The following is a 230,686-nucleotide window of genomic DNA, read 5'->3' on the forward strand; positions in this document are numbered from 1 at the left end:
TTTAACTCTAATAATATTTCTTCTACCCCCGCTATTCCTAGTTTAGCTCCTATGTTAGAAAAAGTTATGCCTTCAGTAATTAGTATCAATATTGAAGGAAGTACTATAATTCATACTTCTCGTTTACCTCATCAATTTCAACCATTTTTTGATGATAATTCTCCTTTTTGCCAAAAGAATTCACCTTTCCATAACTCTCCCTTTTGCCATTCCAATTCAAATTCTAATAACAGTGCTAACGAAAAATTTCGTGCATTAGGATCGGGTGTTATTATTGACGCTGAAAAAGGATATGCTGTAACTAATAATCACGTTGTAGAAAATGCTAATACAATACAAGCTCAACTAAGTGATGGACGTCGTTATGAAGCCTATGTAATTGGAAAAGATGCACGATCTGATATTGCTTTAATACAATTAAAAAATGCAAAAAATTTAAGTGCAATAAAAATTGCAGATTCTGATAACCTAAGAGTAGGTGATTATACTGTAGCTATTGGCAATCCTTATGGTCTCGGTGAAACGGTTACATCTGGTATTATTTCTGCTTTAGGAAGAAGTGGATTAAATATTGAGCATTACGAGAATTTTATTCAAACTGATGCAGCTATTAATAGAGGTAATTCCGGCGGAGCTTTAGTTAACTTAAATGGTGAGTTAATAGGGATTAATACTGCAATATTAGCACCAGATGGAGGTAATATAGGTATTGGTTTTGCCATTCCTGGTAATATGGTTAAAAATCTTACAGCTCAAATGGCTCAATTTGGACAAGTGAGACGTGGTGAGTTAGGTATAATAGGAATGGAATTAACTTCTGATTTAGCAAAGATAATGAAAATTAATACTCACAAAGGCGCATTTGTCAGTCAGGTATTGCCTGACTCTTCTGCGTTTCAAGCAGGTATTAAAGCTGGGGATATTATCGTGTCTTTAAATAAAAAACCTATTTCTAGTTTTGCGGCATTGCGTGCTGAAATTGGTTCTTTACCAGTAACTACGAAAATGACGCTAGGGATATTTAGGGATAGTCAAATTAAATATATATTTGTTGAATTGAAACCATCTGTTAAACATAACATGAATTTCGGAGATATTTATACAGGCATTGAAGGTGCTAATTTATCTAATTATCTGGACAAACAAAAAGGTGTAAAAGTAGAAAACGTTAAGATAAACAGTCCAGCTGCAAAGATTGGTTTTAAGCAAGATGATATTATTATAGAAGTTAATCAAAATTTAATAAATAATCTAGATGACTTAAAACGAGCTTTAGATAGCAACTCAAATGTATTAGTTTTTAGAGTTAAAAGAGGTATTAATAACATTTATTTAGTCAGTGAATAATTTGTTATATAATTTCCGCCTGGATTTAAAAATCCGGGCGGTCCTCTTTTATTTTAAATTTCGTAATAATTGATTAATTTCTACTTTACTTATTGTTTTATGGTCAACTTTTTTGACAATAATCGCCGCATATAAATTATATTCTCTATTTTTTGATGGAATGCTTCCTGAAACTACAACAGAGTTAGCAGGAATTCTTCCATAGGAGATTTCCCCTGTTTCTCTATTATAAATTTTTGTACTTTTTCCAATGAAAACTCCCATAGATATTACAGCACCTTGCTCTACAATTACCCCTTCAACAATTTCAGAACGAGCACCTATAAAACAATTATCTTCGATAATAGTAGGGTTGTTTTGCAAAGGCTCTAATACGCCTCCTATACCTACTCCACCAGACAAATGTACATTTTTTCCAATTTGTGCACATGAACCTACCGTTGCCCATGTATCTATCATAGTTCCTTCATCTATATATGCACCTATGTTAACATATGATGGCATAATTATACTGTTATGATTGATAAATGCGCCATATCTAACAGTGGCTGGGGGCACTATACGAACTTTTTCTTCTTTAAATTTTTTTTCAGTATATTTATTGTATTTGAGAGGAATTTTATCGTAATAATTAGTATTTTCAGATAAAAAAATATTATTTTTCGTAAAATATATATACAATAATATTGCTTTTTTTAACCATTGATGAGTAATCCATGTCTGATCTTTTTTTTCTGAAATACGTATTTTCCCTTTATTCAATAAGTTAATAATATGATTTATTGCTTCATAAGTTTCTGTTTTAATGTTTTTGAAATTTATTTCATTTTTATATTCATAAGCATTTTCAATTATTTTTTGAAATTTTTTCATTCTAAATTAACCTAATTTATTGTGTTTTATATAATTTATGTTCATATATTGTAAATTTTTTATTTTATTAATTTTTTAAACTAGGAAGTATTTTTTCTTTTTTTTGCCATGTCAAGATATCACATCCGTAATTTGTCACTAATATAGTATGTTCATATTGAGCAGATAATGAATGATCTTTTGTTTTTACAGTCCAACCATCTTTCATGCATTTTACTTCTGATTTTCCTGTATTTACCATGGGTTCAATAGTAAAAATCATCCCATTTTTTAGAATTGTTTTATTGTTATTTTTATAATGTAATATGTGTGGTTCTTCGTGAAATTTAGAGCCAATACCGTGTCCACAATATTCTTTTACCACTGAAAAACCATGACTGTCGACATAATTTTCAATTATTTCTCCAATTTTAAATATTGGTATTCCTGCTTTTATTATTTTTAAAGATGCATAGAGACTTTCTTGTGTTATTTTACATAAATATTTAGATAAAATGCTTGGTTTTCCTACAAAAAACATTTTTGAAGTATCTGCATAATAATTATTTTTAATAACAGTAATATCAATATTAACTATATCTCCTATTTTTAAAATTTCATTTTTACTCGGAATACCATGACATACAACATCATTAACAGAAATACAAACAGATTTCGGGAATCCATGATAACCTAAACATGCTGGAATAGCGCCATTTTGTTTAATAAAATTATGACAAATATTGTTTAATTCTTCTGTACTAACATCTGGTTGCACATATTTTTCAATCATTTCTAATACTTTTGCAGCTAATTTTCCAGATATTCTCATTTTTTCTATTTCTGATTCTTTTTTTACCATACAATTCATAATTTTTGACCATAATTTAGATATATTAAATTAATTTATTTCAATTATAGTTTATCAAATTTGATTATAAAATTTTTTTATTTCATTAATTTAAGAAAATAAAATACATTTACAATTATTACTGATTTTAAATATTGAAGTGTGATATATTTATTCAATTTATTAAATATGTTTAATATAGTATAAAAATATTTTTTTTTTACTTGAAAAGTTGTAAAATTATTGTTTTTATTAAATGTTTATTTTTAAAATCTTTTCTTTTAAAGGAGTTTGTATGGAAATAGTTTCAATGAAAGATATGTTACAAGCAGGAGTACATTTTGGACATCAAACTAGATATTGGAACCCAAAAATGAAACCATTTATCTTTGGTTCTAAAAACAAAGTACATATCATTAATTTAGAAAAAACCCTTCCAATGTTGAATTTTGCTTTGTTAGAGTTGAAAAAAATATCTTTTAAAAAGGGAAAAATATTATTTGTTGGAACAAAAAGAGCGGCTAGTAAAAAAATTAAAGAAACAGCAATAAATTGCAATCAATTTTATGTTAATCATCGTTGGTTAGGAGGGATGCTTACTAATTGGAAAACAGTGCGTCAATCTATTAAGCGTTTAAAAGATTTAGAAATAGAATCCAAAGATGGAACTTTTCTAAAGCTTACAAAAAAAGAGGCATTAATACGAGCACGGGAGTTATCTAAATTAGAGAATAGTTTAGGTGGTATAAAAAATATGGGAGGTCTTCCAGATTGTTTATTCGTGATTGATGCTGCTCATGAGCACATTGCTATTCAAGAAGCAAATAACTTAGGCATTCCAGTTTTTTCAGTCGTAGATACTAACTCTAATCCTGACGGTGTCGATTATATAATACCTGGAAATGATGACGCAATTAGATCTGTAGCACTATATTTAAAAGCCGTCTCAATAAGTATTTGTAAAACAGATACTCAAATTTCATTAAAAAATGAATCAATAAATTCCAAAGAAAATATAAATACTTAATATATATATTGATATTTTAAAAATTAAAGAGATTATTTTTATGACTGAAATCACTGCTGAATTAATTAAAAAGTTAAGATTGCGTACAGGTGTTGGTTTTATGGAATGTAAGCGAGCGCTAGTAGAAGAGAATGGAGATATTGAATTATCAATTGACAACTTAAGAAAATCAGGAAAAATACAAGTTTTAAAAAAGTTAAAAAACGTTGCAAATCAAGGTTTAATATTATCAAATTTTAAAAATAATTTTGGTGCTATACTCGAGTTAAATTGTCAAACTGATTTTGTAGCTAAAGATAATTTATTTATTTCATTAGGAAATGAAATAATCTCAACAGCATTATCTAAAAGAATAAAAAAAATTTGTGATATTAACAATTATTTTGAAGAAAAAATAACTGAATTAATTATTAAATTTGGTGAAAATATTAAAATTAATCGATTTAAAACGATAAAGGGTGAGAGTATATATTCTTATGTACATGCAGGTCGTATTGGCGTCTTAGTGAATGCGAATAATTTAAATAAAGACATATTAAAAAATATCACAATGCATATCGCTGCAAGTAAACCTGAATATATTAATCCTAATGAAGTGCCAAAATCTATTTTTGAAAGAGAGTATAATATTCAACTACAATTAGTCAAAAGTTATAAAAAATCTACTCATATATTGCAAAAAATAGTAGATGGTCGCATGAATAAATTTGTAAATAATATTTCATTAATTGGTCAAAGCTTTATAATGGAACCAAATAAAACAGTAGGTCAAGTACTAAAAGAAAACAATGGAAGTATTATATCTTTTATTAGATTTGAAATTGGAGAAGACATTAATAAAAATATTAACTAATAATAATATGATTTTTTTCAATAAAATTGTTTATTTTTTGCAAATGTAAAATATATTTGGATCAAAAAAATGTCTACCAATACAAAATTTATATATCCCCGTATTTTATTAAAAATAAGTGGAGAAGTATTACAAGGAGTGAATAAATTTGGTATTGACGTAAATGCTTTAAAAAAAATAGCCAAAGAAATTAAATTAGTATTAAATATTGGTGTACAAGTAGGCTTAGTTATTGGAAGTGGAAATTTATTTCGTGGAGCAACTTTATCTAAAATTGGCATAAATAGAATAGCATCTGATCATATTGGTATATTGTCAACAATAATTAATAGTTTAGCAATGCATGATATCATGCATTATTATTCTATTCGTTCTTACGTGATGTCAGCTATATCAATAAATGGTATATGTGAAGCCTATACTTATAAACGAGCAGTTAAACTTTTATGCGATAATTACGTGGTAATTTTTGCTGCTGGAATAGGAAATCCTCTATTTACAACTGATTCTGCGGCGTGTTTACGAGGGATTGAAACACAATCAAATATTATTTTAAAAGGAACGAAAGTTGATGGAGTTTATTCCAAAGATCCAAAAAAGTATTCTAATGCGATTTTTTATAAAAAGTTAACATACAGAGATGTTTTAAAAAGAGAGTTAAAAGTTATGGATTTATGTGCTTTTTCTTTAGCAAGAGATCATAATTTACCAATTCGAGTTTTTAATATTAATAAACCTAACTCTTTATATCGTATTGTTACAGGATGTGATGAGGGCACTATTATTACCGCATAAATATATGAATATTTTTACATCTATTATAGATTTTCATTATTTAAATATAAAATATCTTATTAAGAATAATTTAATAATAAAAACATAATCTATAGGTAAACATGTGATTAACCAGTTATGTATTAAAACGAATCAAAAAATGGAAGTATGCATTAAAAACTTTCAAATTCAAGTAAATAATATTAGAACTGGAAGAGCTTCACCAGAATTACTTAATAGTATATATATTGAGTATTTTGGTTCTAAAGTTTCATTACGTCAAATATCTAACATAGTTGTAGAGGATTATCATACTCTTAAAATTAATATATTTGATAGCGCAAATACATCTTTAGTGAATAAAGCTATTTTAAATTCAAATCTTGATTTGAATCCAGTTATACATGGAAAAGATATTATTGTTCCAATACCAGGTTTGACAGAAGAAAGAAGGAGAAGTCTTATCAAAATCGTTCGAATTAATGCAGAAAAAAATCGTATTCATATACGAAATATTCGAAGAGATGCTAACGAACAGATTAAAGTTTATTTAAAAAACAAAATTATTGGAGAAGATCAAGAACATAGTTCGCAAAATCAAATCCAAAAAATGACAGATGCGTATATTAAAAAAATTGAAAATATTTTAATTTTAAAAGAAAAAGAACTTATGGAATTTTAATTTAAAAATTAATATTTATATTTTAAATTATAAATAAAAAGTTTTTTTACAGTAAAAATTTTTATGAAAAAAATAACAATTTTAGGTTCAACTGGTTCTATTGGAACAAATACAGTAGCTATTATTAAAAATCATCCTGATCTATTTAAAATTATTGCATTAGTTGCCAATAAAAATGTTTCTGTGATGTTGCAACAATGCGAATATTTTTCTCCCGATTGGGTCGCAATGAAAGATAAAAAATCTGCAGATATACTTAGGATAAAGTTAAAAAAGAAAAAAATCAAAACACAGGTTCTATCTGGAAGTAAAGAAATTTGCACATTAGCTTCTTTAGAAGAAAATGATTGCGTGGTATCTGCTATTGTAGGAATGGAAGGTTTATTACCAACCTTATCGGCTATATATGCTGGAAAAACAATTTTATTGGCCAATAAAGAATCACTAGTCACCTGTGGTGATATATTTATGCGTGCTTTGTCCTCCCATCAAGCTAAAATTATTCCTATTGATAGCGAACATAATGCTATTTTTCAAATTTTACCTCACTTTTTACAAAATAATCTAGGAAAAGAAAATTTAAAAGAAAATGGAATAAAATCTATTATTTTAACTGGTTCAGGTGGTCCGTTATATCATTTAAAAAGAAAAGATTTGCCTTTTGTTAGACCAGAACAAACATGTAACCACCCAAATTGGTCTATGGGAAAAAAAATTTCAGTAGATTCATCAACTATGATGAATAAAGGTTTAGAATATGCTGAAGCAAGGTGGTTATTTAACGCATCAGAGAATGAAATTGATATTTTAGTTCATCCTCAGTCAGTAATTCATTCTATGGTAGAACATACTGATGGATCAGTATTAGCTCAACTTTCATTACCAGATATGAAAGTTGCTATTTCATATGCAATGGCTTTTCCTAAACGTATTTTATCTGGAGCTAATTTTTTAAATTTAAAAAAATTCAAGTGTTTAAATTTTTTTGAACCAGACTTTACACAATTTCCATGTTTAAAACTAGCAATCGATGCTTTTTCTTCTGGTCAATCAGCTATGACTGTTTTAAATGCTGCAAACGAGGTTTCTGTATCTGCTTTTTTAAATTCAAGAATTCGATTTAATAAAATTTCCGAAATTAATAGTGATGTTTTAATTTCTTCTTCTTTTCCAGAACCGACTTCTGTTGAAGAAATTTTAGAAATTGATAAAAAAACAAGAATAAAAACAGAAAAAAAAATATTATCCTTAGTATATTAAAATATATAAAATAAATAATATTTTTCGCATCAGTATTATTTCTTTAAAAGAAAATATATGTAATATTATGTCAATAATTAAAGAATACAGTAAAAATGAAAAAAAAATACCTCGTCATATTGCTATTATCATGGATGGAAATGGAAGATGGGCACAAAAAAGAGGTAAAATTCGTATTTTAGGTCATAAAGAAGGTTTTAAAGCAGTTAAAAAAACAGTTAAATTTGCTCTTCAAAATAAAATAAAAGTATTAACATTATATACCTTTAGTACTGAAAATCAGAAGCGTCCTAAACTTGAAATAATAGCTTTATTAGAACTATTTTTATTTGCATTGAAAAATGAGATTCAACATTTAAATAAATATAATATTTGTTTAAAAGTAATTGGTGATTTAACTTATTTCGATAAAGAATTACAATTGTATATTTATAATGCAGAAAGAATGACTTTAAATAACAATGGATTAATTTTAAATATTGCTGCAAATTATGGTGGTAAATGGGATATAGTGGAAGGTGTAAAAAAAATACTTTCCGATGTGCAAAAAGGGATCTTGTGTATTAGTCAAATTAAAGAGGAAATATTTTCTCAATATTTATCTACAAATAATTTATTACCAGTAGATTTGGTAATTAGAACTGGAGGTGAAAAAAGAATTAGTAATTTTTTACTATGGCAAATAGCATATTCTGAATTATATTTTACTGATGTTTTATGGCCTGACTTTAATGCATTTGAATTTAAAAATGCAATAAATTATTTTTCTACCCGAAAACGTCGTTTTGGGGGGAATTTTTAAAAATTAAAAATTTTTAATATCACTTAAATTTTTATAAGTATTTTAAGATAATTAATCTTATCAAAATTTTATTTTTTATCTCTTAATTTCTTTTAGATTATATATTTTAAGTATATAAAGTATTAAATCTATTGCAGGAAAAATTGCAATAATGTTAATTAAAAAATTTTTTATACTTTTTTTGATGTTTTTTAGTATGAATATTTGTTCGAAAAATATATGGACTATAAAAAACATTGAATTTCAAGGTTTGAGTTATTGTTCAAAAGAAGAAGCATTAAAAAACATTTTATTTAATGTTGGTAATAAAATATCTAAAAACGATATTAAAAAGAGCATTAAATCTTTATTTAAAACAGGCAAATTTCAAGATATTAAAGTATTTTTTTCAGAAAAATCACTTATTTTTAAAATGATAGAACGACCTTTAATTTATCATATTAATATTTCAGGAAATCATCTAATTAAAGATGCTATTTTAAATAATCACCTTAATGAATTAGGAATTTCAGTAGGAAAACAATATAATCCGTATTTAAAAGATATTTTTATAAGTAATATAAAAAATTTTTATTCACATCTCGGTAGATATCGAGTGAAAATTCAATTTTTAACAACTTTCTCTTCAAATAATAGAATTAATTTGAAAATATTAATTAATGAAGGAAATTTATTACAAATCAATAATATTAAGATCATTGGAAATAAAAATTTTTCTCAAGATAAGATAATTTCTTTAATTCAGTTAAACAATTATCAACCTTGGTGGAATTTTTTAGGAAAGCATATTTCTTATTATAATCAACTAGAAAAATATCTAAGTGATTTAAATAAATTTTATTTAAACAAAGGATATTATTATTTTCATATAGATAAAAAAATAGTTAATTTTTTAAAAAATCAAAATAAAGTAAATATTATTTTATATATTTCTGAAGGAAACAAATATACAATTGATCGTTTTTTTCTTAATGGAAATGTATTTCAGTATTATGAAAAAATTAAGCGACTTATTACAATTAAAAATAAAGAATTTTATAATAAAGAAAAAATTGATTTAATTGTTCAAAAAATTAAATATTTTTTATCTGAACATGGGTATATTAATTCTAAAGTTGTAATCAATCCTAAAATAAATTTCCGAGAAAAAACTATAGTTTTAAATTTTGATATAGATATTAATCAACGTTATTTTGTCAACAAAATATCTTTCCAAGGAAATGAGTTAACTAAAGATATAGTTTTGCGTCGTGAAGTTAAACAAATGGAAGGTCAATGGTGTAATTTAAAACTAATTGATTTAGGAAAGGAATCATTAGAAAAAATAAAATATTTATATGATGTTAAAATTATAAAAAATTTTGTAAATGATAAGCGAAATGCAATTGATATTATTTATCAAGTAAAAGAGAATTCTACCGGTACTATAAATTTTGGATTAGGTTATGGAAAAGATAGTGGGTTAAGTTTAAACGCTTCTCTTTCAAAAGATAATTTGTTTGGATATGGAAATTCTTTGAAAACTAGCATTATTAAAAACGATAATCAAAAATACGCAGATTTATTATTTACATATCCATATTTTTTTGATAATGGTACAAATTTAAATGCGAGATTATTTTACAATGATTTTAAATATCATTTAAGTGATATGTCAGATCTTATAAAAAAAACCGCTGGATTTGAAAGTGATTTAAGTTTTTTAATAAATGATGTTAATAGATTTAATATAGGTTTTGGATATACTCGGAATAGCTTGGTGAATATAAACAGTGCAATAAGTAAAAAACAATTAACTAATACAATTAATAAAAAAAGATTTTTTAGTCATGCGACAAAGACTATTGATAATCAATCTTTAAATAGCAGTTTAGTCAATGACTTGACTTTAAATTATTCAATTTTACATGATACTTTAAAAAATTTTTATTTTCCTATTTCTGGTAATCAAACTTATTTAAGTGGTAAAAACACTATTCCTGGTTCTGATAATAATTTTTACAAATTTTTACTAGATACTGAGCAGTATATACCGTTAGATCAAGAAAATAAATTTATATTTTTAGCTCATTTTAAAGCTGGTTTCGGAGATAGTTTAAATCAAGAAAAATTACCTTTTTATGAAAATTTTCATTCAAATAATTCAAATAATATTCGTGGTTTTCGCGTCAATACTATTGGTCCAAAAAAAAGTTATACTAATAAAAATCTGAAAGAATGCCTTGGATATAAAAATAATAATTCTTGTGAATCTTTGGATTCAATTGGTGGGAATGCTATGTTTATTAGCAATTTAGAATTAATTGTACCAATTCCTTTTCTTAAAGAAGAAAATACACATTTTTTTAGATCTTCGTTTTTTTTAGATGCCGGTAATATTTGGGACACCAGACTAAAACAAAAAAAAGATACTTTTAGTTCGCAGTTAATCAATTTTTCTAATTTAACAAATATTTATTCTTCAATTGGATTTGCTTTACAATGGTTTTCTCCTATTGGACCATTGATGTTTTCTTATGCTTATCCTATTCAAAAGAATGAGAATAATCAATTAGAAGCATTTCAGTTTAATATCGGAAAAAGCTGGTGATTATAAGTTGAATTGAATTTATTAAAATATCTATTTAACTTCTAAAATATTTTTTTAAAATTGATTTTCTAAAAGGCAAATATTTTGAATTCTAATATTTCAAACATCAAAAAAATTTTAAAAACTTTACCACATCGCTATCCTTTCTTATTAATTGATAGAATTTTAGATTTCAAGATATCTAATTATTTAAAAGTATTAAAAAATTGCACTATAAATGAACCTTTTTTTCAAGGACATTTTTTTAAAAATCCTATTTTTCCCGGTGTTTTAATTATTGAAGCTATGGCTCAAGCAGTTGCTATTTTAATACATAAAAGTACTGGAGGTTTAAATATCAATAAGTTATATTATTTTGTTGGTATTGAACATGCGAGATTTAAAAAAAATGTTATTCCTGGAGATCAAATTTTTATTGAAGTGTTTTATTTAGAAAATAAAAAAAACTTAATTAAATTTAAAGCTATTGCGGAAGTACAGAATATAAAAATTTGTTATGCTACTATTCTTTTTTATAAAAAATCAGTAATTAATTAAAATATTTTTATATTAAATTTGGAATATACATGATTTCAAAAAAATTTGTTCATCTACACGTGCATAGTGATTATTCGATATCTGATGGATTATCTAAACCTGAAAATTTAGTAAAAAAAGCTGTTTCTTTAGGAATGATGGCTTTAGCAATTACAGATTTTACTAATTTGTATGGTGTAATAAAATTTTATAATTCTGCGCATAATTTAGGATTAAAACCTATTATTGGTGCAACAGTCAAATTTATTTCAGAGTTTATAAAACATGATTTAGTAGAATTAACTGTGTTAGCTGCAAATCAAGAAGGCTATAAAAATTTAATTTCTTTAATTTCTCGTGCATATGAAAAAGGATATATTAATAATAAATTTGTAACAATAGAAAAAAAATGGCTTTCAGAAAATAATAGTGGGTTAATATTACTTTCGGGAGGTTGCCGAGGTGAGATTGGAAAAATTTTATTGCGCAATCAATCTTTATCAGTAGTTTCTTCTTGTTTAAAGTTTTATAACACATATTTTCCTTCTTCCCATTATTTAGAATTAATACGAACAGGTAGACAAGACGAAGAAAAATATTTACATCTAGCTGTAGATTTATCTTATTCTAAAAGTATTCCAGTAGTTGCAACTAATGACGTTTGTTTTTTAAAAGAAGAAGATTTTAAAATTCATCAAATTAGAATTGCAATTCATGAAGGAGAAATTTTAAAAAACTCTAAAATTCAAAATAACTATAGTAAACATCAATTTTTAAAAAGCGAAGAAGAAATATTTAATCTTTTTTCTGATATTCCTGAGGCATTAATTAATAGTGTAGAAATTGCAAAACGTTGTAATGTTTTTATATCTTCTGGAAAGTATTTCTTACCTCAATTTCCAACTACTCAAAAAAGTGTTAAAGATGATTTAACTATAAAAGCTAAAAAAGGATTAAAAAAACGTTTAAAAATATGCTCTTCTAATATTAAAGCAGACAACCAAGTGTATCTAAAATATAAAAATCGTTTAAATATGGAATTAGAAATAATAAATAAAATGGGTTTTCCTGGTTATTTCTTAATTGTAATGGAATTTATACAATGGGCAAAAAAAAATAATATTCCAGTCGGACCTGGACGAGGTTCAGGCGCAGGTTCATTAGTTGCATATGCATTAAATATCACAGACATAGATCCTTTATCATTTAATTTGTTATTCGAGCGTTTTTTGAACCCAGAACGTATCTCTTTACCTGATTTTGATATTGATTTTTGTATGGAAAAAAGAGATCGGGTAATCGAACATGTTGCAGATGTATATGGTAGAAATGCAGTAGCTCAAATCATTACTTTTGGAACAATGACTGCAAAAGCTGTAATTAGAGATGTAGGAAGAGTTTTAGGTTATCCTTATGGATTTATTAATAATTTGTCTAAATTAATACCTTTAGATCCAGGAATAACACTCAATGAAGCTTTTTCTAAAAACTCAGAATTATATGCTCTTTATAAAAATGATGAAGATATAAAAAAATTAATTGATATTTCCAAAAAATTAGAAGGAGTTAACAGAAATATTGGTAAGCATGCAGGTGGAGTTGTTATTGCTCCTACTAAAATTACTGATTTTTGCCCGTTATATTGTGACGAAAACGGAAAAAATCCTATAACTCAATTTGATAAAAATGACATTGAATATGTTGGTTTATTAAAATTTGATTTTCTTGGTTTACGTACATTAACAACAATCAATTGTACAGTAAATATGATTAACAAAAGGTTATTTCCGGATAAAAAAAAAATCAATATTCACTCAATTCCCTTAAATGATAAAAAATGTTTTAATTTACTAAAAGAATGTAAAACTACAGCTATTTTCCAATTAGAATCTTATGGAATGAAAGATTTAATTAAAAGATTAAAACCAGATTGTTTTGAAGATATTATTGCGCTTTTAGCTCTTTTTAGACCTGGTCCATTACAATCAGGAATGGTGGATAATTTTATAAATCGAAAACATGGATATGAAAAAATTTCATATCCTGATAATAAATGGCAACATTTACTTTTAAAGCCAGTATTAGAATCAACTTATGGAATTATTTTATATCAAGAACAAGTGATGCAAATTGCTCAAATTTTAGCAGGTTTTACTTTAGGAAAAGCGGATATTTTAAGACGAGCTATGAGTAAAAAAAATGCGAAAGATATGGCTAAACAGAGAAAATTTTTTTTAAAAGGATCTCAAAAAAATGGAATTAATATAAATTTAGCAATGAAGATTTTTGATTTATTAGAAAAATTTGCAGGATATGGATTTAATAAATCGCATTCTGTAGCTTACGCTTTTATTTCTTATCAAACATTATGGCTAAAAACATATTATCCTGCAGAATTTATAGCTTCTACTATGAATTCTGATATAGATAATATAGAAAAAATTATAATTTTAGTACATGAAGCATATAATATTAAATTGAAAATTATTCCCCCTAATATTAATTTAAGTAAATATGAATTTTATGTTGATAATTTTAACAATATAATTTACGGTCTTGGAGCTATAAAAGGAATAGGTGCAAATTCAATTAAAAGCATTGTTGAAGAAAGAGAGAAGAATGGCTGTTTTCGTGATCTATTTGATCTATGTACACGTTCTGATCCTAATAAAATTAATCGCAGGATATTGGAAAAGTTAATTATGTCAGGTAGTTTAGATTCTATCGATAAGAATAGAAATTATTTGCTTGATTTAATCGAAGATGCAATTAAAGTTTCGAAAGAACATATAAAAATTAAAAATAATCGACAAGCTAGTCTTTTTGGTGGATTTAAAGATGAATTAAATATGACAAAAAAATATAATTCATCTCAATTGTTGTATTCTAAAGAAAATGAATTAAAAAATGAATATCAAGTTTTAGGTTTTTATTTAACATCACATCCTATTGATCAATACGCAGAAGAATTGAAATATTATATAAAAAATTTGAAAAACTCAATATTAAAATTTAGTAATAAAAATCAGATATTTTTAGGAATTGTGATTTCAATTAAAACGAAAATAACAAAAAATAAAAATAAAATGATTATATTAACATTAGATAATTATACAAGTCGTTTAGAAGTTATAGTTTTTAAGAAAGTATTTGATTCATTTGAAAATTTAATTAAATTAAATGAAATTTTAATAATTAAAGGCACAATAGAGCCAACTAAAAATTCAAAAATAATAGCACATGATATTATGAATTTGACATTAGCACGAGAGAAATATATTAAAAAATTAATAGTTATATTTCCTCGGAAAAAAGATAAATTTTTCTTAGAAAAATTATATCAACTATTAAAAAAACAAGAAAAAGGAAATATTTTTATTGACATATTTTTTCAAACAACACAGCCTTCTTTAAATTTAATAAAACAAACGAATTTTAATATTAAGGTGAATAATGAATTTTTGCATGAGCTAAAATTTTTAGTTGGATCAAATAATATAAAATTAAAATTTTATTAAATTATTTTAATCGATTTTTTAAAAAAGAAACAATTTCTTTAATATTAACAAGAATATTTTTTTTGTTTTTTCTTTCTCGATATTCTACTTTTTCTTTGTCTATGTAACGTTTACTAACAATAATTTGGTGAGGAATACCAATCAAATCTATTTCATTAAACATAATACCTGGTCTTTTCTTCCGATCGTCTAAAATTACATCTATTTTCTCATTCTTCATTTTTTCATATAGTTCCTCTGCAATTTTTTTCGTTTCTTTGCAGTTATTCATATTGATAGGTAAAATAGCTACTTCAAAAGGAGAGATACAACTCGGCCAAATGATACCCTTTTTATCATAATTTTGCTCAATTATAGATGCGATAATTCGTGTTATTCCAATTCCATAACACCCCATATATAAATTTTTTTGTTTTCCAGATTTATCTTTGACTAATGTGTTCATTTTCTTAGAATATTCTTTTTCTAATTGAAATATATGTCCAATTTCGATACTTTTTTTAATTTCTAAGGATTTTGATCCATCTGGTCCTAAATCGTTTTTTGTAATTTTCCTAATATCAACAATAGTTGGAATTGGAATATCTATGTTCCAGTTTACATTAATAAAAAATTTTTTATTAACATTTGCTCCAATAGTAAAATTTTTCATATAATATACTGAAACATCAGCAAAAATTGGTACATTTAGGTTTAAAGGCCCTAAAAATTTATTTTTAACACCTATTAGTTTTATAGTTTCTTTTTCATTGATGAATTGTAATGGTTTTGAAAAAACATTAATTTTTTCTACTTTAAATAAATTTAATTCATGTTCTGATCGTATTAATAAAGCTGCAAATGAAGACTGATTATTTTTATCTGTTCGGATCAAAATAGTCTTTATTAAATTTTTTATAGGAAATTGTATTTCATCAACATTTTTAATGGATTTTATACTTTTAGTTATATTATGAATATTTTCAGGGATTTTTTTAAAAAAGTTAATAGATTCTATTGATTTAGCTGTATTGATATTAGAAGAATATGATGTATTTTTAGAAAATACTATTTCATCTTCTCCATTATCAGATAAAGCTTGAAATTCATGAGAAATTTTACCACCCATAGATCCAGAATCAGCATGAACTACTCGGAATTGAAGTTGCATTTGATTAAATATATTAATATAACTTTTATAAAATTTATCATAAGTTTTTTTTAAGCATTCTTTACTTATATGAAAAGAGTAAGCATCTTTCATAATAAATTCGCGAGCTCTAATAATTCCAAATCGTGGGCGTATTTCGTCTCTAAATTTAGTTTGAATTTGATATACAATTAATGGCAGTTCTTGATATGAACGTATTTCATTGCCAATTAAATAAGTCACAACTTCCTCATTGGTTGGGCCTAATATAAATTGTTGATTACGTCGATCAAAAAATTGTAGTAATTCTTTTCCATACGTATTCAAACGATTGCTTTCTTCCCATAGTTTTTTAGGTTGTATAATAGGTGTAGAAATTTCTAAAGCGTTTATTTTTTTCATTTCACAAGAAATAATTTTTTTTATTTTTTTTAATACCTTTAAACCTGTTGGAAGCCAAGTATATAAACCTGAAGATAATTTTCTTATCATTCCACTTCTTAGCATAAGTTGATGACTAATTATTTTCGTATCATGAGGGGTTTCTTTTAAAGTTAGTAGTAAATATTTACTTGCTCGCATATATTAAGGTCTCAATAAAAATAAAAAGTTATTTAAAAATTAAAATATTTATTTTAATTATCAATATTAATTCTATTATATAATAAAATATTTTAAAAATATTTTTTCATACTTTTAATATTTAAGTTGAATTGAATTTTATTAGAAAAATATTTTATAAATTTCTTATTATTTTTTGTAGTCTATTAATTTCTCATTAAGCAAAATAATTATAATGGTTAAAAATATTTAAAATGAATTATGATATGCATGAAGAAAAAACTGAAAAACCAACTGAACATCATATTAAAAAATCTCGGAAAAAGGGTAAAACGAGATATTCTCGTGAATTAAATTCTTTATTAATTTTAACAGTTGGATTGTTGAATTTATGGTTTTGCAGGAATTCAATTATACTTGAATTCAAAAGAATTTTATCTAATAGTTTTGATTTTAACAATGATATTATTTTAAATAAACAAAACATTTTATTAAATATTTTTACTTCTTTAAAAAAAGTTTTTATTATTTTTACTCCATTTTTAGGATCTTTATTTTTTGTGATTATAGTGCCTGCTATTTTTTTTAGTGGTATTCAATTTAATTTAAAATCATTAAAATTTGATCTTAAAAAATTAAACTTAATAAAAGGATTAAAAAGAATCTTTTCTTTAAAAATTTTTTTTGAATGTTTTAAAAACATATTAAAGTTGATTTTTATTGGAAGTATAGTTTTTTGGTATTTATGGTTGCATTTTTCTGAAATATTATTTTTTGATATTAAAGATATTTTTTCTGTTTTTTCTTTTGGTTTTTATACTATTATTCGTTGTTGTATTTTAACAGTATTAGGTTTAATTCCAATTGTTGTTTTTGATATTTTTTGGAGTCAATTTCAATACTATAAAAAATTAAGAATGACTCGTCAACAAATTAAAGATGAATTTAAAGAGCAAGAAGGTCATCCACATTTAAAAGTTAGAATTCGTCGACAGATGAAAGAAAATTTTCGTAGAAGAATGATTTTAAATATTCCTAAATCTGATGTTATTATTACTAATCCTATAAAATATTCTGTAGCGCTCAGGTATGATGAAAAAAAAATGAATGCGCCTAAAGTAATAGCAAAAGGTTCAGGTTATTTAGCCATTCAAATACAGAATACTGCAAATAAATATAATATTCCTATAATTTCTGCTCCTGCATTAGCTCGTTCATTATATCGTTATGCGGAAATAGGACAATATATTCCTGGTCCTCTTTATAAAGCTGTTGCTGAAGTTTTAGCGTGGGTTTGGAAAGTCAGAAAATGGAAAAAAGAAGGTGGAATTTTTCCAAAACAACCAAAAAATATATTCGTTCCATCGGAATTAAATTTTACAGGAGAAAGCGAAAGCAATGGTTAATTTTTCTTCTATTTTTCGCATTATAAAAAATTTTAAAAACACTCAATGGAAAGTATTAGCGGGACCAATATTAATTTTAATTATTTTATCAATGATGGTGTTACCACTCGCGCCTTTTATTTTAGATGTTTTTTTTACGTTTAACATTGCCTTATCAATTATTATTTTACTTGTTTCTATGTTTACTAGAAAAACTTTAGATTTTGCTGCTTTTCCAACTATTTTACTATTTTCAACATTATTAAGGTTAGCATTGAATGTTGCATCTACGCGTGTAATTTTTCTAAATGGACATAGAGGAACTTATTCAGCAGGTAGAGTAATCGAATCATTTGGGCATTTTTTAGTGGGTGGAAATTTTGCTATTGGTATAGTGGTATTTGTCATTTTAGTGATCATTAACTTTATGGTAATTACTAAAGGAGCGGGTAGGATAGCAGAAGTTGGAGCAAGGTTTATATTAGATGCTATGCCTGGTAAACAAATGGCAATTGATGCTGATTTAAATGCAAGTTTGATTGGTGAAGCAGAAGCTAAAAAACGTCGATTACAAATTACACAGGAAGCTGATTTTTATGGATCTATGGATGGAGCAAGTAAATTTGTACGAGGAGATGCCATTGCTGGTATTTTGATTATGATTCTTAATATATGCGGTGGATTAATTATCGGTGTGTTTCAACATGACATGTTATTAACTAAAGCTGCTGAAGTTTATACCTTATTAACCATAGGAGATGGTTTAGTTGCCCAAATACCTGCATTAGTAATTTCTACTGCTGCTGGTGTAATTGTTACAAGAGTTAGTACTAATCAAAATGTTGGCGAGCAAATGATAAGTCAATTATTTTACAATTCTCAGGTAATTTTGTTAAGTGCTGTTGTTTTAGGTATACTTGGTTTAGTTCCTGGGATGCCAAATATAGTATTTCTTACATTTACAATTTTATTATTTTTTCTTGCTTGGAGATTGAATCGTAAAGAACGTAGTTTTAAGAATGATATTTCATCAAGACCTAAAAACCAACATGAACCGATGTTAAATTCAACGACTGAAGCTTCTTGGAATGATGTTGAACTAGAAGATCCTATAAGAATAGAAATAGGGTTTAATTTAATTCCTATGTTAGATGTTAAAAAAAACGGTGATTTATTAGAAAAAATTCGAATTGTTCGAAAAAAAATTGCAAAAGAAATTGGATTTCTTCCTCCTTTAGTTCACATTAAAAACAATATGAACTTAACTAAAAATTCATATCGTATTTTTATTAAAGGTATAGAAATAGGTCATGGAGAATGTTTATACGGAAAATTAATGGCAATTTCTACTGGTCAAGAAATAGAATCACTACCTTTTACGATAGTCAATGAACCTGCTTTTGGTTTATCTGGTTATTGGATTGATAAATCATTTAAAACAGAAGCAGAAAAAAAAGGATATTCTGTAGTTGATTCGAGCTCTATCATTGCAACACATTTAAATTTTCTAATTTCTCAGAATATTGATGAATTATTTGGTCGTTATGAAACTCAGCAGCTATTAAATCGTGTAAATTCAGAAGTTCCTAAATTAACTGAAGATTTAATACCTAATATAATTGATCTTACGACTTTACATAAAATTTTAAAAAATTTAATTTTAGAAAAAGTTCCAATAAAAGACATGCGAACTATTTTAGAAACGTTATCAGAACATGCTATTAATCAAAAAGATGCAAATGAACTAACTAGTGTTGTTCGAATATCTTTAAGTAAAGTCATAATTCAAAAATTATTTTACAAAAAAAATGTTATTGAAGTAATGGTTTTAGAATCTAATTTAGAGCAATTATTATTGAATAGCGTGAAAGGAGAAAAAATTAATATAGAACCAGGTTTATCTGAGATGCTATTGTCTAAAACCAAAGAAGCAATTGATAAACAAAAGTTAATAAAAGCTCCTATTGTTTTATTAGTACCTCATGTTTTGAGGTTATTTCTATCTAGATTTTTACGTGTTCATTTTTCAGAATTAACTGTTTTGTCTCAATTTGAAATAAATGCAATAAATAATATAAAAGTTACTAATATAATTGGAAGCACATAATATTTTTTTAAAATACAGATTGGTGTGGTTTTAAGTGGTACGTTTTATTAGTACTACATTATTACCTCACCTTACTGATATTTTTAAAAGAAAATTTATTTTTACATTTTTTTTAATGTTTTTATTCCCAGGATATTAAGCCCCTTTTTTAATGTTTTTGCTGTTAAAAAAGATAATTTTAATCTACTTTTTCGTGTTTTTATTTTTTCAGAAAATAAAATCGAGCAATTTTCATAAAAATTAGAAAAACATGTTGCTAATTCGTAAAGATAATTACACATAACATGCGGTGTTCCTTTTTTTTCTATAATTAAGATAATTTCTTCAAATTCTAATATCTTAATTGCTAATTTGATTTCGCTATTTTTAATTAAACTAATTTTTTCTGAGATTTTATGTATTCGTATAGTGGATTTTTTTAAAATTGATAGAATTCTTGTATAGGCATATTGTATGTAAGGCGATGTATTACCTTCAAAAGTTAACATTGTATCCCAGTCAAATATATAGTTAGTGTTTCTGTTTTTAGATAAATCAGAATATTTTACTGCGCTTATTCCTATAACTTTAGCTAATTTGATAAGTATTTTTTTAGGTAAATTAGGTTTTTTTTGATAAATTAAATCCTTAGCTCTATTTATTGCTTCGTCAAGTAGTTCGGTAAGTTTAATAGTATCTCCATCACGTGTTTTAAAAGGACGTTTGTTTTTTGATAACATCATTCCGAATGTATGATGTTCTAATAATAAATTATGAGGTATGTAATTAGCTTTTCTCGCAATAGCCCATATTTGTAATAAATGCCGGTATTGACGAGAGTCTGTATAGTATATTATACGATTAGCGTGTAATATTTCATATCGATATTTTAGACAAGCAATTTCCGTAGTAGAATATAAAAAAGCTTTATCCTTCTTTTGAATCACTACTCCCATGGGTTCTCCCAGTTTGTTTTTAAATTCATTTAAGAAAATTATAGTAGATTTATTCTTTTCTATAGCTATTTTTTTTTCTTTAAGATCTTTTATAACATCTGGAAGCATTTTACTATATAAGCTTTCTCCCATAGTATGTTGTTGTTTTAATGTCACATTAAGTTTCTTATATATTTTGTAATTATAATTCATTGTTATTTTGACTATTTTTTTCCAAATAGAATAGCAATTTGGATCTCCATTTTGTAGTTTTACTACATATTTTCTTGACTGTTCTTCAAAATTTTTATCTAAATCACATTTTTTTTTTGATTTGCAATAAAAGTTTTCAATTTCTTTCAGGGAAATAAGATTTTCTTGTAATTTTTTTTCTAATTTTTTATATTTTAAATATGCAATTAACATTCCAAATTGAGTACCCCAATCTCCAATATGATTAGCCCTGATAACATTATGCCCTAAAAATTCTAAAGTTCTTACCATAACATCTCCTATAATTGTAGATCTTAAATGTCCTATATGCATTTCTTTAGCAATGTTTGGTGAAGAATAATCTACTACTATAGTTTTTTTGGAAACAACATGCTTTATACCCAATCGAGATGAATTAAACAATTGTTCTAACTTCTCTGATAAAAAATTTTCATTAATAAAAATATTCATAAAACCTGGGTAAGAAAATATTATTTTTTTATATATATTCTTTTTGTGAATTAAAAAAACTATTTTTTCATATAAACTATATGGTTCAATATTATTTTTATGTGCTATTTTAATTAAGTTATCGACTTGATAATTTCCGAGCTCTGTTTTTTTTTTAGCAATAATTAATGGTTTATAATAATTTTTAAGACCGATTTTAATTAAAGCTTGTTCAATATCTTTTTTTATTGTATATTTTAAATTCATTGGAAACCTTCATTTATTTAAAATTAATAATAATTTAAATAAATTTTATTAATTTAATATAAAATTATTTTAATTATTAAATTGTTAATAATACTAATTAACTTATTTTGCATTGTTAATACTTATATTATAATGAATTTTTTAATAAAAATATTAATTTTTTAGATAAAAATTTATTTTTTAAAGTATGTAGTAAATTTTAAATAGTTTTTTATGTCTTTAAAAAAATTAAAGTTATAATTAATTTCATTAAAAGGTTGACAAGATCTAAAAAAAAATGTAATCTCTTATTTAAATCTTTAAAAGTAAAACCGCTCTTTAAAAAAATATTAGATAATCTGTGTGGGCACAAAAAATTAAGTACAAATAAAATTTGTTTTAGTTTAAAATCTCTTAAATTTATTTAAGAGATAGCTTTAAAAATTGAAGAGTTTGATCATGGCTCAGATTGAACGCTGGCGGCAAGCCTAACACATGCAAGTCGAGCGGCAGCGAAAGAAAGCTTGCTTTCTTGTCGGCGAGCGGCAAACGGGTGAGTAATATCTGGGAATCTACCCAAAAGAGGGGGATAACTACTAGAAATGGTAGCTAATACCGCATAAAGTTGAAAAACCAAAGTGGGGGACCTTAAAAGGCCTCATGCTTTTGGATGAGCCCAGAAGAGATTAGCTTGTTGGTAAGGTAAAAGCTTACCAAGGCCACGATCTCTAGCTGGTCTGAGAGGATAACCAGCCACACTGGAACTGAGACACGGTCCAGACTCCTACGGGAGGCAGCAGTGGGGAATATTGCACAATGGGCGAAAGCCTGATGCAGCTATGCCGCGTGTATGAAGAAGGCCTTAGGGTTGTAAAGTACTTTCAGCGGGGAGGAAAAAAATAAAACTAATAATTTTATTTCCTGACGTTACCCGAAGAAGAAGCACCGGCTAACTCCGTGCCAGCAGCCGCGGTAATACGGAGGGTGCTAGCGTTAATCAGAATTACTGGGCGTAAAGAGCACGTAGGTGGTTTTTTAAGTCAGATGTGAAATCCCTGGGCTTAACCTAGGAACTGCATTTGAAACTGAAATACTAGAGTATCGTAGAGGGAGGTAGAATTCTAGGTGTAGCGGTGAAATGCGTAGATATCTGGAGGAATACCTGTGGCGAAAGCGGCCTCCTAAACGAATACTGACACTGAGGTGCGAAAGCGTGGGGAGCAAACAGGATTAGATACCCTGGTAGTCCATGCCGTAAACGATGTCGACTTGGAGGTTGTTTCCAAGAGAAGTGACTTCCGAAGCTAACGCATTAAGTCGACCGCCTGGGGAGTACGGCCGCAAGGCTAAAACTCAAATGAATTGACGGGGGCCCGCACAAGCGGTGGAGCATGTGGTTTAATTCGATGCAACGCGAAAAACCTTACCTGGTCTTGACATCCATAGAATTTCTTAGAAATAAGAAAGTGCCTTAGGGAACTATGAGACAGGTGCTGCATGGCTGTCGTCAGCTCGTGTTGTGAAATGTTGGGTTAAGTCCCGCAACGAGCGCAACCCTTATCCCCTGTTGCCATCGGTTCGGCCGGGAACTCAGAGGAGACTGCCGGTTATAAACCGGAGGAAGGTGGGGACGACGTCAAGTCATCATGGCCCTTACGACCAGGGCTACACACGTGCTACAATGGTTTATACAAAGAGAAGCAAATCTGTAAAGACAAGCAAACCTCATAAAGTAAATCGTAGTCCGGACTGGAGTCTGCAACTCGACTCCACGAAGTCGGAATCGCTAGTAATCGTGGATCAGAATGCCACGGTGAATACGTTCCCGGGCCTTGTACACACCGCCCGTCACACCATGGGAGTGGGTTGCAAAAGAAGCAGATATCCTAACCCCTTACCGGGAAGGCGTCTACCACTTTGTGATTCATGACTGGGGTGAAGTCGTAACAAGGTAACCGTAGGGGAACCTGCGGTTGGATCACCTCCTTAAAAAAATATACTTTTTTTTTCGGTGCCCACACAAATTATCTAATAAAAATTTCTTAGAAAGGCTTGTAGCTCAGATGGTAAGAGCGCACCCCTGATAAGGGTGAGGTCGGTGGTTCAACTCCACTCAGGCCTACCATAAAACAAGCTAAATATAGACCATATAAAAAAATCATAATAATATATGGGGCTATAGCTCAGCTGGGAGAGCGCCTGCCTTGCACGCAGGAGGTCAGCGGTTCAATCCCGCTTAGCTCCAAAAATATCTTTAATTTTTCTTAAATAACAAAAAACTTCAAAAGAATCTTTATATTTTTTAAACCCCATAGACTTTTTTAAAAAAAACTCATTTGTTCTTAAAAATATATTAATTTTTTTTTCTTTATTAAGAAGAAACGGGAAAATATTTTTTTTTAAAAATATTTTTTTATGAATTTTTTTATAATAGTCTTTAATATTTTTGTCTTTAGGTAAAAAATGCATAGAGAAAATTAAATTAGATAAAGTATATTCATGAGAACAGCATAAAACAGTATTATTTGGAAATAATTTAATTAATTGAATAGAATTGTACATTTTTGCATAATTATTTTCAAAAACTTTTCCACAACCAGCTGAAAAAAGAGTATCTCCGCAAAATAAATATGGTTTTAAATAGTAGGCAACATGACCTAATGTATGACCTGGAGTAAAAATAATATCGATATTATTTTCTAATAGACGTATTTTATCCCCCCCTTTAATGATTTGATGAACATGAGAATTTTTCGTTTCTTCAGGACCAAAAACAATAATCTTAGGGTATTTTTTTAAAATATTTTCTACTCCACCCGTATGATCTATATGATTATGAGTCAATAAAATAGCTTTAGGATTCCATTTTTTTTTAATAATTTCTTTAATTACAATATTTGATACACCTGGATCCACGATGATACAAGAATTATTTTTATCATATAAAATCCAAATATAATTATCTTTTAATGCAATTATGTTTGTTAAAATCATAATTTTTCCTGCAATTTTTTATAAAAAACTATTTCATAAAATTTATCTTGAATACATGGATGGTTTGCAGATTGACGTGCAATTTTGTCACATAGTTCATTTTCTATATGCCCGCTATGTCCTTTTATCCAAAACCATGTAATACAATGTTTTTTTAGTAAATCGTTAATGCGTAACCATAAATCTATGTTTTTTATTAATTTTTTATTATTTTTTTCCCATTTTTGTTGCTTCCATTTGTTCATCCATTTAGTTACTCCATTCTGGACATATCGACTATCTGTAAAAATTTCAACTGTACAAGACTGTTTTAAAAATTCTAACCCAGATATTACACCCATAAGTTCCATTCTATTATTAGTAGTCAAAAAAAAACCTGAAGTTAGTATTTTTTCTGTTTTTTTATAACGTAATATAGTTCCGTATCCACCTGCTCCTGGATTTCCTAAGCAAGAACCATCTGTAAATATTTTTACTAATTTTAACATTATATTAAATATTCCGAAAAGATTAATTAATTAAAAATGAAACATAACAAAAACGAAAGAATAATTGTATTAGACACTGAAACTACTGGTATTAGTAACTTTGGAAAACCTTTTATTAATCATAGAATTATTGAAATTGGAGCTATTGAAATTATTAATCGTCGTTTTACAGGAAATAATTTTCATGTCTATATTCAACCTAATAGATCAATTGATCCAGAAGCTATAAAAGTTCATGGTATTACTAATGATTTTTTATTAGATAAACCATCATTTAAATACATAGCTAAAAAATTTTTTAAATATATTCAAAATACGCAACTAGTGATTCATAATGCATCTTTTGATATAGGATTTATCAATCAGGAATTCTCTTTATTAAAAAATAAAACAATAGATATATCAAAATTTTGCTCTATTATTGATACTTTAAAAATTGCAAGGAAATTATTCCCTGGAAAAAAAAATACATTAGATGCTCTTTGTAATCGATATAAAATCAAAAATTCTCATAGAGTTTTACATGGTGCTCTTTTAGATTCTTTTTTATTAGGGAAATTATATCTTTTAATGAGTGGTGGTCAAGAATCTATGTCATTTTATAACGATATTGAATATGAAAATAATTCTCAATCTTTCAATAAATTGACAATCAATAAAAAAAAATCTTTAAAGATATTAAAAGCAAATACAGAAGAATTAAAACTTCATAGAAAATATATAAATTATATGAAAGATATAAAAAAAAATAATTTTTAAAAATTAAATATTAATAACTATAAAAAGATCATTGACTGATTTTTTTAAAATATGTACAATAATAAAATTATAAAAGGTGCGGTAGTTCAGTTGGTTAGAATACTGGCCTGTCACGCCGGGGGTCGCGGGTTCGAATCCCGTCCGCACCGAAAAAAATTTTTATCTTTTTTAATATAAGTTAAAATAATGTATAAAAAAATTATTTATTCTGAATTAAATATTTCATTAAATGTATTAAAAGATTTTTTAGAAAATAAAAATCAAATAAAAAATATTGAAAACTCTGCAATTTTAATTTCAGAAGCATTTAAAAATAAAAAAAAAGTGATTTCCTGTGGAAACGGAGGTTCTCATTGTGATTCTATTCATTTTGCAGAAGAACTTACTGGAATTTACAGAGAAAAAAGATCAGGATATCCAGCGATTTCAATTTCTGATACTGGTCATATTTCCGCAATAGGAAATGATTTTGGATATGATTATATTTTTTCACGTTATATAGAAAGTATAGGAAATTCTAGTGATATACTACTAGCTATTTCCACATCAGGTAATTCCAATAACATCATTAATGCAATAAAATCAGCACGTAAAAAAAACATGAAGGTAATCTCTCTAACAGGAAATGATGGGGGGAGAATAAAAGAATTATCAGATATAGAAATTTGCGTGCCATATTATGGTTATTCAGATCGAATACAAGAAATGCATATTAAAATTATCCATATATTAATATTAATTATTGAAAAAGAAATGATAAAATAAATAATTAGTAAATGATTTTATTTCAATAGTTTAAAATCCTAAAATAACACACATTATTTCCACTTTTCTAATAAATACTATTTTATAGTTTTGGAATTTTTTTATGAGTGAGAAATATATTGTCACTTGGGATATGCTTCAGATTTATACTAGAAAATTAGCTAGTCGATTAATTAAAATAAATTCATGGAATAGAATTATTGCTGTTAGTAGAGGCGGTTTAGTGCCTGCTTCTTTATTAGCAAGAGAATTAAGCATTCGATATGTTGATACAATATGTATTGCAAGTTACAATGACAATTGTTTACAAAAAAATAGAAAAATTATAAAAACAACAAAAATTAATAATGAAAAAGTTAATAATGAGAAAGTTATTGTAGTAGATGATCTTGTTGATACAGGTGGAACTGCAAATATTATTAGAAATTTATATCCAAAAGCATATTTTGTAACCATATTTGCAAAACCTATGGGTAAATTATTAGTAGATAATTATATCATAGATGTCGGTCAAAATATTTGGATTGAACAACCTTGGGATATGTCAATATCTTATATCCCTCCTCTTATTAAAAAAAATAAAACATTTTGACTTTACTTTTTTTATGTAATTTGTAGTAAGTTTTACAAAGATAAATGTTTAGTGCATTTCTAAAAATATATGAAAAGGATCTATTCATGAAAAATGAAGAAAAAATAAATAACCGAACAATAGGCGATATTAAAAAAAAAGAAACTATCCATTTAAGTGATAAAGATAGTTTAATTAACACTTTAAAAAGTGAATTAAACACATCTGAAGAAAAAATAAAAGAAATAATTTCACAACAGAATAAAGAAATCTTCAAGATAACAAATCGATTAATGAGTGAAATTGAAAAATGTCAAAAATTTTCTTTGGAAAATTTAATTACTGAATTTCTTTCGATTGTAGATAACATTGAGCGTGCTGCTGTTTTAATAAAGCAAGAAAAAGAAAATATATACGCTGAAATTTTAAAAAATATTGAAAATGTTCTTTGTTTGATAAAAAATATTTTTATTCAATTTAAAGTATCTAAAATATGTGATGTTGAAGCGAAGTTTGATCCTAATGTTCATCAAGCTATATCTATACGATATGATAATAAAATTAAATCTAATAAAGTACTTGAAGTTATGCAGTCTGGTTACATCATGCATCATACTCGTTTGTTACGTCCAGCAATGGTTGTAGTATCGAAAAACAAAGCTAATAGTTGTTAAAAAAATAATAGAATTAAAATATTATTTTTTTAAATTAGATTAATATTGAAGATTAATTTTTTATTTAATATTTTTAAGTTTTAAATTTTTTTTTATAACATAATACCTATTCCTTCTTCTTTCTTTAGGGTCTATTATTAAATTTCTATAAATTTCAATTCGATCACCATTTTTTATTTTTTTATTTAAATGAACTAATTTATTATAAATACCCACATTATTTTTATAAAATTGTATACCTTGGAACATACTCAGTATATTTGAAGCTAATATAGCATCTTTTACAGTTGAGTTAGATTTTATATAAATTTTTTTAATATATTGTATCTCTGATAACGCATAGATAATTGTTACTTGAATCGTATTCATAAAAATTTAAGTTTTACATTATTCATAAAAATTGACTAACATAATTTTTTCAAAAAATCAATCTATATTACTTAAAACATTTAAATTAATTTGTTTTGGATCATATCCAACTATGTTAAATAAAAAAAAATATAATTTAAAATCACCTATTTTTTGTATAAATAAAAAAGCTCATTATCACTACTTTATAGAAGAAGTTTTTCAATCAGGTTTAGTTTTAAAGGGATGGGAAATTAAATCAATTAGATCAGGTAAAATAAATATCTCTGAAAGTTATGTTAACAAATTTTCACATGAAATATATTTGTGTAATTCTATTATTCAACCCTTAAAGACGGCTTCAAATAATTTTGTTTTCGACTCTACAAGGAAAAGAAAATTACTTTTACATAAAAATGAAATCAGTTATTTATCAATAAAAATTAATGAAATAGGTTATACTTTAATTCCACTTTCTTTATCTTGGAAAAAGTCTTGGTGTAAATTAAATTTTGGATTAGCTAGAGGAAAAAATAAAATAGATAAAAGAGAAGAAGATAAGAAAAACTCATGGAAAAAAGATAAATTAAGAATACTTAAAAAAACTAAAATTATGTGTTGAAAAATTTTTTATGAAATCTAAAAAAGATGAATATTGGATGAAAATTGCTTTAAAACACGCATACTACGCTGAAAAGCAAGGAGAAATACCTATAGGTGCAATATTAGTTTTTAAAGAAAAAATTATTGGACAAGGATGGAATAGATCAATTATTCAAAATGACCCAACAGCTCATGCTGAAATTATAGCTTTACGTCAAGCTGGGAAAATAGTAAAAAATTATAGATTAAAAAATACTACATTGTATGTTACATTGCAACCGTGTATCATGTGTTTCGGAGCTATTATACACAGTCGCATTGAAAGATTAGTTTTCGGAGCTAGTTATAAAACAGATAAAAAGTGCCCTTTTAAAGACGTTTTTTTAGAACTACAAAAGCAATATAAATTAAAAGTAAAAAAGAATATTATGGAATTTCAATGCACTCAAATATTAATAAATTTTTTTAAGAAAAAAAGAAAGTAATTTTTTTAATTAATTAATTTTCTAAAATTACTATAGCATGCGCATAGGATTTTTGATCAGATATACTAACATGTGCAAATTTACATTTTTTTTCTTTAAATTTTTTTAGAGCATTTTTTAAAAAACGAAAATTTGGTTTTCCTAAAGAGTTATGATATATCTCTATTTGATTAAAATTTATTCCATTATTTATACCTGTTCCTAACGCTTTAGCGGCTGCCTCTTTAGCTACAAATTTTTTCGCAATGAAATTAATTTTATTTAGAGATCTTTTATATTCTTCCCATTCTTTTATAGATAAAATCTTTTTAGCTAATTTATTTCCAAATCGAAAAAAATTTTTTTTAATACGATCAATTTCTATAATATCAGTTCCTATACCTATAATAGACATTAATTTGATTCCTTTTAATATTTTATCGGAAAATATAATTTTATTTTTAAAATTAGTTAAAATATTTTAAGTATTTTAACTAATTTTAAAAAATTAAGTTGTTTTAACGTTTTTTAATTTTTTCTCTTATCCATATACGTAGATATACTTTTTTATTGTTTTCTTTCTCTAGATAATATCTAGATAATATACTAATTTTTTTAATCATTTCGCCTTGAGTACCGATAACAATTTTTTTTTGTCTTTTATTTTCTACATAAATAATCCCATTAATATGCATTTGTTCAATATTATATTTGACTGATTCAATTTTTATTTTCAATATTGATGGTAATTCATCTCTCAAAAAAAGTATTAATTGTTTTCGAATAATCTCAGATATAGAGAATTCGATAGAATTCATAGTAATACAATTTTTTGGGAAAATGTGTTTATTTTTTGGCAAATACTGTTTTACAACTTTTTCTAATGCAATAATATTTTGTTTTTCTTTTGCTGAAATTGGAATAATTTCTGTTGAATTAGTTTTTTTTGAAAGTATATCAATATAAGATAAAACATAATTTTTATTTAATAATTGATCTATTTTATTAATCACATATATTATTGGAATATTTATTTTTTTTATTTTATTATAAATAATTTCATCTTCTTTTTTCCATATATTTCGATCTACAATAAATATAATTAAATTTATATTTTTCATTATTTTTAAATTTCTTATATTGTGAAAATATACTCCAGGCGTATCTATATAAATAGATTGATAATTTTCACTATTTTTAATTCCAACGATATTACTTTGGGTTGTATTTTTCCTCTTTGATGTAATAGAAATATGTTTTCCGACTATTTCATTAATTAAAGTAGACTTTCCAACATTAGGTCTTCCAATAATAGTTATATATCCACAATACTCTGTTTTTTTCACTCTACACCTAATTGAATTAATGCTTTTTTAGCAGCATCTTGCTCCGCTTTTCTTTTACTCGTACCTTTTCCAATGAACAATTTTGAATTGATGCTAATTTCACAGTGAATGGTAAATAGTTGATTATGAGCTTCTCCGCATATCTTCACTATAAAATATGTAGGTAACGATAAATGCTTAGATTGCAAATATTCTTGTAATCTTGTTTTTGGGTCTTTTTGCGTATCTCCAGGACTAATTTTTTCTAAACGTTTTTCATACCATTTCAGTATTAATTCTTCTACTGTTTTAATATTACTATCTAAATAAATACTTCCAATTAAAGCTTCTACAGTATTAGCTAAAATAGATTCTCGTCGAAACCCTCCGCTTTTTAATTCTCCTTGACCTAATTTCAGGTATTCTCCTAAATCAAATTCATATGCTATTTCTGCTAAAGTATTTCCACGTACCAAAGTTGCTCTCATACGACTCATATCTCCTTCATCAATAGATGGAAAATGTTGATACAAAGCATTAGCAATTACGAAACTTAATATAGAATCTCCTAGAAACTCAAGTCTTTCATTATGGTTACTACTTGCACTACGATGTGTAAGTGCTTGTCTTAATAATTCTTTTTGATTAAAAGTATATCCTAATACTTCCTGTATTTTATTTGTTACGATATGGTTCATGTTATACCAATTTCAATGATATTTTAATTGATTTGTATATATAACAGGAAAAATAGTAAAATTTGATAGAACTAAGAAAAAATATTTTAAATTTTATTCAATTAACGTTGTGAAATTCAATTTTAAGATATCTTATTTCCAATTCTATTAATACGTATACCTGTCGGCCATTCATTTTCTTTTTTTTCAAAACTCATCCATATTCTTGAAGCTTTCCCTAAGATATTTTCTTCTGGAACAAAACCCCAATAACGACTATCTAAACTGTTATCACGATTATCTCCCATAACAAAATATTTATTTTTTGGTATTATCCAAGTAAATTTCCGTGTTTTATCTTGTTGATAATAATTATTTTTTTGATTATTAAATTCATCTAATATTAATATATTATGTTTAAAATTATTAATATTTTCTTCCATGGTTTTAAAGTAAACAGAATTATATATTTTTTCTTTTTTTAGATGGTTTTCTTGAAATAGATATATTTTTTGAGTAAATTCAGTCAAATATTTTTTTGAATAACTAATAGGTAATATATTCTTACAATCCTTTGCATTTAAATAATTAACACAAATTTTAATTTTTTTATTATATATATTATATTCAATTTTATCTCCTGGTAATCCTATTATGCGTTTGATATAATTTGATCTAGATTCTATAGGATGTTTAAAAACTATAATATCTCCACGTTCAGGATCTTTATAAGATATCAAAGTTCTATTGGTAATTGGGTTTTTAATACCATATGCGAATTTTTCTACTAAAATAAAATCTCCTACTAAAATTGTTGGCATCATTGAGCTTGAAGGAATTTGAAATGGTTCATATATAAAAGAACGTATTATAAAAACAATAAAAAACATTGGAAATAACGATGATATAAATTGGAAAATATTTTTTTGGTTTTTAAAAAATATTTTTTTATTCAGAAAAATTATATTTCTTTTTTTTTATTGCAAAAATAATTAACAATTAATTCTATTTTGATAAAAAACCAAAAGAAACCAGTAAATAATATACTAAATATTAAAAATAAAGTTAACATGTTAGGCATTTTTTTTTCCTTTTAATTATTAATATTTAAAATAGTGAGAAAAACTTTTTTGGGCATATTAACATTTCCTATTTTTTTCATTCTTTTTTTTCCATCTTTTTGTTTTTTTAATAATTTCTTTTTTCTACTGATGTCACCACCATAACATTTAGCTAATACATTTTTTCTCAATTGTTTGATTGTGGCTCTAGCAATGATTACATTATTTATGATTGCTTGAATACTCACATCAAATTGATGCCTAGGTATCAGAGTTTTCATTTTTTCAACTATTTCACGAGCTCGATATTGTGCATTTTTATGATATGCAAGAGTAGTTAGTGCATCAACACGTTTTGAATTAATTAATATATCTATTCGAACTATTTTAACTGGTTTAAAATGCTTAAAATCGTATTCTAAAGAAGCGTATCCACTAGAAATAGATTTTAATTCATCAAAAAAGTTTAAAACAACTTCGCTCATGGGTATGTTATATTTTAGACAAACTTGATTTTCATAATAAATTAAATCAATTTGAATACCTCTTTTTTTAACGCATAATTGCATAATTGAACCAAGAAATTTAAAAGGTAACAAAATATTACACTCCGCAACTGGTTCTTCAATTTTTTTAATTGTATTTATAGCAGGAAAATTTGAGGGGCTATCTAAAAAAATTTTTTTTCCATTAATCAATTCTATTTGATAAATAACATTAGGCGCAGTTGAAATTAAATCAAGTGAATATTCTCGTTCTAATCGTGCTTGTACAATTTCCATATGTAATAAACCTAAAAAACCACATCTGAAGCCAAATCCAAGAGCATTTGAGTTTTCCGGTTCATAAAATAAAGAAGAATCATTTAAACTAAGTTTTTCTAATGCATCTCTAAATGTTTCATATTGATCTGATCTTACAGGAAATAGACCTGCATAAATTTGTGGTTTTATTTGTTTAAATCCAGCTAACATTTTTTTTGCTGGATTATGATAGTTAGTTAAAGTATCTCCAACTGAAGCTGCAGAAATATTTTTAATACCACATATAATCCAACCTACTTCACCGCATCTTAATCTTTGTTTATTCAATTTTTTAGGTGTAAAAATACCTAATTGTTCGACTATATAATTCTTTCGAGTACTCATTACTTGTATTCTATCTTTTATAGATATAGATCCATTTTTAATTCTTATTAAAGAGACTACACCCAAATAGTTATCAAACCAAGAATCAATTATAATAGCTTGTAATGGTTTCTTTTTATCTCCATTAGGACAGGGAATTTGACTAATAATGTTTTCAATAAGTTGAGGAATACCTTCTCCAGTTTTAGCCGAACATTTAACTGCATTGAGTGCAGAGATTCCAATAATATCTTCAATATCTTTTATAACTTGATCTACATTTGAACTAGGTAAATCAATTTTATTTAAAACTGGTAATATTGATAAGTTCATTTCTAAAGCGGTATAACAATTAGCTAATGTTTGAGCTTCTATGCCTTGAGTTGTGTCGATAACCAATAATGCACCTTCACAAGCTGCTAACGATCTAGAAACTTCATAAGAAAAATTTACATGTCCAGGAGTATCAATAAAATTTAATTGAAAAAGATTTCCTTTTTTGTCTGTATAATTAATCATGACACTTTGTGCTTTAATAGTAATTCCTCTTTCTTTTTCTAAATCCATAGAATCTAAAACTTGATTAGACATTTCTCTTTCAGATAATCCGCCGCATGCTTGGATTAAACGATCTGATAAAGTTGATTTTCCATGATCAATATGAGCAATAATAGAGAAGTTTCTTATATTTTTCATTTTTGATTTAATTTTTTTGAAATGAATTAAAGATGTTTAAAATTTATTTTATATGAATATTTTTTAAAAGTATAAATATTTAATATATTTCTTATTTTTATTTTAATATACTATATGCTAGTTGTTGTTTATTATATTAACAATGTTATGTTTCGTAGTATTTAAAAAATTATACACTAATTGTATTTTAGGTTTTAAAATTATTAAATATTATGTTTTTTAATAAATAAATAAGATGTTATTTTTATGATAAATAAAAAAAAAGTTATAATTGCTATGTCCGGAGGTGTAGATTCGTCAGTTGCTGCATGGTTTTTAAAAAATAAGACTTATTTAGTAGAAGGCTTATTTATGAAAAATTGGGAAGAAGATGATACAAATAATTATTGTCATGCAGAAAAAGATCTATATGATACTGAAAATGTTTGCAAAAAATTAAATATTTATCTTCATAAAATAAATTTTTCTCAAGAATATTGGGATCAAGTGTTTACACATTTTTTAAGCCAATATAAAGAAGGAAAAACTCCTAATCCTGACATCTTGTGTAATAAGGAAATTAAATTTAAATTATTTTTTGATTATTCTATTAAAGAACTTAAAGCAGATTATATTGCTACTGGTCATTATGCACGTATTTTCAAAAAAAATGGAATTAATTATCTATTGAAGGGGTTAGACAATAATAAAGATCAGAGTTATTTTTTATACACTTTAAATTCGAAGCAATTAGAAAAAATTTTATTTCCTATTGGTCTATTTAAAAAAAGTCAAATTAGAATTATTGCGGAAAAAATAGGTTTAAAGGTTGCGGATAAAAAAGACTCTACAGGCATTTGTTTTATAGGTCCTAAAAATATAAATATTTTTCTTTCTAACTATCTGAAAGAAAAAAAAGGAAATATAATTACAATTCATGGAGAAATTATTGGAAAACATAACGGTTTATTTTATTATACCCTAGGACAACGTAAAGGTTTAAAAATCGGAGGGATGAAAGGAAAATATAATATGCCATGGTATGTAGTTGATAAACATATACCAACAAATTCACTAATTGTGGCACAAGGATCAAATAATGTCTATTTAATGTCGATAGGTTTAATAGCTGAAAAGGTTAATTGGATTAACAATATCGAATTTAAGCTACCCTTATCTTGCAAAGTTAAAACAAGGTATCGTCAAAATGAAGTTTCTTGTCAAATAAAATATATAGATAATTTTCATACTAAAGTTTTGTTTGATTTTCCTGTTATTGCGGTGACTCCAGGACAATCAGTAGTTTTTTATTTATCTGATATTTGTATTGGTGGCGGAGTTATTAAATACAAATTGCCTTTAATTTAATTTTTAATACTTTAAAAAAATTTATATTTAATATATAAATATTACAGTGTAATATTATCCAATAATAAAATTTTTATATTTTATTTATAAAAATTATTAAATTTTAATGTATATAATTTCATCAAAAGACTTTCACAAAGATAGGAAAAAATATGAATTCAACTTTATTAACAGCTATTTCTCCTATCGATGGTCGGTATTTTAAATCAACTGAATCATTGCGATATATATTTAGTGAATTTAGTTTTTTAAAATATCGTCTTAAGGTAGAAATTTTATGGTTTAAAAAAATAATAAAAATGCATAAAATTATCAAAATTCAAAAAATTGAAAAAAAAGATATTTTATTCATTGATAATATTTTAAATAATTTTTCTATAAAAGACGCAATATATATTAAAAATATAGAAAAAAAAACTAATCACGATGTTAAAGCATTAGAATATTTCTTAAAATATAAATTTTCTAAATCAAAAAAATTATCATCAATGTCAGAATTTATACATTTCGGATGTACTTCAGAAGATATAAATAATATAGCTTATGCTTTGATGATAAAAGATTCTCTTAATCAAGTTATTTTACCTTTTTGGTCTGAAATAATTAGTGTTTTAAAAAAATATTCTATTGAATATCAAAATAGTGCTATGTTAGCTATGACCCATGGTCAACCAGCAACTCCTTCCACTATGGGCAAGGAATTCTTAAATTTTTATTACCGTGTACAACGTCAATTTTTTAAACTAAAAAAAATAGAAATATTAGCAAAATTCAATGGAACTACTGGAAACTACAATGCATATATCGCAGCATATCCAGATATTAATTGGCATATAATTAGTGAAGAATTTATAACATCATTAAATCTTACTTGGAACCCATGTACTACACAAATTGAACCACATGATTACATTGCAGAAATGTTTGGATGTATCTCTCTTTTTAATACTATATTGATCGATTTTAATCGCGATATTTGGGGTTATATATCAATGAACTATTTTAAGCAAATATCGATAGATCATGAAGTAGGTTCATCTGTTATGCCGCATAAAATAAATCCTATTGATTTTGAAAATTCCGAAGGTAATTTAGGATTGTCAAATGCTTTAATGAATCACATGATAAACAAGCTACCTATTTCTAGATGGCAACGTGATTTGAGTGATTCTACAGTTTTAAGAAATATAGGAGTAGCATTATCTTACTCGGTGATTGCATATAATTCTATTTTATGTGGTATAAAAAAATTAAAAATTAACAATACGCGGCTTTTGAAAAATTTAAATAATAACTGGTCGGTTCTATCTGAAGCAATTCAAACCGTCATGAGAAAATATAATATTAAAAACTCTTACGAACAATTAAAAAAATTAACTCGAGGAAAAGAAATTAGTCAAACTGATATACATAATTTTATTTCTAACTTAAATATTCCGGATATAGAAAAACAATATTTAAAAAAAATAACTCCAGTTAATTATATTGGATTATCTATTCAAATTGTAGAAAAAGAATCTAAATAAATACATTGTATAAATTTATTTTTAAGGAATTTTTGTCGTGTTAAAAACTTTCATTTTTTCAATTATTTTTATATTAGGTTGCAACACGTCTTTGAATATAAAAAAAAATTTTTCTTTAAATAAAAAACAAATTGAAAAAACAATTCATCGTTGGAATGTTATTATTAAAAATGCATCAATTAAATATAATGTTGATGAAAAATTAATTAAATCTATTATATACGTAGAGTCTTCTGGGAATACTTTTGCTAGAAGTAGTTCTAACGCTATTGGGCTGATGCAAATAAAACCATCTGCAGCAGGTTTAGATATATATCGATTAATTGGAAAAAAGGGAAAACCTTCTATTAAAGAACTATATAATCCCCAAACTAATATTAATATTGGAACTTCATATATTCATTTGTTGCAAAAAAGAAATTTATTTGGTATTAAAAACAAAGAAATAATGAGGTATGCAACTATTGTTGCTTATGTAAATGGAACAAATGCATTATTGAAAATATTTGCTAAAAATCAAGATGAAGCCATAAAAATCATAAATAGTATAACTATAAAAAAATTTTTTCAATATATAAAAAAACATCCTTCTAAGCAAGCATCAAATTATTTAGAAAAAGTAATAAAAGTTTATAAATTAATTTAGATATGTTTTTGTTTTTTATATATTAGTAGAAATTCAATTTTATCTACTATAAAATATTTTATATATAAAAATTTATTGCTTTTGGATATTTTATGGGGTTTTTAAAAGATAAAAAAATTTTAGTAACTGGTATATGCAATGAAAGATCGATTGCTTTAGGTATAGCAAAATCTTTATATAAGCAAAAAGCACAATTAAGTTTGGTATGTCAAAATAAAAAAATTATTAATAAAATTAAAAATTTAATTCATTCAATGGATATAAAATCTATTTTTTTTTGCGATGTTTCTGATGATGAAAATATTAAAGAGCTATTTTTTAATCTAAAAAAAATATGGAATAAGTTTGATGGATTCATTCACGCTATTGCCTATTGCCCTAAAGAAAAAATGTATAAAGATTTTGTTGAAAATAGTACAAAAGAATCTTTTAATTTGACACATCAAATTAGTTCATACAGCTTTTTAAGCATGGCAAGAGAATCAAAACATATGTTAAATCAATCCTCTTCATTAATTACATTATCTTATTTGGGATCGCAAAGAGTTTTATCTAATTATGGTATGATGGGACTTGCAAAATCTTCTTTAGAAGCGAATGTTAGATATATAGCATATTCATTAGGAAAAAAAAATATTAGAGTAAATGGTATTTCATGTGGACCTATTAAAACTATATCTTCTTATCAAATTAAAAATTTTTGCAAAACACGAAAATATCATAAATCGGTTTCATTGATTAAAAATTATATTACTAGTAATCAAATAGGAAATGTTGCTGCTTTTTTATGCTCAGATTTATCTATTGGAATAACTGGTTCAATCATTTATGTTGATAATGGATTTAATATAAATATACCTAATGGAATAATTTAAAATTTAAAATCAAAAATTTTAAATAAAATTTATCTATGATAATTTATAAATAAGTTATATATTAAAATTTCTTAAATAATAAAATTATTTTTAAATAGTTAGGTCTTATAATTATGTTCCAAAACAATCCATTACTTAAACAACTAAAAGAAAAATTACATAAGAAAACACCACGGGTTGAAGGAATAATAAAAAGCGCTGAAAGAGGATTTGGTTTTTTAGAGATCGATTCACAAAATAGTTATTTTATCCCTCCTAAAAATATGAAAAAAGTTATGCACGGAGATAAAGTATCAGCTTTATTAAAAATAGAAAAAAATCGTGAAATAGTTGATCCTGAAAAGTTAATTGAACCATTTTTAAAGAGATTTGTAGGAAGAATTGAAAAAAAAGATAATAAATTATTTATAATACCAGATTATCCTTTCCTAAAAGATCTTATTATAATATGTTACCCAAAAAAAGATTGCATTAATTTATTTGAAACTGGGGATTGGGCGATAGCTCATTTAGTAAAACATAAACTTAATGGTAGTTCTATATTTTGTGCGGAATTAATTGAAGAGATTGTGAAAAATAACGATCCATTAACACCATGGTGGGTAACTTTATCACGTCATAAACTTGAAAGACATGCACCTTTAATTGAAAAGAAAGATTTTATCTTAAAAGACCATTTTAAAAGAAAAGATTTAACACATCTTGATTTTATTACAATAGATAATCTTAACACAAAAGATATTGATGACGCTTTATTTATTCAGAGAACTAAAAATGAAAATTTTCATTTGATAGTGGCAATTGCAGACCCCACTTCATATATAGATATAGGAAGTAAATTAGATATAGCTGCTTCTAAAAGAGGTTTTACAAATTATTTACCAGGTTTTAACGTTCCCATGTTACCCAGAGAACTATCAGAAAATATATGTTCATTAATCCCTAATAAGCGCCGACCAGTTTTAGCATGTTCTATAAAAATCAAAAAAGATGGAAATATTTCGAATGAAGTTGATTTTTTCTTAGCTTGGATTATATCAAAGGAGAAGCTATCTTATGAAGATGTGTCGAATTGGATTGAAAAAAAGAACTCATGGAAGCCATCAAAAAAATCCATTCAAAATCAAATATTACTTTTATATAAACTATGTTTATCTCGTATAAGATGGAGAAAATTAAATGCAGTACTATTTAAAGATAGTTTAGAATATAGATTTCAGTTTTCTGAAACAGGTATAGTAAAAGATGTGATTATTGAAAAAAGAAGGATTGCTCATAAAATCATTGAAGAATCAATGATTATAGCAAATATTGTAGCTGCAAATTTTTTATCAAAAAATCTTGGATTTGGAATATATAATATACATGCTGGTTTTGATTTGATTAACGCTGAGCATACTGTATCTTTTTTGAAAAGTTATAATTTAAATTTTAATGTAAAAGAAATAATGACATTAAAAGGATTTTGTAATCTTAGACGTGTTTTAAATATTTTATCAGATAGTTATATTGATAGTCGTGTTCGACGATATCAATCTTTTGGAGATTTTAGTACAACTCCTGGTCCACATTTCGCATTAGGATTTTCAGAATATGCTACTTGGACATCACCTATTAGAAAATATAGCGATATGATCAATCATCGCTTATTAAAATCAATTATCAAAGAAGAAAAAAGTGTTAAACCTAGTGAAGAAATAAAATTAAAAATCAGTGAGCAAAAACGTAAAAATAGAATATCTGAAAGAGATATTTCAGATTGGCTTTATACGTTACTTTTACAAAAAAAAGAATATCAAAATAAAAAATTCTCTGCTGAAATTGTTGATATTTCTCGAAGTGGAATACGAGCTAAAATAATCGAAAATGGTGCCCATGTTTTTATTCCTGCACTGTTTTTACATCCCATTCGTGAAGAATTAACTTTGAATCAAGAAATAGGAAAAGTCTTTATTAATGGTAATTTACATTATAAAGTTTCTGATTTAATTCAAATAATATTATATGAAGTTCGATTGAAAACAAGAAAAATTATTGCAAAACCTGATTATTAAATATGAATTTAACATCTAAAGATCATTTAAAAATTTTAATTATTTTCAATATTTTTAAAATTACTTTAATAAAATTATAAGAATTTCAATATTAATTAAGAGTTCAACATGCATATTTCAATTTTTGATGTTTCTATATATATAAAATTTTTTATAAGTTTATGTGCACTAGTAAACCCAATAGGAATGATTCCTATTTTCACTACTATGACTGCTCATCAGTCTACTTTAGAGCGTAAAAAAACTAATTTAGTATCAAATTTTTCTGCATTTTTAATATTATTAATATCATTATTTTTAGGTGATAGTATTCTAAATATTTTTGGTATATCTGTTAATTCATTTCGAATCGCAGGGGGATTATTAATCATGGGTATCGCTTGTTCTATGATTAATGGTAAATTTACAAAAAATAAACGAATAAAAAAAGATGAAAAAACAACTCAAGAAAATATTAGTGTTGTTCCTTTAGCTATGCCTTTAATTGCTGGACCGGGTGCTATTAGTTCAACTATTGTTTGGAGTACCTACTATTCTACTTGGTTAAATTTAGCAGGATGTACAATATCCATTTTTTTGTTTTCTTTAGTTTGCTGGTTATGTTTTCGAGCTGCTCCGTGTGTAGTTCAAATATTAGGAAAAACAGGTATTAATATTATTACACGCGTTATGGGTTTATTATTAATGGCTTTAGGAATAGAATTTTTTAGCATAGGAATCAAATCTATTATAAATGAATTGTTACATTAATTTTAAAAATATCACTTCATATTTTACATGTTAAATATAATATTGGATGTTCCATTGCAAAAAAAAATCATCTTTTTTAAAAATATAGGATTAATAGATTGGATTATAATTTCTGATAAAATGAATCTTTTTACAGAGAAACGTGATAATTTTACATTTGATGAAATTTGGTTTGCAGAACATTATCCTATTTTTACAACAGGTTTATTAAAGAAAGATAATTCAATAAAATTTAAAAATAATTTTATTAATAATATTCCTGTCGTCACTTCTAACAGAGGCGGTCAAATTACATATCATGGCCCCGGACAACAAATGTTGTACTTTTTAATAGATTTAAAACGTCGGAAAATTAATATTCGTCAATTTATAGATATAATGCATATTTTAATAATAGACACATTGAATTATTTTTCTATTAAATCAAAAATTAAAAAAAAAGCCCCAGGAGTTTACGTAAATGATAAAAAAATTTGTTCTTTTGGATTGAGAATAAAAAAAGGTTGTACTTTACATGGTTTATCATTAAATGTCGATATGGACTTAAATCCATTTAATTATATTCACCCTTGTGGAGATATGTATATTAAAATGACACAAATAAAGGAATTTAGTTCGTTTTTAACGCTAAAAGACATTCGTGTAATTTTAATTAAAAAACTATCTCAATTACTAAATGTTAGAATTGTAAAAAAATTATATTTTTACTGATTTTAAAGAATTTTAAACACATTTTTCTTAATTATAAGAAATACTTTATAAGTTATCTAAAATGACATTTATAAATAAAAAAATAAATTTAATACCTATTAAAAATATTTTAGTAAAAAAAAGAATATTAAAAAAACCAGATTGGATTAAAATAAAATTACCTATTTATACATCTCAAATAAAAAAAGTTAAAAACGCTTTACGAAAAAATAATTTACATTCTGTTTGCGAAGAAGCTAATTGCCCAAATTTACCAGAATGTTTTAATAATGGAACTGCAACTTTTATGATCCTTGGATCTGTATGTACGCGAAATTGTCCATTTTGTGCAGTATCACATGGAAAACCTGAAAAAATAAATTCTGAAGAACCTGAAAATTTAGCAAATACTATATTTGATATGAATATTAATTATGTAGTGATCACTTCAGTTGTAAGAGATGATTTATATGATTGCGGTGCACAACAATTCGTTGATTGTATAAGTGCTATTAGAAGTAAAAATAACGTAAAAATTGAAATATTAGTTCCTGATTTTAGAGGGAGAATTAAACTAGTTTTGAAAATTTTTAGTTCTTCTCTACCTGATGTTTTTAATCATAATATAGAAAATGTTCCTCGGCTTTATAAAAAAATACGTCCTGGAGCTAATTATCAAAAATCATTATTATTATTAGAAGAGTTTAAAAAGAAATATAATAAAATTCCTACTAAATCAGGTTTAATGTTAGGTATAGGTGAAAAAGATAAAGAAATTAGTCAAGTTATGCAAGACTTATATTCTAGTGGTGTGACATTATTAACTGTAGGACAATATCTTCAACCTAGCAAAAAACATCTTCCAGTAGAACGTTATATATCGCCATTAGAATTTGAAGATATTAAACAAGAAGCAATATCCATTGGTTTTAAAAATGCATATTGCGGACCTTTTGTACGTTCATCATATCATGCAAGTTCTCAAAATTAACATATAAAAAAATAATTAATTATATTTTTAAAAATATTTTAATAGAGGTTAAATAGTGTCAAAATTGAATAGTTTTAATGTTCCCAAGATAATTATTGCATTGGATTTTAATGATAAAAAAAACGCTATGAAATTAGTAAATCTTCTGAATCCATCTTTATTTTATTTAAAGATCGGGAAAGAGATGTTTACAATTTTAGGAAAAAAATTTATTCATGAATTACATCAGTTAGGGTTTAATATATTTTTAGATTTAAAATTTCATGATATTCCTAATACTGTTTTTAATGCGACGAAAGCAGCAGCGGATTTAGGAATATGGATGTTGAGCATACATGCGTCAGGTGGAAAAAAAATGTTAATATCTGCTAAAAAAGCATTAAAATCATTTAAAAAACGCCCTTTATTAATTGGTGTTACAGCGCTTACAAGCTTAACACAAACAGATTTAAATGATATTGGTATTCAAATATCATTGCAAGATTATATTTTAATTTTATCTAAGCTATCTAGTGATTGTGGTTTAGATGGTGTTGTATGTCCAGGAAAGGAGGCTAAAAAAATTAAATCATTATGCGGTAATAAATATAAAATAATCACACCAGGTATTAGATGTTTAAATGATTCTACATTTGATCAGCATCAAGTTATTACTCCAATACAAACAAAAAATTTTCCAATTGATTATATAGTTGTAGGGCGCTCTATTACTGCTTCAAAAAATCCCATGAAAAAATTAAATTTTATAATACAATCTATGCAATAATATTTGTATATTTAAAATATTTTTTTTATATATTTATGTTAATTTAAATCCATGAAATTCTAATAGAAATAAGAGCGGAGTCTTTATGCAATTAATTAAAATAGAAAAAGCTATATTACCTACTCGTTGGGGAGATTTTATCATATTCGGATTTGAAGAGAAAAAAAACGGAAAAAATCATATTGCTCTTGTTTATGGTGATATAAAAAAAAATATGCCTATTCTTTCTAGAATACATTCTGAATGTTTAACAGGAGATGCTTTATTTAGTTTACGATGCGATTGTGGAGATCAATTAAAAATGGCAATGAACAAAATTGCAGATGAGGGAAGAGGTGTACTAATATATCATCGTCAAGAAGGTAGAAATATTGGTTTATTAAATAAAATTAAAGCCTATTCTTTACAGGATCAAGGTTTGGATACTGTTGAAGCTAACTTAAAACTTGGTTTTTCTGCGGATGAACGAGATTTTTCATTATGTGCTGATATTTTTAACATTTTGAATATTAAAAAAATTCGATTACTAACTAATAATCCATATAAAGTTGATATGCTTACTGCTTCTGGAATTGATGTTGTAGAAAGAGTTGCTCTTATAGCGAAAAAAAATAATAAAAATTATTGCTATTTAAAAACTAAAGCAGAAAAGATGGGTCATTTGTTATTTAAGTAAAAATTTTTTTAAAAAATATATATGATGTAAATTTTACTTTAATATATTATTTAATAGTATTAGATATATTTTTAAAAAAATTTTATTCTATTTAAAATAGAAGGGGTTTGATTAAACCCCAACTTAATTATTTAATTTATTTATTTTTATATTGTAAAAATAATTTTTTATATTTTTCGAAATAGTTTAAAAACATAATTTTTTAATAAAAATATTTATAATAATGGACTTAAAAAATAAAAAATTTTTTCTAATATTTTTTTCCAATATGCACGATTAGACCAAATTTTTTTGTCTAGTAATTCAGAATTAGAAATGTATTCTTTTTGTGTTAAAGATAATTTTTTACTAAAATTATTATCATCAATTACTAAAGTAATTTCAAAATTTAACCATAAACTTCTCATATCTAAATTAGCAGTTCCAATTAAGCTAAGTTGACGATCAACTAATATGCTTTTGCTATGCAACAATCCATTTTTAAATTGATAAATTTTTACTCCCGCTTCTAACAGTTCACTAAAAAAAACTCTACTCGCCCATTTGACTAAAACAGAATCATGATATAATGGTATAATAATGCTTACTTTTACACCTCTTTGAGCAGCTGTACAAATAGCATGCAATAAATCGTCACTAGGAACTAAATATGGAGTGGTCATAATTAATTCATTTCTCGAAGAATAAATTGCTGTTAATAAAGCTTGATGAATTACATTCTTAGGAAATCCTGGACCAGATGCAATTACTTGAACGCTAGAATTTTGATTAGATGTATTTTTTAACATCTCTTTATTAGGTAATTTAGGTAAAATTTTAAACCCCGTTTCAATCTCCCAATCACATGAGTAAATCATACCTATTGTTGTAGCTATTGGACCTTCAATTCGAGTCATTAAATCGATCCATTGACTAATTCCTGAAGATTTTTTAAACAAATTAGGATCTACTAAATTCATACTTCCAGAATATGAGATATAATTATCAATTAATATTATTTTTCTATGCTGTCTTAAATCCAATCGATGTAAAAACATTCTTACTAAATTAACTTTTAATGCCTCAACAATCTGAATTCCAGATCTTTTCATTTTTTGAACCCATGGACTTCTGAAAAAATCAATACTACCAGCTGAATCTAACATTAATCTGCATCGTATACCTCGTTTTGCTGAATTTATAAGTGCTCTTGCGACATCATCAGCAAGACCTCCTGGTTTCCAAATATAAAATACCATTTCAATATTTCTACGTGCTAGATAAATATCTCGAATTAAAATGCTAATAGTTTTTTTATTATCCGTTAATAATGTAATTTTGTTATTTTTAATCCCAGACATGCCTTGTCTATGTTTACATAGTTGAAACAAAGAAGTGGCAACTTCACTATTTTTGATTTGAAAAATATATTTGCAAGATTTTAGTTGATTAAGATATTGATTAGATATAGACCAAATTTTTTTTGCTATTCTTTTATGTCTTTTCTCTAAATAAAATTCACCAAAAAAAAACCAAATTGCAATACCAATAAAAGGGATAATATAAATCGTTAATAGCCAAGACATAGAAGAAGGTATACTACGACGTTTAATTAAAATACAATAGGTAATATTAACAATAATTAACCAGTATATTAAAACAACTAGACACGTAGTTGAATCATAAAAAATATCCATTCATTTGAAGATCCTATTTATACTTTTTTAAAAAAAGTTTTATATTTGATTGAATGTTGTACATTTTTAAATGATTTTATTAAAAAATAATAAAAAATTATTACTTTTGGTAAAATATTTAAAAATTAAATGTATTTTATAACACTTTTAAAAAAGTAATGTTTTTAAATAAAAATATTTTTATTATTACTTTTTTAAAGTGTTAATTTTTATTTAGAAAAAATTTTTTATTTTAATTTAAAATTTTTAAATATGATTTTAAATAATGCTCATTGGTAATAACTCACGAGGTTTTCCCATTTTATCAATTGCTACATAAATAAATGTTGCTTCCGTAGCACAATAATATTGTCCTGATGGTTTAGAATGAATTTTTTTAATCCAAACTTCCACATTAATCTTGATCGAACTTTTACCAATTTTAATACAATTCGCATAGCAACTTACAATATCACCAACTGATATAGGTTGTAGAAAAGTCATTCCATCTACTCTAACAGTGACAACTTTTCCTCCTGCAATCTCTTTAGCTAATATAGCCCCTCCCATATCCATTTGCGACATAATCCATCCTCCAAATATATCACCATTAGCATTTGTATCTGAAGGCATTGCTAGAGTTTGCAAGACAATTATTCCTTTTGGTAATAATTTGTTTTTTTTTAGCATTATTAAAATATTCACTCTATTATACAAAAATTATTTCTTTTTTAATGTTTTATAATTTATATAAATACTTGTAGCTATAATAGAAAAAAGCATTAAAATTGAAAGTCCAAATACCTTAAAATTTACCCATGTTTCTTCTGAAAAATAAAAAGCTATATAAATATTTAAAATGCTACAAAATAAAAAAAATAATGCCCAAAAAAAATTAATTTTTTTCCAATAAATGTTAGAAAGTTTTATGTTTTTTTCTAAAAATTTTTGTATTATTGGTTTTTTTTCATAAAATTGACTCATTAATAATATAATAGAAAAAAACATATAAATTATTGTTACTTTCCATTTAATAAATTGACTATTATGAAAAAATATAGTTAATGAACCTAAAATACTAATTAAAATAAAGCTAATTACATTAATTTTATCTATTTTTTTATAAATAATATAATGTAATGCACAAGTTAAACCTGACATAATAATTAAAAACTTAGACGCTATAAAAATATCATACGTTTTATAGAATATAAAAAAAGTTATTATTGGTAATAAATTTAGTATTTTTTGCATATCAAGACCTAAAAAATTGTTTATTTTTAAGTTCGTAATAACAACATATAAAACCTAAATAAATATATTGTTAAAATAGAAAAAAATATATTTATATTGACATTTAATATAAAAAAAATAAAATTTTTGTTTATGAAGTGAAAGTGTAATAAAACTTTTGTTGAAATAAATTTGACACACATCCAAAATAATACTCCTGTACCTACAATATTTATATATTTCCAAGAAATAGAAATACTTAAACGTATAGATTCCATCAAAGTGTTTTTTTGAAACGATAAAATAATAGGTGATAAAGCAAGTAATATTGACAAAAATATACCTGGAATAATAAAAAACATAAAACCTATTTGAATAATAATATTAGTAATACAATTTAATACAAATAAACTTGGTATAATTTTAATAAAAAACATTAAAGAAAGTGTAATTCGTTTTTGTTTATTGCTAGATAGATATGTAATTAAAGTAATGATACTTCCTAATAAAAAAGTTTTACTGGTTAAAAATTCAATTATTTTAAATATTGAATATTTTAATAATTCTTTTTTTTCGTATTCACTCATATTATTTATAAAATCAAAAACTGAATAAGAATTAATAAATCTATTATTTTCTATCATAGAAATAATATGCATATCTGGTTTAATTAAAATATTTATTATAATACTGATTAAAGTACTAATAATAGATATAAAAAAAATAGATTTTATTTCTTTGGATACAAAGTGAGACGTATCATTATATAATTCACGTATTGTAATAAACATATGTATATCCCCTTCAAATATTATATAAAATTTTAAGATAATACATATTATTAGAAATTAATATATTCTTTAAAAACAATTTAAAATGTAAGAAATAAATTTTTAAAAATTTATTCAAATTATTTTGTAGATTGTATTAATTTAAAACTGAAATCTTTTATTTTTTTTATCATATCTTTTTCTACGCTTAAATTTTTTTCAATAATATTTATAATTGCTGAACCACATATTACACCATTAGTTCCAGATAAAATTGATTTTTTTACTTGTGTAGAATTTTTAATCCCGAAACCTTGTAATAATGGCAGAGTATTATATTTTTTGATCTTTTTTATAAATTTATTCGGAAGTGAAACTGTTTTTTCTTTGATACCAGTAACACCAGGACGCGATAATAAATAAATATAACCTTTTGCATATAAAGAAAGTTGTTTTAAAAATTTTTCATTTGCATCAGGAGGACATATAAAAATAGAGTTAATATTAAATTGATTAGCATATTTGTAAAAAATGTCATATTCTTCAATAGGTACATCTGCTATTAATACAGAATCTAAATCAGATTTTGAACATTGTTGATAAAAATTTTTGATACCTTGGTTATATATAAGATTAGCATATAATAATATCCCTATAGGTATATTAAAATATTTTTTACGTAAAGTTTGAATAACGTCGAAATATTTTAAAATACTATAATTATTAGATAAAGCACGTAAATTTGATTTTTGAATTATAGGACCGTCTGCTAATGGATCTGAAAATGGAATACCCAATTCTAATGCATCTGATCCATTTTCAATTAGTGTATCTATAATTTTTATCGAAGTTTCTAAAGAAGGATCACCTATTACGACAAATGGAACAAAACATCCTTCTTTGAGTATATTTTTTTTTTCAAACATTTTTTTATAACGACTCACAATTTTTCCTATTTTTAAAAATTTTACTTACTGTAAAAATATCTTTGTCCCCACGACCAGAAAGATTAACTATTAAAATTTGATTTTTATTAGGATGAAGATTCATGATTTTTAATGCATAAGCTATCGCATGAGAAGATTCTAAAGCTGGAATAATACCTTCTTTTTTAGATAAAACAGTGAATGCTTCTAATGCTTCTTTATCAGTAATTGAAACATATTGAGCGCGTTTAGTGCTATTTAACCAAGCATGTTCAGGGCCTACAGACGGAAAATCTAAACCAGCAGAAATTGACCAAGATTTTTGAATTTGACCTTCTTTATTTTGCATTAAATAAGATTTCATTCCAAAATAAATACCCTTTCTACCGATATTTAATGGTGCTCCATGATTTCCTGTACTTATGCCCTTTCCAGCTGGTTCTACACCAATTAAATTGACTTTCTCGTTTATAAAATCAGTAAATATACCAATCGCATTTGAACCTCCTCCAACACATGCAATAACAGAATCGGGTAATCTACTTTCTTTTTCTAAAATTTGCTGTTTAGCTTCCTCACCAATCATCTTTTGAAATTCTTTTACAATTTTTGGATATGGATGAGGACCCGCAGCTGTTCCTATCATATAATATGAATATTTATAACTACTAGACCAATCTCTCAATGCTTCATTACATGCATCTTTTAAAGTACCAGAACCACTTTTCACAGGTATAACTTTTGCACCCATTAATTTCATACGAAATACATTTGGTTTCTGACGCTCAATATCTTTATATCCCATATAAATACGACATTTTAAATTCATTAAAGCACAAGCAATGGCGGTTGCTACACCATGTTGTCCAGCACCAGTTTCAGCAATAATTTCTTTTTTGTGCATCTGAATCGCTAGCATGGCCTGACCTAGTACTTGATTAGTTTTATGTGCTCCTCCATGTAACAAATCTTCTCTTTTTAAATAAATACGTGTTTTTGTTCCTTCAGTTAAATTTTTACATAAAGTTAATGGCGTAGGTCTTCCTGCATAATTTTTTAAAAGATATGAAAGTTTTTTTTGAAAATTCTCATCTTTTTTTGTAAAAACAAAATTTTTTTCTAGCTCATATAAAGCCGGCATTAATATTTGAGGAACATACATGCCTCCAAATTCCCCAAAATAAGGATTGAGTAAAGTCATTTAGTTTTATTTCTCTTGTTATTCATAAAAACCGATTTGTTAGAGTCTTAATTTTTGAAAAATTAATTTAATTTTTTTATGATCTTTAATACCAGGTGATATTTCTACTCCAGAATTCAAGTCTAATCCATAACAGTTGAATTTTGATGCGAGACTACAATTTTGAATATTAATACCTCCTGCTAAAATTACATTTTTTAATGTGTAATTTTTCAAAATGTTCCAATTAAATGATGTATTACTTCCTCCAGAATAAGAATCAAATATATATTTATTTATAAAATCCCAGTTAATTAAAGGTAATTTTGATTGAATAGAAAATGCTTTCCAAATTTGGATATTTTTGGATAACCTTTTTTTTAATAGATCAATATATTTTTGATTCTCACATCCATGTAATTGAATTGCATATAGACATAATTCATTAGAAATGTCTAAAATAGTATTAATATCTTGGTTTTGAAATACTCCTACGTACTTTAAATTACTATTAAAGATTACATTTTTTGCAATTTTTTTTGTGATCTTACGAGGTGAATTTTCTGCGAAAATTAAGCCTCCATAAATTGCACCATATTTTTCACTAACTTGAGCATCAATAGAACGAGTTAAACCACATATTTTATTATTACCAAAAATTAAAGATTTAATACTAATTTCTAAATTTTTTTTTGACATTAAACTTGAGCCAATTAAAAAACCATGGACCATTTTACTTAATTCTTTTATTTGAGCATTTTCAGTTATTCCTGATTCACTAATAATAATTCTATTTTTTATTAATGGGGATAAAATTTTAGTTCGATTTAAATCAATTGATAAATCATGTAAATTACGATTATTGATCCCAATAATTAAGGCATTTAATTGAATTGCACGATGTAGCTCTGTTGTATTATTAACTTCTGTTAAAACTTCCATATTTAATTCTTTTGCTATGTTATATAACATCATATATTGCTTGTTATCTAAAATAGATAACATAAGCAATATAGCATCCGCTTTATAATATCTAGCTAAATAGACTTGATATGAATCAATGAAAAAATCTTTACATAAAATTGGTTGATAAACATTATTTCTCACAATACTGATAAATTTTAAATTTCCATGAAAATACTTCTCATCTGTTAAGACTGAAATTGCAGAAGCATATTTTTTATATACATTAGAAATCTCAATTAGATTAAAATTTTTTTTAATAACTCCTAAAGAAGGAGATGATTTTTTACATTCTAATATAAAAAAAGGATTTTTATTTTTCAATGCATTAAAAAAATTTCGAGTTTTTACATTAATTTTTTTTTTGATATCTTTGAGGGGTTCTTTTTTTTTTCTATCTTTGATCCAATCTATTTTATATTTTATAATTTCATTTAGTATTGTTTCTGCCATATTCATCTTCTTTTAACATATTGGAAATTTTAATTATATGTTTATAAATTTCACCGCTACGAATTTTATTCAATACCATTTTCGTATTTTTCTTTAAATCTTCGTATCCAAAAATTTTTAACAAAATTGCAACATTTACAGCAATTAATTCTTCATATAATCTATCTCCTTTACCTTGTAGAGTTTTTTTAATAATATTATAACTTTCTTCCTGAGAACTGACTGCATGTATTGGTTTAATATGTTCTTTTAAACCGAAATCTTTTGCTTCTAACTGATATGAATGAATTTTTTTATTTAATAATTCCGAAACATATGTTATACCATTTAATGTAACTTCATCAGTTCCATCACTATGGATTATAATGCCTCGTTGATATTTTAGTTTTTTTAAAATTTCTACCATAGGATTAATTAAATCTTTTTTATAAACACCTATTACTGTGAAAAAGGGACGAGAGGGATTTAAAAATGGCCCCAATAAATTAAAAATCGTTTTAATTTTTAAAGTTTTTCGAATTTTAGAGACGTATTGAAAGCCATCGTGATATTTAGGTGCAAATAAAAAGCAAATATTTAATTGATCTAAGGTTTTTAATGAACTTTGAATAGATGGATTTAAATTAATTTTAAATTTTTTTAAAATATCAGATGAGCCTGATTTGCTTGATACGCCTTTATTGCAATGTTTGATAATTTTAAATCCAAGATGAGATGCAGTAAAAGCGCTGGCAGTTGAGATATTAATTGTATTTTTACTATCCCCCCCTGTGCCAACTATGTCAGCAAAAATATAATTAGGTCGAGGGAAAAACTTCATAGCTTTTAAACAAGCACCAATTGCTCCTAATATTTCTTCTATTGATTCATGTCGAACATGCATAGCAGTTAAAATAGATGACAATTGTATTTCATTTATTTTTCCAGAAATAATAGAATTAAACAATCTATAACTTTCTTCTTGATCTAAAGATTCTAGCTTATAAAGTTTTTTGAATATATGTTGCATTGATAACCTTTTAAAATGTTAATTTAAAAATTAATATTTTTGTTGTTTTATAATTTTCACAATAATCGATTGAGTAAAATAATTCAATTTAAATTTAAGAAACTTTATCTATAATATTATTTGTATCTAAAAAAATTTTATTCACATGTTATATAACTATTAATATAATACGTTATATATAATGATTTTATTGTTGGAAATTTAAAATGAACAAGATAATAATAATATTATTATTTTCCTTAGTCTCTATAACCTGGGGGACTACTTGGATAGCAATGAAAATTGCTGTAGAAACAATTCCTCCATTATTTGCGACAGGAATACGATTTTTAATTGCTTCTCCTGTGCTTATTGTTCTTTCTTACATTACAAAGACACCTCTTTTATTTCCATATGGTCAAAGAAATTTTCAAATTACTATTTCTTTTTTCTATTTTTCAATACCTTTTACATTAATGTTATATGGTGGAAAATATGTTAATTCTTCTATTTCTTCAGTGATTTTTGCTAACATGCCAGTTGTTGTACTAATACTTTCTTCTTTTTTTTTAAAAAAAAAATAGATTCAATTAAAAAAATTGGTATATTTATTTCTTTGATTACATTATTTTTTATTTTATTTTTTAATTTAGAAGCAGAATGCTTTTTTCAATGGAAAGGCATTTTAGCTTTAATTTTAGCATTAGTTAGTCATGCTTTAATTTATATAGAATGTAGAAGAAAATGCACTGAAATTTCAGTTATTACATTTAATGCACTACCATCTTTAATATCTGGAGTATTTTTATCTATTATTTCTTGGTTTTTAGAAAAACCTAATATTTATTTATTTTCTGAAAAATCAATGTTAGCTATATTTTATCTTGGAAATTTTTCAGGCGTATTTGGTATACTGTCTTATTTTTATTTACAAAAAAAAGTTAGTTCATTTTACGCTTCAACTATTTTTTTAATTTTTCCTATAATTTCTTATGTTTTAGAAATTTATTTTTATAAAAAAACATTTTTTTTCTATGAATTATTTTGTATTTTACCGCTATTTACAGGAATACTATTAACGTTAATTCCAATAAATTTTTTTAAAAATATTAAAAGGCGTTTTTTTAATGACAGAAAAAATACAAAAAATACTTTCTAATTTAGGATATGGTTCGCGTCGAAGTATAGAAAAGATAATCGAAAAGGGAAATGTATTCTTAAATGGAAAAAGAGCAATAGTTGGGCAACGTGTAGATAAAAACAATCCTGGAGAAATTTTTATTGGAAATGAGAAAATAATCTTTAAAGAGCATAAAAAATTAGAAATTATTATTTATAATAAACCCATAGGTGAAATTTGCACTAGAAATGATCCGAAAAAACGATTAACTGTATTTGATAAATTGCCTTTTTTAAACTTAAGTAGGTGGATTAGTATTGGGCGTTTAGATATTAATACAAAAGGATTATTATTATTTACAAACAATGGGGAATTAGCAAATCAACTAATGCATCCGAGAAATAAAATTGAACGTGAGTATTATATACGTGTGTTTGGTGAAATAAACATAAATACAATAAATATTTTAAAAACAGGAGTTAAAATTAAAGATGGTTATGTTTCATTCAAAAGTATTGAATTAATTTCAAAAAATAAAAGCAAAAATAAATGGTTTAAAGGCGTTTTATGTGAAGGAAAAAATCGTGAAATTAGATTAATTTTTCGTTCAATTAAATGTCAAGTTAACAAATTAATTAGAATTAGATATGGTAATATTTTTTTACCAAAGAACTTAAAAGAAGGGGGATGGGAAAAATTAAACGATAAATTATTAAATGATTTATGTAACTTAGTTAAATAATAAATTTGCATTATTTAATATTTTACATCGAATTTTTAAAAAATTATTATAAAAAATAATATATCATAAAATAATACTAAATTTTAATTAAAATATAATTTTAAAAGTATAGCTGTTTAATTCTTTGAATTAAATGATTAATTATGAATAAATATTTTTTTAAGATCGTTTTTAAAGCAAAGAAAAAATTTAAACTTAAAATAATCGGTAATTCTATGTGCTGGTATTGGAAAAATAATTGATAAAAATTTTTTAAATTTATTCATCTAGTATTTAATAAAATGATTTAATATTCAATTAAAAAATTTTTAAAATATTAAGAAAATTAATATACACCTGAAATATAGATAATCAAATCAAATGTTGATCAATTAAATTTGAAAAACATAATTTCTTTTTACTATGCAGTGATTTTCTATATAAATAAAGTACTTGCTTTAAATAATAGTTATCTAGTTAATACAATTTTTGAAAAAATGAAAATCTAATTTTGATTTAGAATTTATCAAAAAATTATTTTTAGCGAAAAAGTTACATCAAGAAGAATATGTAACATATACAAGAATTGATTTTTTTGTTCAAGACTGATGTAATTAAAAGACAATAAATTATATAAAATGATATAGAATAAAATCATAATTAATCAAATGAAAATAAAAATATAAATCTATTATTCTTAAAGTAATAGTAGTTAATTTAAATTAGCGTTTTCTAAAATATTAAAATTTTCAAATAAAGAATTCAATAAAATAAGTGGAATTCAAAATCAATTTTCAAACCTTATGATAGATACAAATATATTTTTTAAAGGAAATTATATTTATTGAAAAATTTATGAAATATCTAAAAGATTCGATAAAACATCATAAAGGCACAAACTATAAAAAATTAGAAGATTTAAGACTCGTACAGATATAGCAATAAACAAATATTTCACATTTATAAGTATCAAAAATAAAAAATTTTAAAAAATAAAGCAATTTCTAAAAAAATAGTATTAAAAAACACAGCTATTTCAATACATATTAATTTCTGTAATCTTAATAAAAAACAACGATAAAACAGTATGAAAAATACATTTTTAAGTAGTTTAGGGCATAATTGAAAATGCAAAAGAGTATTATAAAAAATACTGTTAATTAAATTGTATTAAAATAATTCAAATTTAATAAAAACATATCGCTAAAAAAATTAAAACATATAGTATTATAATTAATAAAAATTCAACAATTTATATTTTTAGTAATCATCTTAAATATGTGATTTGTTATTCTCAGAAAATAAAATTGGATAGTCTCATTTTTTTATCTAAAATTTTTTTATAAAACATGTAAAATATAAAAAATTTTGTCTAATATTATAATATTAGTAGATAAATTAGATTTTATTTTATTTAAAGATATATTATAGATTAAATTTAATACATGGTTTCTAAAAGAAAAAGTACATAATTTTTTCTGTTATTTATATTTTCTGAATCAAAAAAAATTACTCTTGTAAAAAAATTAACTTAATTTAAATATTTATTATCTAAGAAACTATATTATTTATTTGATATTCTTAAAATAAGTGAAAAAGTAAAAAATTTGTGATTTATTTTAATAAACGAAAAAAATCGTAGTATGTTACCTCGAAAAAGAAAATAAATTTTCAGATTGATCAGCGTTTTAATTAAAAATTAATGATTCATCTTAAATATATCATAATTAAAAAATTATATTTTTAATATATAATATTTTCGTATTTTTTCAGCAATTGATTTAATAAACTTAGGGCTACTAGTTAAACTTAAAACGCCATCGATATTTTTTTCTTGAAGACTATTCGTTAAACATCCAGATTCTCTTGCTTGTAACTGTCCTGCAATAAAATTAACAGAATTTAATAAATTATAATTAACAATTAAACAATCTATTTTTCCAGAGGATACATATGCTAAATCAAGTAAAACTGAACCAGTACATCTAAACGAAATACCAGATAAAACAAGTTCTTTATGTACCTCTAAATATGATTTAGACTGTATTTTTTGATATTTTAAATGCGTTGATATTATCACATCACTTAAAGTGTTCACATTAGTACAACGAGTACGATATCCGTTTAATTGCGATCCTTGACCCCTAACAGAAGTAAATAAATCATTTTTTATAGGATCATATATTACTGATATTTCTGTGTTTTTTTTTATTATTACTGCTATTGATATACAAAAATGTGGGAAATTTTTAATGAAATTTTTTTTACCATCCAATTCATTTATAATCCATAAAATTTTTTTATCATTTGACATGTAGTTCGTGTTTTTTTTAATAATAATATGACTTGGATAATATTTATAAATAATCTCACTAATAACTTGATATGTTTTATTCATCACTTGCTTAATAAAATATTGTTTTTTTTCATAATCGTCTTTAATAAATTTTTGAGTATCGTAATTTTGTATAATAATATTTCCTCCTTTCCGAATTGCACGAATTGCGATATTTAACATGGGATGCATTAAATTCTCCTAATTAAAAATAATTTATTTATTTTTCATTAAATAATAATATCATAATTTATATACATATTTAATGTTTTTAATTTTTTAAATCAATTCATAATTTTAAAAAAATTTAATATTAATCAAATTTTTTAATATAATTTTTATACTTATTTGATAGATAAAATTATTATCTTTAATTAAGGTGTTTTACATGGATAAAAAAATTAATTTAAATATTTTAGATTCTCAAGTAAATTTACTAGATCTAGATTTTAAAAATATTCAATTGTTTCTTGCGTCTATTGGGGCAAAAAATTTTACTGCTGAACAAATTATAAAATGGATTTACAGTCATAATTGTTATGATTTTGATAAAATGTCAAATATTAGTAAAAATATTAAAAAAAAGCTATACCAGAACTCTTGTATAAAAATATCAAATTTTTCAGAAGAAAAAGTATCTTCTGATGGTACAATAAAATGGATTACATCTTTAAATAATCAAAAAATAGAAACAGTTTATATACCGGAAAAAAAACGTTCTACTCTTTGTATTTCATCACAAATTGGTTGCCCTTTAAAATGTGATTTTTGTGCCACAGGAAAGCAAGGATTTAATAGAAATTTAAAAGTATCTGAAATTATTTCTCAAATTTTACAAGCTAAAAAAAAATTAAAAAATACACATATAACTAATATAGTATTTATGGGAATGGGCGAACCATTATTAAATTTAAATAACATTATTACGGCATTAAAAATTATTTTAAATACAAATGGTTTTGGATTATCTAAACGCCGTATTACTTTGTCTACTGCAGGAATTGTCCCAGCAATAGATCGATTAAATAAAAACATTGATATTAATCTAGCAATCTCTTTACATGCTTCTAATGATAATATTAGAAATCTTATTATGCCGATTAATAAAATATATAATATCGAATCTCTTTTAAGTGCGGTATCTAGATATTTAAAGAATTCTAATGCCAATCGAAATGGGGTTACTATAGAATATGTGATGCTTAAAAATATTAATGATTCTATTAAAAATGCTGAGGAGTTAGCTTATATTTTAAAAAAAATACCTAGTAAAATAAATCTTATTCCTTGGAATTCTTTCAAAAATTCAAATTTTATATCTAGTACTGAGAATAGTATTCATACTTTTGCAAATATTTTAAGAAAAAAAGGATTTAATACAACAATTCGTAAAAATAGAGGGAAAGATATTGATGCTGCTTGTGGTCAGTTAACAGGAAATATAATTAATTATCGTAAAAATCATTTATAAATTTCGAACAATATTATATATTAGTTTTATTTACTATAAAATTGACATAATTAAAAATTTAAAATTAGATATTTATTCTAATCTTAACAACATATTACAATATAATGAATAAATATAAAGCTATTAATAGAAGAAAATCTAATCGTATTTATGTAGGAAATGTTCCTATTGGAAATAATGCGCCTATTTCTGTACAATCTATGACAAATACGAAAACCACAGACATCCAAGATACAATTAATCAAATTGATCAATTAAAAAGAGTAGGAGTTGATATTATAAGGATTTCTATTCCAACAAAAGAAGCGGCGGAAGCATTTAAAATAATTAAAAAAAAAACAAATATTCCACTTATAGCAGATATACACTTTGATTATAGATTAGCTATAAAATCTATACAATATGGCGCGGATTGTTTAAGAATTAATCCTGGAAATATTGGCAAAAAAAGAAAAATTAATGAAATAGTAAGTTGTGCTAAAGATAATAATATTCCAATTAGAATAGGAATTAATTCTGGGTCATTAGAACATGATATATTAAAAAAATATAAATCTCCTTTACCAGAAGCTTTAGTAGAGTCTGCTATAAGAAGTATAGAACATTTTGATAGTTTAAATTTTCATCAATTTAAAGTTAGTGTAAAAGCATCTGATGTTTTTTCTGCTGTTAAAGCAAATAAAATATTAGCAAAAAAAATTACACAACCTATACACATCGGTATAACAGAATCTGGAAGTATACGTAATGGCACAGTAAAGTCATCTATTGGAATTGCTTCCTTGTTATCTGAAGGAATTGGAGATACTTTAAGAGTGTCTTTAGCTGCTCATCCTATTGAAGAAGTGAAAGTAGGTTATGATATTTTAAAAGTTTTAGGAATTAGGTTTAGAGGCATTAATTTTATTGCTTGCCCTACTTGTTCAAGGCAAGAATTCGATGTTATTAAAGTAGTAAAAGATTTAGAAAAAAAACTAGAAGATATTGAAACGTCTATGGACGTTTCTATCATCGGGTGCGTTGTAAATGGATTAGGTGAAGCTAAAATGGCAAACCTAGGAGTGACTGGAGGATATAAAAAAAGCGGGTTATATCAAGACGGTATACGTCAAAAAAACAAGCTAAATAACAAAGATATAGTGCGAGAACTAGAAATCTATATTCGTAAAAAATCAAGTGAATTAAAAAATAAAAATGATAACTAATTATTAACAATTTATAAGTATATTTATAAATAAGAGATCAGAGTGAATAAAAAAATTAGTTCAATTAGAGGAATGCATGATTATTTTTCTGAAGATTTAGAGATTTGGAACAAATTAGAAAAAAATTTTAAACAGGTTTTAAACAGTTACTCTTTTGAAGAAATCAAACTTCCTATATTAGAAAAAACAGAAATTTTTCAAAGAGCTATTGGAAATGTTACAGATATTATAGAAAAAGAAATGTATTCGTTTTACGATAAAAAAGGCAATAGTTTAACTTTGAGGCCTGAAGGAACTGTAGGTTGTGTACGAGCTATAATACAAAATAATTTATTATATAAAAAAAAATTAAAATTTTGGTATTTAGGACCAATGTTTAGATATGAACGTCCTCAAAAAGGACGATATCGTCAATTCTATCAATTAGGTGTAGAAGTTTTCGGATTAAGCGAAATAGATGTTGATTTAGAAGTAATTTTATTGACAAATCGTTTATGGAAAATTTTAGGTATTAATTTTGACTTAACATTAGAAATAAATTCAATTGGCTTGCAATTAGATCGAATTAAATATCAAAAAGAATTAGTTTTTTTTCTCGAAAAATATAAATCTTTTTTAGACGAAGAATCTAAAAGACGTTTATATTCTAATCCATTCCGTATTCTAGATTCCAAAAATTTAAATGTTCAACGTATATTAAAAAAAGCTCCGTCATTAAATAATTTTATTAATGACAAATCATTAAACCGATTTAATAATTTATGTCATATAATGAAGACACATGGTATTAAATATAAATATAATCCAAATTTAATAAGAGGTTTAGATTATTACACTGATACAGTATTTGAATGGAAAAGTAATGTAATAGGATCAAAAGATACTATTTGTGCAGGTGGAAGATATGATGCTTTAGTTGAAGAATTAGGTGGTGTAAAAAAACCAGCAATAGGATTTGCTATAGGAATTGAGCGTTTAATTTTATTAATGAGATCGAAAAATGTTCTTTCTAGAAAAAGAGAAAAAATTAATATTTATATTATTTTTTTAGGAGAGGAAAATAAAAATCACGCTATCAGTTTATCAGAAGAAATGAGAGATATATATCCTAAGCTAAACATATTTATGAGTTTTTCGAATTTTAGTCTTTCAAAAAAAATTAAGCACGCTGTTGAATTATCATCTCGTATTGTAATTTTAATAGGTGCGAATGAAATTAAGAAGAAATGTTATTTAATAAAAGAGTTAGAAACAAAAAAAGAATCTTATCTTTTTAAAAGTGAATTAATACTAAAAATTAATAGTATTTTTAAGAAGCATCTTTCAAGAGAAAATTAACTTTTAAAAAATTTATTTTAATTTTTATTTCAGGAAAAAAATGTTTAATAAAAAGATAGAATTTAATAAATATGATCCAGAGCTATGGATAGCTATGTTAAAAGAAAAAGAAAGACAAGAGAATCATATAGAATTAATTGCATCAGAAAATTATGCTAGTACTTATGTAATGCATGCTCAAGGATCTCAGTTAACTAATAAATATGCGGAAGGTTATCCAGGAAAGCGATACTATGGTGGCTGTGAACATGTAGATATTATAGAACAATTAGCTATTGATCGCGCAAAAAAATTATTTAACGCTGATTATGCAAATGTTCAGCCTCATTCAGGTTCTCAAGCTAATTTTGCGGTTTATACAGCTCTTTTAAAACCTGGAGATGTAATTTTAGGTCTGAAATTGTCTCATGGGGGGCATTTAACACATGGTTCTTCTGTAAATTTTTCAGGGAAATTGTATAATTCAATTACCTATGGAGTAGATCTAAACGGAGAAATTAATTATGAAGAAATATATGATTTAGCTAAAAAACATCGACCGAAAATGATCATTGGTGGTTTTTCTGCATATTCTGGTATTTGTGATTGGTCTAAAATGCGTAATATTTCAGATGAAATAGATGCCTATTTAGTTGTGGATATATCTCATGTTGCGGGATTGATTGCTACAGAACTTTATCCAAGTCCAATAGATTATGCGCATGTTGTCACAAGTACTACACACAAAACATTAGCAGGACCTCGAGGGGGGCTTATTCTAGCTAAAAACGGAAATAATACGTTTTATAACCGATTAGATTTATCTGTTTTTCCGGGTGGACAAGGTGGACCACTCATGCATGTGATTGCAGGAAAAGCGGTAGCTTTTAAAGAAGCTTTAGATCCGAATTTTAAAATATATCAAGAACAAATTTTAAAAAATGCTAAAATTATGGTTAAAACATTCTTAAAAGAAGGATATGAAATTATTTCAGGAAATACTTATAATCATTTATTTTTAATAAATCTCACAAATAAAAAAATTACAGGTAAAGATGCTGATATTGCTTTAGGAAAAGCTAACATTACTGTGAATAAAAATACTATTCCTAATGATATTAGAAGTCCTTTTATTACCTCAGGAATACGTATTGGAACACCTGCTGCTACAAGAAGAGGTTTTAAAGAATCAGAAATGTTACAAGTTAGTTTATGGATTACAAGTATTTTAAACGATATTCAAAACACCAAAAATATTTTGAAAATTAAAAATAAAGTCTTAGAAATATGCTCTAAATATCCTGTGTATATATAAATTCTTATAAATATATCCATCTTTGTTAAAGATAATATTAATTTTGCTAGCAATATATTTCATTCAGGTAATTTAATTTTAATTTTATTTACGTCTATGTTATTTATATTTTTTAAATAAGGCACTATCCCTAATAACGGCGATTTAATATAACTTAACAAAGTTTGGATATAATATGAAGTGTATTTATTTTCTGGAAAAACATTATTGGCAATCCATCCTGAACATATCAAATTATCTGAAAGAATAGATTTTTCAGTCAAAATAGCATGGTTAATACATCCTAATTTTATTCCTACAACTAAAATAACTGTTAATTTTTCTTCTTGTACCCAGTCCGAAAAAGTATATTTGTTTGATATAGGAGTGTACCATCCACCAGCACCTTCAATTAAAATCCAATTAGATTTTAAAGAAATTTTTTTTAAACCTAGAGATAAATGTTCTTTTTTTATTTTTCTTTTATTTATTAAACTTAGTATATTAGGTGGGGCGCTTTCAACAAATGAAATTGGATTAATTTCTTTATAAGTTAAATAAATAGAACTGCTTTTTTTTAAAATATAACTATCCTCATTAATAAATTCATATTTTTTTTCGTTAGTCTTAAAAGTTATATCTTTATACTTTTTTGCCCCAGAAGATATTGGTTTATAACCTGCTGTTACATAACCAAAATTACTTGCTTTTTTTAATAAAATTCCACTTATAGTGCTTTTTCCGATGTTTGTATCAGTACCAGTAACAAAAAATTTTTTTATCATAACTGTTTTATATTTTGATTAGGAAATAATATATTTCAAAGTAAACCAATAAAATATTGTAAAAAACGCATAAATTTAAATTAGCGTAACTCAAACCAGTTTATTCTATGTATTTAAATAATAAATACAAGAATATCATGGTTAGTTACTTAATTAATTATCTTTTATTTCAAATTTAAAAACAAAAAATTTTTTTATCTTTAAGCTCCGGCGTTATAATATTTCTCTTTATTTAATTTGATATTTTTTAAATTAAAGTTTTTTTCTTTTGTTTGATCTTTTTGATTATAATTAGGGAATAAATTTAATTTTTTAAAAAGCTTTAAATCATTTTCTTTCTCGGGATTATCAGAAGTTAATAATTTACATCCATAAAAAATAGAATTTGCTCCAGCCATAAAACACATAGCTTGTGTTTGATCATTCATATCTTTTCGACCCGCTGATAATCGAATATAAGACCTAGGCAACATAATACGAGTAGCTGCTATAACTCTAATAAAATCAAATGGTTCTACATCTAAATTGTTCTCCATTGGAGTACCTTTTATTTTAACTAACATATTTATTGGAACACTTTCAGGTTGTTTAGGAAGATTTGATAACTGCATTAATAATTCCATTCGATCTTGTATTTTTTCTCCAAGACCAATAATACCTCCAGAGCATACTTTCATTCCAGCATCACGAACTACTTTTAAAGTTGTTAAACGTTCTTTATATGTTCTTGTTGTAATAACATTTTTATAAAAATTTTCAGATGTATCTAAATTATGGTTATAAAAATCTAATCCGGCATTTGATAATCTTTTTGCTTGAGTGTTGTTAATACTACCTAAGGTCATACAAGTTTCCATGCCCATTTTTTTTACTTCTTTAATAATTTTTTCTAAATACGGCATATCTTTTTCATTAGGATTTTTCCATGCTGCACCCATACAAAATCGAGTTGAACCTGAATCTTTAGCATTTTTTGCAGATTTTAAAATTTGCTTCAATTCTAATAATGATTGTTTCTTTAATCCTGTTTTATACCTAGCACTTTGCGGGCAATATTTGCAGTCTTCTGGGCACGAGCCGGTTTTAATAGATAATAATGTACTGATTTGTATTTTATTGGGATTGAAATTTTCACGATGTTTTTTTTGAGCTTCAAAAACAAGATCAAAAAAAGGTTTTTCAAACAATGATTTTGTATCTTCTAGATTCCATTTTTTTTTCATGTCATCTCCAAAAAAATATGATTTTTTAAATTAAATGCTTATAATAAGGTATTCAATATTTTATACATAAATCATAATGAGTCAATCTGATATATTGTTTGATTATAAACATATTTGGCATCCATATTCTTCTATTATAAATCCTCTTCCTTGTTATTCTGTTATATCAGGTAAAGGAGTATATTTAAAATTAAAAAATGGAAAGAACATAATAGATGGAATGTCTTCATGGTGGTCTGCTATACATGGATATAATCATCCTATACTAAATAAATCTTTAAAGAAGCAAATAAAAAAGATATCACATGTTATGTTTGGAGGGATCACGCATCCTTCAGCTATTTTACTTTGTAGGAAATTAATTAAATTAACTCCAGAAAAATTAGATTGTATTTTTCTTTCAGATTCTGGATCAGTATCTATTGAAGTAGCAATAAAAATGTTGATTCAATATTGGACATCTTTAGGTCAAAACAGAACAAAAATATTAACTATTCGAAATTCTTATCATGGCGATACTTTTGCTGCTATGTCTATTTCTGATCCAGAAAATTCTATACATAAAATATATAAAAATTTCTTACCAAAAAATTTGTTCGCAAAAGCTCCAACTTCTAATTTTAATCAAGAATGGGATGCTAATGATATTATATCATTTCAAACAATAATAGAAAAAAATCAATTAAATATAGCCGGTGTAATATTAGAACCTATAGTACAAGGTGTGGGTGGAATGAAATTTTATCATTCTATATTTTTAAAAAAAGTTGAAGAATTATGTAAATATTATTCAATTCCATTAGTTTTTGATGAAATTGCTACAGGATTCGGTCGGACTGGAAAATTTTTTGCCTTTCAACATGCTAATGTTGTTCCTGATATATTATGCTTAGGAAAAGCTATGACTGGTGGCACAATAACATTAGCTGCGACTTTAACTTCGCGTAATATTGCTAATACTATTAGTAGAAGTAATATTGGTTGTTTTATGCATGGGCCAACTTATATGGGTAACGCACTAGCATGTTCTGTAGCTCATGCTAATATAAAAATATTAGAAACAAACGAATGGAAAAAACAAGTTATTAATATTGAAAAAGAGCTGTTGAACAGTTTATTGCCGTTAATTGAACACCCAAGAGTCATTGATGTTCGTGTCTTAGGAGCCATAGGTGTAGTTGAATGCAAACAACACATTAATTTAAAATTAATGCAAAAATTTTTTGTAAAAAATGGTGTTTGGATAAGACCTTTTAAGAAATTAATTTATATTGTGCCTCCTTATATTATAAGCATAGAAAATTTAAAAAAACTTATTTATGTTATTCAAAAATCCTTAGATGAAAACATTTTATTTTTTTAAAAAGTTTAAATTGTATAAGTCAGTATCCATAGAGGTTCTATACCTGTAGAGTATGTATTTAATTTTGTTAAATATCCTGTTTTTTGATTGATACTATATATAGAAAAATTATTAGATTTCTGACTTGCTACAATTATATATTTATCATAAAAATCAATACAGAACGTGCGCGGCTGCTGTTCTATATAGTAAATTTTCACAAAGGAAATAGTACCATTATTTTTATTTATACGAAATAGTGAAAGACTATTTAACATTCTATCAGAAACATATAAAAAATTACCGCATGATGTTAAATGAATATCAGCAGACCAATATTGATGAAAAATAATATTATTTTCTATAATTGAAGTGTTTTGTATATTTTCCACTTTAAATATATTTTTTCTTATATAGATTTTCCAAACATCTATAGTACCATTAAGCTCATTGATAGTATAAATAAAATCTTCATTAGGATGAAAACTAATATGACGTGGTCCTGAGTTCAATTTAGTTTGAATAAATTTTTGTTTTGTATGTTTTAATATTCCATGTTGTGTCAAATTATATAAATAGATACAGTCTTCTTTTAACGCAGTTACAAATAATATATTATATTTTATATTCATTAATGCTGCATGGCATCCATTAATATCATAAATAATTTGAATTGGATCTTTAGGAATTCCATATTGATTTAATGGAATAACACTGAGAGAATTAGTATGGTATGAACTACAAAATAAAAGGTTTTTTTTAGGACTAAAAGAAATATAATTAGGACTTCCTGGAATACAACTTTCATTTTTTTTTTCTAAATAACCATCTTTTTTGATAGTATATACAATTATACGATTTTTAGGACGAATTCCGACATATAATAAATTTTTATCCTTAATATAATTAATTGGTTGCACATTTCCATCAGTGTTAATTGTTTGAATTAATTCCATTTTTCCGTCTGGATATAAATCCCATGCTTCTATAGTTTGACTGGTTGAGTTAGCAATATAAACAATTTGTTTCATATAGTTCCTGTTATAAAAATGAAATTTTATTTTTTAATTAATTTCAATTGTTTAATGTTTTTAAATTTTTTAATAAATTTATAATCCAATTTACACGTATAGAATCGCTTTCAAAACTATGAAAAAATTTTAATTTTGTAGAATCAATCATTTTCCAAAGATTAGGTTCATTTTTAAAAAGTGAAAGTAAATATTCCATATTAATTGAATTTTTTTTATTAAACTTTATAATTCCTATATTTTTATTAGATTTAATATGTGAAATACCAATTTTTTTTGTGAGTAATTTGATCTTTGCAATTAAAATTAAATTTTTAGCAGATGTCGGTAGCTTTCCAAATTGATTAAGAAGCTCTAAAGATATTGTTTCAATTTCTTTTTCGCTTTTAGCATTTTCAATTTTTTCATAAAAAAATAATCGTTGATTTACATCAAAGATGTAATTTTTGGGCAATAAAGCAGGAATATATAGTTCAATGTATGATTTTTTGATTAAATTCTCTAATAATATTTTTTTTTCTCCATTTTTATAAATTTTAATAGTTTTATGTAATAATTTCATATATAAATCAATCCCTATGCAATCAATATGACCACTTTGTTCTTTTCCAAGCAATTCACCTATTCCTCTAATTTCTAAGTCTCTATTAGATAAATTAAATCCTCCTCCAAAGTTATTTGTTATAGCAATCGCTTCTAATCTTTTTTGAGCATCTAATGTAATTTTTTTAAAATTTTTAACAAATAAAAAAGCATATCCTTGATTGTTAGCGCGTCCAATTCTACCTCTAAGTTGATGTAACTGAGATAAACCAAAATGATCTGCGTTTTCAATAATAATGGTATTTGCTTTAGGTATATCAATACCACTTTCTATAACAGTAGTGCAAACTAATACATTAAAATAGTTGTGATGAAATTCATTCATTATTTGCTTTAATTCAATATAGTTCATTTTTCCATGAACAATTTTAATTTTGGCATGAGGAACTACATTTAACAATTTTATAACTACATTATCAATTCCTTGAATTTGATTATATATATAATATACTTGTCCGCCTCTAGATATTTCTTGGGAAATTGCTTTTTTTATTAAAACCGGACTATATTCTTCTATAAAAGTTTTTATTTTTTTTCTTTCTTTTGGAGGATTAGATATAATAGATAAGTCTTTTATTCCATGCATTGCCATATTTAATGTACGAGGGATTGGAGTTGCTGTTAAAGTTAATATGTCAATATGAGAATATATTTTTTTAATTATTTCTTTATGAATTACACCAAATCGGTGTTCTTCATCAATAATTAATAAACCAGGATTATACCATTCAATATTTTCGAACAAAATTTTATGAGTACCTATCAATATATTAATTTTACCAATACTAATATTTTTTAAAATTTTTTTCTTTTCTTTTATACTTCGAAACCTAGATAATATATCTATATTTATAGACCAATTAGAAAATCTTTTTGAAAAATTATTAAAATGTTGTTCTGCTAATAATGTTGTTGGAACTAAAACAATAACTTGTTTTTTATTTGATATACATATAAAAGCAGCTCTCATTGCAACCTCTGTTTTTCCAAAACCTACATCACCACAAATTAATCTGTCCATAGGAATAGATTTGTTCATATCATTTAATACAGAATTTATAGCGTTTCTTTGATCTAAGGTGATTTGAAAAAAACAATCTTGACAAAAAAGATTATATTGTTTTTCATTTTTTTTAAACGAAAAACCTTTTTTGGATAGTCTATTCGCATAAATATTTAATAAAATTGCGGCATGATCATATAAATTTTGACTAATTTTATTTTTTTCTTTATCCCATTTATCACCACCTAATTTATGTAAAATAACATTTTTTGATGAATTTTCAGAATATGGAAAAATTAAATGTAAATATGAAATAGGCACATACAACTTATTTTCTTCTGCATATAAAATCACTAAATATTCAGACTCATAACTAGCTGTTTTTATTGTAGTTAATCCTTGATATCTTCCAATTCCATGCTGAACATGTATAATAAGATCATTAATTTTTAATTGGTATAAAAATTTGTTTTTAATAGGTTTAATATTTATACTATTAGTAGTTTTAATTATTTCTTTTGTAGAGATAAATAAAAAATTTTTTTTAACATCTATAAAATTTTTATGCAAATTTCCTATAATGTAAAAAAAATTACTTTTATCATTAACATCATAAATATTTGTTATGTTTTTAGGGTAAATATTTTTTAAATTTAAAATTTTTAAAACTGTCATCAAACATTCTTGTTTTGTTATAAAAAAAATAATTTTTCCTGAAAAATTGTATAAAAAAGAAAAAATTTTTTTAGAATTTTTTATATTTTCATTTGTTTTTAACAAACTTGGCAGCTTCTGACAATAATAGTTCAAGGGATGTTTATTTACTATCTCTTCAAAGATAATTTTCATAATAGAATGTTTTTAAATAAAATAAAAATGCTTTAATTTTGATTAAAAATTTCAAAAAAATAATTTTTAAAATTAAATTATATCGATACTGAAAATATTTTATATACATCAATTATATTTTCTAAGTTTTTGGTTTCACAATTAAATTAAAATAAATTTAATTATTTACAAAAATTGCAGTAATTTATTGTAAAGTAAATGTAAATAAAATAATGATGCTATTTGTAGTTTATTATATTATTTTTTAAAAAAAAATATTATAATTTAGTTTTAAATTTTTTATTTTAATTATGATAAAATACTATTTCGCATTTAATTTGGCTGTTTTTACTAATAAAATTTTTATTTAAAAAATATTAAAATTTATTAAAAAAAAATTTATCAAAAAAAGATATCTTTAATGTATAAGCCCATATATATATTTATTGGTTTTCGTTATTTTTGGAACTCTCATTTAACAAATTTTAAAAAAATTATTACTATTTTATCTATTATAGGTGTTAGTATCGGAACAGCATCTATTATTATTACAATGTCCTTAGCAAATGGATTTCAGAGTGAATTTAAAAAGAATATTCTCTCATTTATTCCTCATTTAATTATTACAAATAATAGTTATTATATCAATGAATCTAAATTTCCTAAAAATATTTTAAAATTAAAAAATATTCAAAAAGTATCTGGTTTTATCAGTAATAAAGTTCTTGTTCAAAGTAAAAAAAATATTACTATAGGTGAAATTATTACTTTTAAAGAAGAAAATTACAATACTTTTAAAACTTATAATATTAAAAATTATTTATATACACTTAATTCAAAAGAAAAGAATATTATCTTAGGTAAAAAATTAGCAGAAAAATTAAATGTAAATATTAATGATTCAATTAAACTGATAATCTTGCCTAATAATAAAAAAAATTTTTTAAAAAAAAAAATTAATGCACAGTTATTTAAAATAACTGGTTTATTTAACACAAAAAATGATATTGATGGTTATCAAATGTTAATTAACACTGAAATTGCTTTAAATTTTTTAAATTATGATAAAAATTACGTGACTGGCTGGAGAGTTTGGTTAAGAGACCCATTTTCTTTTAACATAAATACGTTTAAAATCAAAGAAAATAATTTAATCTTTTTAGACTGGAAAAAACAACAAGGTGAGTTTTTTAAAGCAATACAAATTGAAAAATATATTATGTTTCTTTTTTTTATTTTAATTTTATTGATTGTAGGAATTAATATAGTTATTACTTTAACAGTGAATATCATAGAAAAGCAAAATATTATTGCAATTTTACAAACGCAAGGATTATGCCGAAAAAAAATTATGTTAATATTTGTTACATTGGGAGCAAGTACTACTATAATTGGAAATTTTTTAGGAACATTAATTAGTTTCATATTAATATTTCAAGGAAAAATTATTAATTTTTTAATAAACACTTTGTTTAGTAATGTAAGCGTTCCAATAAAAATTTTTCCTATTCAGACTCTTATAGTTAATATTGTATTTACATTAATTTCTATTTTATCTACATTATATCCAATTTGGAGTATTACCAAATCAACACCTTCTAAAATTTTATCTTATGAATAATATAATTTTACAATGTATCGACTTAACTAAATCTTACAAAAATAACAAAAAAATCACTCATGTTTTAAAAAAAACATCATTTTTTCTTAAAAAAAGTGATATAGCAGTTATTGTTGGAAAATCGGGCTCTGGAAAAAGTACTTTTTTGCACTTAATTAGCGGCTTAGAAAAACCCACTTCTGGAACTATTTTATTTAATGGTATATCATTAAGTTCAATGTCATCTAATCAAATAGCTCAATTAAGAAATTCAAATTTAGGGTTTGTTTATCAATTTCATCATTTATTGTTAGATTTTAATGTACTTGAAAATGTTGCAATGCCATTACTTATTAGTAATAAAACTATTAAAGAAGCTAAAGAAAAAGCGCACGAAATGTTAATTAAAGTTAACTTAGAAAAAAAAATTAAAAAATACCCATCTGAATTATCTGGCGGTGAGAGACAAAGAGTAGCTATTGCTCGAGCTTTTATTAATACACCAAAATTGATAATAGCAGATGAACCTACTGGAAATTTAGATTTTTATAATGCAAAAATAATTTTTGACTTAATATTTGAGTCGAATATTAATTTAAAAACTTCTTTTTTAATTGTGACACATGATCTTTTATTCGCAAGAAAAGCACATGTTTTATTGGAAATAAAACATGGTCAACTAAATATAAAAAAATATATTCAATGAATTTTTTGCCTTTTTTTATTGCAAAACGCTTATATTTAAAAAACAATAACAATCATATGATTTTTTTGATTTCTATTTTATCTAAAATAGCGATTTCTTTAAGTGTTTTTGTATTAATTATCAGTGTTAGCGCTTTAAATGGATTTAAAATATTAGTAAATCAAAATATTTTATCATCTTTGCCTCATGGAATTATACAGTCAATAAACGAACCATTTCCGCGTTCTCAGGAGATTATACGAAAAATTAATTCCATATCAGGAGTAAATTACTCTGAACCATACATTTTAATGAATGCAGCTTTATTTAAAAAAAATGAAATTAAATTTTTTAATGTTAAAAGTTTTACAGATATAAAACATATAAAAAAATATTTTTCTTTTCAAAAAGAGAACTATCAGTTAGAAAAGTTAAATAATTTTAAAAATAATCAAATCATTATTTCTTCTGACTTGTCTAAAGACTTAAAAATAAAAGAAGGAGATTGGATTGATTTCATAATTGTAGATAATAAGTTTTCTTTTCAATTGAATAAAATAAAAATCTTTTCTTTTCAAATTAAATCTATATTTAATTCTAATGGAGTTTCAAATGCTAATATTGGGTTAATTCCATTTGCTTTTTTTCAAGATCATTTTGATATAAAAAATCATATTAATGCTATTGAACTATATATGTCGCATCCGTTAAAGGCTAATAAAGTTATTTTAGATGTAGCTAAAAAAATTAAAATTCCTGTTGTTTTATACACCTGGATTAGCGACTATAAATATATATATAATGATATTAAAAAAATAAAAACAATTATATATATTACATTGTTAATGCTAATAATAATCTCTTCTTTTAGTGTGATATCTGTATCGTTATTATCTATCTCGAAAAAAATAAAAGATATTTCTATTTTACGTAGTATCGGTGCTAACAATATTCTTATTAAACTTATTTTTTTATATTATGGTTTTCGTTTTATTTTAATAGGAAGTTTGATCGGTTTGGTATCTGGTGTTATAACTATTTTAAATTTCAAAAACATTATATTTTTTTTAGAACAACATTTTAGCGGCAACTTATTGATAAACAACATTTATTATCATAATTTTTTATTATTAGACTTAAATTTATCAGATATAATAATTATTTTTATCAGTACTATAGTAATAGGAATTATTTCGAATTTATACCCTGCATATTATGCTTCAAAAATAGATCCTAACAAAATTTTAAAAAAATTTTAATTATTTAATATTATAAAGAATTTGCAATTAATTAAAATTTTTTTATTAATTTAATATTAATTATATATTTTATTAACACAATAACTTGGTGAAATTATGACTATTAAAGTAGGTATAAATGGCTTTGGTCGTATTGGACGCGTTGTATTTCGATTAGCTCAAAGATGCAAAAATATTGAAATTTTAGCAATAAATGATTTAATTGATCCTGAATACATAGCTTATATGTTAAAATATGACTCTACACATGGTGACTTTCAAAAAAATATTGAAGTAAAAAATAAAAATATTATTGTTAATGGGAAAACAATTAGAACTACTTCAATAAAAGATCCTAAAAAGTTAATGTGGAATGATTTATCGATTGATGTTGTAATTGAATCTACAGGTCTTTTTTTAACTAAAGAAGCCGCCTATCAACATATCTTAGCTGGAGCGAAAAAAGTTGTAATAACTGGCCCTTCTAAAGATGACATTCCAATGTTTGTTAAAGGAGCTAATTTTGATAAATATCAAGGTGAAAATATCGTTTCCAATGCATCTTGTACAACCAACTGCTTAGCTCCTTTAGCAAAAGTAATAGATGATAATTTTCATATTATAGAAGGTTTAATGACTACTGTTCATGCTACTACAGCTACTCAAAAAGTTGTCGATAGTGCTTCAAATAAGGATTGGAGAGGCGGTAGAGGAGCATTTCAGAATATTATTCCCTCTTCTACTGGAGCAGCTATAGCCGTTGGCAAAGTTTTGCCAAATTTAAATGGAAAATTAACGGGCATGGCATTTCGCGTTCCTACATCTAATGTATCTGTTGTAGATTTAACAGTTCGTTATAAAAAATCAGCTACATATGAAGAAATATGCTCTGTTATTAAGAATGCCGCAAATCAAGAAATGAAAGGAATATTAGGATACACAGAGGATGAAGTAGTATCATCAGACTTTAACGGAAAAGAATTAACTTCAATATTTGATATGAAAGCAGGCTTATCATTAAATAAAAATTTTGCTAAACTAATTTCTTGGTATGATAATGAAACTGGTTATTCTAGTAAAGTTTTAGATTTAGTTACGTTGGTATCTACAAGATAAAAAACAGATTTATATTTCCAATATAAAAATCGCAGTATTAAGTGTATACTTAATACTGCGTATTGAAAAAACAATTATAAAATATTAAATAAATTAATTTTTATTGCCTTGATAATCTAATGAAATTAGGTTCAAAAAAAATATTACTTCGCCATGGATTAATATCAATACCTCCTCTCCGAGTATATCTTGCATAAACACTGAGTTTTCGAGGTTTGCATATTTCTTGAATATCGTTAAATATTCTTTCAATGCATTCTTCATGAAATTCATTATGATTACGGAAAGAGACTAAATATTTTAACAGTGCAGTATGGCTAATTTTTTGACCATTATAAATAATATTAATTGATGCCCAATCAGGTTGATTGGTTATTGGACAATTTGATTTAAATAAATTACTATATAAAGATTCAATAACTAATTCTTTTTTTTTAGAAGAATTTTTAAGTAATAATTTATTGTAATTATATGATGTTATTGAAATATTTTTATTATCTATGCAAGTTCCAGAAAATTTAGATATACCTATTTTCTCAATTTCATGTAAATCAAAGAATTTTACTGAAACTTCTCCTAACACACATTTATTCAAATCAGATATAAATGTTTTTATTAAATTAGTACTATTTTTAAATTTAATTTGATTAAAACTATTTATATAAATTTTTAAACTTTTGGATTCAACGATATTTTCAGTTGTACTATTAAATTCTATTTTAGCAATAGCAACTTGTGGTACTCCATGTAAATTTAACCAAGATATTTCATATAACGTCCAAATATCTTTACCTATAAATGGAAGATTTATATGATTTATTTTGATTTTTATACGATGCTTTTTTCTCGGTATGCTTTTTAATAAATAAAATTGGTTTGTTTTAACAATCATATTATTTCTTTTTTAATTTCTTTTAAATAAGAGAAAACTCATGAATACATTTATATTTCTTGAAAAATAAATTATTTATAATAAAATTTTGTAAAATTTTTAACAAAATTCAAAAATAATTTTTTCTATCCATTTTTTAACACGATATTTTGTTTGATCTGATTGACGATCTTCATCTAAAACAAGTCCCATAAAATAATCTTTGTTTAATAAGGATTTCGAAGAATCAAAATTATAACCTTTTGTTGGCCATTGACCAATTATTTTTGCTTTATTTTTTTTAATAATTCTGTATATTACACTGAGTGCATCACAAAAATATTCACTATAATCTTCTTGATCACCACATCCAAAGAGAGCAACAGTTTTTTTTGAAAAATTTACTTTTTTTAAAATAGGTAAAAAATCATCCCAGTCACATTGCACTTCACCATAATACCAAGTTGGAATACCAAATATTAAGTTATTGAAATTTTCTATATCTTTTTTAGAAGTGCTGCTGATATCATGTAAAATAGATTTATTTTTTCCAATTTTTTTTTGAATAATTTTTGCTATTTTTTCTGTATTTCCGGTGTCGCTTCCAAAAAAAATACCTATTTTTTCCATATTTTTTCCTATTTTATTAAAATCAATTTTTTAGAATAAATTCTTTATCAATTAAATTTTACTTTAAAAAATAAATTAAAAATAATTTTACAAGTTTAAACAACTAAATATATTTAATTTACAAAATTTTTTATAATTTATTTTTATTTCACTTATAATAGATAAACATTTTAAAAATATTTTTTATTTTTAATTTATTGTAAATTTTTTATTCAAAAAGTTAACTAAAATTTTGAATAAAAATATAATATGTAATTTTTATAAATGTCAAAACTTTAAAGTTAAAATAATGAATAAAAATTTAATATGGTTTCGTAATGATCTTCGTATACATGATAATACAGCTTTATATCATGCGTGTTTATCTGAAACAAATAAAGTAATAGGTTTATTTATTTTTACCTCAAAACAATGGAGCCAACATTATGTGTCTACAAAAAAAATATCTTTTCTTTATCAAAATTTAAAGTCTTTAAAAGACGAACTATTAAAATTAAACATTAATTTATATCATCATGAATGCACTGATTTCTTAAATTCTATAGAATATTTATCTTATTTCTGTCAAGTAAATAAAATTAATCACGTGTTTTATAATTACCAATATGAGATTAATGAAAGAAATAGGGATTCTTTAATGAAACACGAATTAGCTAAGCAAGGTATTCTTTTAGAAGGCTTTCATGATAGCATTTTAATTAACCCTAATAAAATAAAAAATAAAAATAATCAGCCTTATAAAAAATTTTATTTTTTTAAAAAACAAGCAATAGATTATCTATCTAAAAATACCCCTATTTGCTTTTCTTTACCTAAAAAACGAATTTATCATCAATATGATACGATGCCAATTTGTTTGAATCAAAATGATAATATAAATTTTGATAAAAATTTATTTCCTATTGGGGAAAAAGAGGCTATCAATAGAATCAAAGATTTTTGTAATAATAAAATTAAACATTATTTTTCAACAAGAAACTTTCCATATTTGAATAGTACTAGTATGTTATCCCCTTATTTATCTTTAGGAATAATATCGATAAGATATTGTTTAAAGATATTTTTAACGAAATATAAACATAAACCATTATCTATAACACTTAATTCATCTTGGATAAATGAAATAATATGGCGTGAATTTTATTATCATTTATTAATTAATTTTCCTATATTAAGTAAATCTCAATCATTATTAAAATGGGAGAAAAAAATTAACTGGGAAAATAATATAAATTATTTTCATGCTTGGAAAGATGGACGAACAGGATTTCCTATAATCGATGCTGCTATGAATCAATTAAATAAAACAGGATGGATGCATAATAGATTGAGAATGATCACGTCTAGTTTTTTAGTAAAAAATCTTTTAATTGATTGGAGAGAAGGTGAAAAATATTTTATGTCTCGTTTAATTGATGGAGATTATGCATTAAATAACGGGGGCTGGCAATGGTCTGCATCAATTGGTAGTGATACAACAAGTTACATACGTGTTTTTAATCCATTACGTCAATCTAAAATATTCGATAAATCAGGATTTTTTACAAAAAAATATTTACCTGAATTAAAAATGGTACCAAATAATTATATTCATCACCCATATGAATGGATAGTTAAAAATAATTGTAAAATAAATTACCCAAAGCCAATTATAAACCATGAACATAGTACAAAAAAATTTTTATTGGCTTACAAACAAGCTCAGTTATTATAAAAAAAGATTAAATTACATGGAAAATTTTATTTTAGAAAAAATTATTAATAAAAAATTATTTAACAATTTTAACAAAGATATTGTATATAATGGATTGCAAATAGAAGGCGAAAAAATAGTTAGGAAAATTATTACAGGAGTTAGTATATGTCAGGATTTATTAAATTCAGCTTTATATCATAAAGCTAATGCTATTATTGTTCACCATGGATGTTTCTGGGATAAAAAGATCAAATATATCCATGGCATACAAAGAAATAGATTGAAAACTATACTTAGTCACAACATTAACTTATATAGCTGGCATTTACCATTAGATATTCATCCAGAATTAGGCAATAATGCACAAATTGCCAAAAAATTAAATATTTTTATTCAAGGTGAAATCCTGCCTTATGTTTTATGGGGTATTTTAGAACATAAAATAAATAGTTTAGATTTTGTAAAAAAAATAGAAAAAATTTTTAAAAAAACACCCATACATTTTCATCAAAATGCTCCAAATTATATTCATCGCATAGCTTGGTGTAGTGGAAAGGGGCAGAGTTTTATTCAACAAGCATATAAATTTGGAATTGATGCTTTTTTAACAGGGGAAGTTTCTGAGGAAACAATATATATTGCTAAAGAGCTTGGAATTCACATTTTTGCGCTTGGACACTACTGTAGTGAAAAATATGGAATTCAATCTTTAGGAAATTGGTTAAACAAAAAATATAATTTAGATGTTATTTTTATCGATATTTATAATCCTGCATAATTGCTAAAAATATTATTTAAATTAAAAAACAATTTATTCAAATTTTAAATGAAACATTATGAACGAAAACATGCTAAAAAAATTTCTTGATTCTTCTTGGTTATCTTCTGATAATGGAAAATATATTGAGTTTATATATCAAGAATTTTTAAAAAATCCATCATCTATTGATGCTACATGGAAAAAAAAATTTATAAATTTATCCATTGATGTTGAAAATACTCTAAATAATAATCATTTTTCTAGTTCAGTTGTTGATAAAAAGGAAAATTTCAAAAAATTCAGTAAAAAAAATAATAATCAATTAGATGATAAAATTAATCAAATGATTAATTTCTTTAGAAAAAAAGGTTATAAAAAATCTTTAATAGATCCTCTTCAATTAGAAAAACAAAAAAAATATCCATATTTAGAACTTTCATTTTATCAATTGAATAAAGATGAATTAGAACAAACAATAGAAATTAATTTTCAAAAAAACCCTCGATATAAAATCAAAGTAATAGATTTATATAATCAATTAAATAACAAATACTGTAGTTCTGTTGGTTTTGAATACATGTATATTGATAATATATATCAAAAACAGTGGATCACAGAATATATAGAATTATATTTTAAGGAAAATTTAACTTCAAAACAAAAAAAAATACAATTTTTAAAAGAAATAATTTACGCAGAAACTTTAGAAAAATATTTAGGAAAAAAATTTTCCGGTACAAAACGATTCTCTTTAGAGGGGGCAGAAACACTTATTACGATTTTGCATGAAGTAATACGTTATTCAAAAAATAATAATATTTTAGATATTATTATTGGTATGGCTCATAGAGGTAGATTAAATGTATTAGTAAATGTATTAAATAAAAATCCTAAAGTATTATTTGATGAGTTTTCTGGTAATAATATATCTACAAAATATAGTGGAGATGTGAAATATCATATAGGAGGATGCGCACAAATAAGAAATAAAAATCAAGTAATTAATATAAAATTAGAATATAATCCATCACATTTAGAGATAATTAATCCTGTCATTCTTGGTTTAACAAGATCTTCTATAGATAAATCAATGTATTTAAATGATCAAGTTTTATCTATTAACATTCACGGAGATGCTTCAATTATTGGTCAAGGTGTTGTACAAGAAACATTAAACATGTCTCAAACTGAAGGTTATACAGTTGGTGGAACAGTTCATATTATAATTAATAACCAAATTGGTTTTACTACCTCAAATCCTAAATATCTTCGATCTAGTAAATACTGCACTGATATTGGTAAAATAATTCAAGCACCTATTTTTCATATAAATTCTGACGATATAGAATCTGCTATTTTTGCTGTGCAGTTAGCTTTAGATTTTAAAAAAAAATTTAATAAAGATGTTTTTATAGATTTAGTTTGTTATAGAAGGCACGGTCATAATGAAGTAGATGATCCTTCTGTAACTCAGCCGATTATGTATAAGAAAATTCAAAACCATCCTACTACAAAAAAAATATATTCTGATTTATTGATAAATCAAAAAATAATTACACAAGATCAGATTGATAAAATAGTAGACGAATATTCTAGTAAGTTAATTAAAGGAAAATCAATTTTTTGTCATAAGGAATATATAGATTTTCAATATAAAAATTTAGATTATTTTAAAACAAAAAAAAGTTTAAAAAAATTAAATCTGAAAGATATTCAAAAATTATTATATCGCATAAATACTATTCCTCCATTCATTAAAATGCATCGACGAGTAAAAAAAATTTATCAAGATAGAATTGAAATGTCCGAGGGAAGAAAATTATTTGACTGGGGTGCGGCAGAATCCTTAGCATATGCAACGATACTAAACGAAGGTGTTTCATGTCGTCTTTCAGGAGAAGATATTAGAAGAGGCACATTTTTCCATCGACATGCTTGCATTCACGACCAAAATAATGGGTCTATTTATATACCATTACAACATATTAAAAATGATCAAGGTAAATTTGAAATTTGGGACTCTGTTTTATCAGAAGAAGCAGTGTTAGCTTTTGAATATGGATATTCTTTATATCCTTCAAATGATTTAACTATTTGGGAAGCGCAATTTGGCGATTTTGTTAATGGAGCTCAAGTAGTTATTGATCAATTTATTAGTTCTAGTGAACAAAAATGGAATAAGTTGTCTAATTTAATTATTTTTTTACCTCATGGTTATGAAGGGCAAGGTCCGGAGCATTCATCAGGTAGAATTGAAAGGTTCCTTCAACTTTGCGCACAAAGTAATATGCAAATTTGTATTCCTACCTCATCTTCACAAATATTTCATTTATTAAGAAGACAAATTATAAAAAATATCTATAAGCCATTAATTATTTTTACTCCTAAATCTCTTCTGCGATATCCAGCGGCTTTTTCTTCTTTAGAAAATTTAATTAATGATGATTTTATAACAGTAATAGATGAACTTAGTAATAATTTACAACAGATTAAACGTGTTATTTTTTGTTCTGGAAAAATATATTACGATCTTCTAGAATACAGAAATAAAAATAACATTATAAATGTTGTTATAATTCGAATTGAACAATTATACCCATTCCCAATTATTGAACTATCAAATATATTAAAAAAATATTTTTATATTAAAGATTTTATTTGGTGTCAAGAAGAACCCTGCAACCAAGGAGCATGGTTTTATATAAAAAATTATTTGCACGATGTTTTACCGCATTCTTCAAACTTAAATTACATCGGTCGTTTATCCTCTGCATCTCCTGCAGTAGGTCATATTTCTCTACATAAAAAGGAACAAGGACAGTTAATACACAACGCATTTCATTTCTCATAAAAATATAAATAATAGGACTAAAAAATGAATATAATTAATATTCTTGTTCCAGATCTACCAGATTCTGTAAGCGATGCAGTAATAGTCAAATGGCATAAAAAAGTCGGAGAAAAAGTATATTGTGATGAAAATATAGTTGATATTGAAACAGATAAAATAATGTTGGAAATATCTTCTCCATGCGACGGGATATTAAGCGTTATTTTAGAAAAAAAAGGCTCAATTGTTAAATCGGATCAAATAATTGGAAGTATAAATAAATCAAATGATATTGAAAAAAAAAATTTAAATTCAATAACACAAGAAAAATACACTCCTATAAAAAAAATTGATATTTCTCATGATGATCACATCAATCATAATACAAATAAATTTTTGAATAATTTTTTAACACCTTCTGCGAGACGTTTTGTCAGAAACAATAATATTGATAAAAATTCAATTATACCTAGCAAATTAAACTATACATTTAGAAAACAAGATATTGAAAAAAATATTGAAAAAAAATCTAGTTTAAATAACATTTGCGAACAATCAAATAATACATATAGAGTAAAAATGACTCGACTGCGTCAAAAAATAGCTGAAAGACTATTACAAACAAAAAATAATACAGCTATGCTTACTACTTTCAACGAAGTAAATATGCAACCAATTATTTCTTTGCGAAGCAAATATAATAAATCTTTTGAGCAAAAATATAATGTTCGTCTTGGATTTATGTCTTTTTTTGTAAAAGCAGTAGTAGAATCATTAAAAATTTTTCCAGAAATAAATGCTACTATTGATAAAACAGATATTATATTTTACAAAAATTTTGATATTAGTATTGCTGTTTCTACACCAAGAGGTCTAATAACTCCGGTGTTAAGAGATGCTGATACAATGTCAATGGCAGATATAGAAAAAAAAATAAAAGAATTTTCTATCAGAAGCCTGGAAAATAAAATAAGCATAGAAGAATTAATAGGAGGAAATTTTACTATAACTAACGGTGGTGTTTTTGGATCTTTAATTTCTACACCTATAATAAATCCTCCTCAAACTGCTATATTAGGTATGCATGCTATTAAAGAACGCCCAATGGCAGTAGATGGAGAAATCAAAATTCTTCCAATGATGTATTTAGCATTATCTTACGATCATCGTTTAATTGATGGAAAAGAAGCTATTAGTTTTTTAAATACTATAAAAAACATATTGGAAGATTTTAATCGTATTTTGATTAATATTTAAAAATAAATAAATTTAAATAATTTATATATATATTAAAAGTACAGTATTTATCAATAATAATCTGTACTTTTATCAATATGCATATAAATTATATTAAATTTACATATAATTTTTAATATTTTATTATAATAGTTTATGTAAAAATATTTTATTTGAAAGAAATAATGACAGAGCGAAAAAAATTGATTAAAATATTTTTATACAACATATATATTACCTATATAGAGAATACAATCATGAATAAAGTAGTATTAATTAGACATGGTGAAAGTCAATGGAACCAACTAAATAAATTCACTGGATGGCATGATGTAGAACTAAGCGAAAACGGAAAAAATGAAGCTAAAAAAACAGGTTTATTATTAAAAAAAGAAAAATTTTTTTTTGATTGCTCGCATACTTCTATGCTACGAAGAGCAATATATACATTACAATATATTTTAAAAATATTAAACCAACCTTGGTTATCAGTGCGAAAATCATGGCGTTTAAATGAAAGGCACTATGGCGCTTTAGAAGGATTTAATAAAGATGAAATAATTCAGAAATACGGACATGAACAAGTTGTTTTATGGAGGCGTAGTTTTAATATTAGTCCTCCTCAAATTGATACAAAAGATCAACGATTTCCAGGGCACGATATACGTTACTCTAACATTGATGCAAACGAGCTTCCTAAAGGGGAAAGTTTAGAAGCGACTATACAAAGAGTTGTTCCTTATTGGAAAAAATTTATTTACCCACAATTAAAACAAAGAAAAAAAATACTAATTGTAGCACATGGAAACTCACTACGAGCATTAATGCAGTATTTAAATAAAATTGATAGACAAAAAATTATAGAATTAGAAATTCCAACTGCAGTTCCAATTGTTTTAGAATTCAATGAAAAATACATTCCTACTAAATGGTATTATTTAAAATAAATTATTTTAGATATATTTTTCTATTCAGAATCAATATATATTAATATTTTATCTCTAATTTAAATAAGAGAAAGTATAATTTTGATAAAATATATGTATTTAAATTATATAATTAGAGTTAGTTAAAATTTTTTATGTTTGTAATTTTCCATTTCAATATAAAATTAACATGCGATTAACATATAAAAACAAATTTTTATTGCTAAATATAGAAAATAATTTTTTATAGTAGTTAAAACGAGATTATCATGATTAAAAGAATTGGAGTATTAACCAGTGGTGGCGATGCTCCTGGAATGAATGCCGCAATTAGGGGAGTAGTAAGAACAGCGCTCAGTCAAAAGTTAGAAGTATTTGGAATTTACGATGGATATCTAGGATTATATCAAAATCGAATGATTAAATTAGATAGATATAGTGTATCGGATATGATTAATAAAGGCGGAACATTTCTTGGTTCTGCTAGATTTACTGATTTTTGTCACAATCACATAAGAAATATCGCTATCAATAACCTTAGACAAAGAAAAATAGATGCACTTGTTGTTATTGGCGGAGACGGATCATATATAGGTGCTCAAAAGCTTACAAAAATGGGTATGCCATGCATTAGTATTCCTGGTACTATAGATAATGATGTAGCAGGTACTGATTATACCATTGGTTATTTTACTGCTTTAGAAACAGTTGTTGAAGCTATTGATAGATTACGAGATACTTCTTCTTCTCACCAACGAATTTCTATTGTAGAAGTGATGGGAAGATCTTGTGGTGATTTAACTTTAGCTGCTGCAATTGCAGGTGGATGCGAGTTTATCGTTCTCCCTGAAATTAAATATACTAAAGAAGAGCTAGTTTTAGAAATAAAAGCCGGTATTGAAAAAGGCAAAAAGCACGCAATAGTTGCAATTACAGAGTATATATGTGATGTAGAAGATTTAGCTAAATATATTGAAAATGAAACTCATCGTGAAACTAGAGCTACTATATTGGGTCATATCCAAAGAGGAGGAGCTCCAGTTGCATACGATCGTATACTTGCTTCTAGGATGGGGGCTTATTCTGTAGAACTTTTGATTCAAGGTTATGAAGGTAAATGTGTCGGTATTCAAAATGAAAAGATGATTTTTAATGATATAACAAATGCTCTGAAAAATATGAAACATTCTTTTAAAAAAGATTGGTTAATTACTGCTAAAAAACTTTATTAATATAAAATTAGTGCCGGTTTTCCCGGCGCTTTAAATTTTAATTTAATTATTTAATTAAAAAATAATTTTATTATTAAATCGTATAGGTATTTAAGCAATGAATATACGTAGTAAAAAAAATATATTTCAACAATGTATTTTTGAGTTTTTAGGAACAGGTTTAATAATATTTTTTGGAACAGGATTTTTAGCTGCGTCAAAACTAACAAATTTTTATTTTAATAAATATGAAATAAGTCTTATTTGGGGTTTTGCAGTATCTTTTTCAATTTATTTGAGCATTTCAATATCTGGAGCTCATTTAAATCCAGCTATTACCATTTTTTTTTGGTTATTTTATAAATTTAATAAACATAAAGTATTTCCATATATTATTTCGCAAATTTCTGGTGCTTTTTTTTTTATAACATTAATATATTATATATATTACAAAATATTGATATCATTTGAAAAAAAATATAATATTGTACGAGGAACCCAAGAAAGTCTTCAATTAGCTTCAATTTTTTGTGTTTATCCTCAAAAAAATTGCATATTTGTGCGTGAATTTATAATAAATACAATCATTTCGATAATTTTTATTATTATACTCATGAAAATTAATGACAAAAAAATTTTTTTTGTTATTAAGTCAAAATTTAATCCATGTTTAATAGGAATATTAGTAATGATTATTAATATATCTTTAGGTTCTCAAAATAACATCACTTTAAATCCAGCACATGATTTAGGCGCTAGAATATTTTTAAGCTTAATAGGATGGGGGAAAGTAGCTTTTACTGGCTCAAGCAATAGTTATTTTCCATATTTTTTAATACCTATAATTTCATCTATATTTGGTATAAATTTAGGCGGATGGATATATAAAAAATTTACAAATAATTAAATTATTTGCATAAAATATCATTTGATATTTTAATGATTTCTAGAAATTCTTTATAATCTAACGAAGCACTACCAACAAGTAATCCATCAATATTAGGTTTTTGAAGAAAACTTTGAGCGTTTTTAGAATTAATAGAACCACCATATTGAACAATTATTTCTTCTAAATTGTTCGAGCTATAATGATTAATATAATCTTTTATAAATTTGTTTATTGATTCTACATATACAGGATCTGCTGATAAACCCGTTCCAATAGCCCAAATAGGTTCATATGCAATTATTGAATTTATAAAAGCTTTTTCACCTAGTAATTCAAAGATGGTATTTAACTGATTTTTTATAATCTCTTTAGTTTGATTTCTTCTTTTCTCATCTTTACTTTCTCCAACACATAAAATAGGAATTAAATATGAGTTTTTAATTAAACTAAATTTTTTTGCAATTAATTCGTTGCTCTCATTGTGAAATAAACGTCTTTCAGAATGACCCACAATAACATATTTTACACCGACATCTTTTAGCATTAATATAGATGTTTCTCCTGTAAAAGCACCTTTTTTGTTTAGATTTACATCTTGAGCGCCAAGAAAAACATTTAAATTATTTATTTTTTTATACACTCTCTCGAGATATATCGTTGAAGGTGCAATTACAACAGTATTATATTTTAAATAAGATGATATATTTAATTTTAAATTTTTTAAAAAAATAGAAATATTTTTAATATTACTATTAAGTTTCCAATTTGCTACAATAATTTTTTTTCTCATTTTAATTTACTTTAATAATGTTTAAATCAAATATAGTGGAATATAGAAACTAAGTTTTTTTATTAAATATATTTACTTAGTTTCTAGAATAAGATTTTAAAATATTTTATTTATATATATTAGCTCGATTTCGTAATTGTTTCCCCGGTTTAAAATAAGGTACATATTTTGCACTTAACTTAACTATTTCTCCAGTTTTAGGGTTTCGACCTATACGAGCATCTCGATAATGTAATGAGAAACTTCCAAAGCCTCGAATTTCAATTCGCTTCCCATTGGCCAATGCAAGAGACATATGTTCTAAAAGTTCTTTTATAGCGAGCTCTATTGTTTTGTTTTCAATATGAATTTTTTTTTTAGCAATTTTTTCGAACAATTCTGACTTTGTCATATATCCTCTATTTGAAAAATTCATTTGCTTTAAATAGTGCAATTATAAAGATAAAAAATATATTTTATTTTTTATATAGTTATTCGGTGTTTTGAGCGGCTTTAAAAGCCTCTGCCATTACATTCGAGAATCTTTCATCTTTTTGTTTATTATTTAATTTATTTTTTATATCTTTTTTATCACTATTTTCATCTATAACGTGAATATTTAAATTAATACTCCTATTTTTTCGATCAAAACTAGAAATTTTTACTGAAATATTATCATTAATTTTAAATATTTTTATAAATTCTTCGTATTGAATAGAAGTATCAGAAAATTTCACATTTCCATCTACACCTTCTGATAAATTGATAATAACTTGCTTATTATCAAAAGATTTAATCTTACCAAAAATGACACTATTTTTTTTATAGTTTGAAATATAAGTATTAAAAGGATCTTCTTCTAATTGTTTTATGCCTAATGAGATACGCTCCCTTTCTGCATCCACTTGTAAGACTACTGCTGAAATTTCATCGCCTTTTTTATAATTTTTAACTGCTTCTTCACCACTAATTTTCCAAGAAATATCAGATAAGTGAACTAATCCATCGATACCTCCTTTTAAACCGATAAAAATGCCAAAATCTGTAATAGATTTAATTTTTCCAGCAACATGTATTCCTTTTTTATGTGTTTCAGAAAATTCTTGCCATGGATTAATTTTGCATTGCTTTAATCCAAGTGAAATACGACGACGATCTTCATCAATATCTAAAACAATAACATCTACTATATCATTAACGGTAACTACCTTAGAAGGATGGATGTTCTTATTTGTCCAATCCATTTCTGATACATGAACTAATCCCTCTACTCCTTCTTCAATTTCAACAAAACAACCATAATCTGTAAGATTAGTTACACGACCACTCAATTTAATTCCTTCAGGATAACGTTTTGAAATAGCTATCCATGGATCTTCTCCTAATTGTTTTAACCCAAGAGATACACGTGTTTTTTCTTTATCAAATTTAAGGATTTTAACATTAATTTCATCGCCAACATTAACTATTTCACTAGGATGTTTCACTCTTTTCCAAGCCATATCTGTAATATGTAGTAATCCGTCTACCCCCCCTAAATCTACAAACGCTCCATAATCTGTAAGATTTTTTACAATTCCTTTAATTTTTATGCCTTCTTGCAAGTTTGAGAGCAATTGATTTCTTTCAGCGCTATTTTCTGATTCAATCACAGCTCTGCGTGAAACAACTACATTATTTCTTTTTTGATCTAATTTTATTACTTTAAATTCTAACTCTTTACCTTCAAGATGAATAGTTTCTCTAATAGGTCTAATATCAACTAGAGAACCAGGTAAAAATGCGCGTATATCATTTAATTCAACAGTAAATCCGCCTTTTACTTTTCCATTAATTACACCAGTTACTGTTTTGGATGTTTCATGTGCTTGTTCTAAAACTAACCATGCCTCATGTCTTTTTGCTTTTTCACGAGATAGAAGTGTTTCTCCAAATCCATCTTCAATAGCATCTAAAGCGACATCAACATACTCTCCAACTTTTACATCAATCAATCCTTGAGAGTTTTTAAACTGCTCCAACGGAATAGCAGATTCAGATTTCAGACCAGCATCAACTAAAATTATATCTTTTTCTATAGAAACAATAAATCCTCGAATAATAGAACCAGGACGTGTTTTAATTTCTTTTAGTGATTCTTCAAATAATTGAGCAAAAGATTCATTCATATTAATAATATTAACAAATTTTCATTAATGTTCATTTTAGCTTCATGCTAAAATGATCTTGTTTTATATATCTTATAACAATCCTTATTATAGGAGTTTAAATTTTAAATTTTATATTATATATTTATTTTTTTTTTGATTTCTTTCATAGAGCATTCGATTACTTCAGAAAGCGTCATATTGGTAGAATCTAATATTATAGCATCTTTCGACGCGTATAAAGGAGAAATTAATCGATTTTGATCGCGTTCATCACGAATTTTTAATTGTTCTAATGATTTTTTATAATTAGTAGGTAATCCCATTTTTTTAAATTGTTTTATTCTTCTGAAAACACGAGTTTCTAAATTAGCTTTAAAAAAAAATTTAATAATAGCATCAGGAAAAACTACAGTTCCCATATCTCTTCCTTCTGCTATTAAACCAGGTTTCTTACGAAAACATCTTTGCTTATAAAGTAAAATTTTTCGCGTTTCAGAGAAAGTAGCTAACTTAGAAGCAGTTTCTCCAACTATTTGTAATGGAATTACTTTAGAAATTTTGTTTTCTTTTAATAAAGAAAAATCTAAATTTTTTAAAAAAGAAATTATATTTTTTTCAATAATGGGAACGTTTCTTTGTAAGATTAGAATTGCTAACAATCTATATATCAGACCAGATTCTAGAATACACCAATTTAATTTGTTCGCTATTATATTACATATAGTACTCTTTCCAGCAGCACTTGGTCCGTCAATTGTAATTACGGGAATATTATTATTCATATTTTATATATAAAATGTTTTCGAAAAAAAGATATTGCATTTTAGTACTTTAAAAATTTTATTAGATTAATTTTTACAAATAGTCGAAAAATCTTCAAAATATTTTGGATATGTTTTAGCTACACAATTAGGATTAATAATTCTAACACCTACATTAGATAAGCATAACAATGAAAAACACATTGCCATACGATGATCATCATATGTATTGATTTGAGCTAATTTAAAATTATTTGGAGGAGTTATAGATAAGAAATCTTTTCCCTCTTTAACAATTGCACCAATTTTTTTTAATTCATTTTTCATAGCAGATAATCTATCTGTTTCTTTAACTCGCCAATTATATATGTTTCTAATGATAGTAGTTCCCTTAGAAAACAAAGCTACTATGGCAATGGTCATAGCCGCGTCAGGAATATGATTCATATCTAAATCTATTGCATTCAATTCATTGCGAGTAGATATAATAAAAGAATCACTCCAGCTAATAATTGCTCCCATCTTTTCAAGAATATCTGCAAATTTTATATCACCTTGAATACTTTTTTGACCGATTCCAAGAACTTTAACTGATCCACCTTTAATTGCAGAAGCTGCAAGAAAATATGAAGCTGAAGAAGCATCTCCTTCAATAGTATAATGTCCTGGTGTTTTATATTCTTGATTTCCTGTAATATGAAAAACAGAATAATCATCATGCTTAATATGTATGCCAAATAATTTTATTAAGTTTATTGTAATATCTATGTAAGGTTTAGATACTAAATCTCCTTTTATTGATATAGTTGTATTTTTTATTGCTAATGGAGCTATCATCAGCAATGATGTTAAAAATTGACTAGAAATACTTCCATTTAAAATAATTGAACCACCTTTAAATCCACCTTTAGTCAAAATTGGAGGATATCCTAAATGATTTTTATATTCAATAGTAGCACCTCCTTGCTGTAAAGCTTTAACAAGATGTTTAATAGGTCTCTCATTCATTCTATTATTTCCAGTCAATAAAACGTTATTTTTATACAAAGAAAAAACAGAAAGAAGCGGTCTAATAGCTGTACCTGCATTACCTAAAAACAATGAAATAGAATCTGAAACTTCAAACTTTTTACTGTTTCCTTCAATGCGACAAGTTTTATTCTGATTAGATAGTGAATAACAAATCCCAATTTTTTTTAAAGCATCTAGCATATGTTGAGTATCTTCGCTATCTAATAAATTATTAAGAGTAGTGACACCATTAGCCAATGCTGATAATAATAGCGCTCTATTTGAAATACTTTTTGATCCAGGTACATGAATAACACCATTTATATAAGATACTGGATCTAATTGTAAAATTTTTTGCATAACACGTTAACACTCTTCATTTGAGAAATAAATAACATTTATCCATATTTTTTTTCAAAAAATAACATAAATTTTGCTAGTTTTTTTACACCCTTCAGAGGCATAGCATTATAAATTGAAGCTCGTATACCACCAACTATTAAATGACCTTTCAGAGCATATAAACCATTTTTTTTTGACTCTTCTAAAAATATTTTATCTAATTCTGAGTTTAATAAGTGAAAAACAACATTCATCTCAGATCTATTTTCTTTATTGATATTATTAATATAAAATTTACTATTATCGATAACTTCATATAACAAATCTGATTTTTCTTTATTTAATTGAGCAATTTTTTTAATTCCACCTTTTTTTTTAAGCCATTTAAAAATTAATCCCGATAAATACCATGCAAATGTCGGTGGTGTATTAAACATAGAATTATATTTGTAAAGGGTATTATAATCAAAAACAGATGGGCATAATTTAGAAGCGTATCCTATTAAATCTTGTCTAATAATAATAATTGTAATTCCTGAAGGACCAATGTTTTTTTGAGAACTAGCATAAATAAGCCCATAATTTTCAATATTAATTGATCGAGATAAAATAAATGATGAAAAATCCCCAATGACTATTTTATTGTGGAAATTCGGTTCTTCATATACAGATAATCCATCTATAGTTTCATTGGGGCAATAATGAATATATGCAGAAATATCGCTAATATTCCATTCTGAAGGTTTTAAAAGATAAGTTTTATTATTTTTCGTTTTTTTAATTGATATACTTTTAGGATTACAATATTTTTTCGATTCTACAAATGCACAATTAGACCAATAACCACTATTGATATAATCAGCTCCTGAAAAATTTCTTATTAAATTCATAGGAACAGCTGAAAATTGTCCTCTAGCTCCGCTTTGACAAAATAATATTCTATAATTATCAGGTATGTTTAATAAGTCTCTTAAATCTTTTTCCGCCTCTGTAACAACCTGATAAAACTCTTGAGTACGATGACTAATTTCCATAATAGAACATCTTAAATTGTTCCAATTTTTCAATTCTTTTTGAGCTTTACAAAGAACATCTTTAGGAATCATCGCTGGTCCAGCACTAAAATTATAAATTGAATTCATTATCTCACCAACAATTAATATTAAATATAATTAATTTATAAATTTCATATTTTTCATATATTTAGTTTGTAATATTTTAGGAATCTTTATTCGACCATCTGCTTGTTGGTAATTTTCTAATATCGCTGCTAGCGTTCTACCTACAGCTAAACCAGATCCATTTAATGTATGCACAAAATTGCTATTTTTTTCTAATTTTGTTCGATATCTAGTACGTATACGACGTGCTTGAAAATCGCCCATATTTGAACAAGATGAGATTTCTCTATATCTATTTTGTGAAGGAAACCATACTTCTAAATCGTATGTTTTAGTTGCAGAAAAACTCATTTCTCCTCCGCATAACAAAACTTTTCTATATGGTAATTCTAATAATTGTAAAATTTTTTCTGCATGGTTAGTTAAAATTTCTAATGTTTGCATAGATAGATCTGGTTGAACAATTTGAACAAGTTCTACTTTATCAAATTGATGCAAACGAATTAAACCTTTACCATCACGTCCATAAGAAGAAGACTCCGATCTAAAACAGGGTGTATAAGCAGTTAACATAATAGGTAAATTTTTTTCATCTAATATTTCATCTCTAAATAAATTAGTCAAAGGAACTTCTGCAGTAGGTATTAACATATATTTTTTTCGATTTATATTACTAACATGAAATAAATCATCACTAAATTTAGGTAGTTGACCTGTACCATATAAAGCGTCATAGTTTACTAAGTAAGGAACATAGGTTTCTATATAACCATGTTGAGTAGTATGAAAATCTAGCATAAACTGACTTAAAGCTCTATATAAAAGGGCTATATTCCCCTTCATAACAACAAATCTTGAACCTGATATTTTAACTGCAGATTTCCAATCTATTTGATTAATTTTTTCACCTATTTTTACATGATCTTGGATAGGAAAATTATATTTTTTTTTCTCACCCCAGTGTTTTATTACTTTATTATGATACGATTCAGTTCCTTCCGGAACATCTTCAGATGGTATATTAGGTATAGAAATAGAAAAATTATAAATTTTTTCTTTTAAAATATTTAATTTATTTTTTAATATATTTAAATTTTTAATAGATTGAATAATTTTATTTTTCAAATTTTCATTACTTTCTTTTAAAATTTTTGATTTTTTAAACAAATCCGATAATAATTTATGTTGATGTTGTAAATTCTCGGTTTCAACTTGTAATATTTTTCTTTCATTTTCCATTTTAGATATAGATAAAACATCTAATTGAAAGCCTTTTTTTAACAATTTTTTTTCGACTATAGGTAATTCTTTGCGTAATAAATAAGGATTTAACATAATTTTGTATCTTTTAAAAATAATTGAAATTTTTTATTTTTTTAACTAGTAGATTATATTTTATAATCAACGATTTAATCGTATTAATCAAATGAATATTTAAAATTTTATATTTTAAATTTTATTTTATAACTAAATTACAATAATGTTAAAATGAAATAATAAAATTTTTTAATATATTTTATGTAATAGTTTATAAAATCAAAAAAATAATTAAATTAATAAATTTAATATTTTTAATTTTGATTATAAAAAAGGAATAATATGAAAACCAAAAAACATACCAAAGTAATTATTGTAGGATCTGGACCAGCTGGATATACAGCTGCTATATATGCAGCTCGAGCAAATTTAAAACCTTTACTAATTACCGGAGACAATAAAGGAGGTCAATTAATGAATACTAATGAGATTGAAAATTGGCCTGGAGATAAAAATAAAATTACTGGTTCGGAATTAATGAATCGCATGTATGAACATGCAAAAAAATATCAAACAGAAATTATATCTGATAAAATTATTACAGTAAAATTTAACAAAAAACCATTTTTCTTATTAGGCGAAGAAAACAAATACACAGCTGATTCAGTAATTATCGCTACTGGTTCAAATCCGCGTTATTTAGGATTAAATTCAGAAGAAGAATTTAAAGGAAAAGGCGTTTCTACTTGTGCAATATGTGATGGATTTTTTTACAAAAATAAAGAAATAGCAGTAGTTGGAGGAGGAAATACAGCTATAGAAGAAACATTATATTTGTCAAATTTTGCAAAAAAAATACATTTAATACATCGCAGAGAACATTTTAAAGCAGAAAAAATACTAATTAATCGACTACTAGAACTGGTAAAAAATAAAAAAGTTGTACTACATTTAAATTATACTATAAAAGAAATATTAGGAAATAATTTAGGTGTCACACATATAATTATAAATAATTTTCACTCAATAAAAACAATTCAAAAACAAATCATTATATCTGGACTATTTATTGCAATAGGGCATATTCCAAATACAGATATTTTTAAAGATCAATTAGAAACAGAAAATGGATATATTAAAATTAAAACAGAAAAACATGGAAATTACACACAAACAAGTATCCCGGGTATTTTTGCGGCAGGTGATGTTGCAGATCATGTATATAAACAAGCAATTACATCTTCTGCTAGTGGATGTATGGCGGCAATAGATAGCGAACGTTACTTAAATTCTTATAATGACAGATTAAATCTTTTATCTTAAGCAAAACATACTAGTCAAAATGACTAGTATCAGTTATAATTAAAACATAAAATTTTTTATAATTTATTATTTTAGAGAAAAATAATGCCTAAAGAAGACAATATTGAAATGCAAGGAATAGTTATAGACACATTACCAAATACAATGTTTCGTGTAGAGTTAGAAAACAAACATGTTATTACCGCTCATATTTCAGGAAAGATGCGTAAAAATTATATTAGAATATTGACAGGTGATAAAGTTACCATTGAATTAACACCATATGATTTAACAAAAGGTAGAATTATTTTTAGAAGTCGTTAATTTGTAAAGTCATAATAATAATTTAATAAATCTCAAAAAAGTGAATTTTAAAAATATACTACTTTATTAAACGTCATAAAAATTAAAAATTTCTAATTAATTTTTTCAATTATTTTTTCTAAAAATTGATTTCATAAAAAATTAAAAATAAAAACTATATTTTAATAAAATATTATTAAAATAAATTTTGATAGAGAATTTATGCGCACTAAATACTGTGGAAATATTAGAATAATTGATGTATATAAATCCGTAATTTTATCTGGTTGGGTAAATAAAATAAGAAATTTTGGTCAATTTATTTTTTTAGATCTGAGAGATTGTACAGGTATTGTTCAAGTAATTTTTGAATCAAATGATCATTTTATCTTTAAAAAAGCATCAACTTTGAAAAATGAATCATGTATTCAAATTCAAGGTGTGGTACAAAAGAGAAGCATTAAGAATAAAAATTTAAAATTAAACACCGGAGAAATAGAAATATTAGCTAAAAAAATAAATATTTTTAATATTTCAGATCCACTTCCATTGGATTATTTAAATAATAATAGTGATGATTTAAGATTAAAATACCGTTATTTAGATCTTCGAAAATTTGCTTTAATTGAAAATTTAAAAGTTAGAAACCAAGTTACTTATTTAGTAAGAAATTTTATGAATAAAAAAAATTTCTTAGATATTGAAACACCATTTTTAACAAAGTCTACTCCCGAAGGAGCTAGAGATTATCTAATTCCAAGTAGAAACTATCCAGGAAAATTTTATGCTTTACCACAATCACCGCAGTTATTTAAGCAGTTATTAATGATTTCTGGAGTCGATAAGTATTATCAAATAGTTAAATGTTTTCGCGATGAAGATCTAAGATCTGATCGACAACCTGAATTTACGCAAATTGATATTGAAGTTTCTTTTATGAGTAGTAAAAAAATTCGAAATATTGTAGAAAAATTAATAAAAAAAATTTGGTTTAAAATATTAAACTATAATTTAAATAAATTCCCTACAATATCTTTTAATGAAGCAATGAACCGATATGGATGCGATAAACCCGATTTACGTAATCCAATGGAAATAATTGATATATTAAAAATTTTTAATAAAAAAAAATTTTTTGATTTTTTTAAAATTAATTCAGAAAAAAAAAATAGAATGGGTTTATTATCTTTTTCTGAAGGTGAAAAAATAAGTCGAAAAAAAATTGAAAAATATTGTAATTATGTAAATCAATTTGGTGCAAAAAATTTGTTTTATATAAAAATTAAACAACATGAAATTGGATTAGATGGTATTCAAAGCTCAATAAAAAGTATTTTAAATGAAAAAATATTAAATAAAATTGTAAATCAAACAAAAGCTAAAAATGGAGATATTTTATTCATTATAGCTGATACAGAAAAAATTGTAAATAAATCATTAGGAATGTTACGTATAAAATTAGGAGATGATTTTAAAATTTTTGAAAAAAATGTTTGGAAACCATTATGGGTAATAAACTTCCCTATGTTTAAAAAAGATAAATTTGGAAATTTTTCATCTGTTCATCATCCTTTTACTGCATATAAAAAAAACCGTAACAAAAAAATTGTTAATAATTTAGAAAATTCTATATCAGATAGTTATGATTTAGTAATTAATGGATATGAAATTGGTGGTGGTTCAGTCAGAATTCACGATGCTAAAATACAAAAAAAAATTTTTAATATTATTGGATTAGATGAAAAAGATCAAAAAGAGAAGTTTGGATTTTTAATAGAAGCATTAAAATATGGAGCCCCACCTCATGCAGGAATAGCTTTAGGATTAGATAGAATAATAATGCTATTAAGACAAACAAACAACATTAGAGATGTCATTGCTTTTCCTAAAACAACATCAGCTTCATGTCTTATGACTAAGGCTCCAAGCCAAGTGAAAAACAAAGATTTAAATGATTTAGGTATAAATATTTCTGTAGAATAAATATTATAATTTTTCACAAAAAAAATTTTTTATAGCACTTGATAAATAAAGCAAAGAAGCAAACAAAACAATAGATGGACTTGTAGGAATATGAAAAAATATAGATGAAATTACTCCTCCTGTAATAGATAAGATACTTATTAAAATTCCTATGATTACCATTTTTTCTGGAGAATTAGAAAAATATTGTGCAGTAGCAGGAGGAATAACTAATAAAGAAGTTATTAGCAATGCACCTACAAACTTAATTGCAATAGAAATAGTTAAAGCAGTTGTTAGCATTAAAGTCAATCGTACATAAAAAAGATTTATGCCATCAATTTGAGCTAATTCAGGATTAATTGTAACCAATAAAATTGAATTCCAACGAATAATTAAAACCATTAGAACTATGATGCTTCCTAAAAAAATAGAAAATAAATCAGATATTTTAATAGATAACAAATCACCAAATAAATAATTATTGAAATTAATTTGTTTAGAATTAGACACAAGACTAATTAACACCATTCCCAAAGATAGTGAACTATGTGATATTATCGTCAATATAGTTTCTAATGAAATTGGTAATATTTTTTCTAACCAAGCCAGACAAAGAGCAAGTAAACTTATAAAAACTAAAATAATATAAAATGAATTAGTTTGTAATATTATAGAAATTGCTAATCCAAGTAAAGATGAATGCGATAATGTGTCGCCAAAAGATGACATACGACGCCAAACTATAAAAGCACCTAAAGGACCTGTAGCAAAAGACAAAAAAACTCCAGACAACCAGCCAGGAAAAATTAGTTCAAACATAATATAAAAATCTCTAAAATTTTATTTAATAGCTTTAATATTGATGAATATGATCGTGATGATGATGATAAATTGCTATCTCTTTGATGCGTTCTGAACCAAATATTGAAATAAATTCTAAATTTTTAAATACCGTTTTAGGACTACCAGAACAACAAATGTGTTTATTTAAACAAATAACATGATCGGTTCGAGCCATAACAAAATTTAAATCATGAGAAACTATTAATATAGTACAATTCAACTCATCACGTATGGAATAAATTAAATTATACAAGTCTAATTGACCCATTACATCAATTCCTTGTGTTGGCTCGTCTAATACAAGTAAATTAGGATTATTCAATAAAGCTCTAGCTAACAAAACGCGTTGCATTTCACCGCCAGATAACGTTTTTAATAAGGCATATCTAAAAGATTCTGCTTTTACGCGTTTTAATATTTTTAAGATATTTATGTTTTTTTTTCGACAAGATAATTGCATAAATCGTTCTACTGTAATAGGTAGTAAATTATTAAGATGCAATTTTTGAGGCACATAACCAATAGATATATATGGAGATCGAAATACTGTTCCTAAATTAGGTTTTATCAAACCCAATATAACACGTATTAAAGTAGACTTACCAGCTCCGTTTGGACCAATTAATGTAATTATACAATTAGAGTGTAAAGATAATGATATATTATGAAGAATAGATCGATTGGATAAATTAACACAGATGTTTTTTAAAACAATAAATTCTAACATAATAAAATAAACTTTGTATATTATATTGTAATTTTTTATATTATAAAATATTTTTTTAAAAATGAATATATATTTTATTTTAAAAATATAAATTATAATTTTTTATTTTATGTTATTCAACATATAAAATATTATTTAATAGTATACTTTTAAGGTTGTTTTCATATATAAATTTTTAAAAACAATTTTAAAAAGAGTTCGTAATACGTATTTTATATATTATATATTTAAAATCAAACATTTAAATTTAAATAAAATTTATCGACTTTTAAATTAATTTATATAATTTTAAAATATATTCCTTAAAAATTTTGATAAATTAAAAGATTTAATTTTTTTATAAAACATTCAGTAAAAAGTAAAATCATTAAAAAATTGATAATATAGAAAAATGTTCTAATAGTTATTTTAAATATAAAATTAAATATTTTTCATTTTAGATTTTTATATTATCAATTTTTTTATTTAATTATATTTTTATATTTATTATACTTTCCAATTAACATATTATCTGGTAAAAATTACTCGAGGAAATCAAAAGTGCAGTACGTTTATAAAAAAATTTCTTTATTTTTAAAATATTTATATTTAAATTATATATTTAATTTTTATAATATGTTTATATTTTTTATAAAAACTATTATTTTGACTTTGATATTATCAAGTTGCAGCATTTTGCTAAAAGAAAAAAAAATATTTTCTAATCAACTTTTTAATCTTAAAAAACATGACCAATTAATAAATAATTCAAAAGACAGCACTAAATCTGAAAAAAATAAGCATATTAATTCTTCATTTTTTAAAAATTTTATGACATGTAAAAATGAATCTAGTTTTATTTCGTTCTTATCAAATAACACATTATTTAAAAAAAGAATTTATATTCAGAAAAATTCTAATTTTTTTAGAAGCGCACGTAAAAAAGGATTAAATTCATTTGATATTAATACTATTATTAAGGCTATAGAATGGCAAATTAGTTTCCGAAAAATAAATCCTCATAGTACGTTTGATTTAATTTTTTTAAGAGAAAAAATAAATTCAAAAAAAAATAAAAACATATTACTAGCTATAAAATTAAATAATATAGGAAAAACGTATTACGCTATAAGAGCTATGAATGGAAACTTTTATGATATTAACGGTTTCAATAAATCAAATATGATTATGAATTTTGCATTGTTAAAAAAATATCGAATTTCTTCTTCTTTTAATTTGCATCGTATTCATCCAATTACGCATCGTATAAGTCGTCATTTAGGGGTGGATTTAGCAATGCCACAAGGAACTTTAGTTTTAGCTACTAGTAATGGGAAAATAATAAAAACAGGATTTAATAAAATCTCAGGTTTTTATATAGTTTTAAAAAATTTCAATCAATGCATAACTAAATATATGCATCTTAAAAAAATCTTAGTTAAAACAGATCAAAATATCAAAATTAATCAAAAAATTGCGTTATCTGGAAATTCTGGAAGAACAACTGGACCACATTTACATTATGAAATATGGATGAATAAACATGCAATTAATCCAGCAGATGCTCGATTTAGTTTTATAGAACCACTTACACCAAAAGAATTAATTTTATATTTCAAAACATCTAAAATCATTTTATCCAAGTTAAAATGATTTTTTAAATATATTTAAATTATTAGCATGCATTAAAACTAACAAATAACTTTTAAAATTCTGCTAGTATTTGTTTTCCCTGTTTTTCCCATTACGTCTCCTTGAGTAACAATCACTAAATCGTTATTAAATAAAAAACCTTTTTTACATAATAACATTATAGCTTCATTAGCAGCTTTCACTCCATCATGTTGACTATCAAAATAAATAGGAACTACACCTCTGTATAAAGTAGATAAATTTAAAGTCTTTTTATGCTTTGATAAAGCAAAAATAGGTAATCCAGATGTAATTCGAGAAGTCATTAAAGCAGTTTTACCGGATTCTGTCATGGTAATAATTGCTGTAATTCCATTTAAATGATTCGCCGCATACATAGCTGACATAGCAATAGTTTCTTCTATATCATTAAATTTTATATTGATGCGATGTCTAGATACATTAATACTAGGTATTTTTTCAGCTCCCATACAAACCTTTGACATATTTAAAACAGTTTCTGAAGGATATTTACCAGAGGCGGTTTCAGCAGATAACATAACTGCATCACTCCCATCTAATACAGCGTTTGCAACATCCATTACTTCCGCACGAGTAGGTGATGGATTTAAAATCATAGATTCCATCATCTGAGTTGCTGTAATAACTACTTTATTTAATTTTCTAGCACTTCTAATTAAATTTTTCTGAATACCGACAAGTTCTGCATCTCCAATTTCTACCCCTAAATCTCCTCTAGCAATCATAATAGCGTCTGAAGATAGTATTATATCTTCTATTGAATTTTGACTACTTACAGCTTCTGCCCTCTCTATTTTTGCGATAATTTTAGCTTGACTACCTGCTTTCTTTAATAAATATCTTGCTTTTTTTAAATCTTCTCCGCATCTAGGAAAAGATACAGCTAAATAATCCACATCTATTTCAGATGCGAGTATTATATCTTTTCTATCTTTTTCTGTTAAAGAATGAGCTGATAATCCACCACCTAACTTATTAATACCTTTATTATTTGATAAAACTCCCCCCACAATAACTATAGTATATATTTCAAAATCTGTAACTTTTAACACTTTTAGTTGTATTTTACCATCATCTAACAGTAAAATATCATTAATATTTAAATCATATGGCAATTGCTTATAATCAATTCCAACTCTTTCTTGATTACCATCAGTATCATGCAAATTTGAATCTAATATAAAAATTTCATTTTTCTGAAGCAAAACACTATTTTTTTTAAATTTAGAAATTCTAATTTTAGGTCCTTGCAAATCACCGAGTAAGGCAATATTACAATTTAAATTTAACATTATTTCTCTTGCTTTTTTAGCTCTTTCAACATGTTCATCAGGAGAACCATGAGAAAAATTTAAACGAAGAACGTTGGCTCCAGATTCAATAATTTTTTTAAGATTATCATTTTTATCTGTAGCAGGACCCAAAGTAGCAACAATTTTAGTTCTTCTTAAACGAGTTAACATGAATACCTCTAGCAATTTATTTTATTATAATATTTTAAGTGCATTTTATTTTCAAAATTAATTTGAAAAATAAAATATAAAAAGTACCAAACGTTTATTTATGCTTATTTATTTAGTAAAATTGATAAAAAAATTTTAGATTTAATATTAATAATAGATGATATTAAATAAAAAATCTTAAAAATATATTTTAATACCTAATTATTTCTAAAAATAGTTTATTAATTTTTTATGTTTTTAACAATATAAAATATTTTATTTTAAAAAAGAGAATTTTTATGATCGAAACTATTCAATCTTGCGATTTAGTTATTTTCGGAGCTAAGGGAGATTTAGCTCAAAGAAAATTGTTACCTGCTTTATATAAGTTAGAAGAATGTAAAAAAATACATCCTGAAACACGCATCATTGGAGCAGGACGTGCCAATTGGACTAAAGAAGAATATATAAAAGTAGTAAAAACAGCAATTAAAAAATTTTTGATAAACAAAATCGATGAAAATATTTGGAATAAATTAAGCGCACGTTTATATTTTTTAAATCTTGATATTTTCAAAGAACTATGTTTTATAAAATTAAAAAAAATATTAAATCAAACAAAAAACATAACTATTTACTATTGTGCTGTTCCTCCAAGTGTGTTTAATACTATTTTTGAAAGATTAGGAAAAATTAATTTAAATTTATTTCCTGCAAGAATAATCATAGAAAAACCATTAGGAGTATGCTTAAAGACATGTAAAGCAATTAATGATCAAATATCTAAATATTTTTTAGAATCACAAATTTTTAGAATTGACCACTATCTAGGTAAAGAATCAATACTAAATTTACTTTCTTTGCGATTCGCTAATTCATTATTTTTTAATAATTGGAATAATAAAATCATTGATCATGTACAAATTACTGTTTCTGAACAAGTAGGCGTTGAAAATAGATGGAACTATTTTGATGAAATGGGACAAACAAAAGATATGGTTCAAAACCATCTTTTACAAATATTAACTATAATTGCAATGGATCAACCGAAAAATATTTCACCAGAAAGCATTAGAAATGAAAAAATAAAAATTTTACGTACATTAAGATCTATTAACATAGAAAACGTAAATGTTAAAACTATAAGAGGTCAATATACCGCAGGTAATATTCAGGGGAAAAAGGTTCCCTCATATTTAGAAGAAAATGGAGCAAATTTAAAAAGTCAAACTGAAACATTTGTATGTATTAAGGTAGATCTTAAGAATGATCAGTGGTTAGGTACGCCTTTTTATTTAAGGACTGGTAAAAGATTAGCAGAAAAATATTCAGAGATAGTAATTGTATTCAAAAAAATGCCAATTAATTTATTCAAAGATCATAATGATGATTTATCTCGAAATAAACTAATTATACGATTAGATCCCAACGAAAACATTAAAATAGATTTTTTAAAAAGAATATCAGGATTAAGTGAAACATATCAATTGAAAAATGAAAGAATTCAATCAAATTTATTGACAAATAAACATCAAAATTATATTGATGCTTATGAAAGACTTTTATTGGCAGCTATGAAAGGAGATCAATCTTTCTTTGTATGTCGTGAAGAAGTAGAAGAAGCATGGAAGTGGATTGATCCTATTATAGAAGGTTGGAAAAAAAACAAAAAAAGTACCCTTGAATTATATTCCGCAGGTACATGGGGGCCAAAAAACGCAAATAAAATTATTATGAAAGATGGGAGATATTGGCATAAATTTGATTGAAATATAATAAATTGATCTATCTTGAATTTTTTAACAAAAACATGTTATTATAAAAATATTTTTACATATTTAATTTAAAAATTAAATTTTTTATATAACTACTATTTAAAAATTAATTTTAAAATACTATTTGGCTGAATTGAGGAAGATAATACCTTATGATACGTATCATTCTTTTCTTAATAACTAACTTAGCAGTTACATCAATATTTGCTTTAATTCTTGCATTAACGGGAATTGCTTCGGATAGTATTTATGGTATATTTATTATCTCTAGTTTGTTTGGTTTTAGTGGATCTCTTGTATCGCTACTTATATCTAAATGGATCGCACTGCGCTCAGTAAATGGAAGAGTAATCAGATCTCCTAGTAATGATATAGAAAAATGGCTAATTGAAACTGTACATAAACAATCAGTTCAAAAAGGAATAAAAACACCTCAAATTGCAACATATGATGCTATTGATATAAATGCATTTGCAACAGGTCCTCGAAGAAACTCAGCATTAATTGCAGTATCATCCGGACTATTAGAAAAAATGACTAAAAATGAAGCAGAAGCAGTTATCGGTCACGAAATTAGTCATATCGCTAACGGAGATATGATTACCATGAGTTTAATACAAGGAGTAGTTAATACTTTTGTTATTTTTATATCTCGTATTGTTTCACAAATATTAAATAGTTTTCTATCGAGTAATAATGATGAAAATGATACGAACGAAAGAAATTCATTTGTTTTTTTTATAATTTCAACAATGTTAGAAATAACATTTGGTATGTTCGCAACTATCATTACCATGTGGTTTTCTAGGCATCGAGAATTTTACGCAGATGCTAGTGCTGCTAAATTAGTTGGACGTAAAAAAATGATTGCAGCGTTAAATAAATTAAAATCAAGCTACGAAGCGCAAGAATCACAGAGTATCATTACACTTTGTATTAATGGTAGGTCTAAATCAGTAGAATTGTTTGCATCTCATCCTTCTTTAGATAAAAGAATACAAGCATTAAATAATAGAAAATATATGTAAAATAAATTGCATAAAAATTTCTCTTAGTAGAAATATATCTATTAAGAGAAAAAATAAATACAAATTTATTCTTTATTAAATTTTTTTAAGCTTGTATTTTAACGTAAAAACGTTTATAATCAATTGCAAATATAGTTTAAAAAAGCAACAATTTTATTTTTAATTTTAAAATTAAAAAATTTTTTTAAATATCTGAAATCTATAACCTACTCAATTACTCTATATAGTAATATTTTTAATTTCTAAATATAATTAAAAAATTAAAAATTTTTCAAAACGAAAAAATGAGTAAAATTAAAAATTTAGTTAAGTAATTTAAAAAATCTTAAAATTTTAGTTTTATTAATTAATTAAATAAAAAAATATATTTATATACTCTTCATTTATTCAAAGTAACGTTTTTAAAATACTATAAAAAGATAAAATATTGAGCTTAAAATTCAAGAAAAAATCCTTTTGTAATTAACATATATTATATATAAAAATAAAAAAAATTTTTATAAAATATTTTTGTTAAAAATCAGAGAAATTTTTTTAAGTATGCAGTTAAAAAATATAAAATATCAAAAATTAATAATCTAAAAAATTAATTAAAAATATTTTAACTTCACAGATAAATTCTCTCAAAATCTGTTTTATTCAAATATAGATCTAGATATATCTAAATTATTTTTCATCTTCTCGAAAATAAAATATGTAATATTTATATAAAATACATTAAATACTATGCTGTCCTATTTTTTTTTACGGAGTTTTTCTGATGGATTTTTTTTTAGAACCGTCAACTTGGGCCGGCTTATTAACGCTAGTAGTTTTAGAAGTAGTACTAGGAATTGATAATTTAATTTTTGTAGCAATTTTATCAGAAAAATTACCTCCTAATCAACGAGATAAAGCGCGATTAATTGGTTTAGGATTAGCGCTGATAATGAGATTAGGGTTATTATCATTTATATCTTGGATAGTAACTTTAACTACTCCTATTATTAACAATAGATTTTTTGTCTTATCAGTTCGTGACTTGATTTTACTTATTGGTGGTTTATTTTTGTTATTTAAAGCTACAATTGAATTACATGAGCGATTAGAAAATGAAGATCATGATAGTACAGAAAATAAAAATTATGCTGGTTTCTGGGCTGTAGTGATTCAAATTGTTGTTTTAGATGCAGTTTTTTCATTAGATGCTATTATTACAGCAGTTGGGATGGTAAATCAACTATTAATTATGATGATTGCAGTTATATTAGCTACGATACTTATGTTATTAGCTTCGAAAGCACTAACTAATTTCATTAATTTACATCAAACAGTTGTAGTATTGTGTCTTAGTTTTTTGTTAATGATTGGATTTAGTTTAGTTTCAGAAGCATTGAAGTTTTATATCCCAAAGGGATATTTATACACAGCTATAGGATTTTCTATTTTAATCGAAATATTTAATCAAATAGCTCGGCATAATTTTATGAAAAATCAATCTAGAAAACCTATGAGACAAAGAGCTGCCGAAGCAATTCTGCGATTAATGATAAGGGAAAAAAATAAAAACAAAAATATCGCTAATACACAATTGAATAAAAATGAAAAAATAACTATTACCCCCCCATTAGAAACAGAAACATTTCAAGATGAAGAAAAGTATATGATTAACGGAGTTCTTACATTAGCTGGTCGATCAATTAAAAGTATTATGACACCAAGAAGTAATATATCTTGGGTTAATACAGAGAAAAACACTAATGAAATCCGTGCTCAATTATTAGATACGCCTCATAGTTTGTTTCCAGTTTGCAAAGGTGAATTAGATGAAATTATCGGTATTGTGCGTGCTAAAGAATTACTGGTAGCGATTGAAAAAAATATAGATGTTTATAAATTTTCTTCTCAAATACCACCTATCATTATACCTGATACTCTTGATCCTATAAATCTTTTAGGTGTTCTTCGTCGCGCTCAAGGAAGCTTTGTAATTGTTAGTAATGAATTTGGAGTAGTACAAGGATTAATTACCCCATTAGATGTTTTAGAAGCTATAGCTGGAGAATTCCCAGATGCTGATGAAACACCAGATATCATAAAGGAGCAGAATAGTTGGTTAGTAAAAGGAGAAACAGATTTACATTCATTACAACAATTACTTAATACAAAAGAACTTATTAAAGAAGATGATTGTGCTTCCTTGGGAGGGTTACTAATAGCTCAAAATGGACAATTACCTACCCCAGGAGAAACAATTCATATTAATTCTTTTTCATTTCATATTGTTAAAGCAACAGAATATCGTATTGATTTAGTTCGTATTACTAAAAAATAAAATATTTATAAAATTTAAATAATTGTAATTTTAAAAATATTTACTAGTAATAAAATAAATAAATTTTTAATTTTGAGAAAAGTATGTCTAACATAATTTTAGCGATTGATACTTCGATGAATTATTGCTCAGTAGCTGTATATAAAAAAAAAATATATTCGTTATCAGATTACTGTAATAAAGAGCATACTATAAAAATATTACCAATGATTAAAAAAATACTATTACTTGCGAAAATAACATTTAAAGACATTAATTATGTAATCTTTTCAAAAGGTCCAGGAAATTTTACTGGAATACGAATTGCTATAGGAGTCGCTCAAAGTTTATCTTTAAGCTTGAATATTCCTATCTTAGGAATTTCTACTCTAGCTATAATGGCAGAAAAAGCCTGGAGGAAATATCATCAAAAAAAAATATTAGTTGCTATTGCAGCTGGAATTGATAAAATATATTTATCTAAATATATTAAAGATAGTAGATTATTATGGATCGGAAATAAAACAGAAGTTCTAATACATTCTGATGACATTAAAGAAGAAACAAAGAATTTGGATAATGATTGGTTTTTCGTCGGTAACGGATTAGAAAAATTTAATTCAAAAAATTTTTTTAACTATGAAAAAATAAAAAATATATCGCCTAATGCAAAAGATTTAATTCCATTTTCTTTGTTAAATATAAAAAACAAGAATTTTTTACATTTTACTAAATTAGAACCTAATTATTTAAATAATATTTTTTAAATATAAAAATTTCAATACTGAAATACTAAAATACTTCAGTATTGATCTAATTGTTATTAACTACAATATAAATTAAATTTGATAAAATATTTTAGTTATTAATCCGGTAAAACAACATTTAATTCTAATATAGAAATATCTTTATTTTTTTGTTCTAACTGTATTGTTACCATGTTAGGATCTATGTTTACATATTTACAAATTACAGAAAGTATTTCACGTTTTAATTGCGGGAAATAATCTGGTTCATTTTGAAATTTTCTTCGTTCTGCGACAATAATTTGCAATCTTTCTTTAGCCACATGAGCTGTATTTTTGTTCCGGGATAAAAAAAAATCTAACAAAGCCATATCTATCTCCCGAATAAACGTCGTAAAAAACTTTTTTTTTCTTCTTCAATAAAACGAAACTTATGATTTTCACCTAATAATCGGTTAACCGTATCAAAATAAGCATGTCCTGCATTAGAATTATTATCTAAAATCACAGATTCTCCTTGATTTGATGCTCGCAATACAGATGCATCTTCAGGAATTACACCAATAATTGGTATACGAAGTATATCTAAAACATCATTCATGCTTAGCATCTCGCCGTTTTTAACGCGTGTTGGATTATAACGTGTTAATAAGAGATGTTCTTTGATAGGGATATTATTATCTTCAGATCTTTTTGATTTTGATGATATAATTCCTAATATTCGATCGGAATCTCGAACTGAAGAAACTTCTGGATTTGTAGTAATAATAGCTTCATCTGCAAAATACAATGATAAAATAGCTCCTTTTTCAATTCCAGCAGGCGAATCACAAATAATAAAATCAAAATTCATTTTAATTAGTTCATTTAAAACTTTTTCAACTCCCAAATATGTTAGAGCTTCTTTATCTCTAGTTTGAGATGCCGGTAAAATAAATAGATTCTTTGTTTTTTTATCTTTGATTAAAGCTTGATTAATTTTTGCTTCACCTTGAATCACATTAACAAAATCATATACTACTCTGCGCTCACATCCCATAATTAAATCTAAATTTCTTAAACCTATATCAAAATCTATTACAACAGTTTTTTTTCCTTTTTTTGCTAGACCGGTTGCAATAGCGGCACTTGAAGTAGTTTTACCTACACCTCCTTTCCCTGAAGTAACTACAATAATCCGTGTCATATAGAAAGTTCCTAAACATGCACTTTTAACTAAGAGAATTTATAGTTAAAATTTTATTACGTAAATAAATTTGCGCTGATTTTCCAATAAACTTCAATGGTATTTGATCTGACAACCAATATTCACCAGATATTGACAATAATTCAGCAAATAATGCTGTACAAAATATGTTACTTGTAATATCTCCGTTGGCACCTGCAAGAACTCTTCCTCTAACCGATCCATAGACATGGATGTTACCATCAGCAACTAATTCTGCTCCTGCGCTAACATTATTTGTGACTATTAAATCAGAATATTTGGCATATATTTTTTGCCCTGAACGCACAGGTGTATTGATGATATGTGTTTTTTCTATTTTTTTCTTGATATCTTTATTAATTACATTTTCAATATTATGCGTTTTATAAAAAAAACTAATTTTTTGATTTATATTATTTTCTATATTTTCTAATTTCTTTCCTTCTAATAAAACAGGTAATCCTGAATTAACAATAATTTTTTTAAGATAGTTATCTTTACAACCAGTTACGCCTACAATAAAAAAACTATGCGAAATAATAACTTCTTGTATTTTTCTCCAATTTTTTTGGTTTAATGATAAATGTGATATATTAAGAATAATAGGCGCATTTTTAAAAAATTGAGGATATTCCTGAGTTTTTTTATATAATGACTTATCAATTAAGTCTATATTATCACTTTTTAGGTATAATACTAATAATGTAAAATTACTGCCTTTTATTTCAATAGACGTTTTTTGCATATATATTGCTCAATAATTTATATTTATATGCATATTAAATGTACATGTATTGTTTTTTAAAAACTAATACAAATTAATTTAGTTAAATTATAATATAAATATCATTTGATAACAATTTCTATTTTTTAGAGTTTCAGATCATTTAAAGTATTTTAAAATGAAATTAATATAGAATTTATATCAAATTTCTAATTAATGAAATATTAAATTTTTTTAACTATAAAGTTCATAAGGACGATCAAAATTTTGTTATTTTCTCAGAATAGTCAGCTTATATTACGTTATCAAAATATTTTTAAAAACAAAAAAATTTTTTTTTCAGGAAACATACAAGACGAATTACCAAGATATTTATCTAGTATAAAAACAAGTTTACATCTTAATGTAAAAAATGATTTCTATGAAAAGAAAACATATTATCTTAAAAAAATTCATATATATTACAATTTACTTGTCTCAAAAAAAGCTGTTGAAAATTATAATACGCTTATTTACTATTGGCCTAAAAGTAAATCAGAAGCAAAATTCCAATTATATAATTTATTATCTTGTTTCTCTATAGGAACCGAAATTTTTATTGTAGGAAATAATTCATGCGGAGTAAAAAGTGCAACAAAAATATTAAAAAAATGGATACATATAAATAAATTAGAAAGTGCAAAACATTCTATTTTATTTGCGGGTATTCTTAAACATAAAACAAAATTTATATTAAAAGATTTTTTTAAAACACATATTTGGGAAAATTTATATATCAAATGTTTGCCAGGAGTATTTGGTTATAAAAAAATAGATTTAGGTAGTCAATTACTTGCTTCTACTTTTTCTAAAAATATTCATGGTGAAATATTAGATATAGGATGTGGATCAGGTTTTTTATCAGTATGTTTACTTAAAAATTCACCAAATTCTATAGTTACTATGATAGATAATAAAGAATCTGCAATAATATCTAGTCAAGAAACGCTTGTCTCTAATCAATTATCCGCAAAAGTACTATCTAGCAATCTTTATTCAAATGTATTTAATAAATTTAATTTAATTATATCAAATCCACCATTTCACAATGATTTAAAAGTAAATTTTAATATCATTCAGAATATTATAATTATGGGATCGAAATACTTAAAAAAAAAAGGAGAACTTAGATTTGTTGTAAATAGTTGTTTTAATTATGATTTTATTTTGAAAAAAAATTTTAAAAAATTTAATATTATAAGAAAAACAAAGCTATATAAAGTTTATCAGGCTTTATTATAATAAATCTAATATGGTACCCGGAGCGGGACTTGAACCCGCAAAGCTTTTAAAGCCGAGGGATTTTAAGTCCCTTGTGTCTACCAATTTCACCATCCGGGCTTTTAGAGGCGTATCCCGGAATCGAACCGGGTTATACGGATTTGCAGTCCGCTACATAACCAATCTGTCAACACGCCTATAATTTTTATATTATAGGAAAAAAAATAAAATTACAATAAAATTTTATAAATATAAAACTATTTATATAAAATTCTGATAAAATAAAAAATTGTCTTTACATTTATCAATAGAATGTTTTAACATTATCAATGTTTCATAATTAAAACATTATATTTTTAAGGAGAGGTGGCCGAGTGGTTTAAGGCAGCGGTCTTGAAAACCGCCGATGAGAAATCATCCGAGAGTTCGAATCTCTCTCTCTCCGAAAAAAATCAAAAAAATTAAAATTTTTATCCTCAAAAAAATTACTGATCAGCAGAAACTTCAATTTCTACACGACGATCAGGAGCTAAACAACTAATTAACAAAGGCCGACTTTCTATATCTTTACATACCTGATCAGTTAAAGGATACTGATTTCCCATTCCTTGAATATTAATTTGATTTTCAGATATTCCATGAGAAATAAAATAATTTTTAATACTATATGCGCGATCTTCAGATAACTTCTGATTATATTCTTTGTTTCCTATTCTATCTGTATGACCTGATAGTGTAATATAAATTTTTTTCGATTTAATATTATTTATTTCATTATTTATCTTTCTTAATTTATCATATGAAACAGGCCGCAATTCTGTGCTATTGAAAGGAAAATTAATATTTTCATTCAGTGCAACATATTGTTGATTGGACATTTCTGGTGAGTATGGTGTAAACATATCATTAATTTTAGACTTTCCAAATTTCCATGCAAAAGAAACAACTGCATCTCCCAAAGTAGGTTTTGATAAATTTATTATGTTTTCAACGCTACTTTTCCATGTATAATCAAATCTAGTAATAAACTCATCATTAAAAATGTATTCAGCACCCAAAGATAAACTAGGAAATAAACAACTACTTTTAGTAAAAGTTTTTTTCAAGTCTTCTTTAGAAACTAAATTTTCCCAAAACATCATTCCTCCTAAGCGCGTATATAATCGAAAATCATCTGTAATAGGATAGGATAATTTTGTTGAAATTTGCACATTATTGTCTTGCAGACGTTCCTTTGATTTTTGAAACATCAGATGAGGAGAAAATCCAGTTGTATTATTTTCTATTTCTAAACCAAAATATGGATTAAATTCATACCCCAGAAATAATCCAAAGACAGGAGAGTTTGTACTGCTATTATGCTTTAAATCTAGGTTTTTTTTATGGTGTAAAAGATGAAAATTTGACCATCCAATTTTAGTACCTAAGTACCATCCATCGTTACTTTTTGATTGAACATTACTGACTAAGCTTACTAATAAAATTAGAATAGTAAGAGCTCTTTTTTTCATTTGAAAACTCCATTTTGAGGTAAATTGCCAATAAATAAAAAAATTTAGAAATCTGAATTATTTTATAAAAAATTATAATACAGTCTATTATATAATAAATATTATATTAATAAAATAAGTGAATATATTTATATTATTTATATAATATTTATATATATCTAACTAACGAAATTAACAGTTATCGAAAATATACATATAGGTCTTAATTAATAATTTTATTTTTTTTGTTATTATTAAGATTATACAAAAAGGATACACCTAAAAAATGTAGACAAGTTAAATAAATCATTCCAGAAAAAAATAATATTGTAAATAGACGTATTATTTTAGTAAAAAAAGAACTGACATTATATAGAGGTATAAAATATAACATAAAAATTAAAAAAAATATCATAGAAAACGCCGAAATTAATAAACGAAAAATAAAAATTAATTCATTAATATTAAAAGAAATTAACTTTTTTTGATATAGTTTCCAATATAATATAGAAAAATTTATCCATCCAAATATACTAAAAGATAAAGCTAAACCTGCATGTTGTAAATAATAAATTAAACATGGATTTAATATTTGCGTCATAGATAAAGTGAATAGTGCAACTCGCGTTGGAAAATTTATTTCTTGAGATGCATAAAAAGCTGAAGATAGAATTTTGACTAAAACTAACGCAATCAAACCAATAGAATATAATTTTAATGCTCTTTGTGTCATTAAAACATCGAAATCTGTAAATTTTCCATATTGAAATAATATTACAACTAATGGTTTCGCAAGAATAAACAACATAATAGAAGTGGGTAACGATAAAATTAAGGCTATTCTAAAACCCCAATGAAGTAATTTTTTATAATCTTCTAGTTTATGTTTAGAATAACTTTTCGATAGCGATGTAAATAAAATTGTACTCAAAGAAGTACCTAACATGCCTATTGGAAATTCAATTAATCTATCAGCATAATACATCCAGGATATAGAACCTGAATTCAACAAAGAAATGAAAATAGTGTTAAAAATTAAAGAAATTTGATTTGCCGAAGCACCAATAAGACATGGTCCTATTTTTTTTAAAACTTTTAAAAGACCAATATTTTTAAAATTAAATTTCGGCATCATTAGCATATTTATTTTTAATAAATATGGAAACTGATATATTAATTGAATAAATCCACCTATAATAACGGACCAAGCTAATATTAAAATTGGCGGTGTAAAAAAATTATTCAAAAAAATAGAACAAATAATCATAGTAATATTGAGAAAAATAGGTGAAATAGCAGGAACAGCAAAGTAATTCCAACTATTCAAAATAGAAGAATATAACGATGATAAAGAAATTAATAAAACATAAGGAAACATAATTTCTAATAAAGTAGAGGATACTTGAAATTTTTTTAAACAATCAGAAAAACCTGGTGCAGTGAACTTAATCAAATAATCAGAAAATATTATTCCCAATATTACTATGATAGATAAAGCACAAATAATAAAACCTAATAAACATGCAACAAAATCTTTTATATGATGCATTTTTTTATTTGATTTATAATCTATTAAAATAGGAGTAAAAGATTGTGAAAAAGCACCCTCAAAAAATAATCGACGTAATAAATTAGGAATTTTAAAAGCTATAAAAAAAGCATCAGTATAAATAGAAACACCAAAAATACGAGCAATTATAAGATCCCTAAAAAAACCTAATATACGTGAAATTAATGTCATAAAACTCAGAGAAAATAAAGATTTCAAAAGATTCATATTAAACTAACCTAAACAAGTTAAATATCACGTTTAAGAATGTTTTATTAAAATTTCAATAAAATTTTCTTGCTCATAAAATACTTAACATGTTATAAAAGAAAATTATCTCTAAAAAAATTTATTACTTAAAATAAATTTCAAAACAATGTCTTCTTTAAAGAAAATAAAAATAATTAAACCTGATGATTGGCACGTTCATCTTAGAGACAAGAAGATTTTAAAAAAGGTTCTAAGATATACTGAAATGTTTTATCAACGCGCAATAATCATGCCTAATCTTAATAAACCGATTACAAATTGTAAGAGAGCCATTGCATACAAACATAGAATTTTACAAGCAACGCAAATCAATCATACTCAATTTGAACCATTAATGACTTGCTATTTAACAAAAGAGACTTCTTTAAAAGAATTAAAATATGGTTTCTTACAAAAAATATTTATAGGAGCAAAATTATACCCGAATAAATGTACAACAAATTCAGAAACAGGTATAAATAAAATCAGTGAAATTTTTCATATATTGGAATTAATGCAAAAAATAAAAATGCCGTTATTAATCCATGCTGAAGATAATAATGTTGATGTTGATATTTATGATAGAGAAGCAAATTTTCTTGAAACCACGCTAATACCATTACGTAAAAAATTTCCAGAATTAAAAATAGTATTAGAACATATTACTACTAAAGAAGCTGTTGCTTATATTGAAGAAAGCAATCCTTTATATTTAGCAGGTACTATAACACCGCATCATTTAATGTTAAATAGAAATAACATGTTTATCAACGGAATTCAACCTAATCTATATTGTTTACCTATTTTAAAGAGAAAAAAACATCAAAACGCTTTAAGACAAGCTATATCTAATGGTAGTATGAATTTTTTTTTAGGAAGCGATAGCGCTCCACATATTTACAGAAATAAAATTAGTCTATTTGGATGTGCAGGAATATTTAATGCTCCATCATCTTTATTATGCTATATTACTATTTTTGAAGAAATGAAAGCATTAAAATATTTTGAATCTTTTTGTTCAAAAAATGGTCCTAATTTCTATAATTTACCAATTAATCAAAACACTATCACATTAATAAAAAAACCTTGTAAAATTTTAAAAAAAATAAATCTTGGAAAAGATTCTATCTTACCTTTTTTATCTGGTGAAACATTGAAATGGTCTATTCTTTAAATATTACTGTTATATTTTTGAACTTTAGCGATATTAATTTTATAGTTTTCCATTAATGTCGTAAATAGTATTATTATTAAAAGATTTATAAAAATTTAAAAATTTTTGATTTAAGTAAAATTTATGTTTTATTAATTTTTTGTTTTTAAGGTTTATTTTTTTTAAAGATACACATTTATCTTTTATTTTATTTGAATAATAATTTAGTTCATCAATTTTTAAAGCAGAAAAAATAGTGTTATACTTTTTTTCAAGAGATATCTGTGTTTTTTTTGCGCAATCTAATTGGTTTAATAAAGCATGCTTTTTTTCTATGATAAAATACAATTCTTTCATATCACTTTTTGAATTCAATAAATTTATATATTCTTGATTCATAACTTTATCTAATAGAAATAATATATTATCTATTTTTTTAATAATATCGATTAATTTTTTCATATTTTCTGTCTATTTCTTAATTAATATCATTGACAATGATAATATTATTAAATCTATAAAACAACTATTACTTGTCCATCATTATTAATTATTCCAGTAATAATTTTCCCACTTTTAATTTGTACACGTATTTTTTCTTTAGCACCGCCATTATCGAGTGCTTTTCCAGTGGTAATAATTTCAAAATTATTTCCTTTAAATTTGATAGTAACCTCTTTATTTGATGTGACTATCCAAAAAGCGCGCGTCATAAAAGATGTAATAGGTTGAAAAGGAAGAATATCTCGTACATTTACTCTATTGATAACATCTTGTTTATTAAAATAAGTGCCATTAGGTAACTTATCTAAACGTCCTGTTATAGATTTTAGATCTGATGCGCTTATTTTTGTACCTCGAAAAATTTTTTTCTTTGCTATAATGTACTGCCCTTGAATTTGTAATTCTAATTTTAAAAATTGATGTTGACGCCCACAAATGTATAAAATATCAAATAGTCCAACGCTGTGAAAATGATGTGATAATAAAAAATGTTGTTTTTTACAAATTTTATTTTTTTCTAGAGGTGCATGTAATAATATTTTAAAATTTTTTGTATCAAGAGAATATTCTTGTTTAAAAAATTCATTTAAATGATTTGTTAAATCATTAGCATTAATTTCAAAAGACAGAAAAAACAATAAAATAAAAAAAAATTTTAATAATTTCATTTGTTTCCTTATTAATTGATAAAAATTAAAACTTGATTTATTAAGATAAATTAATAGATATAATTTATTAAAAAATTTTTATAAATTTTATTTTAACCTAAAAAGATTTAACAAAAAAAATTCAACATAATTCTATTTTAAATTTAAATTTTTTAAAAATTTATAATATAATTATATTTGAAAAATAAACTTTTCTAAATTAACTAAGAATAGTTAAAAATATATTTTCAATATTGTTTTAATTTTATAAAATATAATGTAATAACATTATTAAATGAATAAAAAATAAAAAGGTATAAATATGTTTGAAAAAATAAATAACATGTTTAATTTAAATCAAAATTTATTAAATTTATATGCTACAAGAAGTGAAATTTTATCATCAAATATAGCCAATTCTGAAACACCAAAATATCAAGCAATGGATATTAACTTTAAAGATGCTTTCGAAAAAATATTAAAAGAAAAAAAAAATCATTCTTTAAAAATTACACTAAAAAAAACTTCAGAAAAACATTTAACACAAAAACTAAAAAGAAATAGCGTTTCTTTATTTTCAGTTAAACCTATTAAAACTAAAAATATTAAAATTAATGGTAATACAGTAGATATGAATCGAGAGCGTGTCGAATTTCTAAAAAACACTTTAAAATACGAAGAAAATTTAACATTCATAAAAAATGAAATTAGAAATATGATGCATGTATTAAAAGGATAAAAAATATGTCTTTATTTACTATACTTAATATTGCAGGTTCAGCTATAACTGCGCAATCAGAAAAAATAAATGTTATTGCTACAAATTTAGCAAATGCAGATAGCGTAATATATAAAAATGGAAAATATTATCCATATATTGCAAAAAGAGTTATTTTTAAACCGTTTAATTTAAATCAAAAAGGAGCAAAAGGAGTTAAGGTAGCTTCAATAATAAACGATAAAAATCCAATACAAATGATATACGATCCTAACCATCCGCTTTCTAACTCAAATGGATATGTTCTAAAATCTAATATTAATCCTATTACAGAAACAATAGATCATATTACTGCTTCACGGTCTTATCAAGCGAATATAGAAGTTTTAAAAACTGCTAAAAACATGATATTAAAAACATTATCTATTGGAGAATAAGGAAGAAGGAATGAACAATATTAATGTAAATTCTTCTATCAATAACAACGTTAATGATAAAACTACTAGTGATTTTAATAATGCTACTAATCCATTGGATCTACAAAATAATTTTTTAAGCTTGTTAATTGCTCAAATTAAAAACCAAGATCCTACTGATCCTATTAAAAATACTGAGTTAACATCGCAGTTAGCTCAAATTAATACAGCCACTGGAATTGAAAGATTAAATAATACTGTAGGAAAATTTTCTGATAAAATAAATCAAAATCAAAATATTCAAATATCTTCATTAATTGGTCATCGAGTGATGATACCTAGCTCACAAATTGTTCATACTGAAAATATGAATACAGAATTTGGAATAGATTTAATTGGTTATGCAACGTCAGCTGAAATAAAAATATTAGATGGAAACGGTAAAGTGTTGCATGTAAAAACAATAAAAGATGCAAAACCTGGAATATATAGTTTTACGTGGGATGGTTTAGATTTAGACAAAAAAACTGTTCCTACTGGAAAATATAATGTCAATATAATAGCTAAAAATAAAGAAAAAGATATTCCTGTAGAAATTTTATGCGAAGCATTAGTACATAGTATTATTACTTCTTCTAGAGATCCTATAATAGATTTAGGAGCAATGGGCACCACAACATTATCAAAAATTCGTAAAATTTTTAAATAAAATATTTTTATGTATTTAAAAAATTTTAAGATTAATTATTTAAGGAATAAATTATGTCAACGATGGAAGCTATTGGTGGATTAATGGCCAACAGTAATAATATAGATGTTGTATCGAATAATATAGCAAATGCTTCTACTATTGGTTTTAAATCTAGTACTCTTTCTTTTTTTGATATAGTATCTAGCTCATTTTGCTCTAACAAAGTTATCGGTTCTGGTGTTGGAGTTTCCAATATGAGACAAAATTTTAGTAACGGAATATTAATGCAAACAGGAAGAGATTTAGACTTAGGTATTGTACAAGATGGTTTTTTCAGAGTACTGAACTCTAAAGGTTACGTATATTATACACGAAATGGACAATTTTTATTGGACAAAGATAAAAATATTATCAATATGGATGGAATGTATTTAACTGGTCAAAACCAATTTGACTTGAAAAACAATTTAAATAATATATCTAAATTAGAACCTATTAATTTAAAAAAATCTGACATTCTTAAATCTAAGCAAACAAATATAATTAAATTGCATGCAGATTTAGTCGAGAATAATCATCCGTCGACTAATACTATTACAGGTTCTAATGATGATATATCAAATTCAGAAATAAATAATATTACTGTATATGATAAAAATGGACAAGCTGAAAACATAAATATTTTTATTAATAAAGATGAAAACGAATGGACTATTAAAATTGAGTCAAATGATATTAATAATTTAAATGATGAAAAAATTGATGATACTATTCATTTAAAATTTGACTCCGAAGGTAAATTAAATTCTGATTCAAATATACAGATCAAATCAAAAAAATTTAAAAACCTAACTTTAAATCTAGAGTGTACATTAAAAAAATCAAATGATGGTAATAATACAATACAGCTTTCTCAAGATGGATATCCAGAAGGTCATTTAACATCTTTCGAGATCTTAAATAATGGTGAAATTATAGGTCAATATACAAATCAAAAAGTAGAAAAAATTGGACAAATATTTTTATCTAAATTTGTTAATCCGGAAAAACTCAAGCCTGAAAGTGGAAATGTTTGGTCTGCAACTCAAGAAGCTGGTAATGAAAATATTGGAATAGCAGGAGATAGGGGATTCGGAACGATAATTTCGAAAACTTTAGAATCATCTAATGTTAATTTAAATAAAGAACTAATTAATATGATTGTAGCACAGCGTAATTATCAATCTAGTGCACAAGCTTTTAAAACAGAAGATAAAATAATTAACACATTAATAAATTTAAGATAATTTTAAAAATTAGGTGTTTTAATGGATAACACAATTTATCAATCAATGAAAGCAGCTGTTCAATTGTTAGAAAATCAAAATATTATTGCAAATAATTTAGCAAATATATCTACTAATGGTTTTAAAGAAGCATTTAATGTTTTTATACAAGATAAGAACATAAATAATGTATATAAAACTCAAACAAAAAAATACTATAATTTTTCAGAAGGTGTAATAACTCACACAAAAAGAAAGCTTGATTTAGTTGTTAAAAATAATGGCTGGTTGGTAATCAAAGATTCAAATGGAAAAGACGCATATACAAAAAACGGACACTTACAAATAAATGCACAAGGAAAACTTACTATTCAAAATTATAAAGTAGTTGGAAACCAAGGAGATATAAAAATACCAAGTCATATAAATATAAAAATTTTATCTAATGGAACTATTAAAGAAATAGAAGATAAGCAAAATAGCATTTCTGAAAAAACAATAGGATCATTAAAATTAGTACGTTTCAAAAAAAATGATCTTATTCAAAAAGATAATGGATTATTTTACTTAAAAAAGAACAAATTGAATGAAAACTTAAAAGTACTACATGATAATACTGTTCGTGTGCAATCAGAAATGTTAGAAAATAGCAATGTTAATCCAACTAAAAATATAGTAGATATGATATCAAATGCTCGACAATTTGAAATGAATATGAAAATGATATCAATGTATGATCAAAACATAGAACGTGCCAATCAACTATTTAATGTAAATAATTAAAAGGATAAAAATATGATTCCTTCTTTATGGATTTCTAAAACAGGTCTTGATGCACAACAAATTAATATGAATGTAATTTCAAATAACTTAGCAAATGTTAGTACCAATGGATTTAAAAGATCTAGAGCAGTTTTTGAAGATTTAATGTATCAAACTATACGACAAGCAGGAACAAATTCCTCTATTGATACCACTTTACCTTCTGGATTACAAATAGGGACAGGAGTAAGACCTGTAGCTACTGAAAGAATTCACAGCCAAGGAAATTTATCTAAAACAGACTCCTCTAAAGATGTAGCTATTAATGGTCCGGGTTTTTTTCAAGTACAACTACCAGATGGTAATATAGCATATACAAGAGATGGATCATTTCAATTAGATCAAAACGGTCAACTAGTAACTAATAGTGGATTTGCAGTAGTACCTGAAATAAACATCCCTCCTAATTCTACAAATATTAATATAGCAAGAGATGGTATTGTTAGTGTTACTATACAAGGTCAAACACAACCAATTTCTATTGGTCAATTAAACTTGACTAATTTTATTAATGACTCTGGATTAGAAAGTCTAGGAGAAAACTTATACCAAGAAACACAAGCATCTGGTAGCCCAATAGATACTACACCAGGTTTAAATGGAACAGGTTTGTTATACCAAGGATATGTTGAAACATCAAATGTTAATGTTGCTGAGGAATTAGTCAATATGATTCAAACTCAACGAGCCTACGAAATTAACAGTAAATCTATAAATACTTCAGATCAAATGTTACAAAAATTATCTCAACTATAAAAATTGATTTTAATACTAAAATAAATTTAACATTTATATATTAAAATTTTTTTATTAAGGATTATTTTTCCGTGGTAAAGTTATTTATTTATACAATTAAATATTATTTAACTTTTCTTGTTTTATTAGTTATTCAAAGTTGTTCGTCTATTGAACACCAACCTTTAGTTAAGGGAATTACTACTTCTATAGCTCCAAATGTTTTTCCTAAAACTACAAATGGATCAATATTTCAAGAAACTACACCTATTAACTATGGATATCAACCCCTATTTGAGGATCATCGATCTCATAATATCGGAGATATAATTACTGTTGTATTACAAGAAAACATCAGCGCGAGTAATAGCTCATCTTCTAATATAACTCGCAATGGCACAGCTAATTTAGGCATGACAATCACACCAGGACAATTAAATCCTATATTAGGATTTAATATTAATGAAAGTAAAACAGGATTTGATAGCATAGGAAAAAATGACTTTTACGGAAAAGGTAGTCATTCAGCTGAAAATACATTCACAGGACTTATCACTGTGACTGTAAAAAGAGTACTACCGAACGGGAATTTACAAGTAGTTGGAGAAAAACAAGTTGCTATTAATGAAGGAATAGAATTTATTCGGTTTTCAGGGGTAGTAAACCCTCATAATATTAACAAAAACAATTTAGTTGCTTCGACTCAAATTGCGGATACACGCATTGAATATGTAAGTAATAGTCGTATTAATGAAACTCAGAAAATGGGTTGGTTACAACGATTATTATTAAAAATTTCTCCGATTTAATATTAAAAATTAAAAAAAAATAAAATTCTTAGTATCATTTAAACTCATAAAGGATCAAAAAATCCTTTATGAGTAAAGATTTTTTATGAAATTAAAATTATTCATAAATGACATATTGTATATTTTGTATATAATATATATTAAAAAAATGAAATCAATAAAATAAATGTATAAGGTATTTTATGTTTAAGATCATATCGTTATTAAAATTTATTATTTGTATTTTAATAAGTTTTTATTCTTTTGCTTATGCTGAAAAAATACGTGATTTAACTAGCATTGAAGGCATAAGAGAAAATCAACTCATTGGTTACGGTTTAATCGTTGGATTAGATGGAACAGGTGACCAGTCAACGCAAGCTCCATTTACTAATCAATCATTATACAATATGCTTTCTCAATTGGGCGTGACTATACCCCCAGATACTAATATGCATTTAAAAAATGTAGCAGCTGTAATAGTTACAGCAAAATTACCTCCCTTTAGTCACACAGGAGAAAAAATAGATGTAGTAGTTTCTTCTATGGGTAATGCAAAAAGTCTTAAAGGAGGAACTCTATTAATGACTCCATTAAAAGGCGCTGATAATCAAATTTACGCGATTGCTCAAGGCAACATATTAGTATCTGAAAAAATTAATTCTCAAAAAAGAAATAATTATATTATATTTAATCAAGTAAATTCAGGAAGAATTAATCATGGAGCGACTATTGAAAAAGAAATAAATACTGATTTTGGTAGAAAAAAAATAATTAATCTGCAGTTAAATCAAGAAGATTTTAGCATTGCACAAAAAATAAGTGATATGATTAACATAAAGTATCCAGATACAGCTATAGCTATAAATTCTAAAACAGTACAATTAAATACGTATCCGAATAATACAATACAAGTTCATATGCTCTCTAATATTCAAGATATAGATATCTCTATACCATCACAAGAAGCTAAAGTAATAGTTAATCCTAGAACGGGTTCAGTTGTAATGAATAAAGAAGTAAGATTAGGGACATGTATTGTTGCGCATAAAAATTTGTCTGTAATAATTAATAAAACAATTAATAAAAACAATTATTTAAACTTATTAAAACCAGAGCCAAATAACCAATCAGATTTATTAAAAAATATTAACAGTAAAAATTATTTAGAATATGAACAACATAACAATGAAAGTTTAAACAACATTATACGAGCATTAAATTCTCTAGGAACAAAACCGGATGAATTAATTTCTATTCTTCAATCAATGAAAAGCGCAGGTTGTCTTTACGCTAAATTGGAAATTATTTAATGGAAAATCACTTATCTTTATTTAACATAACAAACTATCGTGCTAAATTAATTGATAGTTTAAAACATCAAGTAAAAACTAACCCTAAAAAATATGCATTAGAAACAGCTAAGCAAGTTGAAGGTATTTTTATTCATATGTTACTAAAAAGCATGAGATGTTCCTTGACAGAAGGAAATTTATTAGAAAATAATCAAAGTCGTTTATATACTGAAATATATGATGAACAAATTTCAAAAGAATTAACTAAAAAAGGCATTGGTCTAACAAATATTATTTTAAAACAAATTGAACAAAAAAAGTCATATATATAACGATTTTTTAAGGGGGGCTATATGAGTTCTATACTGAATTCTACTATTTCAAGTATTGATGCTATTCAAATATTAATTGATAATACATCAGAAAAAGTTTTAAATCCAAGTTATAGAGATTCATCAGAACGTATTTCGATAGAAAATAATATAGATGAATCTAATGCTAATGCAGGAGTAAAAATACAAAAAGTATATGATGAATATAATAATTTTATTGAAGAAGAAAAACGAAGAACTAGTGAGCGCGTGCAAGATGAACAGACAAGAATTGAAGAATATATAAAACTAGAAGATTTATTTATTGAAAAAATACATATTTTTAATGACCTAATGAACAAATTGTTTTCTTCTATTCAAGAAAATATTTCAAATAAAAATCAGAATGTATTCAATGAAGAAATAGAAAAAAATTTAAAAAATGTTGTTACTGGATTGAAAAATTTTAATGAAAAACTCACATTTATAGAAAATGACGTTAGAAATACTATATCAGAGAAAATAAAAAAAGCAAATATCTTAATTAATAAAATTTATAATCTTAACGTAACCATTCGTTATTTTCCAGTTAAACAAGTTCCTAATGGAATTTACAAATATATCGACGAAAGAGATCGATTAGTTGATGAGCTAAATGATATTATTGGCGTGACAGTAATTAAAGATAATAATAACTTTGAAGTCCGCTTAAATAGTGGTATGTGCCTTGTTAACAATGATAAAAAGAAAAATTTAATGATTTTAACATCTGACACTGATAAAAGATATATTAGTGTTGGATATTGGGATGATCATGAAAAAACACTTAAAAAAATAGAACATATGATTCCCAGTGGATCTTTAGGTGCTCTCCTTTCATTTCGCAAGGAAGAACTAAAAAACGCTAGAAATAAGCTTGGACAGTTAACTGTCAATTTTGCTGATAGTATCAATGAAAATCATACATTAGGATATGATATGCTTGGTAACCTTGGAAAACAAGTGTTTAACATTAGTACACCTGAAATTATATCTAGCTCAAATAACAAATCAAATCCCTTTACATCTATTCAATGGATATCTACAAGTAACGCACAAGACACTGATTACATAGTATATATGCAAAATAATCATTGGACAGTTCAAAGATTACGAGATAAAACAACATTTGAACCAGAAATATATCACAATAACAATAATGTATATCTTACTTTCGATGGTATGGAATTAAAAATTGAAGGGAACAATAATGAAGGTAATATGTATATGATTAAACCATATGATAAAACATTAGATGAGCTAGAACTTTTAATTGTAGAAAATACTCCATTTGCATTTTCTTCAACAAATGACATAAATCAACAAAACAGAAATAATGAAATTATTATATACAACTTAAACAAAGATAAATTAGTAAATAAAAAAGATACATTAGGTATGTCTTATCTCAAATTTTTAAAATCTATTTCTTACAAATGTAATGATCTTGAGGAAAAAGTTCCTTTTAAACGTCAAATGATTAGAATATTAAATAATAAAAAATTATCAATGTCTGATGATATAAATGAAGATTATCAAAATCTTAGTTACGAACAAAAATGTTATATTGCAAATGTGAAAATTTTAAAAATGGCAGAAAGTATTTTTAATGATATTATTGACTGTTATAGTTAATATTTATAAAAATTTTCACAATAAAAACTTACTTTTAAAGTAAGTTTTTATTTTCTATATATAATTGTTTAAGTAAAAAATAATTTTTTAAAAATATTAAGCAGAAAAATAGTTTTATTCGGTTTTAGTAATAGGTGAAGTAGAAAAATTAGTTGCAGAATGCGCTCCAGCAGCACTCTTATTTTTATTTAATTGTGTTAAAAAAATTGAGGATTTTATTGTTTTTCTATGTATTCCGGAATATGAACTATTAAAAATTTTGGTAATAGGTGCATAAGCTTGTGTTTTATTTTTTTCTTTTCTAAAATTTTGATTATTGAAAATTTTTTCTTGATTTGATACTAATACATTATTTTTCTTAAAAGATAGATGTAATTTTTTTCTTTCTTGAATTATATTAGGACTTTTAAAAATTTTTTTAATTTTATAAGAATGATTTTTTTTATTTTCTTTTAAATAATTATGTTTTTTTAACGATGTACTTTTTTTAATGATTTGATCATTTACATAAATAGATGAGATATTTATTTTTTTTTTAGTATTAAAAGTATGATTTTTATTTGTTGCGTTTATTTTTATTAATGAATTTTTAAACCAAACTCTCCCTAATGCTAATTCTAATGAAAAAACAATACCAGTAACTTTTTGGAGAGAATTAGTAGAGTATAAATTGATAAATTTATTTTTCAAAGAAGTAATATTTTTACTATTAAACTTTTGTTTAGCTGGTAAAACAATAAAATTTTCATTTTTAATGACGTTGATATATTGATTGCGATTATCAAAAACATTATTTTTTGTATTATATGCATTTAATTTAAAAAAATTAAATTGTTCTATGTAATTAATAAAATTATTTTTTTTGAAATGCTTATTTCTAGAAGATAAATTACGTCTTTTATTTAACAAATCAAATTCATTTTCAAAAGTTTTTTTATTATCTATATTTCTTCTAATTTTATTATTTTTAGATATAATTGTGATATTACTTTTCGTGTCATTTGTAGAAAAATTCTTTTCTTTTTTTAAAAAAATGTTATTTTTACAATGAAAAATATTTTTTTTTAATATTTCACTTTTAATAAAAATATTTTTTATTAGAAAATATTTTTTTATCCAAGATATAAAATTAATAAAAAAGTTATTTTTAACATTTTTTTTAGAAAATCTTTTTTGAATAATATTTTTTGAATTAATAGAATAATGAAATAATTTATTATTTTTTAAAAATGGTTTAGATTTATTTTTTTTATCTATCATTTCCTTTTTATTATTTTTTAAATTTTTATTACTTTTAACACCAGAAAGATAATAACTCATTGATGGTATTTGTTCTCCTTTTCTAATTCTAGAAACAAGATAATGAGGAGTTTTCATATTTTTATTGGGAACAATAATTGTTTTTCCACCTGCTTGTCGTTTTTCAATTGCATGTACTGCATCTCTTTTTTCATTTAATAAATAACAAGCGATTTCTATAGGAACAATCGCATGTACTTCATATGTATTTTCTTTTAATGCTTCCTCTTCAATTAAACGTAAAATTGATAAAGATAAAGATTCGTTATCTCTAATGGTACCTGTTCCTGTGCATCTAGGACAAATATGATGACTAGATTCACCTAAAGATGAACTTAATCTTTGTCTTGACATTTCTAAAAGACCAAATCTAGAAATATTACCAATTTGAACACGCGCTCGATCTTCACGAACAATTTCTCGAAGTTTATTTTCAATGGCTTTCTGATTACTCAAAGGAGTCATATCTATGAAATCGATTACTATTAACCCCCCCAAATCTCGTAATCTTAATTGTCTTGAAATTTCCTCAACTGCTTCCAGATTTGTGTTAAAAGCGGTTGATTCGATATCTACACCACGTGTAGAGCGAGCAGAATTAATATCAATAGCTGTCAAAGCTTCTGTACTGTCTACCATAATAGAACCGCCAGAAGGTAACCTTACTTTTCTTTGAAAAGCAGAATTTATTTGAGATTCAATTTGATAATAACTAAATAAAGGGATATCGCCAGTATAAAGTTTAATTTTATTAATGAAATCAGGACGACCTAAAGCGGAAATATGTTCTCGAGCTACGTTCAGTATTTCAGGGTTATCAATTAAAATTTCACCAATATCTTGGCGTAAATAATCCCTAAAAGCACGAAAAATTACATTGCTTTCTTGATGGATTAAAAATGGTGCAGCTTTATTTTCTGAAGCTTTTTGAATTGCATCCCAGTGTTTTAATCTAAGTGATAAATCCCATTGCAACGATTTTGTTGGTTTTCCGACTCCTGCTGTTCTAATTATTAAACCCATATTTTTAGGTAATTTTAAAGATAGCAGAGATTCTTTTAATTCAACGCGATCATTTCCTTCGATTCTTCTTGATATACCAGTAATATTTGGACTGTTAGGCATTAAAACTAAATAACTTCCCGCTAAGGTAACAAAAGTTGTTAAAGCTGCGCCCTTAGTACCTCTCTCTTCTTTATTTATTTGGACTATAAGTTCTTGTCCTTCTTGCAAAATATTTTTAATATTTAAACGAATATTTTTATTGTAATTTTTTGGAAAATATTTTTTAGAAATTTCCTTTAAGGGTAAAAAACCATGTTTTTCCATTCCATAATCGACAAAAGCAGCTTCTAAACTAGGTTCTATTCGAGTAATTTTTCCTTTATATATATTTGACTTTTTTTGTTCTGATCCAGAATTTTCTATATCAAGATCATATAAACGTTGACCATCAACAAGAGCTACGCGCAACTCTTCCTGCTGAGTTGCGTTAATTAACATTCTTTTCATTATAACATTTTCTCTCTTATTTTTATAAATAAGTAAATGTATCAACAGGAAATATATATTTTTAAAAAATTAATATTTTATTATCTAACTATGATTTTTATTTAAAATATATATAAAAATAAGTTGTTTTAAAAGACTATAAAAATAACTTAAAAATTAATAAATAAAAGTTTTTATAATTTGAAATTATTAACAATTCAATCATTGATACTAATATATTTATATATTTAATTATATTATAATTAATAAAAATTAAAAAAATTACATAATTATAGAGATTTTTTTAATGACATATAAAATATTATCTGCATCTATTATATATATTAATGAAGACATGATAAATCAGCGAATTGATAATTTTTTGAAAAAAAAATTTAAAAATATACCAAAAAGCATGATTTATCGTATTATTAGAACAGGAAAGATTCGAGTTAATAAAAAAAGAATTAAACCAAATTATAAATTAAAAATTGGAGACAACCTAAAAGTTCCTCCAATAAAGATTTTCGTAGAGGAAAAAAAATACTGTAATATTCATCATTATCAAACAAATCTATCAAATAATATACTTTATGAAGATAACTATTTATTAATAATTAATAAACCTTCTGGCATTGCAGTTCATGGTGGTAGTGGTATTAATTTTGGGGTTATAGAATATTTTCGAAAAATTCGTCCGTTAGAAAAATTCCTTGAACTTGTACATCGTATTGATCGAGATACATCAGGTATATTAATTTTAGCAAAAAAAAGAACATCTCTTATATCTATGCATCAACAAATAAGAGAAAAAAAAATAAAAAAAGAATATATTGCATTAGTACATGGATTATGGCCTTATGATTTGCAAAAAATATCAAAACCTTTATTAAAAATTAATTTTAAAAATAAACAAAAAAAAATGTTTATTAATAATTATGGAAAAGTTTCTGAAACTTATTTTAAAATAAAAAAACAATATTCTTGTACCACATTAATGTCTATTTTCCCAAAAACAGGAAGAACACATCAAATTAGAGCACATACATCATATGCAGGACATCCAATATTATTTGATAAGCGTTATGGAAATTTAAATTTAGATCAATTAATAAAAAATAAAATAAACTCTAGTAGACTTTTATTACATGCTATTTCGATTGATTTTGTACATCCAAACAACAATAAGATATTGCATATACAAGCACCATTAGATATGAATATTAGAAATTTTTTACAAAATCTTGTATGATATATTAAACAAGAAATTTGTTTTAATTAAAAAATATTTACAGAGAAAAAATTATATGGCCGTTCAAAAAAATAAACCTACTCGCTCTAAAAGAGGGATGCGTCGCTCACATGATAGTTTAAAAAAAATAACGTTATCTATAGATAAAACATCTGGAGAGACACATATTCGACATCACATCACTCAAAAGGGATTTTATAAAGGTAAAAAAGTTATTTAAAAAAATATAATAACGGTATTTAAAAAATACCGTTTGATAAAAGAATGAATTATTAAATTTTATTTATAAAATTTAATTATTTGTTTAAATAAATCTTTTATTTGAATAAAAAGGTTATTTGAATGTACTTGTTTGCTATGTTATTTCCAGGACAAGGCGTCCAATATATAAATATGTTATCTAGTTTTTTAAAAAAAGAGAAAATTTTTCAAGATATTTTCGAAGAAGCGTCAGAATGTCTAGGATATAATTTACTAAAATTGATAAGAGAAGGTCCGTTAGACAAAATAAATCATAGTAAATATACACAACCAACAATATTAACTGCATCAGTTGCAATTTATAAATTTTGGAGAAAATGTAATGGAATAAATCCATCATTTATGTCTGGCCATAGTTTAGGTGAATATTCTGCATTAGTTTGTTCTAAAGCTTTAAAGTTTACAGATGCGTTAAAAATTGTTTCTTTGCGCGGAAAATATATGCAAAAAATAATTTTAAATGAATCATATTTAGTAAAAGCTATAATTGGTTTAAACAAAAAAATCATTAAAAAAATTTGTGATAAATATACATCTAATACTGTTTCTATTGCAAGCATCAACTCAGATAATCAAATAATTATTTCAGGAAATAAGTTGGATGTATACCAAGCGAGTTTAGATTGTAAAAAATATGGAGCTAAATTTATTTTTGATGTCAATCTTAACATACCAGTGCATAGCTATTTAATGAAACCAGTATCTAAAAAAATTGAAAGTATACTAAAAAACATTAAAATTAAAAAACCTACAATACCTGTTATTAATAATGTAGATGTAAAATGTGAAAATGATAGTCAAAACATTAAAAAAGCATTAGTAAAACAAGTATATAAAACTGTAAGATGGAAAGAAATAATAGACTTTATACAATCAAAAAATATTTTTACCATGCTAGAAGTTGGACCAAATAATATTTTAACTAATTTAAATAAAAATAATGTTAATTTAATTTCTTTTAATACAAGTAATAAAAAATGTTTTTTTCATGCTTTTCAACAAATCAACTAAAACAATGAAAAATTTAAAAAAAACAGCTTTAGTAACAGGCGCAAATAAAGGTATTGGAAAAGCAATAGCTATAAAATTGATAGAACAAGGGATAAAAGTTATTGGCACATCTACTACTCAATATGGAGTTCAAGTAATAAATACATATTTAAAAAAAAACGGTTTTGGTTTAATTTTAGATTTAAAAGATACTCATTCTATTTCAGAAAAAATTAAAGAAATTTATAAAAAAGAATGTTCTATTGATATATTAATTAATAATGCTGGAGCAAAATCAGACAAACTATTAATTAATATGAGCAATGAAGCATGGGAAGATATAATAAAAATTAATTTAACATCTATATTTTACACTTCTAAAGCAGTTATTCGTTCAATGATCAAAAAAAAAGAAGGGCGTATAATCACAATTAGCTCTATTATTGGTTATACAGGAAATAAAGGCCAAATTAACTATAGTTCTGCAAAAGCAGGTCTTATTGGGTTTCATAAAACATTAGCATTAGAAGTTGCGTCAAAAGGAATCACTGTCAATATTATTGCCCCAGGACTTATTCAAACAGAATTTATTAAAGATTTAAATATATTTCAATATAAGAATTATTTATCTAAAATTCCAATGAAACGATTAGGTACAGTAGAAGAAATAGCAGATGCTGTTATATTTTTGTCTTCTAAAAAAGCCTCTTATATTACTGGTCAAACGTTGCATATCAATGGTGGTATGTACATGTAAATTTTATATTACGTAAAATAAAACATTTAAAAGTGAATAACATGAAAAACATTGAAAAGAAAATAAAGACCATTATTTCTAAAAAATTAGATATAAAAACAGATAATATTACTAAAAATTCTTCATTTTTAGAGGATCTTGGAGCGGATTCATTAGATGTTGTTGAATTAATTATGACTTTGGAAGAAGATTTTAGTATAGAAATATCTGATAATGAAGCAGAAAAAATTAAAACAGTACAAAACGCTGTGGATTTTATTAATAATAAACTAAAAAATTAAAATTATTAAATACCACTTAAAATGAATTTATATTAGATATCTAAAAAAAATAATGATAAAAAATAAATTTATTGTAATTGAAGGATTAGAAGGCGCAGGAAAAACCAATGCATGTCTTTATGTGCAGAAAACTTTAAAAAAAAATAATATTAAAAATGTTGTATTAGTTCGTCAACCAGGTAGCACACCTATCGCAGAAAAAATAAGAAAATTAATTAAAACATATTATACAGAAAAAATTACTAGAGAAACAGAATTACTATTAGTATATGCAGCAAGAATGCAGCTAGTTGAAACAATTATAAAACCTGCATTACAACGAGGAGATTGGGTTATTTCAGATCGTCACGACTTATCTTCTTTAGCTTATCAAGGTGGAGGTTTAGGTATTAGTGAACATATTATTAATCAGTTGAAAAATTTATTATTGAAAGATTTCACTCCTGATTTAACTTTATATTTAGACGTCAAACCTGAAACTGGTTTAAAAAGAATATTAAAAAGAAGTCCATTAGATAGAATAGAAAATCGGTCTTTAACATTTTTTAAAAAAACAAGAAAAAGCTATTTAAACAATATAAAATGTAATAAAAAAATTATTAAAATTGATGCTAATTTAGATATTAAAAACGTTACTCATAATATCAAAAAACAACTATTAAAATGGCTTCAAAAACAATTCATATGAAATACTACCCTTGGTTAGTGAACCCGTATAAAATAATTATCAAACAACATCAAACTAAAAAAACACATCATGCATTTTTAATAAAAACTATAAAAGGACTGGGAGTATGTGAATTAATTTTAAAAATTAGTAAATGGTTGTTATGCAATCAAAAAAATGGAATTAAATATTGTAAGAAATGTCATAGTTGCCAATTAATGCTATGTGGAAACCATCCAGACTGGCACCAATGTATTAAAAATAAAGATGATATAATTACCATTGACCATATTCGAAAAATCAATGAAAAAATATTTAAATATCCCAATCAAGGAAAAAATAAAATAATATTTTTATCCAATATTCAAAAAATGACAGAATCTGCAAAAAATGCATTGCTGAAAACATTAGAAGAACCACCAAAAAAAACTTGGTTTTTTTTAATAGATTATAATAATTTAAGAGTAAATTCTACACTACATAGTCGTTGTTTGATATATACATTGTTTCCTCCGCTAGAAAAAAAAAGTTTAAATTGGCTAAAAAATCAAAATTTATCAAATAAAATACTAAATTTAATTTCATTACGGATTAATCAAGGATCGCCAATATCTGCTAAAAAATTTATTAATAATGGTCTTTTAGAAGAAAGAAAAAATTTATTTTTATATTTTTTAAAATCTATTAAAAATCAAAATCTACTAAGAATGTTACCAATTTTATCTGTAAAGAATACTATATTAAAAATAGATTGGATCTGTTTATTGTTATTTGATGCTATACAATTATATTTTAATCAAAAAAAAAAATTAACTAATTTTGATCAATTTGAATTAATTCAATTTTTTTCTAGTAATTATCATTATTTGACTTTGCATCACAGTATTTATACATGGACTAAATGTAGATATAGGTTATTAAATGTACCTGGTATTAATAGCGAACTATTATTATTAGAACAATTACTTAAATGGGAAAAAATTTTAAGTTTTGTTATTTAATTTTAATTGTTGCATAATTTTTAAATGAAAAGAGATAAAATCATGTTTCTAATTGACTCTCATTGTCATCTTGACCAATTAAATTATGATTCATTACATGAAAATATAGAAGATATGTTAAAAAAATCAAATCAAAGTTATGTAAAAAAATTTTTAACAGTGTCTACTTCTATTAATAATTTTTATAACATAAAAAAATTATTTGATAAATATAATTCTATTTTTTATTCCTGCGGTGTACATCCTATATATTGTCAAAAAGAAATAAAAAATTTTAAGAAATTAGAGTCACTATCAATAGACAAACGTGTAATTGCCTTAGGTGAAACAGGATTAGATTATTATTACTCACATGAAACAAAAAAAATACAGCAATATTTTTTTCGAAAACATATACAAATTGCAATAAATTTAAAAAAACCTATCATAGTTCACACACGAAATGCTATAAACGACACAATAAAGATATTAAAAGAGGAACATGCAGAAAAATGTGGAGGTATTATACATTCATTTACTGAAAATTACACAACAGCATTTAAATTATTAGACTTAGGATTTTATATTTCTTTTTCCGGAATCATTACTTTTAAAAATTCAATTGAATTAAGAAATACGTTAAAAAAAATACCATTAAAAAATTTACTAATTGAAACAGATTCTCCATACTTATCACCGACTCCACATAGAGGAAAAGAAAATCAACCAGCTTATTTAATTGATATAGCAAAACATATTTGTTTAATAAAAGAAATACATTTAAAAAAATTTTCTGAAATTATAAAAAATAATTTTTATACATTATTTAGATTTTAAAATAAAATATATTATTTGATTAATTTTATATTTTATATATACTTAGGAGTTTTTAATATGTTTAAAAATGTATTTTCAAGCCTTCAAAAAATTGGCAAATCACTTATGTTACCTGTTTCAGTATTACCAATAGCAGGAATATTGCTCGGTATAGGATCGGCTCATTTTAGCTTATTACCAGATACTATTTCTGAAATTATGGCTCAAACAGGAGGGTCTGTTTTTTCAAATATGCCACTAATTTTTGCAATCGGGGTCGCTTTAGGTTTTAGTAACAACGATGGTGTAGCAGCATTAGCAGCAGTAGTAGCATATAGCATATTGATTAAAACATTATCTGTAATAGAACCTAATACTATATTACATACAAAAATCGATGTAACAAAAAGTAAAAATTTTTCTGACATAGGGATATTAGGTGGTATTATAGCAGGAGGAATTTCTGCGTATATGTTTAATAAATTCTATAAAATTCAATTACCTGAATATTTAGGATTTTTTGCAGGAAAAAGATTTGTTCCTATTATCTCGGGATTATTTGCAATATTTATAGGATTAGTATTGTCTTTAATTTGGCCGTCAATTGCTATAAAAATTCAAATATTTTCTCAATGGGCTGCTTATCAAAATCCAATTTTTGCTTTTTCTTTATATGGTTTAGTAGAAAGAGCTTTAGTTCCATTTGGTTTACATCATATATGGAATGTTCCATTTCAAATGCAAATTGGAGAGTATACTAATTCTATTGGACAAGTATTTCATGGTGATATTGCAAGATATATAGCTGGAGATAGAACTGCTGGAAACTTATCAGGAGGATTTATTTTCAAGATGTATGGTCTTCCAGGAGCAGCTTTAGCAATTTGGCATGCAGCAAAAAAAGAAAATAAAAAAAAAATAGGAAGTATTATGATTTCTGCTGCATTAACAGCTTTTTTAACTGGAATTACAGAACCGATTGAATTTTCATTTATATTAGTTGCTCCAATATTATATGTTATTCACGCTTTCTTGGCAGGGTTATCTTTTCCATTATGTATTTTTTTAAATATGCGAGCAGGAACAAGTTTTTCACACGGATTTATAGATTTTATAGTACTAAGCGGACATAGCAGTAAATTATTTCTTTTTCCTATCGTTGGCATTTTATATGGTGCTTTATATTATATTATATTTTATTTTTTAATAATTACATTTGACTTGCAAACCCCAGGAAGAGAGAATAAAAGCAACAATGCTATAACAAAAAATAATGATGAGATAGCACCTGATATTGTTTATGCCTTAGGAGGAAAAGAAAATATTAAAAATTTAGATGCTTGCATTACAAGGTTACGTATTACAGTATTAGAAGTGTCAAAAGTTAATAAAGTTGCTTTAAAAGATTTAGGAGCAGCAGGGGTGGTAATATCAGGGTTAGGAGTACAAGCGGTTTTCGGAACTAGATCTGAAAATATTAAGACAGCGATAGATGAATATATAAAAAATAAATAAAAAAATAGGGTGAGTAAAACGTAACTCGCCCAATAATTGACGTATTTTATAAAAACATTTAAATATAAATATTTTATTATGAATAATGACTTAATTTTCCAAAAAATCATAAAAAAAGAAATTTCATCAAATATTTTGTATCAAGATAATATAGTCACGGCTTTTGATGATATAAATCCAAAAGCTCCTATACATATATTAATTGTACCAAATTGTGTAATAAAAACAGCAAATGAAATAAATAAAAAAAATAAGAACATTATTGCACATATGTTTTATATTGCAGTTAAAATTGCTAAAAAGAGAAATATTAGTGAAGATGGATATAAAATTATTATTAATTGCAATAAAAATGGAGGGCAAGAAATTAATTATTTACATATGCATTTATTAGGTGGAACTAAGTTAAAAACATTATATTAAATATAATTCTTTTGAAAAGGTAATTATTTAAATAGTAATTGAATATTTGCATATATTATTTTATTTTCACCTATAGCTGTTTATTTTTTAAAAAAGAAGTTTTCTAAAAAATATATTAATTATAAATAATTATGAAAATTTTTAATAAAGTAGAACTTTCTACTAAAATGTACAGTATAAAATATATATTTTATATTGAAAAAAAATATATTTTACTTCTTATAAATCAGTAGAAAGTTCTAAACTTTACTTTTTATATAAAAATTTTTTCAAAAAATTTATTTAAAAAAATTACTTAACGTAAAATTAAAATTGGTAAACTAATCCAGCACCAATAATATTATCTGTAGAAATTTTATTTGTTTTAATAAAATCATTTTCTTTTAACAAATTAATTTTATAATTCATATATGTTGAAATATTTTTATTAAACTCATAACGAGTAGAAATGTTAATTTGTTTAGCTAGACCTAGTTCACTTTTTTTAGAACTATGCATATTATAACCTTTAGAATCTAGATAACTTAAAGAAGGACGAAATCCAGATTTAAAAGTATATTCCGCGATGGCTTCAATATTTTGCGTTTCATTTATATAACTACTGCCATGAATGTTATGAGGTGTTAAATTTCTTGCAGCACCATAAAAAGCAGCAACATATATATTATTAGCATCATATTTAAAACCTAGTCCATACGAATTAACAGATTCATTCATTAAACTTTTACCTGTTGAAGAATGAGTTCTTTTAGATGTAAAACAGGATCCGATAGCAGTTAATCCTGAATCACTTTCATATTTTAAAGACGCACCCCAACCTGAATTATTTTTTTGACTTGGATGTCTATTTTTAGTTGCATCTTGATATTGTAATGCAAAACTAATACCATCAATTAAACCAAAAAAATTATCATTTCTATAAGTTAACAAGCTTCCATTTCTACCTACCATATAATTATCATTATATGCAAAAACACTATTATTTATAATATATGGAGCACGATTAATCAAAGACTCGACGTCATGAATAACACCATAATTTCTACCATAATCTATGGATCCTAAATTGCCATATTTCAAACCAGCATATCCTAAACGTATAGTATTATTTTGTTGTTGATTCATTAATTCTTCAGGCATAAAAAAATCAGTTTTATATTCAATTTTTGCATAACTAGAAAGTTTATTAGTAATATTAACTTTCCCAGATAACCCTAAAACAGCATTAGTGTTATCTTCCTTGGATGTAATTTTAGTAGATAAAAAACTATTAGAAAATTCATGATTAGGGTTTATAATTCCATATAACTCTAACTTATTACCATTTTTGTTAAAAATTTCCGCGGCTTTAACTGCACTGCTAGTCGCAAATAATATCGGTATTAAAATTGATAAAGATTTTTTTTTGTTCATATTTTTTAAATTACCTTGTTAGTAAATATAAATTAAACAATTATAAAAATAATTTGATATAAAAATTTATTTAAAAACGAGAGCTTTTGACAGTACGAGGAAATGGTATTATGTCTCTTACATTAGATACTCCAGTAATATAAGAAATAAATCGTTCAAAACCCATACCAAAACCTGAATGTTGAACAGTTCCATAACGCCTCAGATCTCGATACCACCAATACTCTTCTTTTTTAAGACCTAACTCTAATAAACGTAAATCTAATATTTCAATACGTTCTTCACGTTGAGATCCACCTATTAATTCACCAATACCTGGTACTAAGAGATCCATTGCAGCAACAGTTTTTTTGTCATCGTTTAGCCTCATATAAAATGCTTTTAATTCTTTTGGATAATCAGTTATTATTACAGGTCTTTTAAAGTGTTTCTCAACAAGAAAACGTTCATGTTCAGAATTTAGATCAGTTCCTGGATAAATGATTTTATCAAATTTATTTTGAGAATTTATTAAAATATTTATAGCTTCAGTGTACTTTATACGTATAAAATCTAATGATAAGAACTGTTCAAGACGATTAATTATATCACTATCGATATAATTTTTAAGAAATTTAATATCTGTCATACAGTCTTTTAAAACATATTTACAAATATGCTTCAACATTTCTTCAGAGAATTTAGATATTTCATCTAAATTTAAAAAAGATGATTCAATTTCTAACATCCAAAATTCTGCTAAATGACGAACAGTATTTGAATTTTCAGCTCTAAAAGTGGGTCCAAAAGTATATACTTTAGACATGGAGCAAGCATATGCTTCTAAGTTAAGCTGTCCCGAAACAGTTAAAAAAGACTCTTTTCCAAAAAAGTCTTTTTTAAAATCAACGGAGCCATTATCTTTTTTAGGAATATTTTTCATATTTAATGTTGAAACATTAAACATTTCCCCAGCACCTTCAGTGTTTAAATTAGTAATAATAGGTGTCGGAATCCAATAATATCCTTTTTTATTTAAAAATTGATGTAATAATTGAAATACATAGTTTCGTATTCTTACTATGACCCCAATTAAATTTGTTCTACCGCGCAAGTGTGCTACTTCTCGTAAATATTCTAAACTATGTTTTTTAGAAGAAATTGGATAAGTATCTGGATTTTCTATCCATCCTAATACTTGAACTTCTGTGGCTTTGATTTCATATTCTTGTTTTCTACCGGGAGACAAAACAAGATTGCCTTTAATTAATATAGAGCATCCAATAGTCAAACGAATTATTTCTTTATCATAGTTATATAAAGTATTATTAGCAATAACTTGTATAGAATGAAAGCATGATCCATCATATACTGTAATAAAAGAAAACCCAGATTTTGAACTTCTACGACTCTTAACCCATCCACATATACTAATTGCATCATTTAACATAGTATCATTTTTATATATTTTTGATATTGATACTGTATTCATAATTTTTTCCTTTATACTTCATCTCTTAAATAATATTTTTAGAAACAAATTTAATCAAAATCATTAATATTATTTTATATTTTTTAAAGGCAAATCAAATGCTTTAAACAACGATTGCATAAACGATTTATCTAAACAAAACATTTTACCAGGACTATCAGATATTTTTGCTACAGGTTTCCCATTACATTTAACTAGCTTGATTACAATATTTAATGGTTTTACATGTGGAATATCACAAGTTAATTTTGTTCCAATACCAAATATAATATTAATTTTCTTATTAAATTTTTTATATAAAGTTATAATTTTTTTAAAATTTAAATTATCCGAAAATAATAAAGTCTTACTAGAAGGATCAATGCCTAAACTTTGATAATGGTTTAAAGCTTTTTTAGCCCATTGTATTGGATCGCCTGAATCATGTCTCATTCCTTGATAAGATTTAGATAAAAATAAATTAAAATCGCGTAAAAAAGAATCCATTGTAATGCAATCTGTTAAAGCAATTCCTAGATGTTTTTTATATTGACACAACCATATTTTTAAAGCTAACGATTGACTATATTTTAAATTAGAACTAATTTGCTGGTGTGCTTGAAACCATTCATGTGCTTGAGTGCCTACTGGAGATAATTTTAAAACACGAGAGATATGATAGTTACTGGATCCAACTAAAAAAGGAAATTGTTGCTTCAATCTTTTTACAATAGAATATTGTACATTATACGAAAATCTGCGTCTTGTCCCAAAATCAATAATTTTTAAACGAGATAAATCTAAATTTTTAGTATAGTTAAAAAATTTTTTTAATTTTAAGTTTAAATAATCTACCGCAATGTTTGGTGTTACTTCAGGATAATTATTTTTGTGAAAAATCTCACTAATTAAAGACAAAATAGGGACTTCCCATAAAATTACTTCTTTCCATAACCCAGCAATTCGAATGCGCAATTGACCATAATAATTATTTACTTTGACTTGAGTTATATTATATCGAAAATTTTTTAACCAATGTAAATATTCTTTTTTAAAGAATGGAAACGAATTCATATATAGATATTCTTCATGACTTAGAGATAAAGATTCCATCATATTAATTTGATCTAGTAAAGCATGTGAATAAGACCCTAGTATATTAGGACCTCTGCAAATAAATTCTGCAACAACATCAACATTTTTATAGAAAAAAAACACTGCTTGTTGCATATGAAGTTTATATGCGTCATTATCGAGTAATGTTTTTACTATTGGATAATTATATTTTTTCATAGTATATCTATTTTAGAGTACTTTTTTTGTATTATGTTAATTACTATATAATTTTTAATATTAAATTATTTATAAAATTCATATAAAAATATAGCATAAATAAGAAAGTTATCAATTTTGAAACATCTACTTATTATAGCTTAATAATAATGTAAAAATTTTAATGTTGATTAGAATTATAATAAAACAATTATATTTTTTAAAATTAAAAAAATATTTGAAAAATACATATTTTATGTAGCAATTAAAAAGGAATTATAATGTTTTACTATTTAATACGTAAACTTTTATTTTTAATAGATCCTGAAAAATCGCATACATTAATGTTAAAATGTCTCAACCTTAAACACATAAAAATATTAATAAATTTATTTTTAAAACCCATTCCATCAGTTCCGATTAAATGTATGGGATTAAAATTTCCTAATAAAGTTGGTTTGGCTGCTGGAATGGATAAAAATGGTGAATATATAGACTTTTTTTCTAAACTAGGCTTTGGTTTTATTGAATTAGGAACAGTTACTTTATTGCCTCAAACAGGAAACTTAAAACCAAGAATGTTTCGAATAATTCAATCAGAAGCAATTATTAATAATATGGGATTCAATAATCTTGGTATAGAAAATCTTATCTATAATATCAAAAAATCAACATTTAAAGGGATAATCGGAGTTAATATAGGAAAGAATAAAAATACTTCTATTAATAATGCAATCAACGACTATTTAATATGTATAGAAAAAATATATTGTTATACTCACTATATAACTATTAATATTTCTTCTCCCAATACAAAAAATCTAAGAAAGTTACAATATGGAGCATTATTTGAAAATTTACTAAAAAATATTAAAATAAAACAAGAGGAAATGCATAAAAAATATTCTAAATATGTACCAATAGCTATTAAAATTTCACCAGATTTATTAAAAAATGAAATAATTTATATTGCCAAACAGTTAATTAAATTTAATATAGATGCAGTTATCGCAACTAATACAACTACCAATCATTTTTCTATATATAAAAAAATAAAAGGTAAAAAAATTAAAGGAGGTCTCAGTGGCTTACCTTTACAAAAAAAAAGTAATGATGTAGTTTCAATATTACATCAACAACTTAAAAAAAAATTCCTATAATTGGAGTAGGTGGAATTAATTCTTTAAATGCAGCAAAAGAAAAAATAAATTTAGGAGCTGATTTAATACAAATATATTCTGGGCTTATATATCACGGCCCAAAATTTATTAGAAATATAATTAAAAAATTATAAAATATTTCATATTTATAAAAATTTTGATTTAAAAAATAAACAGTATTAATTATTTTAAATCAAATATTTAAAAAATATATTTTCGAAAATAATTTACATTATAAAACATAAAAAAGATTATGAACTATTTATATGCAAGCACAAATTTAGGATGTGAAAAATTATTAAAAAACGAACTTATTTTTTTAGGAGCAAAAAATTTACATATTATTAAAGGAGGTATTTATTATGAAGGTGAGGATTTACTATTATACCGAAGTTTAATATGGAGTCGAATTGCTTCTAAGATTTATATATGTATTAAAAAATTTATTATTAATAGTAATCATGATTTATATACTAATACTTATCAGATTGATTGGGATAAAATTTTATATTTCAACAATACATTTTTAGTAAAATTTAAAGGAAACAACGATATTATTAAAAATAGTTTATTTGGAGCGTTAACTATAAAAAATGCAATTTTAGATCAATTTTATGAAAAATATTCTATATATCCTAATATTAATCTTATTAATCCTGATATTAGTGTTCAAGCATTATTAACTAACAACAGAATAAATATTATGTTAAATTTATCTGGTAATTCTTTAAGTCAAAGAGGTTACCGAAAATTTTCAAATATTACATCATTAAAAGAAAACTTAAGCGCAGCAATTGTATTAAGTTCCGCATGGAAAAAAAATATTCCTTTAATAGACCCTATGTGTGGTTCTGGGACTTTTTTAATTGAAGCAGCTATGATTTACTCTAACAGAGCGCCAGGATTAAAAAGAAATAAGTGGGGTTTTCAATTTTGGAAAGGATATAACAATTTTTTATGGAATGAAGTTCTTAATGAAGCAAATAAAAAATTTGAAATGAGCATAAAAAAATGTCATAAAAATTTATTTATTGGATTTGATTATAATCAAAAAATTATAGAACAAGCAAAAGAAAATGCATTTAATGCAAACGTATTAGAAATTATTCAATTTTCAAAATCTAATTTAAATAACATTACCAACCCATACAAAAATAAAGAAATGGGAGTATTATTAAGTAATCCACCGTATGAAGAAAAAGAAAATACTGAAAGCGAGCTAGTAGCATTATATATTCAAATTAGTTTTATGTTTGAAAAACATTTTAAAAATTGGAAACTATCAATATTTACTGCATCAGAATTTTTGTCAAGTTTTTTACAAATACAAGCTTATGAAACATTTTCTTTTAAAAGTGGTTCATTAAACTGCTTTTTAAAAAATTATAAAATATTGTCAGAAAGACTAAATCATAAAAACAAAGAATATGAAAACAGATTAAAAAAGAATATTAAAAAATTAAAAAAATGGAATGACTGGAAAAAAATAGACTGTTTTCGCATATATGATCAAGATATACCAAGTTATAAAATTGTTGTAGATATGTACAAAAATTGGTTAGTAATTCAAGAATATCAAGCTCCAAAAGAAATAAACATACATGATTCTTATAAAAGATTATGTCATGCAATTTATTATACAAAAGAAATATTATCTATTCCAATTAATAATATAGTATTTAAAACAAGAAAAAAACAAAAAAAAAAATTACAATATCAAAAACTTTTTAATAGCAAAAAATTTTTTATAATCCAAGAATATCATGCAAAACTATTAGTAAATTTATTTGATTATGTAGATACTGGATTATTTTTAGAGCATCGACGTGTAAGAAAGCTTATAAGTACAATGTCATACGGTAAAGATTTTTTAAATTTATTTGCATATACCGGTAGTGCAACTGTTTTTGCCGGATTAGGAGGTGCCAAAAGTACAACTACTATCGATATATCTAATACATATATACAATGGTCTATGAGAAACATGTCAATTAACAATATCATTGGAATACAACATTCTTTTATTCAATCAAACTGTTTGGAATGGATTAGATCAACTTATCAAAAATTTGATTTAATATTTATTAATCCACCAACTTTCTCAAATTCAAAAAAAATGAAACAAGTTTTTGAATTGAAAAAAGATTATCTTGACTTATTAAATATTTTAAAAAAAAATTTACGAGAAAATGGCTATATTATTTTTTCAAGTTCTACAAACAATTTTAAATTAAATTTTGATAAAATCCATCAAATGAAACTATATGTGAAAAATATTACTCATTTAGTGCAATCAAAAGATTTTTTAAATAAAAAATATTACTCCTGGCTAATACAACATATACAATGAATTTTAAATGAGAAAACTATGAATTTCATTAGCATAAAAGATGCTTCTTTATCATTTAGCAATTTAGAAATACTAAAAAATACTTCTTTTTATTTAAATAAAAATGAACGTGTTTGTTTAACTGGAAAAAATGGAGCGGGAAAGTCAACTTTATTAAAAGTCATTAATAAAAAACAAGATTTAGATTCGGGTTTTGTTATCTATAGAAAAAATATTAAAATATCATATTTATCTCAAAAAAATTTAGATCATTTTAATATTTCAATTTTCGAATTTATTAAAAAAAAATTTAAAAAAATTAATCCTTATGAGATTCTAAAAATAGAAAAAATCATTGAAATATTAGATCTTAAAAAAAATACTTTACTTTCAGAATTATCTGGTGGATCATTAAGAAAAATTGCATTAGGCGCTGCATTAGTACATGAACCTGATATATTACTATTGGATGAACCCACTAATCACCTGGATATCAATACAGTAAGATGGTTAGAAAATTTTTTAAAAAAATTTTCTGGAAGTATTGTATTTATATCACATGATAGATTTTTTATTGACAATATATGCACAAGAATCGTTAATCTTGATCGAGGGAAACTCACATCATTTCCAGGGGATTATAAAAAATTTGTTATATTAAAAAATAAAAATTATGAAATCGAAAAAATTCAAAAAAAGTTGTTTGATCAAAAATTAGAAAAAGAAGAAATTTGGATTAAACAGGGAATTAAAGCACGAAGCACAAGAAATGAAGGTAGAGTCAAGAATTTAGAAAAGTTAAGGAAAGAAAATGAAAATTATAAAAAAATAGAAAAATTTGAAAATATTTTAATTAATGAAATCAAAGATTATTCGGGAAAAATAATGTTTGATTTAAAAAATATAAATTTTTGCATAGAAAACAGAAATATTATTCAAAATTTTTCTTCAACAATACGATATGGTGATAAAATAGGATTCATTGGAAATAGTGGTTCCGGTAAGAGTACTATGATAAAAATACTGATAGGAGAAAATAAAGTTCAAACAGGATATTTTTATGCAAATAAAAAGCTAAAAATCGGATATTTTGATCAAAATCGAACAATATTAAATCCTAAAAAATCTATTTTAGATAATATTAATGAAGGACAAAATAAAATAGTAATCAATGGGAAAGAACAATATTTAATAGGATACTTAAAAAAATTTTTGTTTCAACCATATGAATTACAACGATTAGTAAAAACTTTATCCGGCGGAGAATGCAATAGATTGCTTTTAGCTAAATTATTTTTAAAAAAAAATAACATATTAATTCTTGATGAACCTACAAATGATTTAGATTTAGATACATTAAAATTATTAGAGAAAATTATTATTCAATATTCTGGAACTGTTTTGATAGTAAGTCATGATAGAAAATTTATTCAAAATACAGTCAATAAATATTGGATATTCAAAGGAGATGGATTTATCACTAAACACTTAGGTATATATAATGACTTAATAGATAAACAAATCAAAAAAGATAAAAGTAAAAAAAATATACATATATTAAATAAAAAATTAAAATCACCAAGTAAAAATAAGCTAAAAAATGAAACAGAAAAAATATTAAATCAAATCGAAAAAATAGAAAAAAATATTAAAATTCTACAAAATAAAATAAATCAACCTGAATTTTTTAAGAAAAATTTTATCAATCAATTACCTGTATTAAAAGAGTTAAATTTAGAAGAAAAAAAATTAGAAAAAAAAATAACATATTGGGAAAATTTAGAAAAAAATATAAATAATTTAAATAATTAATTTAAAATTAAATATTATTTATCTTAATGAAATATTATATCTTTTCATACAGTTAAAAGAGCAACAATTTCTAAAATTGATTTCACAGTTATGACATTGAATAAATAATAGATGACATAAATTAAAAGCACAATTTACATAATTATCTGAAGGCTTATTGCATTGCTTACAAAGAGATAAAACATCTTCTGATATCTTTTCACTCATTCGATTATCAAATACAAAGTTTTTTCCTTTAAATAAAATAGGTAATCTATTTTTTTTCGCTTGGTTCACATACCCAATAATTCCACCTTTTATATGATAAACGTTCTTAAAACCATTAAAGATCATCCAAGATGTCGCTTTTTCACAGCGAATTCCACCTGTACAATACATTACTATATTTTTATCTTTAGCATAACTCATAGTTTTTATTACATTTTTTAACTGTTCTCGAAAAGTGTTGCTTTTAATTTCTATAGCATTAGGAAATCGACCTATTTTGTATTCGTAAGAATTTCTCATATCAATAAATATGATTTCTTTATTTTTCAGCATTAAATTAACTTTTTCTGCATTAATATATATTCCAACATTTTTAAATTTAAATAAAGGATCCTGAATGCCATCATTTACAATCTTTTTTTTAACCTTTACAGAAAAAACCCAAAATGCATATACATTATTCAAATGAAATGTTTTGTTAATATGTAAATTATTTAGTTCTGGATCAAATTGATATAAAAACTTTTTAAAATTCGAATACATATAAATAGGGATACTAATTTGAGCATTTATTCCTTCATAAGCGATATACACTCTACCTAATATTTGATATTTCAGAAAATTTTTATAAATTTGATCTCTATAACTTTTGGGATCTTGAACATAAAAATATTTGTAAAATGAAAGAATCAAACGCGGTTCTTTTTTCAAAAAAATATCATTTCTTAATGCTTTTTTAGAACTATAATTATGTAAAATTGACATAATAAACCTATACTATTTAGAAATAAATCCTATATTTTTTCACGAGACGAATTATTTTTATTTAAAAAATTATTAAAAATTTTTATTTGAGAAGATAACTTAGAATATATTTGATTTAAATTTTTTAATTTTTCCTGTTCTTTTATTATAATATTTCGAGGGGCATGACGTAAAAAATCTTTATTTAATATTTTTTCTTTTACAGATACAATTTTTAATGTGATATTTTTTATTTCTTTATTTAATCTTTTCAATTCAATTTTTTTATCTATTATATTAAATATAGGAATTAAAATTTCTACGCCATCAATAATTTTTTTAATAGATAATACAGGTTCTTTATATTTTTTAGAAACAACTTCAATTTTATCTAAATGAACTATATTTTTTAATAACAAAAAGTTTTCTTGAATAATTTTTTCTTGATCAAAAGAAACATTTTTCAGAAATAATGATAATAATGTTTTTGTGGAAATGTTCATCTCGGCTCTAATATTTCTTAGAGAAATTATTATTTTTTTTATCCAACTCATATCTGATAAAATTTTTTCATTGAAAAATAAATGATTATATTTTGGGAACGGTTGAAGCATAATTGTTTTTTCTTTAATATTTTTAATTTTTTTAATACGCTGCCAAATAGTTTCAGTAATAAAAGGTATAATGGGATGTAGCAATTTCAAAAGTTGCTCTAAAATATCAACTAAAATATTTTTAGTGTAATATACATCCTGAGATGAACCAAATTTTATAATTAGTTTAACAAATTCTAAATACCAATCACAAAAAGTATTCCAAGTAAAATCATATAAAATATTTGCTGAAACATCAAATCGATAACTATCTAATGAATTTCTATATAATTTTACTACTTTGTTAAATTCTATTAAAATCCATTTATTTATAAAAAGCATGTTATCATTTATTTTAAATGAAAAAAAATGATGATTTTTTGTATTTATTAAAACAAATCGACTAGCATTCCAAAGTTTATTACAAAAGTTTCGATAGCCTTTCAATCTGCTCATATCCCATTTTATATCACGTGTATTAGAAGCTAAAGCGCAAAATGTAAAACGTAATGCATCTGTACCTGTCGGACTAATTCCATTAGGAAATTGCTTTATAGTACGTTCTTTAATTTTACGGGATAACTGTGGTCGTAATAAATTATTTGTTCTTTTTTTAATTAAGTTATTCAAAGTAATACCGTCTATCATATCTAATGGGTCAATAACATTTCCTTTTGATTTCGACATTTTTTGACCTTCTTCATCACGTATTAAACCTGTAATATAAACATTTTTAAAAGGTATCTGAGATATACCAAAATTATCTTTAACAAGATACATAGTCAACATAATCATTCTAGCAATCCAGAAAAAAATAATATCAAAACCACTGACTAAAACATCAGTTGAATGAAAAATTTTTAAAAATTTTGTTTTTTTAGGCCAACCTAATGTAGAAAAAGTCCATAATCCAGATGAAAACCAGGTATCTAAAACATCTTCATCTTGAGTTAATTTTATATCATTTGATATATTGTAATTTTTTCTTATTTCACTCTCATTGTGTCCAACATATATGTTTTTTTTGCAATCATACCAAACTGGAATACGGTGACCCCACCATAATTGACGTGAAATACACCAGTCTTCAATATTATTCATCCAAGATAAATACATAGTTTCATATTGTGGTGGGATAAAATTAATTTTTTTTTCTTTGACCACAGAAATAGCTAAATTAGCTAATTTTGATGTTTTCAAATACCATTGATTAGTTAACATAGGTTGAATAATTACGCCGCTTCTATCACTATGAGGTGTCAGAATATCACATTCTTCAACTTTTTCTAGCAGCCCTATTTTTTCTATTTCCTTAATCACTTTGATTCTCGCGGAAATAATATCTAAATTTTGAAATTTACTTGGAACTAATGAACTATGTATATCAGATATTTGACCTTTATAATTGTAAATATCAAAATTTTTTTTAATCTTACCATCAAATGTAAAAATATTAATCATTGGTAACTGATGACGTAATCCTACTTTATAATCATTAAAATCGTGTGCGGGTGTAATTTTGACACAACCTGTTCCTTTTGTTAAATCTGCATATTTATCTGCAACAATAGGTATGATTCTATTTACTAACGGGCATATAACAAATTGACCAATAAACTGGTTATAGTTTTCATCTTTGGGATTAACAGCTAAAGCTGTATCTCCTAGCAATGTTTCAGGTCTAGTTGTGGAAACTGTTAAATATTTAATCTGATGATTATTTTTTTTTTGATTAAAAAAAATAGGATATCGAATAAACCATTTTTTACTTTTTATTAAACGATGCTCTACTTCTAAATCAGAAATAACTGTTTCTAATTTTGAATCCCAATGTACTAATCTTTTTTTTTGGTATATTAAATTATCCTTATAAAAAATAATGAAAGCTTCTTTAACAGCATGGCAAATATCGGGATCTAAAGTAAATTTTTCGCGATCCCAATCAACAGAATTTCCTAAACGTCGCATTTGTTTTGTAACAATTACATTATATTTATTTTTCCATGACCATATTTTTTCAACAAAATCATTCCTATGATAATCCTTTTTATTTTTATTTTCTGTAAGATATATATGACGCTCTACTAATACTTGTGTTGCTATTCCAGCATGATCTGTTCCGACTTGCCATAATGTATTTTTTCCTTGCATTCTATGATAACGAATCAGTATATCCATAATAGTTTGTTGAAATGCATGCCCCATATGCAAATTTCCAGTAATATTAGGAGGTGGCATCATAATACAAAATGATGGCTTAGTTAAATCGTTACTAGGTTTAAAATATCCATTTTTTTCCCAAAAATCATATAAAGATTCTTCAATATCTTGAGGATTATAAGTTTTTTCCATTGTATTTAATTATTATCTATTAAAAAGTAATATGTTTAATTGAATGTAAAACATTTTGAAATTATTTAACATTCATTCAAGTTTGATATGTTTAACAAAAACTGAGATAAAAGCTCGACAGGACGACCTGTAGATCCTTTATTCATACCAGATTCCCAAGCAGTGCCAGCAATATCTAGATGTGCCCAATAATATTTTTTTGTAAATTGAGACAAAAAAAATGCTGCTGTTATTGCTCCAGCTCCTTGATTCCCAACATTAGAAAAATGGGCTATATTAGATTTTATGTCTTGCGCGTATTCATCAAACAAAGGTAATTGCCAAACTTTATCATCTGTTTGTTGAGCAGCTTTTTTTAAATCATTAGTTAAAATTTCATTATTAGAGAATAAACCAGTAACATAATGTCCTAATGCTGTAACGCAAGCCCCAGTTAAAGTGGCAACGTCAATTACTATATTAGGTGAAAAACGTTCCACGTATTTAAATACATCACATAAAACTAAACGTCCTTCAGCATCTGTATTTAAAACTTCTACTGTTTTTCCAGACATAGTATTTAGAACATCTCCAGGTCTAAATGAACTTCCTCCTGGCATATTTTCACAACCAGCTAAAACTCCAATAACATTTAAAGGTAAATTCAACTCAGCAGCTGTAATCAGCGCCCCATAAACAGCAGCTGCACCACACATATCATACTTCATTTCATGCATATTTTGGGAAGGTTTGATAGAAATACCTCCAGAATCAAATGTTAATCCTTTTCCTATTAATACAATAACTTTTTTATTAAAAGTATTTTTTTTAGAATATTTAATCACGGACATATATGGCTTGTTTTTTGAACCATTTCCTACCGCTAAATAAGCATGCATACCTAAAATTTTCATCTTCTCAGAATCAATTGTTGTAACTTCAATATTGTCTTTATATGTATGAGATAATTTTTTTGCTTCCAGGGATAAATATAGTGGATTACAAATATTAGGAGGTAAATTACTTATTTTTTTTGCAGCGGTTAATCCTAAGCTAATAGCTTTAGCGTGTTTTAAAGCAGTTTGAGCTGATAAAAGTAAATTTTTATCTTTTATATTAAATGTAATAGATTTTAAGTAAATTTCCTTTTTAAAAAACGTGGTTATTTTAAAAATTTTTTTATGAATATCACTGATTATTTTCCGAATAAACCAATATGTCTGATTCTTACAAAAATATAGTTCATTTAAAGAAAAAAAAACATGTTGAATAGAGCTTTTATTTAAAACCGGGATAGCATTTTTAATAATCTTAGTTAAAAAACATAATTTAAAATTATTTTTTTCTCCACAACCTACTAATAGTATTCTCTTGGAGATAATATTTGGTACATTATATAGCAACAAATTTGTTCCTATTTCGCCATTAATATCTCCTTGATGAATTAGTTTGCTAATATAATCATTGCTATATTTATTTAAAATATCAGCAGAACTTGTTAATTCTAAAGATTTAAAAATACCAACAACTATACAATCTGTTTGTACTACATTTAAATCGAAGTTTTCTAAAAAAAAATTCATAATATATCTCTATAATTTTGTTTTTTATAGTTTATAATGTATAAAACAGTTAAAAATAATTTAATCCAAAAAATAATAAAATATTATATACTATAATAGTATGAAAATATTCAATCATTTAACATTTTTTATTAGTGTGATTTATATAGATATTTATAAACCCATTTAAATATAATTTTAAGAGAATTTAAATTATGAATTATCTTTACCAACGTGATTTTTTAAGATTATTAGACTTTTCTAATATTGAATTAGAAAAAATTATTATGTTATCTGAAAAACTAAAAAAAATAAAAAAAAATAATCAAGAAATTCAGTTATTGAAAAAAAAAAATATTGCCTTAATTTTTGAAAAAGAATCAACTCGTACAAGATGTTCATTTGAAATTGCTGCATTTGATCAAGGTGCACATGTTACCTATCTTGGACCGGGAAGTACTCATCTTGGTATAAAAGAATCTATTGAAGATACAGCGAGAGTTCTTAGTCGCTTATATGATGGAATTGAATATCGAGGTCATAGTCATAAAGTAATAGAAACTTTAGCAAGATACTCTAATGTCCCTGTATGGAATGGGTTAACTGAAAAATTTCATCCTACACAAATCATAGCAGATTTATTAACAATAAAAGAAATTTTTCCAAAAAAACAATTTTTTGAAATAAAATGCGCATATGTTGGTGATTCACATAATAATATAGCAAATAGCTTGCTAGAAGCTTCAGCTATTTTAGGGATAGAACTACGTTTAGTTTCTCCTAAAAAATGTTGGCCTGAAAAAAATATTTTAAATATATGTCAAGAAAAAGCAAAAAAAAATAAAAACAAAATAATATGTACTGAAAACATAAAAGAAGGTGTGAAAAATGTAGATTTTATTTATACAGATGTTTGGGTTTCTATGGGAGAGCCAGAAAAAATATGGAAAGAAAGAATAGCACTATTAAAAAAATACCAAGTTAATAAAAATATGTTAGATATGACTGATAATTCTTCAGTAAAAGTATTACATTGTCTCCCTGCACTGCATGATAAAAAAAATGCTATAGTTGAATCGATGTTAAAAGAGCATAATTTACAAGACGGAGTAGAAATTACAGATAGTATTTTTCAAAAAAATCAAAATATTATTTTCGAACAAGCAGAAAATAGATTGCATACTATAAAAGCTATTCTCATATCTAGTCTTGTTAAAAATATTACATTTTAATATAAAATATATAGTTTATAAAAAATTATTTGTTACTGTTTCTCATCTTTGTATAAAAATAACAATAACTACTTTTTCTTTCTCTACAATTAAGGAATTTAGAAGTTGAGAAACTCTCTATATAAAAAAAATATAATTTCAATAAATGATCTTAAACGTGATGAACTAGAATTAGTTTTAAAAAAATCTTCTATTTTAAAAAAAAAACCTGAACCCAGTTTACTAAAAAATAAAATTATTGCTAGTTGCTTTTTTGAAGCATCTACTCGTACACGCTTATCTTTTGAAACAGCAATTTTCCGATTAGGTGCTTCAACAATAGGTTTTTCTGATGACAGCAATATATCTTTAGGAAAAAAAGGAGAATCATTAGCAGATACTATCTCAGTAATTAGTTCGTATGTAGATGCCATTATTATTCGACATCCTCAGGAGGGATCAGCTCGTTTAGCTACTGAATTTTCTAATAATATACCAATATTTAACGCTGGAGACGGAGCAAATCAACATCCTACACAAACACTCTTAGATCTATTTACTATTCAAGAAACTCAATATCGACTTGATGATTTAAATATTGCGATGGTAGGTGATTTAAAATACGGAAGAACTGTGCATTCTTTAACACAAGCATTAGCTAAGTATAATAAAAATAAATTTTTTTTTATTTCTCCTGATGCATTAACAATGCCAAATTATATTAACGATATGCTTTTAGAAAAAGAAATTAGTTGGACAAGGTGTCAAAATATAGAGGAAGTTATTTCTGAAATTGATATTCTTTACATGACACGCGTCCAGAAAGAAAGACTTGAATCTACAGAATATGCAAATGCTAAATCAAAGTTTATATTAAATACTAAGATTTTAAAAAATGCACGTAGTAATTTAAAAATATTACACCCTCTACCTCGTGTAGATGAGATCGATTATGATGTTGATCATACACCTTATGCTTGGTATTTTAAACAAGCAGCAAATGGTATTTATGCGCGTCAAGCAATATTATCGTTAGTATTAATAGAAAATCATTTTTAATAAAACAATATGCAAATAAATAAACTACAAGTAGAAGCTATAAAATGTGGTAGCGTAATCGATCACATTCCATCTCAAATAGGCTTTAAACTATTATCTTTATTTAGATTTACAGAAACAGAAAAACGCATTACTATTGGTTTAAACTTGCCTTCTCAAAAATTAGGAAGAAAAGATATTATTAAAATTGAAAATACTTTTTTAAGTGCCGATCAAATCAATCAATTAGCTATTTATGCTCCATGTGCTACAGTTAACTATATTGATCAATACAACTTAGTAGGGAAAATATTTCCAAAATTACCTAAAAAAATAGATCGTATTTTAATTTGTCCAAATAGTAATTGTATTACTCATGATAATCTTATTAATTCTAGTTTTATTTTTGTTAAGAAATTAGACAAAAATATGAATTTGAAATGTAAATACTGTGAAAAAGAATTCTCTAAAAATATAGTTTTATCATAGATAAATTTAATTAAACAATGGTGTAATATGAATATTATCAACACAAAAAATGCTCCCCAACCAATTGGTCCATATTCGCAGGCTATACAATTCGACAATTTTTTAATTATATCCGGTCAAATACCTATTGATGTAAAATCCGGAGTTATACCAGAAAGCATTGATAAACAAACATATGTAACATTAAGAAACATAAAACATATTCTTGAAAAATCTAAATATCAAGTAAAAAATATCGTCAAAATAACAATTTTTACTACTGATTTAAATAAAATTCAGACAATTAATAAGATATATGAAAATTTTTTTTTAAAAAATAAATCTTCTTTCCCCTCAAGATCTTGTATCGAAGTGAAAGCATTACCAAAAAATGTCAAGATCGAAATAGAAGCTATGGCATATAGATGAAAAATAACAATTAATTTTTCTAATTATTTATCAATCTTCAATATGCCGCGAAGCGGCATAAAAAATTAAATATTTTTACGACGGAATGAAGATAATCTGATTTCTTTTTTAGCAGAATGAGATTTAGTTGAACGATTTTCATCAAATCTACGATTAGCATTTAAATCTTTATTCAAAATAGATCGATTATATGATTTATTTTGATGATATTTAAAATTTCGAAGCAATTTTATATTTATTGGCTTATTTAAAATTCTGGTTTTCATTAAGTTCTGTAATAATTCTTTAGATAAACCTAAGGGTAATTCAACAATAGAATATGAAGAAAATAATTTTATATTACCAATATTACGACTATTTATATTGCTTTCATTAGCAATAGCTCCAACTATATGACGCACTTCAATTCCATCATTACGACCAATTTCGATACGATATAAATCCACATTCTTCATCTCTTTTCGATCACGACGATACCGATTATTTCTATTTTCTTCTTGTCTATAATTATTTTTGTATAAATTTTCTTTAGTAGGACGTTTTAATAGATCTTTTTTAATAATTAAAGGACGGCCTCCTTGAGCCATTTTTAATAAAGCTGCTGCGAGAGTTTTAATATCTAGATCATCAGAACAATACAACTTATCTAATAAAGACACATACTCATTTAAATCTTTGCTTTCAAGTTGTTGTTGCACTTTTTTTGAAAATTGTTGAAGACGTTTTTCGCATAATAATTCAATTCTTGGTAATTGCACTTCTGGAATAGATTGATTAATTGTTCGTTCAATATTACGCAGCAATCTACGCTCACGATTTTCAACAAATAATAGTGCTCGTCCTGCTCGTCCTGCTCGTCCTGTACGTCCAATACGATGAACATAAGATTCGGAGTCCATAGGAATATCATAATTAATAACAAAACTAATTCGATCAACATCTAAACCACGAGCTGCAACATCTGTTGCAATTAAAATATCTAATCTACCATTTTTTAAGCGTTCTAAAGTTTGCTCTCGTAATGCTTGATTCATATCTCCATTTAACGCTGCACTATTATATCCATGTCGCTCTAAAGCCTCAGAAACTTCTAAGGTAGCATTTTTTGTTTTGACAAAAATAATTGTAGCTGAAAATTCTTCTACTTCTAAAAAACGAATTAAGGCATCTGTTTTTTTACCATATACCATCCAATAACTTTGTTTAATATCAGGGCGTGTTGTTATGTTAGATTTAATTCTTATTTCCTTAGGGTCTTTCATGAATCTTTTAGAAATACGTCGTATCACTTCTGGCATAGTTGCTGAGAATAAAGCAGTTTGATGTTCTTTTGGTATTTTCGACATAATTGTTTCTACATCTTCTATAAAACCCATTCTTAACATTTCGTCTGCTTCATCTAAAACTAAGCTATGTAAATTAGAAAGATTAAGAGTTCCTCTTTTTAAATGATCTAGTAATCTACCTGGAGTTCCTACAACAATTTGTGGGCCTTGTTTTAATGCCCGTAATTGCAATTCGTATCGTTGACCTCCGTATAAAGGTAATACATTTACTCCTACTATATATTTAGAAAAAATAGAAAAAGCTTCAGCAACTTGTACAGCAAGCTCTCTTGTAGGAGCTAAAACTAAAATTTGTGGTGCTTTTAAATTGATTTTTAAATTATGTAATAATGGCAATGAAAAAGCAGCTGTTTTTCCGCTCCCAGTTTGCGCCATACCTAATACATCTTTACCTTGCAAAAGCAAAGGAATACAAGCTGCTTGAATAGGAGATGGTTTAACATATCCCATTTCATTTAAAGATTGAATAATAAAAGGATTTAAACCAAGAAAAGAAAATTTTTTTTCAGTATGAGTCATGCAATAGATATGCCTTTTAAGTTACATTGGCCAGTCTACATAGCTCATGATGAAAATATATATATATTATTTATTTTCATTGAAAAGTGTCAACCGGCTACAATTAAATAATCTAATAAATACAATACAAAATAAATAACATTTATTGCTAATGATTAATAAAGATATAACATTAGCAACTAATTAGTAATTTTAAAAACAAAGTATCTATTTATTAGGAAAGAAAATCAACTAAAACGAATAAAAACATTATTAATTACATATTATATTTCAAATATAGTTTTTTAAAAAATATAAATTTATGCTCTATCAAAACAAAATTTTTTCTTTTAAAAATTTTAAAATAATGTATTTTAAATTAATTATATCAGATAAAAATATTATTTATAGATTTATTAGATATAATAGAATCTTTTACTTCTTTAATGCTTAACCTTAAACGTCCTTGCCTATCAATTTCTAATACCTTTACAGGTATAATTTGATCTAATTTTAAATGATCTGAAACTTTTTCTACTCTTTTATTAGAAATTTGTGAAATATGTACTAATCCTTCTTTTCCAAAACCTATTGTAATGAACGCTCCAAAATCAACAATACGAGTTACTTTTCCAGAATAAATACGCCCAACTTCAATTTCGGCTGTAATCTCTTCAATTCTGCGAATAGCATGCTTTGCTTTTTCTCCAATTGTAGCAGATATTTTTACCGTTCCATCATCTTCAATTTCAATTATAGTTCCTGTTTCCTCTGTTAACATTCTAATTACAGATCCTCCTTTTCCTATGACATCTTTAATTTTTTCGGGATTAATTTTGATTGTATGAATTCTTGGTGCAAATTCAGAAATTTCTTTTCTAGGTTTACTTAGTGCTTGCTGCATAACATTTAAAATATGCAGTCTAGCAGATTTAGCTTTACTTAAAGCAATATGCATAATTTCATTAGTTATTCCTTCTATTTTTATATCCATTTGCAAAGCTGTAATGCCTTCTTTAGTTCCAGAAACTTTAAAATCCATATCTCCTAAATGATCTTCATCACCTAAAATATCTGAAAGTAATACATAATTATCACCTTCTTTTACCAAGCCCATAGATATTCCAGCTACAGCAGATTTTATTGGAACTCCAGCATCCATTAAAGCTAGTGATGCACCGCAAACAGAAGCCATAGAAGATGAACCATTTGATTCAGTTATTTCAGATACTATTCTAATAGTATATGGAAATTCATCAATGTTCGGCATGACTGCTAATAGACTTCTTTTAGCTAAACGACCGTGTCCAATTTCTCTTCTTTTGGGCGATCCTACTATACCTATTTCCCCTACAGAATAAGGTGGAAAATTGTAATGAAACAAAAAATTATCTGTTTTATCACCTAATAACTCATCTAAATTTTGTGCATCTCGAGATGTTCCTAAAGTAACAGAAACTAAAGATTGTGTTTCACCACGAGTAAACAAAGCAGAACCATGTGTACGAGGTAAAATACCTGTTCTAACATCTAATGCTCGGATCATATCCTTTTCTCGACCATCAATACGATATTCATTATTTAAAATACGTTTTCTTACGACATTTTTTTCAATTTTCTGAAAAATTTCATCAATTTCACTTATATCTATATTTAAGTTTTCATTAAAAAGTAATTTTACTATGTTATCTTTAAGAAAATTTAATTTTTCATGTCTTTCTTGTTTATTAAAGATTAAATAAGCATTACTTATATCTTTTCCAACTAAAGTTATAAGTTTAGATTCTAATACAGTATTGATTTCAGGATAAGATATAGCCCAAGGTAACTTTCTAGCTTCATTTGATAAAGAACGAATATTATTAATAACTACTTGTTGTTGTTGATGACCAAAAATAATTGCTCCAAGTACTTTTTCTTCGCTTAATATTTTTGATTCTGCTTCTACCATTAAAACAGCGTTTTGAGTTCCTGATATAACTAAATCTAAAGAACTAGATTTCATGTCTTCAGTTGTTGGGTTTAATATATATTGATTATCAATTAAACCGACTCTAGCAGCTCCTACTGGACCGTAAAATGGAATTCCAGATAAACTGAGGGCTGCTGAAGCACCAATAATAGAAATTATATCAGGATTGATTTGTGGATTAACTGATACTACTGTAGCAATGATTTGGATTTCATTAAAAAATCCTTTAGGAAATAAAGGTCGAATTGGTCTATCAATTAATCGAGCAGTTAATATTTCACTTTCACTAGGACGACCTTCTCTTCTAAAAAAACCTCCAGGTATCCGACCAACAGCATATGTTCTTTCTTGATAATTGACTGTAAGAGGGAAAAATTTTTGCCCAGGATGAACTGTTTTATCCCCAACAACAGTAACAAAAACAGCGGTATCATCCATACTTGCCATTACAGCAGATGTTGCTTGTCGAGCCATTATCCCTGTTTCTAATGTAATTATATGTTGACCATATTGGAATTTTCGTACAATGGGATTCAGCAAAATAATATCCTTAATATAAAATTAATTTTCTGTTAATTATAAATTAATTCACTTGAAAAAAGCATTCATATATTTTATAAAAATTATCTACAAATTATAAATTAAATATTTATTTTTAATAAATAAATTTATTTTATTAGTTAGTTAATAAAAAATTTTAATGAGATTGTAAAAAAAAGGGCTAATTCAAGCCCTTTATGAAAAATTTTCGTCTAATAAACGAATCAAAAAATTAAAATACTTTCATAATATGATAATATACAAAATTTCTTACCGTCTTAAATTTAAATTTTCAATTAATTTACTATAATTAGACATATTTTTTTTCTTTAAATAATTTAATAGCTTACGACGTTTTGAAACCATATTTAACAAGCCTCTTCGACTAGAATGATCTTTTTTATGTTGAGAAAAATGTAATTGTAAATGATTAATTTGATGTGTTAATAATGCAATTTGAACTTCAGTTTTTCCGCTGTCTTTATTATTTTTTCCGTATTTTAAAATATTTTCTTTTATATTTACTGTATTAATAGACATGTTATACCTCATTGTATTTTAAATTATATTAAACTAATATTTCAGTAAAATTATTTAAAAATAATATCATGCTACTCTTCAGTTGAATAGAAAATAACTTAATTAGTAGATAGAGAGATCAATCGGTGCGGAATTAATTTTGCTTCAATATAAATTTTTCCTAATCCAATAAAAACTTGTTCTTCTTGTTCTAAAACTCGCACTAAACTATTTTTTATATTAGATTTAAAATCAATCTGTTGTCCTAATTTAAAATTGTAAGATTGTTTTTGGGATAAATATACTTTGGGTAAAAAACTAATAGGAGTATCAATAGGCATTAATAAATTATCTAATGTATTTATATTTTCTTTATGTAACAATTCCGTTAAATCAGGTATTGTAACTAATTGAGTACAGGAAAATAACCCTATTGCTGTACGACGCAATGAAACAACATGTGCTCCACAACCTAATTTTTCACCTAAATCATCAATAAGCGTTCTAATATATGTTCCTTTAGAACAATGTACGTTTAATTCAATTAAATTATTTTTTTTCTCAACAAGACTTAATTTATATATTTGAACTTGCCTTGTATTACGTATAACATTTAATCCCTGTCTCGCATATTTATATAATGGAATGCCATTATACTTAATTGCTGAATACATTGAAGGTATTTGATTTATTGCGCCAGTTAATTCTTTTAAAGCATTATTTAGTTCGAGATTTGTAAAGGAAATTATTCTTTTTTTTGTAATAATTCCATCAGAATCAAATGTAGATGTTTTTTCGCCTAATTTCGCAATAACATTATATCGCTTATCAATATCATTTAAATAATAAGCAAATTTTGTGCTCTCTCCAAAACAAACTGGTAATATTCCTGAAGCTAATGGATCTAAAGTACCGATATAACCTGCTTTTTTAGCATTAAAAATATTTTTTACTTGCTGTAAAGCATTATTAGAGGATATTCCTATAGGTTTATCAATTAATAAAAAACCATTAATATTACGTTTTTTACAAAAAAACATTGAACTATGCCTTGTTAGATAATATTTTTTTTTGTGTTAATTGATTTAATAATAAAGAAATTCTATTACCTTTTAAAAAAGAATTATCATGATAAAAAACAATGTTTGGTATAATTCTTAATTTTAATTTTTTACATAATAATTTACGAATATAACCAGATGCTTTATTTAACAAAACTAATAATTTCTTTATACTCAAGTTGTTATTTATTTCTAAGCAACTAACGAATACTTGAGCATATGATAAATCTTTAGACACAATAACTTCAGATATCGTAATAATAGTTTTAAAGCGCGGATCTCTAAGAAAATACTGTATAATAATTGCAATTTTTTTTTGTAATTCTTGAGATATTTTAGAGGATCGACTAAATGATTTTTCCATATTTTATTACCAATATTTTATATATATTAAAAAATATAAATTTATTTTTAAATATTAATTTATAAAGTTCTTTTCACCTCTTTTAATTCAAATACTTCGATATTATCTCTAACTTTTATATCATTAAAATTTTTTACCCCGATTCCACATTCCATTCCATTTCGTACTTCACTAACATCTTCTTTAAAACGACGTAAAGACTCTAAATCACCTTCATAAATCACTATATGATCTCTAAGTATACGGATTGGATTATTTTTTTTAATAATACCATCAATTACCATACATCCTGCAATCAGTCCAAATTTAGGCGATTTAAATATATTTCGTACTTCTGCTAAACCGATAATATTTTGTTTATATTCAGGAGATAATAATCCTGTCATAGCAGATTGCACTTCATCAATCAAATCATAAATAACAGAGTAATAACGCAGATCTAAATGTTCCATTTCAATAATCTTTTTTGCAGAAACATCTGCCCTAACATTAAAACCTAAAATAATAGCATTTGATGCTAATGCTAGTGCAGCATCTGTTTCTGTAATTCCGCCGATGCCTGATCCTATGATATTGATTTTTACCTCATTAGTAGATAATTTCAACAAGGCTCCGGAGATAGCTTCTAAAGAACCTTGAACATCAGATTTAATAATAACTTTTAACTCTGAAAAATCAGATTTTTTAATATTATCAAACATATTTTCTAGATTTGATCTATTTTGATTTGCTAATTTTAATTCACGAGATTTATTTTGACGATAACATGCAACTTCTTTAGCTTTCTTTTCATCACGCACTACAGTAACTTGATCACCAGCAAAAGGAACTTTAGATAAACCTAAAATTTCTACAGGAATAGAAGGTCCTGCATTTTTTAATATTTTTCCATTCTCATTGCGTAATGATTTAATACGTCCATATTCTAAACCACATAATATTACATCTCCTTTCTTTAAGTTTCCTTTTTGAACTAATACAGTGGCTATTGGTCCTCGTCCTTTGTCTAGATAAGATTCTATTACAACACCTTCTGCCATACCCGTAGATATTGCTTTTAATTCTAGCATTTCTGATTGTAATAAAATTGTATTCAATAATGTATCTATACCCTTTCCAGTTTTTGCAGATATAGAAACAAACATATTTTCACCGCCCCATTCTTCTGAAACAATGTTGTACTTCGTTAAATCATTTTTAATCTGGTTGATATCAGAGCCTATTTTATCTATTTTATTAATAGCAACAATAATTGGAACATTAGCTTCTTTTGCATGCTGAATAGCTTCAATAGTTTGTGGTTTTACTCCATCATCAGCAGCCACTACTAATATAACAATATCAGTTAATTTAACTCCACGAGCACGCATTCCAGTAAAAGCAGAATGTCCTGGTGTATCTAAAAAAGTAATCGATCCTGATTCTGTTTTAACATGATAAGCACCAATATTTTGAGTAATTCCACCTGCTTCATTACATGCTATTTTGGTAGAACGAATATAATCTAGCAATGATGTTTTTCCATGATCTACATGTCCCATTATAGTAACTACTGGAGATCTTATAATGGATTTAGAATTACCTAAATCACGATCTTGCATAATTAATTCTTCTAATTTATTTTCTTTATGCAAAATAACTTTATGACCCATTTCTTCTGCAATTAGCTGCGCAGTATCTTGATCAAGTGTTTGATTAATCGTTCCTATAATACCCATGTTCATCATATTTTTAATAACTTCAGAACTTTTTACCGCCATTTTATTAGCTAGGTCAAAAACTGTAATAGTACCATTAATAATTACGTCTCTATTAATAAAAGATTCAGGTTTTTTAAACACTTGTTGTAATAAAATAGACTTATTTTTTTGTTTAACATTTTTTTTATTTTTATAAATTCGATGATCTTCTTTTTTATTTTTTATATTAATATTTTGTTTATTATTTTTCTTTTGACGATAATTTCTTAAGTTTCGATTGTAATTCTTTTTATTTTTTTCAACTTCATTATTACTTTCGTTATTTTCTATATTACGAGCGTTGAAAAATGTAGTTAAATGATAATCTTTTTTTTCATCATAAAATTTTTTATGTACACCACTTTCTTTTATTATTTTTTTTGCATTTAATGAATGTTTATTTGAATCTAGATGTTTTTTTAAAATTTTATTTTTTTCATTTTTTTGAAGATCAAGAGAATTATTTAATCGATTTGATTTATTTGAAAAATCTTTATCAGATTTATGTTTTAATGAAAGATTAATATTATTTTTAAAATTGTGTTCTTTCATAATTTTTTTTGAAAAATTTTTTTCTTTATTTTGAAAAAATTTTTTATCTCTTAATAAATTTTGAACTTCTGGTGTAACATTTGTTGTATATGTTCTTTTTTTTCTAACTTCTACTTGTACAGATTTATTTTTTCCTCCAGCTAAAGAAACGTTTAAAGTACTACGAGTTTTTCTTTGCAAAATAAAAGTATTTTCAGAAATATTTTCTTTTTTTCTTAGATGTTTTAACAAAAATGTCTTCTCTGAAGCATTAATAAAATCATTTTCATTTTTAGAAATTCCAATTTCAGAAAAATTTTTTATTAATTCTTTTACTGATATTTTGATTTCATTGGATAATATTTTCAAACTCATATCAATCATACTATTTTCCTATTATTAGACTTTATTATCAAACCAACAGATATTACGAGCAGTCATAATTAACATACCGGCTTCTTTAGCATTTAAATTTTCGATATCAACTAGATCATCTATTCCCTGATCAGCTAATTGTTCTAAAGTAAATATATTTTTCTCGGCTAGTTTTAAAGCTAGAATTTCACTCATACCTTGTATATCCAAAAGTCTTTTTTCTGTTTGTTTTTTATGAATCGTATTTTTTTGATCTAATTTAATTAGATTTAATCCATTTTTTGCGCATTCTCGAACTAATCTCACTTCTTCTTCGGTCAAATGATTAATTGAAGATAATTCATCAATTGGTATATAAGCTAATTCTTCAAGTGAAGAAAAGCCTTCTTTAACTAAAACTGAAATAATTTTTTCAGAAACATTTAAATATTTTTTAAAAATATTAAATGCAGCAAATGCCTCTTCTTTATGTTTAATACTCAAATCTTCTGTTGTCATTACATTTATTTCCCACCCGCTAATTTGAGAAGCTAAACGAACATTCTGACCGTTCCTACCAATAGCTTGAGCTAAATTATTAGCATCTACAGCAATATCCATTGTATGACGATCTTCATCAACTATAATAGATTTGACGTCTGCAGGAGCCATTGCGTTAATAACAAATTGAGCTGGATTATCATTCCATAGAATAATGTCAATACGTTCTCCGCATAATTCACTAGATACTGCTTGTACTCGAGCACCTCTCATTCCTACACATGCGCCTACTGGGTCAATGCGCTTATCATTAGTTTTTACTGCAATTTTAGCACGAGAGCCAGGATCACGTGCGGCTGCTTTAATTTCAATAATTTCCTCACCAATTTCAGGTACTTCTATACGAAATAATTCTATAAGCATTTCAGTTTTTGAACGACTGATGAATAATTGAGTACCGCGAGCTTCAGGATATACTCCATACAAAATACCACGAATACGATCTCCAGGTCGAAAATTTTCTCTAGGTAGCATGCCTTCTTTCAAAATAATAGCTTCAGCATTATTTCCTAAATCTAATGTAAGATTATCTCTATTGATTTTTTTTACGACACCGATAACAATCTGTCCAATATATTTTCGAAATTGATCAACTAACATTGCGCGTTCTGCTTCACGTACTTTTTGAACAATAACTTGTTTAGCAGTTTGTGTTGTAATTCGGTCAAAATCAACAGAATCAATTTTATCTTCTATATAATCATTAAGATTAACTTTATCACCTTCAAAACAAGCTGCTGCTAAAGTAATTTCTTTTGTTGGATGATTTACAATATCTACCACCATCCATCTCCTAAAAGTACTAAAATTACCAGTTTTACGATTAATACTAACTCGCACATCAATTTCTTGTTCATGTTTTTTCTTTGTAGCTGTTGCTAATGCAACCTCTAAAGCTTCAAAAATTTTTTCACGTGGTAATGATTTTTCATTAGAAACAGCTTCTACAACAGCTAATATTTCTTTATTCATTTTAATAAACCTCTGAATAAATATTTTTAAATATTCTAATAAAAAACCCCGAAAATTCGGGGTTTTAGGTAATACCACCCTGTTTTAATATAATATTTTATTAATATTTAATATGAAATATTTTGATCTTTTGAAAAATAATACCGAGGATGGGACTTGAACCCATACGCCTTAAGGCACTACCCCCTCAAGATAGCGTGTCTACCAATTTCACCACCTCGGTTCTCATATACAATATTTATTATAATAATTTAAAACATTTTAACACTCATAATTGAAAACTAATTAGGTATTTCAGTGTTTAATATCTTATCTTTTTTTAAAGATAATGTGCTTTTTTTTAAGGTGTTATCGTAATTTTCAAATAAATTTGAATTTATTTTTTTATCATTAATATTACATAAAATAAGACTAATTATTAAAAATAAAAAAGCACATAATCCAATAATATTGGTAATAAAATTATTACCTCGGAAACTATTAATAAATTTAATATTAGTAGATATATTTGAATGTATAATATTACTTACATTTTTCCCTGGTTGTAGCAAAATTAAAAAATTTAAAAAAATAGAAATAAAGATTAAAAAGACTAAAAAAAATAAATACATAAAAAAATAGTTTCCTTTTTGTATATAATTTAAATAATAGCTAATTACTACTTTATTAAAAAAATTTTATCAAAATTTATAAATATTTTCTAATTTTTATACTAAAAACAATATTTTACATATTTTTTAAATTAATTTAATTATATTTGAAATATTATGAGCAATTTTTTTTATCTTACTATAATCTTTATCTTCTAACATAATTCTAACACAAGGCTCAGTGCCAGACTGACGTATAAAAATACGACCAGTATTTCCTAAAATATTTTTTGATTCCTCAAGAATAGATTGAAATTTTATATTTTTTTGAAAATTCTCCTCTTTTTTAAAAGAGAAATTTAATAATATTTGAGGGAATAATGTTACTTGATTAGATAAACAATATAAAGATGTGTTGTTTTCAATCATACTTGATAATACTTGTAAACTAGCTATAATTCCATCACCAGTAGAATGTTTATCTAATAAAATAACATGTCCTGATTGTTCAGCTCCAAGTATCCAATTTTTTTCTTTGATTTTTTTATATATATAACGGTCTCCTATTTTTGTAGCACAAAATGGTATTCCAATTTTTTTTAAACCTAAAACTACACCCATATTAGTCATTAAAGTACCTACAACTCCACCAATCAACTGATTATTTTTTAAATATTGCTTCGCAATTATATAAATAATTTGATCTCCATTTATTATGTTTCCTAAATGATCTATCATGATAACACGATCTCCATCACCATCAAATGCTAATCCAATATCAGCTTTATGTGAAATAACTAGTTTTTTTAGCTTATCAACATTAGTAGATCCTGATTTTTTATTTATATTAATGCCATTAGGACAAATAGAAAAAGTGATAACATTTGCCCCTAAATCTTGAAAAATTTGAGGTGCTATATTATAAGTTGATCCATTAGCACAATCTAATACAATGGTAAATTTAGATAAATTCATGTATTTAGGGAAAGTATTTTTACAAAAGTTAATATATTTTTTTGCAGCATCATCAATTTTTTTAGGAAATCCAAAATTTTTTACATAAGAGCGATCATAAGAAAGATTATTTAATTTTTTTTCAATTAAAATTTCAATATCTCTAGTAATTTTAATTCCATTTTTAAAAAATATTTTTATTCCGTTATCATCAAAAGAATTATGAGAAGCTGAAATAATAATACCTGCTGAAATATTTAAAGATTTTGTTAAATATGCAATTGCAGATGTAGGTATGCAACCAGCTGATAGAGTAGAAATTCCTTTTGATAAAATGCCAAATTCTAAAGAATACTGTAACATGCGCCCTGAAATACGTGTATCTCGCCCAATAAGAATTTTTTTTTATCCTCACCTAAAATAGTTCCAATAACTTGTCCTAAGTTTAACATAAAATTCGGAGTAATTGGTATTTCACCTACTTTTCCACGTATTCCATCTGTCTTAAAATATTTAAAATTTTTCATATTTATTTATCTCTATTAAACTATTTATCAAATAAAAAATTATAAAATATTTAATATTTTTATAAAAAATTACATTTTTTTAAAAACAAGATGAAGTTATAATCATGTATATCACTTCATCTTATTTCAATAGTTATTGAAATATAACATTAACTAATTCAGTTATGACATATTAGATAGCTTAATATGTACTGAATATTTCATGCAATAATATTATTTGAATTCAACTATCACGTTAATAATATATTTCAATTTTTATTTATTTTCAGTCCAGTCTTTTGGCTGTCTAACCTCTCTTCTTGCCATTAAATCATCGATTTGAAAGGAATCAATAGTTTCGTATTTTATTAACGCATCTTTCATAGAATGTAAAATATCAATATTTTCATTTAAAATATTTTTAGCTCGATTATAATTTACTTCTATTAATAATTTCACTTCTTCATCGATAATTCTGGCAGTTTCATCAGACATATGTTTTGCTTTTGCTACTGTGCGACCCAAAAAAACTTCTCCTTCTTCTTCTGCATATAAAAGAGGACCTAATTTATCTGAAAAACCCCACTGAGTTACCATATTTCTTGCTAAATTTGTAGCTACTTTAATATCATTAAAAGCACCAGTAGACACTTTTTTAGAACCATAAATAATTTCTTCTGCCAAGCGACCGCCGTATAAAGTTGATATTTGACTTTCTAATTTTTGCCTACTAATACTAAATGTGTCTGATTCTGGTAAAAAAAAAGTAACACCTAGTGCTTGACCTCTAGGAATAATTGTAACTTTATGAGCGGGATCATGATCTGGAACTAATTTTCCAACAATAACATGACCAGCTTCATGATATGCAGTAGATTCTTTTTGAAAATCACTCATTACCATTGATTTGCGTTCAGATCCCATCATAATTTTATCTTTTGCTTTTTCAAATTCAGCCATAGAAACAACACGATTATTTAAACGAGCTGAAAATAGTGCCGCTTCATTCACTAAATTAGCTAAATCTGCCCCTGAAAAACCTGGCGTTCCACGAGCAATAATTATTGGATCAACATCTTTAGATAAAGGAACTTTACGCATATGAATCTTTAAAATTTGTTCTCTTCCACGTATATCTGGAAGTGCAACGATGACTTGACGATCAAATCGACCTGGACGCAATAAAGCTGGATCTAAAACATCAGGTCTATTAGTAGCAGCTATTAAAATTACACCTTCGTTTCCATCAAAACCATCCATTTCTACTAACATTTGATTAAGTGTTTGCTCTCTTTCATCATGCCCACCACCTAAGCCGGCTCCTCTTTGACGACCTACTGCATCAATTTCATCAATAAATATGATACATGGAGCATTTTTTCTAGAATGTTCAAACATATCTCTCACTCTAGATGCCCCTACTCCAACAAACATTTCAACAAAATCTGAACCAGATATAGTAAAAAAAGGAACTTTTGCTTCTCCTGCAACTGCTTTTGCAAGTAATGTTTTTCCAGTGCCAGGTGGTCCAACCATAAGAACACCTTTAGGTATTTTCCCTCCTAATTTTTGAAATCGACTAGGTTCTTTTAAATATTCAACTAATTCACTGACTTCTTCTTTAGCTTCATCGCATCCTGCAACATCATCAAAAGTAATTTTAATTTCATCTTCTGATAGCATTCTAGCCTTGCTTTTACCAAAAGACATGGCTCCTTTTCCGCCTCCCATTTGCATTTGACGCATAAAAAAAATCCAAACACCAATAAGCAATAACATGGGAAACCATGAAATAAATATGGAAAATAAAATACTTGGTTCTTCCGGAACCTCTCCAATAACTTTAACATTTTTTGTTATTAGATTGTCTAACAACTTAGGATCATTCATTGGAATATAAGTGGTATATTTATTACTATCTTTTTTAGTAACGCTAATAATCCTGCCATTAATATATACTTCACGAATCTGATCTTGGTTAACTTCTGATAAAAAAGTAGAATAATCAATCCTATGATTATTAGAATCACTAGCATTAAAGTTTTGAAAAACAGACATTAAAATTACTGTAATTACTAACCAAAATATCAGGTTTTTAACCATGTCACTCAAGGGAACAACCTCTCATTACATCTATTTAAAAAACATCATAGATTTAAAATTTTATTAATAAAATAATATTTTTATCTAGTAGCTAGAATAAATATTTCTCGCGATCTTGGCCGAGAACTTTTTGGTTTACAAATTTTAACTTTTGAAAATAACATTTTAATTTCTTCGAAAAATTCATTTAAACCTTCTCCTTGAAAAGATTTTACTAGGAAAACGCCATGTTTTGATAACAAATATTTAGATATTTTCAGAGCTATTTTACACATTTCTATGATACGAGGCATATCAATAGACCAGCAACCTGTAATATTAGGTGCCATATCAGACATAACTATATTAAAAGTATGGTTAGATATATTTTTTAATATAGAATTTAATGTATGTGTATTACAAAAATCTCCTTGAAAAAATTTTACTCCTCTTATTTTTTTCATAGGCAATATATCACATGCTATGACAGATCCTTTTTTTCCAACCTTATTAATTGCATATTGCGACCAGCCTCCTGGAGCTGAACCTAAATCAATAATATTCATTCCAAGTTGAAATAATTTGTTATCCTTATCTATTTCTTTTAATTTAAACCAAGATCTAGATCGAATTTTATTTTCCTTTGCTTTTTTAACGTATAAATCTTGAAAATGTTCTGATAACCAACGCTTAGAACTATTTGATTTATTATTAGTAATCATATTTTTAAATTCTTTCGTAACATTGATAATCAATTAAATTGTTTTAATTTAAATAAATGACGTTTAAATATAATCTATTTTTAAAATTTTATATTTAACACTACCAGAAGGCGTTAATATAGTCGCAATGTTATTAATTTTTTTACCAATTAAACCTCTTGACATTGGTGAATTAATTGAAATTAAATTTTTTTTAAAATCAGATTCATCATCGCCAACAATTTGATAAGTGAATATTTCATTATTTTTTATATTTAAAATAGTTACTGTAGATCCAAATACAACTCTGCCATCGTTAGGTATTTTCGTAATATCTATAATTTGACAATTAGATAATTTCAATTCTATTTCTTTAATTCGTCCTTCGCAAAAACTCTGCTCTTCACGAGCTGAATGATATTCAGCATTCTCTTTTAAATCACCATGTTCCCTAGCTTTTGCTATATCGATAATAATACGAGGACGTTTTTTATTTTTTAGTTGTTCAAGTTCTTGACGAAGTTTTTTAGCACCTTTAATAGTCATTGGGATTAAATTAACCATCTAACATACCTCATTTTTTTTCTTCAAGAATATAAAAATATTCATTTAAAAACACTAAAAAATTTTATTTTATTTTTTAAAATAAAATATATTTTAAAAAAGATTGAATTTTAATTAAATATTTTTAAAAAATTAAATTATTCATATATTTTAATAAAGAAAATTAGTAATATTAATTTATCGTTGATAAAATCTAATAAAGTAAAAATTAAAAATTTTAATATTACTTGTTGAATACTAGATAATATTTAAATTATTTCCTATTAAGTTATTATAGGTTAAAATTCATGATTTTTTTAAAATATACATCTTTTTAATAAAAAATATTATCTATCAAATAGATGTATCTATCTTAATGTAAAAAATAAAATTTATCAAAAATTTCAATTTCTCGAGGAAAAGCTATTTATTAATCTATCATGAAGTAATTCATACAAAAATTTTAAAATATATTTAGACATACAACATTTTTAAATTTTTATATTCCAACAAAATTAAATTAAAGTATATTTAAAATGAATAATGAAAAAATAATATCTATATTAAATAAAAAATTAAATTTAGAAAAAATATATGCTACAGGAGATAATAATCACATTAAAATAATTGCAGTAGGAGATATATTCAAAGGTATTAGTCAAGTAAAAAGACAACAAATAATTTACGCGCCTTTAATTAGCATGATTACAGAAAAAAAAATCCATGCTTTGTCTATTACAACATATACAACAGAAGAGTGGAAAAAAAAACAAAAAAATCTTAGTTAAATATTTTAAAATTAATAGAGATTTAATAATGAATGAACAAACTATATATAGAAGGTGATAAAAAATTAAACGGTCATGTTTTAATTTCTGGTGCTAAAAATGCTGCTCTACCTATCTTATTTATGACAATATTAGCAAAAGAAAAAATTGAAATAAATAACGTTCCACAAGTTACAGATATTAAAATAGCAATAAAACTACTTAAATATTTAGGAGCGAAAATAAAAAGCAAAAATAAAATTTTGTATATTGATACAAGTAGTATTAATGTTTATTACCCACCATATCATCTAACAAAAAAAATAAGAGCATCTATTTGGATGTTAAGTCCTCTTTTGATACGTTTCGGTAAAGCTAAGATATTTTTTCCAGGAGGATGCGATATAGGTTGTAGGCCTATCGATCTTCATTTAAAAGGATTGATAGCATTAGGGGTGAAAATTGTAAAAAAAGATAATTATATCATTGCATTTGCTCAAAAACCTCTTAAAGGAAAGAATATTTATATAGAAAAAATTAGTGTTGGAGCAACTATTACCATTATGAGCGCTGCAACGTTAGCAGAGGGTTTAACAATTATAGAAAATGCTGCTCAAGAACCTGAAATTATTGATGTTGCAAAATTTTTAAATACTTTAGGTGCTAATATTACTGGAGCAGGAAGTGATAAAATATATATCGTAGGTATTTCTAATTTACATGGAGGATATCATAAAGTCATACCAGATAGAATTGAAACAGGAACTTTTTTGATAGCCGCTGCAATTTCTAAAGGATTTATTATATGTAGTAAAACTGAACCAAAATATTTAACCAATGTGCTAACAAAACTATCTGAAAGTGGTGCCAATATAAAAATTGGAAAGGATTGGATTAAATTAGATATGAAAGAAAAAAGACCAAGAGCAGTAAATATTTCAACATCTCCGTATCCGGGCTTTCCAACTGATATGCAACCACAATTTACTTTATTGAATAGCATTTCTCAAGGAAAAAGTATTATTATTGAAAACATATTTGAAAATCGTTTCGCCTATATACACGAGTTAATTCGAATGGGTGCTAAAATAAAAATTAAAAAAAATCATGTCGTTTGTAAAGGCGTTTCACAATTATCTTCTAATCATCTTTTTTCTAACGATTTAAGAGGTTCAGCTACATTAATTTTAGCAGGTTGTGTTGCAAAAGGAATTACAGTAGTAAATAATATTCATCATGTTAAAAGAGGATATGAGTCGTTTATAAAAAAATTAAATAAATTAGGTGCTAATATTAAACATATATAATAATATTTTAATTTCCTGAATTATAAAAGGAATTATTAATATTTTATTAATTAAAAACAAATAGAAAAATAATTGGAGTATTACATGTATGCAGTTTTTTTAAGTGGTGGAAAACAATATCGAGTTAAAAAAAATCAAGTGATTCATATAGAAAAATTAAATTGTCTAACTGGATCAACAGTAGAATTTGAAAATATTTTAATGATTTCAAACAAAAATAAAATAGAAATAGGAAATCCTTTTTTAAATGGCGTCAAAGTGAAGGCATTTGTCGAAAATCATGGGAGATCTAAAAAGATTAAAGTAATAAAATTCAATCGTCGTAAACATTATAAAAAACAGCAAGGACATCGTCAACATTTTACTAGTGTAAAAATTATAGATATTAACCATATAGAGAAATAAAATGGCACATAAAAAAGCTGGTGGTTCCACGAGGAACGGAAGAGATTCTCATGCTCAACGATTAGGTGTAAAACATTTTGGTGGCGAATTAGTATCTGCAGGAAGTATTATTGTAAGGCAAAGAGGGACTAAATTTCACCCTGGAAAAAATACAGGTTGTGGAAAAGATCATACTATTTTTGCCATTGTTAAAGGAAAAATAGAATTTAAAAAAAAAGGAGTAAAAAAAAGAACATATATTAATATTATTAACTGATAAAAATTGCTGTTTTACAACACCCCTTTTCTGAGGGGGGTCTTATTTTTTATAAAAAATATTTGTTAAAATTATAATTTTTCAAAAACAAGGGATTTATATGAAATTCATCGACCAAACTGTTATAGAAGTCATTGGAGGGAACGGAGGAAATGGATGTGTTCATTTCAGACGAGAAAAATATATTCCTAAAGGAGGTCCAGATGGTGGAGATGGCGGAGATGGTGGTAATGTTTGGATAAAATCAAACAATAACTTAAATACTCTTATAGATTTTAGATTTAAAAAAAAATTCCAAGCAGAACACGGCACAAATGGATTAAAAAGAAACTGCTCTGGAAAAAAAGGAAATGATATTACTATATATGTCCCGGTTGGAACTAAGATCATTAACTATCAAACACGTGAAATAATATATGATTTAATTAAAGATAGACAAAAAATACTTATTGCAAAAGGAGGCTGGCATGGGTTAGGTAATTTTAGATTTAAATCTTCAATTAATAGGACACCACAACAAAGAACGCTAGGACTAATAGGAGAAAAAAGACATATACAATTAGAATTATTATTAATAGCAGATGTAGGCACATTAGGAATGCCAAACGCTGGAAAATCAACTTTAGTAAAAAATATATCTGGTGCTAAAACAAAAATTTCAGATTATCCATTCACTACACTAAATCCAATTTTAGGTAGTGTTAAAATTAACAATGAAAAATTTATAATAGCAGATATTCCAGGTATAATTCAAGGTGCATCTAAAGGAAAAGGATTAGGAATCCATTTCTTAAAACACTTAGAAAGATGCAAAATATTACTTCATATCGTTGATTTGCTTCCTTTAGACTATTCTGATCCAATAGAAAATATTAAATACGTATTATATGAATTAAAACAGTATAGTACGAAATTATATAACAAACCAAGACTCTTAATTTTTAATAAAATTGATTTGATGAAAACCTCACAAATTAATACGTTTGTAAAAAGAATAAAAAACGATTTAAACATAAAAGAACCATATTATTTTATTTCTTCTTTACAAAAAACAGGAATAAAAAAATTATGTTCCGATATTCTAGATTATTTAAAAAAATAAAATTTATTTAATTTTTAGTTTTTTACAAAAAAAAGCGTAAAATTATGAAAAAAGTAATAAAAGAACTCGGTTTATTACAAAAAACCAAGTTCTTTAAAATAAGTGTTATTATTTAATTTTAACGTTTAGAAAATTGTATTCTTTTTCTAGATTTACGAAAACCTACTTTTTTACGCTCTACTTGTCGTGAATCACGTGTAACAAATCCAGACTTTCTCAATTCACTACGTAATAATGGATTATAATTCATTAAAGCACGAGTAATACCTTGTCTAATTGCACCAGCTTGTCCAGAAATTCCTCCACCTTTTACTGTAATATAAAAATCAAAATTGTTTATCATCTCTATTAATTCTAAAGGTTGACGAACAATCATACAGGAAGTTTCTCGGCCAAAATAATTATTTAATAAACGTTTATTTACAACTATTTTCCCTGTTCCCGGCCTTAAAAATACTCTAGCAGAAGAACTTTTTCGACGTCCAGTTCCATAATTTTGAATTTTCATCATGTATTTTAGTATCACTCTATTAAATATTTAAAAATTGAGGACATTGTGCTATATGATTATGTTTTTCATCGGAAAAAACTTTTAATTTTTTTAGCATCAATCGCCCTAAAGGTCCTTTCGGAAGCATTCCTTTCACTGCTATTGTAATAATTTTTTCAGGATTTTTTGACATAACTTCTTCAAATGTAAGTTTTTTTATTCCACCAATATAACCTGTATGATGATAATACAGTTTTTTACTTTTCTTTTTTCCTGTAACTAATACTTTAGAAGCATTTAAAACTATAATATAGTCTCCAACATCAAGATGTGGCGTATATTGAGCTTTATGCTTGCCTCTAAGACGCAAGGATAAAGCACTGGCGAGCCTTCCAAGTACTTTATTAGTAGCATCAACATAAAACCAATCTCTCTTGATGTTTTTTTCTTTAATTGAAAAAGTTTTCATTAAATAACTCACTTATAAAAAATAATATATCTAAAAATACTGTTATTAAAATTAACAAGGTACAGTAAGTATATTATCATCTATCATGCCTATTGAAATATTTTTAAAAAAATATTTAATATTCTTTTTAAAAAACAACACATTTTTTAGATAAAAAAATAGTATATTATATGTTTGATTATTATTTTTATATCAAAAAAATAATAATAATTCAGTAAAAATATTTTATTTTAATTTTAATATAAAACATATTAGATATTTTAATAGGTAAAAATAGGTAAAATACGTTATGTTGTCTAAAAATGATTTATTAAATTTTCGTCATAAAATTAACAATATTGATAAAAAAATAGTTATATTACTTGAAAAAAGAAAAAAATTAGTATTAGACATTGCTAAGTCTAAAATACAAAATAATCAACCGATACGCGATATAAATCGCGAAAAAAATTTATTATCTAATTTAGCTAATTTAGGAAGAAAAAAAAATTTAAATACTAATTACATAAAACGTTTATTTACGTTAATTATTGAAGAATCTGTACTTACTCAAAAAACCTTATTAGAAGAATTTAAAAATCAAAAAAATGAAAATAAAACTGTTATTTCTTTTCTTGGTTCCGAAGGATCTTATTCACATCTTGCTGCATCTAAATATGGAAAACATAATATAAAAAAAATTATTAGAAGAAAATGCTCAAATTTTGAAGAAGTTATTCAATCAGTAAAAAATAATGAATCACATTATGCTATCTTACCAATAGAAAATAGTTGCTCTGGTCCTATCAATGAAATATTTAACATTTTAAAAAATATAAATTTATTTATTGTGGGAGAAATTTATGTTGATATAAATCATTGTTTATTAGCAATAGAAAAAATTGAACTTAATACTATTAAAAAAATATACAGTCATTCCCAACCATTTAAACAATGTAGTAATTTTATTAACCAATTTCCAAATTGGAAGATTGAATATACTAATAGTACAACTGACGCAATGAAAAAAATTATTCAAGGCAATGAAAAAACTAATGCTGTTTTAGGAAGTGAAATAGGAAGTAAAATTTATAAATTAAAAATTTTATGCAAAAATATATCAAATATAAAAAATAATATAACTAGATTTATTTGTTTATCAAAAAAGCCTTTTAAAATTAATTCAGATCAACAATTGAAAACTACAATAATATTTATTTTAAAAAAAGAAACAGAAGAAATTTCTAAAATTATTTTCAGTTTAGAACAAAAAAAAATAATTGTAAAAATATTAACTTTTTATGATATTAATAAAAAAGAAAAAATATTTTATCTTGATATTGAAAAAAAAATATCATGCAATACAATACAAGAAATTTTTAATAAAATCCAAAGAATTAGCAAATTTATTAAAATATTAGGTTGTTATCCTAGTGAAAATAAAACACCTTTTTAATTAAAATGTTCTTAAATATTTACCAATTAAAAATATTTTAAAAATTAATTAAAATCTTTTTAATAGTCACATTTTAAATCATTCAACATTAATTTATTAAAGAGTAAGAAATATGTTTAGTAGCTTGACTGAACGCCTCTCAAAAAGTTTTCGCAACATTATTAATAGAGGAAGGCTAACAGAAAGTAACATTAAAGATACAATAAGAGAAGTAAGAAAAGCACTACTAGAAGCTGATGTTGCATTATCAGTAATAAAAACATTTATAAATAATGTTACAAAAAAATCAATTGGTTACGAAATCAATAAAAGTCTTACTCCTGGTCAAGAATTTATAAAAATTGTACGAAATGAATTAATTTTAGCTATGGGCGAACAAAATAACGATTTAAATTTATCTATTTGCCCACCAGCAGTGATATTAATAGTCGGTTTGCAAGGAGTTGGCAAAACAACAACTACAGCGAAAATAGCTAAATGGATACAAGATAAATATAAAAAAAAAATACTCATAACATCTATTGATATTTATCGCGCCGCTGCAATCAAACAATTGGAAATTCTATCCAACCAAATTAATGTAAGCTTTTATGCACCTGATACTCATCAAAAACCAATTCATATAACAGAAAAAGCAATTAAATATGCTGAATTAAAATTGTACGATATTTTGTTAATAGATACAGCTGGACGTATGCATATTGATGAAATAATGATGAACGAAATACAAGAAATACAAAATTTTTCTAAACCTATCGAAACATTATTAATAGTTGATTCAATGATGGGTCAAGATGCAGTTAACATGGCAAAAAATTTCAGTAAATATTTATCTATATCAGGTATTATATTAACTAAAACTGATAGTGATGCTAGAAGTGGAATTGCATTATCAATGCGTTATATTACTAAAAAACCCATTAAATTTATAGGAACCGGGGAAAAAATAGAAAATTTAGAAATGTTTCAACCAGAACGTATAGCCGATAAAATTTTAGGAATGAACAAAGTTGTATCTATTATTAAAGATATTGAAGAAAAAATCAATCAATCTCATGTTAAAGATTTGACTAAAAAATTAAAAAAAGGTGATGATTTTAATTTAAATGATTTTTTAATTCAAATAAAAGAAATGAGGAAAATAGGGGGATTAAATTATTTTATAGATAAACTTGCCAACAATAAAGCAATGCATAATCATTCATTATTAAACGATGAGGAAAATAATTTAAATAAAATAGAAGCAATAATTTATTCAATGACACCCAAAGAAAGAAACAATCCAGATATCATAAAAGGCTCTCGTAAACGTAGAATTTCTTTAGGATCTGGAACTAAAATTCAAGATGTTAATAAATTATTAAAAAATTTTGACAATATAAGAAAAATTATGAAAAAAATTAAAAACAATGGAATTAGTAAAATTATACGAAATATCAAAAATATATTACCTACAAGGTTTTAAAATATATTAAAATAACTATATTAATTAATTCAACGAAAAATATTATTATCAAAAAATTTAAGGAAAAAAAATGGTAAAAATTCGATTAGCTCGATATGGAAATAAAAAACGTCCTTTTTACAAAATAGTAGTAGCAGATAGTCGGTTTTCTAGAGATGGTCGTTTCATTGAACAATTAGGCTACTTTAATCCATTATCAAAAGATACAGCTACTTCTCTAAAAATAAATATTAATCGCATTATATATTGGAAAAAAAATGGAGCACATCTTTCAGATCGATCAAAAAAACTAATTCAATTATTTGAAAAAAATAAGGAAAAATTATAAATATCAAATCAGATAAACTCATTAATCCTATTTTAGTTGGAAAGATTGGAAGAGTTTATGGAATATTAGGTTGGATAAATTTTTTTTCTTTTACAGAAGATAAAGAAAAAATATTTAGTTATCTTCCATGGTTTATTTTAAAAAATAAAAAATGGGAAACTATTCAATTAAAAAGTTGGAAAAAGTATAATAATCGTTTTATTATTCAAATTAATAACGTTATAGATAGATCAGTAGCGAGCGCATGGACTAATACTGATATTTTTATTGATCGAGTTCAACTGCCAAAACTTAAAAAAAACGAATATTATTGGGATGATATTATAAAATGTAAAGTGTTTAGTGTGAAAAATAAATATTTAGGCATAGTAATTGATTTAATAAGCAACAAATATAATGATACTATTCTTGTAAAAAATAAATTAAAAAGAAACAATAAAACAATCATGATTCCATTTATTACTGAAAAAGTAGTAAAATATATAGATATTAAAAATAAAATCATAACAGTTCAATGGAATTAAAATATGATATATCCATCAAAAAAAAAGATAATCAAACATTAATATCATTTTATATCATTACTATATTTCCAGAAATGTTTACTTCGATTTCAAATTATGGAGTAACTGGAAAAGCGATTCAAAAAAAAATTATTAAGCTTAGTTTATTAAATCCAAGAGATTTTACTAAACATAAATATAAATCTGTAGACGATCGTCCTTATGGAGGAGGACCAGGTATGTTAATGACTTTTCAACCATTATATTTATCAATTAAACATGCAAAATCCTTATTACAAGATGCAACAGTTATTTATTTATCTCCACAAGGAGTGAAATTAAATCAAAGCAATATTTTTCAGCTAATTCAAAAGAAAAAAATTATTTTTGTGTGCGGAAGATATGAAGGCATAGACCAGAGAATCATTGATTCTTTAATAGATGAAGAATGGTCAATAGGTGACTATATTTTAACTGGTGGAGAACTTGCGGCGATGGTGATCATAGATTCTATTTCCAGATTTATCCCTGGTGTGATTAAAACAAAAAAATCACTAGAAAGAGAATCTTTTTACGATAATTTACTCGATTATCCAAATTACACTAGACCAAGAAAGATTTACAATATGACAGTTCCAGAAATATTACTTTCTGGTGATCACGATAAAATTCGTTCATGGCGATTAAAAAAATCTATAGAAATTACTTTAGAAAAACGACCAGATCTATTAGAAAAAAAAACTTTACAAAAAGAAGAAAAAATTATTTTAAATGCATATAAAAAAAATAAAAAATAAAAATATTATTAATTCATAATAATTTTTTTAGAGGTAAAAATGACAAATATAATCAAAAAAATAGAAGAAGAACAATTAAAAAAAAATATACCTAATTTCCGTCCTGGCGATACGCTAGAGGTAAAAGTATGGGTAATTGAAGGAGCTAAAAAACGCTTACAATCTTTCGAAGGTGTAATAATTGCAATAAAAAATCGATCTTTAAATTCATCTTTTACTATACGTAAATTTTCAAATGGAGAAGCGGTAGAACGAGTTTTTCAAACTCATTCTTATAACATTGATGATATTATTGTTAAAAGAAAAGGATTAGTCAGAAAAGCAAAATTGTATTATCTTAGAACACGCACTGGAAAATCTGCTAGAATTAGAGAAAAAATTAAGTAAATTTTTAATATAATTAATATGCAGTCACGACGTCATTCTTGACTGCACTAGTTAATGCTTACATATTTTTGTAAAATTCTAAATAGTTCCACCTATAGTTAATTGATCTACTTTAACAGAGGGCTGGCCTATACCTACTGGAATATTTTGACCTTCTTTACCGCACATACCCATACCTTGATCCATTTTTAAATCATTACCCACCATGGATATTTTTTTCATAACTTCTAGGCCAGATCCTATTAGTGTAGTATTTTTAATAGGAGTTAAAATTTTTCCTTGTTTTACTAAAAAAGCTTCTGATGTTGAAAAAACAAATTGTCCAGAAGTTATATCTACTTGACCACCTGAAAAATTTACAGCATATATTCCATAATCAATGCTTTTAATAATATCTTCTATTTTAGATGTTCCAGCCAACATATATGTATTTGTCATTCTTGGCATTGGTAAGTGGGAATAAGATTGTCGACGCCCATTACCAGTAGATTCCGTACCCATTAAACGAGCGTTAAGTTTATCTTGCATGTATTTTTTTAAAATCCCATTTTCAATTAATACATTATACTGTCCAACGACTCCTTCATCATCAATGTTTAACGATCCGCGTTGATTTTTTATTGTTCCATCATCAATGATAGTACACAATTCTGAAGCAACTTTTTTTCCGATCATATTCGTAAACACGGATGTTCCTTTTCTATTAAAATCACCTTCTAAACCATGTCCTACAGCTTCATGCAATAAAACACCAGGCCATCCAGATCCTAAAACAACTGGAAAAGTTCCAGATGGAGCTTCTTTTGAAGATAAATTTAATAGAGCTATACGAACAGCTTCTTTAGTCCAATAATCAATTCTCATTTCTTCAAAAAAATCATCTTTTTTCAAGAAAAAATTATAATTAGTACGACTACCTCCCCCACTTCTTCCTCGCTCTATTTTCCCACGTTCTTCAACTAACACACTCACTGTAAACTCAACCAATGGTCGTATATCTGTAGATAAATTTCCGTCAGTAGAAACAACCAAAATTTTCTCATAAGATCCGCTTAAAGAAGCATTTACTTGGACTACACGACTATCAGATTGTCTAGCAACATGATCTACCCTGTGAAGTAGATTAATTTTTTCACTAGAAGTAAATTTTTTTAACGGATTTAAAATATCATAAAAAGAACTTTTCTTTTGATCCATAAAAGTTTTTAGTTTTATTTGTTTCTCTTTTGCATTAATTATATTTTTTGCTATTTTAGCGCTTTTTCTAACAGCTTCTATGGATATTTCATCTGTATATGAAAATCCTGTCTTTTCTCCAGAAATGGCTCTGATACCAACGCCTTGATCGAAATGACAAAATCCTTCTTTAATAATGCGATTTTCTAAAATCCAAGATTCACAAATACGTGATTGAAAATACAAATCTCCATAATCTAAACCATGATTAGATATATCTTCTAATATCTCAAAAAGATCCTGACGATTTAATTTATTTGAAGTCAACAATGATTCACTAACTAATTCCAATGTCATTTGAACTCACTTATATTTAAAATATTTTTATATTTTCATTATAAAATATAAAAACAAAAAATAAAAAATATTTTTTATAAAAATATTATATATAATCTTAAAAGTTTGTTATAAAATGTAAGATTAAAATTCTAAATTAGTTTAATTATTTCATCGAGTTAAAAATGAAAAAAAAAATAAATGTTTTACTAATAAATGGTCCAAATCTAAATCTTTTAGGAACTAGAGAACCCAATCTATATGGATACGAAACTTTAACAGATTTAATAAAAAAATTGATAAAAAAATCAGAAAAGTTAAATATATCGTTAAGTCATACACAATCTAACGCAGAACATAAATTAATTGAAACAATACACTCTGCTCAAAAAAATAATATTAATTATATTATAATTAATCCAGCTGCTTTTACACATACTAGTATAGCAATAAGAGACGCGTTGATTGCTGTTTCTATTCCATTTATTGAAATTCATATTTCTAATATTTATAGCAGAGAAAACTTTCGTTCTCATTCATGGTTTTCGGATATATCGCAAGGCGTGATTACAGGGTTAGGTTTAGAGGGTTATTATTGGGCATTAAAAACAATATCTAAAAGATGCTCAATAAAAAAATAAAATTTTATTCTAATTTTGCACCTTCTTTATTTTGAATGTATAGAAAGTGCAATTTAATATAAAACTTATAAAGAAAATTAATTCATACCATACTTTTTTAATTTTTTTCGTAACGTGCTTCGATTTATACCCATCATTAAAGCAGCTTTTGTTTGGTTTCCACGTGTATACTGCATCATTACATCTAACAATGGTTGTTCTAATTCAGATAATATTAATGGATATAAATTATTGATATATTTAGTATTATCTAAATTTAATAAATAATTTTCTAAAGACTTTTTAATTAATAAACGTAAAGGTTTTTTTATATTTTGATTATCTTTAGTATAATTTACTAAAAATTTTGTATCTATTAAATTTTCTGACATAAAATTATCAACTCTTTAATCTTTTGTATATTTCAAATGAAGTTAAAATTATTAAAAAAATTTCAATATATTCTACAAAAAATAATATATTTTATTATATAAAAATTTTATAGCTCTTTTTCTAAATCTAAAATGAGATCTTTCATATCTTGAGGCAAATCAATTTTAAAATTCATCACATTTTTAGTAACAGGATTTAAAAATTCAATATAATGAGCATGTAGTGCTTGACGAGAAAAAGTTTTATTTGCATAAAAACACTTTTTTTCTAGATAATTATTAGAATAGTTAATCCCGTTATATAATGGATCTCCTAATAAAGGATAATTAATATGTAACATATGTGTTCGAATTTGATGAGTTCGACCTGTTTCTAATCTTAATAAAAGATGTGTATAAAATTTAAAACGCTGAATTATTTTATAATGCGTGACAGCAGGTTTTCCTGATGAATGTACTATCATAGATATTCTTTGTTTAGGATTCCGCATTATAGGGCAATTAATAATCCCTCCAGAAATCATATTTCCTTTAACAATAGCCTGATATTCTCGAATTATTTTTTTATCTTTTAACAATTGCACTAAATAATAATACGCAAAAACTGTTTTTGCTATAACCATCAAGCCACTTGTATTTTTATCTAATCGGTGAACAATTCCGCAACGAGGTAAATATTTGCTATTTTTATAATGATATAATAATCCATTCAAAACTGTACCAGTATCATTTCCGGATCCAGGATGCACAACTAAACCAGGGGATTTATTGATAACTAACAAATTATTATCTTCATATATAATATTTAAAGAAATTTTTTCTGGTAAATTAGATCGAATTTTTTTAGCAATTGGATAAATAGTAATTATTTCACCTCCTAATATTTTTTTATCAGGATTTTTCTCTATTTTACCATTAACATATACAAGATTCATAAGAATCCAGTTCTTAAGGCAAGAACGAGAATACTGTGGAAATAATTTAGAAATAGTTTGATCTAATCTCTTTCCTAAAACTGAAGAATAAGGCGCTAGTCCACTTATTTCTTTTTTTTTCAATATAAAACCCTTATTTTTTAAAAATATATTTAATCTAAATCTTTAATTTTTATAGAATATGATATTCTAATATATATTAATATAATAAATACTATTAATAATTTCATTAAATTACAGAAAACATATTATGATGCTTAAAAAAAATATTTTAATTATTTTTATACTGCTGTTTACATATTCTTTAGCGTATTCACACAATATACAACAAAAAAAATTTATTCAAGAAAAAATATTTTATGAATATTGCAAAAAAGAACTGAAAGAAAATAAATTTGATAGCGCAATATTACATTTAGAAAGCATGAAAAAAAAAAATATTTCTAATTTTTACTTAGATAAAATTCAGATTAATTTAATTTATGCTTATTATAAAGTTGAAAATTTTAATATGGCACAAAAAAATATAAATGAATTTATAAAACTATACCCAAAACATACAAATATTGATTATATTTTTTATATCAAGAGCTTAATAAATATATCGCTTGACAAAAATATTTTTTCAAAAATTTTAAATATAAAAAGTTATAAAAGTGATCCTATTTATGCAAAAAAAGCTTTCTTTGAATTAAAAAACTTTTTATATCATTACCCTGAAAGCATTTATATTATTAATGTAAAAAAAGATTTATTTGCTTTAAAACAACGCTTATTAAATTATGATTTTGAAATATTAAAATACTATTTTAATCGTAAAGAATATATAGCAGTTATTAACCGAGGCGAGGAAATACTTAAAAAATATCCAGAAACTTTTTCTGCAAGAGAAGTTTTAAATTATATTAGACAATCTTTCATTGAATTAAAAATGTTTAATACTGCTAAAAAAATATCTAAAGTTATTTTACTAAATAAAGTTTAAAATTTTTTTATTAAATATAATATAAAATATTTTTAATTCATAATAAATTATTAAATATTTTAATAGCATAAATATTATTTTTAAAAAATTAAAAAATATGAAAAATACAACAAATGAAATACGACAAAAATTTTTACAATTTTTTCAAAAAAAAGGACATACTATTCTACCAAGTAGTTCTTTAATCCCAAAAAATGATTCTACATTACTATTCACTAATGCAGGAATGAATCAATTTAAAGATTTCTTTTTAGATCCTAAAAAAAAAAAATATTCTCGTGTCGCTACTTCGCAACATTGTTTAAGAACAGGAGGAAAACATAATGATTTAGAAAATGTAGGATATACCGAAAGACATCATACGTTTTTTGAAATGCTCGGTAATTTTAGTTTTAATGATTATTTTAAAAAAGAAGCAATCATATATGCATGGGAATTATTAACATCTAAAAAATGGTTTAACATCGACAAAAATAAACTATGGGTTTCAGTGTATAAGAATGATGAAGAAACATATAAAATATGGCTTAATATTGTTAAAGTTTCTCCTAATCATATCATTAAAGTAGGCGATAAAAATAACTCCAAATACAATTCTGAAAATTTTTGGCAAATGGGGGAAACCGGGCCGTGTGGTCCATGTACTGAAATATTTTACAATTATGATACAAAAAAAAATGATGATTTTTCTAAATTCCTAGAAAATAAAAACGAAAATTTTATTGAAATCTGGAATATTGTTTTCATAGAATATAACCGTATTTCTTCAACAAAAATAATTCCTTTAAAATATAAATCTATAGATACAGGAATGGGTTTAGAAAGAATTTCTTCTGTTTTGCAGAACGTAAAATCAAATTATAAAATTGATATCTTTAAAAAATTAATTAAACAAATTTCTTGTTTCAGTAAAATAACTAACTTAAATAATATATCTTTAAAAATAATTTCAGATCATATTAGATCTTGCATATTTCTTATTTATGAGAATATATCCCCATCAAATGAACACCGAGGATATATTTTAAGAAGAATTATTAGAAGAATGTTAAGACATGCTTATAAAATTGGAATAAAAAAAAATTCTTTTTATAAAATTGTTCCGAACTTAATCGAAAATATAACTGAAAATTTTAATTTTTTAAAAGGAAAAGAAAAAAAAATTAAAGAAATATTAAAAATAGAAGAAACGCAATTTTCTGAAACTCTCGAGAAAGGATTGAAAATACTAAATATAGAAATAAAAAAAATATCCAATCAAGAAATTTCTGGAAAAACTATTTTCTATCTTTATGATACATTTGGATTCCCTGCAGATTTAGCATCAGACATTTGTCGTGAGAAAGGAATAAAAGTAGATCTTAATAGTTATTATTTAGAAAAAGAAAAGCAAAAAAAACAATCAAACATAGGAAATAAATTTTATAAAAATTTTAATAATATAATCAACATTAATGATACTTGTAACTTTGAGGGTTACAAAAAAAATACAATTAAATCATCAATCAAATATATTTATGTCAAAAAAAAAATAGTTTCATTAATTTCAGAAGGTGAAGAAGGAACTATTTTTCTTGATAAAACATGTTTTTACCCAGAATCCGGAGGACAAATAGGTGACATTGGTCAATTATATTATAAGAAATCACGTTTTATAGTTGAAAATACAAAAAAATATGGAAATACAATTGGACATATCGGGAAAGTAATTACAGGTTCATTTGAAATAAATAATTTTTTATATACTAAAATTGATAAATTTTATAGAAATCAAATTGAAATAAATCATTCCGCTACTCATTTACTTCATGCTGCATTACGAAAAGTTTTGGGCAATATAGTAACGCAAAAAGGTTCTTTAATTACTAATACACGTTTAAGATTTGATTTTTCTTATCCTAAAATTATCAGCTTATCTAACATACAAAAAATTGAAAATGTTATTAATACAGAAATATATAAAAACAATTCAATTAAAGTGCAATATTGCAGTTTAGAAGAAGCAAAAAATAAAAAAGCAATGGCACTATTCGAAAATAAATATGATTCTATTGTTCGAGTAGTATCTATTAAAAATTTTTCTACAGAACTCTGTGGAGGTACACATACTAACAGAACTGGAAATATTGGATTGTTTAAGATAATAGCGCAATCAAGTATATCATCTGGAATTAAAAGAATAGAAGCTCTAACACAATCTCAAGCATTACAATTTTTACATAATCAAGAAAGTGAAATAGAAAACATATCAAACATTTTAAAAACTAAAAGCACTAACTTTAAAGAAAAAATAAATAAATTAATAATACAAGTTAAAAATTTAAAAACACAAGTACATATTTTTCAGGAAAAAGAAAATAAATATCAAATTAAAAAAATTATTAGCAATATTGAAAAAATAAAAGGAGTAAAATTATTAATTAATGTATTTAATAATTATGATTATAATTCATTAAAATTGATAATCGATCAATTAAAAAAAGATTTTCCAAGTATTATCATTGTTCTTATAAATAAAAATAATAATTATTTTAACATAATTGCTGGAGTAACTAAGGATTTAACTAACTATCTAACTGCGTTGGAAATTATTAAAATTTTTATTAAGCACACTAATGGAAAAGGAGGAGGAAAAAACGAAATTGCTGAAAGCGTTAGTTCTAATGTAATAAATTTATCTAAAATTTTAAAAATTATTAAATCATGGATTTATTCAAAGTTAGAAAATAAAAAAGATAATATTCATGAATAATTGTATTAAAAAATCAACATATTTAATCTAAAATACATTAATATTTAATAACGTAATCTATGTTAATGTGATATTAAATTATATTATTTTAATATTTTATAGTTTAAATTTATTTCTATATCATTTAACCAAAGGAATCAGATAGGATGAACTCTTTTATTTCAAGGAACAAAGAATGCTTATTCTAACTCGCCGAGTTGGCGAAACATTGATAATTGGCGATGAAATAACTGTAACAGTACTAGGGGTAAAAGGCAATCAAGTTCGTATAGGTGTAAATGCTCCTAAAGAAATTTCGGTACATCGTGAAGAGATATATCAACGTATTCAAGCTGAAAAAAAACAACAAAAAGATTAATATTAAATATTGCATCTTACTAACATTAAGTAAGATGCATTTTGTATTCTAATTTTTTAGTTTTTATTTGTTTAAAAAAAAATTGACTTATACTTAAAAAAAAGTAAAATTAAAGTAATAAAAAATAGGTGAAATGGCCGAGTGGTTTAAGGCGCTCCCCTGCTAAGGGAGTATGCAGAAAAACTCTGCATCGAGGGTTCAAATCCCTCTTTCACCGATATAAAATTGCATCCGTAGCTCAGTTGGATAGAGTACTCGGCTACGAACCGAGCGGTCGGAGGTTCGAATCCTTCCGGATGCAAAAATCTAACCAAGAATTTATTGTCCTTGATAAAATTTTTTTTAAAAAAATTAAAAATTTAAACTTAGGAGAAAAAGTTGATAGAGGATATCTCAAGAGAAATTACTTGGCTAGAAAAAAACTCATCAATACTAAAAAATATTTATCGAGGTATTGAGCGAGAAACTCTAAGAATCAAAAAAAATGGAGATTTTTCAAATACTCAACACCCATATAAAATTGGTTCTTCATTAACGCATCAATGGATTACAACTGATTTTTCTGAAAACTTATTAGAATTCGTTACACCAAAAACTAATAACATAAATTATCTATTACATTTTTTAACAGATCTTCATTCTTTTGTAGCACATAAAAACCCAGAAGAATTCATGTGGCCATTTAGTATTCCATATAACTATAAAAAATCAACAAATATTCAAATAGCAAAATATGGAACATCTAATTATGGTGCATTCAAAACCCTTTATAGAAAAGGTTTAAAGATAAGATATGGTGATTTAAAAAATACTATTTCAGGAATACATTATAATTTCTCACTCCCAAAAAATTTTTGGAAAAAAACAAAAACAAATCAAATAGATAATGCTTCATCAGGATATTTAAACTTAATCCGTAATTACTATAGATTTGGTTGGATTATTCCATATTTATTTGGCGCATCACCTGCAATATCAAAACATTTCTTGAGAAATAAAAATTATGAATTTCAGAGAAATAAAGAAGGAATATTATATTTACCTTGGTCAACTTCATTAAGAATAAGTGATATAGGGCATACAAGTACTTCTATAGAGAAATTGAATATTACATTTAATGATTTAGAATCATATATTAAATGTTTAAAAGAAGCAATGCATACTCCATCTAAAAAATTTTCTAATTTAGGATTAACAGATAAATTTGGAGAATTGCAACAATTGAATACTAATATACTACAATTAGAAAATGAGTTATATACGCAAATTAGACCAAAAACAAAAACTCAGCGTGGAGAGTCGCTTTTAGATGCTCTAAAAAATAGAGGTATTGAATATGTAGAAATACGTTCTTTAGATATAAATCCATTTTCATCGATTGGAATTAATAAAAACCAAATACTTTTATTAGACCTATTTTTAATTTGGTGTTCTTTAGTCAATGCTCCTAAGATAAAAAAAGCAGATTTTTATTTTATTACAGAAAACTGGAAAAAAACTGCTTTCGAAGGAAGAAAACCAAATCAAAAAATTTACATTGATGCAAATAAAAATTATAAATTAACGCAAATTGGAAAAAGAATATTTCAAGATTTAAAAAAAATCGCGATCATTCTCGATCGTCAATTAATAACCTCAGAATATCAAGAAGCATGTGATAAAAAAATACTTTTTTTTGAGCATCCAGAATTAACTTATTCAGCTAAGTTTTTAGAGCTATTCATTAAAAACAAAAAAACAAAAAAAATAGCATTAAATTTAGCTCATAAATATCATCATAAATTTATGCATCAATATTTTTATAATTCACATAATAAAATTTTTGAAAATGAAACTATTAATTCCCATAAAAAACAAATACAAATAGAAAATAATGAAAGTTTATCTTTAAAAGATTATTTAAACAAATAAATTTCTCCCATGCTAAATTAACATGGGAAATTATTAATAATTTAATATAATTATCCATGTTACTATTAAGATATTTACAGCAATTATTTTTCTGAAAATAATATATTAAATGTTATAAAATTTTTACTGAGATAATGCATCTACTTTATCTAATTTTTCCCATGGAAACTCTTCTCTTCCAAAATGTCCATAGACAGATGTTTTAAGATAAATAGGTTGAAGTAAATTAAGCATTTCAATTAATCCATATGGACGTAAATCAAAAATATCTCGAACTAAATTAATCAATACCTTATTACTAAGTTTTCCAGTTCTAAATGTTTCAATCATAATAGAAGTGGGTTCTGCTATTCCAATAGCATATGACAACTGAATTTCACAACGATCAGCTAATCCTGCTGCGACTATATTTTTAGCTACGTATCTGGCAGCATAAGCTGCAGATCGATCTACTTTAGATGGATCTTTTCCAGAAAAAGCGCCTCCACCGTGTCTAGACATGCCACCATAAGTATCTACAATAATTTTTCGACCTGTTAATCCACAATCACCCATTGGACCTCCAATAACAAATCTTCCAGTAGGGTTAATAAAAAATTTAGTATCTTTTGTCAACCATTTTTTTGGTAAAACTGGTTTAATAATTTCTTCCATAACAGCTTCTTTTAAAATATTTTGACTAATGCTTTCTTTATGCTGAGTAGAAAAAACAACTGTATCAATTCCAATTACATTTCCATTTTTATATTTAAATGTTACTTGACTTTTAGCATCAGGTCTTAACCAAGACAAGATGTTTTTTTTTCTTAATTCAGATTGTTTTTTAACTAATAAATGCGCATAAGTGATGGGAGCTGGCATTAAAACTTCAGTTTCATTAGTTGCGTATCCAAAAATAATACCTTGATCTCCAGCACCTTGCTTTAAAGGATCAGATCGATCAACCCCTTGATTAATGTCAGGTGATTGTTTACCTATAGCACTTAATATAGCACAAGAATTAGCATCAAAACCTGTTTCTGAATTGATATACCCAATATTATTAATAGTATTACGAGTAATTTCTTCAACATCTACCCAAGCAGTAGTAGTAATTTCACCTCCAATTAAAACCATTCCTGTTTTGACATAAGTTTCACAAGCAACTCTTGCTTTTATATCTTGTTTGATAATTGCATCTAATAAAGCGTCAGAAATTTGATCTGCAATTTTATCTGGGTGACCTTCTGATACTGATTCTGATGTAAAAAGATATTCATTCATTATATTTTGTATTCCTTTTAATTAAATAATTTATTAAAATTAGAAAACATCTAATTTATCATTTTTAAAGCAAAATACTTTTTTTAAAACATATGCTAATATATATTTTAAATATTTTTATTAAAACAACACTCAAATAAAATATTCTTAAAATCAAAAATAAACAATAACAATTTAATATAATTTTCATATAAAATGATTAAAAAAATATTTCTTACTTTACTTAGTCTGTGGTTTTTTTTTATTCTTGTTAAAAAAAATAATATAAAAAAAAATAATATACAAAATTTTCAGCAAGCTAAAATTTTAGCAATTAAAATACATAAAAATGCTCCTGGAACATTTTATTGCGGATGTAAGATTATTTGGAGTAAAAAGAAAGGAACTCCTAATTTATCATCATGCGGATATAAAATCCGTAAAAATATAAATCGAGCAAAAAGAATTGAATGGGAACATGTTGTTCCAGCCTGGCAATTCGGGCATCAAAAAAAATGTTGGAAAAAGGGAGGAAGGAAAAAATGTGTTCAAGATCGAAACTATCGAAAGATTGAATTTGATTTACATAATTTACAACCTTCTATTGGAGAAATTAATGCGGATCGTTCTAACTTTATATATAGTGAATTAAGTAGTCAAATAAAACAATATGGAAAATGTAGTATGAAAATAGATTTCAAAAAAAAATTAGTAGAACCGCCTAAAATAGCTCGAGGAGCGATAGCTAGAACTTATTTTTATATGAGTGAAACATATAATATAAAATTATCAAAAAAGGAAAAAAAATTGTTTAAAAAATGGAATTATAATTTCCCAGTTACTAAATGGGAATGTATTCGAGAAAATTTAATATTTCATATACAAGGAAATCATAATAATTATGTTTATCAACAGTGTAACAAATAAAGAGTGATTATTTTATAAAATGAAAAATCGTATTCCACGTATTTATATTAATAAAAATTTAAAAATTCATGAAAAAATAGTTTTAAATTCACCTAATACACATTATATAATAAAAGTTTTACGGATGAATATTGAAGAAAAATTAGAAATATTTAACAATACAAATTATGTTTTTTTATCAAAAATTATTGAAATTAAAAAAAAAATAGCAACTATTTTGGTTTTAGAAAAAGAAAAAAAAGATATTGAATCTTCTTTGTTGATTCATCTTGGATTAGCTATTTCAAAAAATGAAAAAATGAATTTTGCTATTCAAAAATGTATTGAATTAGGTGTTCATACAATTACTCCGATATTTTCAAAACATTGTAATATTCATAGAGATAAAAAAAATATTTTAAAAAAAAATATTTACTGGAAAAATATAATTATATCTGCATGTCAACAATGTAAACGCAATATTATTCCAAAAATTAATCACGTAGAAGATATTAACTTATGGTCTAAGCAATCAAATAAAAATGAAACAAAAATTGTTTTAAATCCAACATCTTCAATTACTATTAATCAATTACCAAAAAAAATTAGTTGCATTCGATTATTAGTTGGTTGCGAAGGTGGTTTTTCATCTTTAGAAATTCAAAAGGTGATGCAAAATGAGTTTATTCCAGTTAAATTAGGACCAAGAATTTTAAGAACAGAAACAGCTGCAATTGCAGCAGTTACTGCTTTTCAAATAAAATTTGGTGATCTATCAATTTAATCACATAAAAATAGATTTTAAAAAAATATTAATTTAATAGTAAAAAATTGTATCTAAAAATCTATTTTTCTATAATTTTAACACTATTTTTAGTTCCCATTAGTATTATGTCAGCTCCTCTTAAAGCAAATAAACCAACAGTTACAACTCCTGGTAATAAACTAATTTTTTTTTCTATAGCAATAGGATCAGAAATGTTTAAATTATGTATATCTAAAATTATATTACCATGCTCTGTAATAACATTTTTTCTAATTTTAGGTTTTCCTCCTAATTTAATTATTTCATTTTCTATAAATGATGAAGCTATAGGAATAATTTCAATAGGTAATGGAAAAGATCCTAATATATTTACTTTTTTTGTTTCATCTATAATGCAGATAAATTTTTTAGAAACAGCAGCAATAATTTTTTCTTTGGTAAGAGCTCCTCCTCCACCTTTAATCATTTGCATATTATTATTTATTTCATCAGCACTATCAATGTAAACTTCTAATGAATGAAAGCTATTTAAGTGTAAAATGTTACTAATTCCTTTATTTTTTAACAAGATTGTTGAAGCATTTGAGCTAGAAACAACCCCTGATATTAAATGCTTGATTGTACTTAAAGCTTCAATAAAATGAAACACAGTACTTCCTGTGCCTATTCCAACAATAGCACCAGGAGAAATGTAATTTAATGCAGCCCATGCTGCTTTTTTTTTAAATTCATTTAAATTCATAATATAAACCTATTTTATTTTATGTAAATATTCTACAATAGAAGCATAAAAATTTTAATGCAAAAAAAATATAATAGCACTATATAAAATAAAAAAGTTTATATATTATTTTTTGAAGTTATTTTTTAGAATTATAAAAAAGAATAGATCGAATGTCTGGGGTACCTGGATTCGAACCAGGGATGCCGGTATCAAAAACCGGTGCCTTAACCACTTGGCTATACCCCAAAAATTCAAATAAGGAAAACATAAAATATACGGGAGGCGAGATTTGAACTCGCAAACCTTTCGGCGCCAGAACCTAAATCTGGTGCGTCTACCTATTTCGCCACTCCCGCATAAAATTGTAATTATTTATAGTGGCTACGACGGGATTTGAACCCATGACCCCAGCGTTATGAGTGCTGTGCTCTAACCAGCTGAGCTACGTAGCCGTTTTAAATAAAATAATTGATTTTAACATTTTTGAAATATTTATTTTTTTTATTCTATAATAAATGAAATAGATTATCAATATAATTAATTAATTTATTAATATTTTAACCTAAAAAATATTAATGCATACTTTATAAATATATTTTAAATACATTAAGTTGCAGGAAAAAATGAAAGAGAAAACTAGTGAATATAGTAATAACTTTATTTACAATATCGTCAAAGAAGATTTAAAAAAAAATAAATTCTTATCATTACGTACTCGTTTCCCTCCAGAACCAAATGGCTATCTTCATATTGGACATGCTAAATCAATATGTTTGAACTTTGAACTTGCAAATTTACACAATGGAGATTGCAATCTTCGTTTTGATGATACTAATCCTAGTAAAGAGAAAATTAAATATATTAACTCTATTAAAAATGATATTAAATGGTTGGGCTACCAATGGAATAAAGAAATTTTTTATTCTTCTAAATACTTTTTAAAATTATATCAATATGCAAAAGAACTGATTAAAAAAAATTTAGCTTATGTAGATCAATTAACAAAAGAACAAATACGTGAATACAGAGGAACATTAATTAGTCCTGGAAAAAATAGCCCCTATAGAAATAGAAATATTAAAGAAAATTTAGAATTATTTAAAAAAATGAAAGAAGGATATTTTAATGAAGGTGAAATGTGTTTACGTGCTAAAATTAATATGAGTTCTCCATATATTGTTATGCGAGATCCTGTTTTATATCGAATTATTTACACAAAACATCACCAAACAAAAAATCAATGGTGTATTTATCCCATGTATGATTTTGCCCATTGTATTTCAGATTCAATAGAAGGCATCACACATTCTTTTTGTACATTAGAATTCCAAGATAACAAGCGATTATATAATTGGATTTTAGAAAATACTAGCGTTTCTCACTATCCAAAACAATATGAATTTTCTCGATTAAACTTAAAACATTCAATTTTATCGAAAAGAAAAATTAAAACACTTATTGAAAGGAAAATAATTAACAATTGGGATGATCCTAGAATACAAACTATTTCTGGATTAAGAAGAAAAGGATATACACCATCTTCTATTCGGGAGTTTTGTAAAAAAATTGGCGTAACGAAACAAAACAATTTGATAGAATTTTCTATGTTAGAATATTGTATCAGAAACGAATTAAATGCTAAAGCTATACGTACAATGGCTGTTTTAGATCCGATAAAATTATATTTGTACAATATTGATGATAACTATCAAGAAATTTTTACTGTTCCAAATCATCCAAAAAAACCAGAACTAGGAACTCATGAAGTTATTTTTACTAATACAATATACATTGAACGAGAAGACTTTAAAGAAAAACATGAAAAAAATTATAAAAGATTAAAAATTGGAACAGAAATACGTTTAAGATACGCATATATAATTAAAGCAGAAAGAATAGAAAAAGATATATATGGAAACATTATACAAATAATATGTTTTTGTGACCTTAAAACATTAGGAAAAAAACCAACTAATCGAAAAAACCCAGCAGTAATTCATTGGATCTCAATAAAAAACTCATATGCATCAGAATTTAGATTATATGAAAAGTTATTTAATATAGATAATCCAGAACAAGAAAAAAACTTTTTACTTTTTTTAAATCCTAAATCAATAATTATCAAAAATGGTTTTATTGAGAAAAAGATAAGTGAAAAAATACAACAAAAAATAAACAATATTAAAACAAAAAATAAAAATTTATTTTTTCAATTTGAAAGAGTTGGATATTTTTGTGTAGATTTAGTTGACTCAAAAAAAGATAAATTAATTTTCAATAGAACTGTTAGTTTACGAGATACATGGAATAAAAAAAAAAATTAATATAATTTTTGGAAATTATATATGATTTAATTAATAAACTAATTTTATTTATTAAAACAATTCAATTAAAGATTTTAATCTTTAAATTACTTTCTATTTAACTAATATTTTTATATTTAGCATGATTAAAAACTATATTTTCATTACTGGCGGTGTTGTTTCATCTTTAGGAAAAGGTATTGCAGCAGCTTCTTTAGGAGCTATATTAGAAGCAAGAGATCTTAAAATAACCATTATGAAATTAGATCCATATATTAATGTTGACCCAGGCACTATGAGTCCTATTCAACATGGAGAGGTATTTGTTACTGAAGATGGAGCTGAAACCGATTTAGATTTAGGACATTATGAAAGATTTATTCGAACAAAGATGACATATTTAAATAGTTTTACTACAGGCAGTATTTATTCTGAAGTATTAAGAAAAGAAAGAAGAGGAGATTATTTAGGCGCTACTATTCAAGTTATACCTCATATTACTAATGCTATCAAAGAAAGAATTATTTTATGCTCTAAAAATAGTGATGTGATTCTTGTGGAAATAGGAGGAACAGTAGGGGATATTGAATCTTTACCATTTTTAGAAGCAATTCGGCAAATAGCAGTAGACATTGGTAGGAAAAATGTAATTTATATACACTTAACACTTGTACCCTATATTGAAACGGCTGGGGAAATCAAAACTAAACCTACGCAACATTCAGTGAAAGAACTTCTATCTATCGGAATACAACCTGATATTTTAATTTGTAGATCTCAAAAAGATATACCAATAAACGAAAGAAAAAAAATAGCACTCTTTTGCAATGTCCCAGTTGATGCAGTAATATCATTAAAAGATGTTCATTCAATATATGCAATTCCAAAATTATTAAAAGATCAAAAATTAGATAATTACATATGTAAATACTTTAAATTAAATGTACCTGAAGCTAATTTAAAAGAATGGGAAAAAGTTATCTATGAAGAAAAAAACTCTAATAACGCAATTATTATTGGTATAATTGGGAAATACGTTAAATTACCTGATGCATACAAATCAGTTATAGAAGCATTAAAGCATGCAGGTTTAAAAAATAAAATTAAAGTAAATATAAAACTAATTAATTCTCAAGAAATAGAAAACAAAAACTTTGAATGTTTAAAAAATCTTAATGGTATTTTAATACCCGGTGGTTTTGGAGACCGAGGAGTAATAGGTAAATTATTATCAGTAAAATACGCCCGAGAAAACAACATTCCATATTTCGGAATATGCTTAGGTATGCAAATAGCAATTATAGAATTTGCACAAAATGTAATAGGAATTAAAGATGCAAATTCTACAGAATTTGATCCTAAATGCAAGTTTCCTGTAATTGATTTAATTAAAGAACAAGATAGTAATATAAAATATGTTATTAATGACAAAAAAAGAAATAATTCTAATTTAGGTGGAACGATGAGACTAGGAAGTCAACCTTGTAAATTAACCACTAATAGTTTATCTCGAAAATTATACAAAAAAGATATCATTTTAGAAAGGCACCGTCATCGTTATGAGGTAAATAATATTTTATTAAAAAAAATCGAAAAATTTGGACTAAAAATTACAGGAAGATCAGAAAATAATAACGTTGCTGAAATTATAGAAATATCTAATCATCCATGGTTCCTTGGTTGCCAATTTCATCCTGAATTTACTTCTACACCACGTGATGGACACCCATTGTTTATAGGATTTATAAAATCAGCAAAACAATATAAAAATAAAAATAAAAAATACATGAAGGTAAAAAATGTCTAAAATAGCAAATATAATAGGCCGCGAAATTTTAGATTCTCGAGGCTATCCTACGGTAGAAGCTGAAGTATATCTTGAGAATGGTTCAGTGGGATTAGCATCTGTACCTTCTGGCGCTTCTACTGGATCGTTAGAAGCTTTAGAATTACGTGATCAAGATAAAAATCGTTTTATGGGAAAAGGTGTACTTAAAGCAGTTAAATTGATTAATCATGATATTCGAAATGCTTTAATAAATAAAAATTCTTATGATCAAGATCACATTGATCAGATAATGATTAATCTTGATGGTACTAAAAATAAGTCTAAATTAGGTTCTAATTCAATTTTATCTGTATCTTTAGCGGTAGCAAAAGCAGCTGCGTCTTCTAAAAGAATGCCTTTATATCAGCACATAGCAGAACTAAATAATTCAACCGGTATTTACTCAATGCCACTACCAATGATTAATATTATTAATGGTGGAAAACATGCAAATAATAATATTGATCTTCAAGAGTTTATGATACAACCTATCAGCGCAAAATCAATTAAAGAAGCGATACGCATCGGAGCAGAAATATTTCATGCATTAGGTAATGTACTGAGAGATAAAAATATTAGCACAACAGTAGGTGATGAAGGTGGATATGCTCCTAATTTAAAATCTAATGAAGAAGCTTTAAATATAATTCAAGAGGCAATAAATAAAACAAAATATAAATTAGGAAAAGATATTACATTAGCAATAGATTGCGCTGCTTCTGAATTATACAATATAAATGATAAGAAATATCAATTTCAGGGAGAAAAACTAAAATTTAATTCAATTGAACTCACTCATTATTTAGAAAAATTATGTAAAAAATATCCTATTATTTCCATTGAAGATGGTCAAAATGAATCTGATTGGGAAGGATTTTTATATCAAACTAAAACACTAGGAGATACTATACAATTAGTAGGAGATGATTTATTTGCTACGAATATAGAACTTTTAAAAAAAGGAATAAAAAAAGGCGTTGGAAATGCTATTTTGATAAAATTAAATCAAATTGGAACATTAACTGAAACAATGAAAACGATAAAAATGGCAAAAAAATTTAACTATAGCACTATTATTTCTCATCGCTCTGGTGAAACTGAAGATGCTACAATAGCAGATTTAGCAGTAGGAACAGCATCAGGACAAATCAAAACAGGATCTATGTGCCGTTCCGATAGAACATCAAAATATAATCAATTAATAAGAATTGAAGAAAATTTAGGTGTAAAAAACGCTCCTTTTTATGGCTTAAAAGAAGTTAAATCATCTTTTATAAAATTATAATTTTTAAAAGAGAATCAGGTATGTATAATAACGTATACCTGTTTCTCATTTATTAAATATAATATAATGATTAATTTGAGAGTATAAATACTATGTATTATCCAATTAACGAAATTTTTCAAACTATACAAGGAGAAGGGAGTTATACTGGTACACCATCAATTTTTATTAGACTACAAGGTTGTCCAGTGCATTGTCCTTGGTGTGATACAAAATATACATGGATGTGTTCTCAAAAAGAAAATGTTTCTGTAAAAGAAATAAAAAATAAAAATCAAGCGAATAAAAAATGGAGTTTTTTACATGAAAAGGATATCTTAAGAATTTTAAAAAAATGGACAACTAAACATGTTGTAATTAGTGGAGGTGAACCATGCTTGTATAATCTTTCAAATATAACAAAAACATTGGAAGAAAAAGATTATCAATGTCAAATAGAAACCAGTGGTATAAAAAATATTATATGTTCTTTGAATACTTGGGTTACTCTTTCACCTAAAGAGAATATCAAACCATTATATACATCTATAATACGTTCTAATGAAATAAAATTTCCTATTTTTAAGAAAGAAGATTTATTATATGTATATAATATTTTATCCAAAATAAAAGATAAAAAAAAACGCATTATTTGTTTACAACCTATTAGCCAAAATGAAAAGGCGTTAAACATATGCATAAAAGCATGCATAGAAAACAATTGGAAACTATCAGTACAATTACATAAATATCTCAAAATTCAATAAAATTAAATGATTTTAAACTCCTTCATAAATACAACCAGATGTACATGTTTCTTTGATTATAACAGCGCTTAAAATAAACAAATTCGGTTTTAGACGATCCCAAATCCATTTTGCTAAAATTTCACTTGTAGGATTTTCTAATCCTTTGATATCATTAAGTAAATAATGATCTAATTGATTATAAATAGGTTGAAATAATAGCTTAATATCACGATAATCCATTATCCAACCTTTGTCTTTATTAATTTTACCTCGTAATTTTAATCGAACAAAAAAAGAATGACCATGCAATCTTCTGCATTTATGTTCTTTAGGAAGATTTGGCAAATAATGTGCTGCTTCGAATTGAAAATCTTTAAATATAGTAGTGTTTATCATATTTTATATATCTTATAAAAATTAATTAAATTTCCGATGTTTTTTGAGTTTTATTTTAGGAAATAAACTTAGTAAATTAATTGGATTTCCTTGAAATCTAACTTCAAAATATAATTTTGCTACACTGTTCTCTGAATATCCTATAGTAGATATTTTTTGATTTGCATGTACTTGATCATTTAATTTAATAAAAATTTTTTTATTAAATCCGTATATACTTAAATAATCATTATTATGTTTAATAATAATTAATTTTCCATAATTTTTAAAGGTATTGCTGATATAAACTACTTTTCCTTGGTCCATAGCAAAAACTGGTTGTCCTTCTACACCTTCTATCTCAACACCTTCTTTATTAATAGAATAATTATAAAAAAATTGCATATTAGAATTTTTTAAAGGCCAATACCAATATTTAAAAAAAATATCTTTTTCTTGATTTCGGTATTTATTATAAATAAAGCATATTTCGGTTAATAAAGTATTTTTATTTAAAATATTGATAATATCAAATTTTTTATTAAAAAAACTTGTATATAAAATATGTTTTTTATATTTATCACTGTAAATTATATAGTTTATATTTTGATTATTGACCATCGAAATATTATTTACTAATATTTTTTGACCGACTAATATTCGATAAGGTTTATGTAAATTATTATATTTTAATAATGTATCAACATTAGACTGGAAACTTTTTGCAATAGAATATAGAGTGTCATTTTTTTTAACAACATAAAATATATCAAAATTATTGTTTTTTAAAAATCCAATGCAATTTTTATTTTGAATAGTAACTAAATATTTTTTATTTCTTTTAAGAAATAAAAAACATTCTTTTTTATATTTTTTTTTTAAATTATTTTCAACATATAAAAATTTTTTAGCATTCAAGTAAATATTTTCTTTTTTTGCTAATGCAATATTTGAAAACGTATATTTATTACAAAAAAATAATATAAAAATATATAAAAATAATTTATTTTTCAAAAAATTCAATTTCATTAAATTACGCTATTTTGTTATATAAGTAATATATGCTAATAAAAAATATTATTCATAAGAAAGATAAACTAAAAATATGTTTTATAAGTAATTCTAATAAAATTATTTAAAAAAATTTTTTTTTATCTTTTAAAAGCATGACAACGGATTGACATGCAATTCCTTCTTTCCTTCCAATAGATCCTATTTTTTTAGAAGTAGTGGATTTAATACTAACATTATTCATTTCAGTATTTAAATCAATTGATAGATTTAACCTCATCAAAGAAATATGAGGTAACATCTTAGGAGTTTCAGCAATAATAGTACTATCTATATTAGATATACAATAATTTTTTAAGCGAATTTTTTTCCAAATTTTTTTTAATAAAATTCTGCTATCAACATTTTTATATTTCTTTTTAGTACTTGGAAAAAAAGCGCCAATATCCCCCATTGCAACAGCCCCTAATAATGCATCTATCAAAGAATGTATTAATACATCACCATTAGAATGAGCTATTAAACCTTGATGATTAGGAATATTTACACCTCCCACGATCAATGGTTTTGAGCTTCCGAATGCATGTAAATCAAAACCATATCCAATTCTCATATATAAAATATCCTTCTAAATATTAAATAATTTTTTAAGGTAAATTTCAGCAAAAACAAGATCTTCAGGAAAAGTAATTTTAATATTTTTGTAACTACCTAAAACTATTGAAGGATGATATCCGCAGTACTCTAATGCTGAAGATTCATCTGTTATATCAATATTATCTCGAATACTTTTCTTTAAACAAAATCGTAACAAATCAACTGGAAATAATTGAGGTGTTAAAGCATGCCACAATTTTTTTCGAGCAATGGTATGCGATATTTTTTTTCTTTCATGAACATATTTTATGCTATCAAATACTGGTCGAGCTAAAATACCGCCTATCTTGTTTTTTTTAATAATAGAAATTAATTTTTCTAAATCTTTATGACTTAAACAAGGTCGAACAGCGTCATGAACTATAACCCAATGTGCATTTGTCGGAACAATTAACCCTGATAAAACTGAATTGATTCTTTTATTGCCACCAATTACAGATGTAACCCGAATATTAGATGCAATAGACAACTCATGAAAATAGTTATCTTTTTTATTTAAACTAACAATAATATGAGATATACTAGGATGTGATAATAATGTTGTTAAAGTATATTCAAGAATAGTACGATTTTTAATTTTTATATATTGTTTTGGGATATCTAATAACATTCTTTTGCCAATTCCCGCAGCTGGGACAATTGCTAAGATTTTAGGTTTAAAAGTATTTTTCAGTATCATTTTATGCCTAATACTTGATATTTAAAAATTTAATATCACAAAATAAATAACTTTAATCTTTAATTTTGTTGTTTAAATCTTCAATTTCTAATAATAATTTATTATTTTCTGTTTCAAGATGTTCATTTATTTTTTTTTGAACTATAATTTTTTTATAAACTTTAATATAATCTAAAATACCATTTTTTCCCACCCAAAGAGAATATTGCAACCAAATAAATAATAAAAATAACAATACCTTCAATATTCTCATGCAATAACTCTAAATAATTTTATTTTTATATTCAAATAACTTATGAGTATATGGGAAAAATATAATATTATTTTCATATAACTTTTTAATTAATTTTTTAATATTTTCTTTTATTGATATTGTTCCATCTAAATAAATATCTGGTTGTTCTGGGGCTTCGTATAAAGAATGTATACCGGTAAAATTTAATATTTTATTACAACGCGATTTTTTATATAACCCTTTAGAATCACGTTTTTCACATATACTAAGAGGAGTGTCAATGAAAACCTCTACAAAGTTATCTTTCCCTAAAATGTTAGAAGCCATTAATCTTTGTTTTTTATATGGAGAAATAACAGATATTAAAACCATGATGTTAGCATCTAACATTAACTTAGCTACTTCTGAAATACGTCGAATATTTTCATTTCTATCAACAAAACTAAAAGTTAAATCTGAACATAATCCAGATCTAATGTTATCTCCATCTAATACATAAGTATTAATATTATTTTTAAACAATATTTTTTCTAATATGTTAGAAATCGTAGACTTTCCTGATCCTGATAACCCTGTAAACCATATCACTTTAGATTTATAACCATGTTTTCTTTCTCGTTTTATACGAGTTATCTCATATTTTTGAAAAATAATATTTTTTTTAAAATTATTATTCATATTAATAAAAACCTATTTTTTATTTTTTTATATTCCAATGAGGAAAATGTTTTGAAATTAAATTATATAAATCTAATTCAAAATCTTTAATACTATTTTTTAAAACAATATTATTATTATTTTTAGATTTTTTAATCATACCTGCGCCTACTGTATTATTTTTTAAAACATCAACAAAAATAATATTACCCGTGAATTTATTTTTTTTGTAATCATCAAACAACATAGGTTCACTAAAAGTCACTTTAATCCTACCAATACTATTTAATTTTAGTAAATCGCATTCACTTTGCACCAAAGTATTAACATTAATCTGGAATAAAATTTCTTTAACATAAGCACGAGTTTTTTTACCTGATGATTTCACATTATATACTTCACCTACCTTTAAAGGGTCATTAGACATCCAAACAACATCAATAATAGCCTCTTGAGAAGGTTCTAAATTAGAATCAATATTTACAAAAAAATCACCACGACTAATATCTATTTCATCTTTTAAAATTAATGTAATTGACTGTCCAACATGTGCTTTTTTTAAATCTTGATCAAACATTAAGATACGAGAAACAGACGAAATAATATTAATAGGCAATATTTTTATTAATTGACCAATTTGAATTTCTCCAGAAAATAAGGTACCTGCATAACCTCGAAAATTTGCGTTTGGGCGGTTCACATATTGAACTGGAAATCTGATTTCTTTTAAACACGTATGATCTTTAATTTCTATTGTTTCTAAAAAATTTAATAATGTTTTATTTTTATACCAAGGCATTAACTGACTTGGAAAGACAATATTTTCACCTGTTAAAGCAGAAATGGGAATAAAAAAAATGTTTAAATTTTTAGGAAGTTTTTTAGAAAATATAAGAAAATTTTTTTTTATATTTAAAAATATTTCTTCATCATAATTAACTAAATCCATTTTATTTACTGCAACTACTAAATATTTTATTCCAAGCAAAGAAGATATAAAACTATGTCGAAAAGTTTGTTCTGATAGACCCTTTTTTACATCAATTAAAATAATGGATAAATCACAAGTAGATGCCCCTGTAACCATATTCCTCGTGTATTGTTCATGACCTGGCGTATCTGCTATAATAAATTTACGTTTATCAGTTGAGAAATAACGATATGCTACATCAATTGTAATACCTTGTTCACGTTCTGACTGTAATCCATCAACTATAAGAGCAAGATCAATATCATTTCCTTGTGTTCCATGACGTTTACTATCTTTTTTTAAAGAAGATAGTTGATCATCATAAATTTGCTTAGTATCATGCAGTAATCGCCCAATTAACGTACTTTTTCCATCGTCTACACTACCACATGTTAAAAATTTTAATAAAGTTTTTTTCTCATTTGAATATATCCAATTTTTAAAATTATCAAAAAATTTAATATTTTTTGTATTGACATTAGTATTCATTTTTTTTAAATTCAACCTATATTAAATATATTTTTAGAAATAACCTTGTCTTTTTTTAAATTCCATTGAATTTTTTTGATCATAATCAATAGATCGACCTGTTCTTTCGCTAGTTTTAGTTGTTATTGTTTCTTTAATAACATCTTGAAGATTTTGAGCAGTGGATTCAATTGCACTAGTTAAAGGCCAACAACCCAATGTTCTAAATCGTACCATTTTATGAATAATTTTTTCATTTTTATTTATTTTAATACGTTCATCATTAACTACTAAAAGAAAACCATTTCTTTCTACAACTGGTCGGATAGCTGCAAAATATAAAGGAACAATGTCAATTTTTTCTAAAAAAATATATTGCCAAATATCTAATTCGGTCCAATTTGATAATGGAAAAACGCGAATGTTTTCTCCTTTGTTGATTTGACTATTATAGTTCCACCATAATTCGGGACGTTGTTTTTTGGGGTCCCATTGATGAAAGGAATCGCGAAAAGAATAAATTCGTTCTTTGGAGCGAGATTTTTCTTCGTCTCTTCTAGCGCCTCCAAAGGCTGCATCAAAATTGTATTTATTTATTGCTTCTTTTAATCCTTCTGTTTTCATTATGTCGGTATATTTTGAATTATTGTCTTCAAATGGGTTTAAACCCAATAATTTTCCTCGCATATTATAATGTATAATTAGCTCTAAGTTGTTATTTTTAGCAACGTTATCTCTAAACGTATACATTTCTTTAAACTTCCATCCAGTATCTACATGTAATAGTGGAAATGGCAAACGCCCAGGATAAAAAGCTTTTTTTGCAAGATGTAACATTACAGAAGAATCTTTACCAATAGAATAAAGCATAACAGGGTTTTCAAATTCAGCTATTACCTCTCTAATTATATAAATGCTTTCTGATTCTAGTTGACCTAGATGAGTAGTATTTTTTTTAAACATTTGATTTCCTTACGTTTTTATTATTTAAGAGGTAGTTTCAATATTATTTAAATTAGTAAGTTTTTTAAACCATGCTAGTTTTTTATGCAATAAAACTACTTGCCCAATAATTAGTAAAGACGGACTTGCGCTAAGTTTAAATATTTTATCAATTTCGTCTAAACGACCTATAATAACTTTTTGATTTATAGTAGTTCCATTGCTAATAATAGCTATTGGAGTAGATTTTAAACGACCATGTAAAATAAGTTTTTCAGAAATTTCTAAAGCATTTAAACTTCCCATATAAACTACTAATGTATAAGAAGAATCGCATAATACAGACCAATTATTTGAAGTATTATTGATACATTTACAACCTGTGATAAATATTACTCCTTGAGCATAATCACGATGTGTTAATGGTATACCAGAATAAGCAGATAAACCAATTCCAGCAGTAATTCCAGGCACCACTTGAAAATTAATGTTTGCATTTTTCGCAGCTTCTAATTCTTCACCTCCACGACCAAATATAAAAGAATCTCCTCCTTTTAAACGAACTACTTTTTTACCCTGCTTAGCTAAAAAAATTAATAGTTTTATAATTTTATCTTGAGTAATACTTTTCAATCCAGCGCGTTTTCCAACATAAATGCATTTTGCATCTCTTCGGACAAGATTTAATATCTCTTGGGAAACTAAATTATCATACAACACGACATCTGCTTCCTGCATTACTTGCAAAGCTCTTAAAGTTAGCAAATCACTATTTCCAGGTCCAGCACCAACTAAAATAATTTCGCCTATTAATTTGCTGGGCTCTTTAATGATTTTTTTTAAAATAGAAATTGCCTTTTTTTCTTTTCCATTAAGAACATATTGAACAAAAATACTATTAAATAATTTTTCCCAGAAATATTTTCTTTCCAAAAAATTAGAAAAATGATTTTTAACTATTGATCTCCATTTGCCAGCAATTCTGGCAACATCTCCCAATCTCATTGGAAGTATTGATTCAATTTTTTTTCTTAATAAACGCAGTAATACTGGTGCTGTTCCACTTGAAGAAAGAGCTACTATTAAAGGAGAACGATCAATAATAGAAGGAAAAATAAAAGAACATTTTGATTGATCATCTACTACATTGATTAATATTTTTAATTTATTACATTTTTTAAAAATTTTTTCATTTAACTTAGTATTACTAGTAGCTGCTATTACTAAAAAAATATTTTTTAAATAAGATATTTGAAATTCATTAGAAATCCAAGACACTTTTTTTTCAAATAATAAAGATCTAATTTCTGAACAAATATCTTTTGCAACAATATTCACTACAGCTTTTGCACATAATAACAACTTAATTTTATTAAAAGCAACTTCACCAGCACCAACCACTAATACATATTTATTTTTTAAATCTAAGAAAACAGGTAGATAGTCCACGTTGAACCTATAAATATAATAAAAAGTTTATATTAATTTTTAAAAATCATTATCAATTAACTTTGCAGAAATGCAAACATTAATATTTCATATATACTTTAAAAGCACTTGAAATATTAATGTATAAAATTTAAATATTGTTTTAATCGCACTCTTTATTGTTATGCAATCCACATTCACGCTTTAAACCAAAAAACCGTGTTTCTTCTTCACGCATGCCAGGTGTGTATTTTTTAGTAGTATGTACATCTCCTACGGATATATAACCTTCTTCTAATAAAGGATGATTATCTAAATTATTATTTTTTATATATTCATAGATTTTATGGTTAGACCAATCTAAGATTGGAAGAATTTTAAAAACTCCTCTTTGAATAGAAACATATGAAAGATTACTTCTGCTGCTAGATTGTACTTGACGTAATCCTGCAAACCATGTTTGGACTGATAATTTCTTTAAAGCTAAATTCATTGGCTCTATCTTATTAATTTTATTATATAAATCAATGCCTTTTAATCCTTGTTCCCACAATTTTCCATATCTTGCTTCTTGCCATGCTGGTGAAATATTTGATCGAAAAATTTTTAAATTTAGGTTGAATTTTTTTTTAATTAAATCAATAAAATGATATGTTTGAGGAAATAAATATCCTGTATCAATTAATACAATCGGAATATTTGGTTTTTGCTTAACAATAAGATGTAATAAGACAACTGATTGAATGCCAAAACTAGATGACATTATATGTATACCAGGTAAATTTTTAAATGCCCAAGATATACGTTCTTCTGCTGAATATTTCGATATTAACATATTACATTTAGACAAAAATTTTTTTTTTTTCAAAATTTAGCAAATTTATATTTTTTTTATCAATATCAGACATTTTTTCTCACTATTAATTCCAAAAATCGTGAATAGGATTTATCACTGCTTTTACAATTTTCTTTCTAATAACAAAATCACCAAAATCTTCATTTTCTTGACGATATATAGACCAATTTTTTATTAAAAAATCTAAATGAACTAAAATTTCCTTCTCTGTTATATTTTCTTGATATATCTTAGGAATTCTATTACCTATTTTATTACCACCTATATATAAATTATATCTACCTATAGATTTTCCAATTAAACCAATTTCAGATAACAAAGATCTTCCGCAACCGTTAGGGCATCCTGAAACACGTAAAATAATCATTTCATTATCTACACCATATTTTAACATGATGTTTTCTACTTTAGTAATAAAATTAGGTAACATCCGCTCTGCTTCTGCCATTGCTAAAGGACAAGTAGGAAAAGATACACATGACATAGCATTTTCGCGCAATTTACTGATCTTTTTAATTAAACCGTAGGATATTGCAATTTGTTCAATTTTGTTTTTATTTTCACTCAATATTTCTGAAATAATTATATTCTGATTAGATGTTAATCTAAAATTTCCTTTATGAATACTTGCAATTTTTAATAATCCTGACTTTAACAATTGATTATCATTATCACATATACGTCCATTTTGAACAAATACTGTCAAACTCCAATTGCCATTAACATCTTTTTTCCACCCTATTTGATCTCCTCTAGTATTAAAAGAATAAGGGCGAATAGGCTCAAAAGTAATATTTGCTCTTTTTTCAACTTCTTGCTTAAATAAATTTAATCCAAAGTTTTTTATAGTATATCGAGTTTTTGCATTTTTACGGTTGGTACGGTTGCCCCAATCTCGTTGTGTTGTAACTATCGACTTGGCGACAGATAGAGTTTTATCGATACCAATGTATCCTAATTCTAATGCGAGAAAAGGCCAAGTTTGTTTATTTCCATGAGTAATCGATAATCCCCCTCCTATCAATACATTAAAGCCTATTATTTTTTTATTTTCTACAATAGCTATAAAATTCATATCATTTGCATATAAATCTACATCATTGTGAGGTGGTATAACCACTGTTGTTTTAAATTTTCTTGGTAAATAAGTCTTTCCGAGAATAGGCTCATGATCAGTGCTAAGAATTTTTTTTTGATCTAACCAGATTTCTACATAGGCTTTCGTATGCGGCAATAAAAAATTAGAAATTTTTTGAGCCCACTCATAACACTCTTGATGAACTTCAGATTGCATAGGATCAGATGTACAGAGTACATTTCTATTTACATCATTAGCTGTTCCTAAAGAATCCAAACCTATTTGATGGAGTATTTGGTGAATGTTTTTTAAATCTTTTTTTAAAATTCCATGCAATTGAAAAGTTTGGCGATTAGTTAATCTAATAGTTTTATACAAAGTATTTGTGCTAGCGAATGAGTCAATTTTTATCCATTGTTTAGATGATATAACTCCACCAGGTAGCCTGCAGCGCAGCATCATAGCATAACGAGACTCTAGTTTCTGCTCGTTACGCTCTCTACGAAGATCACGATCATCTTGTTGATACATACCGTGAAAACGGATTAGTGAAACATTATCTCCACTAAAGCTATTAGTCACTTGATTTTTTAAATCATCTGAAATCGTTCCTCGAAGATAATTACTATTTTTTTTAATATGCTCTTCTTTAGTAAGATTTGAAGATAATTGTTTAAAATTTTTTGTCATTAATATACATCTCTTTGATAGCGTTTTTTTAAACGCAAATTATTTAAAAATTCATTAGAATCTTCTGTGCTCATGTTTCCATTTTGACTAATAATCTCTAATAAAGCTTTTTCTACATCTTTTGCCATTTTAGAAGCGTTGCCACATATATATATGTATGCATTTTCTTCTATCCAGCTCCATATTTCCTTTCCATATTCTTTTATTTTGTTTTGTACATATATTTTTTCTTCTTGATCTCTTGACCATGCTAAAGTGATCTTAGTGAGCAGACCTTTTTTTAAATACTTTTGCCACTCTATTTGATATAAAAAATCTTCAGTGAAATTAGGATTTCCAAAAAAAATCCAATTTTTTCCAGTCGAACCATCGTTATCTCGTTGCTGCATAAATGATCGATATGGAGCTATTCCAGTTCCTGATCCGATCATAATAATTGGTGCTTCTGTATTTTTAGGTAATCGAAAATTATTATTTCGCTCAATAAAAATTTTCACTGGATCATCAATATTTAATAGTTCCGATAAATAACCTGATGCCCCACCTAAATGCAAGCAACCAGATATAATTTTTTTTACAACACCAACTGTAATATGAATTTCATTTTCAACTTCATCTTGTGAAGAAGAAATAGAATATAATCTGGGAGTTAACGGACGAAGAATATTGATAAGTTTTTGAGAAGAAATTTTTTTAGGATAATCACTAATCATATTAATTAAAGGAGTATTTTTTATATAATTTTCTAATTCTTTTTCATGCGATGCAATTTCTTTTAAAAATTTGTTTTGTGTGATATCCGCATATTTTTTTACAATGTTTTTTGTATTACTAGTCAATTCAAAATTATTTTTTAGAGCATCAACAATATTTATTTTTTTATTTTTAATATTAATTATGTCAGATGCATTTATAGATAACAATTTCAAAAATTTTTGTACTAAATTATTATCATTTTGATACCATACTCCTAATGCATCTCCTGGTGTGTATTTCACGTTTAAATCACTAATATCTAATTCAATGTGACGAACATCTTTAGTTGAATTTCGACCAGTAATTTTTTGATTAGTTATAATTTTTGCTATACCAGGATTATATTTTGTGCACGTATTAATTTCATCGATAAAAACATCTTCTTTTAACAAATTAGAAGAACGAGAGGACATATCTATTTTTTCAAGGCTAGTTAATAATTTTTTAGACCATTGAATATAATCGTCTTCATATTCAATATCAACATCTAACCTATGAAGCAAATTTCTACCTCCTAATTCATTTATCCTTTTATCAAAATCTTTTCCAGCTTGACAAAAAAGATTATAAGAACTATCTCCTAATGCAAATATACTATACTTTAAATTGTTTAATTTAGGTGCTCTTTTAGACATAATAAATTTATATAAAGATAAAGCTTCTTCAGGAGGTTCTCCTTCACCTTGAGTAGAAATTATTAGTATTAAACACCTTTCATCTTTAATTTTTTTAAAATTATAATCAGCAGCATTAACCAAGTGAGTTTTTTTATTATTCTCATTTAAATACTTATTTAAACGCTCTGAAAGCGTTCTAGCATTACCAGTTTGAGAAGCTGATATAATTGTAATTACATGATTATCTATTTTTTTTTTCTCTAAAGAGAATATGTTTTTATTTTTTTTAAGATTAGAAAGATCTTGATGCGCTAAATTCCAAAAATACCCCGAAAGCCAAGCAAATTGAAGGTTAGAACAATTTTCTTCAATTTTTTTTAAAATCTCTATTTTCTCTAAACTTAATGGAAACATAAAATCGAAAGGATTTGCATTATTCATTATACTAAATACCTAAATTTCATTAAATTAAAATTAGAATAACTAATTTAATATAATTTACAGAAATTATCGATCTTTAGCTACTAATAAAAAACTAAAACTTTACATAAAAATGAAAATTAAATCATGTTCTAAATATTTTTAAAAACTAGAAAAATATTAATATAAAAATTTATTTTCTTTTTACTTAGTAAATTAATCCGATTTTTTACTAATATACTATAAAATATAAATTACACATTTATTTTCATAAAATAAGATAATTAAAAAACGCAAAATAAATAGTAGAAATTTCTTTTTTTTAACTAAAATATTAAGTGTTTATTTCAAAAATTATATATAATTTTAATATTCTAAAAATTTTATTACATATAAAAATTTCAAAAATATCAGGATAATTTAATTTTTAAATAAATAAAAAATGACAAATAAATTTATTAAATAATTTGATACAGATGAATTTTATATTATTTAATAAAAAATTATATTTTTATGCTAAAATAAGTGTAATTTAAATATATAAAAATCGAACGCAAGTGATTATTATTAATTATAGTAAATATAAGAACACTTTTATATAATTAAAAAATTTATTTTATCAAACATCTTAAAATAGAGTGTTTATACAAATAAATATCAAATTTTTAAATTGAATTATTTATATAAATTAAGTAAATTATTTATTATTTTATATAAATTTCAAAAACAATATTACATATTTTTACCATTTAGAATCATAATCATTGATAGAATATAATTTAACAAAATGATATCTTTAAAGAAAAATTTAACTGCATTATCGCTAAAATTTATATATATTTAAAATCTTTTCATAATTCATTTTTTAATATTATACATAAATCATAAAGTATTTCTAATTTTAAAAAAATCTTAATTTTTAAAGTAAATCAGTATGTTAAAGATAATATTAGTAATGTGCTCAATAATGAAAAACTAAATAAATATAAAAACTACTATTATTTAATTATCTTATATAAAATTTCTTTTTACTTAATTTAAAAAAATCAAGTGTTATTATTTGTGATAAACATTCTTATCAATTTTAATGTTTTTGTATACATGATAATTTAAAAATATCATTTTCCATTGAATTTGATTTTTTTTAACAATAAATAAAAATTTACATAGATTAATCTAAGAAATTATAATAAATATCAGACATTTAAGTATAGTAAAAGGAATGAATGATAAATCTAATCTACAGCGAAAATATTAATCATAAATTTCAAAATTAAAATAAAATATATAAATTAAATCGAATTTAATAAAGCTATATAAAATTTTCTAAAATTAATATTTTATCTTTAAAATTATTAAAATATAATAATATCTTAAAATTGACATGATAATGTTCCTTCTGAAGGTCTGAGTAAAATATTAAGCTGTAATATTATCTTAGATTATAAAAATTAGATTTTTGATAAATTAATTATTAATTTTAAATATTTATCTTTATTTTAAGAATAAACTTATTCTTTATCGTTTTATATTTCATTAAAATTGCTTTAAATGTATCTTAATTGAAAAATGTTAAATTTAACTTAGAATTAAAAATATTAAAGAAAATATAAAATATTTTTAAAAATAAATTATTTTAAATAATATTTATTTTTTAAGCATTAAAAGATCAATTTGGATAAAAAATGAAAAAAAAAATAATTTTTTTATGTATCATACTTTTTTCTTATACTACTTTTGCTTTAGAATTTAATCCTATAAAAGCATATAAAATAAGAAAAAAAAATATTTTTAATTCACCTGAAATAATACAATTTTTTTCTTTTTTATGCCCATATTGTTATGACCTTGAAAAAACATATAATATTAGAAAATTAATACGAAAAAAAATAAATCAAAATATTAAAATAAAAACATATCATGTGAATTTTTTAGGTGGAGAACTCGGAGAAATTTTAACAAAAACATGGATAATAGCTGAACAAATGGGAGTTGAAGAAAAAATAATAATACCTATCTTTAAAGGAGTTCAAGAAAGTCATACGTTAAATAATATTGATGATATTAGAGCTATATTTCTAGAAAAAACAGGAATAAGTATTCGTAAATATGATCAATTTTGGAATAGCTTTCTTGTCAAGATATTAGTTCAAAAAAATAACAAAGAAATAAAAAAGATAGACTTAAATTATGTTCCCGCTATGTTAATCAATGGAAAATATACTATTAAATATTCCAAATTAGAAACGTTATTTAAAAATCATTTTTCAAAAAACTATATAGAATTAATTAAATTTTTGTTACTAAAAAATAATAAAAACTAATTTTTTATTAATTAATTTTATATAATATAATTTTGTTATAAAGATCTGCTTGATAGAAATTATTTTGCAATGAAAAGCATTTTTAATAACCTCCCTAAGTATGTAATAATATGCTGAAATTAATATAAGGAAAAAATGTATCATATAAAAAACAAACCAGTAATTATAATAGATGGAACTTTATATTTATATCGATCATATTTTACGTTCCAATTTTTTGAAAAGAATCAAGAAAATCCATATGGAGCAATATATGGTATATTAAAAACAATAAAGAATATTTTGTTAAAGTGCTACAATTCAAAAAAAATTATTATTATATTTGATTCATCTGAAAAGACTTTCAGAAATAAAATATTTAATGCATATAAAAATAATAGACCTAAAATGCCTAATGCACTTTATATCCAAATAAAACCTCTTTTGCATATATTAAAAAATATTGGAATTAAAACTCTAAGAATTCCTGGGATAGAAGCAGATGATATTATTGGTAGTTTTGCATGTAAGCTTGAAGAATGTGGAGAAAAAGTATTAATCGTAAGTCATGATAAAGATATGATACAACTTCTAACAAATAACATTAGTATATTGAATACAAGTAATAATGAAATTATTACACCTAAAAAAATAAAGAAAAAATACGGTATTAATCCTCAAGAATTTATTGATCTTTTAGCATTGATGGGAGATAAATCTGATAATATTCCAGGAGTTCCTAAAATAGGTATAAAAACTGCGCTATTTTTACTGCAAACATTTTCAAATATTCAAAACATTTATAATAACATAGAAAAAATAAAACTTTTATCTTTAAGAAATGCCAAAAATATATCAAATCAACTAAAAATTTATAAAGATACTGCTTTTCTTTCATATAAATTAGCCAAAATAAAATTAGATGTCCCTATTTATATTAGTTCTGATGATATTATTTTAGAAGAAATATGTTTTAAAAAATTATCTAATACAATTAAAAAATATAATATTAAGCAAAAAAACAGTCATAATAATTCATTTTAAAACTATTTATACTGTTTATACCAAATATTTAATTGAGATTGTAATTTGGAAATACCTATTTTTTTAAATGATGAAAATAATTCTATATGGACGTCTTGTAAAAAAATTTTCAATTTTGTATAGACAATTTGAAATTGTTTTTTCTGTTGGGTTAATGTAAGCTTGTCACATTTGCTTAACAATATAAAAATAGGTATATTCTGGTTTATAGCTATATTAATAATGTATTGATCATAAATTTTCAAAGGATACCTAATATCCATTAAAAAAACTAAACCTTTTAAAGGTTTTCTTTTTTTTAAATAATTATATATTAATTTTTGCCATTTTAATTTAATTGACATCGGACATTTAGCATAACCATAGCCAGGAAGATCAACTATTCTAAAATTTGAAATAACTTGAAAAAAATTAATTAATTGAGTTCGACCAGGTTTTTTACTAGATCTAGCTAGTTTTTTTTGATTTGTTAAAGAGTTAATAGCACTAGATTTTCCTGAATTAGAATATCCAATAAAAGCTATTTCAATTCCATGTTCAATATTTATATCAGAAATTTTAGAAACACTTTTTAAAAAAAAAGTTTTATTATATATAATACTCACAATTTAACCTTAACTTTTAAAAAATCCATTAAAAAGTTTTATTTTGTATGTTAAAAAATATAATTTTTTTATTAATTGGTATTAAAAAAAATAATCCTCAAAATTTAATCTTTTCTAATACTTTATCAAAAAGATTTAAAGCATATCTACATTTTTAACAAGCAGAACTTTAAAGGAGAAAACATGCATCAAAAAATAAGAAATATTGCTATTATAGCACATGTTGATCACGGAAAAACTACATTAGTTGATCAATTATTACAGCAATCAGGTGCTTTTAAAAAACATGAAGAAAAAACCGAACGTATTATGGACTCCAATGACTTAGAAAAAGAAAGAGGTATTACAATAACATCTAAGAATACTTCCATAAAATGGAAAGAATATAAAATAAATATCGTAGATACACCTGGTCATGCCGATTTTGGTGGCGAAGTAGAACGAGTTATGTCTATGGTAGACTCAGTTTTACTAGTAGTAGATGCTTTAGATGGTCCAATGCCTCAAACGAGATTTGTCACTCAAAAAGCTTTTAAATACGGTCTTAATCCTATTTTAGTGATCAATAAAGTTGACCGAAAAAATTCTCGTCCCAATTGGGTTGTAAATCAGGTTTTTGATTTATTTGTGAGTCTTGATGCTAATGATCAACAGCTTGACTTTCCAATTATATATACCTCTGCAATTTTTGGCACTTCTGGATTAAATTATCTTAAATTAGAAAATAACATGACACCGCTATATGAAGCAATCATTAAATACGTGCCCGTACCTGATGTAGATCCTAATGAAAAATTTCAAATGCAGATTTCACAACTTGATTATGACAATTATCTAGGATTGATAGGTGTAGGAAGAATTAAGCAAGGTTCAATAAAGAATAATGATCTAGTTACTGTTATTGATAGTTTAGGCAATTATAAAAATGGGAAAATTAGCAAAGTACTAAACTATTTTGGAATAAAACGCATAGAAGTAGAAAAAGGAGAAGCTGGAGATATAATTGCTATTACAGGAATTAATAAACTAAATATTTCTGATACAATTTGTCATCCAGAAAGTTTAAAACCTCTTCCGATATTAAATATCGACCAACCTACAGTTAGTATGTTTTTTTCAGTGAATACATCACCTTTATCTGGAAAAGAAGGAAAATATATTACATCTCGTCAAATATTAAAAAGATTAAAAAAAGAAACTATGCATAATGTTGCTTTACAAATAAAAGAAACAAAAGATGCTAACATTTTTTCTGTATCCGGACGAGGCGAGCTACATTTATCTATATTAATTGAAAATATGCGACGTGAAGGGTTTGAACTAGAAGTTTCTCGCCCAAAAATTATTTTACGTGAAATAGATGGTGTTTTACAAGAACCTTTTGAATATCTAACTTTAGATATTGAAGAAAAACACCAAGGAAGTATTATGCAGTTCATAGGAGAAAGAAAAGGTGAATTAAAAAATATGTTTATAGATCAAAATAAAAGAGTGCGTCTTGAGTACATTATGTCAAGTAGGGCGTTAATAGGTTTTCGTTCCGAATTTATGAGTGTAACTTCTGGAACTGGAATATACTATACATCTTTTAGTCATTATTCAAAAAAACAAAAAAATGAAATTGGGCAAAGAAAAAACGGTGTTTTAATTTCTAACGGAAAAGGAATTGCTGTCGGATTTGCTTTATTTAATTTACAGGAAAGAGGTAAATTATTTTTAGGGCATGGAACTGAAGTATATGAAGGCCAAATAATAGGATTACATAATCGTTCTAACGATTTAACGGTAAATTGTTTAACAGGAAAAAAACTAACTAATATGAGAGCTTCCGGAACTGATGAAGCTATAATTTTAACCACTTATAAAAAATTTACTTTAGAAGAAGCATTATCATTTATTAATGACGATGAATTAGTTGAAATTACACCTAAAGCAATACGTTTACGTAAACGATATTTGAAAGAAAATGAACGAAAAAAATCAAATAGAAGTAAAAATAATTTAATTAATTAAAAATATTAAATTTTAAAAATTTTTATTAATTATATAATTCTATTTTTTCAATAGAATTATATAAATAATTAAGAATTAAAAAATATATTCATATTAAATGATCTGAAAATTACTTTTAAATAATTTTCTCTTTGAAAAATCAGGTTCTTAACAATTCAGAAATTAATACATTATGCTTCTTTTTTTGATGCAATAAACATAAATGTTCAGCGATAATAATGGTTTTCAAATCATTTATAGCTTTTTCAAAATTATCATTAATAATCAAATAATCATACTCTGAATAATGATTCATTTCATCTACAGCTTTTTCCATTCTCTTTGAAATAACTGTATCACTATCTTGACCTCTTGAACGCAATCTTTTATATAATATATCTTTGGATGGAGGAAGCAAAAAAATACTTCTTGCATTCGGTATTTTATATCTAATTTGATTTGCTCCTTGCCAATCAATATCAAGAAAAACATCAATTCCAGAAATTAACATTTTTTCAATGAATTTACGTGAAGTTCCATAATAATTGTTGAATACTTTTGCATATTCTAAAAAAGATTTTTGTTTAATCATGAATCTAAATTCTTTTTTAGATATAAAATAATAATGTTTCCCATGACATTCACCAGGTCTCATAATCCTAGTAGTATGAGATATAGACACTTGAATGTTATAAAAACATTTTGTTTTTAATAATCCCTTAATTAAGCTTGACTTTCCTGTTCCACTAGGAGCTGAAATAATAAAAAGAATACCTTGTGACATAATGTTTTTAAAAGTATCTTCTGAATTTTAAATAAATTTTTTAATTAATACTAAATATTATATAATAAAATTAAAATGTTTTAAAAAATATTAATTTTTAATTGAAAAAATTGTTTCAAATCCATAAATTCTAAAAATATTTTGAATATTTATAGATTTATTCAGTACTGCTTGTATCCAAGTTTCGTTAGAATATACATTAACTACTGATAATAAAAAACCGATTCTTAACCAATTATTTAATACTTTTGTTTCGATAACTGAACCAATTTTAGGATTTATTGTTTCTTTACTTGATAACAAATACAATGCATGCTTATTTAAATTTTTATAAAAAACTCGAGATATTATTTCTTGGCCATAATAACATCCTTTATTAAAACTGATTGCTTGAAGCTTATCTAAATTAACAGATTGTGGTAAGAATTTTTGAGACATAGTTTTTCCAATAATGGGATATCCTGCTTCCATATCTAATGCAATCCATTGTTTGCTGTTATTAAGTAAAATTTTTCTATTAATTTTTTCCTTAAATAATAAAAAATTTTTTAAAGATAAAACTAATAAAAATCGTTCACATGGATTTGAAAACCAAAGCATAGTTATTTCTTTATTGGAAACTACAGGTGCACTATCATCTGGTATTTCTTTAAATTGTTCGGATAAAAACAGCTTAGAATTTCTTCCAGATAATCCTAATAAAAATATATCATTTAATTGATGTATTTGAACCTTTAAAAAAACAGTATATTTTCTAAATTCTTGTATTTGTAAATCAAATAAACTTTTTTTTATAATGCAAGCGTATCCTTTTCTATAATGAAATAACAAAATAGTGCTATAGACTCTACCTTTTAAATTACAATAAGCACATATTTTATGATGTCTTTTTTTTAAAGAATCAAGGTCAATTGTTAATTGATTTTGAAGAAATTTTTTACTATCAAAACCATCTATATAGATAATAGACCATTTTTCAAGAGAAATTAATGTTAAAGGTAATTGAATTGATGAATAAACAACATTTTTTGAAAAATTAAATAGTGACATTATTTTCCTGAGCATTAGTAAAATATATTAATTAAAAACAAATAAATTTATAAAATTAAATATATAATAGAAAAAATTAATTTTTATATTCAAAACATCTTATAAATCATTATTTGTAAATTTTTAGAAGAACAAAAAATTATGATAGATATTAATACAATAAACAATCAAATTAAAACGTTAAATCATCGGAAAAATGATTTGAAGAGGTATCTTTGACTATAATTCAAAAAAATTAAGAATTTTAGAAATCGATTTAGAATTATTAAAACCTGAGACATGGAAAAAAAAAGAATCTATATATAAATTAAATAAAGAAAAAAACTTATTAAATATAATTGTCGATAATATAAACAAAATTGAAGCACAATTAAAAGAAACAAATATTTTTGTAGAGTTAGCTAAAGAAACAAAAGAAAATACAGTCATACAAGATATTATTACAGAAGTAGAAAAAATAGAAGAAAAAATTAAAAAACTTGAATTTTATCGTATGTTTTCAAAAAAATATGACAATTGCAATTGTTATATTGATATACAATCTGGATCTGGAGGAACAGAAGCACAAGATTGGTCAAAAATATTATTAAGAATGTATTTAAAATGGTGCGATAAAAAAAGATTTAAAACTGAAATTATTGAAGAATCTATTGGTGAAATAGTTGGAATTAAATACGCTACAGTTCAAGTATTTGGAGAATATGCTTTTGGATGGTTGAGAACTGAAACTGGAATTCATCGTCTTATTAGAAAAAGTCCATTTGACTCAGGAAATAGAAGGCATACATCATTTAGCTCAGTTTTTATATATCCAGACATAGAAGAAAAAATTAATATTGAAATTAATTCATCTGACTTAAGAATAGATGTATATAGAGCTTCTGGAGCGGGTGGTCAACACGTGAATCGAACAGAATCTGCAGTCCGAATCACTCATATCCCTACTAATCTTGTTACTCAATGTCAAAGCAATAGATCTCAGCATAAAAATAAAGAACAAGCAATGAAACAAATGAAATCAAAATTATATGAATTACAAAATCAAAAAAAAATAAAAAAGCAAAAAAAAATAGAAGATAATAAATCAGATATTAGTTGGGGCCATCAAATACGTTCTTATATATTAGATCATTCAAAAATTAAGGATATTAGAACAGGTGTAGAAAAACATGATATACAATCTGTGTTAAATGGTGATTTAGATGATTTTATCGAACACAGCTTAATATTAGGATTATAGAGGTTGAAATGTCAAAAGAAAAGAAAATAAGAAAAGAAAAATTAATTGAAATGAAAAAAAATGGATTTTCTTACCCAAATAATTTTAAAAAAAATATAAATTCTATTAAAATTCATAAAACATACGGAAAAAAAACAAGTCATGAACTTAAACAAATGAATGTTCAAGTCGCTATTGCTGGTCGTATGGTTAAAAAAAGAATTATGGGAAAAGCTGCTTTTTTTATATTACAAGACATAGAAGGACAAATACAAGTATATATACAAGAAAAATCAGTTACATCTAAATTTTATCATGAACATTTTAAAAAATTCGATATTGGAGATATTTTAGGTGTAGACGGTTACTTATTTAAAACACAAACACAAGAATTGTCTATTTATACTAAAAATATTACAATACTTACAAAATCGTTAAAATCTTTTCCTGATAAATTTCACGGATTATTAAATCAAGAGAAACGTTACAGAAAAAGATATTTAGATTTAATTAGTAACAGTCAAATATATAATATTTTTAAAAATCGATCAAATATTATTCAATTAATTCGCACGTTTATGTTGGAAAAAAAATTTTTAGAAGTAGAAACTCCGATGCTACATAATATTCCTGGTGGTGCTTCTGCTCGCCCTTTTAAAACTCATCATAATGAAATAAATAAAACAATGTACTTAAGAATAGCGCCAGAGCTATATTTAAAAAAATTAATTATTGGTGGATTTGAACGTATTTTTGAATTAAATCGAAACTTTAGAAACGAAGGAGTTTCTACTAAACATAATCCTGAATTTACTATGATGGAAGCATATATCGCTTATTCTGATTATCGATATATGATGAATTTTACAGAGAAATTATTACAAAAAATAGTAAGCGATTTATTTAATACTAATATAATCAAATATAAAGAATATTATATAAATTTCAATACACCTTTTTCTAAATTAACCATGAAAGAAGCTATTTTGAAATTCAATCCAAATATTTCTCTTTCTGATTTAAAAAACTTAAAAAAAATTAAAAAAATTGCAAATAATATCAACATAGAAATAAAAGAAACCTGGAGTATAGGTCAAATAGAAAATGAAATTTTTGAAAAAACAGTAGAAAAAAATTTAATTCAACCAACTTTTATTACTGAATATCCTGTAGAAGTATCTCCATTAGCTAGACGTAACAATGTTAATCCACAAATTACTGATAGATTTGAATTATTTATTGCAGGATATGAAATAGGTAATGGATTTTCAGAATTAAATGATCCAGAAGATCAAAAAAATAGGTTTTTAAACCAAATAAAAATGAAAGAAAAAGAAGAAAATGAAAGCATTTTTTATGATGCGGATTATATAGAAGCACTTCAATATGGCTTGCCTCCTACTTCAGGATTAGGAATTGGTATAGATCGTTTGATTATGATATTAACTAATCAAAAAAGCATTCGAGAAGTTATTTTATTCCCTGCTTTACGTTCACCTTTAAAGTAAAAAATTATGTTTTTATAATTAATATATATATTTAAAATTTAACAGGAGTAAAAATGCCTCAACTCATTTATCAAACTAAAAGTAATCTGAACATTAAAAATATAAAATATCTTATAAAAAAATATCAATCCCCATTTTGGATTTATGACGCAAATATCATTAATGATAAAATTCAATTATTAAAAAAATTTGATATTATTAGATTTGCTCAAAAAGCTTGTTCTAATATTCATATTCTCAAATTAATGAGAGAAAATAATTTGAAAGTAGATGCTGTATCATTAGGAGAGATTAAACGAGCTTTAGCAGCTGGATTTAAAAAAAACAGCGATGAAATTGTCTTTACTGCGGATTTATTTGACCAAGAAACATTGTCTGAAATTATTAAATATAATATTCCAGTAAATGCAGGTTCATTAGATATGTTAAAACAATTAGGAAGTATTTCCCCTGGTCATCGTATTTGGTTACGAATTAATCCTAAGTTTGGTTATGGTCACAGTAAAAAAACTAATACTGGAGGAGAAAATAGTAAACATGGAATTTGGGATCCTCATTTAGCTATACCTATTATAAAAAAATATAATTTAAAACTTATTGGTTTACATATGCATATTGGCTCTGGTGTAAATTATAAACATTTAAAAAAAGTTTGTCATGCAATGCTACAAAGTGTAATTCAAATAAATCAAAAAATAACATATATTTCTGCTGGAGGTGGTTTACCAATACCTTATCGATTCAACGAAGAACCTATTGACGTGGAAAAATATTTTGCTTTATGGAATAAAGCAAGAGTAAAAATTTCTCAATTTTTAAAAAAACCCATTCAATTAGAAATTGAACCAGGTAGATTTTTAGTTGCAGAATCAGGAATATTAGTATCGCAAGTAAGAGCAATTAAAAAAATGGGGAACAAAAATTTTGTTTTAATTGATGCAGGATTCAATGATTTGATGAGACCGACTATGTATGGGAGTTATCACCATATATCTATAATCCCGTCAAACAATCGAGAGATTGACGAAAATAAAACCATTGAAACAATAGTAGCAGGTCCACTATGTGAATCAGGAGATATCTTTACACAAAAAGAAGGTGGTCATATAGAAACTAGGCAATTACCATTAATGAAAATAGGAGATTATTTAATTTTTCACGATACAGGCGCATATGGCGCATCTATGTCATCTAATTATAACACTAGACCGCTTATTCAAGAAATATTAATAGAAAATAATACTTTTAAAACTATCAGAAGAAGACAAACTTTTAAAGAACTATTAAGTTTAGAACAATAATACATTTTTAGAGGTATTTATAAAAAGAGAGTAAAATATGTACATTATTTTTCCAAAAATTAATCCCATTATTTTTTCTATTGGTCCTTTTACTGCTCGCTGGTATGGTCTTATGTATGTTATTAGTTTTATTTTCGCTCTTTTATATGGAAAAAAATTGTTAAAAAAAAACAAAAAAAATCAAAATAGAATCTTTTCTATACACTGTTTTTTTAGGTTCTTGCATTGGAGGTAGAATAGGATATATAATTTTTTATAATTTTTCATATTTTTCTAAACATATGTTATGTATATTGCATGTTTGGGAAGGTGGTATGTCTTTTCATGGAGGGTTAATAGGGGCAATTATTAGCATGTATTATATTTCTATAAAACACAAAATTAAAATTTTTATTCTTTCAGACTTAGTAACTGCTCTAACGCCTTTTGGTTTAGGCGCTGGAAGATTAGGAAATTTAATTAACGAAGAATTATATGGACGTATCGCGATTAATTTTCCATATGCAGTACTTTTTCATAGCACAAAAAATCAAGATTTAGCACTAGCATTAAAATTTCCCCAATTACAATCAATAATAGAAAAATATGGAACATTACCTCGTCATCCTTCTCAAGTTTATGAATGCATTTTAGAAGGAGTTTTGCTGTTTTTAATAATATACTTATATAATCAAAAAACAAGACCTATAGGAAGTAGTAGCGGTTTATTTTTAGTGAGCTATGGAATATTAAGAATTATTTCTGAAGTATTTCGAGAACCTGATCCTCAAATTGGGCTAATTCAAAATTGTATTACAATGGGTCAAATTTTATCAATTCCAATGATTATATTTGGATTAATTATTATATTTATATCTTTTTACAAAAAATCTAATTTTGAGACGTTATGAAAAAATACTTACAGTTAATAAAAAAAATAATTAAATATGGAAAATTAAAAAACGACCGCACTGGTACAGGAACACTATCTATTTTCGGACATAATATAAGATTTAATTTAAGAAAAGGATTTCCTCTTGTTACAACAAAGAAATGTCATACACCCGCTATTATTCATGAACTTTTGTGGTTTCTCAAAGGAGAAACTAATATTAAATATTTGAATGAAAATAAAATATTTATTTGGAATAATTGGGCTGATCAATTTGGAAATCTTGGTCCTATTTATGGAAAACAATGGCGAAGTTGGAATGCATCAGATGGAAAAAAAATTGATCAAATAAAAAACGTAATAAAAAAATTAAAAAAAGATCCTAATTCTCGTAGAATATTAGTGTGCAGTTGGAATGTTGGAGAAATAGATAAAATGTCTTTACCTCCTTGTCATGCATTATTTCAATTTTATGTATTTCAAAATAGATTAAGTTGTCAATTATATCAACGTTCTTGTGATGTTTTTCTGGGGTTACCATTCAATATAGCAAGTTATGCAATGCTTACGCATATGATAGCACAACAGTGTAATTTTGAAGTTGATGAATTTATATGGACAGGTGGTGATATTCATTTGTATAAAAATCATCTTGCATTAGCTAAAAAACAACTTCTTCGAAATCCTCGAAAATTACCACAATTAATAATATTAAAAAAACCTAATTCATTGTTTGATTATGTTTTTGAAGATTTTAAAATTATTAATTATAATCCTCATCCTGCCATTCGCGGCGAAATATCTGTATAAAATCTTAATAATTCATTTCTTTATTCAAATAAAGTATTTTAAAAATAGGATTAATATAATTAAAAAAATGAAAAATATATATATTAAGACTTGGGGTTGTCAAATGAATGAATATGATTCGTCTATGATAACAAAAAATTTAGAAAGTACAGGTCAATATTTAATTACTGAAAACTGTGAGCAAGCAGATATCTTAATTTTAAACACTTGTTCAATAAGAGAGAAAGCTCAAGAAAAACTTTTTCACCAATTAGGAAGATGGAAAAAATTAAAAGATAAAAACTCTAATATTATTATCGCTGTTGGCGGTTGCGTAGCAACACAAGAAGGCGAAGAAATTTTTAAAAGATCTAGATATGTAGATATTATATTTGGTACTCAAAGTTTACATAAATTACCTAAAATGATTGATGAAGCAGAAAAAAACAAAAAATTTGTTATTGATATTAGTTTTCCTAAATTAGATAAATTTAATTATTTTTTACCAAACAAAAGTACAGGATATACAGCATCTGTTTCCATCATGGAAGGTTGTAATAAATATTGTTCATTCTGTGTAGTACCATATACAAGAGGAAAAGAAATTAGTCGACCGTCTGACGATATTTTATTTGAAATCACAAATTTAGCTGAAAATGGTATAAAAGAAATTAATTTATTAGGACAAAATGTAAATGCATATGAAGGCCCAACTTTTGATGGAAAAATTTGTTTTTTTTCTGAATTATTACGATTGATTGCTGAAATAGATGGAATTGAAAGGATTCGTTTTACCACAAGTAATCCACTTGAATTTAGTGACGATATTATTGAAGTATACAAAGATACGCCCAAATTAGTTAGTTTTTTACATTTGCCTGCACAGAGCGGTTCTAATAAAATATTACAACTTATGAAAAGATCATATACTACTGAGGAATATGAAAAAATCATTGAAAAACTAGTCAAAGCACGTCCAAACATTCAAATTAGTTCTGATTTTATTGTCGGTTTTCCAGGGGAATCTAAAGAAGATTTTGAAGAAACTATCAATTTTATAAAAAAAATTAATTTTGATATGAGTTATAGCTTCATATATTCAAGTCGACCAGGAACACCCGCGTCAGAAATGAAAGATGAAATTGATCTTCAAGAAAAAAAAGAACGTTTGTATATATTACAAAACTGTATTAGTAAACAAACCATGTCTTGGAGTAGAAAAATGCTGGGAAGCCAGCAACATATTTTAGTAGAAGGTGAGTCAAAAAAAAATCCTAGACAATTATATGGAAAAACAGAAAACAATAGAATTGTTAATTTCTATGGACCACGAAAAACGATTGGCCAATTCGTTAAAGTTAAAATAAATGAAGTACATACTCATATTTTGAATGGCACTTTATTATAAAAAATATATGAAAAAAAAAATTGTTTTATTTTAAACATACAAATAAATTGTAAAAATAAAAAAAAAATACCAAAAAAAATAATGTTTGAGAAATGGATAAGAAAAGTATTATACAAAAAAAACATTACCATTATTACTATTAGAATAGTAGATGAAACAGAAATAAAAAATTTAAATTTCAAATACAGAGGAAAAAATTGTTCGACAAATATTCTATCTTTTCAATTAAATTTTTTTATACAGAAAAATATAAGATTATTAGGGGATTTAGTTTTGTGTAAAAAAATTATAGAAAAAGAATCTATACAATACAAGAAAACATTAGAATCTCGCTGGGCCCATATGATTATACATGGTGTTCTGCATTTATTAGGATATGATCACAAAAATTGTAAAGAACAAGAAATTATGGAAAAAATAGAAAATAAAATCATGTTATCTTTAAATTATGACGAACCATATTACTAAAAAATTAATAATTATTGACAAAAATTATTTTAACCTAAGATTTTCTAACATAGAATAGTAAAATATATTTTTAAAATAGATAACTAAATATTATGAGTGAAAAAGATGCAAAAAGCTTAGAAAAAATTAACAAAAAAGGTTTTTTTTCTATTTTATTAAATCATATATTTCATGATGAACCTAAAAATAGAGAAGAATTACTCGCGTTAATTAGAGATTCGGAACAAAATGAACTAATTGATCAAGATACATGTGATATGTTAGAAGGTGTAATACATATTGCAAAGAAAAAAATTAAAGAAATAATGATACCTAGAACACAAATGATAATATTAAAATTAAATTATAATTTAAATAAATGTCTTGATATCATTTTAGAATCTGCACATTCACGTTTTCCAGTAATGAATAGCGATAAAAACTATGTAGAAGGGTTTTTGATAGCAAAAGATTTATTATCATTTATGAAAAACTCAAATAAAGATTTTCATATTAAAAATGTATTAAGACCAGCAGTCGTTGTTCCTGAAAGTAAATATGTGGATCAAATGTTAAAAGAATTTCGTTTAAAAAGAACACATATGGCAATAGTAATAGATGAATTTGGAGGGGTTTCTGGATTAGTAACCATAGAAGATATTTTAGAATTAATAGTTGGAGAAATTGAAGATGAGTACGATGAAGAAGAAAAAATAAACATTCGTAAATTACAAGAAAATATATTTTCTATCAAAGCACTTACCGAAATAAAAGAATTCAATGATTTTTTTAAGACTCATTTTAGCAGCGAAGAAGTAGACACTGTTGGTGGATTAGTAATGAAAGCATTTGGACATTTGCCTAGTTATGGAGAGGACATTAATATCAATGGATACAATTTTAAGATATCTTCAGCAGATAGCAGAAAAATCATACAAATACATGTCACCATTCCAGAAAACAAAACTTTAAAATAAAACATAAAAAATATCTTATTATCTTATGTTTATTTAAGATATTTATATTCATAAAAATTATTTTTAATACAAATGAATCTAAAATTTTAATCGCTTATTTAAAATTGATTAAAAACAATGTTTTATCTTTTTTATAAAATTAAAATTTTTATCTATTTTAAAAAAATATAAAAATTATTCTAGAGAAAAATTATGGAACAAGAATATTGCCCGAAAAATATTGAAAAATATGTGCAAAAATACTGGAAAGATAATAAAACTTTTCATGTTTATGAAGATAATACAAAGGAAAAGTATTATTGCCTTCCTATGCTCCCGTATCCATCTGGAAGACTGCATATGGGACATGTTAGAAATTATACTATTAGCGATGTCATTGCAAGATATCAGAGGATGTTAGGAAAAAACGTTTTACAACCTATTGGTTGGGATGCATTTGGATTACCTGCAGAAGAAGCCGCTATTAAAAACAATATAGAACCATCATCTTGGACATATAAAAATATTGCATATATGAAAAAACAGCTGGAGTTACTAGGTTTTAGTTATGATTGGGATAGAGAAATAACTACGTGTAATCCAGAATATTATAAATGGGAACAATGGTTTTTTATTCAATTATATAAAAAAAAATTAGTTTATAAAAAAAATAGTTTTATAAATTGGTGTCCTCATGATAAAACTGTATTAGCGAATGAACAAGTTATTAATGGTTGCTGCTGGAGATGTCAAAGTACTATTGAAATAAAAAAAATACCGCAATGGTTTATAAAAATTAGACATTATGCAGAATCTTTATATAAAGATTTAGATCAATTAAAAAACTGGCCTGAAAAAGTAAAAAATATGCAAAAAAATTGGATTGGCAGATCAAAAGGATTTGAAATTTTTTTTAACATCCAAAACACCAACAAAAAAATTAAAATATTCACTACTAGAATAGATACTATAATGGGGGTTACATATATTGCGATATCTCCTTTTAACAAGTTTTCTATATATCTTTCAAAAAAAAACAAAACACTAAAACAATTTATCGAAAAACAAAACAATGCAAATTTTTCTAGAGAGGAAATAGAAAAAATAAAATTTCAAGGAATAAATACTAACATGTTTGCTGTTCATCCTATAACACAAAAAAAAATACCTATTTGGATAGCAAATTTTGTTATTAATGGTTATGGTTCCGGGGCAGTTATGTCAGTTCCCGGACACAATGAAAACGACTGGAACTTTGCTATAAAAAATAATCTAAAAATTAAATATGTTATTCAGAAATCTACTAAAAAAAATATAAAATTAGTTGAAAAAAAATTTTTTCCTGAAAAAGGAAAATTAATTAACTCGAGGGAGTTTGATCAGCTTAATTATGATGATGCAACTAAACAAATAAAAAAAAAATTATCAGAAGAAAAAAAGATAAAAACAAAAATTGTTTATAAATTACAAGATTGGTGTATATCTAGACAACGTTACTGGGGAGCACCTATTCCAATGGCCACATTAAATAATGGAAAGATCGTTCCAATACCAGAACAAGACTTACCTGTTTTATTACCAGAAAATAAAAAAGATTTTAATTTATTAAATAATCCTTCAAATAATCAATCTAGTTACTATAATACTTCTGTTAATCATCAAAATGCAATTCGAGAAAAAGATACTTTTGATACATTTATGGAGTCTTCTTGGTATTATGCAAGATATACCTGTCCTCATTTTAAAAAAGGAATGATTAATCCTTTAGCATCAAAATATTGGTTACCTGTAGATCAATATATTGGAGGAATAGAGCATGCTATTATGCATCTCATGTATTTTAGATTTTATCATAAATTGTTACGTGATTTTAAACTTGTTCCATTTGATGAACCAGTAAAAAATTTAATATGTCAAGGAATGGTTTTATCAGAAGCATTTTATCAAATTGGTAAAAATAATGAGCGTAATTGGATTCATAAATCTAATGTCAATATTCAAAAAAATATAAAAGGAGAAATTGTTAAAGCACAAGATAAGATGGGAAAAGAAATTATATATGCTGGAATGATTAAAATGTCTAAATCTAAAAATAATGGCATTGAACCAGAACTAATTATAAATAATTATGGAGCCGATACAATTCGATTATTTATTATGTTCGCTGCTCCTGTAGAAGCATCATTAGAATGGAGTGAATCTGGACTAAAAGGCGTTTACCGATTTTTAAAAAAACTATGGAAATTATCTTTTGATTACATTCAAACAAAACACAAATATAGAAATATAAATTTTAATTTATTAAGTAAAAAACAAAAAAACATGTGTCATATATTACATAAAACAATCTATCAAGTTTCTGATGATATTAGTCGTAGACAATCTTTTAATACTGCTATTGCTAAAATAATGGAATTAGTAAATATATTAAGAAAGTTTAAATTAGAAAGTGAAGAAGATAAATGTATTATGAAAGATTCATTAATATCAATCACAAAAATGCTTTATCCATTTACGCCGCACTTATGTTTTATGATATGGAAAAATTTAAATAAAAGCTTTTTAATAGATCATGAAAAATGGCCGATTTTTCAAAAAAATTTCTTGTTAAAAATAAATGATATATTAGTTGTTCAAATTAATGGGAGAAAGAAATTAACTATAGAAATACCAGATAACCTTATAAAAAAAGAAATTATTTCTTATGTTAAAAATAGTTCATTATTGCAGAAAAAATTAGAAAACAAAAATATAAAAAAAATAATTTATATTCCGAAAAAAATAATTAACTTTGTAATATAAAAAATTTTTAAAATGGTATGTACTTATGAAATTTATACACACAGAAGAATTAAAAAAAAAATAATCAAAAAACTAAATTTTTTTTATATTCTCTTAGGAGAAGATTTAATTTTACTGAATAATAATCAGAAAATAATATTAAATTTTGCTAAAAAAGAATACTTTAAAGAAAATTATATTATTAATATCGAAAAAAACACAGATTGGAATAAAGTTATAAATTTTTATAATTCAAATGATTTATTTTTTAAAAAAAAAGTTTTAGTGATAAATTTAACTATAAAAATTTTTAATTCTGTATTGATAAAAAATATAAAAAAATTATTTTTTATTAAAAATATCGATATATTAACAATAATTAAATTTAATCAATTGTCTAATAATTTCAAAAACTATTTATCAACACAAAAAAAAGTATTTAATATTGATATTATATGGTGTTTTACACCATATGGTACAAATTTTAAAAACTGGTTAAGATATGAAATAAAAGATAAAAAAATAGAAATTACTAAAAATGCTTTTTTTTTATTATTCAAAAATTATGAAGGTAACACTTTGTTTATATATCATATATTAAACATGATAATACTTATATGGAAAAATGAAAATGTTACTTCGCAAAAAATTAAGTATATTATTAATGAATTTGCTGTTTTTACTCCGTCAGACTGGGTAAATGCAATTTTCTACAATGAAATAGAAAAAGCTTTTTATATACTAGATATTTTTCGAAAACAAAAATATAATCCTCTTATTTTAACAAGAGCTTTGCAAAAAGATTTATTAAAATTAATTTACATAAAACGTGAAAAGATAACAAATATAAATTTATTTTTTAAACAAAATAAAATTTTTTTTAATAGATTAAAATTCTTTAAATTTGCAATTAAATCAATAAATTTTGATAATTTTCTTAAAGTAATTAGAATTTTGTTACAAATAGAGATGAAAATAAAAGAAGAATATAATTCTGATATATGGATAGAATTAAAAACATTAATATTATTACTATCTTTAAACATAAAAAAAATTAAAACATAACAAAAATGAAAAAAATACATGCAATATTTGGGGGCAATTTTGATCCTATTCATTATGGACATATTCTTTCCGCAGAAAAATTAGCAAAAGAAATTTCAATAAAAAAAATTATATTATTACCTAATGAAAATCCTCCTCATCGATCTAAAACTAAAACATCTCTAATGCATAAACTAAAAATGATCGAATATGCTATTCAAGATAAAAATTTATTTGAAATTAGTTTATTAGAAACAAAAAAAAAAAATTCTATACTATAGAAACATTAAAAAAAATAAGACTAAAAATCGGATTTTTACAACCGTTATGTTTTATAATAGGAGAAGATCATATAAATCATTTAAATATCTGGAAGAATTGGAAAGAAATATTATCATACGCTCATTTATTGATTCTTCCACGAAAAAGCATAAAAAAATATAATAACGAACTAGACAAGTGGATTTCCTTACATACGATTAAAAATACAAGTTATCTACATCAGAAATCATGCGGATTTATCTTTTTTTCATCTATACCAACTATAGAAATTTCTTCTACTCAAATAAGAAAAAATTTTGCTAATGGTGAAAGTTTAAATGGATTGCTACCTAAAAAAGTAGAAAAATATATTATTTTAAAAAATTTATATTAAAAATTAGTTTATTTTAAAAATTTTAGATAGTTAAATTGGTACACGATGAAAAAAACAAAAATTATATTAAACTTAATTGGACTTAAATGTCCAGAACCAATTATGGTAATTCGAAAAACAATTAGAAAAATAAAAAAACATGAAACTATATTAGTTATATCAGATGATCCATCCACTAAAAGAGATATTCCATATTTTTGTAAATTTATGAAACACCAACTTATCGAATATTTTATTCATATAAAACCATATCGTTATATATTAAAAAAAGGAATTAATTAAAATATACTGTATAAAGTTAATATGAACTTTAAATAATTAAATTTTAAAAAATTAATATACACACAAAGTGTGTATATTAATTGAATTTTTATAATATTTTCAAAAAATTAAATATTAGTTAATAAATTTAACATTCTTCTCAAAGGTTCTGCAGCACCCCATAGCAATTGATCTCCTACGGTAAAAGCTGAAAAATA

At 24.9% G+C, this 230,686-nt stretch carries 199 protein-coding genes, 12 tRNA genes, 1 rRNA gene and 7 pseudogenes (2 of these 219 only partly in view); 127 read left to right on the top strand and 92 right to left on the bottom strand.

The window, feature by feature from the left end:
• Nucleotides 1-1,347, top strand: the 3' portion of a protein-coding gene (degP, locus tag HU701_RS01370) for a serine endoprotease DegP (protein WP_158346240.1). 87 nt of this gene lie to the left of the window's left edge; 1,347 of the gene's 1,434 nt are visible here — the last part of the coding sequence; the start codon falls outside the window, past its left edge; the stop codon is at nt 1,345-1,347.
• 48 nt (nt 1,348-1,395) lie between these two features.
• Here degP and dapD read toward each other — a convergent pair whose 3' ends face one another.
• Both dapD and map read right to left on the bottom strand, forming a co-directional pair.
• Nucleotides 1,396-2,220: a 2,3,4,5-tetrahydropyridine-2,6-dicarboxylate N-succinyltransferase gene (gene dapD / locus HU701_RS01375; protein WP_158346242.1), complete on the bottom strand. Its 825-nt coding sequence runs from the start codon at nt 2,218-2,220 to the stop codon at nt 1,396-1,398.
• A 67-nt stretch (nt 2,221-2,287) separates the two neighbouring features.
• Nucleotides 2,288-3,070 carry a type I methionyl aminopeptidase gene (map, locus tag HU701_RS01380; protein WP_158346243.1) on the bottom strand — a complete coding sequence of 261 codons (783 nt, stop codon included), beginning with the start codon at nt 3,068-3,070 and terminating at the stop codon, nt 2,288-2,290.
• A gap of 274 nt (nt 3,071-3,344) precedes the next feature.
• Between map and rpsB the strand changes: the two genes are divergently transcribed.
• The 9 genes from rpsB to dnaE all read left to right on the top strand — a co-directional run bounded on the left by rpsB (nt 3,345) and on the right by dnaE (nt 15,071).
• Nucleotides 3,345-4,076 carry a 30S ribosomal protein S2 gene (rpsB, locus tag HU701_RS01385; RefSeq protein ID WP_158346245.1) on the top strand — a complete coding sequence of 244 codons (732 nt, stop codon included), beginning with the start codon at nt 3,345-3,347 and terminating at the stop codon, nt 4,074-4,076.
• A 40-nt stretch (nt 4,077-4,116) separates the two neighbouring features.
• Nucleotides 4,117-4,929 (top strand): translation elongation factor Ts, encoded by an 813-nt coding sequence (tsf, locus tag HU701_RS01390; protein ID WP_178919118.1) that lies wholly within the window; start codon nt 4,117-4,119, stop codon nt 4,927-4,929.
• 69 nt (nt 4,930-4,998) lie between these two features.
• Nucleotides 4,999-5,724 carry a UMP kinase gene (gene pyrH / locus HU701_RS01395; protein WP_158346249.1) on the top strand — a complete coding sequence of 242 codons (726 nt, stop codon included), beginning with the start codon at nt 4,999-5,001 and terminating at the stop codon, nt 5,722-5,724.
• 103 nt (nt 5,725-5,827) lie between these two features.
• A complete protein-coding gene (gene frr / locus HU701_RS01400) occupies nt 5,828-6,385 on the top strand; it encodes a ribosome recycling factor (RefSeq protein WP_158346251.1) in 558 nt (185 codons plus the stop codon).
• A 63-nt stretch (nt 6,386-6,448) separates the two neighbouring features.
• Entirely contained in the window at nt 6,449-7,645 is a 1,197-nt protein-coding gene (gene ispC, locus HU701_RS01405; protein ID WP_178919120.1) for a 1-deoxy-D-xylulose-5-phosphate reductoisomerase, read from the top strand.
• Nucleotides 7,646-7,712: 67 nt separating this feature from the next.
• Nucleotides 7,713-8,447, top strand: a complete 735-nt coding sequence (gene uppS / locus HU701_RS01410; RefSeq protein ID WP_178919122.1) for a polyprenyl diphosphate synthase — start codon at nt 7,713-7,715, stop codon at nt 8,445-8,447.
• Between the two features lie 196 nt (nt 8,448-8,643).
• Nucleotides 8,644-11,037 carry an outer membrane protein assembly factor BamA gene (gene bamA / locus HU701_RS01415; RefSeq protein WP_248594369.1) on the top strand — a complete coding sequence of 798 codons (2,394 nt, stop codon included), beginning with the start codon at nt 8,644-8,646 and terminating at the stop codon, nt 11,035-11,037.
• Between the two features lie 84 nt (nt 11,038-11,121).
• Nucleotides 11,122-11,574 carry a 3-hydroxyacyl-ACP dehydratase FabZ gene (gene fabZ / locus HU701_RS01420; protein ID WP_158346259.1) on the top strand — a complete coding sequence of 151 codons (453 nt, stop codon included), beginning with the start codon at nt 11,122-11,124 and terminating at the stop codon, nt 11,572-11,574.
• Nucleotides 11,575-11,603: 29 nt separating this feature from the next.
• Nucleotides 11,604-15,071, top strand: a complete 3,468-nt coding sequence (gene dnaE, locus HU701_RS01425; protein WP_178919126.1) for a DNA polymerase III subunit alpha — start codon at nt 11,604-11,606, stop codon at nt 15,069-15,071.
• 1 nt (nt 15,072) lies between these two features.
• Here the strand turns inward: dnaE and HU701_RS01430 are convergent, their stop codons facing one another.
• Complete coding sequence (locus HU701_RS01430; protein ID WP_178919128.1) at nt 15,073-16,782, bottom strand: proline--tRNA ligase; 1,710 nt, start codon at nt 16,780-16,782, stop codon at nt 15,073-15,075.
• A gap of 233 nt (nt 16,783-17,015) precedes the next feature.
• Here HU701_RS01430 and flhB point away from each other — a divergent pair, with 233 nt between their 5' ends.
• The gene (gene flhB / locus HU701_RS01435) at nt 17,016-18,167 is read left to right on the top strand and encodes a flagellar biosynthesis protein FlhB (protein ID WP_158346266.1); all 1,152 of its coding nucleotides are present in this window, start codon (nt 17,016-17,018) and stop codon (nt 18,165-18,167) included.
• Complete coding sequence (flhA, locus tag HU701_RS01440) at nt 18,160-20,253, top strand: flagellar biosynthesis protein FlhA (RefSeq protein WP_178919130.1); 2,094 nt, start codon at nt 18,160-18,162, stop codon at nt 20,251-20,253. The genes flhB and flhA overlap by 8 nt, the downstream gene beginning before the upstream one ends.
• Before the next feature lie 101 nt (nt 20,254-20,354).
• On the opposite strand, the gene argS is transcribed toward flhA, so the two are convergent.
• Nucleotides 20,355-22,097: an arginine--tRNA ligase gene (gene argS / locus HU701_RS01445; protein ID WP_178919133.1), complete on the bottom strand. Its 1,743-nt coding sequence runs from the start codon at nt 22,095-22,097 to the stop codon at nt 20,355-20,357.
• 420 nt (nt 22,098-22,517) lie between these two features.
• Here argS and HU701_RS01450 point away from each other — a divergent pair.
• The 3 genes from HU701_RS01450 (at nt 22,518) to HU701_RS01460 (ending at nt 24,321) form a co-directional block, all read left to right on the top strand.
• A 16S ribosomal RNA gene (locus tag HU701_RS01450) occupies nt 22,518-24,065 on the top strand.
• Nucleotides 24,066-24,124: 59 nt separating this feature from the next.
• Nucleotides 24,125-24,201: transfer RNA gene (locus HU701_RS01455), tRNA-Ile, on the top strand.
• Between the two features lie 47 nt (nt 24,202-24,248).
• Nucleotides 24,249-24,321, top strand: a tRNA-Ala gene (locus HU701_RS01460).
• Here the strand turns inward: HU701_RS01460 and gloB are convergent.
• Together gloB and rnhA are read right to left on the bottom strand one after the other, a co-directional pair.
• Nucleotides 24,303-25,070 carry a hydroxyacylglutathione hydrolase gene (gene gloB, locus HU701_RS01465; RefSeq protein ID WP_178919135.1) on the bottom strand — a complete coding sequence of 256 codons (768 nt, stop codon included), beginning with the start codon at nt 25,068-25,070 and terminating at the stop codon, nt 24,303-24,305. The two genes, HU701_RS01460 and gloB, sit on opposite strands and share 19 nt — an antisense overlap.
• Nucleotides 25,067-25,558, bottom strand: coding sequence for a ribonuclease HI (gene rnhA / locus HU701_RS01470; RefSeq protein WP_158346274.1), 492 nt, complete (start codon nt 25,556-25,558; stop codon nt 25,067-25,069). The genes gloB and rnhA overlap by 4 nt, the downstream gene beginning before the upstream one ends.
• 36 nt (nt 25,559-25,594) lie before the next feature.
• Here rnhA and dnaQ point away from each other — a divergent pair, with 36 nt between their 5' ends.
• The 5 genes from dnaQ to HU701_RS01495 all read left to right on the top strand — a co-directional run bounded on the left by dnaQ (nt 25,595) and on the right by HU701_RS01495 (nt 28,327).
• Nucleotides 25,595-26,317, top strand: coding sequence for a DNA polymerase III subunit epsilon (gene dnaQ, locus HU701_RS01475; protein ID WP_158346276.1), 723 nt, complete (start codon nt 25,595-25,597; stop codon nt 26,315-26,317).
• A 75-nt stretch (nt 26,318-26,392) separates the two neighbouring features.
• A tRNA-Asp gene (locus HU701_RS01480) sits at nt 26,393-26,466 on the top strand.
• Between the two features lie 37 nt (nt 26,467-26,503).
• Nucleotides 26,504-27,082 (top strand): D-sedoheptulose 7-phosphate isomerase, encoded by a 579-nt coding sequence (lpcA, locus tag HU701_RS01485; RefSeq protein ID WP_178919137.1) that lies wholly within the window; start codon nt 26,504-26,506, stop codon nt 27,080-27,082.
• Between the two features lie 103 nt (nt 27,083-27,185).
• The gene (gene gpt, locus HU701_RS01490) at nt 27,186-27,674 is read left to right on the top strand and encodes a xanthine phosphoribosyltransferase (protein ID WP_178919140.1); all 489 of its coding nucleotides are present in this window, start codon (nt 27,186-27,188) and stop codon (nt 27,672-27,674) included.
• A gap of 86 nt (nt 27,675-27,760) precedes the next feature.
• Nucleotides 27,761-28,327, top strand: a complete 567-nt coding sequence (locus HU701_RS01495; RefSeq protein WP_178919143.1) for a nucleotide exchange factor GrpE — start codon at nt 27,761-27,763, stop codon at nt 28,325-28,327.
• 60 nt (nt 28,328-28,387) lie between these two features.
• Here the strand turns inward: HU701_RS01495 and HU701_RS01500 are convergent, their stop codons facing one another.
• Complete coding sequence (locus HU701_RS01500; protein WP_178919145.1) at nt 28,388-28,696, bottom strand: RnfH family protein; 309 nt, start codon at nt 28,694-28,696, stop codon at nt 28,388-28,390.
• Nucleotides 28,697-28,808: 112 nt separating this feature from the next.
• Between HU701_RS01500 and smpB the strand changes: the two genes are divergently transcribed.
• Together smpB and tadA are read left to right on the top strand one after the other, a co-directional pair.
• Nucleotides 28,809-29,297 carry an SsrA-binding protein SmpB gene (gene smpB, locus HU701_RS01505; RefSeq protein ID WP_158346869.1) on the top strand — a complete coding sequence of 163 codons (489 nt, stop codon included), beginning with the start codon at nt 28,809-28,811 and terminating at the stop codon, nt 29,295-29,297.
• A 10-nt stretch (nt 29,298-29,307) separates the two neighbouring features.
• Nucleotides 29,308-29,763, top strand: coding sequence for a tRNA adenosine(34) deaminase TadA (gene tadA, locus HU701_RS01510; protein WP_158346286.1), 456 nt, complete (start codon nt 29,308-29,310; stop codon nt 29,761-29,763).
• A gap of 13 nt (nt 29,764-29,776) precedes the next feature.
• Here tadA and acpS read toward each other — a convergent pair whose 3' ends face one another.
• From acpS to lepA, 5 genes and pseudogenes are all read right to left on the bottom strand, one after another.
• Nucleotides 29,777-30,157, bottom strand: a complete 381-nt coding sequence (acpS, locus tag HU701_RS01515; RefSeq protein ID WP_178919147.1) for a holo-ACP synthase — start codon at nt 30,155-30,157, stop codon at nt 29,777-29,779.
• Nucleotides 30,158-30,260: 103 nt separating this feature from the next.
• A complete protein-coding gene (gene era / locus HU701_RS01520; RefSeq protein WP_226856595.1) occupies nt 30,261-31,088 on the bottom strand; it encodes a GTPase Era in 828 nt (275 codons plus the stop codon).
• Nucleotides 31,085-31,765, bottom strand: coding sequence for a ribonuclease III (gene rnc, locus HU701_RS01525; RefSeq protein WP_158346292.1), 681 nt, complete (start codon nt 31,763-31,765; stop codon nt 31,085-31,087). Before rnc ends, era begins: the two co-directional genes overlap by 4 nt.
• 122 nt (nt 31,766-31,887) lie before the next feature.
• A pseudogene (lepB, locus tag HU701_RS01530) lies at nt 31,888-32,825 on the bottom strand (signal peptidase I).
• A gap of 12 nt (nt 32,826-32,837) precedes the next feature.
• Nucleotides 32,838-34,628 (bottom strand): translation elongation factor 4, encoded by a 1,791-nt coding sequence (gene lepA, locus HU701_RS01535; protein WP_178919149.1) that lies wholly within the window; start codon nt 34,626-34,628, stop codon nt 32,838-32,840.
• A gap of 246 nt (nt 34,629-34,874) precedes the next feature.
• On the opposite strand from lepA, the gene mnmA reads away from it, so the two are divergent.
• The 10 genes from mnmA (at nt 34,875) to ribA (ending at nt 44,949) form a co-directional block, all read left to right on the top strand.
• Complete coding sequence (gene mnmA / locus HU701_RS01540; RefSeq protein ID WP_178919151.1) at nt 34,875-35,975, top strand: tRNA 2-thiouridine(34) synthase MnmA; 1,101 nt, start codon at nt 34,875-34,877, stop codon at nt 35,973-35,975.
• Between the two features lie 152 nt (nt 35,976-36,127).
• A complete protein-coding gene (gene purB / locus HU701_RS01545; protein ID WP_178919154.1) occupies nt 36,128-37,501 on the top strand; it encodes an adenylosuccinate lyase in 1,374 nt (457 codons plus the stop codon).
• Nucleotides 37,502-37,538: 37 nt separating this feature from the next.
• A complete protein-coding gene (locus HU701_RS01550; protein WP_158346300.1) occupies nt 37,539-38,147 on the top strand; it encodes a transglycosylase SLT domain-containing protein in 609 nt (202 codons plus the stop codon).
• A 92-nt stretch (nt 38,148-38,239) separates the two neighbouring features.
• Nucleotides 38,240-39,022 carry an enoyl-ACP reductase FabI gene (locus HU701_RS01555; protein WP_158346302.1) on the top strand — a complete coding sequence of 261 codons (783 nt, stop codon included), beginning with the start codon at nt 38,240-38,242 and terminating at the stop codon, nt 39,020-39,022.
• A 113-nt stretch (nt 39,023-39,135) separates the two neighbouring features.
• Complete coding sequence (gene rnb, locus HU701_RS01560; RefSeq protein WP_158346303.1) at nt 39,136-41,076, top strand: exoribonuclease II; 1,941 nt, start codon at nt 39,136-39,138, stop codon at nt 41,074-41,076.
• Between the two features lie 108 nt (nt 41,077-41,184).
• Entirely contained in the window at nt 41,185-41,826 is a 642-nt protein-coding gene (locus HU701_RS01565) for a YchE family NAAT transporter (RefSeq protein WP_178919155.1), read from the top strand.
• 54 nt (nt 41,827-41,880) lie between these two features.
• Nucleotides 41,881-42,537: a lipoyl(octanoyl) transferase LipB gene (lipB, locus tag HU701_RS01570; RefSeq protein WP_158346871.1), complete on the top strand. Its 657-nt coding sequence runs from the start codon at nt 41,881-41,883 to the stop codon at nt 42,535-42,537.
• Nucleotides 42,538-42,598: 61 nt separating this feature from the next.
• A complete protein-coding gene (lipA, locus tag HU701_RS01575) occupies nt 42,599-43,507 on the top strand; it encodes a lipoyl synthase (RefSeq protein WP_158346307.1) in 909 nt (302 codons plus the stop codon).
• Between the two features lie 55 nt (nt 43,508-43,562).
• A complete protein-coding gene (gene pyrF / locus HU701_RS01580) occupies nt 43,563-44,273 on the top strand; it encodes an orotidine-5'-phosphate decarboxylase (RefSeq protein ID WP_178919158.1) in 711 nt (236 codons plus the stop codon).
• 85 nt (nt 44,274-44,358) lie between these two features.
• Nucleotides 44,359-44,949: a GTP cyclohydrolase II gene (gene ribA, locus HU701_RS01585; RefSeq protein ID WP_178919160.1), complete on the top strand. Its 591-nt coding sequence runs from the start codon at nt 44,359-44,361 to the stop codon at nt 44,947-44,949.
• Between the two features lie 215 nt (nt 44,950-45,164).
• On the opposite strand, the gene cls is transcribed toward ribA, so the two are convergent.
• From cls to trpD, 8 genes are all read right to left on the bottom strand, one after another.
• On the bottom strand, nt 45,165-46,625 hold the full coding sequence (cls, locus tag HU701_RS01590) for a cardiolipin synthase (protein ID WP_158346313.1): 1,461 nt from the start codon (nt 46,623-46,625) through the stop codon (nt 45,165-45,167).
• 258 nt (nt 46,626-46,883) lie between these two features.
• Nucleotides 46,884-47,294 carry an acyl-CoA thioester hydrolase YciA gene (gene yciA, locus HU701_RS01595; protein WP_158346315.1) on the bottom strand — a complete coding sequence of 137 codons (411 nt, stop codon included), beginning with the start codon at nt 47,292-47,294 and terminating at the stop codon, nt 46,884-46,886.
• 30 nt (nt 47,295-47,324) lie between these two features.
• On the bottom strand, nt 47,325-47,858 hold the full coding sequence (locus HU701_RS01600) for a septation protein A (RefSeq protein ID WP_158346317.1): 534 nt from the start codon (nt 47,856-47,858) through the stop codon (nt 47,325-47,327).
• A gap of 26 nt (nt 47,859-47,884) precedes the next feature.
• A complete protein-coding gene (locus tag HU701_RS01605) occupies nt 47,885-48,628 on the bottom strand; it encodes a YciC family protein (protein ID WP_178919162.1) in 744 nt (247 codons plus the stop codon).
• Between the two features lie 119 nt (nt 48,629-48,747).
• On the bottom strand, nt 48,748-49,551 hold the full coding sequence (gene trpA, locus HU701_RS01610; RefSeq protein ID WP_178919164.1) for a tryptophan synthase subunit alpha: 804 nt from the start codon (nt 49,549-49,551) through the stop codon (nt 48,748-48,750).
• A complete protein-coding gene (gene trpB, locus HU701_RS01615) occupies nt 49,538-50,734 on the bottom strand; it encodes a tryptophan synthase subunit beta (protein ID WP_158346323.1) in 1,197 nt (398 codons plus the stop codon). The genes trpA and trpB overlap by 14 nt, the downstream gene beginning before the upstream one ends.
• Before the next feature lie 39 nt (nt 50,735-50,773).
• The gene (gene trpCF / locus HU701_RS01620) at nt 50,774-52,129 is read right to left on the bottom strand and encodes a bifunctional indole-3-glycerol-phosphate synthase TrpC/phosphoribosylanthranilate isomerase TrpF (protein ID WP_178919166.1); all 1,356 of its coding nucleotides are present in this window, start codon (nt 52,127-52,129) and stop codon (nt 50,774-50,776) included.
• On the bottom strand, nt 52,107-53,138 hold the full coding sequence (gene trpD, locus HU701_RS01625) for an anthranilate phosphoribosyltransferase (RefSeq protein ID WP_158346327.1): 1,032 nt from the start codon (nt 53,136-53,138) through the stop codon (nt 52,107-52,109). Before trpD ends, trpCF begins: the two co-directional genes overlap by 23 nt.
• A gap of 206 nt (nt 53,139-53,344) precedes the next feature.
• Between trpD and HU701_RS01630 the strand changes: the two are divergent.
• Both HU701_RS01630 and HU701_RS01635 read left to right on the top strand, forming a co-directional pair.
• Nucleotides 53,345-54,276 (top strand): annotated as a pseudogene (locus HU701_RS01630) (DMT family transporter).
• The gene (locus HU701_RS01635) at nt 54,245-54,979 is read left to right on the top strand and encodes a pseudouridine synthase (RefSeq protein WP_178919167.1); all 735 of its coding nucleotides are present in this window, start codon (nt 54,245-54,247) and stop codon (nt 54,977-54,979) included. Before HU701_RS01630 ends, HU701_RS01635 begins: the two are co-directional and overlap by 32 nt.
• Nucleotides 54,980-56,693: 1,714 nt before the next feature.
• Here HU701_RS01635 and HU701_RS01640 read toward each other — a convergent pair.
• A complete protein-coding gene (locus HU701_RS01640) occupies nt 56,694-57,485 on the bottom strand; it encodes an inositol monophosphatase family protein (protein ID WP_158346331.1) in 792 nt (263 codons plus the stop codon).
• 196 nt (nt 57,486-57,681) lie between these two features.
• On the opposite strand from HU701_RS01640, the gene rlmN reads away from it, so the two are divergent.
• The 4 genes from rlmN to glyA all read left to right on the top strand — a co-directional run bounded on the left by rlmN (nt 57,682) and on the right by glyA (nt 62,601).
• Nucleotides 57,682-58,764, top strand: a complete 1,083-nt coding sequence (gene rlmN, locus HU701_RS01645) for a 23S rRNA (adenine(2503)-C(2))-methyltransferase RlmN (protein ID WP_178919170.1) — start codon at nt 57,682-57,684, stop codon at nt 58,762-58,764.
• A 101-nt stretch (nt 58,765-58,865) separates the two neighbouring features.
• The gene (gene ispG, locus HU701_RS01650) at nt 58,866-59,969 is read left to right on the top strand and encodes a flavodoxin-dependent (E)-4-hydroxy-3-methylbut-2-enyl-diphosphate synthase (protein WP_178919499.1); all 1,104 of its coding nucleotides are present in this window, start codon (nt 58,866-58,868) and stop codon (nt 59,967-59,969) included.
• A gap of 42 nt (nt 59,970-60,011) precedes the next feature.
• Nucleotides 60,012-61,307: a histidine--tRNA ligase gene (gene hisS, locus HU701_RS01655; protein WP_158346337.1), complete on the top strand. Its 1,296-nt coding sequence runs from the start codon at nt 60,012-60,014 to the stop codon at nt 61,305-61,307.
• Nucleotides 61,308-61,347: 40 nt separating this feature from the next.
• Entirely contained in the window at nt 61,348-62,601 is a 1,254-nt protein-coding gene (glyA, locus tag HU701_RS01660) for a serine hydroxymethyltransferase (RefSeq protein WP_158346339.1), read from the top strand.
• A gap of 59 nt (nt 62,602-62,660) precedes the next feature.
• Here the strand turns inward: glyA and bioD are convergent, their stop codons facing one another.
• Together bioD and bioB are read right to left on the bottom strand one after the other, a co-directional pair.
• Nucleotides 62,661-63,365 carry a dethiobiotin synthase gene (gene bioD / locus HU701_RS01665; protein WP_158346341.1) on the bottom strand — a complete coding sequence of 235 codons (705 nt, stop codon included), beginning with the start codon at nt 63,363-63,365 and terminating at the stop codon, nt 62,661-62,663.
• Between the two features lie 200 nt (nt 63,366-63,565).
• Nucleotides 63,566-64,588 (bottom strand): biotin synthase BioB, encoded by a 1,023-nt coding sequence (gene bioB, locus HU701_RS01670; protein ID WP_158346343.1) that lies wholly within the window; start codon nt 64,586-64,588, stop codon nt 63,566-63,568.
• Between the two features lie 76 nt (nt 64,589-64,664).
• On the opposite strand from bioB, the gene bioA reads away from it, so the two are divergent.
• The gene (gene bioA, locus HU701_RS01675; RefSeq protein ID WP_178919173.1) at nt 64,665-65,951 is read left to right on the top strand and encodes an adenosylmethionine--8-amino-7-oxononanoate transaminase; all 1,287 of its coding nucleotides are present in this window, start codon (nt 64,665-64,667) and stop codon (nt 65,949-65,951) included.
• 5 nt (nt 65,952-65,956) lie between these two features.
• Here bioA and HU701_RS01680 read toward each other — a convergent pair whose 3' ends face one another.
• Both HU701_RS01680 and mfd read right to left on the bottom strand, forming a co-directional pair.
• Nucleotides 65,957-66,961, bottom strand: a complete 1,005-nt coding sequence (locus tag HU701_RS01680; RefSeq protein ID WP_158346347.1) for a beta-propeller fold lactonase family protein — start codon at nt 66,959-66,961, stop codon at nt 65,957-65,959.
• A gap of 43 nt (nt 66,962-67,004) precedes the next feature.
• Nucleotides 67,005-69,416 carry a transcription-repair coupling factor gene (mfd, locus tag HU701_RS01685; RefSeq protein ID WP_178919175.1) on the bottom strand — a complete coding sequence of 804 codons (2,412 nt, stop codon included), beginning with the start codon at nt 69,414-69,416 and terminating at the stop codon, nt 67,005-67,007.
• 400 nt (nt 69,417-69,816) lie between these two features.
• Here mfd and HU701_RS01690 point away from each other — a divergent pair, with 400 nt between their 5' ends.
• The 4 genes from HU701_RS01690 (at nt 69,817) to gap (ending at nt 74,034) form a co-directional block, all read left to right on the top strand.
• Complete coding sequence (locus HU701_RS01690) at nt 69,817-71,016, top strand: ABC transporter permease (RefSeq protein WP_178919177.1); 1,200 nt, start codon at nt 69,817-69,819, stop codon at nt 71,014-71,016.
• On the top strand, nt 71,009-71,701 hold the full coding sequence (gene lolD, locus HU701_RS01695) for a lipoprotein-releasing ABC transporter ATP-binding protein LolD (protein WP_158346352.1): 693 nt from the start codon (nt 71,009-71,011) through the stop codon (nt 71,699-71,701). The genes HU701_RS01690 and lolD overlap by 8 nt, the downstream gene beginning before the upstream one ends.
• Nucleotides 71,698-72,939: an FtsX-like permease family protein gene (locus HU701_RS01700; protein ID WP_178919179.1), complete on the top strand. Its 1,242-nt coding sequence runs from the start codon at nt 71,698-71,700 to the stop codon at nt 72,937-72,939. The genes lolD and HU701_RS01700 overlap by 4 nt, the downstream gene beginning before the upstream one ends.
• Nucleotides 72,940-73,035: 96 nt before the next feature.
• Nucleotides 73,036-74,034 (top strand): type I glyceraldehyde-3-phosphate dehydrogenase, encoded by a 999-nt coding sequence (gap, locus tag HU701_RS01705; RefSeq protein ID WP_178919181.1) that lies wholly within the window; start codon nt 73,036-73,038, stop codon nt 74,032-74,034.
• A gap of 100 nt (nt 74,035-74,134) precedes the next feature.
• Here the strand turns inward: gap and queF are convergent, their stop codons facing one another.
• Nucleotides 74,135-74,926: an NADPH-dependent 7-cyano-7-deazaguanine reductase QueF gene (gene queF / locus HU701_RS01710; protein WP_158346358.1), complete on the bottom strand. Its 792-nt coding sequence runs from the start codon at nt 74,924-74,926 to the stop codon at nt 74,135-74,137.
• Between the two features lie 99 nt (nt 74,927-75,025).
• Nucleotides 75,026-75,535 carry a flavodoxin FldA gene (gene fldA / locus HU701_RS01715; protein ID WP_158346360.1) on the bottom strand — a complete coding sequence of 170 codons (510 nt, stop codon included), beginning with the start codon at nt 75,533-75,535 and terminating at the stop codon, nt 75,026-75,028.
• A gap of 289 nt (nt 75,536-75,824) precedes the next feature.
• On the opposite strand from fldA, the gene phrB reads away from it, so the two are divergent.
• From phrB to HU701_RS01750, 7 genes are all read left to right on the top strand, one after another.
• Entirely contained in the window at nt 75,825-77,249 is a 1,425-nt protein-coding gene (gene phrB / locus HU701_RS01720; RefSeq protein WP_178919183.1) for a deoxyribodipyrimidine photo-lyase, read from the top strand.
• A 16-nt stretch (nt 77,250-77,265) separates the two neighbouring features.
• Nucleotides 77,266-78,009 (top strand): Nif3-like dinuclear metal center hexameric protein, encoded by a 744-nt coding sequence (locus HU701_RS01725; protein ID WP_178919195.1) that lies wholly within the window; start codon nt 77,266-77,268, stop codon nt 78,007-78,009.
• A 58-nt stretch (nt 78,010-78,067) separates the two neighbouring features.
• Complete coding sequence (locus HU701_RS01730; RefSeq protein ID WP_178919197.1) at nt 78,068-80,842, top strand: 2-oxoglutarate dehydrogenase E1 component; 2,775 nt, start codon at nt 78,068-78,070, stop codon at nt 80,840-80,842.
• A gap of 24 nt (nt 80,843-80,866) precedes the next feature.
• Nucleotides 80,867-82,078 carry a dihydrolipoyllysine-residue succinyltransferase gene (sucB, locus tag HU701_RS01735; protein ID WP_178919199.1) on the top strand — a complete coding sequence of 404 codons (1,212 nt, stop codon included), beginning with the start codon at nt 80,867-80,869 and terminating at the stop codon, nt 82,076-82,078.
• 236 nt (nt 82,079-82,314) lie between these two features.
• On the top strand, nt 82,315-83,004 hold the full coding sequence (gpmA, locus tag HU701_RS01740; protein ID WP_158346873.1) for a 2,3-diphosphoglycerate-dependent phosphoglycerate mutase: 690 nt from the start codon (nt 82,315-82,317) through the stop codon (nt 83,002-83,004).
• A 248-nt stretch (nt 83,005-83,252) separates the two neighbouring features.
• Nucleotides 83,253-84,215 (top strand): 6-phosphofructokinase, encoded by a 963-nt coding sequence (gene pfkA, locus HU701_RS01745; protein WP_158346370.1) that lies wholly within the window; start codon nt 83,253-83,255, stop codon nt 84,213-84,215.
• A 97-nt stretch (nt 84,216-84,312) separates the two neighbouring features.
• Nucleotides 84,313-85,101 (top strand): MIP/aquaporin family protein, encoded by a 789-nt coding sequence (locus HU701_RS01750; RefSeq protein WP_178919201.1) that lies wholly within the window; start codon nt 84,313-84,315, stop codon nt 85,099-85,101.
• A 1-nt stretch (nt 85,102) separates the two neighbouring features.
• Here the strand turns inward: HU701_RS01750 and tpiA are convergent, their stop codons facing one another.
• The 7 genes from tpiA to serS form a co-directional block, all read right to left on the bottom strand.
• A complete protein-coding gene (tpiA, locus tag HU701_RS01755; protein WP_178919203.1) occupies nt 85,103-85,873 on the bottom strand; it encodes a triose-phosphate isomerase in 771 nt (256 codons plus the stop codon).
• 106 nt (nt 85,874-85,979) lie between these two features.
• A complete protein-coding gene (ihfB, locus tag HU701_RS01760) occupies nt 85,980-86,264 on the bottom strand; it encodes an integration host factor subunit beta (RefSeq protein ID WP_158346376.1) in 285 nt (94 codons plus the stop codon).
• Between the two features lie 79 nt (nt 86,265-86,343).
• Complete coding sequence (gene rpsA / locus HU701_RS01765) at nt 86,344-88,020, bottom strand: 30S ribosomal protein S1 (protein WP_158346378.1); 1,677 nt, start codon at nt 88,018-88,020, stop codon at nt 86,344-86,346.
• A 116-nt stretch (nt 88,021-88,136) separates the two neighbouring features.
• On the bottom strand, nt 88,137-88,784 hold the full coding sequence (gene cmk / locus HU701_RS01770; protein WP_178919205.1) for a (d)CMP kinase: 648 nt from the start codon (nt 88,782-88,784) through the stop codon (nt 88,137-88,139).
• Nucleotides 88,785-88,850: 66 nt separating this feature from the next.
• On the bottom strand, nt 88,851-90,134 hold the full coding sequence (gene aroA, locus HU701_RS01775) for a 3-phosphoshikimate 1-carboxyvinyltransferase (protein ID WP_178919207.1): 1,284 nt from the start codon (nt 90,132-90,134) through the stop codon (nt 88,851-88,853).
• 38 nt (nt 90,135-90,172) lie between these two features.
• The gene (gene serC / locus HU701_RS01780) at nt 90,173-91,258 is read right to left on the bottom strand and encodes a 3-phosphoserine/phosphohydroxythreonine transaminase (protein WP_178919209.1); all 1,086 of its coding nucleotides are present in this window, start codon (nt 91,256-91,258) and stop codon (nt 90,173-90,175) included.
• A 30-nt stretch (nt 91,259-91,288) separates the two neighbouring features.
• Nucleotides 91,289-92,572, bottom strand: a complete 1,284-nt coding sequence (serS, locus tag HU701_RS01785) for a serine--tRNA ligase (RefSeq protein WP_178919211.1) — start codon at nt 92,570-92,572, stop codon at nt 91,289-91,291.
• Between the two features lie 264 nt (nt 92,573-92,836).
• Between serS and trxB the strand changes: the two genes are divergently transcribed.
• The 3 genes from trxB to aspS all read left to right on the top strand — a co-directional run bounded on the left by trxB (nt 92,837) and on the right by aspS (nt 96,082).
• Entirely contained in the window at nt 92,837-93,817 is a 981-nt protein-coding gene (gene trxB, locus HU701_RS01790) for a thioredoxin-disulfide reductase (RefSeq protein ID WP_178919213.1), read from the top strand.
• 84 nt (nt 93,818-93,901) lie between these two features.
• Entirely contained in the window at nt 93,902-94,120 is a 219-nt protein-coding gene (infA, locus tag HU701_RS01795; RefSeq protein WP_158346390.1) for a translation initiation factor IF-1, read from the top strand.
• A 201-nt stretch (nt 94,121-94,321) separates the two neighbouring features.
• Nucleotides 94,322-96,082 (top strand): aspartate--tRNA ligase, encoded by a 1,761-nt coding sequence (gene aspS / locus HU701_RS01800; RefSeq protein ID WP_178919215.1) that lies wholly within the window; start codon nt 94,322-94,324, stop codon nt 96,080-96,082.
• Nucleotides 96,083-96,085: 3 nt separating this feature from the next.
• Here the strand turns inward: aspS and znuB are convergent, their stop codons facing one another.
• Nucleotides 96,086-96,883 carry a zinc ABC transporter permease subunit ZnuB gene (gene znuB / locus HU701_RS01805; protein WP_158346394.1) on the bottom strand — a complete coding sequence of 266 codons (798 nt, stop codon included), beginning with the start codon at nt 96,881-96,883 and terminating at the stop codon, nt 96,086-96,088.
• 34 nt (nt 96,884-96,917) lie between these two features.
• Nucleotides 96,918-97,634, bottom strand: a complete 717-nt coding sequence (gene znuC / locus HU701_RS01810) for a zinc ABC transporter ATP-binding protein ZnuC (RefSeq protein ID WP_158346396.1) — start codon at nt 97,632-97,634, stop codon at nt 96,918-96,920.
• Nucleotides 97,635-98,249: 615 nt separating this feature from the next.
• On the opposite strand from znuC, the gene HU701_RS01815 reads away from it, so the two are divergent.
• Nucleotides 98,250-99,266: a peptidoglycan DD-metalloendopeptidase family protein gene (locus HU701_RS01815; protein WP_178919217.1), complete on the top strand. Its 1,017-nt coding sequence runs from the start codon at nt 98,250-98,252 to the stop codon at nt 99,264-99,266.
• Between the two features lie 38 nt (nt 99,267-99,304).
• Here the strand turns inward: HU701_RS01815 and pyk are convergent, their stop codons facing one another.
• Nucleotides 99,305-100,750, bottom strand: coding sequence for a pyruvate kinase (pyk, locus tag HU701_RS01820; protein WP_158346400.1), 1,446 nt, complete (start codon nt 100,748-100,750; stop codon nt 99,305-99,307).
• A gap of 278 nt (nt 100,751-101,028) precedes the next feature.
• Between pyk and zwf the strand changes: the two genes are divergently transcribed.
• From zwf to tsaB, 4 genes are all read left to right on the top strand, one after another.
• Nucleotides 101,029-102,498: a glucose-6-phosphate dehydrogenase gene (gene zwf / locus HU701_RS01825; RefSeq protein ID WP_178919219.1), complete on the top strand. Its 1,470-nt coding sequence runs from the start codon at nt 101,029-101,031 to the stop codon at nt 102,496-102,498.
• A gap of 158 nt (nt 102,499-102,656) precedes the next feature.
• A complete protein-coding gene (gene htpX / locus HU701_RS01830) occupies nt 102,657-103,532 on the top strand; it encodes a protease HtpX (RefSeq protein ID WP_158346404.1) in 876 nt (291 codons plus the stop codon).
• 760 nt (nt 103,533-104,292) lie between these two features.
• The gene (locus HU701_RS01835) at nt 104,293-105,846 is read left to right on the top strand and encodes a TerC family protein (protein ID WP_158346406.1); all 1,554 of its coding nucleotides are present in this window, start codon (nt 104,293-104,295) and stop codon (nt 105,844-105,846) included.
• Nucleotides 105,847-105,929: 83 nt separating this feature from the next.
• Nucleotides 105,930-106,592 carry a tRNA (adenosine(37)-N6)-threonylcarbamoyltransferase complex dimerization subunit type 1 TsaB gene (tsaB, locus tag HU701_RS01840; protein WP_158346408.1) on the top strand — a complete coding sequence of 221 codons (663 nt, stop codon included), beginning with the start codon at nt 105,930-105,932 and terminating at the stop codon, nt 106,590-106,592.
• Between the two features lie 98 nt (nt 106,593-106,690).
• Here tsaB and minE read toward each other — a convergent pair whose 3' ends face one another.
• Genes minE through minC form a run of 3 tightly spaced genes read right to left on the bottom strand, consistent with a single transcriptional unit; the run spans nt 106,691 to nt 108,523 of the window.
• On the bottom strand, nt 106,691-106,942 hold the full coding sequence (minE, locus tag HU701_RS01845; RefSeq protein WP_053940279.1) for a cell division topological specificity factor MinE: 252 nt from the start codon (nt 106,940-106,942) through the stop codon (nt 106,691-106,693).
• Nucleotides 106,943-106,944: 2 nt separating this feature from the next.
• Nucleotides 106,945-107,757: a septum site-determining protein MinD gene (gene minD, locus HU701_RS01850; RefSeq protein ID WP_178919221.1), complete on the bottom strand. Its 813-nt coding sequence runs from the start codon at nt 107,755-107,757 to the stop codon at nt 106,945-106,947.
• A gap of 25 nt (nt 107,758-107,782) precedes the next feature.
• Nucleotides 107,783-108,523, bottom strand: coding sequence for a septum site-determining protein MinC (gene minC / locus HU701_RS01855; protein ID WP_158346414.1), 741 nt, complete (start codon nt 108,521-108,523; stop codon nt 107,783-107,785).
• A gap of 246 nt (nt 108,524-108,769) precedes the next feature.
• Here minC and rsmC point away from each other — a divergent pair, with 246 nt between their 5' ends.
• Complete coding sequence (gene rsmC, locus HU701_RS01860) at nt 108,770-109,783, top strand: 16S rRNA (guanine(1207)-N(2))-methyltransferase RsmC (protein ID WP_158346416.1); 1,014 nt, start codon at nt 108,770-108,772, stop codon at nt 109,781-109,783.
• 11 nt (nt 109,784-109,794) lie between these two features.
• On the opposite strand, the gene HU701_RS01865 is transcribed toward rsmC, so the two are convergent.
• Both HU701_RS01865 and HU701_RS01870 read right to left on the bottom strand, forming a co-directional pair.
• Nucleotides 109,795-109,882, bottom strand: a tRNA-Leu gene (locus HU701_RS01865).
• A gap of 6 nt (nt 109,883-109,888) precedes the next feature.
• A tRNA-Cys gene (locus HU701_RS01870) sits at nt 109,889-109,959 on the bottom strand.
• 163 nt (nt 109,960-110,122) lie between these two features.
• Between HU701_RS01870 and HU701_RS01875 the strand changes: the two genes are divergently transcribed.
• Nucleotides 110,123-110,207, top strand: a tRNA-Ser gene (locus HU701_RS01875).
• A 40-nt stretch (nt 110,208-110,247) separates the two neighbouring features.
• Here the strand turns inward: HU701_RS01875 and HU701_RS01880 are convergent.
• Together HU701_RS01880 and murJ are read right to left on the bottom strand one after the other, a co-directional pair.
• A complete protein-coding gene (locus tag HU701_RS01880) occupies nt 110,248-111,273 on the bottom strand; it encodes an OmpA family protein (protein WP_158346418.1) in 1,026 nt (341 codons plus the stop codon).
• A 202-nt stretch (nt 111,274-111,475) separates the two neighbouring features.
• On the bottom strand, nt 111,476-113,029 hold the full coding sequence (gene murJ / locus HU701_RS01885; RefSeq protein WP_178919223.1) for a murein biosynthesis integral membrane protein MurJ: 1,554 nt from the start codon (nt 113,027-113,029) through the stop codon (nt 111,476-111,478).
• A gap of 148 nt (nt 113,030-113,177) precedes the next feature.
• Between murJ and pyrC the strand changes: the two genes are divergently transcribed.
• The gene (gene pyrC / locus HU701_RS01890) at nt 113,178-114,224 is read left to right on the top strand and encodes a dihydroorotase (protein ID WP_178919224.1); all 1,047 of its coding nucleotides are present in this window, start codon (nt 113,178-113,180) and stop codon (nt 114,222-114,224) included.
• A 39-nt stretch (nt 114,225-114,263) separates the two neighbouring features.
• Here the strand turns inward: pyrC and flgN are convergent, their stop codons facing one another.
• The gene (flgN, locus tag HU701_RS01895; RefSeq protein ID WP_178919226.1) at nt 114,264-114,665 is read right to left on the bottom strand and encodes a flagellar export chaperone FlgN; all 402 of its coding nucleotides are present in this window, start codon (nt 114,663-114,665) and stop codon (nt 114,264-114,266) included.
• Between the two features lie 53 nt (nt 114,666-114,718).
• On the bottom strand, nt 114,719-115,375 hold the full coding sequence (gene flgA, locus HU701_RS01900) for a flagellar basal body P-ring formation chaperone FlgA (RefSeq protein ID WP_158346426.1): 657 nt from the start codon (nt 115,373-115,375) through the stop codon (nt 114,719-114,721).
• A 301-nt stretch (nt 115,376-115,676) separates the two neighbouring features.
• Between flgA and flgB the strand changes: the two genes are divergently transcribed.
• The 10 genes from flgB to HU701_RS01950 all read left to right on the top strand — a co-directional run bounded on the left by flgB (nt 115,677) and on the right by HU701_RS01950 (nt 124,069).
• On the top strand, nt 115,677-116,093 hold the full coding sequence (gene flgB, locus HU701_RS01905; RefSeq protein WP_178919229.1) for a flagellar basal body rod protein FlgB: 417 nt from the start codon (nt 115,677-115,679) through the stop codon (nt 116,091-116,093).
• 5 nt (nt 116,094-116,098) lie between these two features.
• Nucleotides 116,099-116,509 (top strand): flagellar basal body rod protein FlgC, encoded by a 411-nt coding sequence (gene flgC / locus HU701_RS01910; protein WP_158346430.1) that lies wholly within the window; start codon nt 116,099-116,101, stop codon nt 116,507-116,509.
• A 10-nt stretch (nt 116,510-116,519) separates the two neighbouring features.
• A complete protein-coding gene (locus tag HU701_RS01915; protein WP_158346432.1) occupies nt 116,520-117,197 on the top strand; it encodes a flagellar hook assembly protein FlgD in 678 nt (225 codons plus the stop codon).
• A 53-nt stretch (nt 117,198-117,250) separates the two neighbouring features.
• A complete protein-coding gene (locus HU701_RS01920; RefSeq protein WP_178919231.1) occupies nt 117,251-118,465 on the top strand; it encodes a flagellar hook protein FlgE in 1,215 nt (404 codons plus the stop codon).
• A gap of 21 nt (nt 118,466-118,486) precedes the next feature.
• Nucleotides 118,487-119,227: a flagellar basal-body rod protein FlgF gene (flgF, locus tag HU701_RS01925; protein ID WP_158346436.1), complete on the top strand. Its 741-nt coding sequence runs from the start codon at nt 118,487-118,489 to the stop codon at nt 119,225-119,227.
• Nucleotides 119,228-119,239: 12 nt separating this feature from the next.
• Nucleotides 119,240-120,022, top strand: a complete 783-nt coding sequence (gene flgG / locus HU701_RS01930; protein WP_158346438.1) for a flagellar basal-body rod protein FlgG — start codon at nt 119,240-119,242, stop codon at nt 120,020-120,022.
• Nucleotides 120,023-120,093: 71 nt separating this feature from the next.
• Nucleotides 120,094-120,810, top strand: a complete 717-nt coding sequence (locus HU701_RS01935) for a flagellar basal body L-ring protein FlgH (protein WP_158346440.1) — start codon at nt 120,094-120,096, stop codon at nt 120,808-120,810.
• Nucleotides 120,811-120,992: 182 nt separating this feature from the next.
• The gene (locus HU701_RS01940) at nt 120,993-122,102 is read left to right on the top strand and encodes a flagellar basal body P-ring protein FlgI (RefSeq protein WP_178919233.1); all 1,110 of its coding nucleotides are present in this window, start codon (nt 120,993-120,995) and stop codon (nt 122,100-122,102) included.
• On the top strand, nt 122,102-122,416 hold the full coding sequence (locus HU701_RS01945; protein WP_158346444.1) for a rod-binding protein: 315 nt from the start codon (nt 122,102-122,104) through the stop codon (nt 122,414-122,416). The genes HU701_RS01940 and HU701_RS01945 overlap by 1 nt, the downstream gene beginning before the upstream one ends.
• Nucleotides 122,417-122,437: 21 nt before the next feature.
• On the top strand, nt 122,438-124,069 hold the full coding sequence (locus HU701_RS01950; protein WP_178919235.1) for a FlgK family flagellar hook-associated protein: 1,632 nt from the start codon (nt 122,438-122,440) through the stop codon (nt 124,067-124,069).
• A 114-nt stretch (nt 124,070-124,183) separates the two neighbouring features.
• Here the strand turns inward: HU701_RS01950 and rne are convergent, their stop codons facing one another.
• Nucleotides 124,184-126,880 (bottom strand): ribonuclease E, encoded by a 2,697-nt coding sequence (gene rne, locus HU701_RS01955; protein WP_178919237.1) that lies wholly within the window; start codon nt 126,878-126,880, stop codon nt 124,184-124,186.
• A gap of 286 nt (nt 126,881-127,166) precedes the next feature.
• Here rne and rluC point away from each other — a divergent pair, with 286 nt between their 5' ends.
• The 10 genes from rluC to HU701_RS02005 all read left to right on the top strand — a co-directional run bounded on the left by rluC (nt 127,167) and on the right by HU701_RS02005 (nt 134,801).
• Nucleotides 127,167-128,111 carry a 23S rRNA pseudouridine(955/2504/2580) synthase RluC gene (gene rluC, locus HU701_RS01960; protein ID WP_158346450.1) on the top strand — a complete coding sequence of 315 codons (945 nt, stop codon included), beginning with the start codon at nt 127,167-127,169 and terminating at the stop codon, nt 128,109-128,111.
• Nucleotides 128,112-128,166: 55 nt separating this feature from the next.
• Nucleotides 128,167-128,331 (top strand): 50S ribosomal protein L32, encoded by a 165-nt coding sequence (gene rpmF, locus HU701_RS01965; protein WP_158346451.1) that lies wholly within the window; start codon nt 128,167-128,169, stop codon nt 128,329-128,331.
• A gap of 122 nt (nt 128,332-128,453) precedes the next feature.
• Nucleotides 128,454-129,383, top strand: coding sequence for an ACP S-malonyltransferase (gene fabD, locus HU701_RS01970; protein WP_178919239.1), 930 nt, complete (start codon nt 128,454-128,456; stop codon nt 129,381-129,383).
• A gap of 4 nt (nt 129,384-129,387) precedes the next feature.
• Complete coding sequence (gene fabG, locus HU701_RS01975) at nt 129,388-130,119, top strand: 3-oxoacyl-ACP reductase FabG (protein WP_158346455.1); 732 nt, start codon at nt 129,388-129,390, stop codon at nt 130,117-130,119.
• 41 nt (nt 130,120-130,160) lie between these two features.
• Complete coding sequence (gene acpP, locus HU701_RS01980; RefSeq protein WP_178919241.1) at nt 130,161-130,400, top strand: acyl carrier protein; 240 nt, start codon at nt 130,161-130,163, stop codon at nt 130,398-130,400.
• Between the two features lie 52 nt (nt 130,401-130,452).
• Nucleotides 130,453-131,088 (top strand): dTMP kinase, encoded by a 636-nt coding sequence (gene tmk / locus HU701_RS01985; RefSeq protein ID WP_158346459.1) that lies wholly within the window; start codon nt 130,453-130,455, stop codon nt 131,086-131,088.
• The gene (locus HU701_RS01990; RefSeq protein ID WP_256868545.1) at nt 131,064-132,068 is read left to right on the top strand and encodes a DNA polymerase III subunit delta' C-terminal domain-containing protein; all 1,005 of its coding nucleotides are present in this window, start codon (nt 131,064-131,066) and stop codon (nt 132,066-132,068) included. Before tmk ends, HU701_RS01990 begins: the two co-directional genes overlap by 25 nt.
• 42 nt (nt 132,069-132,110) lie before the next feature.
• Nucleotides 132,111-132,884, top strand: coding sequence for a TatD family hydrolase (locus tag HU701_RS01995; protein WP_158346461.1), 774 nt, complete (start codon nt 132,111-132,113; stop codon nt 132,882-132,884).
• 57 nt (nt 132,885-132,941) lie between these two features.
• Complete coding sequence (gene ptsG, locus HU701_RS02000) at nt 132,942-134,378, top strand: PTS glucose transporter subunit IIBC (protein WP_178919243.1); 1,437 nt, start codon at nt 132,942-132,944, stop codon at nt 134,376-134,378.
• 78 nt (nt 134,379-134,456) lie between these two features.
• Entirely contained in the window at nt 134,457-134,801 is a 345-nt protein-coding gene (locus tag HU701_RS02005; protein WP_158346465.1) for a histidine triad nucleotide-binding protein, read from the top strand.
• A gap of 306 nt (nt 134,802-135,107) precedes the next feature.
• Here the strand turns inward: HU701_RS02005 and HU701_RS02010 are convergent, their stop codons facing one another.
• The 3 genes from HU701_RS02010 to pncB all read right to left on the bottom strand — a co-directional run bounded on the left by HU701_RS02010 (nt 135,108) and on the right by pncB (nt 138,957).
• Nucleotides 135,108-136,214: a porin gene (locus HU701_RS02010; RefSeq protein WP_158346467.1), complete on the bottom strand. Its 1,107-nt coding sequence runs from the start codon at nt 136,212-136,214 to the stop codon at nt 135,108-135,110.
• A 70-nt stretch (nt 136,215-136,284) separates the two neighbouring features.
• Nucleotides 136,285-137,685: an asparagine--tRNA ligase gene (gene asnS, locus HU701_RS02015; RefSeq protein WP_158346469.1), complete on the bottom strand. Its 1,401-nt coding sequence runs from the start codon at nt 137,683-137,685 to the stop codon at nt 136,285-136,287.
• 69 nt (nt 137,686-137,754) lie between these two features.
• Nucleotides 137,755-138,957, bottom strand: a complete 1,203-nt coding sequence (gene pncB / locus HU701_RS02020; protein WP_178919245.1) for a nicotinate phosphoribosyltransferase — start codon at nt 138,955-138,957, stop codon at nt 137,755-137,757.
• Between the two features lie 260 nt (nt 138,958-139,217).
• Between pncB and pyrD the strand changes: the two are divergent.
• From pyrD to HU701_RS02035, 3 genes and pseudogenes are all read left to right on the top strand, one after another.
• Nucleotides 139,218-140,230 (top strand): annotated as a pseudogene (gene pyrD, locus HU701_RS02025) (quinone-dependent dihydroorotate dehydrogenase).
• A gap of 119 nt (nt 140,231-140,349) precedes the next feature.
• The gene (gene rlmKL / locus HU701_RS02030; protein WP_178919247.1) at nt 140,350-142,446 is read left to right on the top strand and encodes a bifunctional 23S rRNA (guanine(2069)-N(7))-methyltransferase RlmK/23S rRNA (guanine(2445)-N(2))-methyltransferase RlmL; all 2,097 of its coding nucleotides are present in this window, start codon (nt 140,350-140,352) and stop codon (nt 142,444-142,446) included.
• An 18-nt stretch (nt 142,447-142,464) separates the two neighbouring features.
• Nucleotides 142,465-144,237, top strand: a complete 1,773-nt coding sequence (locus HU701_RS02035; RefSeq protein ID WP_178919256.1) for an ATP-binding cassette domain-containing protein — start codon at nt 142,465-142,467, stop codon at nt 144,235-144,237.
• Nucleotides 144,238-144,255: 18 nt separating this feature from the next.
• On the opposite strand, the gene trhO is transcribed toward HU701_RS02035, so the two are convergent.
• From trhO to HU701_RS02050, 3 genes are all read right to left on the bottom strand, one after another.
• The gene (gene trhO / locus HU701_RS02040) at nt 144,256-145,209 is read right to left on the bottom strand and encodes an oxygen-dependent tRNA uridine(34) hydroxylase TrhO (protein ID WP_158346477.1); all 954 of its coding nucleotides are present in this window, start codon (nt 145,207-145,209) and stop codon (nt 144,256-144,258) included.
• A 29-nt stretch (nt 145,210-145,238) separates the two neighbouring features.
• Nucleotides 145,239-148,133 (bottom strand): valine--tRNA ligase, encoded by a 2,895-nt coding sequence (locus tag HU701_RS02045; protein WP_178919267.1) that lies wholly within the window; start codon nt 148,131-148,133, stop codon nt 145,239-145,241.
• Nucleotides 148,134-148,198: 65 nt separating this feature from the next.
• The gene (locus tag HU701_RS02050) at nt 148,199-149,695 is read right to left on the bottom strand and encodes a leucyl aminopeptidase (protein WP_158346481.1); all 1,497 of its coding nucleotides are present in this window, start codon (nt 149,693-149,695) and stop codon (nt 148,199-148,201) included.
• Between the two features lie 194 nt (nt 149,696-149,889).
• Between HU701_RS02050 and argF the strand changes: the two genes are divergently transcribed.
• The 4 genes from argF to HU701_RS02070 all read left to right on the top strand — a co-directional run bounded on the left by argF (nt 149,890) and on the right by HU701_RS02070 (nt 152,820).
• Nucleotides 149,890-150,906: an ornithine carbamoyltransferase gene (argF, locus tag HU701_RS02055; RefSeq protein WP_158346483.1), complete on the top strand. Its 1,017-nt coding sequence runs from the start codon at nt 149,890-149,892 to the stop codon at nt 150,904-150,906.
• Between the two features lie 105 nt (nt 150,907-151,011).
• Nucleotides 151,012-151,944 (top strand): aspartate carbamoyltransferase, encoded by a 933-nt coding sequence (gene pyrB / locus HU701_RS02060; RefSeq protein WP_178919269.1) that lies wholly within the window; start codon nt 151,012-151,014, stop codon nt 151,942-151,944.
• Between the two features lie 9 nt (nt 151,945-151,953).
• Nucleotides 151,954-152,412, top strand: coding sequence for an aspartate carbamoyltransferase regulatory subunit (pyrI, locus tag HU701_RS02065; protein WP_158346486.1), 459 nt, complete (start codon nt 151,954-151,956; stop codon nt 152,410-152,412).
• A 27-nt stretch (nt 152,413-152,439) separates the two neighbouring features.
• Nucleotides 152,440-152,820 carry a Rid family detoxifying hydrolase gene (locus HU701_RS02070; protein ID WP_158346488.1) on the top strand — a complete coding sequence of 127 codons (381 nt, stop codon included), beginning with the start codon at nt 152,440-152,442 and terminating at the stop codon, nt 152,818-152,820.
• A 65-nt stretch (nt 152,821-152,885) separates the two neighbouring features.
• Here the strand turns inward: HU701_RS02070 and HU701_RS02075 are convergent, their stop codons facing one another.
• The 13 genes and pseudogenes from HU701_RS02075 to greA all read right to left on the bottom strand — a co-directional run bounded on the left by HU701_RS02075 (nt 152,886) and on the right by greA (nt 168,674).
• Nucleotides 152,886-154,685 carry a DEAD/DEAH box helicase gene (locus HU701_RS02075; RefSeq protein ID WP_158346490.1) on the bottom strand — a complete coding sequence of 600 codons (1,800 nt, stop codon included), beginning with the start codon at nt 154,683-154,685 and terminating at the stop codon, nt 152,886-152,888.
• A gap of 367 nt (nt 154,686-155,052) precedes the next feature.
• Entirely contained in the window at nt 155,053-157,176 is a 2,124-nt protein-coding gene (gene pnp / locus HU701_RS02080; RefSeq protein WP_158346492.1) for a polyribonucleotide nucleotidyltransferase, read from the bottom strand.
• Between the two features lie 270 nt (nt 157,177-157,446).
• The gene (rpsO, locus tag HU701_RS02085; protein WP_158346494.1) at nt 157,447-157,716 is read right to left on the bottom strand and encodes a 30S ribosomal protein S15; all 270 of its coding nucleotides are present in this window, start codon (nt 157,714-157,716) and stop codon (nt 157,447-157,449) included.
• A 98-nt stretch (nt 157,717-157,814) separates the two neighbouring features.
• Nucleotides 157,815-158,735, bottom strand: a complete 921-nt coding sequence (gene truB, locus HU701_RS02090; RefSeq protein ID WP_178919271.1) for a tRNA pseudouridine(55) synthase TruB — start codon at nt 158,733-158,735, stop codon at nt 157,815-157,817.
• Between the two features lie 4 nt (nt 158,736-158,739).
• Nucleotides 158,740-159,120 (bottom strand): 30S ribosome-binding factor RbfA, encoded by a 381-nt coding sequence (gene rbfA / locus HU701_RS02095; RefSeq protein WP_178919273.1) that lies wholly within the window; start codon nt 159,118-159,120, stop codon nt 158,740-158,742.
• Between the two features lie 59 nt (nt 159,121-159,179).
• Entirely contained in the window at nt 159,180-161,774 is a 2,595-nt protein-coding gene (gene infB, locus HU701_RS02100; RefSeq protein WP_178919275.1) for a translation initiation factor IF-2, read from the bottom strand.
• A 15-nt stretch (nt 161,775-161,789) separates the two neighbouring features.
• A complete protein-coding gene (nusA, locus tag HU701_RS02105; protein ID WP_158346502.1) occupies nt 161,790-163,277 on the bottom strand; it encodes a transcription termination factor NusA in 1,488 nt (495 codons plus the stop codon).
• A 141-nt stretch (nt 163,278-163,418) separates the two neighbouring features.
• Nucleotides 163,419-163,500: transfer RNA gene (locus tag HU701_RS02110), tRNA-Leu, on the bottom strand.
• Between the two features lie 58 nt (nt 163,501-163,558).
• Nucleotides 163,559-163,888, bottom strand: a complete 330-nt coding sequence (gene secG, locus HU701_RS02115) for a preprotein translocase subunit SecG (RefSeq protein ID WP_178919277.1) — start codon at nt 163,886-163,888, stop codon at nt 163,559-163,561.
• 126 nt (nt 163,889-164,014) lie between these two features.
• Nucleotides 164,015-165,348, bottom strand: a pseudogene (gene glmM / locus HU701_RS02120) (phosphoglucosamine mutase).
• Between the two features lie 255 nt (nt 165,349-165,603).
• Nucleotides 165,604-167,430, bottom strand: a complete 1,827-nt coding sequence (gene ftsH, locus HU701_RS02125; RefSeq protein ID WP_178919279.1) for an ATP-dependent zinc metalloprotease FtsH — start codon at nt 167,428-167,430, stop codon at nt 165,604-165,606.
• 80 nt (nt 167,431-167,510) lie between these two features.
• Nucleotides 167,511-168,131, bottom strand: coding sequence for a 23S rRNA (uridine(2552)-2'-O)-methyltransferase RlmE (gene rlmE / locus HU701_RS02130; RefSeq protein WP_178919281.1), 621 nt, complete (start codon nt 168,129-168,131; stop codon nt 167,511-167,513).
• Nucleotides 168,132-168,194: 63 nt separating this feature from the next.
• Complete coding sequence (greA, locus tag HU701_RS02135) at nt 168,195-168,674, bottom strand: transcription elongation factor GreA (RefSeq protein WP_158346510.1); 480 nt, start codon at nt 168,672-168,674, stop codon at nt 168,195-168,197.
• A 515-nt stretch (nt 168,675-169,189) separates the two neighbouring features.
• Here greA and HU701_RS02140 point away from each other — a divergent pair.
• From HU701_RS02140 to cgtA, 5 genes are all read left to right on the top strand, one after another.
• The gene (locus tag HU701_RS02140; RefSeq protein WP_158346512.1) at nt 169,190-169,441 is read left to right on the top strand and encodes a BolA family protein; all 252 of its coding nucleotides are present in this window, start codon (nt 169,190-169,192) and stop codon (nt 169,439-169,441) included.
• Between the two features lie 32 nt (nt 169,442-169,473).
• On the top strand, nt 169,474-170,727 hold the full coding sequence (gene murA, locus HU701_RS02145; protein ID WP_178919283.1) for a UDP-N-acetylglucosamine 1-carboxyvinyltransferase: 1,254 nt from the start codon (nt 169,474-169,476) through the stop codon (nt 170,725-170,727).
• An 84-nt stretch (nt 170,728-170,811) separates the two neighbouring features.
• Complete coding sequence (gene rplU, locus HU701_RS02150; protein WP_178919286.1) at nt 170,812-171,132, top strand: 50S ribosomal protein L21; 321 nt, start codon at nt 170,812-170,814, stop codon at nt 171,130-171,132.
• 1 nt (nt 171,133) lies between these two features.
• The gene (gene rpmA / locus HU701_RS02155) at nt 171,134-171,388 is read left to right on the top strand and encodes a 50S ribosomal protein L27 (RefSeq protein WP_158346517.1); all 255 of its coding nucleotides are present in this window, start codon (nt 171,134-171,136) and stop codon (nt 171,386-171,388) included.
• Between the two features lie 100 nt (nt 171,389-171,488).
• Nucleotides 171,489-172,490 carry an Obg family GTPase CgtA gene (gene cgtA / locus HU701_RS02160; protein ID WP_158346520.1) on the top strand — a complete coding sequence of 334 codons (1,002 nt, stop codon included), beginning with the start codon at nt 171,489-171,491 and terminating at the stop codon, nt 172,488-172,490.
• A 118-nt stretch (nt 172,491-172,608) separates the two neighbouring features.
• Here the strand turns inward: cgtA and rpsI are convergent, their stop codons facing one another.
• Together rpsI and rplM are read right to left on the bottom strand one after the other, a co-directional pair.
• Nucleotides 172,609-173,001 carry a 30S ribosomal protein S9 gene (gene rpsI / locus HU701_RS02165; RefSeq protein ID WP_158346522.1) on the bottom strand — a complete coding sequence of 131 codons (393 nt, stop codon included), beginning with the start codon at nt 172,999-173,001 and terminating at the stop codon, nt 172,609-172,611.
• Between the two features lie 19 nt (nt 173,002-173,020).
• Nucleotides 173,021-173,449, bottom strand: coding sequence for a 50S ribosomal protein L13 (rplM, locus tag HU701_RS02170; RefSeq protein WP_158346524.1), 429 nt, complete (start codon nt 173,447-173,449; stop codon nt 173,021-173,023).
• Between the two features lie 289 nt (nt 173,450-173,738).
• On the opposite strand from rplM, the gene HU701_RS02175 reads away from it, so the two are divergent.
• The 6 genes from HU701_RS02175 (at nt 173,739) to rplS (ending at nt 178,364) form a co-directional block, all read left to right on the top strand.
• Nucleotides 173,739-174,884 carry a chorismate mutase gene (locus HU701_RS02175; protein WP_158346526.1) on the top strand — a complete coding sequence of 382 codons (1,146 nt, stop codon included), beginning with the start codon at nt 173,739-173,741 and terminating at the stop codon, nt 174,882-174,884.
• Nucleotides 174,885-174,996: 112 nt separating this feature from the next.
• Nucleotides 174,997-176,349 (top strand): signal recognition particle protein, encoded by a 1,353-nt coding sequence (ffh, locus tag HU701_RS02180; RefSeq protein WP_158346527.1) that lies wholly within the window; start codon nt 174,997-174,999, stop codon nt 176,347-176,349.
• 70 nt (nt 176,350-176,419) lie between these two features.
• Nucleotides 176,420-176,677 (top strand): 30S ribosomal protein S16, encoded by a 258-nt coding sequence (rpsP, locus tag HU701_RS02185; RefSeq protein ID WP_158346530.1) that lies wholly within the window; start codon nt 176,420-176,422, stop codon nt 176,675-176,677.
• A gap of 74 nt (nt 176,678-176,751) precedes the next feature.
• Nucleotides 176,752-177,201, top strand: coding sequence for a ribosome maturation factor RimM (gene rimM / locus HU701_RS02190; protein WP_248594373.1), 450 nt, complete (start codon nt 176,752-176,754; stop codon nt 177,199-177,201).
• Between the two features lie 14 nt (nt 177,202-177,215).
• Nucleotides 177,216-177,977 carry a tRNA (guanosine(37)-N1)-methyltransferase TrmD gene (gene trmD / locus HU701_RS02195; protein WP_178919505.1) on the top strand — a complete coding sequence of 254 codons (762 nt, stop codon included), beginning with the start codon at nt 177,216-177,218 and terminating at the stop codon, nt 177,975-177,977.
• Between the two features lie 39 nt (nt 177,978-178,016).
• Nucleotides 178,017-178,364, top strand: a complete 348-nt coding sequence (gene rplS, locus HU701_RS02200) for a 50S ribosomal protein L19 (RefSeq protein WP_178919288.1) — start codon at nt 178,017-178,019, stop codon at nt 178,362-178,364.
• A 78-nt stretch (nt 178,365-178,442) separates the two neighbouring features.
• Here rplS and tldD read toward each other — a convergent pair whose 3' ends face one another.
• Complete coding sequence (gene tldD / locus HU701_RS02205; protein ID WP_178919290.1) at nt 178,443-179,897, bottom strand: metalloprotease TldD; 1,455 nt, start codon at nt 179,895-179,897, stop codon at nt 178,443-178,445.
• A 164-nt stretch (nt 179,898-180,061) separates the two neighbouring features.
• On the opposite strand from tldD, the gene aroQ reads away from it, so the two are divergent.
• Nucleotides 180,062-180,517: a type II 3-dehydroquinate dehydratase gene (gene aroQ, locus HU701_RS02210; RefSeq protein ID WP_158346538.1), complete on the top strand. Its 456-nt coding sequence runs from the start codon at nt 180,062-180,064 to the stop codon at nt 180,515-180,517.
• Between the two features lie 77 nt (nt 180,518-180,594).
• Here the strand turns inward: aroQ and fis are convergent, their stop codons facing one another.
• Complete coding sequence (gene fis, locus HU701_RS02215) at nt 180,595-180,888, bottom strand: DNA-binding transcriptional regulator Fis (protein WP_158346540.1); 294 nt, start codon at nt 180,886-180,888, stop codon at nt 180,595-180,597.
• A gap of 107 nt (nt 180,889-180,995) precedes the next feature.
• Nucleotides 180,996-181,946, bottom strand: coding sequence for a 23S rRNA pseudouridine(1911/1915/1917) synthase RluD (rluD, locus tag HU701_RS02220; protein WP_178919292.1), 951 nt, complete (start codon nt 181,944-181,946; stop codon nt 180,996-180,998).
• Between the two features lie 127 nt (nt 181,947-182,073).
• Between rluD and HU701_RS02225 the strand changes: the two genes are divergently transcribed.
• The 6 genes from HU701_RS02225 to gshA all read left to right on the top strand — a co-directional run bounded on the left by HU701_RS02225 (nt 182,074) and on the right by gshA (nt 187,829).
• Nucleotides 182,074-182,808, top strand: coding sequence for an outer membrane protein assembly factor BamD (locus HU701_RS02225; protein WP_178919294.1), 735 nt, complete (start codon nt 182,074-182,076; stop codon nt 182,806-182,808).
• Nucleotides 182,809-182,905: 97 nt separating this feature from the next.
• The gene (alaS, locus tag HU701_RS02230) at nt 182,906-185,560 is read left to right on the top strand and encodes an alanine--tRNA ligase (RefSeq protein WP_158346544.1); all 2,655 of its coding nucleotides are present in this window, start codon (nt 182,906-182,908) and stop codon (nt 185,558-185,560) included.
• A gap of 175 nt (nt 185,561-185,735) precedes the next feature.
• The gene (gene csrA, locus HU701_RS02235) at nt 185,736-185,918 is read left to right on the top strand and encodes a carbon storage regulator CsrA (protein ID WP_158346546.1); all 183 of its coding nucleotides are present in this window, start codon (nt 185,736-185,738) and stop codon (nt 185,916-185,918) included.
• A gap of 127 nt (nt 185,919-186,045) precedes the next feature.
• A tRNA-Ser gene (locus HU701_RS02240) sits at nt 186,046-186,135 on the top strand.
• A 10-nt stretch (nt 186,136-186,145) separates the two neighbouring features.
• A tRNA-Arg gene (locus HU701_RS02245) sits at nt 186,146-186,219 on the top strand.
• Between the two features lie 77 nt (nt 186,220-186,296).
• Entirely contained in the window at nt 186,297-187,829 is a 1,533-nt protein-coding gene (gene gshA, locus HU701_RS02250; protein WP_158346548.1) for a glutamate--cysteine ligase, read from the top strand.
• Nucleotides 187,830-187,952: 123 nt separating this feature from the next.
• Here the strand turns inward: gshA and metK are convergent, their stop codons facing one another.
• Nucleotides 187,953-189,092, bottom strand: a complete 1,140-nt coding sequence (gene metK, locus HU701_RS02255; RefSeq protein WP_158346550.1) for a methionine adenosyltransferase — start codon at nt 189,090-189,092, stop codon at nt 187,953-187,955.
• 195 nt (nt 189,093-189,287) lie between these two features.
• Between metK and HU701_RS02260 the strand changes: the two genes are divergently transcribed.
• Entirely contained in the window at nt 189,288-189,998 is a 711-nt protein-coding gene (locus HU701_RS02260; RefSeq protein WP_158346552.1) for an endonuclease, read from the top strand.
• 19 nt (nt 189,999-190,017) lie between these two features.
• Nucleotides 190,018-190,761, top strand: a complete 744-nt coding sequence (locus HU701_RS02265) for a 16S rRNA (uracil(1498)-N(3))-methyltransferase (protein ID WP_178919296.1) — start codon at nt 190,018-190,020, stop codon at nt 190,759-190,761.
• Between the two features lie 61 nt (nt 190,762-190,822).
• Here the strand turns inward: HU701_RS02265 and rpiA are convergent, their stop codons facing one another.
• The 4 genes from rpiA to HU701_RS02285 all read right to left on the bottom strand — a co-directional run bounded on the left by rpiA (nt 190,823) and on the right by HU701_RS02285 (nt 191,919).
• Nucleotides 190,823-191,485 carry a ribose-5-phosphate isomerase RpiA gene (gene rpiA, locus HU701_RS02270; protein ID WP_158346556.1) on the bottom strand — a complete coding sequence of 221 codons (663 nt, stop codon included), beginning with the start codon at nt 191,483-191,485 and terminating at the stop codon, nt 190,823-190,825.
• Between the two features lie 156 nt (nt 191,486-191,641).
• A tRNA-Gln gene (locus HU701_RS02275) sits at nt 191,642-191,713 on the bottom strand.
• Nucleotides 191,714-191,741: 28 nt separating this feature from the next.
• Nucleotides 191,742-191,823: transfer RNA gene (locus HU701_RS02280), tRNA-Leu, on the bottom strand.
• Nucleotides 191,824-191,845: 22 nt separating this feature from the next.
• Nucleotides 191,846-191,919 (bottom strand) — tRNA-Met (locus HU701_RS02285).
• A 171-nt stretch (nt 191,920-192,090) separates the two neighbouring features.
• Between HU701_RS02285 and glnS the strand changes: the two genes are divergently transcribed.
• From glnS to queE, 4 genes are all read left to right on the top strand, one after another.
• Nucleotides 192,091-193,791, top strand: a complete 1,701-nt coding sequence (gene glnS, locus HU701_RS02290; protein ID WP_178919298.1) for a glutamine--tRNA ligase — start codon at nt 192,091-192,093, stop codon at nt 193,789-193,791.
• Between the two features lie 121 nt (nt 193,792-193,912).
• Nucleotides 193,913-195,577, top strand: a complete 1,665-nt coding sequence (locus HU701_RS02295) for a CTP synthase (protein WP_178919300.1) — start codon at nt 193,913-193,915, stop codon at nt 195,575-195,577.
• Nucleotides 195,570-196,883 carry a phosphopyruvate hydratase gene (gene eno / locus HU701_RS02300; RefSeq protein WP_158346562.1) on the top strand — a complete coding sequence of 438 codons (1,314 nt, stop codon included), beginning with the start codon at nt 195,570-195,572 and terminating at the stop codon, nt 196,881-196,883. Before HU701_RS02295 ends, eno begins: the two co-directional genes overlap by 8 nt.
• Before the next feature lie 92 nt (nt 196,884-196,975).
• Nucleotides 196,976-197,629 carry a 7-carboxy-7-deazaguanine synthase QueE gene (queE, locus tag HU701_RS02305; RefSeq protein WP_158346564.1) on the top strand — a complete coding sequence of 218 codons (654 nt, stop codon included), beginning with the start codon at nt 196,976-196,978 and terminating at the stop codon, nt 197,627-197,629.
• Nucleotides 197,630-197,641: 12 nt separating this feature from the next.
• Here the strand turns inward: queE and queD are convergent, their stop codons facing one another.
• The 12 genes and pseudogenes from queD to HU701_RS02365 form a co-directional block, all read right to left on the bottom strand.
• On the bottom strand, nt 197,642-198,004 hold the full coding sequence (gene queD, locus HU701_RS02310; protein WP_158346881.1) for a 6-carboxytetrahydropterin synthase QueD: 363 nt from the start codon (nt 198,002-198,004) through the stop codon (nt 197,642-197,644).
• Between the two features lie 24 nt (nt 198,005-198,028).
• Entirely contained in the window at nt 198,029-199,015 is a 987-nt protein-coding gene (locus HU701_RS02315; protein ID WP_178919302.1) for a peptidoglycan DD-metalloendopeptidase family protein, read from the bottom strand.
• Nucleotides 199,016-199,121: 106 nt separating this feature from the next.
• Entirely contained in the window at nt 199,122-199,610 is a 489-nt protein-coding gene (ispF, locus tag HU701_RS02320) for a 2-C-methyl-D-erythritol 2,4-cyclodiphosphate synthase (protein WP_178919304.1), read from the bottom strand.
• A gap of 15 nt (nt 199,611-199,625) precedes the next feature.
• Nucleotides 199,626-200,333, bottom strand: a complete 708-nt coding sequence (ispD, locus tag HU701_RS02325) for a 2-C-methyl-D-erythritol 4-phosphate cytidylyltransferase (protein ID WP_158346570.1) — start codon at nt 200,331-200,333, stop codon at nt 199,626-199,628.
• A gap of 52 nt (nt 200,334-200,385) precedes the next feature.
• Nucleotides 200,386-200,586: a septum formation initiator family protein gene (locus tag HU701_RS02330; RefSeq protein ID WP_178919306.1), complete on the bottom strand. Its 201-nt coding sequence runs from the start codon at nt 200,584-200,586 to the stop codon at nt 200,386-200,388.
• Nucleotides 200,587-200,595: 9 nt separating this feature from the next.
• On the bottom strand, nt 200,596-201,246 hold the full coding sequence (gene cysC, locus HU701_RS02335) for an adenylyl-sulfate kinase (RefSeq protein ID WP_158346574.1): 651 nt from the start codon (nt 201,244-201,246) through the stop codon (nt 200,596-200,598).
• 19 nt (nt 201,247-201,265) lie between these two features.
• Nucleotides 201,266-202,684, bottom strand: a complete 1,419-nt coding sequence (cysN, locus tag HU701_RS02340; RefSeq protein ID WP_178919308.1) for a sulfate adenylyltransferase subunit CysN — start codon at nt 202,682-202,684, stop codon at nt 201,266-201,268.
• 33 nt (nt 202,685-202,717) lie between these two features.
• Entirely contained in the window at nt 202,718-203,626 is a 909-nt protein-coding gene (cysD, locus tag HU701_RS02345) for a sulfate adenylyltransferase subunit CysD (protein ID WP_158346579.1), read from the bottom strand.
• Between the two features lie 24 nt (nt 203,627-203,650).
• Entirely contained in the window at nt 203,651-205,054 is a 1,404-nt protein-coding gene (cysG, locus tag HU701_RS02350; RefSeq protein ID WP_178919312.1) for a siroheme synthase CysG, read from the bottom strand.
• A gap of 142 nt (nt 205,055-205,196) precedes the next feature.
• Nucleotides 205,197-205,941 (bottom strand): annotated as a pseudogene (locus HU701_RS02355) (phosphoadenylyl-sulfate reductase).
• A 12-nt stretch (nt 205,942-205,953) separates the two neighbouring features.
• Nucleotides 205,954-207,657: an assimilatory sulfite reductase (NADPH) hemoprotein subunit gene (gene cysI, locus HU701_RS02360; protein WP_178919324.1), complete on the bottom strand. Its 1,704-nt coding sequence runs from the start codon at nt 207,655-207,657 to the stop codon at nt 205,954-205,956.
• Nucleotides 207,657-209,471, bottom strand: a complete 1,815-nt coding sequence (locus HU701_RS02365) for an assimilatory sulfite reductase (NADPH) flavoprotein subunit (RefSeq protein ID WP_178919326.1) — start codon at nt 209,469-209,471, stop codon at nt 207,657-207,659. The genes cysI and HU701_RS02365 overlap by 1 nt, the downstream gene beginning before the upstream one ends.
• 1,664 nt (nt 209,472-211,135) lie before the next feature.
• Here HU701_RS02365 and HU701_RS02370 point away from each other — a divergent pair.
• Both HU701_RS02370 and HU701_RS02375 read left to right on the top strand, forming a co-directional pair.
• A complete protein-coding gene (locus tag HU701_RS02370; protein ID WP_178919328.1) occupies nt 211,136-211,774 on the top strand; it encodes a DsbA family protein in 639 nt (212 codons plus the stop codon).
• 135 nt (nt 211,775-211,909) lie between these two features.
• On the top strand, nt 211,910-212,797 hold the full coding sequence (locus tag HU701_RS02375) for a 5'-3' exonuclease (RefSeq protein ID WP_178919330.1): 888 nt from the start codon (nt 211,910-211,912) through the stop codon (nt 212,795-212,797).
• Between the two features lie 2 nt (nt 212,798-212,799).
• Here the strand turns inward: HU701_RS02375 and yihA are convergent, their stop codons facing one another.
• A complete protein-coding gene (gene yihA / locus HU701_RS02380) occupies nt 212,800-213,405 on the bottom strand; it encodes a ribosome biogenesis GTP-binding protein YihA/YsxC (protein ID WP_178919507.1) in 606 nt (201 codons plus the stop codon).
• A 180-nt stretch (nt 213,406-213,585) separates the two neighbouring features.
• Here yihA and typA point away from each other — a divergent pair, with 180 nt between their 5' ends.
• Nucleotides 213,586-215,415, top strand: a complete 1,830-nt coding sequence (typA, locus tag HU701_RS02385) for a translational GTPase TypA (protein ID WP_178919332.1) — start codon at nt 213,586-213,588, stop codon at nt 215,413-215,415.
• Between the two features lie 139 nt (nt 215,416-215,554).
• Here typA and gmk read toward each other — a convergent pair whose 3' ends face one another.
• Together gmk and ygfZ are read right to left on the bottom strand one after the other, a co-directional pair.
• Nucleotides 215,555-216,178 (bottom strand): guanylate kinase, encoded by a 624-nt coding sequence (gmk, locus tag HU701_RS02390; protein ID WP_178919334.1) that lies wholly within the window; start codon nt 216,176-216,178, stop codon nt 215,555-215,557.
• Between the two features lie 90 nt (nt 216,179-216,268).
• The gene (gene ygfZ / locus HU701_RS02395; RefSeq protein ID WP_178919336.1) at nt 216,269-217,228 is read right to left on the bottom strand and encodes a tRNA-modifying protein YgfZ; all 960 of its coding nucleotides are present in this window, start codon (nt 217,226-217,228) and stop codon (nt 216,269-216,271) included.
• Between the two features lie 141 nt (nt 217,229-217,369).
• Here ygfZ and prfB point away from each other — a divergent pair.
• The 12 genes and pseudogenes from prfB to tusA all read left to right on the top strand — a co-directional run bounded on the left by prfB (nt 217,370) and on the right by tusA (nt 230,489).
• Nucleotides 217,370-218,468 (top strand): peptide chain release factor 2 gene (gene prfB / locus HU701_RS02400; RefSeq protein WP_178919338.1). Its coding sequence is split into 2 segments (ribosomal slippage): nt 217,370-217,444 and nt 217,446-218,468, totalling 1,098 coding nucleotides; the frame shifts between segments, so codons are not numbered across the junction.
• An 8-nt stretch (nt 218,469-218,476) separates the two neighbouring features.
• Nucleotides 218,477-219,955, top strand: a complete 1,479-nt coding sequence (lysS, locus tag HU701_RS02405; protein ID WP_178919340.1) for a lysine--tRNA ligase — start codon at nt 218,477-218,479, stop codon at nt 219,953-219,955.
• Between the two features lie 53 nt (nt 219,956-220,008).
• Nucleotides 220,009-221,256 (top strand): diaminopimelate decarboxylase, encoded by a 1,248-nt coding sequence (gene lysA / locus HU701_RS02410; protein ID WP_158346604.1) that lies wholly within the window; start codon nt 220,009-220,011, stop codon nt 221,254-221,256.
• 37 nt (nt 221,257-221,293) lie between these two features.
• Nucleotides 221,294-222,146, top strand: a pseudogene (lgt, locus tag HU701_RS02415) (prolipoprotein diacylglyceryl transferase).
• Nucleotides 222,143-222,937 (top strand): thymidylate synthase, encoded by a 795-nt coding sequence (thyA, locus tag HU701_RS02420; protein ID WP_158346606.1) that lies wholly within the window; start codon nt 222,143-222,145, stop codon nt 222,935-222,937. The pseudogene lgt and the gene thyA overlap by 4 nt, the downstream one beginning before the upstream one ends.
• A gap of 67 nt (nt 222,938-223,004) precedes the next feature.
• Entirely contained in the window at nt 223,005-224,324 is a 1,320-nt protein-coding gene (gene miaB / locus HU701_RS02425; RefSeq protein ID WP_178919343.1) for a tRNA (N6-isopentenyl adenosine(37)-C2)-methylthiotransferase MiaB, read from the top strand.
• A gap of 81 nt (nt 224,325-224,405) precedes the next feature.
• Entirely contained in the window at nt 224,406-224,792 is a 387-nt protein-coding gene (ybeY, locus tag HU701_RS02430; RefSeq protein WP_218651335.1) for an rRNA maturation RNase YbeY, read from the top strand.
• A 92-nt stretch (nt 224,793-224,884) separates the two neighbouring features.
• Nucleotides 224,885-225,748, top strand: coding sequence for a CNNM family magnesium/cobalt transport protein CorC (corC, locus tag HU701_RS02435; protein ID WP_158346612.1), 864 nt, complete (start codon nt 224,885-224,887; stop codon nt 225,746-225,748).
• A gap of 192 nt (nt 225,749-225,940) precedes the next feature.
• Entirely contained in the window at nt 225,941-228,529 is a 2,589-nt protein-coding gene (gene leuS, locus HU701_RS02440; RefSeq protein ID WP_178919345.1) for a leucine--tRNA ligase, read from the top strand.
• A 12-nt stretch (nt 228,530-228,541) separates the two neighbouring features.
• Nucleotides 228,542-229,573, top strand: coding sequence for a DNA polymerase III subunit delta (holA, locus tag HU701_RS02445; protein ID WP_178919348.1), 1,032 nt, complete (start codon nt 228,542-228,544; stop codon nt 229,571-229,573).
• A 5-nt stretch (nt 229,574-229,578) separates the two neighbouring features.
• A pseudogene (gene nadD, locus HU701_RS02450) lies at nt 229,579-230,207 on the top strand (nicotinate-nucleotide adenylyltransferase).
• 45 nt (nt 230,208-230,252) lie between these two features.
• Nucleotides 230,253-230,489: a sulfurtransferase TusA gene (gene tusA, locus HU701_RS02455; protein ID WP_158346619.1), complete on the top strand. Its 237-nt coding sequence runs from the start codon at nt 230,253-230,255 to the stop codon at nt 230,487-230,489.
• A gap of 107 nt (nt 230,490-230,596) precedes the next feature.
• Here the strand turns inward: tusA and asd are convergent, their stop codons facing one another.
• On the bottom strand, nt 230,597-230,686 hold the 3' end of the coding sequence (asd, locus tag HU701_RS02460) for an aspartate-semialdehyde dehydrogenase (protein ID WP_256868554.1). 1,023 nt of this gene lie beyond the right edge of the window; 90 of the gene's 1,113 nt are visible here — the last part of the coding sequence; its start codon lies beyond the right edge, outside the window; the stop codon is at nt 230,597-230,599.

The sequence above is a fragment of the Buchnera aphidicola (Aphis gossypii) genome (genome assembly GCF_013394915.1).
Classification (GTDB): Bacteria; Pseudomonadota; Gammaproteobacteria; order Enterobacterales; family Enterobacteriaceae; genus Buchnera; species Buchnera aphidicola_AZ.

Excerpts from the sequence above, each read along its gene's own strand:
- rlmE (WP_178919281.1), bottom strand. The coding sequence starts at position 168,131 with ATGATTACTAATAATAAATCAAATAGTTCTAAGCGTTGGTTATCAGAA.
- HU701_RS01700 (WP_178919179.1), top strand. The coding sequence starts at position 71,698 with ATGAATTTTTTGCCTTTTTTTATTGCAAAACGCTTATATTTAAAAAAC.
- rpmF (WP_158346451.1), top strand. The coding sequence starts at position 128,167 with ATGGCCGTTCAAAAAAATAAACCTACTCGCTCTAAAAGAGGGATGCGT.
- metK (WP_158346550.1), bottom strand. The coding sequence starts at position 189,092 with ATGAATGAATATCTTTTTACATCAGAATCAGTATCAGAAGGTCACCCA.
- aspS (WP_178919215.1), top strand. The coding sequence starts at position 94,322 with ATGCGCACTAAATACTGTGGAAATATTAGAATAATTGATGTATATAAA.
- rne (WP_178919237.1), bottom strand. The coding sequence starts at position 126,880 with ATGAAAAGAATGTTAATTAACGCAACTCAGCAGGAAGAGTTGCGCGTA.
- HU701_RS02265 (WP_178919296.1), top strand. The coding sequence starts at position 190,018 with ATGAAAAATCGTATTCCACGTATTTATATTAATAAAAATTTAAAAATT.
- HU701_RS02005 (WP_158346465.1), top strand. The coding sequence starts at position 134,457 with ATGAATAATGACTTAATTTTCCAAAAAATCATAAAAAAAGAAATTTCA.
- HU701_RS01430 (WP_178919128.1), bottom strand. The coding sequence starts at position 16,782 with ATGCGAGCAAGTAAATATTTACTACTAACTTTAAAAGAAACCCCTCAT.
- gpt (WP_178919140.1), top strand. The coding sequence starts at position 27,186 with ATGAGTGAGAAATATATTGTCACTTGGGATATGCTTCAGATTTATACT.
- ybeY (WP_218651335.1), top strand. The coding sequence starts at position 224,406 with ATGTTTGAGAAATGGATAAGAAAAGTATTATACAAAAAAAACATTACC.
- rluC (WP_158346450.1), top strand. The coding sequence starts at position 127,167 with ATGACATATAAAATATTATCTGCATCTATTATATATATTAATGAAGAC.
- znuC (WP_158346396.1), bottom strand. The coding sequence starts at position 97,634 with ATGTTAGAATTTATTGTTTTAAAAAACATCTGTGTTAATTTATCCAAT.
- HU701_RS01990 (WP_256868545.1), top strand. The coding sequence starts at position 131,064 with ATGGCTTCAAAAACAATTCATATGAAATACTACCCTTGGTTAGTGAAC.
- HU701_RS02070 (WP_158346488.1), top strand. The coding sequence starts at position 152,440 with ATGAATATTATCAACACAAAAAATGCTCCCCAACCAATTGGTCCATAT.
- lpcA (WP_178919137.1), top strand. The coding sequence starts at position 26,504 with ATGTATAAAAAAATTATTTATTCTGAATTAAATATTTCATTAAATGTA.
- cysD (WP_158346579.1), bottom strand. The coding sequence starts at position 203,626 with ATGTTTAAAAAAAATACTACTCATCTAGGTCAACTAGAATCAGAAAGC.
- bamA (WP_248594369.1), top strand. The coding sequence starts at position 8,644 with ATGAATATTTGTTCGAAAAATATATGGACTATAAAAAACATTGAATTT.
- pfkA (WP_158346370.1), top strand. The coding sequence starts at position 83,253 with ATGATTAAAAGAATTGGAGTATTAACCAGTGGTGGCGATGCTCCTGGA.
- corC (WP_158346612.1), top strand. The coding sequence starts at position 224,885 with ATGAGTGAAAAAGATGCAAAAAGCTTAGAAAAAATTAACAAAAAAGGT.
- bioA (WP_178919173.1), top strand. The coding sequence starts at position 64,665 with ATGAGTCAATCTGATATATTGTTTGATTATAAACATATTTGGCATCCA.
- asnS (WP_158346469.1), bottom strand. The coding sequence starts at position 137,685 with ATGAATACAGTATCAATATCAAAAATATATAAAAATGATACTATGTTA.
- eno (WP_158346562.1), top strand. The coding sequence starts at position 195,570 with ATGTCTAAAATAGCAAATATAATAGGCCGCGAAATTTTAGATTCTCGA.
- HU701_RS01950 (WP_178919235.1), top strand. The coding sequence starts at position 122,438 with ATGAGTTCTATACTGAATTCTACTATTTCAAGTATTGATGCTATTCAA.
- tsaB (WP_158346408.1), top strand. The coding sequence starts at position 105,930 with ATGTCTAACATAATTTTAGCGATTGATACTTCGATGAATTATTGCTCA.
- HU701_RS02045 (WP_178919267.1), bottom strand. The coding sequence starts at position 148,133 with ATGGAAAAAACTTATAATCCTCAAGATATTGAAGAATCTTTATATGAT.
- uppS (WP_178919122.1), top strand. The coding sequence starts at position 7,713 with ATGTCAATAATTAAAGAATACAGTAAAAATGAAAAAAAAATACCTCGT.
- ptsG (WP_178919243.1), top strand. The coding sequence starts at position 132,942 with ATGTTTAAAAATGTATTTTCAAGCCTTCAAAAAATTGGCAAATCACTT.
- rpmA (WP_158346517.1), top strand. The coding sequence starts at position 171,134 with ATGGCACATAAAAAAGCTGGTGGTTCCACGAGGAACGGAAGAGATTCT.
- mfd (WP_178919175.1), bottom strand. The coding sequence starts at position 69,416 with ATGAAAATTATCTTTGAAGAGATAGTAAATAAACATCCCTTGAACTAT.
- HU701_RS01640 (WP_158346331.1), bottom strand. The coding sequence starts at position 57,485 with ATGCATCCCATGTTAAATATCGCAATTCGTGCAATTCGGAAAGGAGGA.
- fis (WP_158346540.1), bottom strand. The coding sequence starts at position 180,888 with ATGTCAGAAAATTTAATAGATACAAAATTTTTAGTAAATTATACTAAA.
- fabG (WP_158346455.1), top strand. The coding sequence starts at position 129,388 with ATGAAAAATTTAAAAAAAACAGCTTTAGTAACAGGCGCAAATAAAGGT.
- rpsA (WP_158346378.1), bottom strand. The coding sequence starts at position 88,020 with ATGAATGAATCTTTTGCTCAATTATTTGAAGAATCACTAAAAGAAATT.
- HU701_RS01680 (WP_158346347.1), bottom strand. The coding sequence starts at position 66,961 with ATGAAACAAATTGTTTATATTGCTAACTCAACCAGTCAAACTATAGAA.
- miaB (WP_178919343.1), top strand. The coding sequence starts at position 223,005 with ATGAAAAATATATATATTAAGACTTGGGGTTGTCAAATGAATGAATAT.
- cysC (WP_158346574.1), bottom strand. The coding sequence starts at position 201,246 with ATGAATAATAATTTTAAAAAAAATATTATTTTTCAAAAATATGAGATA.
- rpsO (WP_158346494.1), bottom strand. The coding sequence starts at position 157,716 with ATGTCTATTAATACAGTAAATATAAAAGAAAATATTTTAAAATACGGA.
- rplM (WP_158346524.1), bottom strand. The coding sequence starts at position 173,449 with ATGAAAACTTTTTCAATTAAAGAAAAAAACATCAAGAGAGATTGGTTT.
- gmk (WP_178919334.1), bottom strand. The coding sequence starts at position 216,178 with ATGTCACAAGGTATTCTTTTTATTATTTCAGCTCCTAGTGGAACAGGA.
- queF (WP_158346358.1), bottom strand. The coding sequence starts at position 74,926 with ATGATTGTTAAAACAAACCAATTTTATTTATTAAAAAGCATACCGAGA.
- smpB (WP_158346869.1), top strand. The coding sequence starts at position 28,809 with ATGTTAAATAAAAAAAAATATAATTTAAAATCACCTATTTTTTGTATA.
- lysS (WP_178919340.1), top strand. The coding sequence starts at position 218,477 with ATGTCAAAAGAAAAGAAAATAAGAAAAGAAAAATTAATTGAAATGAAA.
- phrB (WP_178919183.1), top strand. The coding sequence starts at position 75,825 with ATGAATAAAAATTTAATATGGTTTCGTAATGATCTTCGTATACATGAT.
- glyA (WP_158346339.1), top strand. The coding sequence starts at position 61,348 with ATGTTTAATAAAAAGATAGAATTTAATAAATATGATCCAGAGCTATGG.
- HU701_RS01565 (WP_178919155.1), top strand. The coding sequence starts at position 41,185 with ATGCATATTTCAATTTTTGATGTTTCTATATATATAAAATTTTTTATA.
- trpD (WP_158346327.1), bottom strand. The coding sequence starts at position 53,138 with ATGCAACATATATTCAAAAAACTTTATAAGCTAGAATCTTTAGATCAA.
- HU701_RS01920 (WP_178919231.1), top strand. The coding sequence starts at position 117,251 with ATGTCAACGATGGAAGCTATTGGTGGATTAATGGCCAACAGTAATAAT.
- HU701_RS02175 (WP_158346526.1), top strand. The coding sequence starts at position 173,739 with ATGTTGTCTAAAAATGATTTATTAAATTTTCGTCATAAAATTAACAAT.
- fabD (WP_178919239.1), top strand. The coding sequence starts at position 128,454 with ATGTACTTGTTTGCTATGTTATTTCCAGGACAAGGCGTCCAATATATA.
- HU701_RS01915 (WP_158346432.1), top strand. The coding sequence starts at position 116,520 with ATGAACAATATTAATGTAAATTCTTCTATCAATAACAACGTTAATGAT.
- znuB (WP_158346394.1), bottom strand. The coding sequence starts at position 96,883 with ATGTTTGAACTAATTTTTCCTGGCTGGTTGTCTGGAGTTTTTTTGTCT.
- tusA (WP_158346619.1), top strand. The coding sequence starts at position 230,253 with ATGAAAAAAACAAAAATTATATTAAACTTAATTGGACTTAAATGTCCA.
- htpX (WP_158346404.1), top strand. The coding sequence starts at position 102,657 with ATGATACGTATCATTCTTTTCTTAATAACTAACTTAGCAGTTACATCA.
- mnmA (WP_178919151.1), top strand. The coding sequence starts at position 34,875 with ATGATAAATAAAAAAAAAGTTATAATTGCTATGTCCGGAGGTGTAGAT.
- HU701_RS02075 (WP_158346490.1), bottom strand. The coding sequence starts at position 154,685 with ATGACTCATACTGAAAAAAAATTTTCTTTTCTTGGTTTAAATCCTTTT.
- HU701_RS02375 (WP_178919330.1), top strand. The coding sequence starts at position 211,910 with ATGTATCATATAAAAAACAAACCAGTAATTATAATAGATGGAACTTTA.
- lolD (WP_158346352.1), top strand. The coding sequence starts at position 71,009 with ATGAATAATATAATTTTACAATGTATCGACTTAACTAAATCTTACAAA.
- HU701_RS02140 (WP_158346512.1), top strand. The coding sequence starts at position 169,190 with ATGAATAATGAAAAAATAATATCTATATTAAATAAAAAATTAAATTTA.
- minC (WP_158346414.1), bottom strand. The coding sequence starts at position 108,523 with ATGCAAAAAACGTCTATTGAAATAAAAGGCAGTAATTTTACATTATTA.
- acpP (WP_178919241.1), top strand. The coding sequence starts at position 130,161 with ATGAAAAACATTGAAAAGAAAATAAAGACCATTATTTCTAAAAAATTA.
- sucB (WP_178919199.1), top strand. The coding sequence starts at position 80,867 with ATGAATATAATTAATATTCTTGTTCCAGATCTACCAGATTCTGTAAGC.
- flhA (WP_178919130.1), top strand. The coding sequence starts at position 18,160 with ATGGTTAATTTTTCTTCTATTTTTCGCATTATAAAAAATTTTAAAAAC.
- rpsP (WP_158346530.1), top strand. The coding sequence starts at position 176,420 with ATGGTAAAAATTCGATTAGCTCGATATGGAAATAAAAAACGTCCTTTT.
- cysN (WP_178919308.1), bottom strand. The coding sequence starts at position 202,684 with ATGAATACTAATGTCAATACAAAAAATATTAAATTTTTTGATAATTTT.
- flgC (WP_158346430.1), top strand. The coding sequence starts at position 116,099 with ATGTCTTTATTTACTATACTTAATATTGCAGGTTCAGCTATAACTGCG.
- trhO (WP_158346477.1), bottom strand. The coding sequence starts at position 145,209 with ATGTCAATTTTACATAATTATAGTTCTAAAAAAGCATTAAGAAATGAT.
- rpsI (WP_158346522.1), bottom strand. The coding sequence starts at position 173,001 with ATGATGAAAATTCAAAATTATGGAACTGGACGTCGAAAAAGTTCTTCT.
- pyrH (WP_158346249.1), top strand. The coding sequence starts at position 4,999 with ATGTCTACCAATACAAAATTTATATATCCCCGTATTTTATTAAAAATA.
- secG (WP_178919277.1), bottom strand. The coding sequence starts at position 163,888 with ATGTATTTATTTTTTTTAGTCTTTTTAATCTTTATTTCTATTTTTTTA.
- pncB (WP_178919245.1), bottom strand. The coding sequence starts at position 138,957 with ATGAAAAAATATAATTATCCAATAGTAAAAACATTACTCGATAATGAC.
- HU701_RS02260 (WP_158346552.1), top strand. The coding sequence starts at position 189,288 with ATGATTAAAAAAATATTTCTTACTTTACTTAGTCTGTGGTTTTTTTTT.
- ffh (WP_158346527.1), top strand. The coding sequence starts at position 174,997 with ATGTTTAGTAGCTTGACTGAACGCCTCTCAAAAAGTTTTCGCAACATT.
- cmk (WP_178919205.1), bottom strand. The coding sequence starts at position 88,784 with ATGAATAATAATATTCCCGTAATTACAATTGACGGACCAAGTGCTGCT.
- flgA (WP_158346426.1), bottom strand. The coding sequence starts at position 115,375 with ATGAAATTATTAAAATTTTTTTTTATTTTATTGTTTTTTCTGTCTTTT.
- ygfZ (WP_178919336.1), bottom strand. The coding sequence starts at position 217,228 with ATGTCACTATTTAATTTTTCAAAAAATGTTGTTTATTCATCAATTCAA.
- thyA (WP_158346606.1), top strand. The coding sequence starts at position 222,143 with ATGAAAAAATACTTACAGTTAATAAAAAAAATAATTAAATATGGAAAA.
- HU701_RS02315 (WP_178919302.1), bottom strand. The coding sequence starts at position 199,015 with ATGAAATTGAATTTTTTGAAAAATAAATTATTTTTATATATTTTTATA.
- HU701_RS01835 (WP_158346406.1), top strand. The coding sequence starts at position 104,293 with ATGGATTTTTTTTTAGAACCGTCAACTTGGGCCGGCTTATTAACGCTA.
- rplU (WP_178919286.1), top strand. The coding sequence starts at position 170,812 with ATGTATGCAGTTTTTTTAAGTGGTGGAAAACAATATCGAGTTAAAAAA.
- HU701_RS01995 (WP_158346461.1), top strand. The coding sequence starts at position 132,111 with ATGTTTCTAATTGACTCTCATTGTCATCTTGACCAATTAAATTATGAT.
- minE (WP_053940279.1), bottom strand. The coding sequence starts at position 106,942 with ATGGCTTTGTTAGATTTTTTTTTATCCCGGAACAAAAATACAGCTCAT.
- cgtA (WP_158346520.1), top strand. The coding sequence starts at position 171,489 with ATGAAATTCATCGACCAAACTGTTATAGAAGTCATTGGAGGGAACGGA.
- trpCF (WP_178919166.1), bottom strand. The coding sequence starts at position 52,129 with ATGGCAGAAACAATACTAAATGAAATTATAAAATATAAAATAGATTGG.
- cysI (WP_178919324.1), bottom strand. The coding sequence starts at position 207,657 with ATGACAAAAAATTTTAAACAATTATCTTCAAATCTTACTAAAGAAGAG.
- ftsH (WP_178919279.1), bottom strand. The coding sequence starts at position 167,430 with ATGGTTAAAAACCTGATATTTTGGTTAGTAATTACAGTAATTTTAATG.
- rbfA (WP_178919273.1), bottom strand. The coding sequence starts at position 159,120 with ATGGAAAAATCATTTAGTCGATCCTCTAAAATATCTCAAGAATTACAA.
- rnhA (WP_158346274.1), bottom strand. The coding sequence starts at position 25,558 with ATGTTAAAATTAGTAAAAATATTTACAGATGGTTCTTGCTTAGGAAAT.
- murJ (WP_178919223.1), bottom strand. The coding sequence starts at position 113,029 with ATGAATCTTTTGAAATCTTTATTTTCTCTGAGTTTTATGACATTAATT.
- acpS (WP_178919147.1), bottom strand. The coding sequence starts at position 30,157 with ATGTCTATTATAGGTATAGGAACTGATATTATAGAAATTGATCGTATT.
- flhB (WP_158346266.1), top strand. The coding sequence starts at position 17,016 with ATGAATTATGATATGCATGAAGAAAAAACTGAAAAACCAACTGAACAT.
- ihfB (WP_158346376.1), bottom strand. The coding sequence starts at position 86,264 with ATGACAAAGTCAGAATTGTTCGAAAAAATTGCTAAAAAAAAAATTCAT.
- HU701_RS01500 (WP_178919145.1), bottom strand. The coding sequence starts at position 28,696 with ATGAATACGATTCAAGTAACAATTATCTATGCGTTATCAGAGATACAA.
- tadA (WP_158346286.1), top strand. The coding sequence starts at position 29,308 with ATGAAATCTAAAAAAGATGAATATTGGATGAAAATTGCTTTAAAACAC.
- HU701_RS01940 (WP_178919233.1), top strand. The coding sequence starts at position 120,993 with ATGTTTAAGATCATATCGTTATTAAAATTTATTATTTGTATTTTAATA.
- fldA (WP_158346360.1), bottom strand. The coding sequence starts at position 75,535 with ATGGAAAAAATAGGTATTTTTTTTGGAAGCGACACCGGAAATACAGAA.
- rlmKL (WP_178919247.1), top strand. The coding sequence starts at position 140,350 with ATGAACTATTTATATGCAAGCACAAATTTAGGATGTGAAAAATTATTA.
- gloB (WP_178919135.1), bottom strand. The coding sequence starts at position 25,070 with ATGATTTTAACAAACATAATTGCATTAAAAGATAATTATATTTGGATT.
- lepA (WP_178919149.1), bottom strand. The coding sequence starts at position 34,628 with ATGAAAAATATAAGAAACTTCTCTATTATTGCTCATATTGATCATGGA.
- trpB (WP_158346323.1), bottom strand. The coding sequence starts at position 50,734 with ATGACTTTACTCAATCCTTATTTTGGGGAATTTGGAGGCATGTATGTT.
- rnb (WP_158346303.1), top strand. The coding sequence starts at position 39,136 with ATGTTCCAAAACAATCCATTACTTAAACAACTAAAAGAAAAATTACAT.
- HU701_RS02225 (WP_178919294.1), top strand. The coding sequence starts at position 182,074 with ATGATGCTTAAAAAAAATATTTTAATTATTTTTATACTGCTGTTTACA.
- HU701_RS02010 (WP_158346467.1), bottom strand. The coding sequence starts at position 136,214 with ATGAACAAAAAAAAATCTTTATCAATTTTAATACCGATATTATTTGCG.
- bioD (WP_158346341.1), bottom strand. The coding sequence starts at position 63,365 with ATGATAAAAAAATTTTTTGTTACTGGTACTGATACAAACATCGGAAAA.
- argF (WP_158346483.1), top strand. The coding sequence starts at position 149,890 with ATGAATTATCTTTACCAACGTGATTTTTTAAGATTATTAGACTTTTCT.
- glnS (WP_178919298.1), top strand. The coding sequence starts at position 192,091 with ATGAAAGAGAAAACTAGTGAATATAGTAATAACTTTATTTACAATATC.
- HU701_RS01725 (WP_178919195.1), top strand. The coding sequence starts at position 77,266 with ATGGAAAATTTTATTTTAGAAAAAATTATTAATAAAAAATTATTTAAC.
- purB (WP_178919154.1), top strand. The coding sequence starts at position 36,128 with ATGAATTCAACTTTATTAACAGCTATTTCTCCTATCGATGGTCGGTAT.
- tsf (WP_178919118.1), top strand. The coding sequence starts at position 4,117 with ATGACTGAAATCACTGCTGAATTAATTAAAAAGTTAAGATTGCGTACA.
- HU701_RS01750 (WP_178919201.1), top strand. The coding sequence starts at position 84,313 with ATGAATATACGTAGTAAAAAAAATATATTTCAACAATGTATTTTTGAG.
- lysA (WP_158346604.1), top strand. The coding sequence starts at position 220,009 with ATGCCTCAACTCATTTATCAAACTAAAAGTAATCTGAACATTAAAAAT.
- map (WP_158346243.1), bottom strand. The coding sequence starts at position 3,070 with ATGAATTGTATGGTAAAAAAAGAATCAGAAATAGAAAAAATGAGAATA.
- serS (WP_178919211.1), bottom strand. The coding sequence starts at position 92,572 with ATGTTAAATCCTTATTTATTACGCAAAGAATTACCTATAGTCGAAAAA.
- dnaE (WP_178919126.1), top strand. The coding sequence starts at position 11,604 with ATGATTTCAAAAAAATTTGTTCATCTACACGTGCATAGTGATTATTCG.
- ribA (WP_178919160.1), top strand. The coding sequence starts at position 44,359 with ATGCAATTAATTAAAATAGAAAAAGCTATATTACCTACTCGTTGGGGA.
- HU701_RS01600 (WP_158346317.1), bottom strand. The coding sequence starts at position 47,858 with ATGCAAAAAATACTAAATTTATTACCAATAATAACTTTTTTTATATTC.
- flgG (WP_158346438.1), top strand. The coding sequence starts at position 119,240 with ATGATTCCTTCTTTATGGATTTCTAAAACAGGTCTTGATGCACAACAA.
- tpiA (WP_178919203.1), bottom strand. The coding sequence starts at position 85,873 with ATGAGAAAAAAAATTATTGTAGCAAATTGGAAACTTAATAGTAATATT.
- flgB (WP_178919229.1), top strand. The coding sequence starts at position 115,677 with ATGTTTGAAAAAATAAATAACATGTTTAATTTAAATCAAAATTTATTA.
- HU701_RS01495 (WP_178919143.1), top strand. The coding sequence starts at position 27,761 with ATGAAAAATGAAGAAAAAATAAATAACCGAACAATAGGCGATATTAAA.
- gpmA (WP_158346873.1), top strand. The coding sequence starts at position 82,315 with ATGAATAAAGTAGTATTAATTAGACATGGTGAAAGTCAATGGAACCAA.
- ispF (WP_178919304.1), bottom strand. The coding sequence starts at position 199,610 with ATGAGAATTGGATATGGTTTTGATTTACATGCATTCGGAAGCTCAAAA.
- gap (WP_178919181.1), top strand. The coding sequence starts at position 73,036 with ATGACTATTAAAGTAGGTATAAATGGCTTTGGTCGTATTGGACGCGTT.
- rplS (WP_178919288.1), top strand. The coding sequence starts at position 178,017 with ATGACAAATATAATCAAAAAAATAGAAGAAGAACAATTAAAAAAAAAT.
- HU701_RS01730 (WP_178919197.1), top strand. The coding sequence starts at position 78,068 with ATGAACGAAAACATGCTAAAAAAATTTCTTGATTCTTCTTGGTTATCT.
- leuS (WP_178919345.1), top strand. The coding sequence starts at position 225,941 with ATGGAACAAGAATATTGCCCGAAAAATATTGAAAAATATGTGCAAAAA.
- dapD (WP_158346242.1), bottom strand. The coding sequence starts at position 2,220 with ATGAAAAAATTTCAAAAAATAATTGAAAATGCTTATGAATATAAAAAT.
- ispC (WP_178919120.1), top strand. The coding sequence starts at position 6,449 with ATGAAAAAAATAACAATTTTAGGTTCAACTGGTTCTATTGGAACAAAT.
- aroQ (WP_158346538.1), top strand. The coding sequence starts at position 180,062 with ATGAAAAAAAAAATAAATGTTTTACTAATAAATGGTCCAAATCTAAAT.
- serC (WP_178919209.1), bottom strand. The coding sequence starts at position 91,258 with ATGAATTCAATTTATAATTTTAGTGCTGGACCAGCGATGATTCCTAAA.
- flgF (WP_158346436.1), top strand. The coding sequence starts at position 118,487 with ATGGATAACACAATTTATCAATCAATGAAAGCAGCTGTTCAATTGTTA.
- rlmN (WP_178919170.1), top strand. The coding sequence starts at position 57,682 with ATGGATAAAAAAATTAATTTAAATATTTTAGATTCTCAAGTAAATTTA.
- HU701_RS01605 (WP_178919162.1), bottom strand. The coding sequence starts at position 48,628 with ATGTTTATTACAATACGTGAATTATATAATGATACGTCTCACTTTGTA.
- queE (WP_158346564.1), top strand. The coding sequence starts at position 196,976 with ATGTATTATCCAATTAACGAAATTTTTCAAACTATACAAGGAGAAGGG.
- pyk (WP_158346400.1), bottom strand. The coding sequence starts at position 100,750 with ATGTTAACTCGTTTAAGAAGAACTAAAATTGTTGCTACTTTGGGTCCT.
- dnaQ (WP_158346276.1), top strand. The coding sequence starts at position 25,595 with ATGAAACATAACAAAAACGAAAGAATAATTGTATTAGACACTGAAACT.
- lipA (WP_158346307.1), top strand. The coding sequence starts at position 42,599 with ATGACATTTATAAATAAAAAAATAAATTTAATACCTATTAAAAATATT.
- murA (WP_178919283.1), top strand. The coding sequence starts at position 169,474 with ATGAACAAACTATATATAGAAGGTGATAAAAAATTAAACGGTCATGTT.
- cls (WP_158346313.1), bottom strand. The coding sequence starts at position 46,625 with ATGGATATTTTTTATGATTCAACTACGTGTCTAGTTGTTTTAATATAC.
- ispD (WP_158346570.1), bottom strand. The coding sequence starts at position 200,333 with ATGATACTGAAAAATACTTTTAAACCTAAAATCTTAGCAATTGTCCCA.
- bioB (WP_158346343.1), bottom strand. The coding sequence starts at position 64,588 with ATGAAAAAAAAATGGAATCTAGAAGATACAAAATCATTGTTTGAAAAA.
- zwf (WP_178919219.1), top strand. The coding sequence starts at position 101,029 with ATGATCGAAACTATTCAATCTTGCGATTTAGTTATTTTCGGAGCTAAG.
- truB (WP_178919271.1), bottom strand. The coding sequence starts at position 158,735 with ATGTTTTTTTGTAAAAAACGTAATATTAATGGTTTTTTATTAATTGAT.
- infA (WP_158346390.1), top strand. The coding sequence starts at position 93,902 with ATGCCTAAAGAAGACAATATTGAAATGCAAGGAATAGTTATAGACACA.
- pyrC (WP_178919224.1), top strand. The coding sequence starts at position 113,178 with ATGTCTTCTTTAAAGAAAATAAAAATAATTAAACCTGATGATTGGCAC.
- trxB (WP_178919213.1), top strand. The coding sequence starts at position 92,837 with ATGAAAACCAAAAAACATACCAAAGTAATTATTGTAGGATCTGGACCA.
- holA (WP_178919348.1), top strand. The coding sequence starts at position 228,542 with ATGGTATGTACTTATGAAATTTATACACACAGAAGAATTAAAAAAAAA.
- HU701_RS01635 (WP_178919167.1), top strand. The coding sequence starts at position 54,245 with ATGACAGAAAAAATACAAAAAATACTTTCTAATTTAGGATATGGTTCG.
- rpsB (WP_158346245.1), top strand. The coding sequence starts at position 3,345 with ATGGAAATAGTTTCAATGAAAGATATGTTACAAGCAGGAGTACATTTT.
- HU701_RS01880 (WP_158346418.1), bottom strand. The coding sequence starts at position 111,273 with ATGAAAAAAAGAGCTCTTACTATTCTAATTTTATTAGTAAGCTTAGTC.
- aroA (WP_178919207.1), bottom strand. The coding sequence starts at position 90,134 with ATGCAAAAAATTTTACAATTAGATCCAGTATCTTATATAAATGGTGTT.
- HU701_RS01555 (WP_158346302.1), top strand. The coding sequence starts at position 38,240 with ATGGGGTTTTTAAAAGATAAAAAAATTTTAGTAACTGGTATATGCAAT.
- alaS (WP_158346544.1), top strand. The coding sequence starts at position 182,906 with ATGAAAAATACAACAAATGAAATACGACAAAAATTTTTACAATTTTTT.
- infB (WP_178919275.1), bottom strand. The coding sequence starts at position 161,774 with ATGATTGATATGAGTTTGAAAATATTATCCAATGAAATCAAAATATCA.
- rnc (WP_158346292.1), bottom strand. The coding sequence starts at position 31,765 with ATGAACCATATCGTAACAAATAAAATACAGGAAGTATTAGGATATACT.
- nusA (WP_158346502.1), bottom strand. The coding sequence starts at position 163,277 with ATGAATAAAGAAATATTAGCTGTTGTAGAAGCTGTTTCTAATGAAAAA.
- tmk (WP_158346459.1), top strand. The coding sequence starts at position 130,453 with ATGATAAAAAATAAATTTATTGTAATTGAAGGATTAGAAGGCGCAGGA.
- HU701_RS02050 (WP_158346481.1), bottom strand. The coding sequence starts at position 149,695 with ATGAATTTTTTTTTAGAAAACTTCGATTTAAATGTAGTACAAACAGAT.
- HU701_RS01945 (WP_158346444.1), top strand. The coding sequence starts at position 122,102 with ATGGAAAATCACTTATCTTTATTTAACATAACAAACTATCGTGCTAAA.
- yciA (WP_158346315.1), bottom strand. The coding sequence starts at position 47,294 with ATGCTAAAAAAAAACAAATTATTACCAAAAGGAATAATTGTCTTGCAA.
- HU701_RS01815 (WP_178919217.1), top strand. The coding sequence starts at position 98,250 with ATGTTTATATTTTTTATAAAAACTATTATTTTGACTTTGATATTATCA.
- argS (WP_178919133.1), bottom strand. The coding sequence starts at position 22,097 with ATGAATTTAAAATATACAATAAAAAAAGATATTGAACAAGCTTTAATT.
- minD (WP_178919221.1), bottom strand. The coding sequence starts at position 107,757 with ATGACACGGATTATTGTAGTTACTTCAGGGAAAGGAGGTGTAGGTAAA.
- HU701_RS02365 (WP_178919326.1), bottom strand. The coding sequence starts at position 209,471 with ATGAATAATGCAAATCCTTTCGATTTTATGTTTCCATTAAGTTTAGAG.
- typA (WP_178919332.1), top strand. The coding sequence starts at position 213,586 with ATGCATCAAAAAATAAGAAATATTGCTATTATAGCACATGTTGATCAC.
- tldD (WP_178919290.1), bottom strand. The coding sequence starts at position 179,897 with ATGACATTGGAATTAGTTAGTGAATCATTGTTGACTTCAAATAAATTA.
- rpiA (WP_158346556.1), bottom strand. The coding sequence starts at position 191,485 with ATGAATTTAAATGAATTTAAAAAAAAAGCAGCATGGGCTGCATTAAAT.
- HU701_RS01690 (WP_178919177.1), top strand. The coding sequence starts at position 69,817 with ATGTATAAGCCCATATATATATTTATTGGTTTTCGTTATTTTTGGAAC.
- HU701_RS02035 (WP_178919256.1), top strand. The coding sequence starts at position 142,465 with ATGAATTTCATTAGCATAAAAGATGCTTCTTTATCATTTAGCAATTTA.
- flgN (WP_178919226.1), bottom strand. The coding sequence starts at position 114,665 with ATGAAAAAATTAATCGATATTATTAAAAAAATAGATAATATATTATTT.
- pyrI (WP_158346486.1), top strand. The coding sequence starts at position 151,954 with ATGCAAATAAATAAACTACAAGTAGAAGCTATAAAATGTGGTAGCGTA.
- HU701_RS02295 (WP_178919300.1), top strand. The coding sequence starts at position 193,913 with ATGATTAAAAACTATATTTTCATTACTGGCGGTGTTGTTTCATCTTTA.
- csrA (WP_158346546.1), top strand. The coding sequence starts at position 185,736 with ATGCTTATTCTAACTCGCCGAGTTGGCGAAACATTGATAATTGGCGAT.
- greA (WP_158346510.1), bottom strand. The coding sequence starts at position 168,674 with ATGGTTAATTTAATCCCAATGACTATTAAAGGTGCTAAAAAACTTCGT.
- HU701_RS02330 (WP_178919306.1), bottom strand. The coding sequence starts at position 200,586 with ATGAGAATATTGAAGGTATTGTTATTTTTATTATTTATTTGGTTGCAA.
- HU701_RS02370 (WP_178919328.1), top strand. The coding sequence starts at position 211,136 with ATGAAAAAAAAAATAATTTTTTTATGTATCATACTTTTTTCTTATACT.